The sequence below is a fragment of the Legionella sp. 27cVA30 genome, assembly GCF_024160945.1.
Lineage (GTDB): Bacteria > Pseudomonadota > Gammaproteobacteria > Legionellales > Legionellaceae > Legionella_A > Legionella_A septentrionalis.
Window position 1 is genome coordinate 346,029 of record NZ_JAMYXK010000001.1, and the last position, 230,686, is coordinate 576,714.

Genomic DNA, 230,686 nt, shown 5'->3' on the forward strand with positions numbered 1-230,686 from the left:
TTGTCAATAACGTTACCAAATTAAACATTGCCAATACCATGCAACATATTTACGAAGAGAGTAAAATTCTGCAGCAAATGATTAAGGATGAAGAAATTGGCATTGTGGGCGCTATTTATGATGTAAATTCAGGTGAAGTTCGTTTTAAAGACTTTTCCAAAGCCGTTGTGCAACTGGATCCAGAACACGATGGAGCGCTCGCAGATAAAGTTCACAAATTGGTGCACGCGGCTGAAACAAGCAGCAATAAAAAATTGCTTTCAGAATCCGCTTAAGCTTAAGTAGGATTTATTCCTGCGTCTTAAAGCCATTAACCATCTCGCATTTTCATGCTTGATGAGTATAATGGTCCTCTGCAAGCCCCATTCTGCAAAGCAGGATGGGATCGCACTTTGTAATCCACAGCAAAGTGCTGGTACAAACTTCAACTTCATTTGCTTTTAACAGGAGCCGGTATGCGTGCCTCACAATGGTTATATGCAACATTAAAAGAAACCCCCAATGATGCAGAAATTACGTCCCACAAATTGATGTTGCGCGCCGGAATGATCCGCAAATTGGGTTCAGGCCTTTACACATGGCTTCCCATGGGGTTGAAAGTGTTACGTAAAGTTGAGCAAATTGTTCGTGAGGAAATGAACCGCTCCCAGGCTTTGGAAATTTTAATGCCTGCTGTGCAGCCTGCTGAACTGTGGCAGGAAACAGGGCGCTGGGAAACATTCGGCGGCCTGTTATTAACCATGCAAGACAGCAATGGGCGCGATTATTGTTTTGGCCCTACCCATGAAGAAGTAGTTACCGATTTAATGCGCAATGAATTGCAATCATACAAGCAATTGCCCATCAATTTATATCAAATCCAAACTAAATTCCGTGATGAAATTCGCCCGCGTTTTGGCGTCATGCGTGCACGGGAATTCATCATGAAAGATGCCTATTCTTTTCATTTAAGCCAGGAATGCTTACAAAGCACCTATGAAACCATGTATCAAACTTACTGCAGGATATTCGACCGCCTGGGCCTTAAATATCGTGCTGTGGAAGCAGATACAGGCGCAATTGGCGGCTCCGCTTCGCATGAATTTCAGGTACTGGCTGATTCCGGCGAAGACATCATTTTTTATTCTGATGCCAGTAATTATGCTGCAAATGTTGAGCAGGCAACGAGCCTTATTCCTGAAAAAGCATCGGCTCTACCGCAGGAAAACATGAAAAAAATAGCCACCCCTGGACAGAAAACCATTGCCGAAGTTACCCAGTATCTAAAAATTACCCCTGCACACACCGTGAAAACCTTAATCGTTGAGGGGACTGAGCATCCTTTTATTGCCTTGATATTGCGTGGAGATGATGAATTAAACGAGGTAAAAGCTGCCAAGCACCCGTGGGTAAAATCGCCGCTACGTTTGGTCAATGAAGAATTAATTGCCAAAAATTTAGGCGTACCGGTCGGTTCTTTGGGACCAGTCAACCTGGATATCCCCGTAATTGCGGATCATCATGCACTCGCAATAAACGAGTTTGTATGCGGTGCAAATGAAGCAGACATGCATTATATTCACGCAGCCTGGGGGCGCGACGCAAGCTATCAGGATACGTATGATTTGCGCAATGTAAAAGAAGGCGATGCAAGCCCCGATGGGAAAGGCATGCTGCACGCATGCCGCGGCATAGAAGTAGGCCATGTATTTCAATTGGGAGAAAAATACGCCCATGCCATGCAAGCTGCTGTCGTTAACGAGGAAGGACAACTACAAACCATGTTAATGGGTTGTTACGGTTTAGGTATAAGTCGGGTTGTTGCAGCCGCAATTGAACAACATCATGACGAGCGCGGCATCATTTGGCCCAAAGCGCTTGCACCTTTTCAATTAGTCATTATACCGATTAACAGCCACCGTTCACCGGAAGTTAAAGAAAAAGCAGAAGCCTTATACCAGCAATTTTTAAACGATGGCATAGATGTATTACTAGACGATCGCAACGAACGCCCCGGTGTTTTATTTGCTGACAATGATTTAATCGGTATTCCCCACCGCTTGGTCATCAGTGACAGGAACCTTGCGCAAAATCTCATTGAATATAAAGCACGGGATAATGAAGAGATACGGCAAATTCCTGTTACGGAAATCGCGGATTTCATCATGAATTTAGTGAAATAAAATTACAGTCTTCCCGCATGGTGTGATGCAAAAGAGCACTATCCCTGCGTTTAAGTATTGGCTCGGAATGAGATATTGCAGGGTAAACGCATCTAATTTTTGAGCAAAAAATGCTTCATCTTTGCCTACTTACCGTGCTTTATGCACGGTATCCATACGATCTTCTTTTACGATCGAGGCTGGATTCCGTGCATAAAGCACGGAACGTAGACGATTTGGTATTTTAATGTGCATTTAGATGCGTTTACCCTGTGAGATATTGCCTTTGCCGCGAACCCAAACAAAAATTAGGATAGAATAAGGTAGCCACACCCTTTGCCAAGGCAATACTTATGGTTTGGGTCCAATGATTTGCAATGCCGGAGAAGCCCAATACATCACCTGCTTATCATTTAGCATTTTGTATGGAATGTAGAGAACTTTTTTTCTGTCTAAACGCCAGAATTTGCCGCAAAACCGCTCGCCTTCGCGAACAGAAACTAGGGTAATGGGTTGACCATGCTGATCCGTGAAGCGGTTGCAATAACTGTTATTTTCTTGAGCGGGGACCCTCAAGGGCGAAGCAGGCAATGCAACTTCACCCTCCTTTTGCAGAGAAAACACTGAGCGTGCCAGAAAAGCATGCAAATCATAACCAAATTGAAAAAGCAAAGAAGAAAAAAGAAGAACGACAATCGTCGCTTTTAACTTGGGAATTCTGGAGCGTTTGCTTATAAAAATTCGATATAAAACAATCCAAAAAAGTAGCAATATACCAAGAATTATCATTTTCTCAATCATCGCTTCTTTCCCCTGATTGGTTGATTGAGTGTTATCTTAATCCTAGTTGCCTTATCATTTTACCGCAAATCACTTTTTTCAGTTTATAATGGCAGCAATACCAGCAAGGATGGGAATAAAATGAATGATTTTTTGCAAGGAATAGTTTATTTATTATCAGGTGTTAGGCATCTGCTTAGCAAAGGATTGAAACGCTATGTCTTCTTGCCAGTATTTTTTAATTTTTTGCTGTTTGCCGGTCTTTTTTATCTTATTTATCATTTTCTTTTCCCGTATTCTTATTATTACGTCGAGCAGTTGCCGGCATGGCTTAGTTTTTTAAGCACCGTGTTTTTAATTGTCTTTATAATCAGCTTTTTTCTGCTATTCCTCTCCATGTTTACGGTGATGTTTAACTTAATTGCTGCACCATTTAATGGCTTATTAGCTGAGAAAGCGCAAAAAGTGTTATATCAAAGCGCGATCCCCTCCCTATCTTTTGCTGAAATCACAATTCGCACCATCAAACGCCAGGGGCAATTTGTAGCTTATTTTTTGCCGCGCTTTATTATTGTCTGTCTTTTATTTTTTGTGCCATTGATTCAACCCATCTATCCTTTCATCTGGTTTTTATTTAACGCCTGGATGCTGAGTTTTCAGTATCAGGATTTTGCTATGGATAACAATTTAGTTACTTTTAATGCCATGCGCGAAAAAATAAATGATAATCGGTTGATGACTCTTGGATTCGGTGCTTTTATAAACTTCCTGAGTTTTATTCCCTTCCTAAACTTAATTACCATGCCCGCGGCGATCATTGGCGGCGTGATCCTGTATTGCGAAGAAAAGAAACGGTTTAAAACCCTTGCCAGCAAACTAACTTGACGTTCTTAATAATTTGTTAATGTGGAAAATTTATAATCAATATTATTGATGTTAATTTTAATTAATATTATGCCTAAATTTTCAACTGCCCATTATCAAGAAATTTATAGAAAAAATTTTCTGACATCTGCCATGCATGAAGCAGAAGTATTGGATGCCATTGAGGCAAGGCATACAAAAAAACCAAGCTCGCTGCAACAGGTTTTCCTTGCCCAATTTAATGCAGATGGGAATCTTAAATATCCTTATGTTGCTGGCTTTATAGAATCCAGCGATATACAAAGATTCAAGCGTTTTTTTGGTGGTGGTGATCTAAGCAGCGACTCTGTAGACGATCCTCGCGATAAACAGCTTAGCGATTGGGAACGCTTTCTTCTCGATGCCATAAATTTTCGCATTCAAAAGGAAGTTGAGAGTGAAATCTTACGTTCATTTTTTGATAACACAAGCAAGTTGCCAACCGAATTTCCCGATTTTATCAAATTTTGGCAAACACATCGTAAGGATATGCTGACAGAACAAGGGGAATGTAACTTCGATTTGTTCGCTATTGTTGCAGGGGATTATGCAAAGCATATAACCCAATCAAACTTGGCAAATATAACTTTGGCCAACAAAACACAACCCATTTTTATACTAGAAGAAGAAAAATTCTTATTTAATCCGGAAATGTTTTCCGCCTGGATGCCTTCACAATCAATTTTTAAAAAACCAAGAACTTACATAGAGGGCAGCATGCCGTTGCTATTTGCAAGCATGGGGGCAGCCATAGGCGGTATTGTCGGCATTTTCCTTGGTCCGCTGGGTGCCGCAATCGGTGCAGGATTTGGTGCCGCAGCAGGCATAACTGCTGTCGGATTAAGCCGTTTATTTATAGGAAAGGGAGAAGTTGCACATTTCTTCGGCACCGTGTTGACAACCCTGGGTAGTAGTGCGACAGGAGCTGGCATTGGTGCTTTATTAGGAACCTTGGTTTTTCCAGGATTAGGCAGTGGCATAGGCGCCCTGATTGGGGCAGGGATAGGTTGCGCTGCCGGGATTGTCATTTCAGGATTTGCCCAAATCATTAAAAGCTCTTCTTTCCCTGCACGTATTGCAGGAGCATCATTAATGGCTGTAGGAACCACGGCAAGCGGTGCATTAATTGGTGCTATCCTGGGCTCTATCATTCCAGGCTGGGGTACCCTTGCAGGTCTTGGCATAGGCGCGGCCGTGGGATTTGCAACTACTGCTGCCCCAACTCTTATAGGCAGTATCATTACTGGCTTAAATCATGCCGTCTCCCGGCTTAAGCAAGGTTTCGGCAGCCAAGTCTTGGAAGAAGAGGGTAGAAACCCCATACAGCATATTGCCAATTTGCTGCCAGAAATCAAAAGCCATGTCGAAAACAATGCTGCCAACACTTCCGCAGTAGACGTTTCTGGAACTTACCAGCCTTTATTTCCACAACCTCCTCAACAAGCTGTAGTGGAAAAAGAAAATGAAGAGGAAAAAAAGCAGGATACTCTTGCCAATTCACTCTAAGACACTGGCTAACAATTGTCGTGTATAGGCTTCCTTAGGCTTAGCGAATATCTCCTCACTAAGCCCCTGTTCTACCATTTTTCCGGCTTGCATCACTAAAACTTCATCCGCAATGTAAGATACGACAGCCATATTGTGAGTGATGAATAAATAAGTCAGCGCATATTCTTGTTGTAAGGATTTTAATAAGTTTAATATTTGTGCCTGCACAGAAATATCCAGCGCACTAGTAGGCTCATCGCAAATCAGTAATTCCGGTTCGGTAGCCAAAGCACGTGCAATGCAAATGCGTTGTCTTTGCCCTCCAGAAAATTGATGTGGGTAGCGGTGTAAACTGCTTTGTGGCAGATTGACTTGTTCCAGAAGCTCTTGTTGTCTTTTGCGGATGTATGCAGTAGGAAAATTTTGTGCACGCATGCCTTCTGCGAGTATTTCCCCTACTGTCATCCGCGGGTTCATCGAGGAAAATGGATCCTGGAAAATAATTTGTACTTTTTTACGAAAATATCGTAAATGGCGACCTTTCAATGCTGCAATATTTTTTCCCTGATAAATTATTGCGCCAGACGTAATGGCTTGCAAGCCAAGTATCGCGCGGGCTGTGGTTGTTTTGCCGCAGCCTGATTCCCCGACCAAAGCCAAAGTTTTTCCTTTATAAAGATTAAAAGATAAATCATCGACTGCTTTTATGCTTGCAGAACTTCGTTTAAACCAAAGAGAGCGTTTGTAATTAAAGTAAACACTTAAATTGCGTACGCTTAACACCAATTCATGCTCTGTAGAAGGCCGCGTCCAGAAATTCAATTGCTCGGATAAAGGAGGGGGTGACTTATGTTCGGGATACAAATGGCAACGCACCAGGCGGTTATTCTCCATGGCGAGCAGAGAGGGCTCATTGGTGGCACAGGGAGCAAAACGGTGCGCGCAGCGCGGATGGAATCGACAACCTGCTGGCATATTATCCAAAGAAGGCACCTGGCCTGCAATAGTTTGCAAATGCTGACCCCGCTTGGCAAGCGAAGGCACTGAAACCAGCAATTGTTGTGCATAAGGATGCAGCGGCTGGGCGAAAAACTGCGGTACCGCTGCAACTTCAACTATTTGCCCTGCGTACATAACACATACGCGATCGGCCATAGCACGTACCACGCCCAGATCATGCGTGATCAATAACAAACTCATTTGGTGCTGTTGTTGCAGTTTTTTCAGCAAAGCCAGTATTTGTGCTTGGATTGTGACATCCAGAGCCGTGGTGGGTTCATCAGCAATGAGAATTTCAGGATTCCTGGCCAAAGCCATTGCAATCACGATGCGCTGTTTTTGCCCGCCTGACAATTGATGCGGATATTGCTTTAAACGTAATTCAGGTTGCGGCATTTCAACTTCTGCAAGCAAAGCAAGTAATTTTTTTTGCAATTGCTTTTTGTCAAGTTGCTGGGACTTTAATGCTTCGGCCAATTGCTCCCCGATGCTCATCACCGGATTAAGGGCAGTCATCGGCTCCTGAAAAATCATCGCCATCCTGCGCCCGCGCACTGAACGCATGAGTTGTTCAGGCAAATTTAAAAGATCCAGTTTGTCCATTTTAACGGCACTGGTACTGCCGTACACACCCTGTGGGGGTAAAAGCCGCATTAAAGCAAGTGAGGTTAGTGATTTTCCGCAGCCCGATTCCCCCAGCAAAGCGACGGTTTCACCGGAATTCAGATAAAAATTTATATGATCTACTGCAAGGAGCGTGCGCTCCCTGGTTCGGAAAGCAACGCTAAGCTCCTGCACATCAAGGGTTTTACTCATAGAAAGAAAGGGTTACTTAAAAACTACACTGTAACAAAGCGTAAGGACGGCGGCAATGTGCCGGGTTGCAGCGGCGCGCAACCGGGCTGGTGATTTTAGCTATGGCACGTAAGGCAGAGAAACATTAAACATTAAAACGAAAGTGCATGACATCACCATCGCAAACGATATAATCCTTACCTTCCAAGCGCAATTTCCCGGCTTCTTTTGCGCCTTGCTCACCACGATGAGCGATAAAATCAGCGTATGCAATCACTTCAGCACGGATAAAACCGCGTTCAAAATCCGTATGAATCACGCCGGCAGCTTGCGGAGCTGTCGCACCGCGTTTAACGGTCCATGCACGTACTTCTTTAACCCCGGCGGTAAAATAAGTCTGTAAGCCTAATAAATCATAACCGGCACGAATGACGCGGTGCAATCCCGGTTCAGAAAGTCCCAAATCTTTCATAAATTCCTGGCGATCTGCATCATCAAGTTCCACCAATTCTGCTTCGGTAGCAGCACATAAAGCAACGACGCTAGCCCCTTCCTGGGTTGCCAACGTACGGACTTTTTCCAAAAGGGGATTATTTTCATAGCCATTGTCATCCACATTGGCAATATAAAGCACCGGCTTTGCAGTCAGTAAAAACAATCTGCGACAAATCGGCAATTCATCCGTTGCAAGCGCAAGCGTACGCACTGGGTTTCCAGCATCCAAATGCTGTTTTATCTTTTCCAGAGTCTGTTTTTCCAAGAGTGCTTCTTTATTACCACTCTTGCTTTGCTTCCCGGCTTTGTTTAGGGCTTTTTCCACGGTATCCATATCGGCCAGCGCCAATTCTGTATTAATGACTTCAATGTCATTAATCGGGTCTACTCGGCCCTCGACATGAACCACATCGCTACCTTCAAAACAGCGCACGACATGGGCAATCGCATCGGTTTCACGAATGTTTGCCAGAAACTGGTTCCCCAAGCCTTCACCACTGGCAGCCCCTTTCACCAATCCTGCAATGTCTACAAATTGCATGACTGCTGGTACAACCTGCTGCGGTTTTACAATCTCGCTTAGCGCTTGCAAACGCGGATCAGGTACAGTGACCACCCCGACGTTCGGTTCGATGGTGCAGAAAGGGTAATTTGCAGCTTCAATTCCTGCTTTGGTCAAAGCATTAAACAAGGTTGATTTGCCGACATTAGGCAAGCCTACAATTCCACATTTAAACCCCATGCGAGTACCTCAATTAAGTGTGATGGGCAATGAATGCTACCCATTTAATAAATTCATGGCCATAGCCATGTTGCCTGATAAAACGTGGGGCACAGCCGTAACTGCACGCTCTATGGCGTCCATGATCAACTGGCGATCATGCTGCGAAGGCTTGCCCAAAACATAATTTAAAACCAAATCCTTATGGCCAGGATGGCCAATACCAATCCTTAGGCGATGAAAATTGCTGCTGCCTAACTGGTTGATAATATCCCGTAAGCCATTGTGCCCTCCATGCCCGCCGCCAGTTTTTAATTTAAGCCTGCCCGGGGGCAAATCCAACTCATCATGGGCCACTAAAATTTCTTGAGGCTCAATACGATAAAACTGGCACAAAGCTCGCACACATAAGCCGCTGTGATTCATATACGTTAGCGGCAGGGCGATTTTACAAAATCCATGATTGCCACTGAGATGAACCACGTCGCTTTGTAATTTTTTTTCTGTTTTAAATGCCGACTGATGCGCTTCTGCCAATAATTGCGCGAACCAACCGCCCGCATTATGTCTGGTGTGGGCGTATGTTGCGCCGGGGTTGCGTAACCCTATTATTAATTTAATAGACATTGTGAGACCCGGTTTTATAAAAGCTTGGGCTTAACAACTGTTAAATGGACCGGTAAGTGAGACAAGAAGCATTGCCTGGCCAAAGAGCCAGGCATGACAAAAATGCTTATTCTTCGTTTTCTGCAGAGGCAGCAGCACCGGAATCTGGTGTTTCGCTAACGCTTTCCCCAGCAGTTTCTTCAGTAGCACCTGCTTTCTGCGCATGAATGCTCACGACTGGGTGATCATGTTCTGCATCAATTTCATGAGCCAGTTCGACACCTTTTGGCAATTTCAAATCAGACAGATGCAATACATCATTCAAGCCCAGGTTTTTAACATCTACTTCAATAAATTCTGGCAAGTCTTTTGCCTGGCACTTAACTTCAACCTGCATCATGCTGTGGTTAATCATGCCACCTGCTTTTACGCCTTTTGCGTCTTGCTCATTGATAAAGTGTAAAGGAATCATTTTTATCAATATGTCTTTATCACTCACGCGTTGTAAATCCATGTGCATGACAATTGGCTTATAAGGGTGGCGTTGCAAATCTTTTAAAATAACGCGTTGTACCTTGCCATCCAATTTCAAATCGAAAACGCTTGAATAAATACTTTCAGTTTCCAGCGCTTTCACTACCTTATTATGCAACAAATGAATGGCTTCAGGTTCTTTATCGCCACCATATAAAACAGCAGGTACTTTATTTTCAAGACGACGCAGGCGGCGGCTCGCACCTTTCCCCTTGTCTGCTCTTGTTTCAGCTTCTAAAATCATAGTAGACATTTGTATAATTCTCCAAATTAAAAACACCCCATGCTTAACCTTGCGACCAAGTTACTAGGGGATACGGACGCGAAGTATACAATAGTTTAAAATCAACTTGAAGTCATAACTGATATTTTATAGAATGTGGCACTTTATTGAACCAGTGACAGCCGGTTAGGCATGGTGGAGAATTAATATGTATGCGGTAATCAAAACAGGCGGCAAACAATATCGCGTTAAAGAAGGCGATGTTCTCAAGATTGAAAAATTGACCGCTGAAGTCGGCGACAAAGTCGATTTTTCTGAAGTATTGATGTTATGCGATGGTGATGCGACCACTTGCGGCAAACCTTTCGTCGCTAATGCAGTAGTAAGTGCAGAAGTCATGGAACATGCCCGCCACAAGAAAATAAAAATCATCAAATTCCGTCGTCGTAAACATCACATGAAACAAATGGGACACCGACAACATTATACCCAAGTGAAAATTACTGCGATCAGTAAATAAGAGGATATTGAAATGGCACATAAAAAAGCAGGCGGTAGTACACGTAACGGTCGCGACTCGAATCCTAAGTATTTGGGCGTGAAGCGTTACGGCGGTCAACTTGTCAATGCAGGTGAAATTCTTGTGCGTCAACGCGGCACGCGTTTTCACGCAGGAGAAGGTGTTGGCCTGGGTCGTGATCATACCTTGTTTGCCTTGGTAAGCGGGTATGTGCAATTTAAGACCAAAGGCACAAAAAATCGTAAGTTTGTAATGATTGATCCTGTGGCAGCAGAACAGCAAGGTTAAACCTTCACCGACGCAGTGCGTCATTCTTCAGGTTTGAGAACGCTGGTTAGTCGTCAGGCAGCCAGTGTTCTATAATATCTCACTATAATATTTATCCCATAAGTAGATAATCATGCGATTCGTTGATGAAGCCGTCATTAGAGTTGAAGCTGGCCGTGGCGGAAATGGCTGCTTGAGTTTCAGACGCGAGAAATATGTTCCTCGCGGTGGCCCTGATGGTGGTGATGGCGGCGATGGTGGCAGCGTATATCTGCAAGCCAACCATGACTTGAATACGCTGGTTGATTTTCGTTACCAGAGAATTTATAAGGCCCAATCCGGGCAAGGTGGCATGGGCAGTAATTGTACGGGTAAAAAAGGTGAAGATTTAATCATCCAAGTCCCTGTGGGTACCATGATATTTGATGCCGATACGGAAGAATTAATCGGCGATATTCGTCATCATGGTGAGCGTTTACTGGTCGCGCAAGGCGGTTTTCATGGATTGGGAAATACGCGCTTTAAAAGCAGTATTAACCGCGCTCCCCGTCAAACGACGCCAGGCTCTCCCGGCGAGGTCCGGCAGCTCCGCCTGGAATTACGCGTGCTTGCGGATGTTGGTTTGCTAGGCTTGCCCAATGCCGGCAAATCGACATTAATACGTGCAGTTTCCAGTGCCAAACCTAAAGTTGCCGATTATCCTTTCACTACGCTACACCCCGAATTAGGTGTAGTACGGGTGGGGCCGCATAAAAGCTTTGTGATGGCCGATATTCCAGGTTTAATTGAAGGGGCAGCCGAAGGCGCAGGTTTAGGACATCAATTCTTACGTCATCTGTCACGAACTTGTGTTTTATTGCATGTGATTGATATTTTCCCGTTGGATGAAAGCGACCCAGTAGAAGCTGCACAAATTGTCCTGGAGGAATTGGCTGCCTATGATCCCGACCTTCTTGGTAAACCCCGCTGGCTTGTTCTTAACAAAATTGACATGATTCCGGATGAACATCTGCGCAAAAAAGCCATCGAAAACATTATTGCCGACCTTAAATGGCAAGGGAAAGTATTTGCTGTCTCTGCCATTCGCAAAGAAGGTACGGAAGAATTATCTCAAGCGTTGATGCAATTGATTGATGAGATGCAGCAAGCGGAAACTTAACCATTCCGCCGCATAGAGAAGAACCAGCGGACTGAAATACGGAATTTTGTGCGTTTCGCTGCCCTGTTCTTTATCCGTATTGTACTTAATGGTCAACTCCGTCGTTGCACCCGGTTGCTGCAGCCAGTATTCAGCCAATCCGCTGATGTGGAATTGCAGGCGTGCCGTTTTACTTTTATGAAACTGAACTTGCTGGTAAGTTTTGGGACTATGGATTAAATTTTGCAATTTGCCCCCAGTCGCCTCATCAATGATGGCAATGGGCGCCGGTAATGCTGCCAATGCTTCTGCCAATAATTCAGACGCTTTAAATTCAGGCGGGGAAATGATATGCGCCGTGATCAGAGGCTCGATGGTGTCTTTTACTTTTGCCATGATTTCTTCCCGGCAGCGTACCTTAAACTCAACATAAGGTGCCTCCCAACGGTACCCTGTTTCGCAAGCCAAATCGGCTAAGGCTTCGTCCAGAATGGGCGCAATCTCTCCCTCTGCCACCCCAAACAAGCGCCATTTTAATACTTTTTTATGACTATGCTTCGTCGTTTGTAAAACAGGCAATACGTATTGATGGAACATGGGTAAGCACTCACGCGGCGGACCTGGGAGCAAGAAAAACATTTTATTTTCTTGCGGGTAATAGCACCCCATCGCGCTGCCATAAGGATTGGCTAATAATACCGCCTCACGGGGGAAAAGCGCTTGCTGCTGGTGGCCTGCATTCATCGGCAAATTTATGCGTTTAAGTAAGGTTTTTATATGCGCCAAAGCTTCGGGAAATTCCTTTAACTCTGAATTCACATAAGATGCTAAAGCATAGCGAGTTCTATCATCAGAAGTGGGTCCAAGCCCACCGGTTAAAATAATGATATCGTGATGAAGCCCTAGAAATTGGAGACTGGCTAAAATTTCCTGTTCACGATCCCCGCACATTACATGCGTCCCCAGAGACAATCCTTCAGAGCATAACGCATGGGCAAGCGCATGCGTGTTGGTGTTTAAAATATCACCATGAATCAATTCATCACCAGTAGCAAGAATAGCAATCGTCATGACCTAGCACCCCTTTAGTGGGATTGAATGGCGCATTTCTGCATGGGTTCGATTAGGACGAAGTTGAATGCCCCATAAAGAATATACCGGATTTCCAGTTATATACCGCGCATCCGCGACGGTGAACGGTTGCCGGCACGCTACAATTAAATATCCATCAGTAAACCAGTTAAATACTCTTAAGTCACGTGATAATTTCCCTGTTTCAGACAAATAAACAGGCATGTCCTTCGCAGCGAAAGCAGGGAACAAACCTAACGCATAAACTTTACTGCTCGAAAAAGGCGAAGTATGCACCGCCGCAAGAAATATTTGCTGATTATGGTGCGCCGCTGCATACCAATGGGTTGAACTGGCTATCTCAGGAAATGCACGTATGCGAGTTAGATGCCAATGTTGTTGCCTGCCATAAGCTTCCACTGCAGTTATAGCCCGGTGATGTTGCCATCCATTAAACATGAGGAGTAACCCCATGAAACCCAAGGCTAACAATACTCCTTTTAGGTCAGCAAACAATTGCGTCCAAAGCACTCCGCAAACCAGCGGCACGGTTACAAACGGGTCAATGATGGGAAGCAAATCCCAGGCAATTCGGCAATTTGAAAAAGGCCAAAATAAAACGGTCCCATAACTGGTCATTGCATCTAAAATCCCATGAGTTGCATAACCTATCAGCGCTGCTGAAAGAGTCAGCAACCAGCGCGTACGAAATCGTTTAAAAGGCAACAATGCCAAAGCCACCAATAACCCTCCTATGGGAATAAAAGCCAAGGAGTGGGTGAAATGACGATGGTAGATAAAAATCAACATGGGATCTGAAGAAGAGCGAATCAAGATATCCAAATCGGCCGCCATGCCTGCCAGTGCCCCAATCAGCCAGGCATTTTTTTTATCTTGCCTGAATAAAAAAACTTGCGAACAGGCGGCTCCCAGAGCCGCTTGGGAAACAGGATCCATGTTTTTACCTCAATAGCAAGGGGGCTTGCTGAAACGCAATGTCTTCTTTGTCAAAGCGCTGTGTAATCAATTCGTATAATTCAGCCTTAACGGCTGCAGTATCCTTGGTATGCGTCCACAGGGATAATTTTAATTCCAAAGCCGCATCGTTAAAATTGCTCACCACTACTTGCGGGGCAGGAGTTTTTAAAACGCTCTTATTTGCGTGCACCAATTGCAAAAGAATTCCTTTTGCCCGTTCCAAATTATTGTGCTGCCTTATACGTAGCAGAATTTCAGTTTTTCGTGTCTTGAAGTAACTCATGTTGATGATTTCCGATTTCATCAACGTTTCATTGGGTATACGAATTCTTACATTGTCAGCAGTTTTTATTTTTGTTGATAAAAAATCAATGGAATCGACTGCGCCAACCATGTCTTTTACCTGAATGGTATCGCCAATTTTAAAAGGACGTTCAAACAATAAAAAAATGCCACTGATTAAATTGGATGCTGCAGTTTGGGATGCAAAACTGAGTGCTACAGTAAAAACACCGGCGGCGCCAAGCAAAACAGACATTTGCACGCCTAATTGCTGTAACGCTGAAATAACAAATATGAGTAATAACCCATAAAATACCAAACGGCGTGCCAAGACGGTTTGATGGACAGAAAAATGCTTGCTAAAGGCACGAGTCACCATGGCGCTCAAGCGCTTAGCAAGAAAAAATCCCAAAATGAGTAAAAGCACAGCATAACCGAGTTTAACCCAACCGATAGCGGTTAAAGCTTGCATTGCCCCTCCCTGCCTTGATGAAAATTACAAAATAAAAACCCCGTCAAAACGGGGTCTTTTTGCATAAACCGCAATTATTCTTGGGTTTGATTGTCAGTGGTTGTTGTTTCAGTGGTTTGGGTGGTCGTAGCGCCAGCACCTTGATCATTGGTTTGAGCTGGTTTTGTAGTGGTTGTTTCGGTTTTAACTTCAGGCTGTTTTGGTCTGTCTTCACATGCAGTCAACAATAAAGCCATTAAACCAGCGGTTAATATCATCACCAACTTTTTCATACTTATCTCCCATTTGTTAATTTTTTTATTTAGTGAGCTTCCCTTCACAAGTCTAGCAAAAATTTACATATTGTGAAGAAGTTAAGGCGGTTAATTCTATTAAAGATTCCCTAAAACTTCTACTTTGTTATTTTTTTAAAATAAATTTAGCTCGAATTTATGCATTTTAATCCCATTTTAACATTACTGACTTGCTGGAAGCCTTTTGTTAAGATCCAGGCACTTTTACTCTGGTGTAAATTCAATGTCCAGTGCTCCTCATACCCCTATGATGCAACAATACTTGCAGATTAAAGCAGCTTACCCAGACATGTTATTGTTCTACCGCATGGGGGATTTCTATGAATTATTTTTTGATGATGCCAAACGCGCGGCCAAGCTTCTGGATTTAACTTTAACCCACCGTGGGCAATCAGCAGGCAAACCTATCCCTATGGCAGGCGTTCCCTACCATGCTGCAGAAAATTATTTGGCACGCCTTATTAAAAAAGGAGAATCGGTTGCCATTTGTGAGCAAATCGGCGACCCGGCACTCAGTAAGGGGCCAGTGGCTAGGGAAGTCACAAGAATCATTACGCCGGGAACAGTCACCGACGAAGCTTTATTGGAAGCAAAACACAATAATTTTCTTCTGGCCATTCATCAGCAAAAACATATAGGTCTTGCCTGGGTGGATTTAAGTGCAGCCCGTTTTCATATATTGCAGCTTAATGATATCAATGAACTTCAGGCTGAAATTAACCGCCTGCAACCTGCTGAAATTTTATTGCAAAATCAATCCTTGCTGGAATCCATATCCGTACATTCGACCCTTAAAATAAGACCTGCCTGGGATTTCGATGAGAAACATGCAAAAGAAAAATTACAAGCTCAATTTGGCAGCTCGTTTATTTCCCCGGCTGCTGAAGAACAATACAAAGCCGCTCTTGCAGCTGCCGGTTGTTTGTTAACTTACCTCCACCTCACACAACGACAAGCACTACCCCATTTAACCACAATTACTTATGAAAAAAGTCAGGATTATTTACAATTGGATGCGGCAACGCAGCGCCATCTGGAATTATTTGAAAACCAAAATAGTAAACGCGATAACAGTTTACTGGCAGTTATCGACAACACAGCTGGCGCCATGGGCAGTCGCTTGTTGAAAAGTTGGTTGAATCGACCCCTGCGTAACCATCAAGCCATTCAAAAAAGACAAAGCGCTGTGCAAGAACTCATGCAAGGCCAACAAAATAACCAATTGCATTCATTGCTCAGACAAATTTGTGATGTGCAGCGCATTGCAGCGCGGATAGCCTTAAAATCTGCAAGACCGCGTGATTTGGAAGCGTTGAAAAATACCTTAGGCATCATACCAAACCTGCGCAATCTACTTTGCAGCTCTACAAGTGAATTGCTTGTCGAGTTGATCGCCCGCTTACACCCGCTGCCTGCATTATTGGATTTGTTACAGTCTGCTATTATCGAAAATCCGCCTGTCTTGATTCGCGACGGTGGTGTCATTGCCGCAGGCTTTGATGAAGAGTTAGACGAATTGCGCTTATTAAGCGAACGGGCTACGGATAAACTCATCGAAATGGAAATGGCGGAAAAACAAAAATCTGGTTTATCTTCGTTGAAGTTTGGCTACAACCGCGTCCAAGGTTATTACATTGAATTATCACGCGCCCAGGCTGAAAAAGTTCCCGCGCATTTTCAACGCAAACAGACTCTTAAAAACGTAGAGCGCTACATCACACCTGAGTTAAAAGTTTTTGAGGAAAAAGTTTTAACTGCACAAGTTAAGGCCTTGGCTCGAGAAAAATGGCTTTACGACAATTTATTGGAAGAAATGCAACAATCCCTGCTGGAACTGACGCAGCTTGCCCAGGCACTGGCTGAACTTGATGTACTCAATTGCCTGGCTGAACGTGCGCAGACTTTAAACTGGGCTTGCCCGCAACTCGTTGAGCATAACCTTATCGAGATAAAAGGCGGCAGGCATCCGGTGCTTGAACAAATATTGCAAGAGCGGTTTATAGCCAATGATTTGCATCTTAAACCCCAGCAAAATATCTTGCTTATCACAGGTCCCAATATGGGCGGCAAATCCACCTATATGCGGCAAAATGCATTAATTATTTTATTGGCACACACCGGCAGCTTTGTGCCAGCAGATTCCGTACGCCTTGGACCTATTGATCAAATTTTTACCCGCATTGGTGCAAATGACGACCTAGCTTCAGGACGCTCGACGTTTATGGTGGAAATGACTGAAACTGCGCACATTTTAAAACAAGCTACGGCGCAAAGTTTAGTGTTGATTGATGAAATTGGCCGCGGTACCAGCACATTTGACGGCATGGCATTAGCCTATGCTTGTTGTGCTCATTTAGCGCAAAAAGTTTGTGCATATACATTATTTTCCACACATTATTTTGAATTGACCAAATTGCCTGAAGAATTTTCTTGTATTCAAAACGTGCACGTGCAAGCGGCTTTAAGCCAAGATAAAATCGTGTTTTTGTATAAAATGAACGAAGGCCCGGCAAATCGCAGTTATGGACTTGAAGTGGCGGCATTAGCGGGCATACCGAAAGATGTATTGGTTCTGGCAAATCAATATTTGCATACAGCCCAAGAATCTTACCGTGAAGCCCCAGCTACCCTACCCGTACAATCTCCGATTTTGCATGAGTTGGCAAAGGTGAATGCGGACAGTTTAACACCCCGGGCCGCGCTGGAATTAATCTATCAATTAAAAGCAATGGAGCTTTTGGAAACGACAATCTAATTATCTTAATTAGGCAACGTCCCTAAAGTTTTTTAGACAAGATTTCATCTTAAATTGAGCACAAATTTTTCTATTTCACTTCGATCTACCCCCTCTCCCGCGATAGGAGCTTTGATAGTATGATGATGCCCTTCGCGGGAGAGGGTTGGGGAGAGGGAAATGGACAAATCTGCGCTAAGACAACGAGCCCGTAGTTTACGAAAAAACAGCACCGATGCTGAAAGATATCTTTGGTATCATCTTCGAGCAGGCAGACTCGGATTTAAATTCAAGAGACAAGTGCCAATAGGTGCGTATATCGTTGACTTTATCTGCCTTGAAAAGCGACTAGTTATCGAGCTTGATGGTGGTCAACACATGGACAATAAAATTTACGATACCCAGCGCACGGATTGGCTAATGAGCAATGGGTTTAAGGTCTTGCGCTTTTGGAATCATGACGTTTTTCAGCAAACGTCTTTTGTCCTCGAAGTGATTATGTCTGCGTTACTTTAATGCCAATAGTATGCTCACAAACATCACGCCAGTGAGGTACATCCTGGCTGTTTTATCATATCTTGTAGCAATTCTTCTAAAACGCTTAATTTTCTGAAAAAAGCGCTCAACAATATTTCTTTCCTTGTAGATATCGCGATCATGAGTCGTTGGATGCAAACGATTCTTTTTGCTTGGGATAACAGCCTTTATCCCATCATCTGTTAGCGCTTTTCGAAAACCATCAATATCGTAAGCCTTATCTGCCAGAAAGTATTCACAATACTCATTCGCCCAAACTTCATGAGCGACTTGACTCTCATGTACTTGGCCAGCTGTTATCAGTATATTGACGAGTTATCCGTGACATTCCCTCTCCCCAACCCTCTCCCGCGAAGGGCATCATCATACTATCAAAGCTCCTATCGTGGGAGAGGGGGTAGATCGAAGTGAAATAGAAAAATTTGTGCTCAATTTAAGATGAAATCTTGGCTAAAAAACTTTAGGGACGTTGCCTAGTATTAGGCGCACGTTATTAAATGCCACCAATCCATTTACTGCCCCCAGCTATTAGTATAGCTGGGGCCTTATTAACTGGGTGACCAACTGGGTATCATCCTAAAATTAGCATGCCCACTTTCTTTTTTAGCTTCAAAAACGGGGGGTGTAAACATTTTAGGGGTTGCTTGCAGCCCATGTAAGATTCTGTAACTGCTCACGAGATCGTTTTTTTGCTGCGGGAACGTGTCAATTGCAGTTTGTAATTGTCCCTCATTTGTCACATAAGAGCGAAACTCTTTCATTAATTCAATATATAAATCACCCTTGTGTTCGGGAAATAACTGGCTCAATAACTCCAGCTTCCTCACTTCCCTCTCGGTATATTTGTGCAGCAATGGCAACATTTCCTTAAAGACTTGTTCCTTTTTCCCGGGGTTACTTTCAACGTTTTTTCGTAGTGAAGAAATATTACAATCGCCAAAAAACATGAGCTCCTCCTAATCATTATCTGTCGCTGCTTTTAGGTTTTTAATAAAAACCCTTACCGCCACTCTATCATAAGGCGCTGCAATCCCTATATTGTTTTTAACAATGGCTAGGACCATGAATTTAAATTGACAGGAATGTACACATTAGGGCTAGAAAATCAAAAATAATTTTCATGCAACTTGATTTTACTGCTTAAGCTCGAACCTTTTTTCGTTACCGCTTGCATGCTGGCATCACGCTCTTTACCGGCTTTTTCACCATCTTCCTCAAGTGTGAAAAAACCAAGCTTGCAGTGTTTGATTGAATTTGCACCCAGCTCTGATTTCTCTATCGTTTGCTTAGCAAAATAATCTTTTTCATAATAGGGAAAGCCAGTTTCATTTGGAGCTAATATCTCGCTTGCAATGAAGTCATTGGATGGCGAAATTTGGGATTTTTGTGCAGATTCGTTGCAATAGTGGTCATTCTGCACATTTTTCAGGGCGCGAGCGTCGTAAATGCGCGTGAATTCTTTTTCCTTTTCATTCCAATTTTTCGGTAATCTGCTGCCCAATGTAAAGAAATTAAACCAATTATTATTCAAGTCCATGGACTTCTCACGGATCTTTTTTATTTCAGTTTGAAATGATTGCAGATAGGTATTAACATCAACATTTGTTACTGCCTTTGCCAGTAACTTGATAAGCTCCGGCGGGATCCCGACGTACACATAAGCATAATGCGCCCCAAAAGAAATAAGGTAACGGTTAATATAAGGGATTCTTAACGCCACCTGGGTGACGCTCACAACCATGCTGTTATTTATCTCATTTAAAAAATTCAACCCTGCATCAAGCTCTGTTAACAACACAATAGCATAGGGCCGCAGGGCGTTGCTCTTCATTAACTTGCGCAACGATTTTAATTCAGCAGGGATGAAGATGGTTTTTATCACATCAGCGCCCATGTAAATGACGGGATGCTTTGCGATTCTTTCTTTGAATTGTTTTAGTTTGAGGACGTAGTCATTGTCATTACGTTCAATTTGCTTTAAAAAATGATTTGCGCTTTTGCCAAGCAAATTAGTACTGGCCAAGGATAGCCACCAACTCATGGTAATAGGGTCGAGAGTAAGCTTGGGAATTGTGGTGGAGTTTTCCGGTATTTTAAAATCAACTTGGTGTGCGTGCATGATGCTCATTAAATATAAGAAATTGGCTAAGCTCGCATCAATAACTGCATCGCTTAAATTTCCTTGAGCCATGCTTTTGATGACATGGCCTGCAAGCGCTTCTATTCCATTAAACATTAATCCAAAGCTGGTAATAAAAGATTTCTCGGCGAGCAAAAGATGCACTTGATGCTCGGCACATATTTTTTTTCTTGCTAAAGGGTATTGGAACGTGATAAATCCCCGCCAATAAGCATTTAATAGTAACCCTGCGGGATAACCCACGTAAGGAATAAACTTAACCATGTTTTGCGAAGCAAGCATGGCTAGCGAACCCCAGAGAAAATGTACTTGTAAGCTGACTTCTTTATTTAATCTGTCCCCAGTAATTTTACAATCCTGGCAAAGTGTAATTTTATTATGGTTGGCAGAACCCAATTCTTGCGTATTAAATTCCTCATTAATAAATGGAGTAGAACCAATCGTGGCCGCCGTATTATAAACTACATTTCTTAACTTAAGACGCGTATAGAGCACCATATAAACCGCTGTATCCAAAGAAGTCTCTGCCACTTGAAACAAGACATAGTCTTCATAATCGCCAAACTGGTTTTTAAGTTGTTCTTGTAATAATTTTTTCGCGCCCCGATAGATTACAAATGGCGCAGCAAACTGAATGACATTGATAAAGAAAGAATTGGCCAATAGAAAGCGCAGATTTTCCGAATCCTTAACCTTTTTTACCGTATCCGGTACGGCTGCAGTATGGGTTAACAAATGACCGCCAAAATCAATACTGTAATGGATAATTGCGAGGGTAATTTTTTTTACATAATTCCAAACATTTCGCAGCATGGCAATCCTTGTCTGGCTGTTAATATCTAGATTGTATTTGCTGATTTAGGTGAATACAAATTTTCATTCACCTTTCTGCTGAGTTGATTTAGAACAGGAAATGCACTGTAGCAATAGAAACTGGATGCAAAAAATTTTTAAAAACGCTGACTTTGGTTTATGGTAATATACTTGGCCGGGTAACAGCACACAGCTTGGTTACCTTGCTGATTCAAAAATACACCGCATTGAGTGCGGCTAGAGTAAGAGAATTGAGAAATAAATTTATAAAAATAAATTTCTGTAAGCTGTTTCGCTATTTTTTCCTGGTGCTCTGTTGCCTGCCATTAATAGGAGCCCTGGAAACCATTAACCCTACCTACTTCAAAGTTAATGGCATCCGCGGCGAAGCATTAGCCAATGTGCAATACCGGCTGCTTGAACTTTATAAAGATGATGCCATTACCCGAGTTCCTCCAGACGTTTTAAAAGAACAAATTGCCAAAGCGATGTATCCTTATGGTTTTTTCGAACCCAAAATTATCCTTGCTTACAACAATGACAAAAAAATAAATATTAATATAATACCCGGCCCGCAAATGCGTATTAGTTCTCTCACGGTACGGGTTGTTGGTGAAGGCGCAAATAACCTCAGAATCAAGGAGGCAGTAGACAAACTTTCCATTAAGGCAGGACAACCTCTAAACAATCCTTTATATGAAGAAGCCAAGAATAATTTATTAAGCGCTGCTGAACATCAAGGCTATCTGCATGCCGCTTTTGATAAATCCCAAATTCTTATTGACAAAAAACGCTATAAAGCCGACATCACCTTAATTTTTAACACGGGTGCACAGTATTATTTTGGTAAACTCACCTTCTCCCCTACCTATGTGTCGCCTGAATTATTAAGACGTTATGTTCCTTTCAAATATGGGGAACCCTTTTCTACTGAGCAAATTATGGCTTTGGAAGGCAACTTGTCTGCAAGCGGCTATTTTAAATCAGTGGTTGTAAAGCCTGATATTGATGATATTCGCCATGTACCAATCGATATTCATTTAGAACGTGTGCACCGCATTAATTATTCATTTGGTCTTGGTTATGGTACAGACACCGGACCCCGCGGGCGGGCGGGTTTACATATTGCTCCCGTCAATCGGGCAGGACACAAATTCAATACCATTGTACAAGGCTCATTTAAAGAAAATGCTTTATTAACGCAATACATCATCCCTGGAGCCAATCCGGTTACCGATAAATACAGTTTATCAGGCAGCCTGTCTAATCTTAACTACAGCAGCGGTTATGCAAATTCCGTGCTCTTATCTGCCGCCCAACAACATGCCAAGGCGAATCATCAGCGCACATTGTCTATCAATGCCCTGGACGAGCGCTATAACTATAGCGGCGAACCTAAAAATACGGAAACGGTTGTGTTCCCGAAAGCTACTTTTACATGGCGGAAAGTCAGCGATCAATTATTTTCTCCCAATGGTTACAATGTTACTCTCAGTGGTTTGGCCGCCAGTAAAGCCGTACTTTCAGATATAAATCTGGCACAAGCGTCGCTCGATGCAAAAGCTGCGTTCACCTTTGCACCTTTACGCACGCGTTTGTTTTTTCATGGCATACAGGGATTCACCGGCATCGATAATATCAATAACTTACCTCTATCCTTGGCTCTACTTTTAGGAGGTGCGGAGAATCTTAAAGGATATGGCTATAATTCCTTGGGTCCCGGAAAAATTTTAAGTTATGCCGGGCTGGAAATCCAAAAAGAAACGTTTTCAAAATGGTATTTAGTCGGTTTTGTAGACGCTGGCGATGTTTATCAACCTGCGCCTAAGGAATTCAAATACGATGCCGGTATTGCATTAATGTGGGTTTCACCCGTTGGACCTATCAAAGTAGGAATAGCACAAGCGTTAAATAACAGGTTTAATAATACGGAAGGCCGAAATCCGAAATTGGTAATCAACATGGGACCTGATCTTTAATGGGTTATTTAAAATCAGCAGCGTACATTATTTTCCTTGTTTTCATTCTCTTGGCGAGTTTGGTTTTATTCTTACTAACGACTACGCCAGGTTTATACGTAGCACTCCAATTAGCAAACCTTACCCTTCCTGGGACACTGGAAATCCATCACCCTCAAGGCCGTTTAATTGATGAATTATCTTTCTCAGAACTCACTTATGCAGATGACACGCTGACCGTCCGCCTCGTTCACGGCAGAATAAACTGGAAATTGACCAGCCTTCTGCATAGAAATTTTTCTATTTCCCGTTTATATGCACGCGAAGTATTAATTGATATTAAAGACACGCCCAAAGCAATTGAACAAACGGCTTCCCAAGACTTCTCCTTCCCCACACTCCCTGTGGATTTAACCATCCATAAGCTTACCATAAAAAAAATAGAATTCAGGCAACTGGGAATCACGCATCAAGTGCAAAAATTCCATGCCAAAGCTGTCCTAAACAATAAGATTTGGGATTTTCCCGAGCTAAGTGCCGCTTATGGCGATTATGCTTTTTCCTTGCAAGCAACAGGCGGTGTACAAGCCCCTTACGTTTTAACTGCATCCTTACACGTCATGCCGCTGGATTTACAAAAAGAACAATTACAGGCACATTTCAACCTAAACGGTGATTTAAATTTGTATCATCTGCAAGGACAATTGAGCGGCCCTGTGCAAGGCAATGTTGCAGGTTTACTAAAAAAAGGGCGTGATGTGCACGTGAAAATTTCCTGGAACCACTTAAAATGGCCTATTCACGATAAGCAGAATGTGGAGACCAAGAAAGGCAGTATAACCGTTACCGGCACTCTCCCCAATCTTAATATACAAAGTGAAGTGGATTTGCTTACACCTGTGGCGGCGCAATGGACAATGCAAGCCTGGGTTAAAGATAAAAAAGTGCATGCACGCAGCGTTATTCGTACCGCGCAAGGAAATATTACTAATACCCTTGCATATGATGAAAAATCCCAACCTAAATTACAAGGCCAGCTAACTTCAAAATCCTTTAATCTCATTCCCCTGGGAATACCCATAGATGAATTGCAATTTACGACAAAATTTTCCGGCGACTCTGTAAAAACCTTATCAGCGTATTCCAATTTGTCGGGACGTTATTTAAATACGCTTTTACAAGCCAATGTGTCTTATGCAGAAGAAAAGGTGAAAGGAAGGATTGCTCTAGGGCCTAATACCATTACTTTCAAAGGCCAACCCCCGCTACAACTTGAAGCAGCTTTTACACTCCCGCAGCCTAAGCTTTTAACAGAAGCGCTGGCAGGATTGGAAACTACGCTGACGGGAAAATTAATTCTACGAGACGAGCAACATGGGAAATTAAACCTCGCGATAGGGGCCGGAAAATATCAGTCTGCGCAAGATCCAGACTTGCCTCCCATTTTATTTCAAGGGGGAAATATAAATTTTAACCTGCAACCGGACAAGCTTAAGATAGCTGGAATGTTAATCATTGATCCGAATAAAAAACTGAATTTGAATTTTAACTTCCCCAAGTTTCATCTAACGCAATTCAATTTAGCCCGGCAATCTGTGGATGGAAAATTAAACCTGAGAATCAATTCATTACAATTTCTCAAAGGATTAAGTCCATTATTTGAGAAGCCCGAAGGCGAATTGACAATGAATTTGCTCGTCAAAGGCAAAGTACAGAAACCCGTAGTAGAGGGTGAATTGTTATTAAACAAGGGATACGTGTTTATCCCGAAATTAAATCTGACATTAAACCCCATCGAAATCCGCCTCATCAGCCAGAATCAACATTGGACTGCAAAAGGAATTGCCCATGCAAAAGGCAAAAATTTGACCATTGACGGAAACGGGCAATTTACCCCGGGATTGTCCGGGATGATAAAATTAACCGGCGAGCAATTTCCTTTGATGGATACAGCCGAAACCACGCTTAATATTTCTCCAAATTTAACGTTAACTTTTAAAAATAATGCATTTGCCCTCGATGGTACCGTGCTTGTTCCTTCCGCCACATTAAAACCTATTTCATTTAGCAGCACGGTTGATTTAAGCGAAGACGCCGTTTTTGTGCAAGATGAACCCGCAGCCGCCCCGCTTAATCTGACCACTAATGTCAAAATTGTGATGGGTGATCATGTGGAACTGGACATCAAAGGGCTACATGGATTCCTGGACGGGAGTTTACAGATTAAACAATACCCGAAACAACCTCCTTTTGCGGTAGGTGAATTAACCATACGTGATGGCACCTATAAAGCATATGGACAAGATTTAACCATCCAGGAAGGACAATTGCTGTTCAGTGGTGGTATGATCACTAATCCAGGCATCCGTATCCGGGCAATACGCACTTTTAAAAATGCTTCGGGAAATTTTTCAGGCTCCAATCAGTTATTTGATTTCAATCCGGGAAACCTGCAAACACTGGACTTGGGAAACAAAACGATAGTGGGCATTGAAGTAAGCGGGCGCATCAGTTCGACCAAAGTAAAGCTGTTCTCAATCCCTGCCAATTTATCGCAAGCCGATATTTTATCGATGCTTATCCTGGGGAAACCTGCCAATCAAGCCAGTAAATCAGGCGGGCAATTGCTGCTGACTGCAATTTCTGCCATGGATCTTGATTCAGGGACTAAGGGGGTTCAATTATTGGATCAGCTTAAACAAGCCTTAGGGTTTGATTTTAATCTGGAAAGCACATCGCAGTACAACCAGCAAACGAATCAGATGACGGATGGAACAGCATTTGTAGTTGGCAAATCATTGACCAATCGTTTGTATTTAAGCTATAACATAGGCTTGTTCCAGGAAGACAGTAACGTTTTAACCTTAAAATATTTATTAAACAAGTTTTTCAGCCTGCAAGTCACCGCCAGTGATTCAGGCAGCGGCATTGATTTACTTTATACCCACAGCCAGGATTAACATGACACAATACCATCTGCCATTGCGCTTGACGCGTTTACGGCGTACACCGAAAGCACGCGCCCTCATCCGGGAAACACGTTTGCATGCCGAGCAATTGATAGCCCCTCTTTTCATCAGTGAAACCTTGACGGCAAAACGGCCTATCGGTGCAATGCCTGGTTTGTTTCAACTTACTTTGGATGATTTACCGGAAGAAATCGCAAGCATTTCCAAACTAGGAATTCCAGCAGTGTTATTGTTCGGCATCCCACAGCATAAAGATGCAGAAGGCAGTGCTTCCTGGCAAGAGGACGGTATTATTCAAAAAGCAATCCGTAAAATACGCAGCATTAATCCAGATTTATTGATCATTGCGGATGTATGTTTTTGCGAATACACCGAGCATGGGCATTGCGGGGCTTTAAAAAATCAAATGATTGACAATGATCATACCCTGGGCTTGTTAGCCAAACAAGCACTGAGCTATGCCCAGGCCGGGGCTGATTGGGTAGCTCCTAGCGGCATGGTGGATGGCATGGTCTTGGCTATTCGACAAGCTTTAGACGCTGCCGGTTATCAAGACGTGGCTATTTTAAGTTATGCAGTGAAGTACAGTTCCTCTTTATATGGCCCTTTTCGTGAAGCAGCGGAAGGCGCACCTAAGTTTGGCGATCGCAAAACTTACCAAATGGATCCTGCCAACGGTTTGGAAGCCATCCGCGAAGCCGCATTGGACTTGCAGGAAGGTGCCGATTTACTGATGGTCAAGCCGGCAATGAATTATCTGGATGTTATTTTGCGCATAAAACAAAAATTCCCGGAGGTGCCGCTCTGTGCCTACCAAGTCAGCGGCGAATATTCCATGATTAAAGCCGCGGCAGCGCAAGGGATGCTCGATGAAGAACAAGCCATGCTAGAGAGCTTGCTTGCGATTAAACGCTCAGGCGCTGACTTTATCATCACCTATTTTGCGAAAGCTGCTGCTCAAATCCTTGCAAAAAAATAAAGCTTCCTGCATATCACTTAAAAAAATTAAAGCGCAGTCAGGAGCGTTCTGTTCTCCTGACTTTACTCGTGCCACCATTTAGAATCAGGGATCTTTTGCAAAGAAGCCAGTAAAGACACCTACGCACTTACACCATTACAACAGGATCTGTCATGGCAAAAATTGAAAGAACTGCGGGCATTGAATTTATAATTTTTGCAAAACTTCCTGCAAATGCTTCACTGGCTCCACTTCGATGGCCATCGCTTGTTTCGGAGCATTTGCATGCGGAACGATCGCGCGTTTAAATCCATGTTTTGCTGCTTCTTTTAACCGTTCCTGGCCACTTTGCACAGGTCTTATTTCACCTGCAAGCCCCACCTCGCCAAAGATAATTGTTTTGCTGTCAAAAATACGATTGCGAAGGCTGGATACAACAGCTGCAAGCAAGGCTAAGTCACTGGCAGTTTCTGTTACTTTCACCCCGCCCACTACATTGATAAACACATCTTGATCGTAAGTCGGTATGCCGCCGTGGCGGTGCAGCACTGCCAATAAAATTGCCAAACGATTTTGTTCAAGCCCGGCAGTAACCCGCTTCGCTTGTTGCCCATGTGCCTGATCAACTAAAGCCTGCACCTCCACCAACATGGGGCGTGAACCTTCCCACGTTACCATGACTGCGCTGCCAGGAGTAGGGTCCGGTTGGCGGGATAAAAAAATGGCTGATGGATTGGCCACTTCCTTTAAACCACGGTCGGTCATTGCAAAGATCCCTAATTCATTGACTGCCCCAAAACGGTTTTTGATGGCACGGATAACCCTAAACCGGCTGTCGTTTTGACCTTCAAAATATAAAACGCAATCCACCATATGCTCTAATACCCGAGGCCCGGCAAGAGCACCCTCTTTAGTCACATGCCCCACTAAAAATACGGCTGTTTGCGTCATTTTAGCAAAGCGCACCAATTGCGCGGCTGATTCACGCACCTGACTTACACCCCCGGGTGCGGAAGAAATAGTATCAGTAAAAATGGTTTGAATGGAATCAATGACCATAACCCGCGGTTTTTCCTTTTGCGCGTGTGCAAGAATGGATTCTACCTGGGTTTCCGCCAAAAGGCGCAACCCGGCCACAGGCAATTGCAAGCGCTTGGCACGCATAGCCACTTGCTGCAAGGATTCCTCCCCGGTCACATAAAGCACATTTTGCTGTTGCGATAAATTGGCCAAGGTATGCAGTAACAAGGTGGATTTTCCAATACCGGGATCGCCTCCAATCAAGACCACAGAACCATCCACCAAGCCGCCGCCAAGGACCCGATTTAACTCCGAGAGGCCACAATCCATACGGGATTGATCGTCTAGTGCCACGTGCTCTACCAAGGTCACTTCGGAACGTTGGTTCGCATAATTGCCCAAACGCTGGCTTTTACCCGATGGGGCTTGCTCTTCCGTCAGGGAGTTCCAGGCACCGCATTGGCTGCATTGCCCTGCCCACTGGGAAAAAAAAGCAGCGCACTGGCTGCAGACGTATTTGCTTTTAATTTTCATGCTTACCTCATCAGAACCAGAAAACTTGTAAAGAATCCTGCTGCACCATAAACTGGGGGCATTGTGCAAGTGCAAAGCACCCAGTTTAACACCATAAACAAGATGGAATTAAATGAATAAAAAAATTTTTGAATGGGCAATCGTTGGCGCCGGACCTGCCGGCATCGCCGCGCTGGGGAAATTGCTCGACCATGGCATCGCCCCTGAAAAAATTCTTTGGGTTGATCCTGAGTTTGCCGTGGGGGATTTGGGGAAACACTGGAGCAATGTATCAAGCAATACCAGCGTGCGCTTGTTCTTGCAATTTTTACAAAATGCATCTTCTTTTGCTTATGAAAAAGCTCCTAAAGCATTCTTGCTTAATCAGTTACCGCAAGAAAAAACCTGCCTTTTACAGCATATTGCCGAACCCCTGCAGTGGGTTACACAACAGCTTTGCCAAAACGTGCATGCAAAACAAACCATGATCCATGAAATGAAGTTGTCTAAGCGGGTTTGGCTTTTACAAAGCGATAGCGAAACGTTTGCAGCAAAACAGGTTATTTTGGCTACAGGAGCAGTTGCTGAAAGTTTAAATCATCCTGAAATTGAAACCATAGCTTTTGAAACAGCCATCGATTGCAAACTTCTTGCACAAGCAGTAAAGCAAGAAGATAGCATTGCAGTATTTGGTTCTTCACATTCTGCAATCATTATCATTAAAAATTTGGTCGATTTAGGCGTTAAAAAAATCGTTAACTTTTACCGCTCCCCCTGCCGCTATGCCGTGAACATGGGTGATTGGATTTTATTTGATAACGCAGGATTAAAAGGCGAAACTGCCGAATGGGCAAGGGAGCACATCGATGGAGTGCGTCCTGACAATTTGAGCCGTTACATCAATAATGCCGCAAATCTTGCCAGTTTTTTACCTGAATGCAATAAAGCCGTCTATGCCGTTGGCTTTAAAAGGCGTAACAGCATTCATGTCCATGAATATGAGCCCATTCAATATAACCCGCATCTTGGCATCATTGGTCCAGGATTATTCGGACTGGGGATAGCCTATCCTGAGCTAAAAGCAGATCCATTTGGCAACGAGGAGTATCAAGTCGGATTGTGGAAGTTCATGGTCTATTTAAATAAAATCCTGCCGGTTTGGCTTAAATATTCGCCATAATGGCAAAAGAGGAAAGGTTGAAACCCGAGGCTAAGGCAGTATAATTGCATGCTTTACTTGGCCGCAGGTAGGAATATGACTAAGACAATTCATTTTGAAAAAACAATTACTGAACTTGAAGACATCGTTTCCCAACTGGAAAAAGGTGAATTGTCTTTGGAGGATTCTTTAAAACAATTCGAAAAAGGCATCACCCTGGCGCGAAAATGCCAAGAGATATTGACGCAAGCGGAACAAAAAATCGAAATGCTCTCAAGCTCCAAAACCATTGATAACGGGAAAGCTGATGACTAATCAATCCATCAGCGCTTATGTGACCCGCCATGAAAATTTGTTATTAAGTTTAATTGAAACATCCGATATTCCCGCAGCGCGTATCAAAGAAGCCATCCTTTATTCTTTATTTCCGGGAGGAAAGCGCTTACGCCCACTTTTAGTTTATTTATGCGGTGAATTAATCGATGTGGAAGTTTCCTGCCTTGATTTTATTGCAATTGCCATCGAGTTAACGCATTGCTACTCCCTGGTTCATGATGATTTACCCGCCATGGACGATGATGACATACGCCGCGGCAAACCAAGCTGCCACCGTGCTTTTGATGAAGCCACTGCCATTTTAGTAGGCGACGGCATGCAAGCCTTGGCCATAGATGTATTGCTTACCCATTTGCCACAATCATTAGACGCCTCGCAAGTAACCGCTATTGTGCATGAATTGGTTAAAGCCAGCGGCCCTGCCGGGATGGTTAGCGGGCAAAGTTTGGATTTGTCTGAACTAACCCTGAATATTACCGAAGAACAGCTTAAGCAGGTTCACCAATTAAAAACCGGAAAATTGATATCGGCTTGCATTAACATGGTGGTCGCTGCAGCAAAGCCGACGCTTGAAGAAGTGAATGCTTTGCGCAAATTTTCCTCTTGCCTAGGCTTGGTGTTTCAAATGCAGGATGATTATTTAGATCAATATGGCACGCTGGCACTAGGCAAAGGGCGGGCTTCGGATGCTGCCAATCAAAAGAAAACATTTGCCGCTCTTTATGATCAGCATCAGCTAGCCAATTTGATCAAACAACATTACGGGCAAGCAGAAAAAGCATTAGCACTATTTGGAAATAAAGCCCACAATTTATTGGCATTAATCCACTCGTTGCAACAAAGACATTAGGAAATAACATGCTGGGTGCTCTGACTACCATTAATTATAATTTTTTACTCAAATGCCTCGGTTCCTTAACCGTTGCAGCCGTAGCTGCGTGTATTTTAATCAGCATGTTTTCCCTTTTGAGTTTGGCATTAACACCGGTATCAGTGGTACCAGCCACTATGGCCTTGGCTACCGTCACGGCTTCCACAGCTGCCGTTTTGCCCCTATTGGCGGCAGGGCTTTTAATCGTTGGCATGGTTGCAATTGCGGCTATTTTAGCATTAACGCATGCTGCTGGCAGGTGCGATGCCTCTATTGAAAATCCGCATGTGCACAGGCACCCCAGCCATCATTATCCCCAGCATGTTCATTCCAGTTTCTTCCATTACCCACCCACTGTCCACGTTGAGAATCAGTCAAACCATCACTACCATACTCATTTAATGTAATTAAGCGGCCCTTATAAAGCCGCTGCCTATCTTTTTAAGTATTGTAAAATGAATTGTCCTTGCTGCTGATTTTTGTCAGCACAGTGCAAAAAAACCGAAAAATCCTCGCAAACCCGGTAAAAAGTTCCATCTTCTCAATCTCTTAATTATCTGTTATGTTATTTGCCGAACTCATAACTTAAAGGTTAACCATGCCAATCATCAATGGGACTCGTTCTCAAAAAAAAGAAAAAATTAAAGCAGAAATTAACAGCGAAATCTTTACTCAAATTAATGAGTATTGCGCTTGGGCAAAAATAGATGACATCGGTTTTTTTATTGAAGAAGCCGCCAGCTTTATTTTTGCAAAAGACAAAGATTGGAAACAACGCAAAAAATCCGCAAAAAAACGTTCAGAAACTTCGGCAGCCTAACAACTGAAATTAACTCCCTTTTACCGGGTTCAAGCGGAGGATCTAAGTGAGGGTTGTCTCCTTTTTTATGTAGGAAATCCCTTACATCCTCCTTTATGTGTCGCAACCAAAAGTTCGGAGAATTAATCTTACGGGAAATAAAAAAAATTCCTTGACAGTCAAAGGTTGCCTCATTAAACTTCGAGTCTCTTTGAACGTAGCAATACGTAGAAGTAAGTAACCATCAGGGGTTATAGCTCAGCTGGGAGAGCGCTTGCATGGCATGCAAGAGGTCGGCGGTTCGATCCCGCCTAGCTCCACCAACTAGTGATGGTTTAGTTCCAGGGTCCCCATCGTCTAGAGGCCTAGGACATCGCCCTTTCACGGCGGTAACAGGGGTTCGAATCCCCTTGGGGACGCCATTTGTTTAATGGCAAAAGGTACAGCTTATAAACATGTTTTAGATCCAGGTCCCCATCGTCTAGAGGCCTAGGACATCGCCCTTTCACGGCGGTAACAGGGGTTCGAATCCCCTTGGGGACGCCATTACTATTTTCCTTTATTTGTTACATACAAAGTCAACTCTCATCTTCCCTGATCTAACTAACTTTCGGCATAGTTACTTATATTGCTTAATTGCAGTAAGATAAGACAAGCCCTATAATCAATTTCCCATTTTACAGGAAAAAATAATGACTATTGCTGAAAAAAACAATCCCCTGGAGAATCCATTAACTGGCGAAGATTATGCTGAAGCAATGAATTTTATAGGGCAAAATTTATTATCATCCCTGGCCCAATCGATAGAAAATCTGCCGGCAGAATTACGCAACCGTCAAGTTGTATTTCAGGGCTTGTCCGCTTTTCTGACCAATATTATTTATAAACAGTCGCCGACAAACCAAACTTTTTGCAATGAAATGCTTGATGATCTTGCCAAACTTATTCGCCAGCAATTGAATGAAATTTACCAACCCCAACCTTCTGCATTCAACTAAAGTAGATTGGATCAATTGATCCAATCTACATAAATAAGCTCCTATAATCGTTCAAAAATAGTGCGGGTATTAAAACCAAACAAGCGTTCATGCATACGGTAAGCGTATTCATCGGTCATGTTTGCAATGTAATCACAAATCACGCGCTGTGCGGCATTTTCATCTTGCGCGGCAAGGAATAACTGACGATTTTTATTATCCAGTAAACTCGCAGGATTAGAGCTTATTGCTTCAAATAAACGCAGCACAACCGTCTGCCCGCCATATTCAAACGTGCGTGCTTCCTGGGAATCAATCACGTGCTGATAAATAAACTGCACGAGATACTGTAAAAGCTGTTTGGCTTCAGGCAACAACACCATATTATATTTCAACAGATTATTTTCAAAGTGCTCATGGGTGGTCTTAATTCGTGTCGCGGTGATGAAATAATTCACCATTTCACCGATGGCTTGCTTGCGAACATCAATGGCGCAAGAAAACAAGGCGCTGAGTAATTTTTCAGGATTTTTAGCTAAGGCAGTGAGGGAAAGCAATTCACGCAATTCGGGTGTATCAAACTGGCTGCGTTCAATTAAGCGCAGATGAATTGCATCTTCCAAATCATGCACACCATAAGCAATATCATCGGCAATATCCATGATGGAACAATCAAAAGAGCGATAAGCCGCTTTGCCATGTGTATTACCTGCCGGGCTTTGCAGCAACGATTGGAATAAATCGCGATCCTGCTGCGTAAATGCTTGCAGCAGCCAATCTACTTCAGGTTGTTCACAATCAAAATAAGCCTTGGGCGGTAGCCAATCATTAATGCGGATTGTTTTGCTGCAAGATTGTGCCGCATCAGCTACAGTTGTTGCTGCAACACGCGACCAAGGGACCGGGTATTTTAGGATGCCGAGCAAGGTGCGACGTGTTAAATCAAGGCCAAAAGCACCATAACTAGTTTCTACTTTCGTCAATAATCTTAGTGTTTGGCCATTCCCTTCAAAACCGCCATGATGGCGCATCATATAATTTAAAGCTACCTCACCGCCATGGCCGAAAGGCGGGTGCCCGATATCATGCAGTAAGCATACGACGCTGATTAAGTCATCATTCGGCAGCAAACCAGCCAATGCTTGCGTATGCTGTTTACTCGTATTGCGTACGATACTTCGCCCTATTGATGCTACTTCAAGGGAATGCGTCAGGCGGGTGCGATGGAAATCCCCTTCATCCGTCCCTAAAATTTGTGTTTTGCGTTGCAAACGGCGAAATGCAGGGCAATGGATGACCCGAGTTCCGTCTCTTTCATAAGGATCGCGATGATCTTCGTTTCCACGCTGATTCGTCTGGCCTGAACGACGATGAGTCCACATCGGTTAAATCCTGTTATAAATTGCATAATGTATGCCATTAGAAGCTTGGAGACAAGGCTGCCTCAAAGCCTTTTTTGCATTGCACCCGATATTAAAGTTTTTTAAAAAAATGCAGATAACCCTACATGAAAACAAATAAATACATGCGATCTCACCCAATAATAACGATAAGAGGTGCACCATGTTTAAACACCTTAGCATTTTAAAGCTTGCAGTTTGCTCCGCAGCCTTGTCGGGTTGCGTATCCTACAATCCTAATGGGTACACGAATTATCAAACCTACACGTTTGAAGGAACTCCCGTTTATCCTGAAAGCTATGAAGACACTTATACACGGCCGCAAGCCCAGGTATCCGAGAGAAAACAAGTGGAGGTGCCCGACAGTTATCATGTTGGCGCATTCCATTCCCCTGCCTCTCACAAAGACCGCGACCGGGATTGGGTAGCCAGCCAAAACCCGCAAGGTTATACCATTGAATTGGCTGATGACGAAAAAGCATCCTTAGTTGCAGGCAAATTGGTTAAGGCACCCAAAAAAAACCGCATGGCGACTGTTAAATACGAACGCGGTGGCAGGAATTATTACAAAGGATTGTATGGTACTTACCCAAGTTATGAAGAAGCTCAGGAAGCACTGAATGCACTTCCTGAAGATATGAAGCAAGGGGCACAAGTTAAAAATTGGGGCTCCATACAACAAGTGAATGAATAACCGCTATTAACTGGTTAAATTTGCATAAGCGAGCACCAGCCATTTGTTGCCGTGCTCCGCAAATTTTACCTGTACACGGGTATGAGCACCGCTGCCTTCTACAGCCAAAACCACACCTTGGCCAAATTTCGCATGGTGTACAGATTGTCCTAATTTGATTCCCGCTTCATCGGCAGCAGATGGAGCTGCAGAATAGGCTTTATTGTAAGATGAGGGTTGCACCGGTGCTTTTGGCCGCACCTCTTCCAGCAATGCCCCCGGCAATTCACGTAAAAAGCGCGAGGGACGGTGATATTCTTCCCGTCCGTATTGGCGACGAATTTCAGCATACGTCATAACCAATTTTTCCATGGCGCGGGTCATCCCGACATAACAAAGCCGGCGCTCTTCTTCTAAACGTCCCTGCTCTTCAAGAGACTGCTTGCTTGGAAAAATGCCTTCTTCCATCCCTACCAGAAATACCAAAGGAAATTCCAACCCTTTCGCCGCATGCAACGTCATAAGATGTACGCAAACTTCGTGGGGGGAAGCTTGCATCTCCCCGGCTTCCAGCGAAGCATAAGCCAAGAAAGAAACCAGCAATGGCAATTCATTTTCGGCATCGTCTTGCTCATAACGGAATTGTTTTGCGGCATTAATCAATTCCTGCAAGTTTTCTATCCTGGATTCCGCTTTATCACCTTTTACTTTCGTGTAATGGGCATACAAACCGCTGTCATTAATAATAAGCGCAATTTGTTCATCCAGCTCCATTTGCAGAGTGCGCACTTGTAATTGTTTTATCAAGACCATAAAGCCGGATAATGCCACCGCAGCGCGTTGCGTCAATTGCTCGCGGGTTAATAATTGTTGTGCCGCTTGCCACAGTGAACATTGTTCATCTTTCGCAAGTGTGCGAATTTCGTCCAATGTTTTCTCACCAATGCCGCGGGTAGGGAAATTAATGACGCGCTCGAATGAAGCATCATCGTCTGGATTTGCAATAAGGCGCAGGTAAGCAAGTGCATCTTTAACTTCTGCACGCTCGAAAAATCGCACTCCCCCATAGATGCGATAGGCAATCCCCAAGCGCAGCAATGCTTCTTCCAAAAGTCGCGACTGCGCATTGGAACGATACAAAATGGCAATATCCGTCGCATTGCGGCCGCGGTTGATTTCCATGGCAATACGCTCGCTGACGAAGCGTGCTTCTTCCAATTCATTAAACGCACTGTACACGACGATTTTCTCGCCTGCATGCCCAGCCGTCCATAAATTTTTACCCATGCGTGATTGATTATGGGTAATCAATGCATTGGCCGCATGCAAAATAGTGGCTGTAGAGCGATAGTTTTGCTCCAGACGAATCACTTGCGTATTTGCAAAATCCTGGGTAAACCGTTGGATGTTTTCCACTCTGGCTCCACGCCAGCCATAAATGGATTGATCATCATCCCCCACCGCCATGACGGCCGTGCGCGCACCGGCCAAAAGCCGTATCCAGGCATACTGAATCGTATTGGTATCCTGAAACTCATCCACCAAAATGGCATGGAAACGTTGCTGATAATGAGAAAGAAGTTCGGGATTATCCCGCAATAATTCATGACAACGCAGCAAAAGCTCGGCAAAATCAATGACTCCCGACATTTGGCAAGCAGTCTCATAAGCTTGATATATCTGGATGAGGGTACGCACAGGGCCATAAGGAGGAATATGGATATGATTAGGACGCAATCCTTCGTCTTTTCTGCTGTTGACGAAAATCTGAGCTTGCTTGACCGGCCACTGTTCAATATCCAGATTCAGGGAAGTAATGACGCGTTTTAGGAAACGCGCCTGATCGTCGCTGTCTAAGATATGAAATTGTTCAGGCAATTTGGCTTCTCTATGGTGCCTGCGCAAAATGCGGTGGCACAAACCATGGAATGTTCCCACCCATAAACCCTGCACCGGACAAGCCAGCAACTGGCTCAAACGCGCCTTCATTTCCCCTGCTGCCTTATTGGTAAATGTCACTGCTAAAATAGCGTGTGGGGAAATATATTCATGTTCAATCAACCAGGCGATGCGGTTCACCAATACCCGCGTTTTACCACTTCCGGCTCCTGCCAAAACCAGGGTGTTGCCTAATGGAGCTGTTACTGCAAGGCGTTGGTGCTCATTCAAATCATTTAACCAACTTGTCATAAATCTTCCAAAGAAAAAAATCAGGGGACATTATCATAAATTTAAAAAGCAATTACAAAGCAATGCTTGCCGGGCGGGATGAAAATATTACGGTGTCGTTAACACATTACCAACGTTCCCGCTACGTTGGCATCGGTTTTGTCATATACTTTAAGGATAGACTTAAATTGTTGAGTTTTTATGCGCACTCTATTCCCTCCAATTAAGCCCTATCTGTGCCACAAACTCCCTGTTGCCAAGCCCCATGTACTCTATTTTGAAGAAACCGGAAATCCCCATGGGGCGCCTGTGATTGTGCTGCACTCAGGTCCTGGAGCTGGCGGCGATCCGCATCTTAGGCGTTTTTTTGATCCGGAACTTTACCGAATCATTATTTTTGATCAACGCGGTTGTGGTCGTTCAACACCCCATGCCGAGATACGCAAAAACACCACGCAAGATTTATTGGATGATATTGAAAGCATTAAAAATTATTTAAATATCGACCGCTTCGTATTATTCGGTGCTGGCTGGGGTTCCTTGCTCGCCTTGCTTTATGCTGAACAATATCCCCATCAAATTACGGCCTTGTTGCTGCATCAGGTATTTCTGGGGCGACAAGAAGACATCGACTGGTTTTACCAGCATGGCGCCAATCAGATATATCCTGATTACTGGGAGGAATTTATCAGCATGGTTCCCATGGAAAAACGAGATGCAATACCTGAATATTACCGGCAATGCCTGCAAGGTCAAAATGAATTGGCGAGGATGGCTGCTGCGAAAAACTGGGGTTTATGGCAGGCGCACTGCAGCAGCATGCAGCCTCATCACCAGGTCATTGATCAATTCAGCGATCCCCATTTTGCTCTGGCATTAGCCACTGTAGAATCCCATTACATCCAACATCGCTACTTCATCAGGGAAAATCAAGTACTCGAAGACGCTTATAAAATCCGGCATATTCCAAGCTATCTTATTCACGGCCGGTATGATATGGTTTGCCCACTTGCTGGTGCCTGGCTGCTTAATCAAATTCTTCCTGCCTCCAATTTAATTATTGTGCGTGATGCAGGCCATTCGGATCGCGAAGCAGGAATCATTGATGCGCTTATCCAGGCAGGTTATGACATTCTCCGTCGGAGCTTGGATGCATGCTAACGGTTATGCAACGTGTTACCGAAGCTCATGTGGTTGTAGACAATACGATTGTGGGCCAAATAAATCAGGGTTTACTAATCTTGTGTGGCTTTGAAAAGCAAGATGAGATAGATACGCTGCAACGCATGCTGGATAAATGCTTAAATTATCGCGTATTTGCTGATCGCCAGGGCAAGATGAATAAAAGCCTTAAAGAAATTGCCGGCGGGTTATTGCTGGTTCCACAATTTACCCTGGTCGCAGACACAAGCCGCGGCCTTCGCCCCAGTTTTAGCTTGGGCGCCCCTGCAGAACTGGGATGTTTGCTGTTTGCTGAATTGACGAAACTTGCCAGACAATGCCATCCCGCGGTGGCAGCGGGACAATTTGGAGCGGACATGAAAGTCCATCTTTGTAATGACGGTCCTGTTACCTTTACCCTCAAGTTTTAAGCTTTAACTCGCCGTTTATTTGCAAGCCCAGGCATCTGGTTGTAAGATTACATTTCCTATGCGAAAAAACAGAACAATCATGCGTTTAATCGTTAAACCTTTAATCATTTCCTGCATGCTTCTACTCAGTGCATGCATTAAAAAAGGAAGCAACCCGGCTGATCCCTACGAATCGATTAACCGCAAAATCCATGATTTTAACATGGCTTTCGATGCCACGGTGTTAAGACCCCCCGCCATCCTTTATAAAACGGTTATTCCGGCTCCCATCCGCTCCGGAATCAACAATGCTTACAATAATGTAAACATGCTGCCCACGATTGCCAACGATTTATTACAAGCTGAGGGCAATTATGCCATTAAAGATACGTGGCGTTTTCTCATTAACTCAACTTTCGGAATCGCAGGAATTTTTGATGTGGCCAGCCGTTGGGGTCTACCGCCGCATAGCAACGATTTGGGGTTAACCTTTGCCAGATGGGGAAATAAGAATTCTCCTTATGTCGTCATTCCGTTCCTAGGGCCCAGCACCATCCGCGACGGCATGGGTATGCTGTTTGATTATACCTTGTTCACTCCATACCCTTACATTAAATCGGATACGGTAATTTATTCCCTGTTGGGACTTCGCTATGTTGATTTGCGTTCACAAATGCTCGAGACGGATCGATTAATTGCTGAAGCCCTGGACAAATATGCTTTTATCCGCGATGCCTATTTGCAACACCGTAATTACCTGATTACAGGCGAACAAGCAGCAGCTGACGATTCTTTATACGTCGATGGCGATGATGAAGAAGGCCCGGACGCAGAAACGCCTGCAAATGGCACGAAATCAGATTTCCCAATAACCACTGCACACCACGATGTTACACATAGCACTCCTGCAGCCTGAAATCCCGCCAAATACTGGGAATATTATCCGTTTGTGCGCCAACAGCGGCGCACAATTGCATTTAATCCATCCTCTGGCTTTTTCCCTGGATGATAAACGCATGCGCCGGGCCGGATTGGATTATCACGAATGGGCGAGCATCATTCATTATGATCATGCTGAAGAATTTGTTGAGCAAAATAAAGCACGGCGCATTTTTGCCTGCACCACCAAAACCACGCAAAACTATACTGATATACGCTACCAGGATGAAGATATGCTATTATTCGGGCCGGAAACCAGGGGTTTGCCGCAAGACATGCGAGAACAATTTCATGCCATTCGTATTCCCATGCAGCCGAGAAGCCGCAGCCTTAATCTTTCAAATGCCGTAGCAATTATTTTATTTGAAGCTTGGCGGCAGCTAGGATTTAGATGACATTTTTAGCGAAACCATGCTGTTTTACAGCCCCTTTGTCTTCTATTCATGCGGCAATTATGCGAGTGAACTTGCTGCCGTAAAAATCATAAATTGTAATAAAAATCAGGTGTTAAGCTTTTTTGTTCACCAATGCTGCGAGACAGCGCATGTAATCCCCGGCAATATCCAAGCCTGTTGCTGCAGCAATTTCGCGGATGCAAGTGGGGCTGGTTACATTGATTTCAGTAAGGTAATCACCGATCACGTCAATCCCTACAAAATAAAGCCCATGGCTTTGCAAAGTTGGCGCCAGCTGCTCGCAAATCCAGTAATCCCGCTCGCTTAATTCCACGACTTTGCCCTGTGCACCGGCAGCCAGATTGCCGCGCAGCTCGCCAGGTGCAGGTATACGCGCCAAAGCATAGGGGACGGGTTTCCCATCAATCAGTAGAATTCTTTTATCTCCATGCGTATGGATTTCTGGAATATACCATTGTGCCATGATGCTGACGGTTTGCCCGTGCGTTAAAATTTCCAAGATTACGGAAAGGTTATGACCGTCTTCTCCCACATGAAATACATCGCGCCCCCCCATACCTTCCAGGGGTTTAAAAATGACATTGCGGTGTTTTTGCCAGAATTCCTTTAATTGTTTAATGTTGCGGCTGACGAGGGTTAAGGGGCAACATTGCGGGAAATTTAATGTATAAAATTTTTCATTGGCATCCCGCAGGCTTTGCGGCTTGTTGGCTACAATTACCCCCTGTCGTTCTGCTATATCCAAAGCGTAGGTTGCATAAATGTATTCCATATCAAAAGGAGGGTCTTTACGCATTAAAATAATGTCAAAGTAACGCAATGATTTAACCCCGAGAGGACTTGCTTCTGCCCATGCGTGCGCCTGGAGATCGCGTATTGCAAGCGACGAAACATGGGCATAGGCATGCCCTTCCAGACAAAATAAGTCATCGGGGGTAAAATAAAAGCAAGACCAGCCTAATTTTTGCGCGCTTTCAATCATGGCGACAGTTGAGTCTTTATAGGGTTTTAATTTGTGTAGCGGATCCATCAACACGCCAAGCTTCATGATGACCTCAAACTTAATAATGTTATCGATTGATGGCAGCAATTTCTCGAGCTGCTGCCAAAGCTGCCAGGCGGGCAAGAACCCCATATACATAAAACCGGTTCGGGCATTCCACCACCGATAAATCCTTACGCGGCATATTACACGCCTGGGCAAATGCCAGCGGTTCAAATTGCATGCCCGGTGCATTTAAATTCTCAGCTTTGCCTCGGCCTTGGTGTACACGATAAAAGCCGCCGACCACAAATTGTCCAATCATATAAACTACCGGTTCCGCCACAGCACCATTGGGCATGGTTTCAAACGTATATACCCCTTCCTGAATGATCACTTTGCTGACTTTTTGGCTCCCCTTACTCGATGCCATGCGGGTTCGCTGCTTGCGGTTTAATTGCAATAATTCTTGTGCATCATGAATCATCATCACGCTCATACCGTAGGTGCCATTGTCTGCCTTCACAGCCAAAAAAGGCTTTTCAGTAATCCCATAAGTTTTATATTTTTCCCTGATTTGCAGTAATAATTTATCAGCAGCTTCAGCCAATGCCTCCACTCCCGCCTGCGCCATGAAATCAATGCCATCAACTGCAGAAAATAAAGGCGTCAGCAGCCAGGGGTCCATATTAACCAAGTGGGCAAACTCGGCTGCAACTGCAGAAAAATGCGTGAAATGATCCGATTTTAGGCGGGAAGCCCAACCAAGCTTTGCTGTAGGCTGAATGGCTTGCTCAATACCTTGCAAAACATCAGGCAACCCTGAGGACAAATCATTGTTTAATAACAATAAGCATGGTTCAAAATCAACCAAGCCGAGCTTGTTTCCTTTACGCTGCACCGGTTCAAGCAACAAGACATGGCCACTTTGCGTGAAAACCTTGACAGGTTCTGTCAAGTCAGAATTCAGGCTGCCAATGCGTACGATAAATCCCGCCTTGGCGAAAATATCACGCAACACACTTAAGCTTTCAAAATAAAATTGATTACGCGTATGGCTTTCCGGTAATAATAATATCTTTGTACAACTGGGTACTTGTTCTCCGATAACAGCCTGAGCCGCTTGAATGCATAAGGGAAGGAAATCACGGTTTAAATTGTTAAATCCTGCCGGAAATAAGTTGGTATCCACTGGCGATAACTTAAATCCAGCGTGGCGCAAGTCAACCGATGAAGTAATCGGTGCAGGTGTTTCCTGCCAGCGCTGACGGAACCAGGCTTCTATATTGGCAAGCTGGTTTAAAATAACTTCTTCAATGTGATGCAATGGTCCAGAATGAACCGTGGTGAGGTGAGGTACCGGGGTTTCTAAAAATTGCATCCATCCTCCAGATAAACAAAATAATTCTGCATCATTTATGCGCTGGTTTTAAGAAAGCTAGAGTACACGGAATTAATAAAGCCAGGCAATTATAAAATCTTATTTTCTTCTGCTATGATCACTTAGCCAGAATGAAAAGGATAGTTGATGTTACCGGAATTAGCGCAACAGTATAGTAATCAAATTCAAACTTTTTACTATTTATTACTTTTAATTAATTGCATTTTGCACGTCATTTTTGCGGGTGCCGTAGCTCGTGATGCAGGCAGCCTGTATAAGATAGGGCAACGCCCCGTGCTTGTTTCGGCCCCTACCTGGGCATTTGCTACTTTGTTAGGAGGCGTGATGATAGCTGCCATTTACTGGTTCATACATCATTCCACATTAACCCGGCCTATTATTCGAGAGACCAATTATGACCGTCCCCAAGATAAATACCATCAACGTCCATGATTTTAAGAAATTAAGGGATACGGATCCCGATGTTTGTCTTATTGACGTGCGCGAGCCCCATGAGTGGAAAGAAGTGCACATTCCGGGAGCCATGCACATTCCCAAAGACGAATTGACTGCAGTTATTGAAGACAAGGTACCCGAGTACAACCGCCCTATTTATTTACATTGCAAAGGCGGCGTGCGCTCCTTGCATGCCGCACACAGCCTGTTGGCCATGGGCTACCATGAAGTGTATTCCATTGACGGTGGCATCATGGAATGGGAAAAAAGCGGATACCCGGTAAAACGATAACACGATCTCAACTTTTATAAGCTTTTTCCATTCGGAAACTGCTGTTATCGGTAATTGCATAACCAACAAAGCAAAGCCTAATTTTCCAGATGCAAGCCACGGGCTTGCCTTGGTTTTGCTTGCGTTCTTAGCTCAATCTGGGATAATTCATCGCAAACAATCAAATCAGACACTTTATGGGACAGCTAGGACAATTTATTACAAATCATTGGGGGCTATGGCTCGCGTTAGTGGTTATTTTGCTATTGATTTTCATCAATGAAGCCATCAGCCGTAAAAAACGCGGGCAGGAACTATCGCCAAGTGCAGCGGTGGATATGATTAACCATGAAAATGCAATAGTAATTGATTTACGGGATAAAGAAACTTTCCGTGCTGGCCATATCATCAATGCGATTCAGGCTTCCGGTGAAGATTTTACCGAACAGCGGATGGATAAGTATAAAAATAAGGCGCTCATTTTGGTTTGCGCACGGGGTTTGCAATCCCAAACTCTGGTTGCTAAATTACGTGAACTGGGATTTGCTCAGCCTATGGTATTATCAGGTGGCATGGCAGCATGGACAAATGCCGGCCTGCCTGTGGTTAAAAAATAAAATGAAGTTTGCAGATCAGGTTCACAACTTTCTTATAGGATTAATAACAGCATGAATGATCAGAATAACAACAATAATCAACAAGCCCATCCTGCTGAAGTACAATTTATGATTCAGCGTATTTATGTAAAGGACTTATCGTTTGAAACCACCAATACACCGGCAATATTCCAGCAACGGTGGGAGCCTGAATTATCGCTGGATGTAAATACCCAGCACGCTCGCCTGGAAGAAGATGTATATGAAGTGGTACTGACCGTAACCGCCACAGTGAAAAATCAAAATGCCACTGCATTTTTAGTGGAAGTCCACCAAGCTGGTATCTTTACCATTCATGGTGCCCCCGAGCAACAATTGGATCACTTACTGGGAAGCTTCTGCCCCAGCATCCTGTTCCCATACGCGCGCGAAGCCATTACCGCTGAGGTGATTCGCGGCAGCTTCCCGCAATTGGTACTGGCGCCTATTAATTTTGATGCATTATACATGCAGCAACTTGAAGAAAGAAAAAAGGCGGCCGCCGAACAAAATTCAGAAACTGCCCATTAAAAATGACAAAAACCAATACGGTTGCCATCCTGGGTGCCGGCTCCTGGGGCACCGCCGTAGCCATCCATTTAGCTACGGCAGGCCATCGTGTACTCTTGTGGGGGCATGATCCCGAACAGATCAAAGCCATGGCAGAAGCACATTGCAATGTGCGCTACCTGCCAGATTCCCCGTTGCCGCCAAACCTTACCCCCAGCAATGACTTGCAACAATGTTTGACCGAGGCAAACCATGTCATTCTGGCTGTGCCTTCTCACGCTTTTGCCGAAGTACTATCCCAGCTGCCCAAGTCGCAAACCGGCATCTCCTGGCTGACCAAAGGGCTAGATCCCAAGACTCATAAATTATTAAGCGAACTGGTGGCTGAAAAATGGGGGGAAACCTATCCGATGGCGGTCATTTCCGGCCCCTCCTTTGCGCAGGAAGTTGCCCATTTCCTACCTACGGCATTAACCGTGGCCGGTAATGATGCACAGTATTTGCAAAATATAAGGGATATTCTTCACCACAACAATGTCCGCGTTTATTTAAGTGAGGATATGGTGGGGGTGCAACTTTGTGGGGCTGTAAAAAATGTTTTGGCCATTGCCTGCGGGATTAGCGATGGCTTAAATTATGGCGCCAATGCCAAAGCTGCTTTAATCACCCGCGGGCTTGCTGAAATGCGGCGACTGGGCAAGCGTCTCGGAGCCCGCGCGGAAACCTTCATGGGCTTGGCTGGCTTGGGAGACTTGGTGCTCACTTGTACCGACAACCAGTCGCGAAACCGCCGCTTTGGCTTGATGCTTGGCCAAGGAATAAACATTGCAGCGGCTGAAAAACAAATCGGCCAGGTGGTGGAAGGTAAACACAATGCCTCACAAGTATGTGCTCTGGCGGCGCAGTACCATGTAGAAATGCCGATTTGCAACGAAGTGAACAACTTGCTGCAGGAAAAAATTACTCCTGGAAAAGCCGTGGAAAACCTCATGACGCGCCCTCCACGGGAAGAATAATGCCAACTCCCGCGGGCACAACTCACTAAGCTCGCCTTGTCATTTTAGAACTGCACAAGAGGGCAACGCAACGTGTGAATGAGCCAATATTTACCCTCCCACCCATTGCAGTAGCCAAATTGTCAAAAGTCCTTAGTAAATAAAGTAAGGCGCGAAAATGCGCCTCACTTATTTACTAAGGTCAAAATCTTTTACTCTTTGATTTGCTTCTTGGCTATCCTTTGTGCCTGAGTTGAAAAAATTCAAAGAATTTGTACAAGCAAACTCCCATTCTCTGCTCTCTTTTTTAAACAATTTGAGTTGCAACTGTCTTAATTCCGGTAAAACCTTATAAACCAAATTAAGCAACATAGGACTTACAATTTTTTCCCTTAAATCCTTAATTATCCCTTGTTGGACAAGCCCGTTTTGAAAATCAATCAAGGGATCACCATGTTCAAGATAATTTCTGAAATTTCTTAACTCATGATAATAGTTAATTATGTAACCAGGTGGATTTAATTGTTTGAACTCCTTGCATTCTTTAGTTTTCTCCAAATGCTGCAGCGCCTGAGCCGCATTGTATTCAAGGGCGTTACTTAACTTAGGATGGATTTCCAAAAGCTTACTGAGTCCTAATCCCCCTAACTGTAAGTGATAATTATCCCACTTTTCCACAGTATCAAAGGAAAATGCCTCTATTAAATAACCTTCATCAGTTAAAAATTCCTTTATATTTTCAATGGCGTCAATGACAGCCTGCAGACGCTTATTGAAATTTAAAACATGGGACAAATCAGGAACTTCACTAAATCTTTTTGCTACCATGCGAATGGTATCCAACCCCTTAAGTCTGTTGTTACGTTCTTCCAGGCGTTTTTCTTTTTCAAGCTGTGCTTTGCGCCGGGCCTCCATGCGTTCAATTTCTGAAAGTTTCTTACCGCAAGCATCCTGATAAATTTGCACCAAACTGTCATAGCGCTTTTTATCCGCTTTTTTTGCAGGGAGGCAACGGAAAATTTCACCCTTGACCATATTATTGGGCACTTCAGCCATGCCCGCAAAAACGGCTTGACATAATTTGATGAGATGTTCGGGCGTTTGGGTTTCTGTTAACGCCTGGATGAACTTTTCTTCCAATTCAAGCGTGGTTCTTCTTTGGATCACGGGTTTAGCAGCAAGCGAATCATTATCTTCGGCGGTGTCTAATTTAAACTTTAAAATATTAGGCCAAAATTCTTCAGCATTGTCTTCATAAATCCCTATTTTTGCCTCACGGCTGGCTAAAAGCTTAAAAAGCTTACTCCAGAAGTATTTAAAATCTTCCGTTAAAATTTTTTCCATAATGTTTGCATCATTCAATAAACAATCAATTTTGTATTTATTATCGCCTTCGTCCTGGTGAACAATGGTATCCCTCCAGGTAATGAACGCTCGCCAATCGATGCTATCATCGAGGGTCATCAGGAAAGAGGAAAAATTTTTGCCTGTAAGCAGTTCACCAATATTTTCAATAAGACGAAGAATGGCATGCTTGCCCAATTTGGTTGATAAATCAGCCTGTTGCAGCGTAAGTGGCGATAAAACCAGAGCCCGCTCCGGCACCGAGATACTCGATTTTTCAGCCAGACTCGTTATGTTGATCAATTTTACCAAGCTCAATAAATCGGACACATAACCTGTCATAGCTTTGATAACTGGCAAATTAACTACCTTGGCCGGAGTTCCTGTATTTTCGCGTAATTCTTTGCCAATTTCTTTAAAAAAGATAATCAAGTTCGGCACGTCATTCTTAATGATGTCAGGGATAGCTTCTTCGATGATATCCTGATGCATGGTGGCTTCATTTAAAAGGCGTTCGGTGCGTTCCATAATTAGTAAATCAGCATCCTTTAAAAAAGTACTCATGGAAATATAGATGCTCGCCTCAGCGGGAGGGGCTTTGATAAACCCTCCCAATTGTTCGAGCGTTATCCAGGTAAACGGAGCCGGGGACAGGGATTTATGGTGTTTTATGCGGGTGGCAGCTGAAAGATTTTTAATGGTTTGGCTGACCATTTCCAGGATTAGGCGGCATCTTGCTAGGTGATTAAGTTGAAGTATAGAACTATAGGTGGGGGTTAAATTATTTATATTGATAATGAGTTGAGATCCCAGCGTTTGATATGTGTGTAAAAACTCCAGAGCATTGCAAATAAAACTAACCCGGTAGGAATCAAACTTGGCATTTTCCCCATCTTCCTTAAATTGTTTTCTAGGGGGCAAAATCTCCCCATTAGAATAGATCTTACACAAGCTATCCAGGGTTGTGGAGAAAGATTTTTGATAAAATGCATCCATTAGACTGCTTATCTGTTGTCTATTTTTCCAGAAGATATTATATGCAAAAAGGTTTTCTGCTTTGCTGCGGTAATTAAGATAATAAATTAAATCGGCATTCACATTTACGGCTGCATAAATCATAGCATCCAGGTTATCCGCATCTTTATAATTTATATCAATACCAAATAAATTTGCATTTGAAACCAATAGTTTGATGATCTTAAAAGTAACTTTATCTTCCACTTTACAACTCATGCAAGCTTGTAAAAAAGCAGAATTAAACTCATCGCTTTTTAATTTTTTACGGATTTTATCGCCTTGTTTAACAGGGGAAGAATCGAGAAGAAAAAAAATTTCTTGCAGAATTTTAGCGCGCGCAACCGAATTTGAAATTTCCAGGGAATTTAGCATAGGGAGTCTCGAAAAATTACATAAAAAAACAGAAGCAAATTTTGTTTATTTGCGGCAAATATTATACAATAATCAAGATTAATAGCCATGTTTCAAAAAATAAATACAGGAAAACGGGCTATTATTTAGGGGTAAAATTGCGGGTTTGTTCTTCAATTTCTTCGTAAGCTGCTTGCGTACTCTCGTCTCGTTTTCTTAAACTTGCAAAATTTTGCTTGAAATTTTTAGCCCGATCGGCGATTTCATGAATATTTTTTAACGTTTCCATGGCAACATCTGGTTTTTTAAGCGCCTCCTCTACCTTGGTGTAAATCTCATGGATGTGTTTAGGTACGGGCTTGGTTTCGCCGTTTACAGATATTTTTGTACGGCTACCCAGTAATCCTACTTTCCAGTCTGTTGTTTCAATTAACCCTTTGATTTCTTGTAAAGTGTCCCTTGCAGCGGCATTTTCTAAATCGTGCTTTTGGGCAGTTGCATAGTTATTTTTAAACTCCTCAAAGCGTGCGCGGTACATATTGGATCCTTCTCCTCCTTTCTCAAGAGCTATGGAATAGTCAATGAGTTGCTGTGCAGCTTCTTTATCTTGAGCTTCATCCTTAGATAACATGGAAATGGCAGGAGGAGGAGCAGTAACTCCCATACCTGTTGCATAAATTCCCTTTAGCATGCGAACAAACGAATCTAGTGTGATGCGTCCATCTAATGACTGAAAATAGTCCGATAATTTTTGCAAAGGCGTATCAAATCTTTTTGCGATGAAATACTCAATAAAAGCTTGATGCCATTCTTTATCGTCCTGCGGGGCATGAACGCCAGTAGTGTCTTCTATTTTTTTCTTAAATTTGCTGAAAATATCATTAAAACCTACGGCAATATTGGTATGGGGTTCTTGTTCGCCCTGGTGTTTATTGGCCATGGTTGCATCTCTTGGAATACCATGTTTTAAATATAGACAATTTTTGCTCTATCGTCCCAGCTCGCATTCCATAAAGTGTGAGGTTTGGTTTGTAAAAGGAGAAATTTTACGGGTGTAAGCCCTAAGCAATATCAAGCTAAAATTGTAGTGGCTAATCTTTTGGGCGATGCATCTATCTTACCAGTCATGCGGTCTAACGAAGAAGACAACCACACGGCTTATGAAAAACCTTAATCATCATAAAACAATCTGGGAAAACGCCTGCAATATTCTTGCCTTTGGGCTTAAGGATGAAAGACGGCATAAACAATCGCTGCAACTAACTTGAATGGGTTTAAAAAGTTCTTGGATGCACTATTTTTGTCCAAATCCGGTAGTCCTGTTTAAATCTTTAAGTTTACTTTTATAAGCAGATGCATTAATTCGCATCCACCAATTCGATTTCCAGGTGGGAGAGAGGCTCACCCAGGAAAATTTCACCGACATTCTGGAACCGTTTGATGGAGTCGGTTACCAGATAGTGGGCGCTGCCGCCAATTGCCTGTAAATTGAGCAGGTTTTTCGCGGTTAACAGGGATTGTAGAGACGCAGCAGTGGCTTCCGCAGAGTCAACCACGGTGACTGCGGCAGGCAATATTTTACGTAAAAGAGGCTTGAATACGGGAAAATGGGTACACCCCAATAAGAGGGTATCTTCATCGCCAAGATCCGCCAAATAATGCAAAAGAGCAGCTTCGGCAATCGAATTTTCCACCATGCCTTCTTCGGCCAATGCCACCAGCACGCTGCAGGCACGGGCACGAATCATGGCATTGGGAATTTGTGTGCTAATTAATCGCTGGTAAGCATTGGCCGCAATGGTTGTTTCTGTGGCAAGCACGGCAATTTTCTGATTCTTGGTAGCCTTGACGGCAGCGCTTGCACCGGGGGAAACTACCCCTAATACGGGGATATCGGGCAAAAGAGCCTGCAAATGCGGAAGTGCTGCGGTAGTTGCCGTATTGCAGGCAATCACCAAGGCTTTAATGCGGCGTTCAATTAATATTTTTGCCATTTGCACCGCATACTGCTGTACCGTGGCAGGGCTTTTCGTGCCGTAAGGTAGGCGGGCAGTGTCACCTAGATAAATGAATGATTCCTGCGGCAAAGCATCGCGTAAGGCACGCAATACCGTTAAACCACCCATGCCTGAGTCGAAAACACCAATCGCCAATTGTGATGGGTTCATGTTATCCCTTTCAAGTGATTATTATTTTTTGGTAAAGGTATAATTAGCCTTATCCTTTGGATCTTCCTCAGTCTCAAATTTAATCCCTTCTTGCAATTTTTCTTTTTCTTCGATGCTATCAATTTTGGCGGTATTAAACAGTTTTTTTGCTGCTAAAAAATTACTATTTTCCCACTTGACTTCCAGACGTGCCTCCGTCAATTTTTGCACTTCTTTAGCAACCCCTTCCTTGTCGGCCTTGGAAATCAGCGTATCAGGCAAGTGTTTGTTAATATACTTGATATTGAGCTTATTCTGCGTATATGGATTGGTGAAACCTGGCTCTGACGGGACATCGGCGCCGGCAACCGCCATTTTAATTTGGACATTTTTAAAAGCCGGGATATCTTTTTGCAAATAAAGCAGTGCCGCCATGACGCGTGCCGCCTGTTCATGATCCTGGCCGCGTATGGTAATAGCCCCGTCTTTGGGTTCATAACTATTCAAAAGCATGGATGCTTGCTTTAAAGCCACTTGTGCTTTTTCCTTGTCATTCAGGTTTTTGGAAAAATCGGTGACTTTACCCGTATTATCCTGTTTTAAAAAAGCAATTCGGTCAGCCACTATGCCATCATTGGCGGCTTTGGTAGCAAAAACACGGGTGGAAAAAATGGCATCGCCATCGCGTAATTTCTCGCCTTTGAAGGAAGGCTTGGTGTTGCTGTCGGTTTGCAGATTGATTCCATCTTGCAAATTCTGCATTTGCGCCGTTGGTGCTTGCGGCCTGCTGCCTTTTCTCACCAATTCATCCTGGAACTCAAATAACTGGCCGCCGGCACTGGTTAAGACAGCTTTTTCCTTAACTGGTACGGCAGGATATTTTTGCTTAAACTGCGCCTCGACCTGGGTAAAATCGCGCTTTGCCCTGTCATATAAGCCTTTAATTTCTTCATAAGATTCGTTTATTCTCTTTTTATCTTCTGCAGTATCTTCAACACCGTCAAACAAGGCGGTGGATTTTTTCTGCAAGTGTTCTACTTGCTGATAAGCTTTTTTAATTTTTTCAAAATTAGTTTTTATCTCATTGTAGATACCCTCGATCTGCTGTTTCGCGATCCTGTCTTCCTTGATTTTGCTTTCAAAATCCTGGATCTTGGCAAGCCATTGCGCATTGTCCTGGGCTTTTCCTGCCTGAGCACTGTAAAATTCGGCAAGCTGTGCCTGCAGGGAAGCAAGCTTTACTTGCGCGTCTTTTTTTTGCGTTGGGGCATCGCCCAACTCCTTTGTACTTTGCTCGGCTAAAAAATAAGCATCATTAAGGCCATCCAGATTTTTTTCAGCTTCATCCACAAGAGGAGCCAGGTGGGCAATATCGGCATCAGCATCTTCCGTCTCCTCATACTCTTCTATCCCGGTAATAGCCTCGGACTTTCCTTCAATGACTTTTGCGATATTTGCAAAAACATGTTCGCTTTGCAACAAAGTTGTTATTTCTAGCAATTTTTCATCGAACCCGATAACCTTAGCTTTTACATCTTCGTCTTCTTGCAATGCCCCATACTTAGCCACATGTTCTCTTTTTTCAGTAAGCTCGCGAATATTTTTAGCAGCCTTGGAAACATGGGTGGCGGCAATTTCAGCAACCACCTCGTTTTCGCTATTTAATGTCTGTAAAGCTTCCATGGCGCTCCGGTGTTTTGCCGCTACCGTCACGGTAATGCCTGTTTGGGGCGTGTCAAATTCCTTGATAATCTTTGCGAGTGCAACTTCTCTGGCTTTTTTCTGAATTCTTCCTACCGCTTCGTCAGAAAGGATAACCAAATCAGCATTTTTTTGTACTTCAGTAAAAAAATCTGCGAACTTATCTTTTATTACTGCACGCAGTTGGCCGGCATTCTTACCCGTGTCTGTGAGCGCCTGCCAATCTTGAAAGTTACCTGGTGCGAGCGCCAAAATCACGCGTTTTTCAGCCGCCAGCTTCTGTAACGCCTCAAATTTATTCGCATCAGCATGCGGGTCAACACCAGCCTCTGCAAGATCGCCTGGTTTAAAAAACTCTTCAGAAACGAGTGCTTGCATCGGATCTTTTTTGCCAGCAGCTAGTTTAAATTCATTAAACGAAGTAGCTTTGACTAAAGATTCTAAAGCTTTTTTTTGTTTGTCCGCTTTAACTGCATCATTATCCAATTTATCCAAATTGTTTAACGCGTCCAAAAGAAGTTGATTCTTGTTTATAGCCATAAGAAAGCTCCTACCTCGTTCAATGACTCTATTTTAAAACGGCAATGCTTAACACTTTATTAATTTGTCATATAACAAAACATAATGGTTACTTTGGCGCTATAAGAGTTTATTAAAAATGAATTCTGTTTAGTTAGTATAGCAAGGGATTAAAATTTTAACTTAAATAAATGGAAGATGGCATTAACCCAGTAAAAAACGGAAGTTTTTCTGGATTTCATTTAAATCAAATTTGTTTAAATACAAGGAAAAACTCATCCAGGCGCTCAGCGCTGCCAAGTCGCGGAATTGTGGAGGTAAATAAACCGGGTCGGTTAACCAGCCATGTTCTTTTATTTCGCGCAGCAAGGGCAAATCATCCAACACCAGTTTGCCCGTAAACAATAAGGGGATGGCATCAATCCGGTGCTGGCTGATGGCAAAACGGATGAAGTTATAAATAATCACGAAACCTTTGGCGTAAGACAAATCCTTGGTAAACGGGCCGCCGGTGGGAATGCTGCCGCGGAAGACGCGCACGCTTTGCTTGTAACTGTCTTCTTCACTAAGGCCGCAATCCAGAAAATAATGATAAATATCCAAAAAATCAGCGCCATGCGTGACTTTATCGAGTGCTATTACACGGTTGGTGATACGGCGCATGCGGCCTGGATTGGAGGAAAAACTGATGACTTCGGTAATGACAGCCAAGCCTTCCTGGATGACACTGCTTGAAGGCGAACCTTTGGAGAGAAAAAAACAGTAAGGCTGTAAAGCGCCGTTTAATGTAGTACCTACATGCACCCAGCCTTCATGCACTTCAAGATATTGCAAATCACGGTCGCTGAACATGACTTTTTGACTCAATTTAATGGTATCAGCACCGGCAGCGGCATCGGCTATCATGTCGTCGCTGACCATCACCGTCACATTGCCTGGATGCTGATTGAAGAACGTACTCAACCTCGCTTGCAGGATTTCCTGGGCTTGTTCAGCGGTATAACGTTTTACGTCTGCTTCCGATTGCAATTGCACATCCAGTACGGTCAAAATATCAAACAGCAAAGAGCCTAATTGTGACATCCGCGGCCCGCCTGCATAAAACGCATCGTCCGGGCTGCCATATAATTCCATCGCCAATTCGCAAAACGTCGGTGTACCGCGGGCTGCCAGCATATGCACTGCCCGGATGTATTCATCGCACTGGCGCCTGATAAGGCGCGTAACCGGAGAATATTGTCCAAGTTGATTTTGTGCGTCACGTAAAATAGAGCGAAATTCCTCAACCTTTTCCTGTACGTCAAAGGGCAGAGGGCGGTTTTGATAATACCCTGCATCTACAGCTGGAAGCTTCTTGCCTTTATGGCGAAAAAAATCTTCTTTAATGCTTTCATCCCATTTAATGCTGTCAAGAATACGGATCCGCCGCTGCGCTTCCACAATGCGTTGTGATAACTCCTGTATCACTGCTAATTCAGCATCTTGTTCTGACATCGCCAATCCTTAATTTTTCGGAGGCTGTATGCTCACCTGTGCATCTTGGTTTTGGGCAGGTAAATTATAAAAATAACTGAGATTACCGTCCGTCAATGGCGGCGGCACAACAACATTTGGCCCGTTACGGCTTTGTAAGTATTGCTTCTCACCATTGCTGGTGTAATAGGAAGCACATGCGCTCAGCAACAACACGGGCATGACCATTAGTATGATTTTCTGCACAACTACCTCTACACAACTAATAAAAAGTGTATCTTACTGTAAATATAATCTATTTTATTACAATAAGGCTAAAAAAGCTTCTTAATTCCATGGATATAGGGACATGCCGGCCTTTCCAAAGCTTAAATTAAGCGTAGCGTTTGCAAGATTTGCTGCAAAGATTGCTGCTGCTCTGAAGATAGGCTTGTCAATGGCAAACGGATTTCCTCACCAATCAAATTCATTTGATGAGCAGCCCATTTTACCGGGATTGGGTTCGCTTCAATAAACATCATTTGGTGCAACGGCATTAATTGTTCATGCAACTTAAGGCAAGTAGTTTCATCCCTATCAAGAGCAGCATCACATAATTTAGCCATATGTTTTGGGGCTATATTGGCTGTGACCGAGATGACCCCTTTTGCACCTGCCAACATCCATTGTGCAGCAGTTAAATCATCCCCGCTGTACACATCCATACTCTCGTGGCAATCATTCAGGATTTGCTGTAAACGCGTCATGCTGCCGGTGGCTTCTTTAATGCCAATGATGTTTGAAATTTTCGCCAATCTTGCCACCGTTTCAGGCAATAAATCACAAGCCGTGCGGCCAGGCACATTGTAAAGAATGATGGGAACAGCCACACTATGGGCGATTTGACTGTAATGCTGGTATAAGCCTTCCTGCGTAGGCTTGATGTAAGCAGGAGTCATAATAAGGGCTGCATCGATGCCGCATTCCATGGCTTCTTGCGTCAATTGCACACATTCTTTCGTAGCATTGGCTGCCGTACCTGCGATTACCGGAATGCGCTCTTTAGCTTGCTCCACGACCGTTCTTATCACTAATAATTTTTCTTCATGGTTTAATGTGCCGGCTTCGCCAGTCGTTCCTGCCGCCACGATTCCATGCGTGCCCGCCTCGATATGGAATTCAACGAGTTCCCGCAAACGCTCTATATCTATCTTGTCATCCCGCAAGGGGGTTACTAATGCGACGATGCTGCCTCGAAACATAATGTCCTCATAGCTTTTTAATGATGTATTCAATACTAAACGGAGTGTGGAGGTTTAACAAGCTCGCAGAAATCATCAGTAAGCTAAACGATTATCAGGAATGCATTCACGAAAAATATCCTATTTATCGCGCGGCGCTAACAAGCTGCTTTTTTACTTTCATGAGCCTGGGGAACCGTGTAGAGCCTTCGAAAAACCCTGACTGCCCGGCAATGTCCAAATAAATGTTTTCCTCACAAACGCAATAATTGCTCTTTTTTTGATCTTTATTTTTAAATTTTGTACTAATATGAGTAGTGAAGGAAAAATAAGTTCAATCAAGAGGAATGAAATTATGAAACATGTAACTAAATCATTGTTGTTGGCAAGTGCATTTACAGCATTGGTGAGTTGTACTTCAACCCAAGTGGGTACCACAGCCGGAGCTGCAGCTGGTGCAGGTCTTGGCTATGCGGTAAGCGGAGGTACTGCCTTGGGAACAGTGATTGGTGCTGGTGCTGGCGCACTGATTGGTAATCAAGTCGGCCAATCCCAAGAAAGACGTTATTATCGCCGAGGCGGCTATTACTACTATTATTAACAGCCAGATGTTTCTTTTTAATAAGGGCGGTTATCCGCCCTTATTCCAAACTGATTAGCAGGATTTAATTTTTTAATTCCGGGGTTTGTTTTTCTTGCTCATTATCCTTTGTTGTGGCATTTCCTCCTGAAAAATATCCAAACAACGAGCGGCCTAAACTTGCAACTCCCTTAACTGCACCTTTTGTGTAATCACCAAACTGATAAGAACTTGCGGGAAGAGTTTCAGCTTGTTGTTCATTTATAGGGGTAACGACAGGTTTTTGTTCGACCGAGCGATAATTCCATACTTTGCTAAAAATAGCACGGGTATAATCGCCAAACTGATATTTTCTCTCAACCGATTCATTTGCTTTCGCAAGCCGCACTTCCACGGATTTAACAAATTCCGTTATATATTCATGGTTTGGTGCTTCCTTATTTTTTGCCAATTCTTTCAATAACAATAAATAGCGTGGGCCGCGCTGTATCGGAGTTACAAGGTGAGGAAGCAGTCCCTGCTTATTCTCATTGTTTTGGCGCATGTAATGATGTACATCAGTAAATTCTTTGGGGTTTTTGTCCATCTCCTGGGTATATTCCTTAAACAAGGGGGCATAAGCTTCATAAGCTTTAAAAAATTTATCTAATAGCTCGGCCCTGTTTTTACGCAGCAAGTTTGCATCCTCGCAAGATCCTTTGGAAAGGTCCAATGTGGCTGTCTTTTCCAGGTGGGTTAAAAGCTCGTCAGAGACTGTTTTTAGTGCTTCTGTAGCCGGTTTTATCTTGAGTAGGAGGGCGTGATTTCCAGTCAGTTTTTCCTGGCTTAATGCTGTAATTATAAGAGCCAGGGCTTTATTATACGTTCCTTCAGTCGCGATGATTTCCTTAAAAACATTATCTTTAGATAAATCAGAACTGTTATTTTGCATAATCACCCTCTGTAGTAAATGACGATTTTTAATTTAAATTGCGCATTTATAGTACCATAAATTTTAATCTGAGTGAATATTATTTAAACATATAATTTGTTTGCAGTTCATATTGAAAAATTACTAATGGATTTTAAAGCCGGCGAGGTCAGAAGCGAATCTTTTTACAATAAAGAATTTTTGGAAATGCACACAGCATCTATGGATGCCATAGCCAAGCTTGTTTAACTGGCAAGAAGAACCAAGGACAAACTTTTTAAAATTTACCATCATCCTCAGGCTCAATGCTCAAACCTGCTCCCATATCCCCACCTCCCTCTTCCGCTAAACGAATTTTCAAGCCTACATTATTGCGGGAATCGGCATAGCGGATAGCATTTTCTTTGCTGATTTTGCCACTTTTATATAAATTGAATAAGGCTTGATCGAACGTCTGCATGCCTTGTTCGGTGCTGCGCGCCATGACATCCTTGATTTCTTCAATTTTTCCCTTCTCAATCAAATCTGAAATGTATGGTGAATTTAATAATATTTCCACGGCCGGGATGCGTTTTTCGTGCAAACCAGGAATTAATCTTAAGGAAATAATGGCTCTTAAATTTAAGGAAAGATCAAGCAGCAATTGCTGTTTTGCTTCTTCAGAAAAAAAATTGATGATGCGATCCATGGTTTGGTTCGCGTTATTGGCATGCAGCGTCGACAAGCATAAATGACCGGTTTCAGCATAAGCAATGGCATGTTTCATTGTGTGTCGATCGCGGATTTCCCCAATTAATATTACATCGGGCGCCTCGCGCATGGCATTTTTTAAGGCATTATCATACGATAAGGTATCGATTCCTACTTCGCGCTGATCCACGATGGATTTTTTATGATGGTGGATGAACTCAATCGGATCTTCAATGGTTAAAATATGCCCGCAATAATTGCTGTTGCGATAATCAATCATGGCGGCAAGCGTCGTGGATTTACCGGAACCCGTTGCACCCACTACCAGCACCAGCCCGCGTTGCTCCATGACAATGGAACTTAGCAGAGGTGGTAAGTTTAAATCAGAAAAAGAAGGGATACTACCCTTGATGTAGCGGACCACCATAGCAATCTCGCCGCGTTGACGAAATAAATTGATGCGGTATCGGCCGACATTTTCCACGGAGATAGCCATGTTTAATTCCATGGTACCTTCAAATTCTTTTTGTTGGGCATCATTCATGACAGACGATGCGATTTCCTGCATTTGATGAGACTTCAATGGGACTTGCCCAAGTGGGGAAGTTTTCCCCTCGATTTTGATGTAGGGGGGCGCGCCCACACTAAAAAACAAATCTGAGGCACCGCGATCCACCATCAGTTTAAAGAAAGGAACAATATCCATATTTTTCCTTAAATTTATGCGAAAGCAAAAAATAAACTGCACAATTATTTTATTTATACAGCGAATTATAGAATGCCAGGCAGTGTTGCGCGCCTGCAGTTTCACATATTCATGTTCTTTACCCTTTCTTTTCACACATCTGCAAAAATTGAACTATAATTATACAGTAAATTGAAAATGCAGGTTGCTTTTCAAGCTTGTTGCCATGGAGGGTGACTGCGATACTGCAAGGATGTGGTAATTGAAGGCACCTGCACTTCCAATACATTAAACTGCCGTGTGTTGTATGCTTTGTAAAAGTAAAGAATCGCCGGATTCTAAGGGATTAGGTATGAATGAACAAGACGAAGCATTAACTCTTTCCAACCCTCGTTTACTTTCAGCCATTTACTTCAGCTTGCTAGCCATCATTGCAACCATCGTACTGGATACTATTTTTTATGCATTGGGGGTGGAACAAGTATTGCCATTATATCAGGGAATTTTACTGGCAGTCCTCGTTGCGGCAATTTTTGGGGCTTTATTTGGCAAATTAATCGTATACAGTACGGCTCCTTACCGTACTCATGCATTTTGGTGGGCCGTTTTAATGGTTTTGGTGGCTTTACCTGTATATGATTTAGGCTTGCTTTACCTGCTCTCCAGTCAGGGCCGCTCCTTATTCACTGAAGCCAATGCTGCCGAACTCATATACTTATATTTTTTCCTCTTATTTTACAGCCTGATTCTAGTAGGAATCTGGCTTGCCCTATTGGCGGGAGTGGCGGCGATTTATTTGCGCGGCTTTTTAGTTTATTATCTACTGCAATCTTTGTATGAACGAAGAAGAGCGCCCAGAGAAGATATGGTGGTGAAAACAAAAACCCCGCTGCATGGCGAAACGACTGTTTCTCTGCCGCCTAAAAATAACCATCAATAAAGCAGCCGCAAACTAGCTTCAATTCAATTGACTTATATGCTAACCATTCTGGAAACTAAAGATGCCCTGTTTGCCAAGATGCAGGAAGGGGCATTCGTAATAACGCCCAACAACCGTTTAAGCCAACAACTCGTACACGATTTTTTCACGTCACAAGCAACAGATATCCGTACAAAACCCCATTGCCTACCCTATCAAGTCTTCTTGCAGTATGTATTGACACAAGTGCGCCATCGCTATGCCAAAATTAAGCATCCCATTTTACTGACACAGGCCCAGCAACGCTATTTGTGGCATGAAATACTTTTGCAAACCAAACATCATCCCTCCGAGACACTGATTGATAAAATTGAAGAAGCCTGGACGCGCTGCCAACTTTGGAAAATTAATCCGGACCATGAAAAATTCTTACACACGCCGCAAACGCAACAATTTATAGAATGGCAATATAATTTCCAAAAGCGCTTGCACGAATTACATGCCATCACAAAAGAACAAATCATCCCGTATATTTTATCTTACCCTGAATTTCATACGTCAACGGTCATCTGGGCTTGCTTTAATGATTTCACCCCCGAGCAACATTTATTGCAGCAAGCCTTAGTCAAGCAAGGGTGCAGACAATATGCATATGATTTATTTACCCCTCCTGAAATCCTGCAAGAATATGCTGCCAAAGACGAGCATGATGAATATCTGCGAATGACTCATTGGATAAACGAACGGCTGCAAGCAGGCGATAGGCGAATTGCGGTGGTTGTTCCCAATTTACAGGAAAAATCACGCTACTTGCAACGGTTCTTACAACAGCAATTTGACCATCAGCAATTTAATATTTCTTTAGGTGAGCCCTTAAGCATCCATCCTTTGGTCGCCCATGCCCTGGCTTTTTTAAGCCTCAATAAACGCATGCTGAGCAATCTCAATGCCCGCCTTCTGCTGCACACACCTTATATCGCAGGCTCGCATTCCGAGTTTCTGCAGCGCGCGCAATTTTTGCAAGAGGGGAAATTATTGCAAGAAGCCGAGATCCCTTTTTCACTATTTGCAAAAGAGCTAAACGCTACTGCACCAAAACTTAGCAAAGTCCTAACGGGATTCACCGATTTTCCACAGCAGGCTTCACCGGCCGAGTGGACCATACAATTTAAAAAACGCCTGGATTATTTGGAATTTCCCGGCGAGTATGCGCTTGACTCTACTGCGTTTCAATACCTGCAACGTTTGCTGCTGCTATTGGAACAGTTTTTAGAATTAACGGTAGTTACCCCTTTATTGAATAAAGAAGAAGCATTGTCTGCGCTGAGTTATTTAGCAAAAACCACGATTTTTCAAGTAAAAAAAGCTTCCTGCCCTGTACAAATATTGGGTTTATTGGAAGCTGCGGGTTGTACTTTTGACAGCATGTGGATTTGCGGACTTACCGATCAATGTTTGCCTGAGAAAATAAATTTATCTGCTTTTATCCCAATTGAAATGCAGCGGGCTTATAAAATGCCGCACTCCCTTCCCGCACTGGAAGCCGAATTTGCACGCCGTTTGCTGTTGCGCCTTAAAAATGGCAGCCGTTTTTGCGTGCTGAGTTATCCAAAACTAAGCGGTGATATGCCTAACCTGCCAAGCCCCTTGCTGCAGGCATCCTCCAAGCTTAAAGCTTGCGAATCATTGACCATACCACACCATAAAAAACTGGTTTTGCGCCAGGAAAATTATCATATTCCCTTGACTGCAGAGGAAAATATAGCGGGCGGCACCGCCTTGCTTGCCAATCAGGCGAAATGTCCTTTTCGAGCTTTTGCAGCGCACCGCCTGCATGCCAAAGCAGGTCTCTTGGTTTCCACAGGCCCAAACAGCAGCGAACGGGGCCAATTGATGCACAGCATCATGGATAAAATCTGGCAATATTTAAGTGATCAAAAAACGTTATTATCCTTGCCGGCTGGAGAATTAAAACACTTCATCACCAACACCATTGCCGATGTGCTAAAGCCGTATGCAGAGCAAAGGCCGCATTCTTTTCCGCCCGTAGTGCAGGAAATTGAGTTTCTGCGCTTGACGAACTTGGTTGAAGCTTGTTTGGAGTGGGAAAAAACGCGCCCGCCGTTCAAAGTTGAGGCATTGGAAAAAACATTTGCCATCCGGCTCGCCGGCATTGATTTTAACGTGCGCGTGGATCGGCTGGATCAACTCATCGATAGGGAAAAAAAATGGGTCATTGATTATAAAAGCCTATTACCCGCGCACAAGCCATGGAATGAAGAGCGTCCAGAAGAACCGCAGCTTTTGCTTTACGCCCTGCTGGATAAAAATATTCGTGCATTATTATTTTTGCAACTGCGTGCCGGGCGCTTGCTGTGTGCAGGTTTAAGTGAAGAAATCCTACCATTAGCCGGCATCAGCCCGGTAAAAAAAAATGAACACTGGACAGATTACCAACAAAAATGGCAAGAGCAATTGCATAATCTGGCGGAAGAATTTCAGCAAGGGTATTGCCCTCCCCTCCCGAAACGGGCAAGCACATGCCAATATTGCGATTTTCAGAAATTATGTCGTAACGGCTTGGCCGAATAGCACAAGAAAGAATTGTTTGCCTTCACCCTGGTAAAAAATACAGCGTTAATGTTCTCATAATAATTAAAATGTACAATAAAAATGTTTTTTATACCCGGTGCTGATGCAATGAGAGAAATCCTTATTACGCCTGAAAACATACACACACAACCTCCAGCATTGCTTTCTGATTTTTTTCAACAGCAAACGTGTGTTACTTGGGATGCCAATGTTCCCTATGCATTGGATTCCGAAACCTCCCTCGTATTTTCAACGCCTGTCATTAAAAGGGCCCGCAAAAATGATACACAGCAATACCGTTATGAATTTGTCGGCGCTGAAATTGGTAAGGGCATGTTCGGCAGCGTTTCTGCTGTGACAGGCACTTTGGCAATTGAAGCAAATAAGGCGGTAAAATTCAAACCAGGTGTTGACAAAAAAGCACGCGTAATAAAATGCGAAAATATTCATGAGAATCTGCTGATGGAAAGGGAAGCGCGCGAGCAACGGATACGAAATGAATACCATTTAAGCATGCAGGCGAAGCACTTGGCAATCAAGCCACCTACCATGGTAGATGTTTCGGCAGGCAAAACCAGTTATACGGTGATGAGAAAGATGCCCGGCACAACCTTAGCCTCTATTGTGCGCAAAGAGTTTAACGGGGAATCCATGTTAACGTTGCAGCAACGGATAGAATTGACCCAGGCCCTGCTCCAAGCGGTGAAAACGCAGGTAACGGATTTAGGTATCATTCATCGCGATTTGAAATGCGAAAATATTATCGTCGATCTCAACCATCCCATCACAGTCAATATTATTGATTATGGTTTGAGTATAAAAAATGATAATAACGTTTACGGCATAGCAGGGACCCCATTGTATTTAGCCCCGGAATCTATGGATAAACAACCTTTTGTGCATACCCCCGCCGCGGATGTCTATTCTCTGGGCCGTGTTTTAAGCTTGCTTTGGCAGGATTTTTTACTTGTCGAAAACAAATTAAAAAATTGGGAAGACCTTAAAGATAATGTCAATAATATTGATAAGGCCTATCTGCAGGATAATTTATTTAAAAATCTTAACTTGCCTTCTTTGCTTAAAAAGCTGGTTGTTGATGCGATTGCACCCATGCTGCATCTTAAACCGGAAAACCGCGCAACGATTGAAGAATGCATAAAAAATTTCCTCCATCTCGATAAATTTAACCATCCACATGGAAAAGCCATAATTAAAATTCTGCAAGATATTGCATCGTTAAACACTTATCAGCAAGAATTTATAAGAAATAATGAAGTTACTGCTGCTAAGGCTTTAACCAAGATGACAACCCAATTGCAAACTGCCCTGGAACCGTTATTAGAAATGGAGCCTGAAGAATTCCAAAAGAATCTTCACCAGGTTGCACGCTGCCAGGATATAATTGCTGCGCAGCAGAAAGCGTTCAGCACCCGGTATGATTTACGCTGCATTCTAATCAATATTGCCTTGGCAATTGCTGGGTTACTAGTTATATATGCGGCGTTAACATGCATCAATAAAGCAGTTACGGGTAATTTTTTATTCTTCGCCGCTCCAACTGCAGCGGGAAAAAAGACTGTCGAACTCGCACAGGATGTGGACAATTTAGAAAATATAGCCAGTACCCCATAACTTCCTGACCTTATGATAAAACACTGCCATTAAAAATGGCGAACCTCAATGTTCGCCTGGCTTATTATGAGTTCATGGCTGCTGGCAATTCGCATTGCCCGATGACATCTTGCATTTTCATGTGTAACTGTTCCGTTAGGGGGCGGAAGAAATTACAACTATATCCTCTGGTTTGTATGGCGCGTTTAACCATCAAGCCTAGGGTGGTAAAAATTCCAACGCCGATGAGAATGGATATAACTGATAATAGCTTAAGCATAAACTCACCCGTTGACTGGCGATTTTCCTGTAATATTGCAGCAGTTCTTCCTTTACGCAACTGAGCTTCAAACGCTTTAACATTTCGCTCATCATCAAAAGATTGCAAGTTCTCTTGCAATTCCTTTACCGCCTTGGCTTTTATATCTCCCATAATCACAGGATAAAGTTTATTCACTCCTCGGCAAATTTCATCTGTAAAAACCTTGATCTCTGCACCTTTGTATTCTGGGTGCCGGGAAATTGCATGCAGTATCCGCGCCAAAACCTCAAGATGCTTCAATGCCAAGTACCATTTTGTGGAAACGGGACAATTCTCATCATTTGCCCGGCTATAATCTTCGGCATTGTAGGCAAGCTTTTGCTGTATTGCCGTAAGCGCTTCTTCTGTAAGGAGCCCCTTACCTACATGCTGCAAAAATGCCGTCAGCATGAATAACTCATTCTCTGGCTGCTCTCCATGCACTTCTTTAGGGTCAAATGGAAGGATATTAGTGATTTCAGAAATTTTTTTAATATTATTGTTAAGTCCGGCATAAGCCTCACCCCTCCAATTATTTGCAAACCTTTGCGATTGCCCTTCGTGATGATAAAGATACTCCGCACATGCTTGCATCAGCATCGTTGCCGCTTCATTATAGCTAATTGTCATTTTATTCCTGTAAGAATAAAAATGTTTATTTTATACCCAGTTAGCGCAAAACTCAACGACAAGAATAGTTATATCTGCGGTTGAAGTTGCCTGGATAATTGGCACGCCTCTAATTATTTTTTAGCAAAAATGGTTAAAAAATCACATACTGTAGTATAAATAACTTACTTTGGTATGTAGTATATAGTTAACTATTTAGAGACAAAGTGAGGCTTGTATGTATATGAATTTTAAAATCTTCCAAACCGAAAAAAAATTAGATGTTCAAGACTTGGACTTTAAACCCCATTGCAGTTGCGATTTTCCCCCGGCTGCAGAAGAACATCTCCTGGAGTTAGAAAGTCATTGCGGGCATAAATTACCAGACTTATTAAGGCATATTTACAAAACGTATAATGGCGGAAAACCGCAGTCAGATTATTATGATCCGGACAATCTAAAGGAAGATTTAAACTGTTTTGATGAAAGCGGTTATTGTAACATTGCTTATTTTTTTAAAATAGAAGCAAAAGAAGCCTTTGCGCAGTCAACCCAGGAGATTTCCAAAGAAAACAGTCCTGAAAAGACAAAATCCATGCACTCCATTTGGGACGCCCTTGCCTTATTTAACAAGAACTTTAAAAATGCAAAAGACAAGCTTCCTTTTGCAAAATGCGGCAAAAATACGGCAGATGGGATTTTTTACCTTGCCTGGAGTAAAGCAGAGCAGCCGCCCGAAGTCTGGTTATTAAAGCCTTTCATAGGTAAATTTTTTGTCGCAAAATCGCTGGAAGATTTCTTGCAATCTTTAAAAAAATTTGACGATGTGGCATACACGCGCGCACCCGTCTTATTGTGAAAGCCAGGGAAGGCTTTGCGCCTTCCTTAACTCATTCATTCCTACCTTAAATTGCACATCTGCCTTTAATCTTGTATAATTGAACACAAATTAATCATATTGGTTTATTGGCATGCCTATCCAAAATAAACATAAAGATCCATTATACCTGGACATTTGCGATAATTTAGCCGCTCAAACAGAACAAGGTTTAAAGAAAATCTTAAGCGTGCACTTTCCCGGGACAGGTGGCAGCGCGGAAGCGGGCTTCCCCACCAAAAACGCTTTTGATAAGCTTAGCGATTATTCTCTGCCGCTTATCAAATTTTCAGGGGTAGGGAGTGGCGAGAATGCACCGGTTCATCGCGACACGACATCGCTTGCACATAAAGAAAAAGCCGAAAAAACAATTGGCGAACAGTTGAGGACCTTATTCACCTCGCCCGTGTCTACCTCCACTTCAGATCCGGAAGAAATCAATAAAGGCTTCAACGAAACCCTGGCACTTACTGAAACTGGGGGCAATCTTGGCGGCATTACCACCGGTGCGGGTGAAAATGAAAATAATGAAATCATTTTAAATACTCTGGAAAGCCTTGAGCAAGATGGGCTTTTTCCGGATGAAATTGTACTCACAGGCCATAGCCGCGGCGCCATTAATGCCATTTATTTAGCCAATGAGATTTATGCCAAATACGGCGATAAAATCAAAATCCACTTAGTCCTGACTGATCCTGTTCCCGGTCCTTTTCATGAGATGGAATGGAAGAAACGGGTTATACCACCTTCTGTGGCAACATTTACGGCTTTTTACGCCGAGAAGCACAACCATATTTTCTTTCAGCCCCACGATCTGGCCCGCTTGACGTTCACGTCTGAAGATACAGTGATCACCAGTTATTCAACAATTGATGATCATATTTCCATTACCGGCAATAGCAAAGTGGAAAGAGCTTGTGTGGATGTGATTGCCGGAATCTATGGTTTGAATATAAACAGTAATGCTATTTATCGGGAAGATCTGGAATTAAACCGCCAGTGGTATGAAGCGCTGCAAGGAAAAGGCGACGCAGAGCAAACCGAATTTATTTTGCAACATTTTTCTCGTCCAATTGAGCGCAGAAGGCAAGAAATCAGAGAAAATTTAACCGAGCAAATTAGGATAGAAATTGCATCAGCTCAGGAAGACGCAACCAACTTAGGGGCACAAACTGCCTTAGAGGAAAAAATTGCCGAAAAATTAAAGCAATCTGAAACTAAAATTGCCAAAAAAGTTGCCAGCGAAATTGCAGAACTTGAAGAATTATTGATTACCACATATAAGGGTAAAGCTTTAAATTATCCGGCGCGTGAAACCAGTACTATGCATAGCCAGGATATATTTTGGCGCAAAAACTGCGAGTACGTAGCTAAAACTTCTCTGGAAAAATTGGCTGACAGGCCGCAATTGCAACAAAATTTACAAAAAATAAGAAATGATTTTGACAGCCATCCCCACACATTGAAAGCACCACCGCATGTGCATGACGAACGCGCAGCACAAAAGCTGGCAACCCCAAAGCAAAGGCTTAGTTATTTGCATGCCCAACATCGCAAAGGCGGCTATTACAATATAACCAGCAATGAGTTTGCGGCTTACTTGCTTATTCTTCTAACCTTAGGATTTTCCGCCACCATTTATAAAACCATGGAAGCTTACGACAATAAATTCCTGATCCTGCTTTTAGGCGTGCTCACCCTCAATCTGGCTACTTCCTTAATGTTAGCGGCACAAACCACCTATAAGATTGGTGCAAACCTGGCTACTGGCGGATTTTTTAGCCCAGGATACAAAATTGAGTCTGCAAATAACGAAAATGTGGAGCGAGAAAGAGATCTTGATGTCGATGGTTTAGGACTCGCGTGACCTGAAAACAGAGGTTTCCTGGAAAATAGCAGCGGTATGTAAGAACCTTTCTTACATACCCACTGCATGCAGCCAATCTTCGGTAGGCAACACCAGCTTTCTTGTTTGCAAATCAAACAAGCCAATTATCAATTCAGCCTGGCAACACAGTTCACCATTGCGAACCATTTGTTGCGAAAGTTTGCCAATTTTTTTTTCATAAGCAAGCATTTGCGTATTGATGACGATTTCATCGCGCAGGCGTAATTCCCGCAGGAAGGTGATTTTTATCTCAAGTATGGTAGGGCCTAAACCGCTTTCCTGAATTTTAGCCATCCCATAACCGTTTTGTGTTATCAATTCCCAGCGCGCTTCCTCAAACAAAGTCAAATACGTAGCATTGTTGACATGGCCGAAGGTATCTAAATAAATTTCCTTGATAACTAAAGGATAAGAAAAGATTTTGGCAGACATTTTACTCCTTATTTTATAAATTTTTTGCTGCACAACCAATCCTGCGAGTTTCTGCAGCTCTATTCGCGGCTGATTTTTGGCGATATTAAAAAGCTCCCAGGATCATACTCTGGGCGGTCTACTATTGTAGCGGGCCACGCACGCTCCCCACTCAAGCAAGTGCTTATTGCAATCGTCTTTGTCCAATAAAACTTCGATAAAACAAAGATGAGGCGTCTTAACTGCCGTCTCGATGGCTGCATTTAACTCGGATCGCGTGCTGACCGTAAATGATTTTATCCCGGCGTGCCCCCGGCCAAAAACTGCAGTTAACTGCGCATAATGCCAATTATTGAGTTTATTATATGGTCCATCATGAATTTGCACTTCAATGGTATAAGCTGCGTTGTTCATAAGAAAAATAATAGGCTTTAGATCGTAACGGATAATGGTTGATAACTCCTGAGCACTCATTTGAAAAGAACCGTCACCTATGCAGGCAATTACGCGTTTTTTATCAGCAAGCGCCGCCTGCATCCCCAATAAAGCCCCAACCGACCAGCCAATAGAGCCATACTGCATTTGAATTTCAAAACCACAGCCTTCAGGCAATTTTAAGCGCATGCAATTAAACCAGGAATCACCTGTTTCAGCCAAAATCGAAAATTGATTACTCAATATATTTTGGATTTGCGCAAACAGGTAACGGGTACTAATGGATCCTTGCGCGTCGGGTGTAACCTCATTATACAATGGCGCCTCACCCGCAATGCGTTGATAAGCCCGGAGCGAATTATCATTAAATTGTAATTCTTTTTGCAAACCCTTTAAAAAATCATGCATAAACACATCGGTATAAACACATTGCCCAATACATACTTGCCCTTCACTGATGGAAACTGTTTTCAAAAGAGTAATTCCCCACCTATGACCCACGGTTGTGTAATCGTTTTCATTTGCCCCAATGAGTAAATACGCATCACTGGAATCCACCACTTCAGCACAACCAGGTGAACTCACGGGCCCCCAATAAATGCCAATAAAATTAGGATGCTGTTCGGAAATAAATCCTTTTGCGTCCGGCATCGCTGCCAAAGCATAACCTGTGGCGAGGCTTAATTCATTTGCTGCCGCTACAGCTTCACAAGCCCGCGTCTTGCTGCCCAGGATAAGCAGCGGTTTGCGTGCTTGATTCAATTTTTCAGCTGCATGTCGGACTGCAGCCTGCAGGGAAGAACTATCACTTTTCTTAATGACATTAAAGGCGCGCTCGGTTGGATCAGATATAGGGTAATTAGCCAGGTTACAAGCAATTTCAATGTATACAGGTTTTTTCTTTTGTATTGCCTGAGCAATCGCTGCATCAATTTGCAAGGCGGCATGTTTTGGCTGGTGGATGCGTACGGAATGTGCCGTAATCCGCGCATACATGTCACGTACGAAAAGAAGGTCATCATTAGCCAAAGTATGGTGCAAAATTTCAGCGTCTTGGATGGAATTTGTATTTGGACCGCCAGACACTACGATAACGGGCAGATTTTCTGCAAAAGCCCCGGCAATCGCATTCATGGCACTTAAACCGCCGACGCTAAAGGTGAGAAACAGAGCGGAAACTCCATGCACCCGTGCATACCCATCCGCTGCATACCCTGCATTCAGCTCATTGCAACAATAAATCATGTGCAGATCTTTATTTTTTATTACCTCATCCAGCAGCACCAAATTATAGTCTCCTGGGATGGCAAAACAGTTTCTAATTGCCAAATCTCTCAGGCGTTTTGCCAAATAACCGCCGATTGTATGCATAAGATCTCCCTATCACAGAGCATTATTTTCATTTGCACATGTCGTAAGCCGCACGGAATGGCTCGCTAGTTTTTGTAGTGGCTTCTTATATTAAAGTCTACTCTTGACTATTTTATCCAATAACAGTTACAAAACAGGATACATCCGACTATCTATCTGTTTAGGCATCCAGACTGGATAGAAATTTCGACAAAATGGAGTTGTCCATGGCAAATTTAAAGGGGACATGCATCATTGATCAAATAGTAAACAAGAAAGAAACAGCCTGCATCATCTTTGAAAATGAACAATTCATTGCTTTCCTGGACCATCGCCCCCTGTTCCCAGGCCACACCTTGATTTCACCTAGCAAACATGTAGAAACCTTGTATGATTTACCAGAAGATTTAATAGGGGATTTTTTCAAACTTGTAAAAAGCATTGGTAAAGCAGTAGAACTTGGCATGAATGCGGCTGGAAGTTTTATAGCCATGAATAACACCATCAGTCAAAGTATCCCCCATTTACATGTGCATGCTATTCCCCGCAATAAAGGAGATGGCTTAAAAGGTTTTTTCTGGCCGCGCAGCCGCTATTTAAATGAGGAGCACATGCTGCAGACCCAAGAGCAAATCAAACGGGCACTCGTACAAATTTTGTAAATTAAGCGCGGGAGAAATCAAACGCCAATGTGTCTGCGATAGAAGAATGCCCTAATGCTATGGCTAACAGCCGATCGACACCCAAAGCTACACCACTGCATGCCGGCAAGCCATGTTCCAATGCCTGCAGCAAAAATTCATCCGGCGGGCTACCCGGCAAGGCACGCGCTTTTCTGAGGCGCACATCCTGCAAAAATCTTTTTTCCTGGGCATCCTTATCTGTTAACTCATGGAAGCCATTAGCCAATTCCACCCCTTTAAAATACACTTCAAAACGCTCGGCCATGCCGTTTTTTATTTGCGCAAGTGCGGCTTGCGATGCAGGAAAATTATAAACGGCGACAGGTGTAGCCTCTTTGGCGAGAGCAGGCTCCACTACATGGCTCATCAATAAAAATAAATACTGATCGAAATCTGTTTCTTCTGCAGGCAAAATTCCGGTTAATGCAAAACGCGTCAATGCCTTTTTTAATTCGTTCAGGCTGGTATCGAATGGGTCAAAATCACATATTTGCATGAAAATATGTTGATAGCTTAACCTTTGCAGCGGGCCACAAGCCAGGATCTCTTGCAGCAAGGCTTCGACTTCCCCCATCAGTTGATAATGATCAATATTGAGTTGATACCATTCCAGCAGGGTGAATTCAGGATTATGCCAGCGGCCAAGCTCATCATCACGGAATACCCGTGCTAATTGATAAATTGGCCCGCTTCCTGCTGCCAATAAGCGTTTCATATGGTATTCGGGAGATGTTTGCAGAAAATAACGCTGACCACGAAAAACAGCTTCTATATTTGCCAAATAAACATCGGTAATGCCGAAATGTGCCATGACCGGGGTTTCAACTTCCAAATAGCCTCGAACATTAAAAAAGTGCCTGATTTTATTTAAGATGAGCGCCCGCGTGTGCAACGATGGCAGGGAAGCAGAAGGTTGCCAAATCGGTTTTTCCATAAAAAGCCGCATGAAATTCAAATTGTGCAAATATTATCATGAGCAGTCCGAATGAAAAACACGATTTTTGTAAATAATAAATGCTAAATTGCATAATAGCAGCCACTTATTGTATGTTATTTTATCAAAGCATACAGGTAACGCTCCTAAAGTTTTTTGTAGACTCCTCAGCTTTAATTTACGTACCTAATTAGGCAACGTCCCTAAAGTTTTTTAGCCAAGATTTCATCTTAAATTGAGCACAAATTTTTCTATTTCACTTCGATCTACCCCCTCTCCCGCGCAAGGAATTTGCATTGTCGTATCGTGTTGCAATTCCTCTAAAGCTTAATTTTTCGAAAGCAACGTGCAACGATATTTCTTTCTTTATAAATGTGATTATCAGGTGTTGTTGGATGCAATCGGTTACTTTTGCTTGGATAACCGGGGTTTTATCCCGCTCTCATTTAAATTTTGACGAAATGTATTAACGGCAAATTTGCTCAAGCTCATTGGTACTTAGGCCTGCACGCACGTAAGGTTCAATCATTTCAAGTACGGACGCTGCTAGACGTCCGAGGCAACGCGCATCTTTTCTATTGCATCAGAGTTTTTCACTAACATCGTTTATCTCACCTTTGATGTTTGAGTTACTAAAATTTTGAGGATTTCAGGGTAGGTCATGGAGGGATTTTCTTCGGCCAGTTTCCAGCTCTAAGCCAGTATTCTCTTGAGAATTAATAGGTCGGCTCATTGCTCGTGCTATGAGTTTTGTTGAATCATGCAGCTCATCTGATATTTTTACTATGCCCATAATATTCTAAAATACAGAGAAATATTATATTTTGATATCGATCAGACTTGTATTGCTGCTTTTAAATCATCTAATGTTACCATTAGCGTCATGGGATCAATTAAAGAAGGCTCAAAACCTAGTTTGGTATAGAAGTCTTTTGCATTGGTAGAGATTGCATGAACTAGTAATCCTCTAATACCTATAGTTTCGGCTGCTTGAATAACTCTTAGTCCTGCATCACGAACTAATGCTCTCCCTAGGCCTTTATGTTGATATGCTAAATCAATAGCAAGCCTACCAAGAATCACTACTGGAACTGGAATGGGCATGTTTCTTCTAAAACGACCTGTAGCCAAACTCCCATCTACAGAGCTAGATGCCAAGACATAATAGGCTATGACACGTTCATTACTCACTGCTACATAGGTGCGGGAAGCATTTGCTTTTTGATTTCTGATTGCTTTTGTTTTTAACCAGACATCAAGGGTTTCTTCACCTGAATTAAATCCCTGTATATTATGTTGTTCACTTATGGGCTCTGGTTGTAAAATCATTCTTTATCCCAAGGTGCCTTTGTCTGCATAGTTTTAATTAATTGCTCATTCGGCATTGGAGCCTTGTCCAGTTGTTGTAAAAACGCAGCATATGCTTCAGGACTAGCTTTTATTAGCGTTTGTTCCAAAATCGTTTCTTCAGCTTCTCGACGAGCTGCACTTAAAATAAAATCAGATCTGTTTTTACCTCTAATTTTTGCCGCACGATCAATAAGCATTCGTGCTTCACTATTAATTCGCATATTTAGTTTTTCTTGTTTTGCATCATTATCTAACGTAGCCATATTTATCTCCTATTTAAAGATATTATAGTATGATGTACGTACATTGTCATTGCTGTTGATTGGAATTTGAGTCTTATACAATTATGAATAACTCTGTGAGGAGTGTATTAAAAAGCTGGCAAAAAAAACTTTGCTGCCGACGTGCAAAAATTTTTTCAGGAGAGGAGAATTGTGGCTACTGGATAACGAAGGATAACTCATCTGCATCCTATGGCAGGGGTGCTGGCGCACCTTCTTAGTAAAAAATTCCCAATTCCAAACGTGCCGCCTCAGTCATGCGCTCTTGCGTCCATGGCGGCTCCCAAACCAGTTCAACAGTGCAATCACCTACTCCCTCCACCTTATTAACGGTTTGTTCTACGGTTCCCGGAAAAGTTTGGGCTACAGGACAGCCTGGAGAAGTAAGCGTCATTTGAATATGAACATGCTGTTGATCATCGACTTGGATTGCATAAATCAAGCCTAAATCATAAATATTAACCGGGATTTCGGGATCAAATACCGTTTTAAGCGCGGCAATCACAGCTTCCTGCAACGCTTCCTTAGAATCTTGTTTTTTCTTAAAACCAAACATACTTACTTATTCCGTTGTTACCATAGCTTTTTCCTGGTTCAATGCCGACTCCAGGGTATGCCATGCCAAAGTGGCGCATTTAACACGTGCCGGGAAAGTCCGCACGCCAGCCAATACCGCAAGCTTATCCAAGGTCTGGGGTTGCTCTTCATCCACGGTAACCATATGATGAAACCGCCGAAACAAATCATGGGCTTCCTCTATGGTTTTATGGCGCAATACTTCGGTCATTAATGAAGCAGAAGCTTGCGAGATAGCACAGCCGCATCCCAAAAAACTGATATCGTCTATCTTATTGTTACGGAGTTTCAAATAAACCGTAAGTTTATCGCCGCACAAGGGGTTAAACCCTTTGGCTTCGCAGGTGGGATGTTCCATACTGCGATGATTTCTGGGATTACGGTTATGATCGATGATGATCTCTTGATACAAGTCTCGCAAATCCATCAAGCAAATACCTCTTTTACTTTATATAACGCTTTCACACATTCATCGATTTCTTGCTCGGTATTGTAAAAAGACAAGGAAATTCGTGTAGTGGCAGGCACGTCAAAAAAATCCATTAATGGCATGGCGCAATGATGGCCGCTGCGGATGGCAATTCCCTCGCTATCCAATATGGTACCAATATCATGTGAATGGATTTTTCCATGCACAAAAGAGACGATTGGAACTTTATCTCGCGCGGTGCCGATCAAATTAAAGCCTTTCACAGAATGAACCGCATCCGTTGCATAAGCCAACAAATGCGCTTCGTAAGCGACCACAGCTTCAAGATCTAAAGACCATAAATAATCCATGGCCGCCCCTAAGCCAATTGCTCCTGCAATATTAGGAGTACCTGCTTCAAATTTATAAGGAAGCGGCGCATAGGCAGTGGCTTCCATGGTGACATAACTTATCATTTCACCACCACCCTGATACGGCCCCATATCATCCAGCAAATGCTCGCGCCCCCAAAGTACGCCAATGCCTGTAGGCCCATACATTTTGTGCCCGGAAAATGCGTAGAAATCACAACCAAGGGATTGCACATCAACAGGCAAATGCGCGGTTGCCTGCGCACCGTCTAATAAAACCAATGCGCCATACGCATGCGCCATTTCTATCATTTTTTTAACCGGGTTAATGGTACCCAGAGCATTGGAAACATAATTAATGGCAACAAATTTTGTATTACTGGACAATTGCCTGGCAAACTCATCCAGCAAAATTTCACCATCCAAGTTGATGGGTGCAACTTTTAACACGGCACCTGTTTTTTTGCATACCATCTGCCAGGGGACAATATTGGAATGATGCTCCATGTGGGTAATTAAAATTTCCTCACCCGGCAAAATACGCGGGGCAACGAAGCTTTGCGCGACTAAATTAATGGCTTCGGTGGTGCCGCGCACAAAAATGCACTCATGCGGGTATTTCGCATTGATAAAGCGTTGGACTTTTTCACGTACTGCTTCAAACTGCTGCGTGGCACGTGCACTCAGTGCATGTACACTGCGGTGCACATTCGCATTATCATGCAAATAATAATTGGCAATGGCATCAATAACTGCTTTCGGTTTTTGCGTGGTCGCTGCATTGTCCAGGTAAATCAGCGGACAATCGTTTACGCTTTGCTGCAAAATAGGGAAATCCTGACGGATAGCTTGTACATCGAATGCATTAATTAACTCATTGGCACGATTCATACGGTTATCCCAGTTGCTGACACAATAATTGATTTAGCCAGTTTGCCAATTTAGGCGTCCCCATCATCCGCAAATTATCTGCGGCAAAAGCTTTAACTAAAAAACGGCGAGCCTCATCCTGTTCGATGCCGCGGGCAGCAAAATAAAACAACGCTTCTTCATCAAGCTGCCCCACCGTTGCCCCATGGCTGCATACTACATCATCGGCAAAAATTTCCAATTGCGGTTTGGTATCAATTTCGGCATTGGCCGCCAGTAATAAATTTTTATTTTGCTGCCTCGCTTCTGTGTGTTGCGCATGCTTGGCCACCATCACCTTGCCATTAAAGACCGCGCGCGAATCACCACTTAAAATACCTTTATAATCCTGCTCACTACGGCAATCAGGAACATTATGGTTCACCACGGTATGATGATCCATATGCTGGGCCTTACCCGGGGCATAAATACCATTTAGCAAACAGCGTGCGTGCGGTTCATGCAAATCAATGCTGATGTCACTGCGCATCAGCTTCCCGCCCAGGCTTAAGGCATGCGTGTCGACTTCACTCCCTTGTGCCTGTTTAACCGCCAAATGCCCCATATGGTATGCGCTGCGGCTTTCACGTTGCAGCTTATAATGGCTCAATTTGGCATTGGCTGCTGCATGTAATTCGGTAATCGTATTGGTAAAATAAGTCCTTTCGGGCTTGCCCTGAAAATCCTCGATCACCACAGCAGAACTGCCTGCCTCGGCCACCAGCAGGTGGCGCATGAAAACGGCTTGATTATCCTTATCTTGCATGTGTGACAAGATAACAGGTTGCGGCAGGGAAACTCCTGCCGGTAAATAAATAAATATGCCAGCATGCAGCATAGCCGTGTTCAAAGCCTGAAAACCATGCTCTTGCTGCAGAATTTGCCCTAAATAAGGCTGAATTTTTTCAGGGTGCTCCTCAATCGCTTGCGCCAAAGGCAATATAATAACCCCAGCCGGCAAAGTATATTGCCCAGATTGAACCCAGCAACCGTTAACCCACGAGACAATATAACCTTCTACAGGCAAATCAGCTGCATAACTTTCCTGGGCCAATGGCGAGCTTTCATTTTGTGTAAAGCGGTGTTGTAAAAAAGAATCAATTAAGGTGTATTTCCATTCTTCATGATGTCGCGTTGGGAAGCCTAAGCGAGCCAGTTCATTAAGCCCTTGCTGCTGTAAGCGCGCCAACCAGGAAATTGGTGAAATTTTTAGTTGGGCTTGTTGTCGATAAAAATCAAGGACATCACTCATGACTGCTCTGACTCCTCCAACCAACTGTATCCTTTTTCTTCCAATTCCAACGCGAGGGATTTATCACCGGATTTAATAATGCGGCCATTTGCCAGTACATGAATGAAATCAGGCTGAATGTAATTTAACAGGCGTTGATAATGGGTGACCATAATGATGGAACGCTCGGGGCTGCGCATGGCATTTACCCCTTCGGCAATGATGCGCAAGGCATCGATATCAAGGCCAGAATCCGTTTCATCTAAAACAGCCAATTTAGGTTCCAGAGCAGCCATTTGCAGAATTTCGTTGCGCTTTTTCTCACCGCCTGAAAATCCTTCATTGATGCTGCGATATAAAAAGCTTTCATCCATATCCAATAACTTGCATTTTTCCCGTATAAAACTTAAAAATTCGATCGCATCCAGCGTATTCTTGCCTTGCCCTTTGCGTACGGCGTTCACCGCTGCCTTTAAAAAATTAATATTCGTAACGCCAGGAATTTCGACTGGATATTGAAAAGACATGAAAATTCCAGCTTGTGCCCGTTCCGCGGGGGATAAAGGCAGCAAATCTTGTCCCAGGAAATGAATATCTCCACCCGTTACTTCATACGCCGGGTGTCCTGCCAAGACCTTGGATAAAGTACTTTTTCCAGAACCATTTGGGCCCATAATGGCATGAACTTCTCCTGCACCCACAGTCAAGTCGATGCCTTTTAAAATGGGTTGTGCATTAATGGCTACATTTAATTGATTGATTGATAACATCTTAACCTACTGCCCCTTCCAAACTGATGCCTAACAACTTGGTCGCTTCCACTGCAAATTCCATTGGTAATTCTTTAAGAACTTGCTTGCAAAAACCATTCACAATCATGGAAACAGCATCTTCTGTATCGATGCCCCGTTGTTGGCAATAAAACAATTGCTCTTCGCTGATTTTTGACGTTGTGGCTTCGTGTTCTACTTGTGCCGTCGGGTTTTTCACTTCAATGTAGGGAAATGTATGGGCGGCAGATTGGCTACCCATCAACATGGAATCACATTGGGTAAAATTCCGTGCATTGAGTGCAGTGGGCGCAATGCGCACCAAACCCCGATAAGCATTATGCGACTGTCCCGCACTTATCCCTTTGGCAATGATCGTTGAGCGGGTATTTTTGCCCAAATGAATCATCTTAGTACCTGTATCCGCTTGTTGATGATTATTTGTTACCGCAACGGAATAAAATTCACCTACCGAATCGTCGCCCTGCAAAATCACGCTCGGGTATTTCCAGGTAATCGCAGAACCCGTCTCAATTTGCGTCCAGGAAATTTTGGAACGTTTCCCACGGCAAGCACCACGCTTGGTTACGAAATTATAAATACCACCCTTGCCCTCTTTATCGCCAGGGTACCAATTTTGCACGGTGGAATATTTAATTTGTGCGCCATCCATAGCCACCAACTCTACGACTGCCGCATGCAATTGATTTTCATCGCGCATGGGGGCGGTACACCCTTCAAGGTAGGAAACGTAACTATTATCGTCCGCAACGATCAACGTGCGTTCAAATTGACCGGTAGATGCTGCATTGATGCGAAAATAAGTGGATAATTCCATCGGGCAGCGCACCCCTTTCGGCACATAGACAAATGAACCGTCGCTAAATACTGCAGAATTAAGGGCTGCATAGAAATTATCGCGATAAGAAACAACAGAGCCCAGATATCTGCGCACCAAATCAGGGTATTCATGCACTGCTTCGGAAAGAGGACAAAAAATTACACCTTTTTCTGCCAGTTTTGCTTTAAACGTAGTCGCAACCGATACACTGTCAAAAACCGCATCCACTGCCACTCCTGCCAGCATTTCTTGCTCGCGCAGGGGAATGCCTAATTTTTCATAAGTTCGTAATAATTCAGGATCCACTTCATCCAGACTTTTCGGCCTGTCTTTTAAATTTTTAGGCGCGGAATAATAAGAAATTGCCTGATAGTCAATCGGGGGATAACGGACACTGGACCACTCAGGATGCAGCATGGTGCGCCAATATTCAAACGCTTGCAAACGCCATTCCAACAAAAACTCAGGCTCATTTTTTATAGCCGACAAGCGGCGAATCGTCTCCTCATCCAAACCCGGTGGAAACGTTTCAACTTCAATGTCGGTCACAAATCCATGCTGGTATTCCCGCTCAAGAAGAGAATTAATCTGTGTGTTTTCTTTAGCCATTATAGGCTCCCTAACTGCTTGATGCGATCAAGGTTAATCATTTGCAAGGCTGGTTTAGCCAATGCCTCCAGACTGACGCTGCTCAAGGCGGATTCAATTGCTTGGCTAATCAAGCGCCAATTCCCCTGCACATGGCAGACACCTTGTAAAGAACATTCATTTGGTTCCAGGCTGCACTCGGTTAAACCGCGGGATTCTTCCAGTGCATAAATAATTTCAGTGACTGAAATGGCGGATGCGGGCCGTTGTAATCGGTATCCACCCGCAACGCCACGCACTGAGGATAACAAACCTGCAGCGGTTAAGCGCTTTAATAATTTGCTGACTGTGGGGACAGTCAAATGGGTATGCAAAGCAATATCCCGCGCGTTGCAAACTTGCTGCGGGCGCTTCGCAAGATACACCATCACTACTGTTCCATAATCGGCCAATTTGCTGATGCGCAGCATACCATTCCTACTTTCAATAATCTAGTACTAATTAAGTCTTATTTAATATATATAGTACTAAATTAGTTCTCTTTAAAGAAAAAGGCTAATGATATCTCATTCTGTATAAAGCGGGCAAGTTGGCCAACTCATGATGATGAAGCAGCCACTCCTACCTAAGCGGGGTATGGCACCCTACGCCGCTTAGGCATCGATTATAAAAATTATAAACAATCTGCCTGATTGACAAACATTTTATTCACGATAAAATGCAGAAAACTGCAAAGGAAGGACGTAACCATGAAGCACTATTCTTTTTTAAAAACCCTAAGCCTGGCATGCGCTCTCATTTGCGCACAATTTGCTTTTGCCGAACCGGCAAACCTTGGGCTTTTGACGCAAGAAGTTAAGGCTTATCATGACTCAGGGACTTATGAAAAGGAATTAACCCAAACCCTTGTGCTCGCTCAACAATTTATTCTTGAGAAAGCCAAAGCCAACCAGAAAAGTCCGCAGCCGAAAAAACTGGCCATTGTGTTGGATATTGATGAAACCAGCTTATCGAATTATAACAAAATGGCTTCCCATAATTTCGGTGGCAATAAAAAAATATGGCATCGCGAAATTATGGCGGCAGATTCCCCCGCCATTCAACCCATGTTGGCTTTATATCAGCAAGCCTTAAAACACGGCATCGCTGTATTTTTTGTTACAGGACGAAGAGAAGCTGAGCGTGCGCCTACCATTAAAAATTTGGAAAAAGCCGGCTATAAAGGCTGGAGCGGCTTATATTTAAAACCGGATAATTATGACAAAGCATCGATCATCCCTTTTAAAGCAGGCACCAGAGCTTCCATTGCCAAGTCAGGCTATACCATCATCGCCTCAATTGGGGATCAGCACAGCGATTTGACAGGCGGTTCAGCCGAAAAAACGTTTAAATTGCCTAACCCCTATTATTTCTTACCCTAAAAATTCTATGGCCCGCGATGCGGGCCATTTCCTTGCAATCAACGATTAATTTTCACCCTTTAAACCCTTGACCGCAATTTTTTCGTGGTTAACAAAATGTTGAATAATCTGTTTGGCTTGTTCACTGGTTAAAGGCTTGGTCAAAACCCCATCCATAAAATATTCTTTACAATCTTCCTTCACTACATCCGCCTGGTAAGAGGTAAGGGCAATAATGGGTACATGAAAATCAGTATTTTCTTCCATTTGCCGGAATTTTTTCGCCACCATATAACCTGATGTATCCTCAAGCCCTATATCCATTAACACCATGTCATATTTGCCCGGACTGAAAAGCTGCAAAGCTTTATCACCGGACTCAGCAATATCAACCTGGCAATTCAATGCGGTAAGCAATGCTTCTTCAACCTTCTGAGCTATAAAATTATCTTCCACCATCAATATATGAGGCTCGGCAACATGTTTTACTTCCTGGGGAACTTCTTCTTCCGGCTTGGCAACCTGGGTTTCCAGTTTTTTTCGCTCGGTTATATCAGTTAACACCACAACCAGCTCGGTTACATGACGATGCTCATCAAACAGGGGCACGCGCCTGGCTAAAAAATAAGTTGCCTCGCCTTTTTCATCATAAACTGGCGCTTCTTCAATATCCCATTGCTGCTGCCCGGAAAAAATAACTTTCATGTCATCCAAGCGAAATGCTTCGATTCTCTCTTTAGACCATTTGGTAAATTTGGCCATTTGCTCATAAGGTGTGCCGTTAAAATCACGTACCTGCTTTAAATTAAGCAATTTCACGAAACTGATGTTACACCCTTTTAAATTGCAATCGCTGTCAACCCAGTACACTATATCGGGCATACAATTTAGAATTTCCATATAAAATTGATGTATTGAGAAGGAATCCACGTAATTTTCCGTTGTTATTTGCCGAGCCATCTCGTCCCCCCGCGGTTGTCTTACTGTATAATTATAGTTCATTATGATTTGCGACGCGGGGCTAAGACTATAGAATTATTTATTTATTTTTGCCTGCTTATTTTTTGCAATCTTTCTGACACAAGCAATCCTTGCATCGCCAATTGCCATAAGAAAGAAAGCCATGCAGCATGTTATTTTTAAAAATTTCTATACTATGTAATTCATGACAACTTACATGAGCAATCGGAGATCCCCATGAACACGGTATTTATTACTGGTGCAAATCGAGGCATAGGGTTTGAATTTGCCAAACAACTTTGCGCGCAAGGCATGCAAGTCATCGCAACTTGCCGCAAACCAAAAGACGCCCACGCTTTAAAAACGCTACAAAAACAATACAAAAATTTGACCATTAAGACATTGGATATCAGTAAAACCAATGACATTGTTGCCCTGGCACAAGAATTCGGCAAGACACCCATTGACTGGTTGATAAATAATGCCGGGATAAGCGGAGAATCAGGCGTAACAATAGGTAATATTGCGCGTGAAAACTTCCTGCACCTTGTGGAAGTCAATTGCTTTGGACCGTTAAAATTGAGTGAAGCCTTGCTGCCATCATTAAAGCTCGGCCAAGGTAAATTAATTGTCTGCATCAGTTCAAAGATGGGCAGCATCAGCAGCAATGAACAAGGGCGAAGCTATGCGTATCGCACGAGTAAAGCCGCCTTAAATTGTGCCATGCGCTCTTTTGCATTGGATGTGGCGCAAGACAATATAAACGTCATGTTGTTGCATCCTGGCTGGGTAAAAACAGACTTAGGAGGTCCTAATGCACCGCTGACACCGCATGCCAGTGTTAACCATATGCTAACCGTCATCGATAAATATAAACATAACAGTCATGCTGAAGTATTGCGTGGTTATGACGACTCCATGATTCCCTGGTAATTTATGGTATGATGCAGCCTGTCCACTTATGCGGAGAGCAATATGGCTTGGCTGCCTGCCTTACCTTTAATCGAATTACAACAAAAAAAACGTCAAAAACTCACCTTGAACAATCAAGGGATCCTACTGCTCTGGCACCAGGAAGAAGTGCATGCCATTCAATCTCAATGCCCGCATCTTAAACTTCCTCTGTTGAAAGGCGAGCTGACAGACGATTGTGCTATTGTTTGTCCTTTCCACAAGAGTGCTTTTCATTTAAAAACTGGTGAAAGTGCATGTTGGTCACCATGGCCACCGGTGGTTGGGAAATTACTGGGCAAAGTTTCAAAAGAAAAACCATTGAAAATTTATTCGACGCAAATTAAAGACGATGTGATTTGGGTAAATGCCTAGGTGCAGATCGTTATTGGTCAGGAATTTACCGAGCATAGATGCCAAATACAGGGGACTGCTTGTAACAACAAAACCTGGTGCCCTTAACCAACTTGCGTTGCATAGTTTATAATCAAAGAGTGCTTTTTCATTGTATTTTTGTTAAAGGAATAAAATGAAACACTTTTTGTTGTTATTAGCAGCCTGGCAATTGTTCCTGCCCGCCACGTTTGCCGCGGCAGAAACAAAGCAAGCGCCTGTGGTGTTGAATGAAAAAATCAGGGAAATTTGGCAGGGAAATGCCCAGTTAAACCCTGATATTTTTAATGACGGGACATTAAAACCTGATTTGCGCAAAAAACTGATACAAATTGGCAATTATTATTTTAATAAATTGAAAAACCAATTTCCCGATGCCAAATTGGTTGACATCCTGTTAACAGGCAGTAATGCCGGTTACAATTATACGAAAAATTCAGATATCGATGTTCACCTGGTAATAAACTTGCCGGCATGCGATCAGAAACTGTTAAAAGATTATTTAATTTTTTTAAGCGAATCGACTTGGCACAAACGAAAGATTACTTATAAAAATCGTATTGTTGAAGTTACCGTACTCCCATTTATGGCGGAAAGCGGCGGCGTTTACTCCCTTTTGCAAAATAAATGGTTGCAAAAGCCACTCCGTAAAACAAGCACTCACACTCAACAGGAAATAAAGATTGTTGTTGAAAAATATCAAAATCGCTTGCGGCAATTACAGCAAGCTTATACCAAAAATCCCAATCATTTTAATTGCATTCTTTTCAGTGACTTACAACAAGAGCTTGTGGCATGGCGCACGCGAGGAATCAAAGCAGAAGGAACGGCTGCAACGGCTAATCTGGGATTTCGCGTCCTGCGTGATTTAGGAATGATGGATGCGATTGATTCATTATTAGCAGCATGTGAAGAAAAACACCTGCAAGCGATTATTCAGGAATGACGGTTTTAAATCTCTTAATTGCCAAATCAAGGAAGAAACATCTTGGGTTCCTTCCTTGCGCAGAAAATTTAGGCATCGGCCGTTGTATAGTCTACGGCTATAATTTCGTATTCAACCATGCCACCCGGCGTATTTACAACTACGGTGTCATCCAAATTTTTGCCAATTAATGCCCGTCCTATGGGCGAACTGTAAGAAATTTTATTCAATTTTAAATCCGCTTCGTCTTCCCCGACAATTTGATAGGTAATTTCCGCTTCAGTTTGCACATGGCATAAACGTACAGTCGTGCCAAAAACAACCCGTCCTTGATTCTCCATCTTGCTGATGTCTACAATTTGAGCATTGGATAGTTTGGCTTCAAGTTCCTGAATGCGCCCTTCAATAAAACTCTGTTGTTCACGAGCTGCATGATATTCCGCATTTTCCTTCAGATCACCATGAGCACGTGCCGTAGCAATGGCTTCGATAATTCTTGGTCGCTCGATTGTTTTCAAGCGATGCAATTCTTCTTTAAGCGCCTGTGCGCCTTTCACCGTCATAGGATGTTTTGACATGTCTCTATCCTCGAAATCTTAATTAGGAGTACATAACCTTCCATGTTAGGCCATGATTCCCATGTTATTTATGTAAATCCTGCAAACGGGTCACCGTTTGCCTGTCTTCGTATTTCATTGCCAAACAAGCTGCTTCCGCTCCAGACAAGGTCGTGGTATAGCTAACCTTATGCTGCAAGGCATTGCGGCGTATGGCAAATGAATCGGCAATAGCTTGCTTGCCTTCTGTTGTATTGACAATGAAGTCAATATCATTGTTTTTTATGTAATCAACAATATGTGGCCTGCCTTCAGCCACTTTGAACACGCGCTTGCATTCAATGCCTGCAGCTGCCAAAACTATGGCTGTGCCCTTGGTTGCCACAATTTCAAAACCCAAATCAATCAAGCGTTTGGCAATCTCACCTACCTTGGCTTTATCTGCATCGCGCACGGAAAGGAAAGCTTTCCGTCGTTTCAAAATATTAACACCAGCCCCCAGTTGCGCTTTTGCGTAAGCCTGACCAAAACGCCGGGCAATCCCCATGACTTCGCCTGTAGATTTCATTTCAGGCCCTAAAATGGAATCAACGCCCGAAAACTTTATAAATGGAAATACAGGCAGTTTAATGGAATAAAAAGCCGGCATTGGATAATGCTGGCTTAAGCCTTGTTCCTTTAAACTTTGCCCAACCTTGCAGCGGGCAGCAATTTTAGCCAATGGTAACCCCGTCGCTTTGGACACGAAGGGCACGGTGCGTGAAGCGCGCGGGTTAACTTCCAATATATAAATGTCATCCGCCTGAATTGCAAATTGTGCATTGATTAACCCTACGACGCCCAGCTCCAATGCCATGGTGCGTATTTGCTCAATCAAATCCTGCTGCACTACCACGCTTAAGCTAAATGGCGGCAAAGTGCAGGCTGAGTCTCCTGAATGTACCCCTGCTTGCTCGATGTGTTCCATGATAGCGCCGATTAAGACTTCTTTACCATCACACACGGCATCAATATCAACTTCAATCGCATCATTTAAGAATCGATCCAATAAAACAGGCGAATCTTCGGACACATCCACTGCATGAGAAAGATAATGCCGTAAATCTTCTTCGTGATGCACTATCTCCATTGCCCGGCCGCCCAAGACATAGGAAGGGCGAACCACCAGAGGATAGCCAATTTTATTTGCCAGGGAAATGGCTTCTTCTTCGCTGCGCACCGTGCCATTTGCAGGCTGGTGCAATTGCAGTCGCGTCACCAATTGCTGGAAGCGCTTTCTGTCTTCGGCTTTATCAATTGCATCTGGCGAGGTACCAATGATTTTTACGCCATTTGCCTCCAAAGCGCGTGCAAGCTTAAGTGGTGTTTGTCCACCATAATGCACAATCACACCATCCGGTTTCTCCACCGCCACAATAGACAAAACATCTTCCAAAGTAACCGGCTCAAAATACAAGCGGTCGGATGTATCAAAATCCGTGGAAACTGTTTCCGGATTGCAATTCACCATGATCGTTTGATAACCCGCTTCACGCAGTGCCATAGCAGCATGCACGCAACAGTAATCAAATTCAATGCCCTGGCCGATGCGGTTTGGCCCCCCGCCTAAGATCATGATTTTTTGTTTATTGAATTGCGGGGCGGCTTCACAAGAAGCTTCATACGTGGAATACAGGTACGCCGTTGCACTGGGAAACTCGCCTGCACAGGAATCAATACGTTTGTAAACTGGAGAAACATTGACTGCCAAACGTTTTACCCGCACTTCTTCTTCTTTGCAATTAAGAAGAATAGCCAGACAGGCATCGGAAAAACCTTTTTGCTTAAGTATCCGTAAGTTTTGCGCATTCAATTCGTGAATGGAATTTCCTTTGATGCTATTTTCCAAGAAAACCAATTCTTGGATCTGCTGCAAAAACCACGGATCAATTCGCGATTCCTGCTGAATTTCCTCAAGCGTCAAGCCATGACGAAACGCATCGGCTATGTACCATAAGCGATCAGGGGTAGGCTCGCGTAAATACCCGCGCAACAAGGACAAATCACCATGCTTGAATAACGGCTGCAAGCCACTGCGACCTATTTCCAAGCCACGGATGGCTTTTTGTAATGACTCTTGGAACGTGCTGCCGATAGCCATCACTTCCCCAACCGACTTCATTTGTGTGGTCAATGTTTTTGGGGTTTGCGGGAATTTATCAAAATTAAAACGCGGTATTTTGGTAACCACATAATCGATAGCAGGCTCAAATGAAGCAGGGGTTTTCCCGCCTGTAATTTCATTTGCCAATTCATCCAGAGTATAACCCACTGCCAATAATGCTGCTACTTTGGCAATGGGGAATCCGGTAGCCTTGGATGCCAGGGCTGAGCTGCGCGACACGCGCGGGTTCATTTCCACAACCAGCATGCGCCCATTTTCAGGGTTTACAGCAAATTGCACATTAGAACCGCCTGTATCCACGCCTACGGCACGCAAAACGCGAATGGCGGCATCGCGCATGCGTTGAAATTCTTTATCCGTTAACGTTTGCGCGGGCGCAACCGTAATTGAATCACCCGTGTGTACCCCCATGGGATCCAAGTTCTCAATGGTGCATACGATGATGCAATTGTCGTTTTTATCGCGGACGACTTCCATCTCAAACTCTTTCCAGCCAAGAACTGATTCATCCAGTAATAATTCGTGAGTGGGTGATAATTCGAGGCCGCGCGCGCAAATTTCTTCAAATTCTTCACGGTTATAAGCAATACCGCCGCCGCTGCCCCCCATGGTAAATGATGGGCGGATGATGGTTGGAAATCCTAATTGCGCCTGCACGGACAAGGCTTCTTCCAAACTATGCGCAATTGCGGAGCGGGGCATCTCAAGCCCAATTTTTTTCATTAGCAAGCGGAATTTTTCACGATCTTCTGCCTTGTCGATGGCTTCCCGGCTAGCCCCAATCAATTCGACGTTAAATTTTTCCAAGACGCCTTCACGCACTAAATCAAGCGCACAGTTTAAGGCCGTTTGCCCTCCCATGGTCGGCAAAAGGGCATCCGGTCTTTCCTTTTCGATAATGCGCGCTACTTCAGGCCATAACACCGGTTCAACATAGGTGGCATCAGCCAGCTCCGGATCCGTCATGATGGTCGCCGGGTTGGAATTCACCAAAATAACGCGGTACCCTTCTTTTTTTAGGGCACGCACTGCCTGTGTACCTGAATAATCAAATTCGCATGCTTGTCCAATGACAATAGGACCCGCGCCAAGAATAAGAATGGAGTGAATATCAGTTCGCTTAGGCATATTGACTGCTAATAAATATAAAAGTGGCTTATTTTATCGATTTTTAGCGAAAGATTATACCTGTAGACAAGAGCATTCTTTTTTAAATTTAAGCAACTTTCTTTTACACATCATAAAGAAAGCGCTGCTTTAAGCATTCGCATGGCTTTCATTCTTTATGTTTGCACAAATCCTTGTCGCTGCATTAACGAAACGATTTCAAACCATCTAAACTAGTATTAGTCGCATAATAAAGGATTATAAAAAATGAAAGGATCGCAACAAAATGTAGCTGAATTGTTGGTAAAATGCCTGGAAGAAGAAGGTGTAGAATACATTTTTGGCTTACCAGGCGAAGAAAATACCGATTTCATCGAAGCTTTGTCTAAATCTCAAAAAATTCGCTTTATCTTAACCCGTCATGAGCAAGGGGCTTCATTCATTGCGGATATTTATGGACGCCTGACTGGCAAAGCCGGCGTTTGTCTGGCAACTTTAGGCCCTGGTGCCATTAATTTATTGTTAGGTACGGCAGATGCCAATCTGGATAGCTCACCCTTAGTGGCCTTGGTGGCGCAAGCCGCCATAAATCGCCTGCATAAAGAATCCCATCAAATTATTGATCTCACGCGTTTGTTTTCAGCCGTAACCAAATGGGATGCCATGTTATCCCTGCCCTCTTCCGTACCGGAATTGGTGCGTAAAGGATTTAAACAAGCTCAATCCGAGCGTTGTGGTGCCGTGGCATTGGTTTTACCGGAAGATGTCGCTCAATTGCCGGCTGCCGAAATCCCCCTGCGGCCACAATCGCCTAAAATGACTATGCCCAATCATGAACAAATTAAAAAAGCGGCTGAATGCATTAATGCAGCCAAACAAGTGATGATTTTAGCTGGAGCAGGCGTTTACCGGCATCATGCTGAAGAAGCGCTAGCCCGTTTCATTAATGTAACAAAAATTCCGATCGCTACCACGTTTATGGCAAAAGGGGTCGTCCCTGCCGATAACCCTTTAGTCATCGGAGCCATTGGGTTTATGCGCCAGGATTACACTAATTTTGGCTTCGCGCGCGCTGATCTCATCATTACCGTGGGTTATGATTTAGTGGAATATGCGCCAAGTGCCTGGAATCCACACCGCGATAAAAAGATAATCCATATCCATGGAACACCGGCAGAAGTGGATGCCAATTATGTTTTGACGGTGGGGATAGAGGGCGGCCTTGGTGCCTGTCTCGATGCACTGGCCAATGAAATCAAACCTCGTGATACGCTTTCCCCGGAATTAGCCAAATTAAGAACGATGCTTTTGGATGAAGTTAATGACCATGAGAATGACGATAGCTTCCCTTTAAAACCGCAAAGAATCATAGCAGATTTACGCAAAGCCATGCGCAAATCCGATATTATCCTCTGCGATACGGGAGCGCTTAAAATGTGGATGGCAAGATTGTATCCTTGCTACCAATCCAACACGTGTATTATTTCAAACAGTTTGGCCACCATGGGTTTTTCTTTACCGGGTGCGCTGGCAGCAAAACTGGTGTATCCAGACCGGCATGTCATGGCAGTCATGGGTGATGGCTCTTTTTTAATGAACTCGCAGGAAATCGAAACTGCGAAACGTGAAAAAATTCCATTTATTATTTTTATTTGGCGTGACAATGCCTACGGTTTAATCCAATGGAAACAAGAGCTTGAATACGGTGATTCTCATCATGTTAAATTTAGCAATCCTGATTTTGTGAAATACGCTGAAAGTTTCGGTATCCGCGCCCATTCCATCCAAAGCGCACAAGAATTGTTGCCCGTTTTGCAATCAGCACTTGCAAGCAATGAAATTGTGCTCATCGATTGTCCGGTAGATTATTCTGAAAACACCAAATTAACGGATAAATTGGGAAAACTAACGCAAGCGATTTAACGATTGCTTCACAAAATTCTTTACTCTGAGCGCGTCAAAAGATGTGAATCATAAATTTTTAACCTGTGATAAAACCGCAGACTGGATGTTCAGTCTGCGGCTCTTCTTACACATTGCAAATGCATGCATTTATTTTCCACTTATCGTTTAATTTTTTTAATAAATTAAAAATCTGTAAAAAATTTTTTATAAAAAAATTAACTCTTATTCTCTAACTCAAAACTCCAATCTAGTTTTCTTTTTAAACAATTTCTTAGGCACCTAAACTTTATCTTTTTTTAAAAAAGGGTATAAATTGTTTTTTTATTTAAAGTGAGGAGGCCATTTAGAAAAAAATCGACCCTTTTGGATTAATTTTTTTAACAAGGAGAACAGGATCGATGTTAAAGACCAAAAATTATCAGACGAAAAATAAAGCACTGTTGTCATTAACCCCTATAGCACTGATGATAATAACGGGTGCAGCCCCTGCCGCCACGCAAATCGGCCAGGGAATTTATTATGATGAACAACAAATAGTTAAACTTGCACAAAAATATCCCAGCCGTGTTTCAAAAGATGCAGGCTATCCATTGATAGAGAACTACTCAACCCTAAAATCAGCTTTCCGCGGCAGTCAATTCAAGCTTGGCAATAAAGCTTTAACCAGCGGCATGTGGTGGACACCGCTTTTGGCCATTGATAAACCGGCTCGAGACGTCAAAGACAGTGACTATCTGTCCCCTTTATTGCTCCTGCCGAACCCATTGACCTTACGCGTCACAGAAGCAGGTATTGCCATGGGTATTCCATTGCAAAACCCTAAAGTCGATAATGCCCATGTAGACCGCGGCTATGATAATACACTCGATGTGGTGGTCACCTCTGGTGACCTAGCAGGCACTGCACCTTTGGTCGCCAATTATTCGGATTGGGTGGTACAAGTCGAGTGGGCGCGCAATAATGCTCCGCTCCTTGCTGCCACCTTGGCTGAAGGTTCGCCATTTGTATTCGTAGAGAAAAAAAACAATCAAGCCAATTCCTACCTGCAATTTAATAATTCACAAGATGCTAAATTAATCAGTCAGAAAGCAGGCTTGAGTTTGTTTAAAACCCGGAATGCATCTGATCAAAACTACCGCTACTATGCTTATTTTACCAATCCCGATGGCGCCACCAGTCCCTGGAAGACAAGCTCTGGAGCTGTCATTGTTCCTACCAGTCAAGGGGGCAGCGGCAACATCGTGCCAGGTACACAAATCAATATGAATGATGCCAACCGCTATTTTTCCGTAGCAATTATTCCGGCAACAAGCGATGCGGCGGCGCAAACACTGGCTGAACAAATGAAGCCGCATGCTTATACTTTCATCAGCAATACCGCCATTGACTATGAGTATGACCAGGCAAGCAATAAAGTCATCACCCATTTCAATTTTGCAACGCAAACCGTATACCCAAATGCTTCCTTGAAAAAACAACCTGTGGTTATGCTTTATCCATGGCAAATAAAAAACATGAGCAGTTCTGAAAAAGCCTCGTGTTTATTCCAGGAATGCACCGGTAACCAAGGCATCGTACAAACGCTCAAAGGCACCATGCATTTATATGCGGTTCCTGCGGCTGCGACTGATTCTTCTTCTTTTAAAACCGAAGTCCCTTTCCACGGCATATTGCCGGCCCTTCCTAACCGTCTGACGCAGGAAGAATTGGATAAACTCGGCAATTATACGTTTACCTTGCCAGCTAATCCGCATCTGGATGCGAAAAATCCATGGACGGATACCTATGCGACCGGAAAATTACTAAGCAGGCAAGCGCAATTGATCAAAATTGCCCACGTTTTAACGGGTTCTTCAGCTAATCCCAATGCTAAATATCAAAAAATCCGCGATGACATGTTGGCTGCTTTAAAAACACAAGTCACCAGTTTTCTTACGGGTTTAAATTACACCGATCCGTGCCCGCAAGGCACACCGGATTGTCAGCGGCCTGAGGGAAGCTGGTTTTATGCTTATAACAGTAAATGGCATACCATGATGGGATTCCCAAGCGGTTTCTTCACGGCCACCACGCTTACTGATCATGCTTTCCATTGGGGTTATCTCATTGATGCCGCTGCGACTATCGCGCAATTCGATAAAAATTGGGCGCAACAATATGGTGGATTGGTGAATTTAATCATCCGGGATGTGTTTAACTACAAATTTGGCCGGGACAGCGGCGAATCTACAAAATTTCCACATTTCCGCGGTTTTGACCCTTATGCCGGCTTATCTTCGGCTCTGGGAATGCCTTACAGCTTTGATAACGTCAATGAGGAAGACAGCGCTGAATTCATGAATTTGGCCCAAGCCATCATTTTATGGGGGCTTAACACCGAAGGAGTGAGTTTTGCAGGCGATGATACCTCTTCGCAAACCTTGGTGGAAACCGGATTGTATCTCTACACTACTGAAGAACAAGGCTTGCATCATTATCATTTTAATTTAAATCCCGAGTCCGGCGTGTTCCCGAAAGGATGGTCAAATAGCAGTACCGGCCAGAATTATTTAATGGTTGGGAATGTATGGAATGGTAAACTGGACCGCTCGACCTATTTCTGCGCGGGACAACCTTGTTATTATCAAAATCTTGCCTCCAATACCCTGCCCGTCAGCGCCGGCTCCCTGTATCTTGGCTACAGCGCAAGCCTGGTAAACCGCATTTATAATGAAGATGCGAAAAATCCTTGTTCGGGCGATCCGGCAAATTCAGCCTACTGTGGTACGCTATTGAAATATTTGGCACTGGGCGATCCTACCAAGGCATTGCAATATTATACCCGTTATTTTGATGAACAAGCTAATACCCCAGATCCGGGCGAATCCAAACCCAGCATTTATTACTGGATTCAAAACTTGAAAAATCTGGGCAATTTAAATAAAAACCTAACGGCTGATACCGTGGCTTATGCTTCTTTCATAAGCGGAGACAAAACATTTGTCACCGCTTATAACCATGAGCCCCGCGCTAAAACGGTGAATTTTTACAGGCAAGGAGTATTGGCTTGCTCTTTGGAAAATATAAATCCCGGCGAACTGAAGGGCAGTTTTTGCGGCAGCGAGCCACCCCCACCGCCGCCACCACCATCCACCCAATATTCCTACATGGTTTATCTCGGATATCCTTTTAAAGCGGTGTTAATCAATAACAGCATCACTTGCCCGGATCCGGTCACTAAAAATCCTGCTTGCCTTGTAAAAAATATTCCAGGCCCCTCCACCATGACCATCGCGGGTAGCAATAGTAATTTATGTACCTTGTCCATCAGCAAAGATGGTGCAGTAAACACGGTTGCCGATAAATCGAAAGGATGCTACATCAATTCGCAACCTGCAACCTCAGACAAGGCTGGCAGCATTAACTTGCCCGCTGGTTTTTAATTTTTAATACCCCCTTCGCAAAGGCGACATTAGGTCGCCTTTTTTTATGGATTGAAAATATATTGTTTCTTGCATAGAGTAGATGAGTTTAAATTAGAGAAAGGGATGCCATGATTAAAAAAATTATAAAAATAACTGCCATCACCTGGACCGCCGGCATGCTGTCTGTGCATGCCGCTAATCCAGATTCTTGTTCGATCGAAGTGGCGGTGGCAACTCCACCCGTGCAAGAGTACGAACACGTTGCGTTTAACGCAAGCAATGAGATCGGGGTCAATCGTGCCCTCACTTTAAGCGGCGGCAGTGCTCCTAAAACGATGGAAAAATTGCCCTGTTCAAACAGTCCATACATTATTTCAGCTACCCATTATGGATTTTTGGATAAACAGGCGAAAAATGCGGTTGGACAGTGCCAACTTAAAGCAGGAGCCATCGTGCTAAGCCATCTCAACAGCAGCGTCTCTGTGGTATTTCCAAATGATTTTGTTTGTTAACGACTATAGGTGCGTCACTTACCAGAGATATTTTAGGAAGCGCCCGGATAAGCTTGGCTAATCCGGGCAAAGTGGAACTGGCGGTGGTTAATACCGGTAATGCTCCGGCTTATAAGGACCGTCTACCTGAACGCCTATGTAGTTTGCCTGCTCTTCACTTAAACGCGTAAGTTTGGCGCCTATCCGCTGCAAATGCAAGCGGGCCACTTTTTCATCCAGTTGCTTGGGTAAAACATACACTTGATTTTGATAGCGCTCACTGTGTAGGAATAATTCAATTTGCGCTAATACCTGATTGCTAAATGAGGTAGACATCACAAAGCTTGGGTGACCCATGGCGCATCCTAAATTGACCAAACGGCCTTCGGCAAGAATGATCAAGCGTTTGCCATTGGGGAAGATGACGTGATCAACTTGCGGTTTGATGTTTTCCCAAGTGTATTTCCGCAAGCTTTGCACATCGATTTCCGAATCGAAATGGCCAATATTGCATAAAATAGCCTGGTTTTTCATCCGCACCATGTGGTCATGAGCGACTACATGGTAATTACCTGTTGCAGTGACCACAATGTCGATTTGTTCCGCAACATCATCCAAAGTAACGACCCGGTAACCCTCCATAGAGGCTTGCAGGGCGCAAATAGGATCAATTTCAGCAATCCAAACGGTAGCGCCTTGTCCACGCAAAGCTTGGGCACAACCTTTGCCCACATCTCCATAACCTAAAATCAAAGCAACCTTGCCGGCAATCATTACATCAGTAGCACGTTTGATGCCGTCGAGCAGGGATTCACGACAACCATATAAATTATCGAACTTGGATTTAGTCACCGAATCATTGACATTGATGGCAGGGACTTTTAATTGCCCTTTTTTCGCCATTTCATACAGGCGAGCCACCCCTGTCGTCGTTTCTTCTGAAATGCCTTTAATCGCTTCCAGTAATTCAGGATATTTTTGATGTATGACTTGCGTCAAATCACCACCATCATCCAGCAACAAATTGGGAGTCCAGCCATCAGGGCCGCGTATGGTTTGTTCCACACACCACCAATATTCTTCCTCTGTTTCACCTTTCCAGGCAAAAACAGGCACCCCGGCGGCGGCAACAGCTGCGGCGGCGTGATTCTGGGTTGAGAAAATATTACAAGAAGACCAACGTACCTCTGCACCAAGAGCAATCAGGGTTTCAATGAGCACAGCTGTTTGGATAGTCATGTGTAAACAGCCGGCTATCCGTGCTCCTCGCAATGGCTGGCTTTTACCAAATTCCTCGCGTAAAGCCATTAAACCCGGCATCTCGGTTTCAGCAATGGCAATTTCTTTTCGGCCCCAGGCAGCCAGGGATAAATCGGCAACTTTATAATCATTATTTCGTATTGCTTCATTCATTAACATAACATTGTCCTCTAAAATAGGCTGGTGGCTTAAAGCCAAGAAAGAACTGCTTGCAACAGCAAGCAGTTCTTAAAGGGGAAAGACTTATAAAGCCTTTTGCAATTCTGCAACCTTATCCAAACGCTCCCATGGCAGATCATCACGACCATAGTGCCCGTAAGTAGCCGTTTGCTGATAAATAGGCCGTAATAATTGATGGTGATCGATAATTCCTTGCGGAGTCAGATCAAAGTGGGTGTTGATCAAATCAATGATGGTTGCTTCATCCAATTGCCCGGTACCGAATGTTTCCACATGGATGGAAGTAGGTTCGGCAACGCCAATCGCGTAAGACACCTGAATTTCACATTTTTCGGCAATTCCTGCCGCAACCAAATTTTTAGCCACGTGTCTTGCAGCATAGGCAGCAGAGCGATCAACCTTCGATGGGTCTTTACCGGAAAAACAACCGCCGCCATGGCGAGCCATACCGCCATAAGTATCTACAATAATTTTTCGTCCGGTCAAACCGCAGTCGCCTAATGGACCGCCAATCACAAACCGGCCGGTAGGGTTGATAAAATAACGTGTTTGCGACGATAACCAGGCTGCAGGGATGACCGGTTTGATGATTTCTTCCCGAACTGCTTCAACCAAATCATGATAAGCGACGTCCGGTGAATGTTGGGTGGAGAAAACAATGGTGTTTACCGAAACAGGCTTGCCGTGTTCATAATTCAATGTGAGCTGGCATTTGGCGTCCGGTCTTAGCCAAGGTAAAATTTCCCGCTTGCGTAAATCAGCCTGGCGCTTCATCAAACGATGCGCATAAGCGATAGGAGCCGGCATGAACACATCCGTTTCTTTGCTGGCATAGCCAAACATCATTCCCTGATCCCCTGCCCCAAGTTGCCGGGTTTGCTGGTTATCGACACCCTGGGCAATGTCAGGAGATTGCTTGCCAATTGCTGATAACACGGCACACGATTCCCAATCAAACCCCATCGCCGAACTGTTATAGCCTATATCGCGTATGACTTTGCGCGTGATATCTTCCACGTCGACCCAGGCACTGGTGGTGATTTCCCCTCCCACCAGCACCATGCCTGTTTTTACAAATGTCTCGCAGGCAACACGCGCCCTGGGATCTTGTGCCAGAATGGCATCCAGAATGGCATCTGAAATTTGGTCTGCAATTTTATCCGGATGTCCTTCCGATACGGATTCAGAGGTAAAAACATAAGAAGATTTCACTGTACACACTCCTAAAAATTAATTCCTTGTCATAAGCTTGATAAAATGGTCAAAAATTACTTCAATGTCATGGGGTCCCGGACTGGCTTCAGGGTGCCCCTGAAAACCAAAAGCAGGCTTTTCACGGTGATGGATTCCCTGCAAGCTTTGGTCAAATAACGAGCGATGCGTCACTGCAAGACAAGCGGGCAAAGAAGTTTCATCGATGCTAAACCCATGATTTTGACTGGTGATAAACACACGTTGTTTTTCCACGTCAATGACGGGGTGATTCGCACCATGATGCCCAAATTTCATTTTTGCAGACTTTGCGCCACAAGCCAGCGCCAGGATTTGGAACCCTAAACAAATTCCAAAAATCGGAACATTGGCGTCTAAAAATTCTTTTGTGGCTTTTATGGCATAATCGCAAGCTTTCGGATCGCCCGGACCATTTGATAAAAATATACCATCCGGGTTCATGGCAAAAACCTCTGCCGCCGATGTTTGGGCTGGTACCAAGGTAATATGGCACCCAAGGTCATGAAGGATCCTAAGAATTGCATGTTTGACACCGAAGTCATAAGCAACGACATGAAAATGCAAAGGCCGGGAAGTTTTTGCCCATTCCCCACGCCCTTCATGCCACCGTTCTACGGTTTGCCTTGATACGACTTTGGCAAGATCTAAACCTTGTAAGCCCTTAAAGGAACGCGCCGTTTGCAAAGCTTTTTCTACATTGGACGCATCCGTACTGATGCATCCATGCAAAGCCCCATGCTCACGCAAATGTAAGGTAAGTTGGCGGGTATCAACGCCGGCGATGGCGACAATACCATGCTTTTTCAACCAGTCAGGCAAGGATTGCTGTGCCCGATAATTGCTGGCATGCATGACACAATTACGCATGATAAGGCCGCTGGCCCAAACCCGCGACGATTCCATGTCTTCAAGATTACACCCTGTATTGCCCACATGCGCGGTCGTGAATGTAATAATTTGGCGTGCATAGGATGGGTCAGTTAATATTTCCTCATAACCCGTCATGGCTGTATTAAACACAAGTTCACCTACACATTCTCCGTAGGCGCCGACAGCAATTCCTTGAAAAATGGTTCCATCCGCAAGAGCTAATATGGCAGGTTTATGAATCATCAACAAATGCTCGTTTGATTAATACCTAGGAAAAAAACGCCTTATTGTAGCCTACTCTTCCACCAGATTAAAAGAAGACGTCTCTATAAGCTTTATTTAAGTAAAAATATACACTATCTGTAAATTTTAAATACGTTATGTTAAAATTATATAAATACCTACTCGCAGGTTATTGTTCATGGGCTCAACCTATGCAAAAACATTGTACAATTTAGGGAAAAGTGCACGCAGTGTCTTTGCAGAAAAAAAATTGAAACCAATGACAACGCCCGCACACCATCAAAAATTTCTTGGCGAACTGGATGCTTTACTGAACCAAATGACGGCAAATAACCCGCCTGAATTTACCCACTGGCGCGCCTCTTATCAAAAAATTTTTTTCAATTTATTAACTTCTTCATCCAGAACTCGCCAAGAGTTAGAAGAGCATCGGACTGTTTTAGCTTATCTTGAAAAAAACCTTGTTGAAGCAAAAAACGTACATAACGGCACGGATTTTTATCTGCTGCTAGATGCATTAAAAATAGGCATCAAAATAAAAACAGGAGTGCGTGTAGAAGCAAAAGAAATAAATTTTTTAAATCAATTAGCCACTCTGAGCCGTTATCGCGCCATGGGCATCTTAAGTTTGTTACCCTTGCTTTCCAAGCAACAAATTTCGCAAATTTTAGAAGAATTTATCCATGATCCACAACCTTCCCTGCATGATAAGCAAGCTATGTGGTATTTATTACTTCCTTATCTTGAGAAACATCACGCCGCCAAGGTTTTAACTACTGTAAGTAATAAATTGCAAAGCCATGACCTAGAGCAACAAAAAACTGCTTTGCAAGAATTAATTATTCTTACCGTGCAAAGACCAGATTTATTTGACTATAAAACAGTGCTGGCAAGCCTCACCAAATTGATACAACGCAATACTGGCATTTCTAACACAGCCAAAACAACCTTAGCCGTCTTCACAGAAAAATGTGCGACTTTTTTTAATAAAACAGACATCACCCTTCTCTTGCGCGATTTGCATCATGACTATGCATCCCAACGTTCGATTGCTTTCGATATTTTACGTATTCTTGCCAATAAACGCACCGATTTATTCGAGCAAGTGGATGTGGAATTTTTAATTAATAAACTTAAAACCCGTGTTTTAAATTTTTTTACACCCTGGTTTGCACGGGAATCTTCCTTAAAAGCATTGGGATTAATTGCCGAAAAAAACTCCCATTTATTCACAGAAGAAGATTTAGAAACGATCACCAATTGCTTAAGCGATGGCGACGAAGTCGTCCGCCTGGCTGCATTTGATGCATACCGCATCCTGGTTGAAAAAAGGCCGGAATTATTAAAAGAAAAATCGCAGCAGCAGATTTTGGAAGATAAATTTGATTATTCAATCAAAGCCATGTTTCTGCCCTGGTACACTCGCGAAGCCGGTTTGAAAGAATTATATGTCCTTGCATACAATCAGGCGGAAATTTTTGAAAAAAAGCATATACCCGTAGTGATAAATAAGTTTATTTCCCATAAAAACGGCGAAGGGAGGCAGGCAAGTTGCCCGGCAAACCATAGCAGTCCTTGCCGAAAAACGCCCTGCCTTGTTCACCCGCGAACACATGGAAACCATATTAAAACAGTTAAGCCCACACGATGAACGGCATATTCTCAAAGCAGATAAAAAACTTTTAAATGTATTGACCAGACAAAGACCGGATTTGTTTTTGCCTTTGTACACCGACGTACAAGATACACTAAAGAAATTGTGCGATGAACGCTGGTATGTACGCAAAGCAGCATTACATGCCTTGCGTTCGGCACCGCTTGCATGCCCGGATTTGTTAAGTAAAGACTTACTAAGCGAGGTATGTAAGACACTGGTAGACACGAATCAGTATGTACGTAAAACCGCAGAGGAAGTCATCCATTGTTGGCTAGGAGAAATTAATAATTTAAATTTGCTGCCCCATCTCATACCACATCTGCATGCCGCCCGGGCAAATGACCGCAAGAATGTATTACACAACTTATTATTAATTTCCCAATATCATCCGGCGCAGTTTTCAGAAGATTCTTTTAAGCTCGTCCTCATGCAACTGCCCGACAAGAATAACGAAGTTGGGAAAGCAGCGGAGCGCATTGTAAGAGAACTATCCGTTAGCCGGCCCGATTTATTTAATTTAACTTGCTGCAACCTTCTTATAAAAACCCTTGCCTCGCAGCAGCATGCACAGAACCAAGCACTGCAAAATCATTTGCTTGAGGTTCTGCCCTTGTTTCTTGAAAGAAATACAGATTTTATTCAAGATGATTTTCTTGAAAAAATTAAATTGTCACAATTTTTTGAACATTCCCCGATGCCTGCAGTCAATAAGATTTTAAGCTTAATTGTCGCCAAAAAACCTGAGCTTTTACTCGCTAAACCAAACCATATTCAGAGTGCTTTGTTTTATATCATGGCTAAAGAAAAACCGGTATGTAAAATGGGTTTAAAATTGCTGGAAATAGCCAGTTTACAAGTGAATTTCGGTGCCATTACTGCAGAGCAAATCCAGTTGGTGGCAAAATTTCTTAACGATGCAGATGCAAGCATGCGGGAACTTGCCTTGCATGCATTGCTCACTTTCACAGAAAAACATGCCAGTGCATTTTCTCCTGCAATGATTAAATTGCTTCTGCAAATATTAGATCAGCAAGCGGAGCCGAAATTATTAAACAATGTTTCAAGCCTGTTAAATAAACTTGCAAACATATGCCCTGAACTATTTACTGCAGAAATCATACAATTAATCCATGAAAAACATAATAATGGCGAAAATAATTTACAAAACGCATTAAGCACTTTGCTTGCCCACCTCATCCATAAGGGGCAGTTTTTGACAAAGGGATTATTGCAATTAAATCAGGAAGATGGGCAAAAACACTTCCCCAGTCAAGTACAGCGCACAAGCCACCATAAAATGGAATCCAGGCATCCATACAAAACATGGAGTAATGCAGGGGATACTTTTTTTACAATCCCCGCGGAACAGGAAGCTGGGGTGAAAGAAAAAGAAGAACCCAAAGCAGAGGAAAGCCAGCAAAAAGAACTCATACGTTCCCTACATTAATCCTTTTTGCCGAATGCTCTAGGGTTTCCAAACAGGCTTAAAATTTCATGTCTTCAAAAAATTTTTTAACACCGTCAAACCAGGAAGAAGAACGCGGGGAATGTTTTCCTTTTTCCAGAGATTGCTCAAGTTGCGTTAATAAATCTTTTTGTTCCCGTGATAAATTAACGGGAGTTTCTACCACCACTTTGCAAATTAAATCACCCGGTGCATAACCACGTACGGATTTAATGCCTTTACCACGTAAACGAAAGGCTTTTCCGGTTTGCGTTTCCGCCGGTATCTTTAAAGTTACACGGCCTTCCAGGGTTGGGACTTCTATGTTTCCGCCCAATGCCGCTGTGACAAAGCTTATGGGAACTTCACAATGCAGGTCGCTGTCATGGCGTTCAAAAATAGCATGGGGTTTTATATTAATTTGTACATATAAATCGCCCGCAGGTCCGCCGTGAATTCCAGCCTCACCTTCATTGCTTAAGCGCACGCGATCGCCGCTGTCGACGCCAGCCGGAATTTTAACCGTTAATGTTTTGCTTTCGCGCACGCGACCCTGGCCATGGCAGTCGGGGCAGGGATCAACGATGACTTTGCCTTCACCATGACAACTTGGGCAAGTTTGCTGAATTGAAAAAAATCCTTGCTGAATGCGTACTTGTCCGATGCCATTACACGTTTCACAAGTTTTTGGGGTAGTACCCTTTTTCGCGCCAGAACCGGCACAGGTTTTGCAATTGGTGTGTCTAGGTACCGTAATTTCCACCTGTTTCCCGGCTGCGGCTTCTTCCAGGCTCAATTGGATATTAAACTGCAGATCAGCGCCGCGTTGGCTGCGGGAATGCTGCCTGCGCCCGCCTGAGAAAATATTCTCGAAAATATCTTCAAAGACATCACCAAAACCACCGCCAAATCCCCCGAAACCGCCTTGTCCGCCCATGTCGACACCGGCATGGCCAAATTGATCGTACGCCGCTCGTTTTTGCGGATCGGACAATACAGCATAAGCTTTTTGTATTTCTTTAAATTTTTCCTCAGCCGCCTTATCGTTTTGGTTGCGATCAGGATGATGCTTCATCGCCAATTTACGATAAGCTTTTTTTATTTCGGCCTCATCCGCATTACGACTTACGCCGAGAAGTTCATAATAATCCTGCTGTTGCATGAAATGCTCACACTGCTTAATTGAAAGATATTTGTAAATTATACTTGATGTTTCACAATTTGTTCAATAAAAAAACAAAACTTGTACATGAAGCGATGTCCAATTCAGTTAGGCTCTGCACTAACCGGCTACAAAGTAATAACCTGGCTATCCGCAAAGTGGATAGCCAGGCAAAGTTTATTATTTTTTATCGTCGTTTACTTCTTCGAACTCAGCATCAACCACGCTTTCGTCCTTGCTCGCCTCTTCGGGTTTTGCTTGCGCTGCTTGCTCTTGACCTTCTGCAGCTTTTTTCGCATAAACGCGTTCGGCCATTTTTGAAGATTCGTTGGTTAGCACTTTTAACTTGTCTTCAATTTGCGCTTTATCATTGCCCTGCAATGCTTCTTTAAGCTCGGCAATCGCGGTTTCGATGTTTTTCTTCTCATCATCAGACAATTCATTGGCCAAATCCTGCAATGATTTTTCACTGCTGTGAATCAAACCGTCTGCCTGGTTGCGCAGTTCGACCAATTCCTTGAATTTTTTATCTTCTTCAGCGTGAGCTTGGGCATCTTTTACCATCGCTTCAACTTCTGCATCACTCAAGCCACTGGACGCTTTAATCACGATGGATTGCGCCTTGCCGGTAGCCTTGTCTTTGGCCGATACATTTAAAATACCATTGGCATCAATGTCGAAGGTTACTTCAATTTGTGGCACACCGCGAGGAGCAGACGGAATGTCGCTTAAGTCAAAACGGCCTAAAGACTTGTTGGCAGAAGCTTGTTCACGCTCCCCCTGCAGTACATGTACGGTCACCGCCGTCTGATTGTCGTCTGCCGTTGAAAACACCTGGGTAGCCTTGGTTGGGATGGTGGTATTCTTTTCAATCAGCTTGGTCATTACACCGCCCAATGTTTCAATTCCCAAGGAAAGCGGGGTCACATCCAATAACAAAATATCTTTTACTTCACCAGACAATACTGCCGCTTGAATAGCAGCGCCTACCGCTACGGCTTCATCCGGGTTAACATCTTTACGTGGCTCTTTGCCGAAGAAATCTTGTACTGTTTTTTGCACCAATGGCATACGGGTCTGGCCGCCGACTAAAATCACTTCGCTGACTTGTCCTACTGATATTCCCGCATCTTTTAATGCCGTTTTGCAAGGCTCAATGGTACGCTCGACCAACTTTTCAACCAGCGATTCCAATTTGGCGCGGGTTAACTTGATATTCAAGTGTTTTGGTCCGGAGGCATCGGCAGTAATGTAAGGTAAATTCACATCGGTTTGCTGCGCGGAAGATAATTCAATTTTTGCTTTCTCTGCCGCTTCTTTGAGGCGTTGCAAGGCCAATGGATCATTATGCAAATCGATGCCGGTATCTTTCTTGAATTCAGCCGCCAGATATTCAATCAAAGCCAGATCAAAATCTTCACCGCCCAGGAAAGTATCACCGTTTGTAGCCAATACTTCAAATTGATGCTCGCCATCGACTTCAGCAATCTCAATGATGGAAATATCAAACGTACCACCGCCTAAATCGTATACGGCAATAATAGAATCGCCGCGCTTTTTATCCATACCATAAGCTAAAGCTGCTGCAGTTGGCTCGTTGATGATACGCTTGACTTCAAGTCCGGCAATACGGCCAGCATCTTTAGTTGCCTGGCGTTGGGAATCATTAAAATAAGCAGGCACGGTGATGACTGCTTCGGTCACTTCCTCACCAAGATAATCTTCCGCAGTTTTTTTCATCTTACGTAAAACTTCAGCGGAAATTTGCGGTGGCGCCTTATCTTGCCCTTTAACTTGCACCCACGCATCGCCGTTGGACGCTTTAACAATCTTGTAAGGCACCATTTTAATGTCTTTTTGCACGATAGGATCGTCAAAACGGCGACCAATCAAACGCTTGATTGCATATAAGGTGTTATCCGGATTGGTAACTGCCTGGCGTTTGGCAGCCTGACCAACCAGCACTTCATTATCATTGGTGTAAGCGACAATGGAAGGCGTGGTACGCATGCCTTCACTGTTTTCAATCACGCGGGGTTTGTTGCCTTCCATCACGGCAACGCAAGAATTCGTTGTTCCCAAGTCGATTCCGATAATTTTTGCCATTTTTATTCGTGCTCCAATCTGTTGTTAGCCATTAACGATTTTATATGGGGGTGCAAATTATTAATTTCAAGCCAAATTTACTCTTTTTTATCCTTTTGCCACAATGACACGTGCAGGCCGGATAACCCGATCATTTAACTTGTATCCTTTTTGAAATACAGTAAGAACTGTATTAGCCGCAACATCAGGAGCTTCCTGCATGGCCATGGCTTCATGCAGTTGCGGGTCAAAAGGCAATCCTTCCGGATTAATTTCTTCCACGCCATGTTTCTTTAAAACATCCAAGAACAGCTTCATGGTCAATTGCAACCCCTCCAACATGGCTTTATCCTGCTCGGCCAGTTGCAAGGCTTGTCCAAGGCTGTCTAGAACAGGCAAGAGTGAGGAAATAAATTTCTCAAGACCATAGCGATGCGCATTTTCAACGTCACGCTGAGCGCGGCGTTGAATGTTATCCAATTCCGCCATGGCGCGTACCGATTTTTCCCAGTTTTCATGGGCTTGCTTTTCAGCCAAAGTTAATTTTTCTTCAAGCTCTTGATAGGAAGGATGTTCCAAACTTCCTGCCTCCGCCTTGGAAGCTACCTCTGCACTTTCATCCTCTGCCAGCAAATCATTTTCTTCGCGTAAATCTTCGCGAATCTTTTCCCAATCTTTCGTCGTTTTCTTACTCATGAACCTACTCCCAAATAAATTGATGATATAAATAGGGGCTAATCCCTAAAAATCAAGTAAAATAAATAAATTGTAAGCTACACACGCCATCCTGCAACTTTATTACGTAATTTTTATTGCAGGGTCTGTTCATTCATTGCATACTTTGGATTTTTATAGAAACAAGGTTTTTTTCATGCGTGCATGGTCGCCTACCTCCTGGCTGAATTATTCTTACGAGCAAGCAGCTCACTACCCGGATGAAGCCCAGCTGTTGAAGATCGTTGATCAATTAAGCCAACTTCCCCCCCTGGTAAGCAGTGGAGAAATCAAACACTTAAAAAATGCTATTGCCCGCGCCGGACGTGGCGATGCGTTTATTTTACAAGGTGGTGATTGTGCCGAGTCATTTCATGACTGCCGTTCAGAAATCATTAAGAACAAGCTGAAAATATTGCTGCAGATGAGTTTAATCCTCATTTATGGCATGCGAAAACCCATCGTGCGCATAGGCCGTATTGCCGGACAATATGCAAAACCGCGCTCATCCGATTACGAAACCATCAATGGGATAACCCTCCCCAGCTATCGGGGTGATTTGGTAAATTCTCCTGAATTTAATAAAGAAGCGCGTACACCCAACCCCAAATTAATGCTGCAAGGTTACAGCTGCGCTGCCATGACTTTAAATTTCATCCGCGCCCTATTGGCTGGCGGATTTGCAAACCTACATCATCCACAACGCTGGGATTTAGGGTTCGTCGAACATTCAGCCCAGGCAGAAGAATATCATGCAATTGTGCACTCCATTGCAAACTCTTTGGACTTTTTGGAATCAATAGACGGCTTACGAAACAGCAGCCTCAACAAAGTTGATTTCTACACGTCGCATGAAGCGCTCAATTTACACTATGAACAGGCGCTGACCCGCAAGGTGCATAATAAAGACTGGTTTAATCTGTCCACTCACCTTCCCTGGATTGGCATGCGCACAGCAAAACCAGGCAGCGCGCACTTGGAATTTTTACGCGGCATACAAAATCCAGTCGGTGTTAAAATTGGCCCAAGCGCCACTCCGGAATGGATTGAAGAAATCCTTGCAACTTTAAACCCGGAGCGGGAAGAAGGCCGGTTGCTGTTGATTACGCGCTTGGGAGCTAAAGACATTGCAAGATATCTTCCGCCACTTATTGAAACCGTTCGGGCAACCAAAATACCGGTTACCTGGTCTTGCGATCCCATGCATGGCAATACGGAAACGACTGAAGATGGCATTAAAACTCGTCATTTCGATAATATTTTAAGCGAATTGCAACAAGCATTGACTATCCATCAAGAAATGGGCGGTTACTTGGGCGGAGTACATTTTGAATTAACAGGTGAAAATGTTACCGAATGCATCGGTGGGGCACGCGGCTTGGCAGCGGATGATTTAAAAGAAGATTACCGCAGCCTGGTGGATCCAAGATTAAATTACGAACAATCATTGGAAATGGCAATCCAGTTAAGCCGCCAGTTTAATATTGCTTAAGCTGAAGATAGCAAAGTCACCTGTTTTAATTCAACCATATTGACTTTAATTAATACTTTTATTACAATTTCATACCTTTTAGGTTAAAATTTAGAGAGACAGCATGATAATTGTACCCGATAATGTTTCACTTGCAGCATTCCGCCAGACTTTTTGGAGTCCCATAACTGGGCCTGCAGATATTCTTTTAAACATGGCAAGCCCGGTTATTTTCCCGATTAAATATGCCCTGGCTTCTGCTCAATATCTAGCTTCAGCGATCACTCTGTTTACAGTAAGTTTGTCTAATTTAATTAGAAGTGTTGAATTTGCAGCCCGCGGCCAAACTGAAAGGAGAGGTTTCGTGGAGGTAGGCCCAACAAATTACTTGCAATCGGCAGGTGAAGCGCTGCGAGCAAGCGTGCTTTCGGTGGGTATGGCTCTATTAAGCGCTATCCTCGCTTTGTGTGGTCCCGTATTGGGTCTCGTGGCGCCTGTTACGCGGACTGTAAAATCCATTGTGGATCTGGCAACAGAAGGTGCCAGCTCGCAAGCGGATGAGTCACCTACATTCCGCTAACCACATCATCATTGCACATCCGATTTGCCTGATAGCACATCGGATGCCTGTCCAATCGCTCACCTAACCAGACTACAAACTGCATTGATTTAGTCACTATCCTGGATTAAATATATTGGCGCAGAAATTCAGGGATCCGCTTTTCTAACCAATAAACTGGATTTCCTGGCATTGCACCGGCGATGAAGCCTACATGGCCCCCTTTTTCACTTAATTCCAGCGTGACGGCTTTAGAAAGCTCACTGGACGCAGGTAATACTTCCGGCGACATGAATGGATCATCCAGGGCGTGAACGATTAAAGTCGGTGTGGTAATTTTATGCAAATATTGCCGCGAACTGGCGATGCGATAATAATCATGCACATTGGCAAATCCATGCAAGGGCGCGGTGATTTGATCATCAAATGTCCAAAAGCAATGGCATGCTTGTAAATTGTTAAACGCCTCCGGCAAATTTCTTGCATCATCCTGCATTTTACGTGCGAATATCTGGCGCATTTGCCGCAAAAGATAGGCTTGATAAATGCGGGCAAGACCTTGATTCATGCGATCAGCCGCCACTCGCAGCTGAAACGGCACAGACACTGCCACTCCCGCGCATACGAGAGAATGAAAACCCGATTCTCCCAGCCATTTCAATAACACATTTCCACCCAGGGAAACCCCAACAATCGCTTTTTTGCTATGCGGCTCACGGTCGGTCAGAAGCTTTAAAAAATAAGCCACATCTTCCGTATCCCCTGAATGATAGGCACGCGGCAAGCGGTTAGGCTCACTGCCCGCACCGCGAAAATGCATGAGTACTGCCCGCCAGCCACACTGATTGAACGTTGCAAGAAGGCCGCCAGCATAAGCAGAATTTAAGCCTCCACCCAATCCGTGCAGCAAAATAACTAAAGGCGCATCCTGGGTTAATTCAGCATCAGCCCAGGCTAAATCCAAAAAATCACCATCAGGTAGTTCAATTTGTTCCCGGCGCAACTTTGGGACTTGCCTACGCCGCAAAAGCGTCGGATAAATCGTTTGTAAATGTGGGTTGGCAAGCCACCACGCTGGCTTGAAGGTGCTTTTAATGATCATAATGTATGAAATTGCGGACTAAACTCATGGACGGCCTGAATCATAACCGTTACGTGCTCCGGCGGTATGTCAGGAGTAATGCCATGGCCTAAATTAAATATATGGCCTGAACCGTTGCCATAAGACTTCAAAATCTGCTGCACTTGCCTGCGGATGCATTCCGGTGAAGTCCGCAATACGGCAGGGTCAAGATTTCCTTGTAAAGCGACTCGATCACCGACTTGCCTGCGGGCGACGCCTAAGTCACAAGTCCAGTCAATCCCCAGCGCATCACAGCCGGTTGCAGCCATTTGCCGTAACCATAATCCCCCACCCTTGGTAAATAAAATGATCGGAATGTGTGGGTAGCGGCTTTTCAATGAGCATACGATTTTTTCCATATAAGCTAAGGAAAATTCCTGATAATTGGCAGGAGTCAAAATCCCCCCCCACGTATCAAATAGCATCAAGGCATTCACACCGGCATCAACTTGAGCCGCCAAATAGCTAAGTACCGCTTCGCTTAATTTATTTAGTAATTGATGCATAACTCCTGGCTGCATATACAGTAACTGCAATATGTTTTTAAAATCGCGGCTGCTTTGCCCTTCTACCATATAACAAGAAAGCGTCCAGGGGCTTCCTGCAAACCCGATGAGAGGAAGTCCTTGCGGCATTTCACTGCGGATGCGTTGGACCGCTTCCATTACATAAGCTAAATCACCGAGTGGATTTGGTACTGGTAATTTAGCAACCGCTGCTGCATCTCGTACCGGGCGTTTAAAACATGGCCCTTCACCTTCAGCAAAATAAAGCCCTAAATCCATTGCATCCGGGATGGTCAAAATATCGGAAAATAAAATAGCGGCATCCAGGGCGTAACGGCGAAGCGGTTGCAATGTCACTTCGCAAGCCAGTTTGGGATTTTTACACAAACTCAAAAAATCACCGGCTTCGGCGCGAACTTGTCTGTATTCAGGCAGATAACGTCCAGCCTGGCGCATCATCCATACCGGCGTGCGTTCCACCGGTTTTTTCATCATGCTCTTCATGAATAATGATTCTGTTACTGCAGCCATAAATACCTTTCTTATTAATAAGATTTAATTTTAACACGAAAAGGGCCGAGAAGTATTTGCTGGTTGCCATAGCTTATCAGGCGTCTTTCTCTTCTACTTATTTTAAATTCGATGTACCCTGTACCCAGGTTAATTTATACAAACGCTTATGGATAAATTAGATATTACTGGTTTGGCTGTCGCGACAAAAATTGGTATTCATCCTTGGGAACAGCAAATTTTGCAACGTTTGTTAATAGACATCAGCATCCCGGTAGACATCAGCAATTGCCGCAATGAACTGGCTAATACCATTGATTATGATCAAGTTTGCCAGCAAGTCACGGATTATCTTAAAAGCAAACCATTTTCCTTAATTGAAACCGTTGCGGAAGAAATTGCTCAATTAATCAAACAAGAATTTTATGTTTCCCAGCTAACCGTGCGCGTCAGCAAACCCCATGCGATAAAAAATGCAGCCAATGTAAGCGTTACCATTCACCGCTAGCTGCAACTGGGCGTCATCATTCATGCAATAATTCTTCTATGCTTAAGCTCTCGTTTTTTAAAAATTTTGCAATAACTTGGTTAAATTCAGCCGCGAGTTGATCCTTGCAGGCAGTGGTAAGCGGCGCATTGATTGAAAACAAATACTCTCCTTTAAAGCTTTTGGAAAAATAAATCCATAAAGTTTCATTTCCTATGGGCCGGTCCACGCAGCTGAAATGGTTCGGAAACGTATAATTTAAATCGCCAAATTGCGCAGACTCTACTTCCTTGGTGAAAAAGCTCGGGGTAATGCTAATTAAAGTGCGTAAACTGCGCGGCTTTTGCAAAGGGATATTCCAGTTAAACCACCGGTTTAATTTATATTTTAAATTGATAAATTTTTTATCCACGCTTAAATGGCTTAGGTATTTAAAATAGTAATCGGTTAATGTCGCGTTGATATTATTTTTTACAAAAGCATGCTTCCATCGCACCTGCTGCCATTTAAAAACTATGTATTCCATCAAGGAAAAATGAAAATCTGCCAACCCCTTATCTTTAATTAGATGCGGGCATTTTTGGTAAGGAGCAGCTTTTATCAATTCATTTTCTATGCATTTAATGCAATCTAAAAATGTATCCTCGTCTTTGACGCTGATGTTGATGCGTTTATATTCGGAAAATAAACCCAGCACGGATTTGTACTGGCTGCCTTCCCGACCGCTATGAATTAAAATAATGGGAATATTATTTTGACCGCTCAGCTTATAGAAAGCAATTTGACAAGCGGCAATCAACCCGGTGCTCACATTCAAATTGTGGTGCTGATGCCAATTAATAAATTTCTCCATCATCTCGTGAGGCAGCGGATAATGAAATAAATTTTTTGTCTGGCGGGTTGCATCCGCTAAATGCGCATGTTCCCCGAAATATAATTTTTTGAAATTTTGATTATAGCGCTGCCAGAAATGAACTTTTTCGGCAAGATTTGCCTCATACTGGCGGTTATTCTCTTGTACGTAATCGAAATACCCTTTTTGCATATCGGGCAAGTGTGGTTCTTTTCCGCCTACAAGCTCTGCATACACCGCTTTTACCTCATTAAACACAATTTCACAGGATGCATCATCTACAATAATATGCGGCATGATTACCTGCAATTCGTGCAAAGAAGGATTAATTTTGTAGAGAAATACGTTAATTAAAGGTGGTTTGCTGAATAAAACCGGCTGCATGAGATTATGGTAAAATTCTTTGTGGCAAGCATCCGGCACATGGCTTAAAGAAATATCTTTAAAAATTAACTGAAATTTTCCAGTCTTCTGAAGCGCTTGCACGGGAACCTGTGCGTCAAAGCCAAGCCAGAACACTTCGTGGCGTTTAATGACTGTTTCCAGTGCTAGTTTTAGGAAATCCGGGTTAAGCTTACCCTGCAATTGCACTTGTAAGCCAAGATTAAAATTATATTTTAATTTTTTAAAAGCCCAGAACAAAAATTGAAAATCGCATACTGGCAAACCTGAATTCGTATTTTGTTGCACCTCGTGAGTTGGCGCTTGTATAAAACGCTCCAGTTCATGGGCGATGTAGCGGGCGATTTTATCGGTGTTTGGCTCATTAATGAAATATTCAATGGAAAGGCTCAATCCCTTGCACTGTAGTTTATCGTGGATGCGGTTTCTAATTTCAATTGCCATTAAGGAATCTAAACCCAAAGCAAATAAATCCTTTTTTGTCAGGCTTTTCATGTCTTCCAATTCCAAAACATCGGCGGAAATTTCTTCCAGCGCTTCGCTCAAAATTTTAATACGGTCCTTTTTTGGCAAAGTCCGCAAGACATTTAAAAAATACGGGGTTGCTGCCGGAATATGTTGCGCCACATCCGCAAAAAAGGCTGGCTTCGGTGTCTGCTTTAAATAAGACTCCCAATGAAGCAAGCAAGGAGAAATCTGCACGATGGGTTGCGACAATAAAACATCCAGGATGTCCATTTGCTCTTGCTGCAAAGGAATAAATCCGCGTTTTTGCAAGGCCGGTACCAAATTGGCTGTCATGCCGACGTGGGCAAATGGCCCCCAGTTTATCACCAACCCTGGCAAGCCTTGCCGCTGCCGCATGTAAACCAATCCATCCAAAAAGCCGTTTGCTGCCGCGTAATTCGCTTGCCCGCGTGCACCAAGCAAAGACGCAGTCGATGAAAATAAAACGAACAAATCAAGCGCCAAATGCTTTGTTAATTGATGTAAAATCAAGGCACCATCCCGTTTCGCACTCAACACTTGTTCAAGCTGCTGCACCCCCAGATTGACGATCAAACCATCATGAATTATCCCAGCTAAGTGAATAACTCCCTTCAGCGAGCCCGCCTGGTTAAGATTCCCAATTAGCTTTTCCATCTCCTGATAGTTGGCAACATCGGCTTGTGCGTGCTTTATAAAAATATTTTTTTCTCTGGCGCGCTCGATTAAAACCTGCAATTCAACAGGACAACTGGAGCGACTGGTTACAATGATGCGTTTAACTCCTCGCTGCATGAGGTAGTTTATCATCGCCATACCCAAACCACCCGTACCTCCTACGAGAAGATAACAAGCATTATCGGCAAATATTTTTGCCGGAACTGAATGAGTAACAGACAACTGTTTTTTCTTTAATCGCGGCACATAAACAGCATCGCGGACTGCAACTTGATCATCCAGGGCATGGTTGGTAAACACGTATTGCAGGGCTGGGAGCAAAGCGGAATTTTCACTTAAATCAATATGAAAATTTTTAGTAAGTTCAAGCTCATTCCTAAAGCTTTTCCAAAACGAACTTGCCATGGTGTGGTAAGGATTAACTTCATCCCTTGCATGAATCGCATAGGCATGTTCAGTAATTAAGGTAAAACTGTTTGCAGGTGATTTGAATAATGTTTTACAGCAGTTGAATAAATCCTGAAATTGGCTTTGCTCGTAGAAAAATATAAGATTTTTACCCTGTAAGCTAATCTCGTCCAATTCTTCGAGGAATTGATGATTTGTATCGCCTAAAAGATAAGTTGCCTTTTTTCGATCTTTGCTGATAACCAAAAATTCCGGGAGTTTTTCCCTAAGATTAAAATTAAACTCAATTTGATTCCACTTGATATGATATAAATTTTGCAGCAGCGATTCATAGGCAATGAAGTGATTACGCGTGACGGCTCTTAATTTTAATTCTTCAATATAGCCTAACAATAAACCTGAATTATCATAAAAATTCAAGTTGACATGCAATTCATTGGCGACCACTGTATTGAGCCTAGTTACCTCAACCCAAACCGTGCGCGGTGCTTCTTGATAAACCGCCATACGAGTAAATGCAAAAGGAACATAGGGAGTAGTTACCTCGGCATTCATTCCCAATAATAAAATGCTTTGCATGGCACCATCCAATGCCACCGGATGATAATAATAACCGGCATTTTGGCTATGTTGAGTTAAGCTAACTTTGGCCAGCACTTTATTGTCGTGCACATAACCTTGCTGTAAAACCTGAAATTCTTCGCCATAAAACAAAGACCGCTGCCTGAAATTCTCATAAATTTCCTGTACATTTACCGGCGTCCCAAAGCTTGCCTTTAAATCATCCATATTCACTGAAGCCTGAGAAACAGGTAAATGGTTCTTTATGTCCAGGGTGGAAAAATTTTGCCAGGCGCCATCTTGCCGCGCGAAAATATGTATTTGATAACCGCCGTCATGCTTGGGTTTCACTTGCAGCTGAAAATCTTGATTTTCTTTTGGATATAAAGGCCGTTCGATGAAGAATTTTTCCAGCGTAAATGCATTGCGTTTAAAAATCCGCCTGGCTGCAGCCAGGCTCGCTTCAATGTAGGCTGATGCAGGAAAAATCATCTTATCAAAAACACAATGTTGTTTAATATAATTTAAATGTTGCAAATTCAATTGCTGATTAAATAAATATTCATCATGCGGCAACGATAACATTTGCCCTAAAAGAGGATGTATTTGCGGTATTGATGCAATTTCTTCTTTTTTATCCAACCAAATTTCCGTGCGCTGAAATACATAATTTGGCAGCAATACTTTCGTGAAATCATTTTCTTGTGTGTGGTAATACGAAGACCAATCAACGGCATCTCCTTTCAAATAAGCATGTAGCAATGCCGCAAGGGCCGGATTATCGGGAATTTCCAGTTTGTTATTTTCCATATACGACGCTGCAAATTTCCCTGCTGCCAGTAATTGGCTTGCTGTTTGTGAATTTTCCGCCATTAGCGCCAAACGGTAAGCGTAATGATCACGGCAAGTGGCTGCAGTAAAACAAATATCAGCAAAATCATGGCTGCTTTCTTGTAAAAAGAGCTGATACCGCTTGCTTAAATTTGCCAGAGCAGCTTCCGATTTCGCTGACAGTAAAAGCACCTGTTGTTTCGCCGATACGGCAGCTCTTTTACGGGGCTTGCCAACAGGGGCCGCCTGCAAAATAAGATGCGCATTCGTGCCACTAAAGCCGAAAGCGTTTACTGCGGCGCATTTAGAAGCGGAGGCCCAATCGATAGTTTGTAAAGGGATCCTCGCTTCATGCAGCTGAATGTTCGGGTTTAATTTGCTGAAATTTAAGTGCTTATAAATTTTATTATTGCGTAAACTAACCACGGCTTTAATCACACCCGCAACGCCCGCGGCGCTTTCAAGATGGCCAATATTGGTTTTGACGGTGCCAAGATACAACGGTTTATCGGGTGAGCGCTGCTTTCCATATACTTCATTGATTGCCTGCACTTCAATCGGATCGCCTAATGGCGTCCCCGTACCATGCGCCTCAATGAATGAAATTTCATCCTGGGCTAAGCCCGCATGCTGCAATGCCTTTCTCATTACGGCTTCCTGGCTCTTACCATTAGGAACCGTCAAACCTGCTGTTTTACCATCATTATTCACCGCAGACGCCTTAATCACGGCCAAGATCCGGTCTTTATCCCGCAGTGCATCCGCCAGCCTTTTTAGAAATAACACCCCATATCCTTCGGCACGCACATAGCCATCCGCCCGCTCATCAAATGTTTTACAAAGACCTTCTGGAGATAAAGCACGCGCTTTGCATAAGGTAACATTGGATTCCGGCAGTAATAAAACATTGACTCCGCCGGCCAGAGCATAATCAATTTCCCGGTTTTTCAAACTCTGGCAAGCATAATGAATGGCGACCAAGGAAGAGGAACACGCGGTATCAACGCTTAGGGATGGACCTTTTAAATCGAACGTATAAGCAACGCGCCCTGGAATTAGATTTAAAACATTTCCCGTGATGGAATATGCGCTTAATTCTTCAGTGGAAAATCCGGATTTTTCAAGTTGGGTATAATATTCATTGGGGCCCACGCCTGCAAATACACCGGTTAAACTGCCACGCACAGACTCAGCAGGATAATTTGCATTTTCCAATGCGAGATAACATCCTTCTAAAAAAAGGCGTTGCTGCGGCTCCATCAATTTGGCTTCACGCGGGCTTATGCCAAAAAAATCCGCATCGAATTCTTTGATGTTTTCAAGTAAACCCATTTTACTTACATAAGATTTGCCGGGCGCCTCGATGTCTGCATCATAATATTTTCCATTATCCCAGCGCGTAAGCGGGATATCCTTAATTCCGCTTAATCCTTGCTCCAATAGGGCTTCAAATGCTGCAATGTCAGGGGCATTCGGCAGTGAGCAACTCATGCCGATGATAGCAATTGCATCCTCTTGCTGGTCTGCAGTTGCAATTTGTGTTTGCATTTGCGGCAAATGTTTGTCGAGTTCTGTTTGGATGTAAACCGATAATTTGTGAATGGAAGGATAATCAAAACCGATGCTAACAGTTACCTTTAGATAAGGCTGCAATTTTTTCTTAAGTTCCGCAGCCAGTTCCGTAATCATCAGTGAATCAAAACCCAACTCAAAAAAACCATCCTCTTCGTCCAGCTCTCCTGCCTCGGAAAGTTCCAGGATGTCTTTGCAGATCGCACTTATCATGTCTTTGCACGCGTTAAGATGCCCGGCAGCAGGAATTGCAACGTATTGTGCTAACCAGCCTGACAAATTTTGCGGTACAAATGAGGATGCAATTGCTGTCAAATCATTAGACAATTGCTTATGAAAGGCCGGTTCTGGTTTAGGAACAAAATCCAGCATAAATTTCAGATAATCAGGAGAAATAATGGCGGTGTGCTTGAATTCGCCATTTATCAAAATTTTAACGAAGGTATGGCCTTGCTGATTGTTAATCAATGCATGGCGGACACTGGGGTCGCGGGAACGCTTTTGCGCCATGCCGACTTCACCCCATGGCCCCCATTGAATCGCAGTTCCTGGCAAGCCCAAGAGATGGCGTGTTGCAATCAGGGCATCTAAAGAACTATTGGCAGCGCCATAAACTGATTCTTTATTGCTGCCGAAAACAGAAGAAATGGACGAGTAAACTACAAAAAAATCTAAATCGTAATGTTTTGTAAGCTCATGCAAATACCATCCGCCTTTTACTTTTGCCGAAAACAGATAATCCACATCTTTCTCGTCATGTTCGAGAACCGAAGCTTTAATGGCCGCACCTGCAGCATGGATAATCCCTTTCAGCAACCCGTCTTGATTCAATTCTGCTAAAAGCTGTGCTAATTTTTCCTTATCGGTAATATCCAAACTAATGGTTTGAATGCTTGCACCGGGATAATAATATTGAATTTTTTTAATGGTTTCCTGCAATCCCTTTTTTTCCACATCGCGGGAAAGAAGAATGACGTGTCTGGCGCCGGCGGACAGCAAGGCTTGTGCTGTAATTAAACCCAACCCGCCGCAGCCACCGGAAATAAGATAGCGGCTGTCGCGATCCAGTAGCCGTTTAATTTCAATTATTTTTTTACTCTTTAAGCGGGCAACCAAGCGTTGACCACTTCGGTAAGCCACGAGATGCTCGTATTGATTGTCGTAATTGTGGCGGATTTCATCCATCACGTGTCGAACATCATCCTTCTGCATCTTGTCAACATCGATAAGAATCGTGTTGAATTGCGGTAATTCCAAAACCAGTGTTTTACAAAATCCGACGAGCGCACTGTTGCTCGCGTTAAACTCAGTCACCGCCAATTCCGGAATACCGTGCACCGTTAATACAATTAATTGCAGTTTGATTTGGGCTGCATGCAATTTTTTAAGCAGAGTTAATAATTTTTTAACCGTCTGCTGTTGAAAATCAATGGCGGCATCAACTGGCAACGGAGCTTCGTGCAAAGCTTCGGCAAATAAGACGCCATCCAGTGAATTTAATGGAACATCATCCTGCTCGAGGATGATGTTTATCCCTTGTTCGGCAAAGTCGGCAACCCAGGTTTCGGGGCCTATAAAAAGCCAGTTGTTACCAACAACCCGCGGCTTTTGCCTGTCCAGGGCTTGTTCTTGCCATAGCGTTTGAAAACCCCAGTCTTTGGGCAGCAAGCCGTCTTTAATTTTATCTTTCGCACCAAACCAGTGTTCTTCACGCACAAATTCATACAATGGCAAATTTACCTTGGCAAAGCGGCAAGCCAATGAGCGGTAAACGCTTTCCCAATCTATCTTAATGCCTTCTTCATAAGCGCGCTGCAATCCTTCAAGATTATTGGGAAGTGATGCCGCTTGTTTTTCCTTATGCACATGATGAATGCAATAATTTTGTTGTTTAATTTGTGCGGCAGCTTCCTGCGCCGTACTCGCCTTGATAGCTACCCGAAATAAAAAATGGCTGCGGCAGGTAGCTGCCGTATAACAAATGTCAGCAAACTCATGCTCGGTCTGGCTTAAATATTTTTGATAACTCGCCAACATCAATTCCAGCGAGTCCCGGCTTTTGGCAGAAATGACCAGCAAAGATTCGGCCGGTAAACTGCGCCCTTCCTTTATTTTACCCGGCATTTCTTGCACGATGACATGAGCATTGGCACCACTGAACCCAAAAGAACTAACCCCCGCACAGCGTAACCCTTGTTCTTTTGGCCATGCTTGTGTTTCTAAAGGAATAGCCATGTGTTTCAAATTAATTTGCGGATTTAATTTTTTAAAATTCAGGTGCTTAAATAATTGTTTGGTTTGTAGGCTTAAAACGGTTTTAATGACGCTGGTTACTCCTGACGCACTCTCCGAGTGGCCCAAATTGGTCTTTACCGAACTGATGTAAAGTGGGTGTTCGTCGCTGTGCGACTCGCTAAAAATTTTACCAAGCGCATTGACTTCAATCGGGTCCGCCAATGGCGTGCCTGTTCCATGTGCTTCAATAAAATCAATATCACCAGGCAAAAGCCTGGATTTTGCCAGCGCGCTTCGAATTACCTCTTCCTGAGCGGTTCCATTCGGTACGGTGAAACCACCGCTTTTGCCGTCACTGTTTGCAGCAGTGCCTTTGATAACGGCCAGAATGTTGTCATTATCCCGGATTGCTGTGCTTAAACGCTTTAAAACAAGGATGCCGCATCCTTCGCTGCGCCCATAGCCATCCGCATCTTCGCTGAAAGTTTTGCAGCGACTTTCCGGCGATAACATCCTCGCCTTGCATAATGTAATGTTCGAATCAGGGCTTAAAATAATGTTAACGCCTCCAGCAAGCGCCATATCGCAATCACCGGCTTGCAAACTCAGGCAAGCGTTATGAATGGCAGTCATTGAAGAAGAACACGCGGTATCGATCGCTTGAATCGGACCATGAAAGTCGAATGCATACGCAACCCGGCCTGCTAAAGCATTTAATACATTTCCAGTGGCAAAATAAATATTCAACTCTTCCAGCGTTACCCCTTGATAAGCAAGGATACGCGGATATTCATTGGTTCCCACACCGACAAAAACGCCGGTTTTGCTGTCTTTAACGGCGTCTAAAGAGAGATTGGCATCTTCCAGCGCGTGGTAACTGGTTTCCATAAAAATGCGCAATTGCGGCGACATCAATTTGGCTTCGCGCGGACTGATATTAAAAAATTCGGCATCAAAATGTTTAACATGATCAATCAAACCCATTTGTCTTACGTACAAACGGCCCAGCGCATTTGGGTCAGGATCGTAAAATTTTTCATTATCCCAGCGCTCAAGAGGGATATCATCCATGCCGCTTTCACCCTGTTCCAGCAAGGATAAAAACTGGGCAATATTAGCCGCCTTGGGCAAACGGCAGCTCATGCCTATAATGGCAATAGGTTCTGCATTAAGAACATGGACAACGGGCTGCCGATGAACTGGCGGGGGGGCCAGCAATTGCTGTAATTGCCGGGCAAGCTTGTCCACGCTCAGATAAGAAGCTGATTGATTTAAGGAAAAAGGGATATTGAATCGCGGCAGGAACATTTCATGAAAGATTGCATCCAGCGCGCTCAATTGCACGGACGTTAACCCTAAGCTTTGCAAATCTTGAAAGACATCCAATTCTTCTTTTTTTAATAGGGTTTGTATCGAAGCAGTCAATTTGCTCTTGATTATCTCAATCTGCCCTTCTTTCGCTTGCGATTGCAGCTCATCCAACCAATGTGAATGCGCGTTAGGGCGGCGTGGCTCATGCCAATATGGCTTCCTGTCAAACTGGTACAAGGGAAGATCAATTTTATTAAACGGCGCATCCACATGAATGGTTTTACCTTGCAAAAATGCCGCATGGATTTGCCTGGCATCGCAAGTTATGGTTGCAAGTTCTTCTGTTACATTAACCTTAAAAATCTCATAATCTTTAGCAGTAATTTTTTTGATAACAGCTTCTTTGTCTTGCACCAGAAAGGCACAGCGATATTTAAATTGATCACGGCAATTGAGCAGCGTACAGCAAATATCATGAAAATCTGCCGCAGTTTGTTGTAAAAAATACACATAATCCGACAACATGCGCTTTAATGAAGGCTCGCTGTTTGCCGAAACGACAAAACAATTGCACGGATCGGATTTCATAGGCAAGGGCCTCGGATAAGACGCGGGGGCTTCTTCTAAAATGACGCATGCATTGGTTCCAGTCACGCTAAAATTGCATACTTGCACGTATCTTTTTTTATTTGGCTCCCTGGTAAACGGTATTGCTTCATCGGGCAGCAGCGTCGCAGCAGTTTGCAAGCCGATGGCAGCATTTGGCAGCAGGTAATGAAGATTGGGCGGGATGGTTTCATGTTTTAATGCACACAGCGCTTTAAGCAATGAAGCAAGGCCCGCTGCAGAAACCGTGTGCCCCAGATTGCTTTTCAATGCGCCAATAATAAGCGGCTTATTCGGGTGCTGATTGCGATGAATATGCTGTATGGCATTGAATTCAACCGCATCGCCAACTGCGGTGCCGATGCCATTGGCTTCGATGTAATCAATATCACGGGCTTTAAGATAAGCTTCCTTAAGAGCCGCTTCATGCAAAGCAATTTGCGCTTTAAGGTTAGGAGCGGCAAAACTATGTCCCCCGCCATCCTGATTCATCACAATACTTTTGATCACTGCATAAATCTTGTCATTATCCCTTAAGGCATCGTTTAAGCGTTTAACCACCACCACAGCGCATCCTTCGCTGCGCACATAACCATCTGCCTCGGCATCAAAACTGCTGCACTGGCCTTTAGCGGACAACAAACCCGCCTTGCTCAGCCCAATCCAGCTTTCTGGGCATAAGCCAAGATGCACTCCTCCGACAATAGCCATAGAGCATTGTCGGGCCCTCAAGGCAGTGGATGCAAGATAAAGCGCGGATAACGATGAAGAACATGCCGTATCTACGACCACGCTTGGCCCTTTCAAATTCAGAAAGTGAGAAAGCCTTCCTGCTGCTGCACTGTTTGCAACGCCTATAGATGTATGAGCATTGAATTTAATGCAATCTTTATAATTAAGCTGGCTGTATTCATGCGTGGACATTCCACAAAAAACGCCAGTGGCGGAATCGCTTAGGGATTTGCAGGGGATGTTGGCATCGTTTAAAGCGCGCAGCGCAACTTCAAGAAAAAGACGCTGTTGTGGATCGATTTGTTTGGCTTTTGCGGCAGATATTTTAAAAAAAGCGGCATCAAATAACGCCACATTTTCCAGAAAGCCTCCCTTGCGGCTGACCATTTTATCGGCTTTCTTTCTATCTTTTGCATGGTAAGCTTCAATATCCCAACGTTCTTTAGGTACTTCTTTGATTGGAGTCTTCTTTTGCATCAGCATGGCATGCAATGCTTCTACCGTTTCAACATCGGCGCCTATCCCTGGGAACTGACAATTCATGCCAATAATGGCAAGTGGTTCATTGCCTATAGCTTGTGCAGCATTTTCTTGATGGTTTACCACTTAAAACTCCCTGCAATACCTAAACTTAATAAGCAGTCATACATGAATACAACAACCTATTGCCTTGATGCGGCTGTTTGCCATGCATCCATGTGATGTTATCCACGATCATAAAATCTCCTTTCTGCCACTTGAATACATGGGAGTGACGTTGGATGATGCGGTTGATTTCCTCTATTTCTAAAGATGAAAAAGCTTGACCATTACCATAATGACAAACTAATGGCAATATATCTCTAAAAATCAAATACCTACCTGCCAAATATTGATGCAAAGGAAGTGCATTCAATTCCCCGAATAAAAAATTAGAATAATAATTTAAATAAGCTGCACAGTTAAACCATACGTTTTGCCGGGTCAGCGGGTGCTGCAATACCCCAGGCAAATATTGCCGCGTTATTAAATCCCTATCCTTCTTACTCCAAATCGTTTCAATCCCAGTATGACTTAATTTTTCTGTAATTTTTTCCTTATCGCTACCAAAATAATCGCGCCAACTGCGGGCGCTATTAGCCAGGATTTTCCTTAGCGCGTGATATTGCAGAGTTGCTCCATGAAAAAAAGATTGGTACATAACACCATGTTTTAGCAATTTTTTCTGAATAGCAAAAGGCATATCGCGCCAAATATCTGCCGCATTGGCAAATATTGTGCCCCCCCCCTGCTCTGGGGGAATGACGCAGCAAAAATAAATGTAATTCGGTGGATTTTTTGTCCTTGGTTTCTCATGATGCAAAGGGAGTGCAATATCGGGTGGCAAATCGCTTGATGTATAGACGTCATTCGGCAACACAGTGCGTGGAAAATCATAATCTTTCGTGCTGCAGCGTTTGCCAAGGCGGCAGGCTTCGATGATGTTGGAAAAATCATCCGGATTATTACAGTTAAAACCACGGAATAAAATTGCACCGTGCTCTTTAAGCTTCTGCATGTAATTGCTGTGCTGTGCAACTAGCAATTCCAACAATAAACCCGGACTTGCCGGCTTATTTGCAGGCGCAGCAATAACCGGGATATTTGCACTGCAAGCCATAAACACACTCATGTGCTCCACCTATCGTCGTTATTTAATCGCCTCTAAAAAAATGGGGCGCGTTGCATAATACAATTGCCCGCCATATCTTCGCTTGCAAATGGCTTGAAACGTGCCAAGCATCGCGTCCAGCAATTCTTGCATAATTTCTTCGGGAAAAGATTTCATAAACGGCATGGTAAGCAGCAAATTTTTAAAATAAGCAATGCTGGGTAATAATGTATGAGTATTGTGCAGATTTAATCTGATTTGTTTGTAAGGTAAAGCTGCCAAGACGCGGATGACGCGTAAAAAATAATTTTGTAAGGAGTTATCTGAATTGACGTACTGCTTCGTTAAATCACGATAGTAACGGTTAGTCATAAGTTCGTGCCAAACTTGTGAAATGCTGTTGCCGGAGAAAGACGAAAATATGGCATAGAATTTTCCTCCTGGCTTTAAGGCATAAAAAATATTTGGTAAAGACAACTCGATCCGCGTCCAATGTAAACACCAAAAAGAAAGTGCAAAATCAAATGCTTCTACAGCATAGAATGTTTCAATGTCATGCACGGCAAATGATAAATTACTTTGTGTCCAATGTTTGACTGCGTGATGAATCATCTCTATGGAACTATCTATGCCATGAATGTGCCCTTGCTTTAATTTATTAGCCAGAGCATGACTGTATGCCCCATCACCGCAACCGATGTCTAAAATATTTCCGTAAGGCACAATATTAAAATTTTTACAAAATGCATCGCTGGTTTCTTTTTGAAAATAATTTCCAGATTTGTATTCCTCCGGATCCCAGCTCACTTTTTCTCGCCTATTACATATATAGAATTGCGGATCATTATATTTTGCAGAAAATAAAGACTTAATACCATGCACAAGTGTACACGAGCTAACCTTTTCTTAAGGAAAAAGAGATATAATTTATTTATATTAAACATTTCACTACATTATGAAAACCAATGAGCATATTTTCGATAAATCGGTGATTTCCATCATTGCAGAACCGATCTTGCTTTCTGAACCCATAGAAAAACAAGCCAATTTAAAGAAACTTAGCGTTGCAAGATTCATGAACCATGCTCTGGCATTTACCTCAGCGGAAACTATAAAATTTCAACAAGAATTATCAAGCTCTGATTTTGATTTTAGCGAAAAAGATAAAAAGGAGATCGGCCGCGGCGCCTCTTACGCAATAACTGATGGTTTAAAGGAATTGCAAAAAGCTGCTGAATCAGTGCCAATTACAATAGAATTGGCACAAAAGGAATTGCAGGAATTGGGTGTCACGGAGGCCAGGCAACAAAATTTCATATTAGGCCTCGTCTTGCAATCCCGCATTGGCTGGCCTTTTACCATCACCCGCACCTTGCAAGGTTTGCTGGGCGATGCTGCCTATGAATACGATACGGGTGCCAATCTGGTCATTTCTTCCGGATCGACTCAAATTACCTATGATGCAAAAACAAATTGCACTTATCTATCGACAGCAACTTCATTAAAAAACAAACATACGGAAAGTCTTACCGAAACAGCTTTTGCTGAAATCCATTCAGTTATTGCAATTGGCGCAAACCAAGAAGCTACCCTGCAAGAAATTAAAATTTGTCTTTTGCCTGCAAATGAATTAACACACCAAGCATTAAAAACTAATTTAGAAACATTTTTCCTGAAGGAAGGTTTACGTGTTGAGCATGATTTAAAACCCTCTGCGTGGAAATATCTTAAGCATATCGTACTTGCATTAACTGGCTTGGCGGCAGCCGGTACTATTGGTGCTGCAATAGGCACCGCCATACTTCCAGGAGTAGGCACTGCAATCGGGGCAGGTTTTGCTGCGGCAGTTGCTTTACTTATCATTGGCCTTGCACGCATGATATTTGGCAGCCCTCTTTCGCAATTATTTGGCGCAATCCTTACTTCGCTTGCTGCAGGAAGCATTGGCACAGGAATTGGCGCTTTGCTTGGAACATTCATTTTTCCAGGCCTTGGCACCGGATTTGGAGCGTTAGCCGGCGCCTGTATAGGGACTGCTGCAGGCGGGGTATTTACCGGGTTTGCACAAATCATGAAAGGGCAATCTGTTCTTAGCAAACTGGCTGGAACAAGCCTGACCATGGCAGCAACAACCGCTATAGGGGGAGTTATCGGCACTATTCTCGGCAGCATTTTCCCGCTGGCCGGTACTCTGGCAGGTATGGGCATAGGATTAGGTCTTGGTTTTGCCATAACCGCTGTTCCGACCTTATTTACCCTGTTGTTCGTAGGAATAAAAAAAGGCATTGAGAAATTGCAGCAGAACAATTTGCAAAACCAGGCTCAAAATGTAATTGAAAATAAACCACCCTTGCCCAATACCGCTCATGTGGTCATGTCTGCCCTAACAAATGCCGAACGCGAAGAGCCACGGTCTTCTCTTGTTCTCCCGGCGCAGTCTACCAACCCAATAGAGAATGAATGTCCTTTAAAAAAGAGAGGGGGAAATGCATTTTTTAAAGTTCACCCAGAGGAAAATTCGGATGAGGTACAATTTTCGGAAACAATGCCCGACAAAATGGATAGAAATTCTGCAATCTAGTCACGGATTTAAAACGTTAACATTCTGCAAAACAAAAAAGCGTCAGTAAATCTTTTAAGTTTCTTACATGTAGGCTTTTGCTTCCATCCTCACATCGCTAATTTCTTCAGACTGAGGCTCGGCAACAGGGCTCCATAAAGATGGTTGCATGGAAGGTTCTGTTTCTTGCGTAAAATCTTTCTCATTTGTTGGCAGCATTTTCTGCAATTGCGCGTAACTGCTTGGGTAAGATGCATGTGTATTTTGCAGATGCTGCAATTTTTCCTGTTTAAACCGGTAAGCATTCCACAGCAATAAACTGCTTTGCAAGACCATTAAAGCCACGCCGATGGCGGGGTGCAAGCTGATGCCCACTGCCAGCAGCAACCCGCTGGCTAAAACCATGGTAAAAAGATTATAAAGCAGACTAAATATTAAATTTTGTTTGATATTCCCTACGGTTTTGTCGGAAATAACCAAACCGCTGACAATGCCTTTAAGCGAACCATTCTTGATGTCCGCACCCGCTTTATCAATTACATTGGTGTCAACGTGCTTGGAATGCACGGCAAAAGAAGCATCTGCGCTGCTGATGAATAATGCATCATTAGCACCATCGCCAACCACACAGACGCGCTTTTTCTGACTTTGCAACTGCTTGATGAGGGCAACTTTGCTGTTTTCCGGTGAATTGGAAGAAGTTTTACAATCGGCAACAATGTTATCCTCCGGAATATTTAAACGTGCGGCAAAACGGCTCACCGTTGCCCTCGCAGCTCCAGAAGCAATAAAAACTTCTTTTTTAAGTTTATCTTTTATCCAAGCAATGGTTTCCACGGCATCGTGGCGCAAGTCATCATTTAATCTAAAATAACCTACCAACTGTTTGCCTTGTGCTAAATAAACAATATGATCGCCGCATTCCGGCTTAATCATTTCTTCTAATTCTTCCGTATCAATTTCACAATCTTTCATAAGATTTTTATCACCCAGAATATATTCGGTTTTGGCAAACATTCCCATTACCCCCGAATGATGGGTCTTATCGATCGTCATCTCGGGCATTGCCGCTGATTTTTCTTTTTCGGAAAACTCATGAATGGCTTGTCCAAACGGATGGGATGAATCTTTCTCAAGTTCGGAACACAAGGCGAGCAAATCCTCACGGCTTAAACTGCAATTTTTTAAGATAGTAAACGACTGCACGGAAGGCATGCCTTTGGTTAACGTGCCATTTAAATCAAATACCACACAATCAATGTTGGCAGATTCTTGCAAGGCCAGCGCACTTTTAAATTCCACTCCATGTTCAGCCGCTTTGCGCACTCCAAAACGAATCGAGAGCGGAATAATGAATCCAATTGTACACGGGCAAGCTGAAACCAGGACGGCAACAGCACATTTTATGGCAAGGGCAACCGGAAAAAAGACGCTGACGATCGCAGCAGACACTACAGCTAACAACAACACGGCAGGGATAAAATATTGCAAAACGGCAGTAGCAGTCGTTTCTAATGGTGCTTTTGTTGCTAAAGCGTGCGCTACTCCTTCGTCCATCTTCGCTACGTTGGAATCGTTGGCAGTGGATGTCGCACGTAAATACAAGTCTGGGGCGTTGGCTGCAAGGCGCATGCCAGCAAGCAAATTTTCCTGCAAAGACACTAACCGGGGCACGTACGCGCCGGTTTCAATGCTATCGTCAATCAGGCTCTCTTGTTCCTCACTCGTTCCATCAACAGGAATGTATTCGCCAGCCTTTAATAAAATCAAATCTCCCGCTTTTACAGCTGCCAATGGTTTCTCGACTACTGAACTTTCAATTAAGACTCTCACCGTTTTGGGAATGCGGTCTTTAAAATTAACGGCAACACCCGTCGAAGCCTTGATGGATTCCTCAATGGCAACACCCAAGTGTCTGAAGCCAAAGATTAATAATCCTGCTTCAAACATCATGGGCAGCCAGGGAACAAAAAATGCTATGGCAGACACCACCAATACTGTAAGCGTGCTGAGCGCAAACAACGTATCCATAGTCAGCGCGCGCGTCTTAAACAATTTTTTAGCAGCGTCCCAATAAGATTCAGCTCCCATTAACAAGGTGAGAATCGTGCTGAATACGCCGATAGCAATCATGGCTGCCAAAGGCAATGTGATCCCAAGCATCGATAAAGCAAGCAAAATGATGCCGCCACTGATGCCAATGCTTCCCCAGATCCAATGGGCGCGTAAAATCTTACGGAAAAACCTGCCAAACCCGGATTCAACAGGCGTCAGGGCGGGTTTGGCTGAAATGAGGGATGCGGTAAAACCTTTTTCAGAGAGAGTAGCAACTACAAATTTCTCTATGCTCTCTGCAGGGATATGAGAATATGCTTTAATGGTCAGTTTCTTAGTAAGAAGATCAAACGAGCATTCTTTAAAATATTGTTCAGCATTTTCTTTTAATGCTTCATCAATCTTACTGACGCATCCGACGCATTTAGCCCCAGAAACTTCAAATTCGTAAAAGAGTGTGTTCATTTCAGTTTCGGATGCTTTCATTAAAAAATACTATGCCTCCATTTTTCGGATCATTCCATGCACGCGCTCGGAACGAGCGATCGCTACCTGAGCTTGCTCTGCCAAAGTTCGCGAAGTAAATGGCCCCATCATGACTCGATACCAATTGCCTTGCTGTGGAGTAGCAGCCAATACCACATTTACGTCATAACCTTTTAAAGTCAATACAGCTTTCATCCGCTCAGCGTCTTGTTTGTTTTTAAACGATGCAATTTGCACCAAATAAGTTTCTTTATGCGCAGCAGTAGCCTGCGCAGGAGGAGGAACTTTTTTTTGTGCGATTGACGGTAACGGTATCGCAGGTTTTGGCGCGCTTTGTACTGCAACTTGGGCAGCGTTTGCTAGTGTTTTAGCGGTGCTCGTTGCAGAAGAAGCTGGAGCTGTATTAACCGTAATTGCAGGGTGGGCCGCTGCCGGATTATTGCTATGGACTGAAGCAGTCGCAGCTGCCGGAACTGCTGTCTGCTCCTTGGCTAACAGCGTATAAAACTCGAATTTGGGCTTAGGCAGTTGCGATTGTGCCAACTGCTTGGTTGAAGTGGGCTGTGGCTTGGAATGTTGTGCTGTCATGCGCTGCTGCAGCCAGGTGCCTAGCTGCTCAATACTAAAAACCAGCGAACTTAAATATCCGCAGCAAAACGATACCAACACCAGCATGAGTTGCTTCGGCGTGTTGCTGCTTTTTCTTGGTTTACTTCTTTTACCGTAATCTCTAGCCATTACTTACCTGCTATTCCCTTGATTGAATCAGGGTATCTCACATACTCTCCGGAGCAGATACACCCAATATTTGCATACCATTGCGTAATACTTGACGTACAGCAGTTAATAAACACAGCCGCGCAGAGCGAAGTGTTTCAGGCTCACACAAAAGCGGTACAGCATTGTAATAGCTATGTAATCCATTTGCCAACTCACGCAAATAATAAGCTATCTGGTGCGGTTCACAAGTTCTTGCTGCAATTTCAACAACTTCAGGGTAACGGCTTAACAATGATATCAAATTGGCTTCTTGTGGTTCGGCTAAAAGGTTAATATGAGCCAACCCTAAGTTTTCATCCCAGCTTAAGTTGCGCTCGCGAAGCTGCCTTAAAACACTACTGATGCGTGCATGCGCATATTGGATATAATAAACAGGGTTATCATTGGATTGCGATTTAGCCAAATCCAAATCAAAATCCATGTGTTGCTCAGGCTTGCGCATGACGTAAAAGAAACGCGCCGCATCATTGCCTACTTCCTCACGCAATTCGCGCAGTGTTACAAAAGAACCGCTGCGGGTAGACATTTGTACCCGGCTTTCGCCGCGATACAGGATAGCAAATTGCACTAATAACACGTCCAGAGCGTTGTCATCATGCCCAAGAGCATTCACAGCCGCCTTTACCCGCGTGACATAGCCATGATGATCGGCACCAAAAATATCAATCACACGATCAAAGCCTCGATCATATTTATTCCAATGGTAGGCTACATCGGAAGCAAAATACGTAGTTTGCCCGTTGGCGCGAATAAGCACCCTGTCTTTTTCATCGCCAAAAGCAGTTGCACGAAACCATAATGCTCCGTTTTGCTCGTAGGTGTGCCCTGCATCGTTTAAAGCTTGGATGCCTTTGCCGATTGAGCCATCATCCAATAGAGATTGTTCGGAAAACCAGCGGTCATACTCCACCCCGAATTCCGCCAAATCATCCTTAATATCAGCCAAAACGGAATGTAAAGCTTCCTGGTGGAAAAGAGCGAAGCCTGCGCTACCCAAGTGTTTTTGTGCAGAACGGATGAGGGCGTCGATGTAAAGTTCTTTATCGCCCCCCTGGGGTTCATCAGGCGGCAAATCCATGCTGACCACATACCAACTGTGCACATAATCACGGCCATGGTTTTCCAGTATGTGTTGGGCAATGGCATGCACATAATCGCCACGGTAGCCATTGGCAGGAAACACGATGTCCTCGCCTGCCAAACCTAAATAACGCAGCCAAACGCTTACGGCAAGAATATTCATTTGCCGCCCTGCATCATTTACATAATATTCGCGGCTTACATTAAATCCTGCAGCCATCAGCAAATTGGCCAAGGTGGCGCCAAAAGCGGCGCTGCGGCCATGCCCCACGTGCAGTGGGCCTGTGGGATTGGCTGAAACGTATTCTAAAATTATTTTCTGCCCTTGGCCTAACTGGCTTTGGCCAAATTTTTCACCTTGCATCAACACTTGCGCTATGGTTTGCGCTCGCTCCAGAGCGCGCATGAAAAAATTGATAAAGCCTGGACCTGCTATATCGATGCGCTCTACCAAGGGATGCTCGGGAATGGATTCAACCAGGCGCTCAGCCAGTTTTCGCGGGTTTTCGCCACACGGCTTGGCCAGTATTAAAGCTAGATTCGTGGCAAAATCGCCATGTTTTTCATCTTTAGTCCGCTCCACTTTAACTTCAACCGCAAATTCTTGCGGAACAATCCCTGCTTGTTGCAGCGTCCTTACGGCTAGATGCAATAATTCCTCAACCGTTCCTTTCATAACTTTTAATCATCTAAAAAGAGATTATTATGCGCTTTTTTGCATCAGTTGCAAAGGATTGAGTGCGACATCCTTTAAAAGCCCCGCTTAAACTTGATACTTGCCACTCATTCAATGGCTTCATAGCTGCGTTTTACATAACCATCTTGCGACAGCAAAATAGCTATGGGACGCGTAGCATCAAAATGTGCAAATATGATCATCATCATGACCGTGATAGGTACGGAAAGAAACATCCCCAGCACGCCCCAAATGCTCCCCCAAAAACCCAAGGCAATTAGAATCACCAATGGACTTAAGTTTAATGATTTGCTTAAGAAACGCGGCTCGACAATATTGCCGATGATGAATTGCACTAAAATAATCCCAGAAGTAACGATGATAAAAGGCAGCCAGGTTGTAAATTGAATAAGCGCCAGCAAGGCAGGAAAAGCAGTAGCGAGGATGGCGCCGATATTGGGGATGTAATTTAAAAAGAAAATGAGCAATGCCCAAAATTCTGCAAAATCAAGATCAACCAATTTCATGATAATCCAGCTGGCCGTTGCCGTGATTAAACTTAAAAGAGTTTTCAATCCTAAATAAGTTTGCGTATCCTTCACGATGTGGGAAAGAATGCTGTCCACCAGTTGCCTATGCCCAAGCTGCGGAAACAGCGCATTCATTTTTTGACGAAAATAATGTTGTTCTACAAATAAAAAGACAATATACAAGGAAATTAACACTGCCGAACTGGTCAAGGTGGTGAACACGCCGTAAATATTGACCGCCAGCGCTTGCATGTTCAAATCTTTGAAAATTCCATCCATGGTCATCATGGTTTTAATGCCATAACGGGCATCCAGCCGATTTAAAATACCCGATAAATTCTCTTGATACCGTGGTGAAGCTGTGATTACCTCATTGACATTATTGGAAATAATATGGACAAGGATACTGCCCAATACAGCCACTATAACAAAGGCAAGCAACATGCTTAGCCAATTCGGCAAACGCGCTCCAACTAAGGGCGTGCGCTCGATCGCATTGTAAATGGTATTTAAAAAATTCCATATAAAAAGAGCGATGATGAGCGGAATCAATATTCCCCGCCCTGCAATCAATAAATAACCAATCAACCACACCGTGAGCAATCCTGCGGCAAATGTAATGGTACGATTCATATATTGACTCATTTCGTCTGTTGCTTTTTTCCTGTTATTATTAATGTTTTTTAATATAAATCATACCGTGTTAAGCAAATCTTGCGAATCCTTACCCGGGGTTGGCCCCACCTTGGCTAGCAAACTGGCCAAATGCGGCATTGTGACCATTCAGGATTTATTGTTTCATCTGCCGTATCGTTATCAAGACCGCACGCGGATTACTCCCATTGCTGATTTGCGTGCGAATGAATGGTGCGTCATTGCAGGGCGCGTAGTGAAAACGGATATTAAATACGGCAAACGCATGATGCTTTATTGCTATGTCGAGGACAAAAGCGGCATCTTGAAATTGCGCTTCTTTCATTTTAACAAACAACAAGCAAAGCTCTTGAATGAAAGTCACATGATCCGTGCGTTCGGCGAGGTACGAGAATTTGCAAATCAATTGGAAATGATTCATCCAGAATATCAGTTGCTGCAACAAGAAGCAGAATGCCTGGTTGAAGAAAATTTTACCCCGATTTACCCAACCACGCAGGGATTGACGCAAACGCGCTTGCGACAGTTGGTAAAAAAAGCCCTAAGCCTTACTAAAGAAGAGTGCAACTTGCTTGAATGGATGCAGCCTCAACAATTACAACAGCATAATTTTCCACCGCTCTTCGCCGCTTTGGAAAACTTGCACAATCCCCCGCCAGAAGTTCCTATCAAGCATTTGGAAGAAGGGACCCACCCTTCTTTGCAACGGCTGGTATTTGACGAGCTGCTCGCACAGCGGCTTAGCATGACATTCGCCAAACAACAACGCTCGGCATGGTCAGCGCCGGCATTAGCCATGCAAGACTCCATTAAAGAGCAATTTTTAAAAATGTTGCCTTTTTCCCTGACCCATGCGCAAGTGCGCGTAAGTCATGAAATTGCACAAGATTTAACGCTGCCGAAACCCATGCTGCGTCTGGTGCAAGGTGATGTAGGAGCCGGGAAAACAATTATTGCCGCATTGGCTGCATTACAAGCCATAGCAAATGGCTATCAAGTGGCGCTTATGGCGCCCACCGATCTTCTTAGCGAACAACACGCGCAAAATTTAATGAGTTGGTTTAACGCTTTAGACATTTCAGTGCATCGTTTAAGCGGTAAAATGAAACATAGTGAACGCAAAAAAACACTGGCCGCCCTTGCAGACCATCGATGCAATTTGATCATTGGCACCCACGCGCTGTTTCAGGAAGAAGTACATTTTTCCCGTCTTGGGCTTGTGATCATCGACGAGCAACATCGCTTTGGAGTTGAGCAGCGCTTGTTGTTGCAACAAAAAGGGCAAAGTAACGAATTATCACCGCATCAATTATTAATGACTGCCACCCCTATTCCAAGAACACTGGCGATGACGCAGTTTGCCCATCTGGATATTTCCGTTTTGGATGAATTGCCGCCAGGACGCACTCCGGTTGTTACCGCCGTCATCAACCAGGAAAAAAGGCAGCTTGTTATAGCACGATTGCAGGAAGCCATTGCCAATGGCCGGCAAGTATATTGGGTTTGCACCCTCATCACAGACTCGGAAAAATTGCAGTGCATGGCAGCCATCGCGACAGCGCAAAATTTGCAAGAACAATTACCTGGAATAAAAATTGGGCTGGTGCATGGGCGCATGAAAAGCCGGGAAAAAGAACAGACCATGGCTGCCTTTAAACAAGGAGAAATTGATTTATTGGTTGCTACCACCGTAATTGAAGTGGGTGTGGATGTAGCAAATGCCAGCTTAATGATCATTGAAAACGCCGAGCGCTTGGGGCTATCGCAACTGCATCAGTTACGGGGGCGGGTAGGCCGCGGCCACACGCAGTCGCATTGCCTGCTTCTCTATCAAGCCCCCTTATCCTTAACTGCCAAACAACGCCTTGAAGTAATGCGCTCGACTTGTGATGGATTCTTAATTGCGGAAAAAGACTTGCAATTGCGCGGTGCCGGAGAAGTTCTAGGAACAAGGCAAACCGGTTACCACCAATTCAAGATTGCCAACTTGCAACGGGATCATGCTCTGCTCCCGCTTCTATCACCCATAGCAAACGAACTCATACACACACAACCCGCCTTGGCGCGGCACATAGCCAAGCGTTGGCTGGGGAATTTTGAAATTTTCTTACAGGGATAAAAAAATTAAAAAAGCAAGAGTGTTTTTTTAATTTTTCTCTGCTAATATGGCGTGTCTCTTTATTTTTCAACTTGTGGATAACTTTTTTATTCCATTTCTGCCAAAATACCCTGATTCCTTTCATTTTTATCTTAACTCTTTTGCCTATAAGCATTTTTTAGATGTCTACCCTTTTTATTTTCAGGTCAGTTATTCACAAAAACTGTGGATAACTCTGTGTAACAATTGTAAAAAGCCTATTAAAAGCAAGAGATGACTTGACCCGCCCTGCTGCTTGTTACACTATTCTTCTACCTTGATTGATACAAAATAAAACCATGCAAAAACAGGAGCGGTATTCTCAAGCCAAAAAAGTCACTTTAACCGGCGCTCTTGTTAATGCCTTTCTCGGCTTAATTAAAATTATCGGCGGCATTGCCTATCACTCCCACGCTTTGTTTGCTGATGGCATCCATTCTTTTTCTGATTTATTTACTGATATTATGGTGGTCTTCGCTTCAAAATACGGCAGTCAGGAAGCAGACTCCTCCCATCCTTATGGTCATCAAAGGATCGAGACTGCAGCAACTTTCCTGTTGGCGCTTCTTTTAGTGTTAGCCGGTGCAGGCATCGCCTGGGACGCCCTGGATGAAATCATCAAACAAAGCCATGATATGCCAGGGGTTTTAACGCTCCCCATTACCCTGCTTTCCATAGCAGCCAATGAGATTCTTTTTCATTATACTCATCATATAGCCAAGCGTATTCATTCCGATCTTATCATTGCCAATGCCTGGCATCATCGTTCCGATGCTGCTTCATCCATCGTAGTATTAATCGGTTTGCTCGGTAGTATGGCCGGTTATCTTTATTTGGATGCCGCCGCAGCCATTATCGTCGGATTAATGATTGTAAAAATGGGCTTAAGTTATGGATGGAACAGCATCAAAGAATTGGTAGACACAGCGATCGATCCTGTCCAGCTGGCCGAAATCGAACATGTCATCAGACAAGTGGATGGCGTATGGAAGATTCACCAATTACGTAGCCGTTCCATGGGCCGCGATGTATATGTTGACGTACACATTTTGGTGGCACCCCATATATCCGTATCGGAGGGACATTTCATTGCCCAACATGTGCATCATGCTTTATTAAAGCAAATGCCGCAAGTTAAAGATGTCACTGTACACGTTGACCCTGAAGATGACGAAACCGTATGTCCGTCCATGCATTTACCTAACCGCGGCACGCTTGAGCAAGAATTTTTATTACCCTTGCAAGCCCAGTTTCCCTGCATTGATTCCTGGGTCTTACATTATCTCGATGGGAAGTTAATAATTGACCTGTTTTGCCATGACCATGTGAATGTCAAACAAATTTTGCAGGATTGCAGCCAAGCCAGAACAGCCAAGCAGTACCCGATAAGTGACATACGCCTCTTTACCACAACCGGCAAATGCTAGTAGACATATAGAGTTAATAACTTATATAGTAAATTAATTAATAAGTGGGTATTGAGCTTCCCATGCTATGGAAAATGACACTGCATCCGGCGAATAACCAAGGATTTTTACGCCTGCAATTCTTATGCTTCTTTATCCTTATCTTATTAAAATCATACACGGTTTCTGCCGCTGCAAGTGACTCGCTGCCAATTTCACCCAACTGGAAAACTGCTACCAATACTTATACATTTGCAGAATTGGGTTGGGATAATAAAGTTACCTTAAACGGCTATGCGCCTGTTCATACTTTTTATCTACCCATTGCAAAAAAGATAAATCCTCAAAAAGCAATCTTGCACTTGAAAGTTAATTTTTCACCGTTATTGAGTGAAGAAACACGGCTGGATATTAAATTCAACGATACTATTTTGCGCAGAATCTCATTACCGGCGGATGTTACCCAAGAACTAAGCTTGGATATTGAATTGCCGCCAAGCCAATTTTCCAAGGATTGGCAAGCATTAGAATTCATGGCATACCTTGCCGGAAGCGCCAATTTATGTAACCCCAATCTCTGGATTTATATTTCACCCGAAAGCAGCATTACCATTACCAGCATTTCCACACCATTTTCAGCATCCTTAAATCAGTTGCCTGGATTATTCGTCAATCCTGCAACTTTGGGACCAGTGCCACTCATGTTGCTATTACCTCCGCAAACTAATCAACAAGAAATCTTTTCTTTGCTAAACCTCTCGCTGCACCTTGGGTCATTAAGTAATAACCGCAAAATTATGCTCAATGTGAAAAGCATTTCTGAATTGACAACAGAAGAAAAGAATCAAAATTTGATTTTAATCGGGATTATCGAACATTTAGGCTTGAACACGCTCACGTCTTCCATACTGGCAAAACCCGCCATCCGTGGCAATCAACAGCAAAATTCCGGCTTTCTAATGCTTGCACCTTCTCCTTTTAATAATCTATACGGCTTGTTAACCATCACCGGGAATAATTTTGCAGCATTGCATAAAGCAATCGAGGCACTTTTTATGCCGGAGTTTAGCCAAATGGCCACCGGGCAAACTGCGATAGTCCATCAAGTTAAACAAAATGATGAAGAAAAAGTGATACCAAATTGGTATCAAACCTCGCTAAAAAAATTGGGTTATCCCGATCAGAGTGTCTCAGGATTGGGTAAACATAAACTCACTTACGATATACCGCTACCTAATAATCGCACCCCCACCGGCTCCAAAGTAAAGACCTACATAACCGCTCCCGGATTTACCGGGAAAGACAGCTCGCAGATTACCTTGTTGGTGAATGGCTTGAAACAATCATCCTTTATTTTGACGCAGGAACATTCAGCCTGGAACGTCGATATTGATGTTGACGCCATGAAGCCTGGTGTTAACACCCTGGAATACATCATTAATCTACACCTTAAGGATGAACGTTGCACATTGATCAATTATGATCAAGTCTGGGCGACCATCCATTCTGAAACCCAGTTTGATACGCTGTTTTTTGAGAAATTTCCGCAAGCCACGCTAAATCAGCTGCCAGTACCGTTTGCTAAGGAAATCACGCTGGTAGTGCCCGCGCAACTCTCGAAGCAAGACATAAGTAATTTAACCCATTTTATGTTTACGTTTGGCAGGCTCATGCAGCCAAACTTTATTTCTTTTAATTTTCTGGATAGTGCCACGGCTACTGAAGAATATATCCGCACCCATAATATTATTCTTTACGGGACAGCAGCGAAAAACCCCTGGGTGCAATTTGCCTTTGATTACATGCCATTTCGCCTTAAGAATAATGAACGCAATTTAATGCTTTCACAAAAAACTCTTACTCTTGAAGGACAAAATGCGACCGGGCTACTTGAACTCGTTTCTTCACCCTGGAGCGAAACTCATGCCGTATTTTTAATGAGCGGTACAGATGAGGCTGGTCTAGCACAAGCAGTCAACACATTTACTGATGATAAATTGCGCAATGACCTCAATGGCAACATCGCCCTGATCAATTCAGACCATTCCGTACAAATCATAAACAGTGATGATGCGCGCTATATCCCTTTAAAAAACCAGGTTTGGCTTCATATTAAGAATTGGGCTAGAAATAGCTTATTTTACGTAACACATCATCCACAAGTATTTATTTACCTCTTTGTCTTTCTCGTCCCACTTTACATCTATCTGCGTCGGCGCAAAAAACAATGACAACGTATGATGAATAAATTAATTGCATTCATTTTGGGATTGCTCGCATTCGCTATCAATGCCTCACCCTCTTTACAGGAAATTTTTCCTGCAACTCATAATAAACTCGTGCCGTCAAACCTTTGGCTCACAAATAAAAAACCTTACCCCACTAATGCATGGTTTATAAATTTTGCTCTAATTAATAAGGGCTTAAATGAACCAGTTAATGTTTCCCCCTATTTGCTAAAAATCAGCAAGCAAGGCATAGGCTTGAGTTATTCCTCCCCTCACACTTATGCAGAAATTGCGTATCCAAATATTATTTCAGCACTTTTTTACCAGTATGAAGATCAATTAACCTTGGGTTGCCAAGAGGACATGGACGATTTTGGCTTGCGTTCTTATCACGGGATGCAGGTAATGCTGCAATGGACAAACCCGCAGCATAAAAAAATTAACGCCCCCATCATCCAAGGTTCTCCTTATCTTACCGAAGTGTTTACCGAAACGACACCTAAGCTCACTAGCCGGTTTAAATGGTTGAGTATCAATAAACAACCGCAGCAAGCGCAGCCATTAAAAGAAACCAATCGCTTTGAAATCAAATTGGCGCTTGATGAAACCAATACGCAAACGTGGATCATGTACAGTGAGTATCCCATCTCCTTCACATGGACTACTGGCCGTGACGGGGAAACGCTACTGGCCACCAAAGAATACTCAGGATGGATAAGACTCATCCTGCAAGCGGATACTCCTCAGGGAATTAACAATGATGAGTCTATTCTTGATGCGTATAGCCAAACCATTCCCCTGGATTATAAACAAAATTATTTGCTTACTGATAAGAGTTTAATTTATTCATGGTCTTGGCAGACACAAGATGGCAAACCTCCCCTCATGCTTTCCCTGCCGCATCAACGCAGCCGTTTAATGGAAATTGTCCCTGTGCATTATTGGGGCATGAAAGGGTTGCTGGCGGCGCAAACACAAAAAGATTGGCACATAGAACTCCCACGATTGCCTATTTTATTCCTAGAGCCTAAAACGCTGTCACCCGCACAAATAACCATTCTGCGCCAATCGCTTAAAGTTGAGGCCACTGCCTTCATAAAAGATAAATTTCCTAGCGAGGGCCCCTACCTTACTGGAAAACGGATGGCTCGCATAGCCAGACTGATTCTTATTGCCGATTATTTGCATGCTTTCGACCTCATGCATGAGATGCTTGCCCGCCTTGAATTAATATTAGAAGAAAAAATGCTGGGGCAATCATCCTGGTTTTTTCAGTATGATGAAACTTGGGGTGGAATTATACCTAGCCAGGACGACTATGGCGCCCGCCATTACAATGATCACCATTATCACTATGGTTACTGGGTATATGCTTTTGCAGTACTGGCAAAATTTGACCCCCAATGGCTCAATACACCTCTTAAAACAAAATCTTTTACTCCCAGGGAATGGATCAATAATCTTATCCTTGATTACGCAAATAAAGATCCTAATAACCCATATTTTCCTCTGCAGCGACATCAGGATGACTATGCGGGACATTCCTGGGCATCAGGCTTAACGGCAACTGCGGCAGGGCAAAATCAACAATCCAGCAGTGAAGCCGTACATGCTTACTACGCGTTAGCATTATATGCCAAAGCAATACAAGATAAAGACACGTATGCCTGGGCATGCTTTCTTATGGGAAGAGAACTAAGAGCAGCACAATTATATTGGCAAATTGCCGCCAATAATTCCGTTTACAGTGAACAATTTAAGAAAAATAATCAGGTCGTTGGAAATTTATGGGCCAGTAAAGTCGATGCTAATGCTTATTTTGTAAGCTGTACAAACGCTTATCGATGTGGGTTGCAATATTCTTTTGGCATGCAAATGTTACCTTTTACAGCGATCACCAGATATTTATTGCATAAAGATTGGCTGCTGCATGCCTCGCCCGCTATCCGGGGGTTGATTAGCGGGAAATTGGCGAAGGTGGAGCCGGCATGGCGATGGATATTAATAAAAGGAATTGCCCCTATCCTGAATAAAGAAGAAAAAATAGTTTTTTTTCAACAGGCTGTAGATTCAAAACCGGATGAATATGATAATGGAGATTCAAAAACAAATACCTTATATTTTCTAATTGATGAATAATTTATTCATAAAAAGAATGGGATGCTTTCTCACCTCCCGCCTGATTATTTTTTCTATAGTATTAATTTTTTGTAGCCAGCAAACCGCATCTGCCAAACCCGCAGAAATAATCCCGACAGGCAAAAGTGCAATAACTTTTTCATTGCCACAAAACGCGCAAAAAGCGCTAGAAGAAAACTTACCCGTCGCCAATGATGCCTATCCTCACCCGGCAAACCAAAGCCAATGGCTGCATACCATCCTCTATTATCTCCTTTTAGGCATGGCACTTTCCGGAACCATCCCAGTCATTACTTTTTTTATAGAATATAACCTCGCCGGATTACATGTTTTCGTAAACCATCTCAGGAAATGCAAGGATTATTGCCCACAGACGGCTGTCATCATCCCAGCCTGGAATGAAGGCCAAGTGCTCGAACATACCATCAATATTTTATTAAAAATTGATTACCCTCTTGCAGCCTTACGTTTATATATCATTGATGATGGCAGCACGGATAATACTCAGGAAATTTTAAGCCGCAAGCAACAGGAATTTCCGGAAAATGTCTTTCATGTGCGCAAGGAGGGAGGAGGAAAAGGCAAAGCTTATGCTGTTAATTATGGATTGGATGTTGCTCTTGCTGATCCATGGACAGAGGCAGTTTTGCTGATTGATGCAGACATTTCCTTCAAAAAAGATGCTTTAAGGCGCATGACTAGACATTTATCTGATCCCGAAGTGGGAGCTGTCACAGCGTATATTAAAGTTGGGAACCGCAATACCAATTACATCACCCGCTCCATTGGCTATGAGTATATCGTATCGCAATCTATTGCCCGCAGAGCGCAAAATGTAATGGGGGTTGTGGCCTGCCTGGCTGGCGGCGCACAATTGCATACCCGTGCCAATATTGAAGCTCTAGGCGGGCATATCGATACATCGACATTAGCTGAAGATACCTATACCACCTTGGCAACGCAAAAGCTTGGCAAGCAGGTAATTTATGAGGGCAATGCCTTCGTTTATGCCGAAGAACCCACCACAATACTTGAATTATGGAAACAACGGTTTCGCTGGGCCCGGGGCAACTTGCAAATCACCAAAGCATTCAAAGGCGTTTGGTTTCGCAGTAAATATTCTGGCTTAGGAAGTTATTTTTTTGGCGTCATCTGGTTTTGCGTATTGTTAACACCCATAATCATGATCACTTCGGCACTGGGTTTGGTTGGACTTTACTTTCTTAATAAACAACACTCAGCCCATATCTTCTTTTACTTAGCTTCAGTCAGTCTTTTTGTTTATCTCTATACCACTCTTTTTGCCATCATAGTCGATAGAAGAACTTCGCGTCTAAGTTGGTTTGAGGGCATCGTCTATCCGGGGCTCATTGCCCTCACCATCTTGTTTTTTTCCATAAATCCCACATTTTTCTTTTATTTGATCAATACCTTATTTGCCTACGATAACCCGGATAAGATTAATAATGGTCTACTTTTATTTATGGAAGCGTGGAGTGCATTATGCATGTTTTTTTCCTGGATCGTATTTCGTCTTGAATACGCTGGGGTATCACCGCGAATAACCAATTTCTTATTAATCATCATCGGCTATGGCCCTTTTTTATGTTTAATTAATTTCGCAGCCTACATTGCTGAAATTAAACAACCCAATCTTCGCTGGGACAAAACAGAAAAAAGAAGTTCTAAAAGAATCATACGTTACCACCCACCACCCGTTAAGAATTATCAATTTGATCAGGCTATTGCCCGTGATATTCAAAGGGAATATCGAATTTTCTGCCGTGAACTCGTCAGCCTAGGACTGGTTGCCTTATTTTTTTTATTTCTTAATTACATATAACTTATGAAATTAATTTACCTGTTTATTCTATTTTTCTTCCAATCCCTTCATGCAGAAAGCATCATTTTATGCGATGTAAATAATGGCCTTAATTTAATAAATAGAACTTACTACTCCCCTGCACAAATCGAAAGTATATTAAATTCCTGCGATAAAATTTCACCCAATGCGCCCTCTGTTTTATTGCTGCATGGTTTATTCGCCAGAAAAAACCAGCAAAATGAGCAAGCTGTCATTTGGCTGCAAAAGGCAATGCTTGCAGCTCCTGATAATCTTCCCATCATCCTGGAATTGGCAACAACTTATGAATTGATGAAGCAATGGAATAAAGCTCAGGAATTGTATGGATTAATTTTGGCAAAAAGCCCCGAGGACAGGGCAGCATTATTGGGTTTAGCCAGAATATTTCGTCTGCAAAAGCAATACGACAAAGCTTGGGCAATTTATAAAAAATTTTTACTGGTTGATCCGCATGATACCGATGCATTAAATGGCATGGGCTGGATAAGTTCGGCACAAAATGATTTAGCTAGGGCAACAAATTATTTCGAAGAAACTTTAAAAATACAGCCGGAAAATGAGGAAGCATTAACCGCACTTAAGAATATCAAACTGACTGAGCTACAAAAACAAGGCCCCCCAATTTTATGCGATGCAACTCAAGGATTAAATTTATTAAACCAGCAAAAGGCATCGACTCAGCAAATTAATCAAATCTTAGAACAATGCAGCGTAAGTAAAATTGAGAATGCCGACACCTTATTACTGCGGGGTTTACTGGCAAGAAGAGAGGCTTTGCAAAACAACCACTATAACGATGCACTCTTCTGGCTAAAAAAAGCTGCTGCTTTTTCCTCGCAACTCAATCAAAACATTTATCTTGAATTAGCGATAACTTATGAATGGGCAAACCAATTTAATGATGCCTTGCTGATTTATCAGCATATCTTGTTAAGGCTCCCGGAAAATAGACTAGCCTTATTGGGTAAAGCACGCACGCTTAAGGCACTAAAAGAATTCAATGAAGCACGCAAAATCTATCAACAATTACTCATTAAAAACCCAAGAGATCTGGATGCTTTAAACGGCATGGGCTGGCTTGAATTAGCACAAAACCAGACTGAATTGGCAAAGCAATTCTTCAAAAAAAGCTTAAGCATCAACCCGGCAAACCAGGATGCCAACCGCGGATTAAAAGAAAGTGCACATAAAATACAGGTAGCAAATGTCGCGCCGACTGTTAGCTTGTGTGACGCCGACGAAGGGCTTATCCTTCTCAATGCAGCAAATCCGCCTTTCCAAAAAATTCAAAAAATATTGGCGCGCTGCGATCGAAATACGCCGAATCAAGTCTCCAATTTATTATTGCATGGCTTATTGGCCCGCCATGTTGCCCTGCAAACAGGTGATTATCAACATGCCATCACCTGGCTAACCAAAGCAGCGCAATATGCGCTGCCTGCCAATGACCTGCCCGCTTTGGAATTAGCAACTACCTATGAATGGGCAGGCGAATTTAATAAATCTTTAGCACTTTATCAGTTAATCCTCGCTAAAAGCCCGAATAACCGCGCGGCGCTACTAGGTAAAGCAAGGGTTTTGCGTTTTTCCTATCAAATCGAACCATCTTTACAAATTTATCGACAATTACTGATTGCCTCACCTAATAACAAAGAAGCATTAATAGGGCTTGGCGAAGCTTATATGGCAAATTACGAATTCGATAAAGCCAATGTAGTATTTAATAGGGTTTTAACGCTTGATCCCGATGATCAACAGGTAAAAAAGGATTTAAGCCTTCTCGCCAAAGCCACTAAAAACATGCTCGATTTCACCATAGGGGATTATCGGGTGCCTCCAGAGCATGCCAACGGATTTAATTTGAATTATTTCCGCAATCTCAATGCTACTGATGGCTTAACCCTTTATGCTACGCATAACACGAGACAGATTGAAAGCAATTTTGGCATTGGCCCCACTCTTTTGCCTAATAACAGTCTATTAATCGGCTACCAACATCTGGTACCGCAGCAACATGGTTGGCAAGTGAGTTACGATGCCCGGCAACATGACCACTTACCCTTTGAACATCGGTTGTTCGGTGCAGCGAACTTGTTTCTGCAAAAAAATTTGGAATGGTATGGCGGATTACGCCTCATTTTTCCTGATATCTGGAATACACAATTATTAACTTCGGGTATGACGGTGTATACAAATTTACCAGTCAATGTGTCTCTTACCGGATTTTGGGCATTCCAAGAAATTGGGGGTTACAATTCTTCTTACTCTTTGGACTTTAGCAAAGAATATAACAACCATCTTTTTTATAATTTTGGCTCGGCTTACCTGGTGGAACAAAAAAGCATGGAAATACATGGCCGCTTGATCTTCCCTGTTTCCCAAAATCAGGCTTTAATGGTTCAGGGTTCACATTATTTCTTTAATGACAGTACGTTTATTAACGCCGGATGGCGTGTATATTGGGCATAGCATAGGGAGCTGCGATGAAAATTTTAATTACGGGCGCAGGCGGAGCAGCCGCAGTGAGCGTCTGGAAAAGCCTGTCACAACCGCATGAATTGGTCATGGCTGATATAGACCCTTGTGCAGCAGGCTTATACCTTGTTCCTGCAAAAAATAGGGTTATTATTCCCGCCGGCAAGGATCCCGGGTTTGCCTCTACCTTACTTAAGCTTTGTTTACAACACTCAATCGAGTTACTCATCCCGACAGTTGATGCAGAATTATCCCATATTGCCAAACATAAAGCAGATTTCACGGCAGCAGGGATAAAAATACCCTTAAGTCCTCTGCCCTGCTTGGAATTATGCCGTGATAAATATAAGTTATTGAATTTTTGTAAAGAAACTGGTGTGACACCTGCTTTCCAATTATATGATGAAGGATTTAATGCCTCACAATTCAATTTCCCCTGTTTTGCAAAACCACGCATGGGTGCTGGCTCCCATGGAGCTACAATGATTGCGAATCCTTCCGCCTTAAACCGTCTTCCTAAAGACGGAAGTTATATCATTCAAGAATTACTCCCCGGTGATGAATATTCGGTGGATGTGTATGTAAGCACGACAGGCCATGTTTTGGCTGCAGTACCTCGTTTAAGAATGAAAATTGATTCTGGGATTGCTGTTGCTTCGCAAACCAAAAATAATCCTGAATTAATCGAAAAAGCGTTAAATATCGCCCAAAAGACAGGGATAACCTACGTAGCAAACATACAATTTAAAGCTAATGCCAGTAAAGAATTCAAGCTCTTGGAAATAAACCCAAGATTCCCTGGAACATTACCCTTAACCGCAGCCGCCGGAATTGATATCCCCAAATTGCTTATTGATGATTTACTGGGCAAACCTTTAGGCGCATCCTTGCTTCCCTTCAGGGAATTAATGGTAGTGCGTTATTGGACAGAGCATTTTTTTGCAATCGATGAATGGAAGGCACTATGCCAGATTTAAATCTTTGGCTGATACGCCATGGTGAAACGGAAGTAAATTCTGGTACCTGGAGTAAAACACCTAATGAAACGTGTTTAACTGCACGCGGCATAGAACAAGCCCGAAAAAGTGCTGCGCAAATTCTTAGGCAGCCGGATTTATTTATTGTTTCTCCTGTAATCCGTGCCCAACAAACCAGTGAATTTTTTACGCAAAAGTGGCCGAAAACGCCTACGATTAATTTGCCCATTCAAGAGTTTGCGTATTTATCATCACAACGACTTGGCGAACTGAGTCAAGCCGAAATTCAAGCTAATATCAAAGAATATTGGCAGAAATGTGATCCTCTTTTTTGTGACGGTAAGGATGCAGAATCCTTTGCCGATTTTTTAAAGCGCGTATTTGCTTTTTACCAGGCAGTATTAAAAATGAGAGGTTTTGTCATAGCCATTGGACATGGCCAATTTTTTAAGGCTTTTCAATTAGGCTTAACCCACTCATTTACTCCTGATGCAAACTGGATGCGTTTATTTCGTAAACTGGAAACTTTAAACCCCATTATGAATGGTGAAATAATTAAATTGGATTTGTAATCGAACTTAAGAGTGACCGCATAAGGACATAACTTGAAAAAATTCTATAAAATTTTACTCATCGAACCGGATCTTGCTCTTGCTCAAAAGATCATAGAATGGATACAACCAAAGGCAGAGATAACCCATGTAGCAGATAACCAGGAAGCTAAAAAACAAGCGGTTATTAGGGATTGGGACTTGGTGATTACCGATATTAATGTATCTGAAATCAATGATCTCCATATTACAAGGTTAGTAAAAAAATCCAACCCCTCCACAGCCATTTTAATCATTGCAGAAAATATTAAAGTGGATTTTATTTTAACAGCCATGAAGTATCATGCTGATGGCTTATTTTTTAAGCCGCTGGATAAAAAAGAATTTGTAACACGTGCCTTAGAATTAGCCGAAGAATCAAAATTAAAAAAAGCTAAAAATAATAAAGTTGTTCTCGCCATAGGCGCACATCCTGATGATGTAGAATTTGGCTGCGGCGGAACTTTGGCGCGCTTAAAATCCGAAGGCAGTGATATTAATATCCTGACTTTAAGTATGGGGGGATTTGGTGGGGATCCGGAAGTTAGAAAGCGAGAAGCACAAAAAGCGGCACAACTTCAAGGTGCAAAACTTTTTTTAGGCGATTTTTTTGACACCAAAATAGATAATGGTATAGAAACGATTCAGTTTATTGAAACCGTGGTTGAGCAAGTCAAACCGACGCATGTGTACACGCATTCTATCTTCGATTACCACCAGGATCACAGAAGCACTTATCAGGCAACAGTCATCGCATGCCGTACCGTACCCAATTTATTCAGCTATCTGTCTCCGTCAAGCACCGTTGATTTTAGGCCTAATGTTTTTATCAACATCGATAAGTTTATAAAAAAGAAGCAAGAAGCCATTGCTGTCTATACCAGTCAAATGGACATTCGCCAATATTTAAAGCCGGAAATGATTCGTGCTATTGCTCTTTACTGGGGACGATTTAATAATTACAGCTTAGTTGAACCCATGGAAATTATTAAAGAAGCATTATAGAAATTGGTAGCAGGAATACCACCGAAAGATTATTTGTGCCATTACCCTTATCTTTACCCATGACGAGCCTTCTTTTCTATCTAATATGCAGTAAAAAAGAATAAATTCCCCTTGCTAAATAAAATGTGCGAAAATATTATTTAACAGGCAAATTATTCTTGTGTGCAATTCTTTTCATAACTGCCATAACATTTACTTTTAATGCCCTCAAATTTGTTCTTAGGATTACAGAAACATGGCAACTTCCACCCTAAAACTTTTTTTTGCTCTAAGCATACTGGCCGTCATCTTGCTAGCCGGCTGGTACCCTTTCAAAAAACGCAAACACCATGGCGAACATTTTGATTTTCCTTTAGGTGAAACCTTGGCTACCGGCGTTTTTCTGGGTGCGGCACTGTTGCATATGCTTCCTGAATCCAATGCCATGTTCAACGCCATGGGTTATGAGTACCCTTTCGCTTATATTATTACCGGACTTACTTTTCTGATTTTCTTATGGTTTGAGCATCTTGGCAAAGAACTCTATCATCATCATGATGGCAATCATCCTGCATTTGCCTTACTCGCCTGGCTCATGTTGTCCATCCACTCTTTGGTGCTTGCTACTGCCTTGGGATTTACCCATGATTTATCCGTAATCATCATGCTTTTCCTCGCCATCATCACCCATAAATGGGCGGAGAGTTTTGCCATTGCCGTACAATTGAATAAAAGTTCATTATCTACCCGGCAAAGCTTAATCTTTTTTCTGATTTTTGCATTAATGACGCCATTAGGTATATTTTTAGGCTGGTATTTTGAGCAGGGAGTTGAAACCAATTCTTTATTTGATCCAATCCTGGTTTCCATTTCTGCAGGGACGTTTTTATACCTGGGGACATTGCATGGTCTGGAGCGCTGTGTCATGGTAGAGCGCTGCTGTAATCTGCGCGACTTTAGTTTTGTCATCATTGGATTTTTACTCATGGCATCGGTGGCTGCTTATGTTTGATTTAATTCATCAAGAACCAATCATCTTGGCTTCAGGGTCAAAAAGCAGGCAACATTTGCTTAAAAGCGTGGGGCTGGATTTTAAAATCATCCCGTCAGGGGTTGATGAAACAGCGGTAAAAAATGATTTTAAGAAAGATTGGTTATCATTGGCAGTAACACTTGCCCATGAGAAAGCCTTGACTGTCAGCAAACGTTTTCCTGATACTGCTGTTATTGCGGCCGATCAATTGTGCATACTGGATAATGAGTATTTTGACAAACCGATTACCCATGCCAATGCAGTGGGCCAGCTGCAGCGGTTGAGTGGGAAAAAACACCAATTATTCACAGCCGTTTGTATAGCCAAAAATAACCGAATTATCTGGCAGCAGGAAGAATGCCCCGAACTGACCATGCATACACTTAGCATGTCAACCATTCAAGCTTACCTTTACCAGGAGCAACCTTACCAAAGTTGCGGCTCATATCATTACGAAGGCATGGCCAAATGGTTATTCAAGGAAGTTAGCGGTGCGGAAAGCACCATCATGGGTTTACCCTTGCAATCTTTGGTCAATGCGTTGCTTTCCCTGGAAATAGTGACTATCGCGTAAATGCGCACCCTTTAGCCTGCAACGGTTTAAAGGATGCTGGCACGAATCGATAAATTAGCCTGCATACGGCCTTGGCCGCAAAATTAGTTTCACTTCTTGAGTTTTTCCATACCACCCATGTATGGACGCAAAACAGATGGGATGACAATATTTCCTTCCTTATCCTGATAATTTTCCATAATAGCAACTAAAGTACGGCCTACGGCCAAGCCGGAGCCATTTAATGTATGCACCAGTGCCATTTCCCCTGTTTCAGGATGCCGATACCGGGCTTGCATGCGCCTAGCTTGAAAAGATTCCATATTGCTGCAAGATGAAATTTCCCGGTAGGTATTTTGGCTGGGCAACCAGACTTCCAAATCATAGGTTTTGGCAGAAGCAGCACCTAAGTCCCCGGTACACAAACTCATGACCCGATAGGGTAGCCGCAAATGCTTGAGAATAGATTCTGCATGGCTTGTTAATTGTTCAAGCGCTTCATAAGACTGTTCCGCTGTTGTTATCCAGACCAATTCAACTTTTTCAAATTGATGCTGACGGATCATGCCTTTGGTGTCTTTACCATAAGAACCTGCTTCACTGCGAAAACAAGGAGAATGGCAAACATAACGTATGGGAAAAGCCTGTGCATCAACAATGGTATTACGTACCGTATTGGTAACCGGGATTTCAGCAGTGGATGCCAGATAATATCCCTGCTCACCGGCGAGCTTAAATAAATCTTCTTCAAATTTCGGCAATTGGCCGGTACCGAGTAAACTCTCTGCATTGACAATATACGGTACATAAATTTCCTGATAATTGTGCTCGCGGATGTGGAGATCCAGCATGAATTGAATGAGGGCGCGGTGCAGTCTGGCTAATTCTGACCTTAATACTACAAAGCGGCTGCCTGTGATTTTAGCAGCCATGGCAAAATCCATCTGGCCTAATGCTTCCCCTAATTCATCATGGGAACGAACTGGAAAATCAAACGTGGGGATATCTCCCCAGCGGCGTACTTCTTGATTGCCTTTTTCATCCTCCCCTACCGGCACAGAAGCATGCGGCAAGTTAGGCAGGCTTAAACTCATGGCTTCAATCTGCTGCAAGACATTATCCAAAAGAGCTTTTTTTTCTTCCAGCTCAGCGCTAATGCGGGTGACTTCTGCACGCATAGGCGTGATGTCTTCATTCCGTGCTTTCGCCTGGCCAATTTCTTTGGAACGTTGATTGCGTTCATTTTGCAGCGCTTGCGTGGCTACCTGTAACGCTTTTCTCTGCTCTTCAAGAGTTTTAAATTTTTCCACAGTAAAATTAAAACCACGCAGCTTTAATCGTTGTGCAACCAGTTCGGGATTATTACGTAACAAATGGGGATCCAGCATGTCAATCAACCTCTGCTAACCATTGCAATATACGGCCACTGCCAATTTTTTCTTGAAAATAATTTAGCACTGCATTTATCCGGCTGGGTTCATCAAAAAACTCGATCACCATCGGTAAATCCATATGTAAATCCAAAAAACGCGCTTCACGCGTTTTCCCACTGCTGCCAAAGCCTTTTACACCGCGGAATAAAGTGGCGCCTTTAATATGTTGCTCATGCAGGTAAGTAAATATTTCATTCAACAAGGGTGAATCTTCACTAAGATAAATTCGGGCTATCTTGACTTCCATTATACTCCCCCAAGCCAACGTCCAGATTGTATACCTATCAATACCAATAACAGAGTCATGCAATTGTTAAGCATAATATTTAACACTGCACCAAGCCATTGGCCATTTTCATAAAGTACCCAAGTTTCCCAGGCATAACTGGAAAATGTAGTGTATGCGCCTAAAAAACCCACAACCCAAAACAAACGCCAGTGCGCCTGGTCAGCATAACGTTCTAAGAACAAATGCATGAGCAAACCAATTAAAAATGAGCCCAGGCAATTAACCAGTAAAGTTCCCACTGGGAAACGCGTCTTCAGCAAGGTTTGACTTAGAAATACAGTGCCAAAACGTGAAAGCGCGCCTAATGCGCCACCGCTAGCAACAGCAATAGCGGCAGAGAACCACATTATCTTACTATACCGCGGGTTGATTGATTAAGAGCATCAATCATCGGCACAACCTCAGGGCAATCCTTCTGTAATACCTCAAGTTCGGCTATGGCTTGCTGAACTGTCAATCCTTTACGGAAGATGATCTTATAAGCCCGGCGCAAACAATCAATCGCAGCGGAAGAAAATCCGCGACGGCGTAAACCCACCGTATTGATGCCGCAAGCTGAAGTGGAATGTCCGGCAATCATTACATAGGGTAATACATCCTTGGTCACATACGTAGCGCGTGCAATAAAAGCATAAGCGCCAATATGGCAAAATTGGTGTACCGCCGCGTATGCGCCAATATTGGCATAATCCTGCACGATCACATGCCCGGATAAAGCTGAATAATTCACCATAATGACATGATTGCCCACCATGCAATCGTGACCGATGTGGGTATATGCCATTAAAAAATTATCATTCCCCAAACGAGTCAAGCCACCGCCTTTGACAGTACCGCGGCTTATCATGCAAAACTCGCGAATGATATTATTATCCCCGATTTCAAGTCTGGTCGGCTCGCCTTTATAAGTAATATCTTGTGGTTCATCACCCACAGAGGCAAACTGAAAAATCTTATTATTTTTACCAATGACGGTTGGTCCCTGGATAACCACATGCGGACCTACCCAAGTATCCTCGCCAATTTCAACATCAGCACCAATAATGGTGCCTGGGCCTACTGTTACGCCTTTAGCCAGCTTTGCTGAAGGATGGATTATTGCATTCTCACTTATCACTTTTTATTTCCTTCGCCGCACTCATTAATTCCGCAGAACAAGCCAGTTTATCACCAACATAAGCTTCACCTTGCATACGCCAAAAATCTCGTTTCTGCCCTATCAGCTTAACTTCAAGCCGCAATTGATCGCCCGGGGTAACCACTTGCTTAAATCTGGCTTTGTCAATTCCGGCAAAAAAATATAAAAATTCATGACCTTCCGAAGCCGTGCGCGACAAATTGGATAAGATTGCACTGGCTTGCGCCAATGATTCCAGCATTAAAACCCCAGGCATAATTGGATTACCCGGGAAGTGCCCTGTAAAAAAAGGCTCGTTAATGGTTACATTTTTTATCGCCACCAAATAATCGAATTCCTTATAATCCAAAACCTTATCCACTAGAATGAAGGGATACCGATGAGGCAGTAACTTCAGAACTTTATTAATATCCACAGATCCATTCATAACTTATGTCTCGCTTGGTTCTTAAGTTTATTAACCTAATTATGTTAAAGGTGACACAGAGCATCACATGCTCAAATTTCAGTAATTTGTATTTACATCATCACTGCCCACTAAGGAGGAATAAAATCAAAGAGGAACAACGACATCAACACAGATGAAACTCTTTCAGCTTGTGCTTATTTGCACATACTGAAAGAGTTGCAACATCAATCATTAGAATATAGATTAGCCAATAGCTTGCATTACCTTGCTGGTTACATCAAGCTTCTCAGAACTGAATGGAGCAGCATCTTTTTGCAACACGATGTCGAACTTTTCAGTTTCTGCTACTTTAGCAATAGCCGCTCTGATTTTATTATAAAAGTCTTCCATTGCTTCATTGTGTGCCGTGCTTAACTCTTGCTGGTATTGTTGACCTTCTCTTTCGAATTTTTGTTGTGTGCTAACAATCTTCTTCTCGAGTTCTTTGCGTTGAGACTGGCTCATCACTGCACTGTCGCGCTTGAACTTTTCCATATCCTTTTTCAAGTTTTCTTCTACAGCGACTAACTTATCGCGACGCGGCTTAAATTCCTTTTCCAGTTTTTCCTGGATGGCTTTCATTTGCGTTGAAGTTTGCATGATCTTTTGCAAATCCACCACGCCAATCTTTGTGCCTTCAGCGAATGCACTGGCGCATCCTAATGTAAACATTAACGCTATAATAACGCTACCTAATCGCTTCATTATTTTTACTCCCGATTGAAAGACATACAAATAAACTCAAAACAAGATGCTCGCAACATCACTTTAGTAGGCTACAGGGCTTCTCACAAAATGATTTGCAATGGCCTGCCTCCTGTGAACCAGCTTTCCCAAATCCACAGGTCAGGGTTATAAATGCTAGCACAATTCATTATCCGTTGCGATAAATTGACGCCCATTCTTTTAAAAACTCGATGATAAGGTAAATTGGAAAAATTGCTTTTCATCGGTAGGCTGCGCGTTCAATGCTTGAGCTACACTGAATGCCAAAGGCCCAAAGGGTGAGCGCCACTCAACCGATACGCCGGTAGAGTACCGCAACGGGCCTGCATCAGTTCCTGCTAATGCAACCGGCGTTCCCCTTACAAAAACGTTACCCGCATCGACAAAGAGCGTGGTGCGCACATTATCCCGACTTAATGGATAAGGTAAAATTAATCCGGCACTGCCATTTACCAGGAAGTTAGCACCTAAAGCACGGCCTGTATTGTCTTGTGGCCCCAACGAGTAACTCTCGTATCCACGTACCTGCCCAGGTTGTGCAATACCCCCCGCAAAATAGTTTTCAAAAAACGGCAACCCTTGATTATTAAATGTATTGCCATAAGCCACATTACCCAGGGCCGTAAAGATAAATCCACGCGTTATTGGATAATACATTTTGGCAAGGTAAGAAGTTTTATAATATTTAAATGAATCCGACGAACCAGGAAGAGCCACCAGCAAACCCGCTTGCTGATTCGTGCCGCGGGTAGGATAAGGCATTTGATCGTAGGTATTGCGGTTCCATCCGGAACTCAAACGGATTTGGTCAAAATTACGACCATACAAATCCACAAAATTTTGAATTTGCTGCACCGTCCCTACCGATTTAATATTTAAACCTTGATATCCATACCCCAGTTGCATGCTGCTGTTTTCGCTGAGCAAGATATTGTAATTTACATCGCCCCCGAAACGATCCGAGCTATAAGCTGCGACATCCAATTGTTTTGGATCAACGGTTTGGAAATACAAATTGACGCCACGTCCGATACCTGTATTGGTGTAGAAAGGATTGTAATAATTGAAGGAGTAATTTTGCCCCCAGTTGCTGGCATTGAAAGCCAATCCGACTGCACGCCCAGTCCCCATAAAGTTATACTGATCAAAGGCTGCATTAAACTGCGGCCCGGTCGTGCCGTAGCCTAGCGACGCACTCGCTTCAGCGGAAGGAGCTTCTTCCAAGTAAACATCCAAATCCACCTGGTTATTTGCTTCGGGTACCGGTGTGGTTTTTACGTTGATATTTTTTAAATAGCTTAAAAGTCTTAATTGCCGTTCAGATTCTTTAATATTATGCAGTGATAACAATGCCCCTTCTTGCTGGCGGATGATATTACGCAGGACATAATCCCCAGTCTTTGTGTTGCCGTGGAAATTAATGCGGCGCACGTATACATGGCGGCCTGGATCGATCACAAAAGTAATCAAAACTGTTTTATTTTGTTCATCAATCTGCGGTTCGGCATTGATGGCAGGGAAACCAAAACCCACATCCCCCAAGGCAAGACCAACGGCAGAAATGCTTTCCGTCACTTTTTTACGTGAAAACACATCGCCTTTTCTCACCTGAATTAATGAGTCAATTTTTTCCCGCGGCAGGATTGTTTTGCCGCGAATTTCATAACCTGCAAAATGATATTGTGGCCCTTCTTCGATATGAATATTGATGAATACGTCTTTTTTATCGGGTGATAATAAAACTTGCGAAGAAACAATCTTGAATTTCAGATAGCCACGATCTAAATAATAGGAACGCAATGCTTCAAGCGAAGCATCCATGGCTGCTTTGGAATATTGGTCTTTTTTGGAAAAATAAGTAAACAGATTGCTGGTAGTCAGCGACATTTCTGACAACAACTCGCTTTCCGTAAAATCGTGGTTACCAATGATCCTGATTTCCTTAATGCGGGAAACCCGCCCTTCTGAAATGGATACATTGATGGCTACGCGGTTTTCAGTAAGGGCCGTTACATTCGATTCAATACGTGCATTGTATTTACCGCGCGCGTTATAGGCTTGCTTGAGCTCCTTTTCCAATCGTTCCAAAGAAGCACGCTGAAATACACGTCCCTTAACCAAGCCGAGATCTTTAAGAATTTCCTTCATTTTGTCGCTGGGAATTTCGCTATTTCCCGTGACATTGATCGAGCCCACGGTGGCGCGTTCGATAACTCGGACAATTAACGTATTTCCCTGGCGTTCAAGCACTACCGATTGAAAAAAACCGGTATCATATAAAGCGCGGATAATTTGCGGGGTAGACGCCGGGGTAATTTCCTCCCCCACTTGTACGGGCAGATAATTCAATACTGTCCCGGTACTGACTCGCTGGGCACCAATTACTTTAATATCCCGCACGATAAAGCCATTTTCGGCACTTACAGCTGCTGACCACATTAACGCTGTACTACAAAAAACACTCAATACAAATTGTTTACTGATTTTTTTCATTATTGTTTTTACATCCAGGGATATTTTAGTTTACTCAACTTCACTGGCTACATAGCAATGAAACGATCATGGTTTAAGCCCATTCGCTTGGTCTATCATGTGACATTAAAATGCACCCTTTTATAGGAAGTAGCAAATTCTGTCAAGAAATCAGCACATGCCGCATCGGTTCATAAAGCAATTTTGCTTGTAGCCTCGAATAAGCGTAAAGCAGGCAGCGCCGACTTATGCCCGTGCTAGGCAGCACAAAAAAAGATGGTTAAACCAGACAAATCATAAGCAATATCCAGCAGGCAGTACCTCTTATCCGACAAGCCTGCTTATGTCATTAGTTAAAGCCACCACCATCAAAGCAATTAAAATTAATAATCCTAAATACATACCCAGCGAGCGCACTTCCTCAGAAAGAGGCCGTCTCCTTATGATTTCAAGCAAACAATAAAGCAAATGCCCGCCATCCAACATGGGAATCGGCAATAAATTTAAAACGCCTAAACTGATGCTCACCAATGCCAAAAAAGAAAGATAGTAAGCCAAGCCACTGCGCGCTGATTCTCCCGCCCCCTGAGCAATGCCTACAGGGCCGCTCAAACTTTGCCAGGGTAATTTTCCCAAGGCTAAACGCCCCATTAAAGTAAAGGTGGCCTTGGTAAGGTTTAAAGTTTGCAAGAAAGCCGTGCCGGCAGCTTGCAAGGGATTTTCCTGATGTAACCGCAGCCAGTGAGACGGCCAGTTTACCGGATTGGAACGCACGCCTAACAAACCTTCAACCGCCCCGTTATTATTGGCTTGACCGATTTTTACCGGAATAGTATGTGATGCACCGTTGCGCTCTATGGTGAGATGGGTTTGTTTATTCGGATTTTTCCGGACGTACTCGACCAGAACCAGCCAACTGTCAACAACGACCCCATCAATATGCGTTACCTTGTCATCAACCCTAAGACCCGCCGCCTGGGCAGGCGAATTCTCAAGCACACTGCCTACAATGGGGGGGATAGTGGGTACAAAAGGCGTGATCCCCATACTTTTTAAGACATCCTGGCTTTTGGTATTGAGCTGCCAATCAGCCAGAGGCAGGATAAGCTCGGTTTCCTTGCCATTATCTAAGGATTTAACGCGCAGGGTAACAGGTTCTTCTGTACCTATTAAAGGCATCAATGCATATTGAAAATCGCGCCAACTATTAATTTTTTCTTCATTTAAAGCCAAAATTTCTTGGTTGGCTTTAAATCCTGCCCGAGCGGCAAAGCTGCCGGGCTGCACTGCATCGATCATCGGCGCTAAGGATTTAATGCCAATGGTAAGCATCAACCACAAGGCAGCAAAGGCAAATAAAAAATTAAATAACGGGCCGGCCAATACGATGGCCATGCGGGCCCATACCGATTTATTATTGAAAGCAAGATGTTTTTCATCTGCCGCCACTTCTCCTTCCGACTCATCCAGCATTTTGACGTAACCGCCTAAAGGAAAAATTGACCAGGCAAATTCTGTGCCACGCCTATCACGCCAGCTGGCAATCACTTTGCCAAAACCAAACGAGAAGCGCAGTACTTTTACTCCGCACCAACGTGCTACAAGAAAGTGTCCAAATTCATGCACAATGATAAGAAGGACAAGAGCAAGAAAGAAATAAAACAGCGTGAATAACATAAACTCAAAGCCCTGCAAAAAAGAATCTTACACCACAATAAAATAGGGGCAAAGCAGCAATCTGACTATCTAAACGATCAAGCACCCCCCCATGGCCTGGGAAAATATTGCCAGTGTCTTTCAATTTACAACGTCGTTTTAAAATACTGATGCATAAATCACCCAGTATTGAAATAAATATAGTGCCAGCCGCTAAAATAAACCAATAAAAGGAATAAACGGGCTTGAAATATAAATACCCTGCTGCTGCCACTGCCATGGCTAACAGCCCCCCCCCGAGGGTGCCTTCGATGGTTTTACCCGGGCTTACCAATGGAATGAGTTTGCGGCGCCCACAGCTTTTCCCCGCTAAATAAGCACCGATATCAGCCGCCCAAACCAGGGCCAACAAATAAACGACCAAATCTTTCCCCGCCGTCAACCGGTAAAGCGCCATGAGGCTGCTTGCGAATAACGGCAGTAAGGCCAAGGCAGCTCCTGCCACGATGAAAGGATAACCCCACACAACTTGGGATGAAGGAAACAGCAAAACAGCAAAAAAAATTAAAGTCCACAAGATTAATCCTGTGATCGACCAATAATCCAGCCATTGCATACATAACCAAGTGGCTGCGAGAACCAGCAGGGTAAACAGAATCTTATACGGTAATTTTTTTACAGGAATCAACTGGCTCCATTCCCAGGCACCTGCTGCCGTCAGGAGCAAAACTATGCTGGCCAAAAGCCAGGAAGGAGCATAGTAAATAGCGAATAAAACTGCAGGGATTAAGATAAGGGTGGTAATAAGCCTTTGTTTAAACATGGTTTTTCTCAGTTAATTGCTTTGAGGTTTGACCATAACGCCGTTCGCGCAAACTGTAGCTCTGCAATGCTTTTTCAAATTCTTCTAGTGTGAAATCCGGCCAATGAACTTCGCAGAAATAAAGCTCCGTGTACGCAAGTTGCCAAAGAAAAAAATTGCTGATTCTTTGTTCTCCACTCGTTCTAATGAACAAATCAGGCTCTGGAAGTTTGTGAGTGCTTAATTGCCGGGTAAAAACTTCTTCATCCATATCTTCAAGACGAATTACCCCTTGTTGCAATTCTGCCGCCATTTTTTTTGCGGCCTGCAAAATATCCCATTTCCCACTGTAATTCACTGCCACATTTAAAATCAAACGCTCGTTTTTACAAGTCAGCGCTTCAGCGGAATGCATTTGGGTTTGCAAATCCGCTGATAATTGCCTGCGCTCGCCTATGAAACGCAGGCAGACACCATATTCATGCAATTGTTTTATTTCTTCTCTTAATGCATGGATAAAAAGTTGCATTAAAAAATCAACTTCGCCTTCCGGGCGAGACCAATTTTCGCTACTAAATGCAAACAAGCTTAAAATATGAATATTTTTTTGCAAACAATGTTGTACAACAGACTTTACCGTTTCAATACCGGCTCGATGCCCTTCAGCGCGAGGCAACCCTCGATTTTCTGCCCAACGTCCATTACCATCCATCACAATAGCAACATGTTCGGGTAATTTTTGATTCAACCCACTTCTTCCATCAACAAAAATGGCCTATAGTCTACCTGCTTTATAACAAAAGATTAAGCAAAACTAACTGGCGTAGCTTTTTAGTTTGCGGCGACAGTAACATTAAGCGATGCATGCCTTAAGGAGTGATTATGTTCTCGGGAAAAAAACCTCCATTGGTTTTATTGATTCTGGATGGCTGGGGGTATTGTGAAGACTCGGAACATAATGCCATTGCCCAGGCACATACTCCGCACTGGGATAAATGGTGGAAAACCGAACCGCATATTTTACTGCAAGCATCTGGGAATCCGGTTGGTTTGCCTGCTGCGCAAATGGGTAACTCAGAAGTAGGCCATATGCACATCGGCGCTGGCCGAGTGATATACCAAGACTATACCCTGATTAACGAAGCAATTAAAACAGGGGAATTTTTCAACAATCCCGTATTTCTTAACACCATTGAAGAAATTAAACAACAGGGAAAAGCCCTGCATGTGATGGGCTTGCTTTCACCTGGCGGCGTTCACAGTCATGAAAACCATTTGTTTTCATTTTTAACTCTGTGCGCAGAGAAAGAATTTTTTAATGTCTACCTGCATTTATTTCTTGACGGCCGCGATACCCCGCCGCAAAGTGCTGCAGCAAGCATCAAAAGATTGCAAGACCATTTAAACAAATATCCTGTAGGCTTTATAAGTTCTATATGTGGTCGCTATTATGCGATGGATAGGGATAAGCGCTGGGAGCGAGTCTATCCCGTTTATCAACTACTCACCGAAGTAATCAGCCCCTACGAATTTAATACGCCTGAAGAAGCACTGGCTTTTTATTATCAGCAACAAATTTATGATGAATTCATTCCCCCGACACGTATTGGCATAGGCAAAGCCATTACTGATGGCGATGCAATTTTCTTCTTCAACTTCCGCGCAGATCGGGCTCGGCAATTAACCCAAGCATTTACCCTGGATGAATTTGATGGCTTTACACGCGTACAAAAACCACAGCTTGCTGCTTTCATCAGCATGACCCGATATGCCAAAAATTTACCAACCAAGCCTGCCTTTCCGCCAGCATCGCTTAAAAACACGCTGGGAGAAGTCCTCGCCTACGAAGGTTTGACGCAGTTGCGCATTGCTGAAACCGAAAAATACGCCCACGTCACTTTTTTTCTAAACGGTGGCTCTGAACAAATTTATCCCAATGAAGATCGGATTTTAATCCAATCCCCACACGTCGCAACTTATGATGAGAAACCAGAAATGAGTGCGCCTGAATTGACTAAAACGCTCGTAGATGCGATAAAAAGTGGCGCGTATGATGTCATTATTTGTAATTATGCCAATGCCGATATGGTAGGTCATACCGGGAATTTCGCGGCTACCGTAAAAGCCATTGAATATCTGGATAAAGCAATGCATGAGATTTGGCTTGAACTACAGCATGTAGGCGGTAAATTATTAATTACTGCCGATCATGGCAATGCGGAAATGATGTTTGATGAATCCACAAGCCAACCTCATACTGCACACACCAGCGAAGCTGTCCCTTTTTTATACTTGGGCGGAAACTGGCATTTCAATGCCATCCATGGCAGCTTGATTGACATAGCTCCGACTTTACTTACCTTGCTTGACATTACCCCCCCAGTGGAAATGACCGGAAAACCGTTATTGGTAAAAAATCATGCGCATGCGGACTAAACTTTTCTGTGTATGTTTATTTCTGAAGGTGAGCTCTCTTTCATTTGCCGAAAGTGCCCCCATACACGAAACGCGAAATAAACTAAAAGATTTAGACATTAAAATTAGCAAGCTGCAACAAACGCTGGCGCATGCTCATAATAAGCAGGCGGTGCTCTATCAAGAACTTGCCGCAACAGATAAAAAAATTGGAGAAAGTGTAAAAAAATTGCACGAAACTCAAGAAATATTAACAGAAAGACAAAACAAAATTGCAGACTTGCAACAACAAATTGCATCGGTAAACAAACGCTTGCAAAAAGAGCAGCACTTGCTGGCTATCCATGTGCGGACTCGCTATAAAATGGGTGAATATCAACCCCTTAAATGGTTCATCAATCAAGAAGACCCTGCTACTATCAATCGCTTGCTTACTTATTATGAATATTTGATTCGCTCACAGAAAAATATGGTAGCACAGGTAAAAAAAACCAAGGAAACCCTCACTTCTTTAACTGCAACATTACATGCTGAATTGCTTGCACAACAAAAATTGCAAGAGCAAATCGTATTAAATCAGCAAAAACTCAAAAATGAAAAGAGTTATCAAATTCAATTAGCCCATACTATGGGAAAAGACATTCTCTCCGCCCGGCAAACTTTAAAGGAATATCAACAGAACAAGGCTAATTTAGCCCGCTTGCTACAAACGCTGATGCAGCAAAGTTTGCTGCAAACCCAATCACCTTTTTCAAGGATGCGCCATAAATTACCCCTACCCGTCAAAATTGCTCGCGATACGTTGCAAAAATTGAATCATGGGTTGATTTTTTATGCCAAGGAAGGTACTGCAATTAATGCCGTATACCCTGGAAAAGTAGTGTTCAGCGACTGGCTTAAAGGCTATGGCTTGTTATTAATAATCGACCATGGACAGGGTTTTATGACGCTCTATGCACACAACCAATCCTTGTACAAACAAAAAGGCGATGTTGTGCACCAACACGAGCAAATTGCAACGGTTGGCCATAGCGGTGGACTTAATCAAAACGGTCTATACTTTGAAATAAGACACCGGGGGAAAGTCATTTCGCCACTTGAATGGTTGTCTTGATTGTTTTTGGCGAGTTGCCGAACAACAACAATAACAACACGGAAAGCAACTATGGCCAACCAGCCGTGCTTTCAAGGAGAATTTTATGTCCGCTAATTATTTGTCTAAGGGTTTACTCACCTTATTCACGGCTTTTGTTTTATCTCCTGCCCCAGTTCTTGCTGAAGAAGAAGCACAGCAACGTATCCCCATGGAAGATGTTCAGCGCTTTTCCGATGCCTTGAGTCAAATCAAAAAATATTATGTAAAACCAACCAATGACAAAGAATTATTCGATAATGCCATACGTGGCATGCTCTCCGGTCTTGATCCGCATTCAAGCTATCTTGACGAAGAAGATTTCCAGGATTTGCAAACAGCGACCAATGGTGAATTTGGCGGTTTAGGCATTGAAGTGACCATGGAAGAAGGCGTGGTTAAAGTGGTGACGCCACTGGTGGATACTCCTGCCTACAAAGCGGGTATCAAAGCGGGTGATTATATTATCAAACTCGGTTCGCAATCTGTGCAGGGGCTTGATCTTAAGGACGCAGTGAATTTAATGCGCGGAAAAATAGGCTCTCCTATCGAACTGACCATTTTACGTAAGGGCGAAACCAAACCATTAATCTTTACCTTAGTCCGCGAAAAGATTTTAATAAAAAGCGTTAAAAGCAAACTTCTCGATAACAACTATGGTTATATCCGCCTAAGCCAATTTCAAGCTACAACCTATAAGGATATGAAACAAGCGATTGATCAACTCAAACAAGAATCCGGCGGGAAACTTAAAGGATTGGTTTTGGACTTGCGCAACAATCCAGGTGGCTTGTTGGATTCAGCGATCCAAATTTCCGATGCATTCATCCACAATGATCAAAAAGGTGAAGAAGAAAAAATCGTTTATACGGAAGGCCGTTTACCCGGCTCCAAATTTACTGCTTTAGCAAACCCTGGTGATATTCTAGAAAATGCCCCCATGGTTGTCCTTATTAACAATGGTTCAGCTTCCGCTTCTGAAATTGTCGCGGGTGCTTTGCAAGATAACAAGCGGGCGGTTATTCTCGGTACCAGAAGTTTTGGCAAGGGTTCAGTACAAACGGTCCTGCCCCTTGATAGCAAACGAGGCATAAAACTTACGACTGCCTTGTATTATACTCCTGCGGGCCGCTCTATCCAGGCTACCGGTATTACGCCCGATATCGTGGTTGAAGAGGTAACGGTTCCCAAAGCCGGTTCCCAGGAAAATTTCTCAGGCTTTACTGAAGCAGATTTGAGTGGCCATTTGTTGAATGGCAATAAAAATGATGATGGTAAAGCCAAGCCAACCAATACGGCTCAAGACGACCAAACATTACTGCATGAAGATTATCAACTATATACGGCTTTGATGATTAGGAAATAATTAATTTAAATGGAGAGAAGAAGTCGTTAGAATGCTTCGCTTTACGAAGAACAATGGAATAACTGAAGGGTTTCATCGGAAGATGAAATTGATTCAGAGAAGAGCTTACGGATTTAGAAATTTTGAAAATTATAGGTTGAGAGTTAGAGTGCTGTGCGGATAAGTGAAGTGCCCCCGGATTTGGGGAAGACCCAAAATTTCTCAGGCTTTACTGAAGCAGATTTGAGTGGCCATTTGTTGAATGGCAATAAAAATGATGATGGTAAAGCCAAGCCAACCAATACGGCTCAAGACGACCAAACATTACTGCATGAAGATTATCAACTATATACGGCTTTGATGATCTTGAAAGGATTAGTCATTGCTCGTCATTAATACAAATTGCAAATCCACTTGTCTTATTTAAGTGGATTTTGCAGTCGCTCTTTGCGATAATTGCGCTTTAGTTTGGCACGAACTATTTATGCGCTTATACAAATCCTGGCTGTTTATATTTTTTATTTTTTTCGTACAACAAGCTACGGCCGATGTTGTTGCACATTTTAATCGGATTAAATCTGATCCCAACGCTCTTTATGCTTTCTTGAAAAATATGCCAAAGGGAGGGGAGTTGCACTACCATTTAGCTGGTGGCGCTTATCCTGAAACCATGGTAGCACTGGCAGCTCAAGGAAATTATTGCCTGAATAAAAATACCTTAGCGCTTAATAAGACTGTAGAATTGTGTCATGGGGTCAAGTCATCGGACATTTATTCCCAACCTGAACTTTATCATCAAATTATTCGCGCATGGTCCTTGAAAGATTTTGTGGCAGGGCAAGAATCATCCCATGATCATTTTTTTGCAAGTTTTTTTAAATTCATGCAGATAGTTGCGGATTTCCGGCCACAATTGTTAGCTGAAATTATAAAACGTGCCGCCTCCCAGCAAACACTTTACCTGGAAGTGATGATATTACCGGATAACGCACACTCGGCTTCATTTGCCCATCTTATCCAAAATGCAACTTCATTTGCTGAAAAAAAACGTTTGCTGCTGACTCATCCTGAATTTAAAAAAAATATTCAGCATACTATCACCGAAAGCGCCCGCATTTTAAAAGAAACCCGTCAGATCTTGGGCTGCGACAAAAATCCGCATTTGCCTGCATGCAAGGTTACCGTTAAATTTCAATATTATATTTTACGCGAGCAAGCACCTGATAACATGTTTGCGCAGGCTGTGAATGCGTTTGCCGCAGCCTCTGCATCGCCCGATCTGGTTGGGGTTAATTTGGTACAAGCTGAAGATGGAATCATTTCCCTGCGCGATTATCGTATGCATATGCAAGTGATGCAGTTTTTACACCAAATTTATCCAAATGTGCATATCTCCCTGCATGCGGGAGAAATGGCGCCCACTGCCGTGTCTCCGGAGGATTTACGTTTTCATATTCATGACGCCATATTCACAGGTCATGCAGAACGCATCGGTCATGGAGTAGATATTGCCTATGAAAATCAGGCTGAGCGAATTGTGCAATACATGGCCGAATGCCCAATCCCAGTGGAAATCAATTTAATCAGCAATCAAAAAATTCTACAGATCAGCGGCAAGAATCATCCCCTGCTTTATTATCTTGCCCACCACGTGCCCGTCGTGCTTTCCACCGATGATGAAGGCATATTGCGCACGGATTTAACGCAACAATATGTAGAAGCGGTCATGACGCATGGGATTGGCTACCACAAGCTTAAAACAATTAATAGAAATGCCTTGACCTACAGTTTTCTCCCTGGGAAAAGCATCTGGAAAGATGCCAAGCATTCTCTGCCGATAGCAGCATGTGAAAACTTAGAAAATCCCACATGCCTTGAATTTATAAAAACAAATGAAAAGGCAAGAATACAATGGCAGCTTGAAAAACAATTAAGCGCGTTTGAAAAAAGCTTTGCCGCTTCGCATGAGTTCACTTAAGCTTAATAAGCTGCAGTGATAAGACTTCAAAATGGCAAATTAATAACGTATTATCTTGGAATCTTTGCCGGAATTATGATGCTATTTGGAGTAGAACCATGACAGCCGAATTCTATTCGGCTTCTCTTGTAAGCCGATTTTCCATCGCTGAGAAGCACCTCGTTCCTAAAGGTTATTATCGTTCAAAGTTATTCATCGCTTCTTCTACCTCCAATCCATTGGTGGCAGCGGCAGGACCTTTGCTGTCTTTACTTGAACGCTTGTGCATTAGCCCTACCCTACCTCCCATCCATAATATCCGCGACAACATCGAACATGAATTATTGGCTTTTAATAGTCGCCTTCTTGGGCAAAATTACTCCGAAGAATTTGTCGTCATTGCTCATTACCTACTAAGTGCCACCATCGATGAATTGTTAGGTAAAAATTATCTACGCTTGTATAAAACCCCCGCCGAATTTAAGGCATTTACCCCTTCCTCCCATGACGAAACAGGTCCGCAGCGGCGTTTTTTTGACATTGTTAATTTCATCAAAGAACGCAGCAGCCAATATTTGGATTTACTTGAACTGGCTTACTATTGCCTTATTGCCGGATTTGAGGGCGAGCAGCACTTGCGCGCTGACGGCCGTCAAACCCTGGATAATTTAATCGAAGAATTATTTCAGCTGATCCAACAAAACCGTGTGAACAAACCGCACAAACTGTTCAAAGAACAAGCGAATACCATAGCGGAACCCAAAAGCAATAAATATCTATTGATTGCTGCGCTATTTTCTCTGGGCTTATTGATTTCGATTTATTTTCTTAGCCATACGCTCTTGGATCACAAAGCCAAAACCCTCTTGCTTGATCATACTGTACTTACCAATATGGATAATTAATGGATAAATCGTTGTCTGCTTTATGCCACGCCTTAAAAAAAATTATCGGGCAATTAAAACCGCAAAATAATGCACTCTCCTTTTTATTATTGACAGGAAAAATAAATCAGGGAAAAACTGCTTTATTGCGGCAAAGCCAGCTCCAACATGTTATGGTCGATGCGGAACGCAGTGCGGATATTTATTACAATCAACAAGGAGTTATTGTCGAACTGGGCGAGACGTGGTTAAACCAAAGTACCAACCCTCTGCAACATACCCTCAAACAGTTAAATCGCTGCCACCGAGCTCTTAAGATCAGCGGCTTATTACTTTGTGTAGACGTCAATGATTTATTTGCTGCCGAGCCAAGCCAAGTTGCTGAACAAATAAAAAGCCATACGCAATTGCTGCATCGTTTTGGCCAAAGCCTCGGGTATCGCATTGATGCAGGGCTTATTCTTACCAAACTGGATGCTTTAGCCGGGTTTGCTGAATTCTTCCAGTATGAACATGAATCTGAACTGAAAAAACCGCTTGGCTTCTCCATTTTCAGTAGCATGCAACGGGAAAAATTGCTTGAGGCATTCAACAGCCAATTTGAGCATTTAATAGAAATGCTAGGGCAACAAGTTATCAGTAAAATGCATCCGGCACGCTCCAGCCTTAAAAGAACGCTTATCCGCGAATTTCCCCTACAATTGGCAAGTTTGCGAGGTGCGCTGCAGCTTTTAATTTTAAATACATCGCCTCGTTTTTTTAACCTACAGGCGCTTTATTTCACCAGTGCTGAACAAGGCGGGGTGAGCCTTGATCGATTAAATAAAAAAATTCAACATGAATATACGCTCGCAGTGCAAGATAAATACCCACAATCCCTAAATTATCGCGCTTATTTTATCGATGGGATGCTGCAGGCATTTCAGCAACAAACCCGGCGTTTTGTTCCAGCGGTTACTGTCCCGCATAAGTGGCTTATGGCAAGTTTATCAGGTGCCGTAGGAATATCGCTTATTTGGGTTGCACATCAATATTTAAAATCTTCGCAATTGTTGGATGAAGCAAGCAAAGAATTGTTAATGTATGAAACCATGCGTGGGCAAAAAAATTCTAATGCCGCCCCAGCTTTATACCATTTAGCCAAAGCATCCAATTCCCTGGAAAAAATTTCATCCCATATTGCATTACCCACAGTACAACTTTTAAAAACACAATTGCAAAGCAATACCAAGCAGAATTTACAAGGTAATTTTCTGCCAGCACTGCTTGCTGAAATTGAACAGCACATGACTGACGTCAATGCTTCACAATATGACCGCTATCAAGCTTTGCGCATCTATCTAATGCTTGGCGATGCGCAAAAATTTTCTCAACCTGAGGTTATGGGATGGTTTAACCAAGCATGGAATAAAGAAGCGCCCGAACAAGTGCAAAAAAAGATGAGCTTGCTGAAACGCATTGGGCAACAACCTTTTCAGCCCATAAGCATCAATGCACAAATTGTCAGCGATGTCCGCAATTACTTAAATGCCTTGCCAATGAGTTATTTATATTATTCGCTGGCAAAACACCATTTTCCGCAAGAAAAACAAGCCATCGCAATTCCAGGCTTTACGCTACCACAACAAGAATTGCCTGTTTATCTCACCAAAGCAGGATTTCAAAATATCATCAGCAACTTGCCAGAAATTAGCAGGAAACTTCACGAAGATAACTGGGTATTAGCGCGCCAAGATGTATTCGATTTACAAACAGTATTGCAACAAGCTTATTGTTATGAATACGTCTCCTGGTGGCAGAATTTCATGCGCCGCTCCATGCCGGTTCATTTTCAGGATTATCAGCAAGCTCGGGAACAAACCTTGTTATTGCACCAATCCGGTGCAATTCCTAAGCTAATTGATTTTATTCAGCAACAAACTACCCCTGAACTTGCAAACAGCTCTACCCTTTTTAACCAGGAAATTGCCAGTAAATTTACCGAGCTTAGTTTGCTAAGCCAATCTGCCATACAAGACTTAGGAATAAATCTCAATGAACTGCAAAAATTTCTGGCTACTTTGTCCGTGGTTAACGATAAGGGCAAGACCGCGTTCACTTTAACACGATCTCGCTTCCTGGATGATACAGTTTCCAATCCGTTGAGTGTTCTTTATTCCCGTGCCCAGCAGTTGCCGGAACCGGTAGCAAACTGGGTAAAACAAATTGCGGACGATGCCTGGTTTATCCTCATTAATGACAGCAGGCAATATATTAACCAGCAATGGCAGCAAACGGTTTATCAAAATTATCAATATCAAATCGCCCAACGTTATCCTTTCGATCCCATGCAACCACAAGAGGTTGCCATAGCCGACTTTGAGCGCTTTTTTGCAAGGCAAGGAATTTTAAATCAATTTTTGGATTATTATATAAAACCTTATCTTGATACTTCACGTGCTCAATGGCAGCCCAAAGAATTAAATGGTTATGTATTGCCTATTGCAGCGGAAAATATTAATGAATTAATCCGCGCCAATGTCATCACCAACATGTTCTTCCCAGAACAAAGCGCCACAAGTAAAATTGACTTTAGCTTACAAAAAATTAGCCTCGATCCAATCGTTGCTAATCTGGCATTGAAAGTTGGCCACACGAAACTTTACGATGATCAGAACTCTGAATCTACAACGCATTTTTCCTGGCCTGAAGCGGATGCCAAGCTTGTATTAAACTCCATCGAAGGAAACCATTTCGAGTTAAACGAAACGGGACCTTGGGCATTTTTTAAAATTCTGCAAAAAGTAAACGTACTGGTTAGCGAACAAGACAGTTCCAGCTTACAAATTTTATTTGATATAAACGGCAATTCCGGGCGCTATTTGTTAAGAACGCAAAACCAGGTAAATCCATTCATCCCGGGGATATTAAATGGATTTACCTTACCGGAAGCAATCGTTTAATCAGATATTGGCAGGAGTAAACATTGCTTGCTGACTTCCCGAATGAATTGTTACCTGGGCAGGTTTTGGTGACGTAGTTAGACAATCCCGCAGCTTGGCCGCCATCATACTTATCTCTTGGCTAATGATTGTCGGCGATGAAGCTTGCGGGGAGTAATAATAGTTATGAAATACATAACGCGTATGATAAGTTTCTGTATCCACTTTATATGGAGTAGGCTCTAACAAATTTTCCCGGGTAAGTGGGTGCGTCGCATTAGCCGAAGTGCAGTAAGTTTGCAAGGATTGTTTATTAAAAATTTGCGACCTCCCAGGAACAGGCAGCCATGCTGAATCCTTAAAATATTGCTTTACCAGCACCACTGCGTTTTCCGGTGCAGGCTTCTCTAAGTCTATCGTACAGTTGCCATTTAACCGTTCAAGCATGTCTTGGTATTTTTGTAGTAAATCGGCAATTTCGCGGCTGTCTTTTTGCGCGAGCTGTTGCGTTTCTTGAGGGGTTAATAATGGGGCAGAGTTTTTTATGATTTCGTTTAATTCTTCCTGGCTTAACTCTAAAGCTGCAAATTGCTGCGGTTCTATGGGATTAGTATAAGTATTTTCTTGAGCGGCTTGGAGCATGGACAGCAGTTGCTGCATTTGATCTGCATCGGCATATTGGAACCTTCGCTGTATTAGATCTTCATCCATTGCCTCTGGTGCATCACTACTTGAAAAGAAAGAAAAGAAAAATAACCGAAATGCATAATCATACCAGCCCTCCAGGCCACCCTCCCATGCTGCCCGAGCGCCCTTAATAGGGGAGATTATCACTTCACATAAAGCAAAAAAAAGCACTACCGGAGTGATTGCTGCAGCAAGCAGGGTCAATACCGCTGCTGTGCCTGCCGCGACCAATGCAGAGGCGACATAGGAGGGAACCAACTCAAAAGTCTTCGCGCCCACAACGAATGAAACAATAAGAATAATGACCGCTGCTATAGGAATCGCCAGAGCTGTAGAAAGTAATAATGCACCCAAACGCACGAATGGGCTGGCAACTAAGGCAAAACCAGCCAGGAAAAGACGGCTCAATTTGTGAAGAACTTCGGGCAACCCCATGTTTATCCTTTAGCAACAATTTAACCAAAGCGTATCATACAGTAACCTGCATAATAATTCAACTGGGTGAAAATTATTAAAACAATTTATCCGTTGCTCTCAAGCAATCCACATGGCTTGATGAACAAACTTGGTGTCTTAACAGTAAAATGGTGCAGGCAAGCTTTAACCTCGGTGCGGAGGCAATGTTTTACTATTGGGATCGCGAGAATAAGTTTCGAGAATGTCTCTAACCAATTCTTCAAGTACACTGACTTTGCCTTCTTCTTCTATAAACCCACCTTCCGCTTTTAAAACGTCAAGGCGTGCAGCCAGTTCTTTGGTTACAGTACCATTTGGAAATAACGAGGCAAGAAAACGTCTTGCCTCGGCAGGGCCAAGATGCCTATACAGCTGATTGCGCACAGTGGCATCTTCCGCGGTGGTACTGAATGCCCATAATTCAATAGGACCTAAAGTCAATGTCAACAATTGCACATTGACGCCGCTTTTGGTAGCGAACTGCGCAAGAAAAGTTGCCCCGCCTTCACGAGGCCCATGCACCCGTGTTCTTAAAGCTGTTTTTGCGGTATCAGAAAGCCCGAAAATTTTGGTGGTTTTCTCAATTGCCTGCGATGGCCCGGCATCCATAATATAAATGGATGTCGCAAATTCTATCATCACCGGATCAAAATCATCAACGGATTGAGACAACAAAGAAATTTGTACCTTCCATTTCCGCCCTTCCCGCATGTCAATAATCACTTGATCACGCACTGCAGCTGATTTTGAAGTGCGATGAAATTCATCATAAACAATTCGCTTGGGATCTTCGCGGATCTCGGCAATCCGCTCTTTATGATACGCTTGATATTGCTGAGGAATGCTGCTTAAACTTTCATCGGTTAGATAATAATGTCGCGCCAGTACATAACGCGCCAGCATGTACATAACAGACGTTTGCCTATCCGCAGCATCCCCTCCGCTTTTTGCTACTTCATCTAGGTCCAAGGAAACGATACGTGCATCACCAATATCAAAAGCAGTCACTCTGGATAAAATCGGGTATTCCCGTACAGCTCCGGAAACCATACGCGAAAACGAACTAATCAAGGATTCACCCGTTGGTGCCGTAATTTTTCCATATAAATCCTCTATCGATGGCGTACGACAAATAGCTGCAGCGTCTGCAAGTAACGGCATAGCATAACGTTGTGCCAGCATAGCTTCGTGTACAAAGCCTGCAGAATAAAGAGCGTCTGTAACTTCCCACCATGTCGATTTGGAATCTCGCACAAACCCTATTTCCTCCAAAATACTATCTATAAACTCTTCAACGCCCGGAGTATAAGGGGTTGGATTAAACTCATCCGACAAGCTTTTATAAAGCTCATCAACCACCATACCATTCAAATCTGCCATGCCGTCATAAGGTTTTGTAGCACCGAGAGGCGTTGTCAATAAAGTTAAAAAATTTACCAGGAAAGAGCGCTCTAATGCCGTAGGAAATCGGCACCCTAATTGTGTGTCGAAAGGGTTTATTGAATATTCTGGTGTCATGCGCAGGCGATGATAGGCAACCAAATGCCTTTTTGCGGCAGGCAACGCCTCTTTAAGCAGGGAAATTAACCCGCTGCTAGAAGGGCCGATATCAATAATGGCAATTCTTGGTAAGCGGGTTAACCCTCCTGACAAACATAAAGCCAGGTTTTGCGCATTGGATAATACCGATTTACCAGAGCCTGGACGAGCGTATACCAGGTCAATCCAAGTGGTTTGTTGATTCGAACCGGGCTGAAAAGGCCAAGGTTTGCCGTCCGGAGAGCGATACAATAAGGCCCCAGTACGCCAGGGAGAAGCGGGTCTTGTAATAGGCAGCATAGCCACTACGTCGGAAAGAGGGGCTACAGAAGGCACGGCAACACTATTCGTAGTTGCAGCCAACATACCGGAAACAAATCCAGCAAAAGGATCCCCGCTCACCTCCGATACATCGGTAGAACCCCACCCTTCTACCGCTTTAATCAATTCAGAACTACGGCGGCGCAATAACGGCAGGTTATCGGCAGGCGCCCAGGTGGTGGCCACCACACGCAGGCGAATGAGTGCCTCGTCTGTATTAATTTTTAGATACTTTAGTAAATTGACTGAATCGCTTATTAAACGATTTTGGGCAGAGGAAAAACTCAAAATTGAAGCCAGCAAACCTTTGAGTTTAATGGTTTCCAATCCTTCACTTTCCAGCAGAAATGAGATTCTCCAGGGAATATGGGTAGGAAGGATTCGTGAAAATAACGCTAAAAAAGGGCGGAAATCCTTTGGAAAAAGATCGATGTAAGTGCAGGAATAAATTTTATCGCCTACCTGAACCGTGCGGCGATCGATAATTTCCGCATCGCGGGGAATTACCTGTTTAGCCAACGAAGGCCAGAGCAAATCTGAGGCATCGCCTTCAAAATTATTAATTTCGCGAACTGGCAACTTGTCCCCGGGTAAACTGGCATGCCAATCATCTGCAGTGAAATCAGGATCAGCCGTCATGCGTATGGCATGTATAGCATCATGAACTTCCAGTAATCTGGCCATGATGTTTAAAGAATCCAATTCATTTTGCACCGAGCGTACATACGCACTATGGGTGTCACGTAATTCAGGAATCGCTGCGTAAATGGTTTGCGAATTTTTAAATGAAGGTGCTTTTTTCTCCTGAATCATCTTAAGTTTGGCTTTATTAGCTGCTTTTAATTGATCTTTGGGCAAATTAAAAGGGCGAGTGTAAAGTACAAAATAAACGCGTTCTTCTGCACAATATTGCGATAAAAAATTCACCCTTTCCTCAAAGAGGTCACCAAGATTGAATTCAAGGCGCTTTGAAGTAGCTTCGGCAGGAGCATAAATGTCTTGAATGAGCTTTCGAATGTTTTGTTTATCATGGCTGAAATAAACTTGTAGCGCATGCCCAGGCCTGCCCATGGCTGCTTGAAAGGTATTGGTTAATCCTTCTACTAATCTCTCAAACTCGTCTGCACCTACCAAAGCCGTTACGCCTTCTACCTGTAAAATGGAAAGCAATGAACCGTCATGATTAACCAATACGGTAGGACTGTCTGCTGTTTCTAACTCGCAATAAGATTCGGTCGTCTGCTTTAAGGACGTACTGAGCCAGGCAAAAAAAGTATCCACGCCTTCAAAAAAAGATTCTGCCCATGTACCCATGCTCTATCCTCATGATCAAAAAAGCCCGAAAGCAGGCCATTTAGCATTATGAATTGTCCGTATTATCCTTCTGCAATTTCTGCCAACGCACTTGCAGCCCAATGTTCAATTTGTTTTCTAAATTTAGCCCTGGAGGGTAATAAGCGAATGTTTTTAAATACTTTTTCAGAAATTTCATCCGCAATATGACCAGAATCAATCAATAAGTGCCCAAACATAGCAGGATCACTCGTACCTTCTCCAAATTTATCTTCCACAATTTGTGAGCGGAACTTAAAACTGCGGTAAATGGTTTGGGCAGTATTTTTATAACCTGTATCATTGGTAATCGCACAAAATAACACATGGCATAAACTATTTAATTCTGCCTGCGACAGTTCAGGCAGGTAAATTAGATTTCCGCCGCCATAACCTCCAACTCCTACGGATTCTATAAAAAAACATTGAGAACAAAAACAGCAAGCGGTTAGCAAATTGGCTAGATGGTTATTGGTATAGTCCCCATCAAGATTAATGACTTCCTGGTACAGTTTTGCCTGGAAACCGCAAAACTGACAAGTATAGCGATCACGTTGCAAAACTTTTTGTTCAAAGGTTTTAAAGCGCGGATCAGCTTTTCTGGCGGAATATAAGCGCCATGAGCCTGGACTTGCAGTTAATTTTAACTCGTTGCGTTTTTCAGTCCGCATGGGTCAAGCTCACGAAAATGTAAAAGCAAACACTCCAGAGGAAACTCTGGAGTGCAATTCTATAACGGTTTTATTCGCCGCCGCCATCAACACCATAAATGCTACCGGTTGGGCCAGCAACTTCACCGCCCTGGAAGATGGTACCACCGGCAACACCTAATACGGTTGGTAAAAATAACAGTGCCGCGGCAATAAATACCAAGGCAATTGGTGTACCAATTGGGATTTGGGTTGGGTTATCTTTATGTTGTTTAAACTTCATAATGGCCCCAATCGAAAATCCCAAACCGGCGATATAAGAACCAGCGGTAATTAGCTTGGCAAGGCTGGTAAAGGAGCCGACGATCTGATCCGCCATGCCTCCAACCGTTGTTACAGCTGCTGCGGCTGCCCCTGTGAACAGCAACAAAGCTAAGGTGGCAAAACCAACCCAACTTTTCTTTAATATTGTTCTTAATGCGTTTTTCACGTTTATTCCCCCCTTTTAAAAAGCCTTCAACTTGTGCCATATAAAGTATTATTAATGATTTGCAATGTTCCTACAATGTTCATCGCTAAAATTCCACCAAACACGTGCATCATTCCTTTCCCTGTACCACCAGGTGGCTGCCCTTGCGAAGCAGAACGGGAAATTAACACCCATCCTCTAATAAATGCAATCAACCCAATCGTTTGAATAATAATGGTTAACGGTTTTCCTACCAAACTATTTGGTCCAAACAGTGTATTTAATGTTTTATTCTCGCTTCCTATGGCAGAATAGGAAAGCGGATTTGCATACCCAAATGTAGTATTTAAGAGCACTTGAAACGCGGTAGGGAAATAAATAAATATTGCAGCTACCAACAAATAAGTTACTGGCTCTTTAATACTGGCATTTGATGACATCATTGTCCGCGCCTCGCCATATACTTTTAAGCTGTACAAAGCCTTAAAAGCAAAAGACAATCCAATTAAATATGCTGCTCCTGTTAAAAGACGTTGTACTGGCTTTAAGGAGTTGGCAATATTGTTCAAAATATCTACATTACTGGTAATCCAGTCTATTGCATTCCAATCAGCCATCGCTACCTCAACTATCGTCTTGACTGAACCTAATTATCTGGCCTGAACTTGTGATTATTCTTCCCTGTAGTGGATCTATAAATTTTACCGTACCATAACCTGGAACGACCGTTCCTTCTCTTACAGTAAGTGTAGCTCCATTTTGAGCAATTAACCAAGCCCGTCCTGGAATTACTGCCTGAATATAATATTTTGGCGCAGTGGTGATTTTACGCACAACCGGGTGAACTTTTTTGGGACGAGCATACGCCATTAATTTTTCAATTTCATGAGCCTGCGCATCAATCTTGGCATTTAGTGCAGCAAGAGTTTGATTAAGCTGGGTGATTTGATTCGCTAAAGTATTCACATTGGAGTTTATACCACCAAGCTGATTACTGATGGAAGCAACTTCAGAGCGCATATTCTGCTGGCTTACTTCCAAAGCGGAAAGCTTTTGCTCCGTTTGCGGATCAACCGTCTGCGTAGGAGGCATCGCGGGTTGTATCACAGGAGTGGGAGCAATGGGTTGCGGTGCAGGCGTGGGTTTAGGGGTTATGGGAGTTACTGCCGTCACCGTTTTAACGGGAAGTCTTCTTTCCGAAAAATAAGAACCCAAAAATTTGTAAATTATCATAGCCAACACGACCAAGCCTACCACAATCAATGCATTGCGCCGGATATTTGTTCCCGCAAGATTGCGCCTTTTGCTGACGGTAGTCTCTTCCGTTACTGTTTCTTGCCCCTCAGGAGTAAGCGCATCCAAATCATTGAATTGATACTCATCATTGTATTGATCTTTGTATTGATCGTTAGGTCCACCTGTATCAGCCATGTCTTACCTATTATCAATTAAATTGATTTCACGTCCTGCGTAAACAGGATCCCCACGCCCGTTCCTGCACACACTTCCACAGTAGTAGGTCGATTAAATTGTTGTTGTGCCACTTGGCCCCAATTTTTACCCAGGGTAGCCAAGCCAATGACAGCATTTTCTAAAATAGAGCGGCCAATACCACTTTGAATCGTTGTTTGCTGTACAGTTCCTGTACCGCCAATAGTAATGGTAGTACCTGCGGATTGAAATGCATTTCCAAATCCTTCCAGGAACGTTGCAGCAAATAACGATCCATAGCGCATTAAATAATGATGGTTTGCAGAACTTGCCAGGGCAGTACGTGCCGTATTCGGATCAATGGCAAAAGCATTAATTGAAACGCTTTTTGGCGATCCGGGAACCGACATGGTATTAAAACTGATGACCATTTTATCGGCATTACTGGGCAAATTAAAACTGCCAATTAATTTGGCACCCTTTAATCTTCCAGAAACGATCGTCGCTAAAATGGGGCCGGGTTCATCACTATTGATAGAAGTATCCAGCACGGCAAAGACCACATCACCTGTTTTAATAATAGCAGGCTTAGCAGCTCCACCAAAACCTGCTCCCAGTCCTTCTTCAGTTGTTACCGCCATGCCACTGCCACCACCGCCATGGATGGGCAAGCCTAACGCATCCCTTCGCCCACCTGGCAGGGCTGCTTTTTCTTCCTTCTCAGCCCCTCCGACAAAAGTTTGCACTGAAACAGCATGCCAGCCTTGCAACAAGGCACTTGCTGCACCTTGCATGGCACTGGCTCTTTGTTGTAATTTTTGCTGCGAGCGTTGATCAGCCATCTGCGTTTGCTGCCGCTTTAAAATTTCCTGAAGCTGCCTGGTTTCGGAAAGCTCCCCTGTAGCTGCCTCCCCCCTCGGCCTCGCAATGCTCGGGATCGCAGTCACTGAGGAAGATGAGCCAGGAGGCAACTCAACACCGGGCAAACCTGCCACAGATGATTCCTGGGCAGAAAAACCTGCTGCCTGTAATTCAGGTGCGGAAAAGCCTGCATTACTTAATTCCGTGGCAGTAAAACCAGCGTCCTTCATCTCTTTTGCCGAAAACCCAGCATTTCTTAACTGAGCAGCTGTAAAGCCTGCATCTTTCAAATCTTTTGCAGAAAAACCTGCGCGCCGCAATTCTTCTGCGGAAAAGCCTGCGTTTTTCAAGTCAGTTGCGTTAAACCCCGCAGCTTTAAGATCGGCTGCGCTAAAACCTGCATTTTTTAACTCAGCAGCAGTAAAACCGGCATCCTTTAGTTCAGCTGCGCTAAAGCCCGCATTCCTTAATTGTTGTGGAGTAAATCCTGCGGCTCTTAAATCTCTGGCACTAAAGCCTGCTGCTTTTAATTGCTCGGCTGTGAATCCAGCGTTTTTTAATTCAGCCGCCGTATACCCTGCATTTCTCAGTTCAGCCGCCGTATAGCCAGCCCGCTTCATTGCCTCGGCAGTACACCCCAGGGTTTGTTTTATCGTGGCGGCAGACACTCCCATGGCACGTGCTGCAGTCAAAGATTCAACGCTGCAACCCGCAGTTCTGCCTGCTGCAAGGATAGCTGTGGGATTTAACCCTGCCCGATTTAATTCTTGCGGTGTAAATCCTGCTGCAAGCAACTCTTGTGGCGTAAACCCTGCATCGGATAGTGCTTTTGCATCATAGCCAGCTGCTTTTAATGTTTCCGCTGTACATCCATTTGTTTCACGGATAAGTCGGGCGGACACCGCCTGTGACAATAGCGTCCTTAATTTTGCGGGATCACAACCCGCTGCTCGAATAGCATTTAGATCAGGAGGAAGGGCGGCTTGCACTTCTGCAGGCGTAAAACCGGCCGTCAACAATTCCTGCGGCGTATATCCTGCAGCCAACAGCTCTTGGGCACTGTAGCCTGCAGCCCTGAGTGCGTTGGCATTACACCCATTTAAATCACGAATACGTGTGGCTGAAACACCCTGAGCACTTAAGACCCGCAGTTTGTTAGGATCACATCCTGCGGCGCGGATAGTATTATCGTCAATCGGCTGAGTGGCTTGTACTTCAGCAGGCGAAAAACCAGCAGCCAGTAGTTGCTGCGGCGTAAATCCAGCCTCGGCGAGGGCTTTGGCATCATATCCAGCGGCGCGAAGCGCTGCGGCAGTACATCCATTTAAATTGCGAATTCGTTCGGCTGAAACACCTTGTGCAACTAATTCACGCAAGCGGGCCGGATCGCAGCCTGCGTTGCGAATGGCATTATCGCCTACTGCAGCCTGCGCGGTTTGCACTTCAGCTGGCGTAAATCCTGCGGCCAGTAGTTGTTGCGGCGTAAACCCAGCATCGGTGAGCGCTTTGGCGTCATATCCCGCAGCGCGAAGTGCTGCTGCAGTACACCCATTTAAATCGCGAATACGTTTGGCTGCCACACCTTGCGCAGCTAAGATACGCAAACGTATCGGATCACATCCTGCAGCACGAATAGTTGCAGTATCAACCAGTGGCGTGGCTGCCCGGATTTGTTCCGATGTGAAACCCGCACGCGCCAACTCCTCATCGCTAAATCCAGCTGCTTTTAAAGCCCGGGCGCTACACCCCGCCTGTTGGCGTATTAATTTGGCACTGACGCCGGCAAGCCGCTCCCGCCTCAAAGCGCCAATATCACACCCTGCCTCTTTAATGGATTGCACCGTCATCCCAGGTGGTAATTCATTTTCGGCCACATTAATTTCTTCGGGAGTATATCCAGCACCTTTTAAATCAGACGAAGTAAAGCCTGCATTGAGCAACTCGCGCGCTGAAAAGCCTGCCTGTCTAAGATCTGCCGGAGAAAACCCTGCATTTCTCAAATCTGCTGCACTAAAGCCGGAATTTTTTAATTCTTGTGCAGTAAATCCCGCAGCTTTTAATTGGGTGGCACTACAACCATTGATCCGCCGAATTGCCCCGGCTGAAACGCCCGCGGACCGTAATCTGGTTAATGCCGCCACGTCGCACCCGGCTTTTTGTACATCCGAGACGGAAATTCCATCAGGTAAGCCGCTAGCACGCGCTATTTCGCTATCACTAAAACCTGCCCCTTTCAATTCGCCGTCGGTAAATCCACCATCTTTCATCTCTTGTGCTGTAAAACCGGCGCTGCGTAATGAACATGCATCGAATCCACATTCACGCAGCCTGCCTGCAGTAAAACCTGCTTCTTTCATTTGCCTTGCATTAAATCCGGCTGCTTTCAAATCCTTACAACTACAGACAGGTCCCAAATCAGTAAGCGGGTAGCCATTATCTTTCAGTTGCACGCAACTGCATGCTCCTCGCACATCACTTAACTTGGCTCCTTCACTGATTACTTGCTGGACACTGCTCCTGCTGCAATTATTCTCTCTTAATGCCTGCAACCATAATCGCTGCTGCTCGCCTGCACTATCCGCCAAAGCCAATGTCGAAAACCCGACCCCTCCCTCTCCTTGTTGCGGCCCTACCGGCTGAACACCCTCACCAAAAGCTTGCGTGCGAATGATGGTCGGAATGGCACTGCTGCCTCTTCTTTGTGCTTCTTCCGCTTGCTGGATATTACGGGTTTCCACCAGATGCGCATATTGCGCCGTAGGATCAGGAGAACCTGGGATGGAGCGAATGCCTGTGGGAGCACCGGTAACCCTCGCCCCGGCCCGTTCTGATGTTGTGAAAGAAGTAAATCGGATGACGCCAATGACCACAGCAATGATTAAGACAATCGCCGTAAAAATAATGATTACACGCGAACGAGTATTGGTAAAAAGCGCTTTGAGGTTTTCTTTTCTGCCAGCCATGTTATAACCCTTCTACCTTAAGCTGCATGACTTTCCCATGCCAGGAAACTAATAAAACCGGCGATTTTTGCATTTCATATGCATGCATACCATCGGCACTGGTCATACTCCCTATCCAACCTGGCGATAAAATCGTGAGATTTGTTCTCACATACATTTTTTCATTTAGCAACCATGCCCTGGCATCTCCGCCGCTGATGGTAAGCCGTGTACTGCCGGGAGGCGGAACCCCATCAAGCACATTCAATAAAAGATCATTAGCTGCCGGTGGAATACCTACTTCCAGAGGCATGTTCTTTGCATTAGGACCGTATCCTTGAATACGCAAATCGACGCGGTAGTCTACAGCTTTTTGTCCTGGAATTAACGTTAGCATGACCGGTGTATTCAAACCACGGAGGCGAACTGCAAGATTTCCGTAAGTATATACTTTAAGTGCCTGAATCATTAACGTATTACTCGTTTTATCCCATTGAATGTTAAAAGAAGAAGGATCCCCCAAATCATAAGCACTGATAGGCCATGGGGCACCGGTTGAATCCAAAAACACCAAAGATGAAACAAAACCTTGTGATAAACGAATCACAGGCGGTGTTGAACCAGGAGAAAGATTTACAATTTGTGACGTGGCGGTGGGTTTCGGAGGTGTGCCAGCGGGTGAGGCTTGAGCAAATTCCTGGGTTTGCTGCATTTGTTTAAGGCGCACGATTTGTTCCGGATTAAGCGGAAACAATTGTTCGGTAACTTCATCAAAAGCCATGGAGTCAAAAGACTCTTTGTCTACAGGAGTTAATGCAGTCACGGTATCGCTTTCAGCATTGTTTGCAGGAGTAGCGGCAGGTGCAGGAGGTGGAGCTGTCGGGGCAGCTGCAGGGCGCGGTGTGGCGGCAACTGCTGCGGCATTTGTTTCCACTTGCCCCACGGTTGCTTGTTCGCTTTCAGGACTCGTGGATAAACGCTGTTGCAACATCCTTAATTGTTCTAAAGCTTGCTGTGCAGAATCCGCCTGCTCAGCGGAACCAGTAATTGAGAAGCAGAATACAGCAATAAAAAAAACAGCTTTTACAATATATTTTTTGCTTCTCATTAACTCACCTCTCCACTGGCGGGCCCCACTACAAATTGCGCAATCCCGATGCCTCGGGGCGAATTCAGTGTGGATATGCGAGTAATCAACATCGTGACCACATTATTTTGTTGAGAAAATTCACTGGCACTTTGATAAGTCACCAAAATAGGCATTTGCACGCGCCAGGAGAAGCGGTTATTCAATATTCCTTTCTGCAGAATGATAGGAGCTCTCGTTGCTACTGCTGACACGATTAATTTTTTAGCTTTAACAGCATCCAAGTTATTGGATTCTTGCAAAGCATTTAAGAATTGCGTCCAACCTTCCGCAGTAAAAAAGCCGGAAGCGGCTTGTAATTCAGTGCGGTAATTGACAAAGTTATAGGTAAATGCAGCAATGGCAGCCTGGTTCGCCCATTGCAACACAGCTGAATCCGATTGGTTGGGTTGATTTAATGGAAACAAAGGGGTAATCCGGCCGTTAATACTCGTTGCAAAATATTTGGGCGCAGGCGGATTCAAAATGATGTATAAAAGCATGGAAGCAAGCACTAAATTTGCAAGCAGAGAAATTAATAAAACCAGTATAATTTTCCGTTGACCATCGCGATAAAACGCATTTCTCATTGCAACTGCGGTCAAAGCATCTTGAGCCATAATATTTCCTACTATTGAGGTATCGTTTTATTTATATTGGCAGCACTTTCCTGATCATCGTCTGCAAGCAAAGGCACAGACGTGTAATTCGGACTATCCAAAGGCGTTAATTGCACAGGCGGCGTTATCCCGTTTGAAGCATAAAAATCGGGCTCAGAACGATTGAAATAAGTGTAATAAATGGCAAGAGTCAGCAGCAAATTTAAAATCATGGACAAAAAAAGCACGCTACCAGCTCGGCGGTATGTGTTGATGTAGAAGCCTTTAGAATTCTTAATTAAATTCCAAGTTTCTCGACTCATTTTTTCTCCACTTAGGCAACTGCATCTCGGAAAGTTATTTCAATTCTTGAATTTGGCGATTGATCACCACCCTGGTCAAATCCAACTATAGGTTTATCACTACCCAACCCGTGTGTAAAGATGAAACGGCTATCAATATTCTGTGACCATAAATAATCACCGACCGCACGCGCCCTTGCCAAGGTTAGTGCGCGCTCCCGCTGTGGTGAGCCGCATTTATTGCTATAGGCGGTAACATTGACGCTGATCTTACGGAATTGCTTCAAGTAGCACGCCACATCATTGAGCAAGCCATGCCCTTCCCATAACAAACGTGGCGAATGGTTTGCAAATAAAGCCGAGGAAGGGATGCTTATCAAATAATCCTGGCCCAAAGATATCACTTGAATCCCTGCTTTGTTGAATTGCTTTTGCATAGCCATAATAGCAGCATCTGCAGCACCTGCTACTTTATAGGGTAAAACTGGAGAAGTTGAAAGCGGAGGTTCTCGGCGATTCCAACAGCTCGATAATAAAACGAAAGCGAGCATTAATAAAAAAAATGGAATCTTGCTGATACTTGCATGAATATTTGTTAATGACCATTGATTTATTGCGTTGCATTGCTTATTTTTTTTCATTAACTTTACCTGCTTGCAAAAATCAACCGCTTTGCACTTCGTGTTAGGGATTTAGCATCAGAAAATTTATTCTAAGAAATAAAAACATACAAATCATTGCGTTACAAGTAATAAGTTAAAATTTGTCCCGCTTATGCAAAAAATTACAATATATTGAATTTAATTTGGACAAGAAATCCCCTGCGGAAAATTCTAATTTATACGGTTTCCTCGCTCTTATTTTTTGCTTTTGTTCGTGCTTCGCTAAATTGGGCTGAAAGCGATTGAGCAATTTGCGTCAACTCGGGAGCATCGATGATATCGCGTTCAGTAGGTGGATAAGAAGTAGCCATTTGGAAGTCTTTAATCAGCTCATTGGCAATGCTGCCAGCCAATTTATCTTTTTCACCGCTTAATCGTTCGATCGCCATCATATAATCACGCGTTTCATTAATTGACAACAGCGGTTTTGCAAAACGTTCAACATCTTTCACAAGCAATTCTGGGGCATTTGCCGGATAATGAAGTTTAGTAAATATGGTTAATGTTCCAGCAACTTCTTCTTCAATCAACTCTTCGACTTTTTCAGGCTCGTTATGGCTATGGAAAGCCAATAAAGCAGCTACTCCACGTTCAATCGGATCGGCAATTTTTGATTCACGCAGCGTCTTGCTGATTAAAGCAATTTCTTCATTGTGGACTTCTTTATCAATGCTGATATCACCGCTATTTACGATATTTTGGAATCCAGACAATTGTTTTTGTAATTTTGCCAAATAATCATCAGGCGGCGGCTCTACTTTTAAGAATTGATTTAATTTTAATTGCTTAACTGGTTTAGGATTTGCATAAAACATGCGCGCACGGACAATTTTAGAACGGAAAAAGATGTGAGCTTCACCTTCCGTTTGATCCTTTAAATCCAGCAAATCAATCCGCGCTCTTCTTTCAAAAGAAGAACTCTTAGTATCCATGTAACTATTGACTACTGCCGTATCTTTCGTCTGGAATGAATCCACTTTGGTAACGTATGCTTCACCTGCCGTTTTGGTAAAAAAGTCCCAAGTTTCAGATGGGTCTTCAAGCTTCATACATATTTTGATGTTTGTATTTGCACCAATGGAAGCGGCTTCTTCTTTGGACGCTTTTTGGAAAGCAGGTAAATCTTGTCCGGCAAAGATAGCCGAAAACCCCAGAGAACGTGCCTGTGCCGGTACTACGGCAAACCCCTGCACGGCATAATAACCATATTCATCCAAAACACAAATAAATGGCGTAGGAGCGTTGGTCGGCTTTCGCTCGATCACATCGCGATAATCCCCTTCAACTTCTTCACCCAAACCGGCAGCCATCATCGCTTTTAATGACGAAACAATAATTTTGCCTAGGTTCGATAATTCATCAGGAGATTTTTCCAGTGCGGGTAATAAAACCACCAGGATTCTTCTGTTTAATACGACGTCTTTAAAATCTACCTCCGCTAGGTTTGTACGCACAATATGACCGTAGGTATCAGCCAGAGATGAAAAAGCCCTTACCAATTGCATGGTAATAAAACCATGCTGCTCAAATACTTGCGAAACTTGCTTGCCTTTTTTTTCTTTGTTGTATCCAGGTAGAGTATTTAAATAGTTACGCAAAGGATCAGTCACGACTTTGGGAATCGACTCAATATTAATGCTTTCCTGATCATCACGCGGGAAAATTTTATCGATCACAATCGTTTCAAGCCGCTGCAAATCAAAATAATTACGGATAGTATCAGCATCTAAAAGTATGGCGCCCTCATCGCGCATGTAGACCAGCAATCGCATGAGCGCTTCCACGAAGGCAATCGCCCTGCCTTTCCACATATCGCCATCCGAGGATTGGCTTGCGCCCCCCATCAAGCTTACAACAAGCTGGGTAAGCATGCTGGAAGAACCCTGACAAAAAGGGTTTAACGTGTTTGATAAGCGTTTTTCCTGCGGACCAATAATGTCGCGGGCACCCGTCATAAAGTTAATTAATAATAAATCATCCTCACGCCCCATGCTGCGTACCATGGAGAAAACTTTTGCGTATAAAGAATTGTCCCCTTTTCCATCAACATAAATAAAACCACTTCCCTGCACTAAAGCATTAAATGCGATGGAAACCAGCGTTTCGGTTTTACCGCTACCGGTTGAGCCGAAAATAAGGGCATGCGTACGCATATCATCATTAGCGAACCATAATTCTTCATTGGTTTTACGATCATTCCCGAAAAACGCAATGCCTCTCGCCATATTAGGTTTTTTGATACCGGGTTTTAAATCATTGTAATCTTTAACACGGGCAATTTTTGGCAAACGAAACGGCAAAGTTTGTTTGCGTGTGAAAGTATAAGTAAACGATAAAATACCTAGAATAAACGTTACCAAGGCAACTTCAGATAAATAATAGGCGACGGCAGCCATCGAAACCAGGATAATGGAAACATTGGTTGGATCGGAAAAAAAATCACCCAAACGCTGCCCAATGGTACGGGTATCCCGCAAAAGCAGGGTAGGATCAATTTCATGACGTGAATCTATGCCTCGCATCATGGCTGCAACTCCTGCAATTCTTGAGGCGATAACTTCACTTCTTTAACCGCAATCTCCAGCGCCTTAATCGCCTCGTCTATCATAGGCACCAGAGAACGTCGTCCCATGGCTTGTTCTGCTCGCCAATGGGCAAAAGGACCGCCAACTTCCACGAAAGGGGTTTGCCGGCCTACACAATTAAGCATATACCATAAACGCCGATCGACAGGTTTTAACCATAAAAATTCAGAAGTAGGCACTACTCCGTCATCGCGTGCGCTCTGCAGCAAAGAAGCCATAACCGTTAATAAATACGCATGTTTTGCCACAATTCTTTGCACAATTTCCGTATTTTGATACTTCTTAAGTATAGCAATGGCAACGCTGTAATCAGGTTTGCCTTCTGCATAAGTCCTATCGATGGATTCCAAAATTTTAACCGCAGAATTTCTGTCGCGATTTATTCTTGCCATAAAAACAGCTGCTAAAGCTTGCGCATGAGGCGGACAGCGTTCAAAACCATCCCAATAGGGGCCCAGCTGCAGAGTAAAAATGCGTTTGGCATCCCCACGCCGAATGCCCGCTGTCATTTCCTGGCCAGGCAAAGGATTATCCAGTAAGGCATCTTCTTTTTTAAGTAATTTGAACCGGCGCGCAAACTCCATTGGCGTTAAAGCCATTGCCCATGGGCCTTTATTAATATCCATGCCTACTAAATCTTCTTTTACCACAGGCATAATGGCAGGCCAATTGTATTGTTCTTGTGCCCGTAAAGAGCGCATATCATACGTTTTTCGAAATTTAAGCGTAATATTGGAACGATAGAGAAAGAATGCCAGAACGATAAGCACCGCTGCGATGGGATAGCGCACGTAATTTCCCACACTGCGGGTAAGATCAATCAATTGATTCCACTTGACAGTCGCAGGATCAATGGTTTGCATTAAATAAATTTCATTGGCAAGCTGCGTTCCACCAGTAAGAAAGCTAACCAGTTTTGCTTGCAAAATATTGATATGAAAAATGAAGGCAACAATATACTCATGCGCTACATACCAAACTATGTATAGCGTTAATAATAAAAGCACCATAATCCATACGGGTGCCAGCGAATTATCACCACTGCCGGGTTGTTGTGCTTGTTGTGCCATGTGCGATTTTTAGGAAGATTATCTAAATAAAGTATATACTGATTTCCTGGTTTTGCGACACTGAAGGGCAATTTCCGCCAGAAACAGTCAACATTGAAAATTATTTAATCAATTTCTTGCCCAGTACTTTTTACTAAACGTCCGCCTGCATACTTATAAATGCCAGATATGTGAATAAAGCGATTGATATTATCCAGGTTTAAGGATTTATCTTTTAATGAGAGCAACGGTTTACCTAATTTATCTCTTGGAATTTTGTCTGGTGCTAAAGGGAGAATATCGTTTTGATTCACATAAATCGAGACATAAGCTTCATTCACCTTATTTTCTTTCGTTTTGATGATTTCTTTGATGTCTTTCTCTTCTGCATAAATTGGACGAGAAATCATTTGTCTTGGTAAATTGGCAACGATTCGCTCCCAAGAATAAATATTATTTCCATCCGCAGAGTAAAGACCAATAAAAATTTCTTGCTGACCGCTGCGTAGTGCGATGCGGTTAGCCAAATGTGCTGCCATTTTTACTTTATCCTGAGATGAATCCAAATGATGGGCAAATTTTTCGCGTATTTCCCGCAAGTTTTTACCAATTACTCTAAGAAAATTAGACTCCTCCCAAGGCCCTTTTGCAAGGGTTTCATCCAAGGCTTGTAAAACAGCTTCTGCTTGTTGTGCCGATAATTCATCTTTCATACGGAATGCTTATTACGTTGGTTCTAGTCACACGTTATAATCGAACATTTGATCATGAATGTGATCAAACAAGAATTGCATATTTTTTTTTCATCTTATTATAGAGTATAACACCAATCAACAAGTATGCAGATTGGCTTATCTTTTCTTTTGAAATACAAATTGGACAGCTAAAATCCAGGCTTTTGCGGAGATGGCTCTGATGATTCCGGTGCCGGTTCGGTGTTCTTTCCAAGGCTTGATAAATTTTGTTTAGACAATCCACCATAGGGGGATTTGGAGGCAGCATTGCTGTCAAGACTCATATCTGGACCAGCATTTTTAATTTCTTTTATTCTGATTGATAAATGGTTCAGAGCTTCTAGCGCTGCTTCAAGTACAGCAGCGGGGCGATAAGCAACCATCTGCTCAACTTTATTTTTAAGCTGTTGCACAGGCCCCTCGACTTCGGCATGTAAATATCCCTGAGTAATGCGCTCAGATTTATCCTGAGCAAAAAAGGTTTCGCGGCGATGAGCCCATACGCTTTTCTCATGATTGCTGCTAGCCATAAAACCCCCTGAAAAATACATCTGCTACATAGAAGTAGACTAACAGAATATTGGTTACTTTAATCTGCAATTAAGCTTAATTTGCAATTTTTTTACATTTTTATTAATGCCGTCAGTCGTACATTAACTCGTCTAAAGGCGTATAATCCTTGCTGGGCCCTCCTTGGATAAGCTCATTAACCACATCCGTCATACACAAGAGACGCAAAACGTTGGGTGTTACATCATCAAACACCACACGAGAGCCTAAGAGCGAGCCCTCAGCTTCTTCAAATGATATCCCTAAACCATATCCAAGGCACAAAGAACATAATTGATCCGCTCTACGCGCAATGGCAGGTAAAAGACCAGTGTAAGCAAAAACCTCATCAAAACTGACAAAACGGTCATTTAAATAAAATTTAGCATTCAAACTGGCGGCTATTAAAGACATGCTTTTGCTAATATCAGGTTTCATCTGCGCCACCAGGGTTGGGAAGACCTAATGGGACCTGCCAAAAAAGTCCTTAACCAGCGTAAAAAAACAGGCACTGTAAATCCATAATGCTCAAGTATGCCAAAAAATAAAGCAGATACGATGACTAATATCCCGGTCCAAATGCGAATGTGCATTAGAAAGAGAAAAATTGGAAATGCTGCCCGTGCGTCTACCATGAAAAAGCGAGCACTTCGGGCTGAATCGCGCCAATGAGCTGTAGAAGAAAAACCACCACTAGCCATAACCTAACCCTTTTCAAATATATAATAAAAGTATATCGCGCAGGCAAGGTAATGCAAGCGTGGAAACTTAAATCTAAGGATGGCAGTATTACTTAGTATCGTTTGGCTGCAAACGTTTCTTGAAACTTGGGCTTAGGCAATTCGCCAAGATTTCAGCAGGATTAGGTTCAGGTTTTTCCATAGAAAAATTGGGTTTAGCTGTTTTTAAAGAAGCTTCTGTAGCCGTCAAAGATGCCGTTTTTTCTTCTTTAAAAGTATTTTGAGTAGACGAAGAAGCACCCATTCGATTTAACATACGACTTGTGCTGCTCATAATATCTCACTTTTTGCCCCAAGTTTTTCCATTTTATAATGTAAAAATTAAGGTTTTATTAAGAATGGTAAACTTGCCTCAAAAATTTTCCTGTAATAAAGTACGCGCATGCAGCTTATTTATACTCACATATGAACGGACGCTACCTTGCACTGGCCATAGTAGTGATTACTGGCTGCGCAATTATCTTTCAACAAAATGTGTCCCTTCTAATAGAGTGGATAACGAAGTTAGGATGGATTGCACCTATTTTGTTTCTGGTTCTGTATTGCTTTGCTACTATTTTCTTTCTGCCAACCATGATGCTTACTTTGGCAGGAGGCGCCATTTTCGGCCCATTTCTAGGGATAATTTATAATTTGCTCGGCGCCACGCTTGGCGCTGCTTGTGCATTTTGCATCAGTCGGCATCTGGTTAGCGATGAATTGATCGGCATAAATCAAAAACGGATTAATAAATTTATCCTCGGAGTTGAGGAACGTGGTTGGCAATTTGTGGCAATACTTCGCTTATTACCCGTGGTTCCTTTTAGTCTTGTAAATTATGGATTGGGACTAACCCGTATAAAATTTACCCAATACATGTGGGCCACTGTCATTTTTCTAATCCCTTTGGAAATTATTTATACTTATTGCGGCCATCTCGGCATGACGCTCATGACACACTCCAGTAGCATTTACCGCTATTCAGGTTTACTTGGAATAGGCATCATTCTATTGTTATTAGGGGTATACCAAATGTATAAAAAAATAACGCTGGGCAAAGGAAAATAAAAATCGAATGCAGCATGCAATCCTTGCTGGCAGCAATATTGCATTACTTAAGCTTGATTCATTCGCTGTCACCGAGCAAAAGCATTTGACAGCGAACCTTGATGCGGATTAATGATGCAGCGTAAAATTAATCCAAATCTTCGAATACTTCTCTTAAATCTTCATCCAATCTCCGCTTTTCCAGCAACTCTTCCCAACGCTTGCGGGCACTGGAAACCGTGTCGACAATGATTTCCTCTGGATCAACAAATTCATCTTCTGCTATTAAATCTTTTTCTTCTTCATCATCAAATAGTTCGCGATTCATACTATCCCCTTTAATAGGCTAAGAAACATTACTCCACCCTATCCAGTGGAACCTATTTAATTTTGCAAGCTATATACCTGATTTTTTTTCATTTGCCTAGTAGATTTCTAACTTAATTAAAACTTGAACTTCAAGATGCCACACGTAATAATTCTGTGCGTTAAAAACGGGTGTGCAAAGCATGAGCGAGGAAACCAGACGGAAATTAAGGGATGCGTATCGCTTGGTGCGGAAAAATTTATCTGCCGACTACCAAGAAATTACCTCTTATAAAATTTGTGAGAACTTGCTGCAATTTCCACCTTATCTGGCAGCCTCACGCATTGGCTTGTATTTTGCGGTAAATGGTGAAGCATCCTTGCAGCATTTATGGAAAACGGCAATGCAACAAGGGAAAAAATGTTATTTTCCAATTCATAAAAAAGATGATTCGTTATCTTTTTTGCCTGCTGATGCCACGACAACATTGATAAAAAATAATTTGGGTATCCTTGAACCTGCACCTGGAACGCAAACGCCCTTTGTAGCCAAAGAACTCGATATTATTTTAATTCCGGCGGTAGCATTGGATAAGCAAGGCCACCGTTTAGGCATGGGAGCTGGTTGTTACGATCGCACTTTGGCAAATTGTCATAAGCCTTTACTGATCGGGGTAGCCTATGCGTTTCAATGCGTACCTTCCATTCCTGCGCAACCGTGGGACATCACTTTGAATGTTATAGCGACCGAACAAGATATTTATTGGAGTAAACCATGACTCGTCACTATTGGCTTTTAAAATCTGAGCCTGATTGCTTTAGCATTGATGATCTGCGCAATGCTCCTGAGCAAACAACACCATGGGATGGAGTACGCAATTATCAAGCGCGTAATTTCATCCGGGATGGTATGAATCCTGGCGATTTAGCTTTTTTTTATCATTCCAATTGCAATCCACCTGGGATTATTGGCATAGCCGAAATTGTCAGCAAACCCTACCCGGATTATACGGCTTACGATCCAACAAGCGAGCATCCAGATCTTAAAAGCACGCCTGAAAACCCGCGCTGGTACATGGTAGATGTGCGTTTCAAAAAAAAATTTACCCACCTTATTTCTTTGGATGAGCTTAAGCGACATCGGGAATTAGAAAAAATGCCTGTGGTGCGGAAGGGAAATCGGTTATCCGTATTGCCAGTCACTGCAGAAGAATGGGAGTTTATTTTAAAGTTGGGCGAAGCATAGACATGCAAATATCCTATCTTCTGCAGCAAAACGTGGAGAAGATGGGGTGTACTTTAAAGCTTAACTTAAGGCATCTTCGCCTACTTCGCCGGTGCGGACTCGGATTGCTTGCTCCAAATCATAAACAAAAATCTTACCGTCACCGATTTTGCCCGTGTATGCAGCTTTACAAATTGCATCAATTGCTGCCTCTACCATATTATCGGGCAAAGCCAATTCAATTTTTATCTTCGGCAGAAAATCTACCACATACTCAGCGCCACGATAGAGTTCAGTATGTCCTTTTTGCCGGCCAAATCCACGGGTTTCTGAAATAGTAATGCCAGGAATTCCGATTTCCATTAGGGCTTCATGTACATCATCGAGCTTAAATGGCTTGATGATTGCTGTGATCATTTTCATTGCTTACCTTAAAAACGATTATTGATAGCTCATCTAGTTTGATTTTGCTAGACTCTAGAAAAATAATTATTGGAGTTTGTATGTTTGACCCTAAACAATTTGAGGATTTAGCAAAAAAATTATACTCTTCATTACCTAGCAGTTTACAAAATTTTGAAAATGAGATTCAACAAAAATTCAAGGAAATTCTGCAATCTGCATTTACCCATATGGATTTGGTAACACGCGATGAATTTGACGTGCAAACTAAAGTGTTAGCCCGTACCCGTGAAAAACTGGATGCTTTACAACAGCAAGTAAATACATTGCTGGCAAAACAAACAAAAGAAAAATAATTACCTACTCCCTCGACGCGCTTGTGCGGTTTCAGTAGAATAACTTTTCCAACCTCAAAAATAATTATTATCATGAGCTTAGCGATTATAAGGACGCGCAGCAGCATCGGTATTCACGCGCAAGCCGTTTCTGTAGAAGTCCATTTATCCAACGGGTTGCCAGCATTTACCCTCGTCGGTCTTGCCGAAACAGCGGTAAAAGAAAGTAAGGATCGAGTGCGCAGTGCCATCATAAACAGCCAATTTGAATTTCCATGCCGTAAAATCACAGTCAATCTAGCCCCCGCTGATCTTCCTAAAACAGGCAGCGGCTTTGACCTTCCTATTGCAATTGGCATTCTTGCAGCTTCGGGACAATTGCCCATGGAAAAGCTCAAAGGACACGAGTTTATCGGCGAATTGGCTTTGGATGGCAGCTTGCGCAGAATAGCAGGAATCATTCCAGCCGTCTTAGCGGCTCACCGCGACCAACAGCAATTGCTGATCCCTTACGCAAATGCAGAGGAAGCAGCGCTCGTTGGTTCAGAGTGCGTCTCGGCTGCATGCAATCTTCGCGCGGCATGCGGGTATCTATGCCAGGGCACCCCTTTGCCCAAGCTACCCGCCAAGCCGGAAATTGTTCGCAATGATGCCCACCTGGATTGGTCTGATATAAAAGGGCAACAGCATGCAAAACGTGCTTTGGAAATTGCCGCTTGCGGAGGCCACAGTATTTTATTAAGCGGGCCGCCGGGGAGCGGCAAAACCATGTTGGCAACCCGTTTTAGCACGCTGCTCCCTGATCTGTCAGAAGAACAATCGCTAGAGTGCGCTTCCATTCAATCCATCCGCGGCCGCTCGCCTGATTTTACCAATTGGCGCCAACCCCCTTTCCGTTCGCCGCATCATACTGCATCCCCAGTTGCGCTGGTGGGGGGAGGCAATCCGCCAAAACCCGGTGAAATTTCCCTGGCTCACCATGGAATTTTATTTTTGGATGAACTTCCCGAATTCCATCGCCACGTACTTGAAACCTTGCGTGAGCCATTGGAATCGGGACGTATTTGCATCTCAAGAGCGACCACACACGCTGATTTTCCAGCCCGGTTTCAATTACTGGCCGCGATGAACCCTTGCCCTTGTGGACAATGGGGTAATGCCAAGGCGACATGTCATTGTACTCCCGAGCGCATTAACCGTTATTTAGGCAAGCTATCAGCACCTTTGTTAGACCGGATTGACATGCACATCACTGTGCAAGCCCTGAGCGAAGAAGAACTCATTAAGCCTAATACATCGCCTGGCAAAGAAAGTTTAGCAATAAGAGAACTTGTAGCCGAGGTACGGTTGAGACAAATGCACCGGCAAGGCTGCATCAATGCCCAGCTAGGCGCAAAAGATTGTGAGCGGGTATGTGCATTGAATACACAGGAACAAGATTTTTTGTTTCAAGTCATGCATAAACTAAAATTATCTGCCCGTGCCTTTCATCGTTTGTTGAAAGTAGCGCGCACTATTGCGGACATAAGGCGTGCCGAGCCCGTCACTTTGGTAGATTTGCAACAAGCTTTATCTTTCAGGCAAATCTTTAAAATGCCTGGGTAGATTTACGATGCGTGCTGCATCAAAGCTTCCAGGATAGCCATGCGCATAAATACGCCATTTTGTACTTGTTTCAAGATAAAGGCTTGAGGACTATCTGCTACCTCGCTATCAAGTTCTACTCCCCGATTGATAGGGCCAGGATGCATAACCATGGCATCAGCTTTGGCATATTTAACCGTATTTGCAGTGATTGCATAATCGCGATGGTAGCGGGCAAAATCCAACTCTTCCCCTGTTTTTAAACGTTCTTTTTGCACGCGCAAACAAATCACTACATCCGCATCAGCAATCCCTTCCTGCAAGGAAGTGGTTGTGCGACCATGATGGATTTTCTCTGGCAGCCAAAGGGAGGGCGCTACCAAAACCAATTCCTTTACTTGCAACAGCTTGCACAAATTCTGCATGGAATTGGCAACACGCGAATGGCGTAAATCTCCAACGATGGCGATTTTAATTTGATCGACATAAGGTTTTTGCTCCATGATGGTCATCATATCCAGCATCGCTTGGGTTGGATGTTCATGCTTGCCATCGCCTGCATTGATTACGTGAATTTTACGGTCAAATTGTTCGGCAATGCGCTTTGGCAACCCTTCTTCGCTATGGCGTATAACAAAGCCGGCAATGCCCATGGCTGCGAGGTTGGCAATAGTGTCTGTGAGCGTTTCGCCTTTACTCTCGGAAGAATTTTGTAAGTCAAGATTAATCACAGGCATGCTTAAGCGTCTTGCGGCCATTTCAAAACTGACGCGTGTACGCGTACTGTTTTCATAAAAAAGATTCGCCACGGTAGTAAGAGGGTAGGCAGGCTGAATACTGCTGTGCTTTAATGCAAATGCCCGCTCAATAAGATGCTTGGCTCCGCCACGGCTGAGCTGGTTTATTTCAAGAAAATGTTTCATGTCTACTCACCAGGAATGCTGCAGCCATTGTTCCAAAATGATGCAGGCCGCAATGCTGTCAATTTCTGATCTTTTAATTTTACGATATCCACCTTGCTCAAACAAATGAGCACGGGCTTCCACGGTAGAAAGCCGTTCATCAACAAGATGCACCGGCAGGGAAAAACGATCTTTCAATTGGTGGGCAAAATTGCGCGCTGCTTCGGTAGTGTAAAGTTCACTATCGTCGATACAAGTGGGTAATCCGACAATCAAGGCCAATGGTCGCCATTCCTGAATAAGTTTGCGAATAAAATCCCAGTTTCGAGGCACGCCCTGCTGCGCTTCAATGGTTGCAAGCGGTGAAGCATTCCCGGTAAGCGATTGCCCAACGGCGACTCCTATGCGCTTAAACCCAAAATCAAACCCAAGATAAATACCTTCACGCATGGCCCACGCTAGACGTTAATTCACTCATTTTTACGCCAATTGTCAAACCTGCATATTCCCAGCGTTCTTCAAATGGCACATCATATAACAATTCGGGGGTACTCGGGCAAACTAGCCAGGAATTTTCCATGATTTCCTTTTCTATCTGATTTTCTCCCCAAGCTGTATAACCTAAGGTAACCAATACGTCCTTAGGTCCATGCTCTTCTGCAATAGCGCGAATGATATCATTTGAAGTGGTCACCGTCACATCATCTCTCAAAAGAAGACTGGAACGCCAATCTCCGAAAGGTCTATGAATGACAAAACCGCGATCGGGCTGCATGGGCCCCCCAAACAATAGTGGCATGAGGCTGCGTTCACTGCGCTTAGGTTGAATCTGCAGTTGATCAAACACAATTCCCAAAGGATACTGCATAGGGCGATTAATCATAAGCCCTACTGCCCCTTGCGCATGATGCTCACAAACATAGACAACTGCTCTTTTGAAATTAGGATCATTTAGTGAGGGCATTGCAATCAGTAAATGATTCGCTAATGACATATTGAGTGCCATGACAAGCCCTCCTTTTTGTCTCTTTGTATTAATTATACACCACGACCCAAATTGTTGATCGCCTTTATGTCAAACAGACGATATTTTTAACATAAAATGAAAAGCATAAATAACTATGGCATTTGTCTAAAATCCCAAGGTAAGATTTGCATCATGTTCTTCATAAAAGGATTTTTGTGGATCACGCACCTGTGAGTATTAAACCTAGGGTTATTTTCTTTTTAAGGGCTTGGGAGCTTGGTGAATTAATTTGGCTGATTATTTCAGTGAGCACCCTCTTGTTTCTCATCAGTTTGTATCTTTATGATAGAAACCAGAAGAAGCGCACCATCTTACGCAATTATCCAGTTATCGGCCATTTCCGTTATGTCGGTGAATATTTGGGAGAGTTTTTCCGCCAATACTTTTTTGCAGGCGATCGCGAAGAGCTGCCTTTCAACCGCGCGGAACGCAACTGGGTATATCGCGCCTCTAAAAATGTAGATACAACGCTAGGTTTCGGCTCTACCCGCCCTTTGAATAATACTGGCACGGTTTATTTCGTAAATGCGCCCTTTCCGCCGCTGGCAACAGATAAAGCACATATCCGTGCCGTAACGATAGGCCCTTTCTGCGCCAAACCATATACTACCACGCATTTTTTTAATATTTCGGCTATGAGTTATGGTGCGATTTCAAAACCGGCAATACAGGCTTTGGGCCGGGGGGCTAAAATGGCCGGATGTTGGCTAAACACAGGTGAAGGCGGCATCGCACCGTATCACTTGGAATCCGGATGCGATATTGTTGCGCAGATAGGTACAGCTAAATATGGTTTTCGTGATCTGGACGGCAAATTATCGGATAAAAAATTGCGCGAATACGCACAAATTGACTGCATAAAAATGTTCGAAATTAAACTAAGTCAAGGTGCTAAACCTGGCAAAGGTGGTATTCTGCCAGCAATAAAAGTAACTGAGGAAATAGCCAAAATCCGCGGGATACCAGTGCACGTTGATTCCATCAGCCCAAGCCGACATATTGATATCAGTAATGTGGAAGAACTGCTCGATGTCATTAACCATGTGCGCGAAATAACTGGAAAACCAGTAGGATGCAAATTTGTATTGGGTAGCTATGACTGGCTGCACGAATTATGTCAAACGATTCACAAGCGCGGGATCCCTTGTGCCCCTGATTTCATCACGCTGGATAGCGCCGATGGCGGCACCGGGGCTTCACCACAAGGTTTAATGGATTACATGGGCATCCCAATTGATGAGTCATTACCCAAGCTGGTTGATTTTCTTGTCCTTTATCATTTGCGCGAACGAATTAAAGTGATTGCGAGCGGTAAATTGATTACGCCAGCAGAAGTCACTTGGGCGCTCTGTGCTGGTGCAGATTTTATTAATTCAGCTCGAGGTTTTATGCTTGCTTTAGGCTGTGTTCAATCGATGAAATGCCACCGCAACACCTGCCCTACAGGGATTGCCACGCATAACAAGCACTTACAGCGCGGCTTGGTCGTGGAAGACAAAGCAGAACGGGTATATCACTACGCCAATAATATGGTGGATGAAGTGGCTATTCTTTGTCATTCCTGTGGGGTGGATGAGCCAAGGCAATTGAAACGCTCGCACGCACGAATTGTGCGCGAAGACGGCTTCTCGGTATCTTTGGCGGAAATATTCCCCGACCAGGAACCTTTAGCGCAATATAAAAGCCTGAGCCACTCTTATCCTTAATTCATCAATGATTTGTCCGCGGGTAGTTTCAGGATAAGCGACAACAGTTTGCGCGGCTTGCCAGACACCATGCGGCCATAAATCGTCATTTATAAAGCGACCTATTACGTGGACATGTAATTGCGAAACGATATTACCCAAGCTCCCTATATTTAATTTATTAGGCTTAAATACATCCTGGACAATAGTAGAAGCCGCGTGCAATTCATCCATGAGCGTGTGGCGTTGCGATGCTGACAATTGCCAAATTTCCTGAATAGCTTTAACGCGTGGCACCAGGATAAGCCATGGAAAATTAACATTGTCTTTCAATAAAATACTTGAAAGTGGCCAGTCGCCTAATTCAAAAGAACTGCATAAGATTCTTGGGTCAATTGTAAATTTCATAGAGAAACTAAAAAAAGAAAGTATTGTAACCTGACTTTTAACTCTATTTAATGCGCAATATAGCTTAATTTTTTAGCCATCTTTTGGTCCATGCTATTTACGCGACTTATTTTTTTATCTAGGCAAGCCGGTGCAAGCTTATGTTCTTCACAATGTTAACGCTTTATGCATCGCTATGCAGCCATTAAATGAAAGCAAAACTTGCAAAAACACTGTTACCAATGCTTTTATACTGAAAGGATTTCATTGCTTGCGAGAAAAGGATGTATTCAAAACACAAAATCATTTCGTTATTTTGGAGAGGCTTACTTACTTTGCTGCCTTTCTATCTTACGCTTTATTTTATATTTTGGTTGCTACAAAGCATCGAAGCCATTTCCAGCCAGGTTCTCCAAAAAATCTTGGGAACTTATTACATCCCTGGAATGGGATTGTTAACCGCTTTATTAATCGTGTTTTTAACCGGTTTATTGCTGCAAACTTATATAACCCGGCATATGGCATTCGTTGTACAGCGTTTTATGAGCCGGCTACCTATTATTGGCGATGTCTATCAGGCAATTCAAACCTTCATTAAATATCTGACCTCTCCTACCAAACCAGATGGCGAAGACGTGGTCATGGTTCATTTTAAAGCGTTGAATATTAAAGTCCTTGGCATTGTAACGCGCACCAGCTTTGATAAGGCGCCTGCCGGCATCGGCGACGATACATTAATTTCAGTGTATCTGCCGATGAGTTATCAAATTGGCGGTTATACCGTCTATGTACCTAAAGATGCAGTCACGAAAGTTGAATTATCCCAAAAAGAGGCAATGAAATGGGCATTTATGGGGGGAATAGGACAATAAAACCTCTTTATAATTATTCTTCTTTACTAAACTTTAAGTGAAACTACCGGATAATAAAGGACAGTCTATGGACAAAAATCTGGAAAAAATTGCCAATCCGCTTAAATTCTACAAGCATCCTTTTGAAGTTGAAAATGACGCTGAATTATCCATTGATGATAAAATTAAACTTTTGACAAATTGGTTGGATGATATCGAATTAAGACAAGTTGCTGAAGAAGAGAACATGCCAGCAAGTAATGAATCACGTCATTATACAGCCGAGGTAGAAAAATTGTTGCATAAATATCAACAAGAAAAAGCTGATAAAGTGTCTTGATACCGTTGCACCCTATGTCTATTGATTTAAAGCGTACAGGTTCTCATGAGATTGCGAATAAAATACGCAATCCCATGCCAGCCTATGCGAGTATGCAAATCCGCGATTCGCTCCTTAAGGGGTGAACCGGGTGCCTTAAATGAGCAAGTCTTACGTTTTCAACACAAGCTCTGTGCATCCGCGATAAGAAGTGCAATAATGATGTTTTTTTAATTGGGTTGTCAAAATGTACAAATTTTTTGCTTATTTTTTAATCGTATTATTAAGCTTCGGTCTTACCATGAATGAAGCAGCAGCCAAGCGTTTTGGTGGCGGGCGGAGTTTTGGCGTGCAACGTTCGCATAGCAGTTTTTCTCATTCTGCCCCTAAAAACACCAAACCTTTAGGCCAGCGCTCGAATAGCAGCCGTTGGGGCGGGATGCTTGGCGGGTTATTGATTGGCGGCTTACTGGCCAGTTTATTTATGCAACATGGATTGGCAAGCGGTCTGGTAACCTGGGCGATTTTAGGTTTATTAGGATTGCTGATATTTAATTTCTTCCGCAAAAAACAAACTCTCAATTATCAAACCGCGTCTCAAGCGTTCGGACGAGGCCAAACACGAAATGATTATCGCCAAGAACCTTATTTCGCAGATGAAACCCAAGATTTCGATACTGAAAGCTTCCTGCGTGAGGCAAAAGTCATGTTTATACGCTTGCAGAATGCTTATGATCAAAAAAACATGCAAGATTTAACTGCTTTCACTGTCCCTGAAGTGTTTGCAGAAATTAAAATGCAATTGGACGAACGCGGCGATGAACCTAATGTTACAGAAATTGGTACCTTAAACGCACAATTGCTGGATGTAACCAAACAGCCAGACGGCATGATGATAAGCGTACGCTTCACAGGTTTAATTAAGGAAAATGATGCGTCCATCCCTCTAAATGAAATTTGGCATTTCCGCAAATTTACCCACAGCTCCCAATGGGTAGTGGGTGGCATACAACAAGAAATGGAAACTGGCCAAACTTATTAATGCCAAAAACATTCAAGAAGAATTTATATGCTTGAAACCATACAGCCATTTCTTCTTTCTTTTATGATAGGGTTGCTCATAGGGATAGAGCGCGAGCGCAGCCACGCTGAAGGAAGCAAAGCGATTGGCATGCGCACCTTCATTCTTTTATCTATTTTAGGGACATTGGCGGCCCAAATACATGCCCCATACATCACCCTAATGCTCAGCTTATTTGTTTTTTCGGCCCTATTGTTTGGTTATTTTCGCTTTACCGAGATCAGAAAAAAAACAAATGAAATTGGCATCACAACTGAAATGGCAGGCGCTGCAGTTTATTTATTAGGTTATTTAATATGGAAAGAGAAATTATTAGCGCTTTCCATTGCCACAGTTATTTTGTTAATTCTTTACGGACGGCAAAGCTTGCACAGGTTTGCCAAGGAAAAAATTACTGCCAAAGAAATTGAAGCTTCCATTACCATCATCATTATTTCTCTAGTGATTGTGTCTTTTTTACCCGACAAAGTCATTGATCCCTGGGGATTATTTAATCCACAAAATTTTGGAATTATCGTATTAATACTCGCTGCTTTACAATTTGGAGGCTATGTTGCCATCCGCTTGTTTGGCGAGGGTTTAGGCATGTTGTTACTCGGTTTTTTTGGCGGCCTAGCTTCCTCTACTGCCGTATTTGCTTCATTGGCTCACGCTAACGCGAAAAAAAGTAGGAAACAAAGTACAACTTCGGCAATCGTAGCAGGCATTTTTGCCACAATCGCGACGTTATGCGGCTTTTTAATTGTTATATTCTATACAGCCCCTTCTTTATTAAAAATTATCATATGGCCGATTCTCGCAACCATTGTATTTGGCATGGCTGCTTCATGGTTATGCTTGCGTTACAATCAACAGCAAAAAATTACCGTAACACCCCCCAATCCTCTAGACATCAAAGCTATTTTCAAGCTGGCGTTTTTAATTGGGGGAATTTTGTTATTGGTAGGCTTAATCAATCAGCATATTGGTGAATCTGCCCTACCCCTGACTTCTTTTATTACTGGTTTATTTGAAATTCATGGTATGGCTTATGCAGTCGCATTGCTCTATCAGGATAAAGGCCTATCCCTAACTACTGCCACACAATTACTAGGGATTATGATCGTGGCGAGTTTTATTTCTAAATTCATTTTGATTTGGGTGATAGCACATAATCGTTTTGCAGTGATCATGAGTTTATTTTTAGCTGGTATGCTTGGGGTGGCTACAGCAGTTTACTTTGGCGTGTTTTTTTTCCATTTTTTCATTTAAATAAAGCTAACTCACTTGCGCGAGTTAGCTTATACAAAGAATTACTCCTCTGTATCATAACCAGTGGAAGTATTCATGTCTGTAGTAGTGGATGTGCCTGTTGTACTATCTGTACTAGTCGTAGTACCTGTGCCAGTGTCTGAGCTGGTGCCAGCATCCATTCCTGTACCTGTATTCATATCGGAAGTGGTTCCTGTACTGGTATCACCATTCACAGTGCCTGTATCTGTAGTGGTACTGGTGCCTGTGGTGCTATCGGTTCCACTGGTTGTATCCATAGTACCAGTACTGGTGGTTGTACCTGTTCCTGTAGTTGAACTATCCATGCCGGTAGTGGAACTTGTACCTCCGTTTACGTCACTGCCTGTTCCCATCGTGTTGGTTGTGCTGCTGCCTCCTGAGTCAGTATTGGCAAATCCTGCGGTGCTAAAAGCCAATGTGGCTAACAATACATAAAATATCCTTTTCATAATTTTTGCTCCTAAAAAATTTTTCTTAATCTCCTGCTCACTCAACGTTTATTATTTTTATATTTCTCTCCTAAGGGATAGATCAATCAAAAAGAGAATGCAAATAGAAAACACATAACTTTTGGAACCATCTTGAAACTATTACTATTTTTTTTGCCCTAACTTCTTCGGTTTTTAAAAGATAGCCACCGGATTTATTCAATATCGTTTTGTGCATTTTTTAAAAAAAATGTTAAATAATATTATAATTAAAACATCCATATGAATGCTGTAAGCAAGGGCAGGGATTTTTATGGGACTACGCCAATATCACAATAAAAGGAATTTTAGCAAAACCCCTGAACCTAAAGGACAGGTACATAAAAAAAACAAATTTTTATTTATCATCCAAAAACATGCCGCCAGCCATTTGCATTATGATTTCCGTATTGAATTGGATGGAGTTCTTAAAAGCTGGGCAGTTCCCAAAGGTCCCTGTCTTGATCCTGATGTCAAGCGATTAGCCATGCATGTGGAGGATCACCCCATCGAATATGGCACTTTTGAAGGCATTATCCCTAAAGGTGAATATGGCGGCGGTACAGTATTGCTTTGGGATAAAGGAAGTTGGAAACCTTTGGATGAAAACCCCGAACAAGCGTATCAAAAAGGCCATTTACGCTTTGAATTGGATGCACAAAAATTAAAAGGAAGATGGGATTTAATCCGCTTTAAGACGGAAGCAAATGCCTGGTTCCTTATAAAATACAAAGATGGCTATGCTCGCCTTTTAAGCGATTATGATATTACTAAAGAGGAACCTGACAGCGTAATATCTAACCAATCCATTGATGAGATTGCCGAAAATTATAATGCAGTGTGGACAAGAACCGGTTTTAAAAAAATAAATAAACCACGCTTTGAAAAAGCCAGTCTCGAATTACCTACAGCGCCATTTCCTAAGCTTATTTCTCCGCAATTGGCTACTTTGGTTGACGCACCTCCTGAAGGAGATGATTGGCTCCATGAGATAAAATTGGACGGATATCGCATCCTTGCGTTTAAAGAAGGTAAACATATAAAACTTATATCCAGAAATAACAAGGACTGGACTGCTGAATTTCTAAGCATTGCCAATGAATTAAAAAAATTGCCATTAAGTAAGCTTATCCTCGATGGAGAATTGGTTTTTTTAGACGAAAAACACCGGTCTAACTTCCAGTTATTACAAAATTCCATCAAAGAAAATGAAGGCGCTTTTCTCTATTATGTCTTTGACCTTTTGTATTATGACCAATGGGATATACGTTCCTTGCCGTTGCTAGAAAGAAAAAAATTGCTTGAACCATTATTACTAAATACTTCTCCTTCTATCCGCTACAGCGATCATGTAATAGGGCAAGGGAAAGAAATGTTTAAATGTTCTTGTCAATTTGCCTTAGAAGGCATTATCTCCAAGCGCGTCGATAGCCCTTACACTCCAAAACGCTCTAAATCCTGGTTAAAAATAAAATGCGTCCAAAGACAGGAGTTTGTCATCGGCGGCTTCTCACCGCCTCGGGGTTCGCGTGCGTATTTTGGCTCTTTATACATAGGCATTTATGATAATGGTAAATTTATCTATTGCGGGAATGTAGGGACGGGTTTTACAGAAACTTCTTTAGACATCATTTATTCCAAGTTAAAAAACTTAGTCACTGCAAAAAATCCTTTTAATATAAATCCTCCGGGCATTAGAACAGCAACATGGGTTAAGCCCGTTTTAGTCGTGGAAATTGAATTTTCTGAATGGACCAGTGATGGAAGGTTGCGCCACCCCAGCTTTAAAGGTCTGCGGGAAGATAAAAAACCCGAACAAGTGACCCGCGAAAAAGAAGAGCACATTGAAAATATTGCTACGGATACACCCAGAGGAAAGCAAAACCATACAGGACTTAAAATATCGAATCCCAATAAGATCCTATATAAGGAAGACCATATTACAAAAGGTGACATTTGTGAGTATTATTCCGAAGTATGTCCTTATATCTTGCCATATATTCGCAATCGTCCGTTAACTTTGGTGCGCTGCCCAACGGATTACAAGGAATGTTTTTATCAAAAACATTTTAACAAATCTTCGGCCAAAACGTTAAAACCCATGCCGATTAAAAATAATAATGATGATGGCATTGAAGAATATATGTATCTGACCGATAAAGGAGGATTGCTTGGACTCGTACAAATGGGGGTTTTGGAAATTCACCCATGGGGAAGCACCATCGAGCATTTAGAGTATCCTGATATCATCACTTTTGATTTAGATCCTTCGCCAGAACTTAAATGGTCACAAGTTGTAGGTGCAGCTTTCGAAATAAAAGAATATCTTGCTGAATTAAATTTAAAATCATTTATAAAAAGTACAGGGGGTAAAGGCTTACACGTGGTCATTCCCATAAAACCAGAGCATTCTTGGGATGTAATTAAAAATTTTTCAGAACTTTTTGCACGGTTTGTCGAACAACAAAGTCCGGAAAAATACGTTTCTAATATGGCAAAAATAAAGCGTAAGGGAAAAATTTTTCTTGATTATCTTCGCAACCAACGCAATGCAACTGCCATTGCACCTTATTCAACACGGGCTAAACTGCATGCCCCTGTCGCAACACCACTGCATTGGGATGAGCTTACCCATCGAATCAACGATACTCTTTTTACGATAAAAACCTTACCTAAACGCTTGCTCGCATTGCAGCAAGATCCTTGGGAAGAATTCTGGAATATTAAGCAATCCTTAAATATCAACCTATAATTTACGCTGCTTCATTTCTGACTAAAAGCTTAATAAATTATCTAGACTTTCCGGAGAATGTTTTTAATAACCAGTCAAATCCTGTATCCGCCATTTCTTGTCTGCGTTTTTGCTGTAAAGATTCAATTAAAACTAAAATTTGTCGACTAATTAAATCTAATTGAGCGGCATTTTTTTCCACATAAGCAATTAAGCGCAATTGCTCCGTATTAGGGTTACTATTACGCCATTGCTTACATTGATCAAAAAATACCCAATTATCCATTTTTTGGGAAGAATAAAGCTTATTTAAGCGCATCAAAGTCCGAGGATCAATTCCCTCTATTTGACTTTCAGCGGCTTGCAATTTTTCTAACTGCGCATGCGCTGCCTCCAATTGACTCTCTACGATTTCAACGTAAATTGGAAGCAAGTTCAGACCGTACCAAGTATTATTTTTAGCCATAATAGTGTTCATTGGTAAGTGCGTGGTCTTAATCAGTTAAGTATAAACAATTTAAAAAATCAATTTATTCTAACTTCGTAATTTTTTACTGCCACCTGAAAAAATACGCAGTTAAGGCCCTACTTTTTATTACCCAAATCGGGGAAAACACGCGTTTCTCCCTGGTACTTAGCCGTAGCATCGCTTGCGGGAAATGTCTCTTCCAAAGCTTCGTCTAAATCATCATCCTTTTTTATTTTCTTTAAGCTTTCTTTTCTAGGGGGTGAAGATTTTTCAGATTTTTTATCCAGTTTCGATTTTTCCATTCCTGTCTCCTCCTTGCTTTACATTAAGTATAACAAATGTACACCGTTTCATTTTCTAAAAAAATCAAAGAAAATTTAATTCAACTATCAAGATGTTAACTTTTTTACCAGGGAAAGTTGCTTGCACTACGGAAATTTTTGACCTATTCGTTTAGGTGCAAACAAACAAAAGGAGATTGCAATGGATAATAAAATGGATGATAAATGGAATTCCCAAAAATCCGGACAACAAAATAATCAACAAAATCAGACTGGTCAAAATCAACAAACTGGCCAAAATAGACAACAAGGACAAAACTGGCAGCAAAACCAAAAATCTGGCCACCCTTCTGAGAACATGGGCCAAGAAAAAGGCCAGGGAAATGAACAAGGCTCACAACGAGGCTTAGGTGGCGATCGCAATAGTACCTTCGGTAACAAAGAAGGCAAAACAACCAATGAGCAAACGCAGGAAAAGTCTCAATCTGGTCCACGTCGACAATAAGAAACCGCAAAACTTAAGATCGAAACGATCTTAAGTTTTGTTATCGATATTACGGCAATGATTCAAATAAAAAATGAATTTTTTGAATTATGTGGGAAAAAAATTATTCCTGGGCAAAAAATTAAATTTTTATATGATTTTTCAAGTTTATTTACGCGAAGAAAATTAAAAATTCCCATTCATGTATTTCATGGGCTTAATCCGGGACCCAAATTATTTATTTTTAGCACGCTGCATGGCGACGAGTTGAATGGCATTGAAATTGTGAATAGATTACACAAGCATGCCGCTTTGGAACAACTTTCTGGAACACTAATTACAGTCCCGGTTGCCAATCCATATGGGCTCATGCTGCAAACAAGAAACATAAAGAATAGGGATTTAAACCGCTCATTTCCGGGTGGTGAAAATGGCAGTCTTGCCTCACGGCTAACTTACTTTTACACCAATGAAATTGTTAAAAAATGCCACTATGGCATCGATCTGCATTCCGGCGGCCGCTGTTTGTTTAATTTCCCGCATGTAAGGATTTCAAAATCAAGTGATGCGAAAACATTGGCGAAAGAATTCGGCGTACCCATTTTAGGCACACCTGTACCCAATAAATCACTAAGAAAAATAGCCCTTGAGCAGCATATTCCTTTATTAGTATTCGAAGGAGGAGAAGCGCAGCGGCTCAATGAAGATTGCATTGAAATCGGTTTACAAGGGATTTTAAATATTTTATCTCATTTGAATATGATTGGTCCGGAGTGGAAAACCCTAAACACTTTTTTTTCCCAATATTACAGTGCCACGAAATGGATTAGAGCTCCCGTTAGCGGGCTTTTGAAAACGAATAAAAATCTTATTTCTTCCATTATAAAAGATCAAATATTGGCCGAACTTTCTGATCCATTTGATATTGAAAAACCAATTAATGTTCTTGCTACTTGTGATGGAATTATTTTTGCTAAAACCACAGAGCCAATGGTCAATGAAGGTGACCCATTATTTCATGTTTGCATGCGTTAACATCAGGTTGGCCTGTGAAGGCCAACCTTAGCAAACTCACTCGCGATTGAAATCATCAATGGCTTTTTTTGCTTCTTCCTTTGAATATCCATAATGTTTTTGCAATTTTCCAAATATTTCTTGCTGGTTTCCTTCTAGCTCATCGAGTTCATCGTCGGTGATTTTCCCCCAGGTTTTTTTAATTTTTCCTTTTACTTCTTCCCATTTTCCCTGAAAAATATCTTTGTTCATTTCCTTTCTCCCTATGTAGTTTTCCTGGGATGGCTTTATCTCCATCCTCTTAATTAAATATAGTAAGAAATTTCAGAATTTAATTGATTTTTTTAAAAATTAAACTATATTTGTTCTTCTTGTGTTTTTTATAAGCAAGCTCTATAGTTTAATAAGAGGGATTGTTTAAGGAGAACATGATGCCTAAAGGAGATAAATCAAAATATACTGATAAGCAAAAAAGACAAGCTGAGCATATTGAAGACAGCTATCGCAAAAAGGGAGTCTCTAAGGATGAAGCGGAAGAAAGAGCCTGGCGAACTGTGAATAAAGAATCAGGCGGAGGCAAAAAAGGTTAATTTGCAAAAAAGAGTTTATTATGCAAGTTTCTTCAATCGAATCTTCATTAAATGATACTTAGGTAGTTACACCGAGTTAAAGACTTTGGTCATTTCCGTGATGAATTACAATCCTATTTTACGTATGTATTGCACGTTAAGATAAGCCGCATGAGGATTTAATCACATCTTTTGCGGCGTAATTACCTTTGATTTAAAGGGAATGTATTATGATCAATGAGAGCCAGGGTATCCCATTCATCGTGCTGGAAATCTGGATGAGTTCATTTAGCCTATGGCTAAAGATTTAAGCGATCTGAATGTAGATATAAGACAGTCTGTGCAGGAGGCATCCAATTTATTTTTATTATGAATAAACTGGATGATAATTTGGCTGAGAAAGTTTTAAATGCATTACCACGCAAACTTCGTGAGGCATTGATAAACTAGAAAGAATAGCTTCAATTCAAGCTGTTCTTTCTAGAGGGAAATCTTAATCTTCTCTCATGCTGTTCATACCCCAGCATGCACCAAAACAAGTGGATACCGCCCCGATAAAAAATAAGATGAAAACGACAAACGCGCCCCAAGCTAAATCACGGGTAGTAGGTGCCACTTTATTAGCGGGTTCGACTGAAGTCGCTGCCGCATCATTTCTTTCGGCAGGCAATAAGGTATCCGACGTGGTATCTAAATTCTTACCTGAAACCAAACCAGAATGGGTAATACCTGCAGTATAGACAGCCACGTAATTGCTTACATGAGCTGCAAAGACAGCACTTAGGATTAATGCCAAACTCCAGGTAACAAAGCCGTATAAAATCCCATAATTGCGCTTGGGTGTATAATATCGGCCGAGATAACCTGCGGCATACCCTGCAGCCACCATGGAAACTACGGTGGCGATAATTAAGCCAAGCAAACCGCCAATGGTCAATACGAGCCCACCATTATCGTTTACTGAAAATGCACCAAGGCCAATAGCTACTCCAAACAAATTTAATAAAAACCCAAGGCCAACACCAACTAAGGCTCCTACAAAAACAGCAGTCCACGAAATACGCTTGAAAAAATGAGGCGCCGGAGGCGGCGGTGTTGTTATAGTATGCTGCATTATTTTATCTCCCTATAAAAATAATTTAAAAGATCCGAGCCAGTAACCATATGATTAATAATATGGTAAAGGGTACTCCCAACAACCACGCAATAAGATATTTAAGCACTTATTTCTCCTTGTTATGTTGAAAATTTTTACTCTCCTGTTTTTTTATCTTTGATCGCTTTGTAATTCTTAATCAGCTTCTTAAGTTCTGTTTCGGATAAATCATCCAAAATTAAAGAACGATTATCAGCAGCCTTTAGCGATTTAATTAACTCATCCAACTTCAAGTTTAGGATAGCTGTATCCCGGTTTTGGGCGTTTTGAATCAAAAAAACGATTAAAAACGTGATGACGGTAGTACTGGTATTGATAATGAGTTGCCAAGTATCGGAATAATTAAACAATGGGCCTGTGATCAACCAAATTACACAAAATAGACATGCAAAAAGAAAACTCCAGAAGCTGCCGACTACATCACACGTCTTTTTAGCCAACCTGGAAAAATCCCAACTTGAGGGACTTTTATTTTGCCGCTTCGTTGCCATAGTCACTCCACTTCACCCAATACCATTTGCGAATTTAAAAAATCTTTCTTCGTGAATGTTAACTTAGTACAACTACTTTAATTTTTCTATTCTACACATCATCACCATTTAAGCTACTCCTTTTCTATATTTCACGATAAGGCACCACCGACTTGGTGATATTTGCATTACATGCTTTTTTATTTTGCAAAAATGCCACGATTGCTGGGTACAATAAATCAAAATTGGGCGAGGGTCCCACGTACACATGCTCAAATAATTGTCCGTCGTGACGCATGCTTGCTATATCCAGCAAAATATAAGGTATAAGTGTAGTCTTGCTGCTCCTAAATTTAATATCTTCGCTTAAATAATCTTCATATAAGCGACTGACGATGCGCCATTCACATTCTTCATAAAATAACGGATCTTTAATTTGAATAAAGGTGTTTATCAATAAATTTTTAATTTGATGCAGCGCTCTTGGCGACGTGGGTTTTCTTAAAGATGCCTGAGTTAAATCTCTTTTATTTTCATCAAATAAGTTTAACAGTTTAGGGAAAAGTGCTTTTAAAATTTCAATTTGCTTATCTTTTTTATAGATGCATTTCACCAGCAGTAATTGGTTGGCTTTCGCATAGCATTCAAGATCTGCCACTTTAAATCCCAGGCTTACGCCGATGCCATAAGGAGTATATGCCCGCCACTGGCTTAATAGATTCCCTTTTTCCGAAAGGGAAAAAGAAAAAATATAGGGAGGATCTGCCTGCATGGCTTCAAGCCAATGCTGAATATATTCAAACAAATAAACACAGCGCCGGTACGCTTGTTGTTTCTTCATTTTTTCGAGCAATTCAACAAAATGGCTCATTCCATATTTGATTTCATGATAATCGTTTAGATAATAAATATGGGAAGCAATCAAAGACTTCGTGTCGACGATATTAAATAAAATATCATGGCTGGTATAATGATACAGGACATCAGGCTGTTTTGATTTCATGTTCATAGATCTCATATAGCAGAAAATTCAAGCTCCTGCTTTTGTCTCTCTTACACTTCGAATTCTTTATTTTTCTGCTGGCTAATGATCTCTCCCGATAAATAAATCCACATTAATTAAAAAATCTGGCAAAATAAACGGCAGAAATACTTGGATTTGCTTAAAATTTCCCTTTCACTAGAATTATTAATTTTTTCTTTTATAATTAATTCGTTAAATTAACTCACGATAAGGATATCCCATGAAACAAAAGACTATTTATAGCTTAGTATTATCTTGCTCTTTACTGGCTGCATGCGCAAATAATCCGAATCCCAATTTTCCCATGATGACTGCGAAACAATCCAATTCACAAGTCGTTGGGGATTTGGTTGTGCTTAATAAAAATGAAATTGCTGCCGCTAATTTGGCTGCGAAAAAAGCCGCCAGCCCAACCGTTAGAAGATACGCGGCATTTTTAGCAAGAGAACATAGAACAAATTTACAAACTACCTTAAGCCTTGGACGTAAAATCGGCTCCCCTTCAGAAATGAGTGATCTCTCTCGCAGTTTGCAAACCCAGGGCCAGCAAGAAATGGCACAATTAAATTCATTAAGCAATGCTGCTTTTGATAGAGCTTATATTGATTCGATGGTTAAAGATCATCAAGAAGCCATTCAGTTGATTGATCAACAATTGCTTAAAAATTCCACCAATCCTACATTGACCAAGCATTTGGAAAAAACCCGTCATCACATTTCCATGCATTTGGAGAAAGCTCGTTTGATTCAACGCGAATTAAACGGCGTACAACAATAATTACTATCCGTGGTCTTGGATTTTAACCAAGACCACTTTTTCTGCATCAAAATGGTTTCATTACCATGAGATAAAAGACAATTAACAAGCTAATAAAAGCGGGCCATCCTAAAAGAAACCACCATCTAAAATAAAAAAAATACTCTTGTGGTAATGTTAAGCCACTCCTTGCCGCATAAACAGTAAGGTTGCGGATTTTAATTTGCAGAAAAACGACGGGTATCCAACACGCTGCGGCAATGAGATATCCAATAATACTTCCCAAAACCCATAATGAGGTGAAGGAATAACCGGCGATAAAAACCATCCATAATCCTGTCACAGGCTGTACTATGCCTGAAGTACCAGTGAATATCCAATCTACAAGGACTACATATTCATTGATGATGGCCATGGCATGTACATCCTTTTTGTAATGACCATACCACATCACGCATGCTGTGCCCAAACCGGTACCAAATAAAATAGTCGATGATACAATATGAATGTATTTCAGCCATAAATAGAGCATTTATTTTTTTTCCATAAAATACAACATGGCAATACTGACCAAAATGGGTATATTTTTTACAACAGGACCAAAAGGCTCCAGCCAGAAATAAGGTAACCTAAATGTAATGATCAAGGTATAAACCAAAATAACGACTATTTGTACTAGACAAATTAGTTTTGTTCGGTAGTTCAATAACAAAGCCATGCCAATGAGTGCATTAAGCATCACAGCACTGTAAAGCAGCGGCGATTGCCAGGAAGAATTAATTCCTGACTCGCCCAGCAACTGGTAAGCGTCTTTTACAGAAACTGGCAAGAGACTGACCATTGCTGCTACTAACCACATAAAAGCCAAACTGATTCTTAACAGCGGTCGCATAAAAAACAATCGGGCATACCATTTATCCTGTATTGCTGCGGGTGTTTTGTTTAACCCCTCATTAAAATTCATGGGCGAAAACCCCGCTGCTTTAATGAATGCCTCTGTTTGCTCGGGAGTAGCCCTATTGCCACGCTCTAACATTTGGATCGCAGCGGAATTTATCACCGAATAAGAAATATAATTTCCCACTACAGCAAAAATATTTATTAGTCTTATCGGGATACGAAGCAAACGCGCTTTCTTTAATCCCAGCCATTGGCGCAAGCTCAATAGGATGTTTTTCAGACTAATAGGCTTAGAAGATACCGCCGCTAACGTCAATGATGCGGAAATTTGCTTTTCGCAGAAATTTACTACAGCCTTGCTTAAATCGCTCACGTGGATGGGTTGAAAAGTTTGCTCGCCTTTACCTGGAATGGGTATCAACAGAGGTAATGCCGAAATAGTACGCAAAACTGTCATGCTGCCTGCAGATCCTGGCCCATAAATAAATGAAGGACGCAGAATAATGTAAGGGATCCCTAAAGAATGTAAACATTTCTCGGCTGCAAGTTTGCTCTTTGCATAATCATTGTCATAATTTTCAATGCCCAACGCAGAAATATGAATAATTTTCTTAATGCGCGCCTGCCGGGCTGCCTCATAAATGATCTTTGGCGTATTGTAGTGCAAAGCCCACATAATTTTTTTATCGTAATGATAAAAAATTCCTGCACAATTTATAATGACATCAATATTGGCAAGTCTTTGTAACCAAGCTGCGGTGGATTGTTCGTTTAAAAAATCACAAGTAAAAACTTGCGCGTTTGGATAGCGGGCGCGGGCGCTCTCTTCCTGCCGCACTGCACATATAACTTGATGCCCTCTGTTAAGGAGTCTGGAAGTTACCCATGATCCTAAAAAACCTGAAGAGCCCAAGATTAAGATATTCATATATTAGCAACTTTTTTTTCTATTCGTAGAAAGTGCTTATAACCCAGGTACCCGCCCCAACAACTGGACAAAGCACCGATAAAAAAAAGCATAAATGTCAATATTGCATTCAAGACAATTTCTTTTTTATTGGTTTCAATATTAATGCTAAGAGGAGAATTGTGGGTCTTATGGGCTGCTGTTTCTGTAAGCATAGGAGCGCCATTGGTTAGTTTTACGCTTACTAGGTTGGAAGTAAAATTTGTATGAAACGCAGAATATTGAATCATATTGGTAATCAACATAAGAGTGAATATTAATAATACAGACCAAGCCAGGAATCCAATCAATACTCCCCAGTAGCGTGCCCATCCTGCCGGTGTTAATCTTCCTGCTATCCACCCGGTTAAAAACATGGCTATCACGGCCGCAAAACAGAAGAACAAGAATCCTAACAGTGAAAAATCGGTTCGACCTGACCAGGTTACTGAAAAGCTAACTATTCCAAGCCCCAAAGCTAAAAGATTTAATAAAAAATTCAAACCGACCCCAGCGATTGCCCCCGCTAAAATAGCTGACCATGAGACAGGAGAGTTTTTTATTTTTAATGTCATTTTTATACGCTGCGTATGGTAAATAAAATTAATAAAATAAAACCAATAACGGCTATGGAGCCATGGCCCAGGGCAAATGCCTTGGGAATATTGCCGCCGGTAATGTCTTTATAAAAAAGCACGAAACCGCCTAATGCTGCCAAAATGAAGACAGTTAATGCAGCAAGCGGTCCTTGATAAAAAAAAGAATAAACAATTAACAAAACAATGCCTGTTGCAGCGAAAAAACCGTGGATAATAGCTACGCCTTTAGGGGTATTTTTCCCTTGCAGCACATAACTTAATAAAAATATACCCAATGAGGCAGCAAGAGCAAAAACGATAATGGCTAATATGAGCATGTTTTCTCCAATGCGTCTATTTTTCGTATTTTTTTAAATTAGCTAAGGCCGGTCCCTCAATGAATTCGCCTTCGTGGCTAAAACGGCTGCCGTGGCAAGGACAATCCCAGGTTTTTTCGGCTTCATTCCACTTTACAATGCATTTCATGTGTGGACAAACAGCCGATACGATGTGAACCTGATTCTGGTTGCGGCATACAGCCCATTTTTCACGATTGATTTGCACTATCTTCCCTTCGCCTTCCTGCAAGGCCGCCAAATCATTGTGTTCAGATAAAGGCAAATCCTGCACATATTGGCCTAAAACATTGATATTTTCTTTGCTCACAAAGGGTAAGGAGGTAAATAACTTATGGCGGTTGGCTGCAAATAAGCCTTCCGGAGCAGATTTACCCGCGGCAATCCTATCCGCAATAAAAATCCCTGCTACAGTGCCATATACTAGACCATCGGCAAAATATCCGGTCGCGGCATAAGTGTGATGCGACATGGATGATGCCAAACCAATATAGGGAATATCATCGGCAGATCGATAGTGTTGCGCGGACCACTCATAAGCAAATTCAGCAGCCGGGAAAATCTCCCTAAAGCAAGTCTTAAGCTTGGTAAAATGAGCTTGCATATCGTGTCCTTGCCCCGTTTTATGGTGATCACCAGTCATCATGAGAATATCTGGAGAGGAGCCCTTTACCGCATGCGTACTATATGTATGCTTGGTGTCCAAATCCCATAAATGCACGTCCGTCACCACCGCCTGCTGCTTTAAAAAGGCTGAAACCACATAACTGCGATAGGGCGCGGTAAACATTTGCTTTAAGTTAATTCCAATGGGCGTATGCGTCGCCATGATCACATGCTCTGCAGTTATTTTTCCTTTTTGTGTAGATACAGTACATAATTTATCTTCGCAGTAATGGTCAACCCGGCTGTCTTCGAAAATAAGGCAACCGCGATTGGCTAAATCTTCAGCCATGGAAATGACGTATTGGAGCGGGTTAAATCTGGCTTGGTTTGGTATCAATAAAGCTTTTTTAAATTTAAACTCAAGGGGCAATTCTTGCGTGTACTGGGCATTGATTCCCATCTTATCAAAAAATGCAAATTCTTTTTCTAAAAAAGACGCTTTTTCACCTGCAGTAAAAGCATACCATGGCCTGCGGGTGAAATTGCATTGAATTCCCTTTTCTTGCACATTTTTTTCAATATAATCAATAGCAAATCGCCGATATTGTGCGACTTCGAGAACTGTTTTTTCATCAAATTTTTGCGCGATGGTTTGATAAAAAGGTTGAACCGGAATATAAAGATTTCCCGTAGAGCAAGCTGTAGTCACCCCTCCTATTTTATGGGCTTCAAGGAGGGCCACCTTTTTTCCAGCTAGCAGCAATTGGTTGGCTGCAGTTATCCCGGTAATGCCTCCGCCAATAATGCATACATCCACTTCAATATCCTCTACAAGCTGGGGATAGGAAGCAGAGCTTTTACTTAGTGTTTTCCACAATGCATGGGAGATCATCATCACCTTCCTGGCAATAAGGTTTCCGTCGAAAGAATTGAATTAGTTCTTAGTACGAATGCTATTTAAATTAATCCCATACTAGGAGGTGGACTTTGAAATGTCAAATTGTAAGAAGCGATAAGACACGACGGGGTTTTGTTCAGCCGTTTTATTTTTCCTACTTTTTCAGAGGAAAATCCAAGGCTGTCAAAACACCCATCTGTATATATTTTAGACAAAAAATCCACTTTCGTCCAGTTTCCATGGATTCCTTATCTGTTTTTAATAGACAAGTGATGTAAAAGATTTTCTTAAAACCGCGGGCTTATCATTTGAATTATTGATGCAGCTATTCTATTTTTAAATAGCTAATTATCCATAAGATAGTTGATAATTGGCTTTATTTTTATGCGTAAAAACTCTAATGGAATGACCAAGATAAGGAAATTATCATGAATAAAAATGCCTCTAATTTTAATATCTCTGATGAAAATAAATCCAATAAGAATGCTTTTCACCAACAAATAAAAGAAGAAGCACAAAAAATAAATGGCCACCTTGAAGAACATAAAGAAACCTTCATGAATGCGCTTGAAGGTGTTAAAAGCAAATTCTGTGAAACAATTGAAGCTAAACCATTATCTTCCGTATTAATCGCTGGCGGCATAGGCTTTTTGCTATCTTTTGTTTTACGCCAAAATCATCATCACAAACAGCAATAGGAGAATTTCATGTTTCTTAATAAAGACCAAAATAACCTGATGAAAGAAATGAAATTTCCCTTCATGGACTTAATGGAAAAACAAGTTGACCTTTATTTAAAAAGCGGGCATTTATTATTGGATTACTTTGAAAAAACGTTTTCTTTATTTACTAATAACTTATTTGAAACATCCAATGAATTACGGCGCTCGCAAGAACACATGTCTGCACTCATGAATAATGGCAAAAATGAGAGTAAGGAAAAAAATGCGGCTTCATTCAACACGCAACATTCCATGCCAAATTCTAAAACCAGTGGGGCTAATGCGAAAAAAACGAATAAGTGAATTATTTAGACATGCCCTTAAAGTGGCATGTCTTCTTTTCATCCCTTCTCTATTTCCTTTGGTGGCATTCGCTCAAGAAAACAAACCATTTATAGCCATTATTTCCAACATTCCAGCAGGCATTAAAAGTGAAATGGAAAAATATACCTGGCATCCTGAATGCCCGGTTCCGCTAAACAAACTGAGCTATATCAAAATGCGTTACTGGGGGTTTGATAATAAACCTCACATGGGGGAAATGATTGTCAATAAATCTCTGGCCACTGAAATAACCAAACTTTTTAAATTTCTTTACGAGCATAAATTTCCTATTGAACGCATGGAACTCATGCACCAATTTAAAGGCGATGATGACGCTTCGATGTTAGCAAATAATACCAGTGCCTTTAATTGTCGCGCACTGACGGGATTACCCGGCTCTCCCCCAAATACAGGGGCACTTTAATCGGATTATAGTAATCTAACTCTTTGATTTTGCAGTCAAAAGAGGATTAAAGTGCCGAAGAAAGATATTATCCTAAATTTACCTGGTTATTCAATAACCAAGGTGACAGGAAACAATCCTGTTTTTATACAAATAAGTTATAACCGAGTTGTTCGCGGTTATAACTTATTTGTATAAAAACAGGATTGTTTCCTGTCACCTTGGTTATTGAATAACCAGGTAAATTTAGGATAATATCTTTCTTCGGCACTTTAATCCTCTTTTGACTGCAAAATCAAAGAGTTAGATTACTATAATCCGATTAAAGTGCCCCTGTATTTGGGGGAGAGCCCTAAATAATAATAGCTAGGGATAATGTATGAGCGACAGTATTAAAGGAGCAATTATAGGTGCTGTTGTAACTGCTCTACTGGCTGGATCGATTCAAGTCCTTGCTTGGGTATTTTATTTAGGGAGCTATACCGAAAAAATAAATAACAATTCAGATCAATTGAATACTCTTCAAGTTAAGAATGCAAGCCTCAATTCTAGACTTAACTTACTAACTAATATTTTAACTAGAATCCTAAATAATATTAAAATCACAGAAAGTGAAAAAATTGCGATATATAAAGAAATTCAAGAAACAATTAAAGATGTAAGAGCTTTAAATATAGCAGATGACCAATCTTACACATCAACTAATTATGAAAGTATGGTAAATATTTACACAGAAGAATTAAAAAAATTAAGTGATAGTGTAAAACCATCAGCCTACTAATTCTCCACACAAAATGTATGAATACCCCTTGACTAAATGGCTCTTCCCCAAATCTTGGACACTAATTCCGAAATAAAACCTTGGCTTTTTAGTAGGATCAGATTTTTTAATTAAACTATCCATTATCCGGATACTTCTATTCTATTATTGCCGTACAAGCATAGTCTGTGTCACCGCATTTTCAGCAATAACTCAAAATCTTCATATTGATTTCGGCCATAGAATGGCTGTTTATCTATATGACCCCAGAAAAATTTAGCATCAACTATAATGAAGACATGGGGGAATACAAATGAAAACCTGGATGATTATTGGATGCGCTTTATTTTTATTCTCAAATTGCTTATTTGCAAGAAATTATCCTTGCTCGGGCAGTAAAGGAGGCGTATCTCATTGTCAGAATGGCAAATTTGTTTGTAATGATGGGAGTTTAAGCGCTTCAAAAAAAACCTGTGATCCAGAACTCTACAAGGAAAGTTCTTTCAGTAACGAAAATTCCGAACCAACTGATAATCAGACTAAAGAAATAAGGACATGGGTAGATTCGAATGGCACAACACATTTTAGCTACTAAAAATAACTTAAGATTTATCTCCACTGCAACTCTATTAATATTTTTTATATCAAGTTCACTTGGACAGACAATTTCTGGCTTGGTGATAAAAATTGCTGATGGGGATACCTTGACAATCCTCACTCCAAAAAAAGAACAAGTAAAAATTAGATTGACCGAAATAGACGCACCTGAAAAAAAACAAGCATTTGGTAATGTTTCAAGGCAATCTTTAGCTAAAATTTGTTTCCGAAAAAATGCAGTTATTAATTATGAGAAAGTAGACAGGTATAAAAGGATACTTGGGCGGGTATATTGTAATGGGGTTGATGCTAATGCAGAACAAATCCATCGAGGGATGGCTTGGGTTTACGATAAATATGTTACTAATAAAAGTTTGTATAAATTACAGCTTGAAGCTCAGCAATCAAAAGCCGGGCTTTGGGCGGATCAATATGCTATGCCCCCATGGAATTTTAGAAAAAAATAAAATATTAATTGAGCCAATTATTAGTTTTATTTATTTATCCATTAGACTCAAAATTTGTATTAAAATCTGCATAAGGATAAGAAAAAGGGATATTTATCCTGCGTCACTGCCATTCCCAGCAGTGACGCAGGAATTTTTAACTTCTTTAGTCCTTCGATACCAAGCATCAAAAAGCCACTTGTCCTAACGCACCAGATAAGATAGGACAAAATATTTCCTGTAATGGTATTGCCCTCAGATCCGCACTTTGTTATTTTTTAAATGAAGCATGACTGATGAATCGGTGTAAATCCGATGAAACGCTTAGGCGTCTTATGCTAAGCCACTCTCATTCCCTAACCTTGTGGCGGGACGTATAGTCGGGAAACCCTTCAGGAACCTTTGCCATTCGGTAAAGGGAGTTCTTCGGACTCTAAGTCATTTCATTTGACCATAGATCGGGATAAAGTCCTTTGCTTTATCGCTTGCATTTTATTTATTTTATTGAGGAGAAAAAACCACCAGAAACACCATAGTAGTACCGGCGAGATCGTTTGCCTTATAACGATTGATTTGCCCCCTTCTTCGAGCTTTTACGGCTTTTTCCGGGTTTCAACAAAGAGTGAACCGCTCGACCAACACTAAACAATACACAGGGCAATTTATTTTTTTAACACTTTATTGCAGATAGGAAGATGCGTACACAATCCTTAAGACAATTCGCTAATCGACAAATTAAACTGGACAGGCAAGGCAAATACCTATACAGGAAACACCGTGCTTATGTCATCCGTAAGATGATTGATGATTTGTTTGTTATCCGACAGGTTCCACCTTCTTGGCAGGCCTTGCAGTCTGAGCAAGTTCACAAGCTGGTGCGTTACTGGAAAAAACAAAATGTTAACCCAGTCACCATCATGCGTTATATGACCATTATCCGCCGCTTTTTACAGATGAACGATTGTTCTGTTGCCAATATCGATAACCAATCGCTTGAACTCTCAAGACCTAAAGCAAGGAAAAAAAGGAAAAAAATAATCCCTCCAGATTTTTGGAGGTCACTTAATGACCCTTTAGCAAGAGTAATCATGGGATTACAAACCGAGTTTGGACTAACTTTCAAAGAAGCGATTCTGATTAAACCACGTATTCAAGTCCGTGAGTGTTCTATTGGGATAACCCGAGACATTGCTTTTAACTCCACCGACCGCAGCATACCAATACGAACCGAAAGCCAGAAAGCGGTACTCAATCTTTTTAACTGGCTCACAAAACAATACGGTAATCTGCTCCAATTAAAATCCTATGAAGAAATCCGGATCATCTGGCGCACGCAACTAGCAAAGCACCGTTTATCCAGTACCAAAAGCTGGCGTTATTTGTATGCAAAACAAATGTATTCCAGCCTTCTTCCTGAATGCGGAAATTATAAGACTTGTTTGTTGATACGCGATGAGATGGGAATAAAATCACGCAATACGCTGTGGGTATATCTCAAAGATTAACGGGGACAATTGGGACATTTGGGACAACCCGCCATTGCTGGATTGAAACTGTCCCAACTTGTCCCAGAATTTAAAAATTTTGGGACAATCTAGGGAGCTTATTCCCCACCCCAAATTTTATCCGTAAACACGTATACTCTCGGTGTTCCTACTCCCTTGATTCTTGGTTTATGGGTAGACAATCCATCTGTTGCCGGCTTTAACCAACCTTCATTCATTAACACACGAACCACTGTTCTCGGCTCAAATCCCTGACATAATTCTTTTTTAAATACTTCCGTTAATACCATATACACTCGAAAACCAGCATCATCCGTATAATAAAATCCGGCACGATTCTGAATCCGTTCGTTATTTGGCGTTCTGATATTATCAAACCGACTAGCACCATGAGATTCAAAGAAGGCCCTGACCTGAGCTAATATCACCCTGTCTTCCCGATTACCCTCCATACCAAAATGATCAAGCCATGCTTTATAGCATTTATAAGCAGCATAAAGAGATTCCCCTTCTTTCCAACCGGTCAATCCATATTGGGTGGCCAATTCACCAGCTACAGCTACTAACGCGAATCGACGGGCTACACGGAGAATCTGTCCCGTTGAATCCGGAAAAACAACACTATTCACAAATTCATGCATCGTATCAGCAATGTTAGTTGCAATGGTTTGTTGATTTGCAACTACCTTTTGCAACCATGCCATACCCACAGTACCATAATACTTGCTGGAATATTCCTTTAAGGATAAGGCCATCGTTGCGGGACTGAGTTGATTATGAATTTTTTCAAATATTCCCATGCTTAATCCAGCATCGGCTTCAATATCCGCTAACCGTATTTCTTGTCCAGCATTTGTTTTCTGCCCTGCTCTGGCCATAAGAGACATTAAGGATTCCTCTCCGGCAGAGAGAAAAAACAATGACCATCGAGAAGATGGTTTGACTGTTCCATGACGGGAAGCTCGTGTTTTTCCTTGACCATTAGCCAGCAAATAGGCTGCTTCCCCTGCTTCTTTGGGATCGATCTGACTTAGTTCATCCAGAATCAATAAACTATCATTATGCAGAGCAGCCAACCCCTCAAGACCGTTCGTGGTACTGCGCCATAATCGGCAATAAGCCTGCGGATTACCCCAAACGGAAGCCGCTACTTTTAAAGCAGTACTTTTGCCACTTGAGGAAGCGCCTCTGAAATGAAATCCACCTGAATCTTCACCAGCAATCTTTGCTAAAGCAGGGGCAAAAGCAGTGGAGATGGCAAAAATTAACCGAGAATTCCCAGAAGCAAGTTGACCTATTGATTCTTGCCACTCTTCAACTGTGCCGGATACAGACATTGCTGATTCAACTGCATGGCTATTTTGAAAAACAATTTTCTCGGATGAATGACCAATGGTTTGTGACGCAGTAACAAAGAGGTCTTTATGCCACCCTAGCTTATCCACACAACGTGCTCGGTCTTCTACAGGAAAAACCTGCAAATAGGTAGTCAGTAAATCGCGGGAAATTTTATGGGGCGAGATGGTTAAACCAAGACTAGACAATTCCCTTCTTACTTCGGAAGCATCGCCTTGTAATAAGGCCAAAGGCATTGCCCACTGATGAATGACCCTATCATCATCCTGCCATTCGAGTAATCGACCCCATTCGCCACTTTTAGCATCACGAGTTTTAGCAACCACATGCAAAGGAGAACAAATCCAGCGTGGGGCCATTGGATTACCATCTTTGTCTTTTCCAAGGAAAGACACGCCCTGCTCATTTAATTTAAAACAACCACCCGCGTATTCACAGACTACAGGGTAATTACTGTTCTTGGTTTTTAACTTAATAATTTGATTTTGAAGCATGATATTTCTCCAGCAGAATTCATGGAAAAGAGAAATTCTATCCTTCCCTGAATTACTCTATTTCTATCGTATTTATTCGTTAACCAATGAAAGGAACTGCCCTTCATCACAGGTCGAGCGATAGATTTTCTGTTGTTGGAGAAAAAACAATACGTCACTTTTGCGATACAAAACCTTACGGCCTATTTTGAGATAGGGAACGCCTTTTCCCTCCCAACGATTGCGTTCCAAAAGCTGGGTAGAGCAGTCTAAAACAGCTGCTAAAGTTTGTTGATTAAACAAAGCGGAACTTGGTGCAGATTCAAATTCATTTAAAAGTTGTAAACGAGATGGTTTTTTATTCATATGGAACCTCATCAAATGACTATTCATTCAGCTTAATGCCGACGGTTTGCGTCCTGCTCGATGAAAATCAGTTGACTGTCCGGCCGGTTCCCTTTGTTAGGGATAAAGTCTTGATATTTCATTTTCCTTTGCTTTTACAGTACAGTAGACCGTAAAAACATACAGCTCGTGGGGAGTATTGCTTGTAATTTAAAAGCATGTCAAGCGCTTTCAGGGCTTGGGATCTGATTGATATTAAATGAGATTAAATGATACTAAAAAAATTTTATGGCAGGATTTGTCCCAAGTGTCCCAATTGAATTTTTTTGCATTGGGACACCTAAACCCAATGCTTATGCGATTGTCCCACTTGTCCCCAATGTCCCAGTAATTTTTTTATGACATTAAGGCAATATTTTAATAGCTATCTTCATCCGAAACAAACTCGGTAACTACCTCGGTAACTACCTCGATAACTTCCCCGGTAACTACCTCGGTAACTACCCCGGGACTTCCCCGGTAATTGAGATTCTGCCTTGTTAATATAGTCACCTATGTCTATTACCATTCTGTAGGTTTATATATTTCCGTTCCTGGAATGTTATGTGGTAACTGAGAGTTTCTTAGAAGATTTTGCCTAATCGGTTTGATAAAATCCGCATATTTAACCAGTTCCCTGGATGGTTTTCTCTTATGATCTGTATTTGGAAATACCACACCAATCAATTTGTTTGTTTGATTTTTTACTAATCTAAGTGACTCTGCCAAATCGCTATCGTTCGAGACAATTACTGCACAATCATAAAGATCTAACCATGCATCATTAAGTACATGGAGAGCCAAATTAACATCTGAACCTTTTTCCTCAGTTTTATAGACTTGAATAAACTCAGGTGGTGGGTTTACTACTTTGACAGTAATTTTATGGGTTAAATAATGCCCGTAATAAATTTCTATCTCAGGAATATATTTTTCTAAAGCATTTAAATAATATCGCTGTCTCGTGCGAGATGCTTCATTATCATTTCGGCTGGAAATGTGGGCAGTATAATATTTAATTTTATTTATCTGATGTGATGAATCTAATAAATTCTCAAATAGATGTTTTAAGTCAAGCCATTTGTATGAGGTCTTTTTTAAACAACCATAATAAAGATTGAATCCATCAATGTAGATACTAGTGCGTTTATTATTCATATTTTTACACCAGAAAAAACAAGAGCCTCCGAAGAGGCTCTGTGCCCTAGGAGCAGAGTCCTAGGGGAAGTAGTATTATAATTATACTAGATAATCATTATATCCGTCCAGAATAAATTTTTAAATACTCAATTTCTACATTAGCTGCCATCTGCTTAATCAAAAAATCAGTAATGCGTTGCATTGGCTTTCGTAAACGCTCCACATCTCGCATAATATATCCTGCTGTTACGTCATTGTTCATTTTATGATTTAACAGTCGTTTTAAAGCATACGCTGGTAAATCTAGACTTTCTGCCGTTGTAGCAAAGGTGCGCCTTAAGTCATGCACTGTAAATGATACACCAGATAATTCAGCCACTTTAAGCATGGCCTTTCTAGGTTCCATCAAGTGGCCTGATCTGCTTGGTGCCGGAAAAACAAATTCGTTGGTTTTGAATTGCTTTCTCCTTTGAAATAATTCATAAAGAAAATCAGTCATAGGCAAGGAGTGGACTTCCCTATTCTTGGTATCTTGCACAGTAAAAGTACTAGCCTTGAAATCAATGTCTGACCAACGTAATGAAGCTGCTTCCATTCTTCTTAAACCAGTAAATAAAATTAATAGGAAATAATCTTTCCACATCATAGCCTGAGGGTAATCTTCCTGTTCAGTTAGCCGCTCCAATCCCTCATACCATGCTGCAAGTTGATGACTTTTTATCATTGTATTTTTGCGATCAACTCGATACCAGCTTCGAGTATGAGATAAGTACTCTACTGGATTAACAGCAATAATCGGTTGGCCATCTTCCAGTTGGTATTCATGAACGGCAAAGTTAAAAACAGCCCTCAACACACGCATGGCATAATTAGCACGTGCTTTACTGTTTGTCTGGCCATATTGTACATGACGCTTGGCAACCATTTCTCTGGTTATATTAATTAAGGGTTTATCAAGCCAGTCGGGCATAACCTGACTTAAAATACCCTGATAATCTTTAATGGTGAGCACTTTTAGATCTTTACGCGCTTTCAGATAATCATTGAACACTTCTTTTAAGCTCAGGTTTCTCACTTTATTTGCTTTCTTCTCAGCAATGGGATTGTCGCCTCTGGCTATTTTACCCAACAAATGTTTGGCCTGCTTGCGGGCTTCTTCAGCAGTGATTTGCCCGTACTTTCCAAGGGTCACCCGTTTCACTTTGCCGGCAATTCGGGTTTCAACCACAAAACTTTTAACAGCGTTTGAAGTAACCCGAAGTGCAAAACCTTTTAATTGTTCATCTCTATAAAATACCTGCTCTTTCCCTTCCATTGGTTTGATTTTATCAATGAACGATTTGGTGAGTTTGACTGACTGGTTATTATCCATAAAAACATCCTTCACAAAAATCTCATGTAGACGCCATGTAGACAGATTATTTAAAACCTAGTAAAAATAAAAATATCTGGATATGGCTTAATATACTTGATTTTAAAGGGATATTAAATGATTTTAAAAGTTGATGCGAGAGGTTAAAAGTGAATTATTTAGGACTGAAAATCCTCGTGTCGGCAGTTCGATTCTGCCTCTGGCCACCATGAAATCAATGAGTTACGTTAAAAAATACAAATTTTAGCAATTCCCGGATAGACGCAGTGTAGGCAAACTTATATCTATTTACTCTCCAAAAAACCGGGTTTCCCCCAAATGAACACATCATTACCCATAAGTATAAAAAGCAGTTATTTTTTATAATAATTCGTATACTGCAATGCCCAATAAGTCAGGATGATAAGGGTCTTCCCCAAATCCGGGGGCACTTCACTTATCCGCACAGCACTCTAACTCTCAACCTATAATTTTCAAAATTTCTAAATCCGTAAGCTCTTCTCTGAATCAATTTCATCTTCCGATGAAACCCTTCAGTTATTCCATTGTTCTTCGTAAAGCGAAGCATTCTAACGACTTGGCATCAGAAACACCGTATTCACGACACACATCTTTAACCAGTCGTCCTGATTCTACGGTTTTTAGAATCGTAATTATTTGGCTTTCGTTATATCTCGATTTCTTCATCAAATTCTCCTCGGTAGTTATTATACCCAGAGAACTCTAATTTTGACTGGAACAATTATAAGGGGGGATTACATTCATAGGCGGTTAACTCATAGTCAAAAAAACAAAGTAGAATCAAGCTTTACTTATGGGGTACCGTTTGCTGATTACAAAATAATCCTTGAGTTAGTCGAAGCAGCAGAAGCAACTATTGATCAACACGAAGTAGCTCTATAATAGGTATATGAAGATCACTCCTCCGAACTATCGCTTCAACAAGGCGATATTCTGAGAGTTGATGGTCAATTCGGCCAGTACTTTGGCGAGTTCTACCCTGCTATTCAACCATCCGATAGTAAAATTGAATATATTATGGTTCTAAGTCAATCCTGCGATCTTATTAGAGTAAAAAAGCGTAAACCAAAACTTAGCTACGTTAATGTCTGCTTGGTCAGAAGGCTAAGCTCTGTTATTAAACGCTTAATTAAGGATGAGATAAAGCCAACAGAAATGGGAAGTAAAAAGATACTCGCACGTGATGCACTGGATCAGCTCAAAGATAAACTCTCAAAACTGCTTAATAATAACGATCAAAAAACACATTCTTCCTTCCTAAAGAAACCGATCAAGTTAACGTTGATGAACTCATTCAAGAATATGAAGCATTAAATGAATTAGTTTTGACTTAATCTGAAATAACTTATTGAAAAGTTGAGAGTTTCCGGTTTTGATAGAAGTGCGAACTTTTAATCAAACCAAGAAGAAAACTCTCATGATAGATAATAGCGTTAAAATCATTAAAACATAAAGTTGGACTTCTCAATCTTGCTGAGGAATTAGGTAATGTGTCGAAAGCCTGTAAAGTAATGGGTTTATCAAGGGATACATTTTATCGCTATAAATCAGCAGTAGATGAAAGCGGTGTCGAAGCTTTATTCGATCAAAGACGCAGAAAACCAAATGTTAAAAATAGAGTAGATGAATCGATTGAAGAAGCAGTAAAAGCCTACGCTATTGAGTACCCTGCACATGGCCAACAACGCACCAGCAATGAATTACGTAAACAAGGTATTTTTGTTCTGGAAGTGGAGTACGAAGTGTTTGGCTGCGCCATCAATTAGCTAATTTTAAAGATCGCTTGAAAGCCTTGGAAGCAAAGGTAGCATCCGAAGGGATTATTTTAACAGAGGCTCAAGTTATCGCATTAGAGAAAAAGAAGTTTGACGACGAAGCCTGCGGTGAAATAGAAACAGCTCATCCTGGTTACCTGGGCTCTCAAGATACTTTTTATGTTGGCACGCTCAAAGGCGTAGGGCGTATCTATCAGCAAACCTTGTAGATACATACAGTAAAGTTGCATTTGCCAAGCTTTATACAACTAAAACACCCATCACCTCGGCAGATATTCTTAATGACAAGGTTCTCCCTTTCTTTGAGCAGCATTCATTACCTATGCTACGTATTTTAAGGGATAGAGGAACAGAATATTGTGGTAAGGTGGAACAACATGATTATCAGCTTTATTTAGCGATAAATAACATTGATCACACGCGAACAAAAGCAAATTCTCCGCAAACTAATGGGATCTGCGAACGTTTCCATAAAACGATTTTACAAGAGTTTTATCAGGTAACATTTCGTAAGAAAATTTACGAAACTATCGATGAGTTGCAAAAAGATCTGGACGAATGGCTGCAATATTATAATAATGAGCGAACTCATCAGGGCAAAATGTGTTGTGGACGTACTCCAATACAAACTTTGATGGATAGCAAACAAATCTGGATGGAAAAATTTATAAACTAAATTTGACCTGACAGACACTTCTAAAAAACCGGCAACTGTCAGATCAAGTTTAAACTACTACACATTAAAGATCAGTAAATCTTGCAAGCAGAGATTATACGCCCCTGAAAACCATTGGAGAACGTGATTTTTTAGAAACTATATGAATAAAGATAACAATCAAATGAGTGGGTATATTGATGCAATACTCTATGTGGTGCTTGCATCAATTGCTTTTGTCTTTCTTGATGATCTCTGCAGTGATGTTGAGCCATTGACGGCTTTGTTTGTGATGAGTGGCATTGCAATATTTTGCTTCAATGTACTCTGTTTAAAACATTTAAAAACGGTCTACGACGCTATTTTACAAAATCCATTTTTATTTTTAATGATGTCTACGGCTCTTGGATTAGACTGGCTGTGCATGGTTTATGCGACCTATCTCTCCGACCCTTTTATCACCATGACATCACTTTTTATTGCTTCAGCTTTTTTAGGCTTTTTCAGTCTGTATCGTAAAAGCGGCAAATCGTCGTATTGCTGGAGTATGTTTATCTTACTGAGTTCAATTCTAATTTTATTTTTCAAATATGAAATAAAAAAGCCTGGTAATACTCTGTCTGGAATCTTGCTTGGAATTTTGGCTGGCATTGCTTTTTATGTTTATATGTTGACTTCTGAAAAGCTAAGCACACGGGCTAAATTAACCTCATTACAAATTTTAGCAACACGTTTTTGGGTTTTATTCATTGGCTCATCATTTTTTATACATCTTAATACACTCCATACAACGCTCAGAGATAATACCCTACCCTTAATTGCAGTGGGCATTGGGTCTTTAGTAATGCCTATATTCTTCAACCAACAAGCAATACAAAAATTGGGTGCTGCTACAGCTTCCGTTATTATAAGCCTTGTCCCATTAACAACTTATTTAATCTATGCATTTTGGAGTGGTAGTCTAGTATTTACAAATCTATTAATCGGGCTTGTAATCACATCAGCCCTAGCGCTACCAAAAATTGTTAGCGCACGCTCTTAATATTATTAAGTCAAAAAAATAAGATATCATCTTTACTGAAGTGATGGGTTAATTCTAAACTCTACAAATTCCTCTTCGGGAGATCGTCGTATTTGAGTACGACATCGTACGACACAGTACGCCATTTGTAGGAAAAACCCTCGGAAAAATTTATAATAAAATCAAGTAGTTAATATTGTAAAGCATGACTCATAATCCGTTGGTCCTAGGTTCAAGTCCTAGTGGGCCAACCAATTTAAGCCTTTAAATCAATAAGTTACGCTGATTACCTGTTTTAATACAAAGTTCTTGCGTGACTTTTGCGTGCCTAAGTCACGTAATTACAAACTTAATTGACTATCCCTTAGAGTATTTTGACTTGCAGGTCTACTCTTAGGGTTTCGCAATAATGTTAATATCACACCGCTTTTACGATTCTCACAACCTATAATGAATTATAGGAAACTGGTAAAGAGAATGCCAGAAATATCAGAATTTAGGAGAAAATATGAAAACTATCGGCTATGCAGCTCACTCACCAGATGCTATGCTTGTCCCTTTCAATTTTGAACGGCGCGCGCTTCGCTCCAATGACGTAGCAATTGAAATTCTCTATTGCGGAATATGTCATTCAGATCTTCATCAAGTTAAAAATGACTGGGAATTTAGTCAATATCCGATGGTGCCTGGACACGAAATTGTTGGAAAGGTGATTGATATTGGTTCTGAAGTTAAAAAATACAAGATCGGTGATAATGTTGCCATAGGCTGTATGGTGGATAGTTGCCTTAAATGTGATCAATGCAAAAAAGGTGAAGAGCAATTTTGTCGAGAAGGAAATACTCAAACTTATAACACGCCTGATCGTATTTCTGGTCAATTAACATTTGGTGGCTACTCAAAGCATATCGTTACCCGCGAAGAGTTCGTACTTTCCGTTCCTGATACGCTTGATATAAGTCGCGCAGCACCCATCCTATGTGCAGGAATTACAACATTTTCGCCTTTACGCAATTATCAGGTAGGTCCTAATAGCCATGTTGGAGTTATCGGCCTTGGAGGACTTGGTCATATGGCAGTAAAACTTGCTAAAGCTATGGGGGCCTCTGTCACCGTGCTGACTCATTCAGAAAGAAAATTGGAGAAAGCAAAAGCATTAGGTGCCAATAATATCCTACTTTCCACTGATGAAGACACAATGCTCCGTGCAGCAAATTCATTGGATATTATTATCAATACCATACCAGTCAAACATGATATTACCCCATATATTCCTTTACTGGATATCAAAGGAACACTTGTTATGGTGGGACAAGTTGGCCCATTAGACGAGCCGAATATAATGCCCTTAATTCTAGGTAATCGCAGTATAGCAGGATCTGTAATTGGTGGAATTTCACAAACACAGGAGGTTTTAGATTTCTGTGCGGAACACAATATTCATCCTGAATGTGAAATGATCCGGATGGATCAAATTAATGATGCTTTTATGCGTTTGAAAAAGGGTGATGTGTCTCATCGAATTGTTATCGACATGTCAACACTTGAGCTAGCATAAAAGTGTTTATATTTAGACTACAGTAAACGAGCCGAGGTAAAAGATATATCAATTGAATTTAAGAGCCATGGATGCCGTCATTGTATAGATGGTAGACAAATGATTGAAAGTGTTTCTCATAATGTAGGAAGTGATGATCATGGCGCAAACAAACAATCTTACCTCTTTTTCTGTTATGGGTGAGCAGGATTGTTCTCCTGATGAAAGGACTTATATAAGCTTGCTAAGCTTTTGGAAAAATATGCCCCTTATAATGGCCGTTTCAATTTAAACGAAGAGGGATTACATGTTTTTAGAGCCTCAAAAACAACAGATGAAGAAACATATAACCTGGCTCAACCTGGTATATGTATCGTAGCCCAAGGTGCAAAGTCTGTTTCTCTAACCAATAATTATTTTAAATATGATCACTCCAACATGGTAGTTTATGCCGCAGAAGTTCCTATAAACGTAAAGGTCATAAAGGCCAGCATAGATAAACCCTATCTTTGCTTAGTTATTCCAATTGACCCGCATAAGTTAGCTGAACTTATTTTAAAAATTTTTCCTCATGGTGTCCCCAAAAGTCAGATGTTTGCCCAATTTATGTGGGGCAGAACAACTTAAGTATTGTGAGAGCAGCTATTCGTTTGATGGAACTCATTGTTGATCAAAAAGATGCCGATTTACTTGTGCCTTTAATGATTGATGAAATTCTTATTCGTTTATTGCGTGGTTCAATCGGTTCCGCAATTGCTCAGATTGGTATAACAGATTCCAATACCCCAAAAATTTCGAAAGCGATTTCATGGCTTAAAAACAATTATAACCGAACTATTAAAATAGAAGAGCTTGCTAAAATCGCAGGGATGAGTCTCTCTTCCTTTCATACTCATTTTAAAAAACTGACTTTAATGAGTCCACTCCAATTTCAAAAAATATTACGGTTGGAGGAAGCACGCAACCTAATGATTTCGAAAATGATGGATGTCACCAGTGTCAGTTTTCACGTTGGATATTCGAGCGTATCACAGTTCAGTCGTGAGTATAGTCGTTACTTCGGCAGATCGCCGGCCAAAGATATTAGGCCGAATCAGCAGAAGTAAGCATTAATGATAGGAGAATTTTATGAAAATGGAAAAGACAAAAATATGGAGACTTATGGCCATAGCGATAGGAGCATTATTTATAACGACAACAATCGCCAAAGCTCAAGATCTGTCCCACGGAGCTAACAATTTTTATACAAGCGATAAGGTGACAGTACAGAAAGTTACATTCAAGAATCAATACAACATGAAGGTTGTTGGTAATCTTTTTACTCCCAAAGATATGAAAAAAGGAACAAAGAACCCTGCCATTATTGTGGGGCATCCTATGGGAGCAGTGAAGGAGCAAAGCGCAAATTTGTATGCCACTAAACTTGCAGAACAAGGTTTTGTGACATTGGCAGTAGATTTATCATTTTGGGGCGAAAGCGAGGGCAAATCTCGTAATGCCGTCTTGCCAGATCTGTATTCAGAAACATTTAGCGCTGCTGTGGACTACCTGGGTACTCAACCCTTCATAGACAGAAATCGCATAGGGGTACTTGGTATTTGCGGAAGCGGTAGCTTCGTTATCAGTGCCGCTAAGATTGACCCACGTATGAAAGCGATTGCGACGGTGGGTATGTATGACATGGGTGCCGCAAGCCGCAATGGACTTAATAAGTCACAATCTATAGAGGAAAGGAAAAAGATCATCGCGGAAGCTGCCGAACAGCGTTGGATTGAAGCTTCAGGCGGAGAAACGAAGTACACAAGTGGTACCGTTCATGAACTAACAGCAACGACCCATCCTATCCAGAAAGAGTTCTATGACTTCTATCGCACTTCACGTGGAGAGTTTACACCTAAAGGTTCCTTCTCAAAATTGACAACACACCCGACACTTTCGAGCAATACAAAGTTTATGAACTTTTATCCATTCATTGACATTGAGACAATTTCACCTCGGCCAATGATGTTCATTACTGGAGATAAAGCTCATTCCAAAGAGTTTAGTGAAGAGGCTTACAAGCTTGCTGGGGAACCAAAAGAGCTTGTCATCGTTCCAAATGCTGGACATGTTGATCTTTATGATCGTGTGGATTTGATTCCATTTGATAAACTGACAAAGTTCTTTAAGGAAAACTTGTAAATTGAATGAACATTTTATGGAGAAAGTGATGAACAAAACATATGATGGCAAAATAGTTTTTATAACTGGTGGAGGAAGTGGGATTGGACGTGCTACTGCCTTGGCCTTTGCTCGTGAAGGAGCAAGTGTGGTCGTAACGGACTTAGCTGATGAAGGTATAAAGCAAACAGTTAGCTTGATCGAGGCGTCTGGTGGACGTGCACTTGCTCTTAAGTGTGATGTAACAAAGGCCGACGATATACGATCGGCCCTTCAAGAGACAATTGAAACATTTGGCCGTCTCGATGTAGCTTTTAACAATGCTGGTATCGAATACGAAACTAAATCTGCCTCAGACATTACAGAAGATGAATGGGATAAGATTATGAATGTTGATCTTCGTGGTGTCTTTTTATGTATGAAGTATCAGATTCCATTGATGCTACATAACGGAGGCGGTGCAATTGTGAATAACTCCTCTGGGGCTGGTGTCAAGGGATTTAAAGGTGGGGCCGCTTACGTCGCTGCAAAACATGGAGTGATTGGGCTCACAAAGGCTGCAGCACTAGACTATGCGTCTTCCAATATGCGTATCAATGCAATCTGCCCAGGAATTATTGATACCGCGATGATGGATCGCTTCGTTGGCAATTTCGCAGAAGGTCGTCAGGCAGTGATCGACCAAGAGCCTATCGGAAGAATGGGAAGACCGGAAGAAATTGCGGCAGCCGTTCTGTGGCTTTGTTCGGATGCAGCGGCATTTATGGTTGGTCATGCAATGGTTGTCGATGGTGGACAAACAGTTTAACGCGTTATGTTTAGGCAGAAAGTAATTAGACAGACAATCTTGTCTTATATTTCAGTTATTAAGAAAAGATTGTCCTTCTGCTAAAAAAAGTACAAGAAAACGATAATATATTTTACGTGCTAGGAAATCACTTCTCATTAATTTAGTTATTGAAAAATGGAGCTAATGAATCTTGATCCTACCTCGAAAAACCGGACACCCACTTTATGCAACCATGCCAAATTTGCTAGGGGTCTGAAACCCTAAAGTTGAATGGATGCGTTTGCGATTGTAAAACACCTCAATATAATCGAATAGAGCTAATTGAGCCTCCTTTCTGGTTTTATAAGTCATCCCATAAATGGTCTCCACTTTCAAAGTATGATAAAAGCTTTCCATGACCAATGGAATAACTGAAGGGTTTCATCGGAAGATGAAATTGATTCAGAGAAGAGCTTACGGATTTAGAAATTTTGAAAATTATAGGTTGAGAGTTAGAGTGCTGTGCGGATAAGTGAAGTGCCCCCGGATTTGGGGAAGACCCGAAATTTTGAAAATTATAGGTTGAGAGTTAGAGTGCTGTGCGGATAAGTGAAGTGCCCCCGGATTTGGGGAAGACCCGAAATTTTGAAAATTATAGGTTGAGAGTTAGAGTGTTGTGCGGATGAGTGAAGTGCCCCCGGATTTGGGGAAGACCCCTTCCGGGCCATGCACATCAGTGTACTGGCCTATGCTATGAAGTGATTGCCGTGCTTGACTTAAAAGTGGCGCGCCCGGAAGGATTCGAACCTCCGACCCCCTGGTTCGTAGCCAGATACTCTATCCAACTGAGCTACGGGCGCGTTTTTCTTGGCGGAGAGAGAGGGATTCGAACCCTCGATGGGATTTTGTCCCATACTCCCTTAGCAGGGGAGCGCCTTCGACCACTCGGCCATCTCTCCGTTCAATGGTGACGAAGTATAGCAGGTATTAACTTGCCGTCAACACCGAATTGAAATTTAGATGAATTTTATGAATATTACTAACCGTTTTTTAGTTTCCAAAACCATGCGATTGCTGCTATCTTTAGTTGGCACGAAAATGGCAGTTTTGCAGTAGGGACGTATCAGGAGGAGTAATGAAGCAGAAGTCAAATTTGAATGGAAGAGAGGTTTATGTCGTTGACGGCAATCGCACGCCTTTCTTGAAGGCAAAGGGTGTTGGCCCTTTTAGCGGATCAGATTTAGCAGTAGCGGCCGGCGTACCTTTATTAAATCGACAGCCTTTCTTGCCAACCGATTTAGATGAAGTCATCATTGGTTCGGCTATGCCTGGGCCAGATGAAGCGAATATTGCCCGGGTTGCTTCCTTAAGATTAGGCTGCGGTGAGAGAGTCCCGGCATTTACAGTAATGAGGAATTGTGCGTCTGGAATGCAAGCGCTGGATAATGCCGCCCTGCAAATTGCAAGCGGGCGTAGTGATTTAATATTGGCAGGCGGGACAGATGCCATGAGCCATGCTCCCTTACTGTTTAATCAAAAAATGGCTGCATGGCTTGCACAATGGTATTCAGCTAAAAATGTGCAGCAGCGCTTGGGTTTGATGACCCGATTTCGCCCTTCCTACCTGGCTCCTGTTATCGCCCTGTTGCGTGGGCTAACGGATCCCATTGTGGGTCTTAATATGGGACAAACTGCAGAAAAACTAGCTTATCGCTTCAATATCACTCGCGAACAAATGGATCAGTTTGCCTATGAAAGCCATATGCGTTTGTCGCATGCTTATGCAGAAGGCCGTATGACTGAAGTTACTCCCATGATTGATCCTGCTGGTAAATTATATTTGCAAGACAATGGCATACGTGCCGATTCCAGTGTCGAGAAGCTGGCTACATTAAAACCATTTTTTGATAAGTACGGGATGGTGACTGCTGGGAATAGTTCGCAGGTTACCGATGGCGCATGTTTATTACTGCTTGCAAGCGCTGAAGCGGTTAAAAAGTTCAATTTGCCGGTGTTGGGACGCATAGTCGATTCCCAATGGGCTGCCTTGGATCCTGCACAAATGGGGCTTGGTCCTGTGCATGCAGCCACTCCCATCATGCAGCGGCATAATTTACAGCCGAATGATTTTGACTGTTGGGAAATCAATGAAGCGTTTGCCGCACAGGTATTGGCTTGTCTGGCCGCTTGGGATGATGAGGAATATTGCCGCACGCAGCTGGGATTAAAAGACGTCATGGGCTCGCCTTCCCTGGATCGTTTAAATAAAGACGGTGGAGCAATCGCTGCCGGCCATCCAATTGGAGCCAGTGGCGCGCGCATTGTTTTGCATGTGTTAAAAAATTTAGAGCAGCATAATGGGAAACGTGGCATGGCTGCCATTTGCATTGGCGGGGGGCAGGGCGGAGCTATGTATCTGGAGCGGGTGACTGAGGTGATAGGACATGAATAATTATAAACATTGGGAAGTATCTCATGATGATGATCACATTGTCTGGTTGGGACTGGATCGAAAAGATACGACGGTAAATAGTTTAAATGATGAAGTATTGGACGAACTCAATGGTTTGCTGCAAGAACTCGCTCAAACAAATATTACTAAAGGCTTGATCATCTATTCAGCAAAGAAAAAGGGCTTTATTGCCGGCGCCGATGTGAATGAATTTTCAAAATTTAGTGATCCGGGCCGTGCAGTGGATTTTTTGCGAAAGGGTCAGGCTGTTTTTTCCCGTATCGAAGCCCTGCCATTCCCTACCATTGCTATGATTGACGGTTTTTGCATGGGGGGAGGGCTTGAATTGGCATTGGCTTGCGATTATCGCATTGCAACGGATGATAGGGATACGCGGTTGGGATTGCCAGAAGTATTGTTGGGTATTCACCCCGGCTGGGGCGGTACAGTGCGTCTACCCAAATTAATTGGCGGCTTTCATGCATTGTCGCAAGTCATATTACCCGGCGCTTCGCTTTCGGCTACCAGTGCCAAAGCGTTGGGGCTTGTGGATGATGTGGTGCCGCTTCGCCAATTAAAACGTGCAGCCATTCATTTTATTAATAAGAAGCCCCGTAAGCACAAACCCAGTTTTTGGCAATCTTTAAGCAATTATTCTTGGGCTCGCATGCTCCTGGCCAAAGTTTTCAGGCGCCAATTGGCTAAAAAGGTAAGGAAAGAACATTATCCTGCTCCTTATGCTGTAGTGGATTTATGGGAGAAGGAAGGTGGGTTTGACGATCGGGCATACCTGAAAGAAGCGGATTCTGTAGAGCAATTGATCACGAAAAATGACACTGCTACGAACCTGATTCGTGTGTTCCAATTACGTGAACGCATGAAAGGCTTTGCCAAAAACAATGATTTTCATGCCCGTTATGTCCATGTCATAGGGGCTGGCGTAATGGGTGGGGACATTGCTGCCTGGTGTGCTTTGCGTGGTTTGCGCGTAACATTACAAGACCGATCATTTGAGCAGCTGGCACCGGCGATTGCGCGGGCTCATGCTTTATTTAAGAAGAAACTGCGCAAGCCCAGACTTATTCAAGCAGCCATGGATCGCCTGATACCTGATCCGGATGGATTTGGCATATCACGTGCTGATGTCATCATTGAAGCGGTGTTTGAAAATTTGAATGTGAAACAACAAATTTTTAAGCAAATAGAAAAACAAGCCAAGCCTGAAGCAATTATTGCTACGAATACTTCGAGCATTCCCTTGGATGAAATCAGTGCAGTGATGGAAAATCCGCAGCGGTTGGTAGGAATTCACTTTTTCAA

Annotated in this window: 206 protein-coding genes, 5 tRNA genes and 6 pseudogenes (2 of these 217 only partly in view); 102 read left to right on the top strand and 115 right to left on the bottom strand. The window is 42.7% G+C overall.

The genetic code is table 11. From position 1 onward, the window contains the following. Both NKV53_RS01510 and NKV53_RS01515 read left to right on the top strand, forming a co-directional pair. Nucleotides 1–275 carry the 3' portion of a bifunctional SulP family inorganic anion transporter/carbonic anhydrase gene (locus tag NKV53_RS01510; RefSeq protein WP_126953669.1) on the top strand. 2,065 nt of this gene lie to the left of the window's left edge, so 275 of the gene's 2,340 nt are visible here — the last part of the coding sequence; its start codon lies beyond the left edge, outside the window; the stop codon is at nucleotides 273–275. A 180-nt stretch (nucleotides 276–455) separates the two neighbouring features. After that, a complete protein-coding gene (locus NKV53_RS01515; protein WP_127110995.1) occupies nucleotides 456–2,162 on the top strand; it encodes a proline--tRNA ligase in 1,707 nt (568 codons plus the stop codon). A gap of 330 nt (nucleotides 2,163–2,492) precedes the next feature. Here NKV53_RS01515 and NKV53_RS01520 read toward each other — a convergent pair whose 3' ends face one another. Next, nucleotides 2,493–2,942: a hypothetical protein gene (locus tag NKV53_RS01520; RefSeq protein ID WP_126953589.1), complete on the bottom strand. Its 450-nt coding sequence runs from the start codon at nucleotides 2,940–2,942 to the stop codon at nucleotides 2,493–2,495. Between the two features lie 120 nt (nucleotides 2,943–3,062). Here NKV53_RS01520 and cysZ point away from each other — a divergent pair, with 120 nt between their 5' ends. Next, nucleotides 3,063–3,806, top strand: coding sequence for a sulfate transporter CysZ (cysZ, locus tag NKV53_RS01525; RefSeq protein WP_253350579.1), 744 nt, complete (start codon nucleotides 3,063–3,065; stop codon nucleotides 3,804–3,806). 69 nt (nucleotides 3,807–3,875) lie between these two features. Further along, nucleotides 3,876–5,330, top strand: a complete 1,455-nt coding sequence (locus tag NKV53_RS01530) for a hypothetical protein (protein WP_127057390.1) — start codon at nucleotides 3,876–3,878, stop codon at nucleotides 5,328–5,330. On the opposite strand, the gene NKV53_RS01535 is transcribed toward NKV53_RS01530, so the two are convergent. From NKV53_RS01535 to NKV53_RS01550, 4 genes are all read right to left on the bottom strand, one after another. Beyond that, nucleotides 5,322–7,127, bottom strand: coding sequence for an ABC transporter ATP-binding protein (locus tag NKV53_RS01535; RefSeq protein WP_126953586.1), 1,806 nt, complete (start codon nucleotides 7,125–7,127; stop codon nucleotides 5,322–5,324). The two genes, NKV53_RS01530 and NKV53_RS01535, sit on opposite strands and share 9 nt — an antisense overlap. Before the next feature lie 124 nt (nucleotides 7,128–7,251). Further along, complete coding sequence (gene ychF / locus NKV53_RS01540; protein ID WP_126953585.1) at nucleotides 7,252–8,343, bottom strand: redox-regulated ATPase YchF; 1,092 nt, start codon at nucleotides 8,341–8,343, stop codon at nucleotides 7,252–7,254. 36 nt (nucleotides 8,344–8,379) lie between these two features. Further along, nucleotides 8,380–8,949: an aminoacyl-tRNA hydrolase gene (gene pth, locus NKV53_RS01545; RefSeq protein WP_127032667.1), complete on the bottom strand. Its 570-nt coding sequence runs from the start codon at nucleotides 8,947–8,949 to the stop codon at nucleotides 8,380–8,382. 106 nt (nucleotides 8,950–9,055) lie between these two features. Next, nucleotides 9,056–9,715 carry a 50S ribosomal protein L25/general stress protein Ctc gene (locus tag NKV53_RS01550; RefSeq protein ID WP_126953583.1) on the bottom strand — a complete coding sequence of 220 codons (660 nt, stop codon included), beginning with the start codon at nucleotides 9,713–9,715 and terminating at the stop codon, nucleotides 9,056–9,058. Nucleotides 9,716–9,893: 178 nt separating this feature from the next. On the opposite strand from NKV53_RS01550, the gene rplU reads away from it, so the two are divergent. The 3 genes from rplU (at nucleotide 9,894) to cgtA (ending at nucleotide 11,631) form a co-directional block, all read left to right on the top strand. Beyond that, nucleotides 9,894–10,205, top strand: coding sequence for a 50S ribosomal protein L21 (gene rplU / locus NKV53_RS01555; protein ID WP_126953582.1), 312 nt, complete (start codon nucleotides 9,894–9,896; stop codon nucleotides 10,203–10,205). 12 nt (nucleotides 10,206–10,217) lie between these two features. Then, nucleotides 10,218–10,493: a 50S ribosomal protein L27 gene (rpmA, locus tag NKV53_RS01560; RefSeq protein ID WP_126953581.1), complete on the top strand. Its 276-nt coding sequence runs from the start codon at nucleotides 10,218–10,220 to the stop codon at nucleotides 10,491–10,493. 112 nt (nucleotides 10,494–10,605) lie between these two features. After that, on the top strand, nucleotides 10,606–11,631 hold the full coding sequence (gene cgtA, locus NKV53_RS01565; protein ID WP_126953580.1) for an Obg family GTPase CgtA: 1,026 nt from the start codon (nucleotides 10,606–10,608) through the stop codon (nucleotides 11,629–11,631). On the opposite strand, the gene NKV53_RS01570 is transcribed toward cgtA, so the two are convergent. The 4 genes from NKV53_RS01570 to NKV53_RS01585 all read right to left on the bottom strand — a co-directional run bounded on the left by NKV53_RS01570 (nucleotide 11,578) and on the right by NKV53_RS01585 (nucleotide 14,685). Continuing rightward, nucleotides 11,578–12,681 carry a molybdopterin-binding protein gene (locus tag NKV53_RS01570; RefSeq protein ID WP_126953579.1) on the bottom strand — a complete coding sequence of 368 codons (1,104 nt, stop codon included), beginning with the start codon at nucleotides 12,679–12,681 and terminating at the stop codon, nucleotides 11,578–11,580. The genes cgtA and NKV53_RS01570 overlap by 54 nt on opposite strands. Before the next feature lie 3 nt (nucleotides 12,682–12,684). After that, nucleotides 12,685–13,638 carry a metal-dependent hydrolase gene (locus NKV53_RS01575; RefSeq protein ID WP_127032665.1) on the bottom strand — a complete coding sequence of 318 codons (954 nt, stop codon included), beginning with the start codon at nucleotides 13,636–13,638 and terminating at the stop codon, nucleotides 12,685–12,687. A 4-nt stretch (nucleotides 13,639–13,642) separates the two neighbouring features. Then, complete coding sequence (locus NKV53_RS01580) at nucleotides 13,643–14,413, bottom strand: mechanosensitive ion channel family protein (RefSeq protein WP_126953577.1); 771 nt, start codon at nucleotides 14,411–14,413, stop codon at nucleotides 13,643–13,645. Between the two features lie 74 nt (nucleotides 14,414–14,487). Next, nucleotides 14,488–14,685 (bottom strand): hypothetical protein, encoded by a 198-nt coding sequence (locus tag NKV53_RS01585; RefSeq protein WP_126953576.1) that lies wholly within the window; start codon nucleotides 14,683–14,685, stop codon nucleotides 14,488–14,490. A 268-nt stretch (nucleotides 14,686–14,953) separates the two neighbouring features. Here NKV53_RS01585 and mutS point away from each other — a divergent pair, with 268 nt between their 5' ends. Together mutS and NKV53_RS01595 are read left to right on the top strand one after the other, a co-directional pair. After that, complete coding sequence (gene mutS, locus NKV53_RS01590) at nucleotides 14,954–17,461, top strand: DNA mismatch repair protein MutS (protein WP_126953668.1); 2,508 nt, start codon at nucleotides 14,954–14,956, stop codon at nucleotides 17,459–17,461. A 159-nt stretch (nucleotides 17,462–17,620) separates the two neighbouring features. Further along, a complete protein-coding gene (locus NKV53_RS01595) occupies nucleotides 17,621–17,956 on the top strand; it encodes an endonuclease domain-containing protein (protein WP_253350581.1) in 336 nt (111 codons plus the stop codon). Here NKV53_RS01595 and NKV53_RS11975 read toward each other — a convergent pair. From NKV53_RS11975 to NKV53_RS01605, 3 genes are all read right to left on the bottom strand, one after another. Then, entirely contained in the window at nucleotides 17,948–18,283 is a 336-nt protein-coding gene (locus NKV53_RS11975) for a transposase (RefSeq protein ID WP_371923164.1), read from the bottom strand. The two genes, NKV53_RS01595 and NKV53_RS11975, sit on opposite strands and share 9 nt — an antisense overlap. A 242-nt stretch (nucleotides 18,284–18,525) precedes the next feature. Then, nucleotides 18,526–18,924 (bottom strand): hypothetical protein, encoded by a 399-nt coding sequence (locus tag NKV53_RS01600; RefSeq protein ID WP_126953783.1) that lies wholly within the window; start codon nucleotides 18,922–18,924, stop codon nucleotides 18,526–18,528. Between the two features lie 158 nt (nucleotides 18,925–19,082). Then, nucleotides 19,083–20,930: a hypothetical protein gene (locus tag NKV53_RS01605; RefSeq protein ID WP_127033407.1), complete on the bottom strand. Its 1,848-nt coding sequence runs from the start codon at nucleotides 20,928–20,930 to the stop codon at nucleotides 19,083–19,085. Between the two features lie 152 nt (nucleotides 20,931–21,082). Here NKV53_RS01605 and NKV53_RS01610 point away from each other — a divergent pair, with 152 nt between their 5' ends. Genes NKV53_RS01610 through hemB form a run of 3 tightly spaced genes read left to right on the top strand, consistent with a single transcriptional unit; the run spans nucleotide 21,083 to nucleotide 26,836 of the window. Continuing rightward, nucleotides 21,083–22,909, top strand: a complete 1,827-nt coding sequence (locus tag NKV53_RS01610) for an autotransporter assembly complex family protein (RefSeq protein ID WP_233579829.1) — start codon at nucleotides 21,083–21,085, stop codon at nucleotides 22,907–22,909. Continuing rightward, a complete protein-coding gene (locus NKV53_RS01615; protein WP_253350583.1) occupies nucleotides 22,909–25,848 on the top strand; it encodes a translocation/assembly module TamB domain-containing protein in 2,940 nt (979 codons plus the stop codon). The genes NKV53_RS01610 and NKV53_RS01615 overlap by 1 nt, the downstream gene beginning before the upstream one ends. Before the next feature lies 1 nt (nucleotide 25,849). Beyond that, entirely contained in the window at nucleotides 25,850–26,836 is a 987-nt protein-coding gene (gene hemB / locus NKV53_RS01620) for a porphobilinogen synthase (protein ID WP_253350585.1), read from the top strand. A 186-nt stretch (nucleotides 26,837–27,022) separates the two neighbouring features. Here the strand turns inward: hemB and radA are convergent, their stop codons facing one another. Next, nucleotides 27,023–28,369, bottom strand: a complete 1,347-nt coding sequence (radA, locus tag NKV53_RS01625; RefSeq protein ID WP_126953787.1) for a DNA repair protein RadA — start codon at nucleotides 28,367–28,369, stop codon at nucleotides 27,023–27,025. Between the two features lie 112 nt (nucleotides 28,370–28,481). Here radA and NKV53_RS01630 point away from each other — a divergent pair, with 112 nt between their 5' ends. The 9 genes from NKV53_RS01630 to NKV53_RS01670 all read left to right on the top strand — a co-directional run bounded on the left by NKV53_RS01630 (nucleotide 28,482) and on the right by NKV53_RS01670 (nucleotide 32,511). Next, nucleotides 28,482–29,528, top strand: coding sequence for an FAD-dependent oxidoreductase (locus NKV53_RS01630; RefSeq protein WP_253350587.1), 1,047 nt, complete (start codon nucleotides 28,482–28,484; stop codon nucleotides 29,526–29,528). 75 nt (nucleotides 29,529–29,603) lie between these two features. Then, on the top strand, nucleotides 29,604–29,822 hold the full coding sequence (locus NKV53_RS01635) for an exodeoxyribonuclease VII small subunit (protein WP_126953789.1): 219 nt from the start codon (nucleotides 29,604–29,606) through the stop codon (nucleotides 29,820–29,822). Then, on the top strand, nucleotides 29,815–30,693 hold the full coding sequence (locus tag NKV53_RS01640; RefSeq protein WP_253350588.1) for a polyprenyl synthetase family protein: 879 nt from the start codon (nucleotides 29,815–29,817) through the stop codon (nucleotides 30,691–30,693). Before NKV53_RS01635 ends, NKV53_RS01640 begins: the two co-directional genes overlap by 8 nt. Nucleotides 30,694–30,701: 8 nt before the next feature. Further along, nucleotides 30,702–31,121, top strand: coding sequence for a hypothetical protein (locus NKV53_RS01645; protein WP_126953791.1), 420 nt, complete (start codon nucleotides 30,702–30,704; stop codon nucleotides 31,119–31,121). Nucleotides 31,122–31,312: 191 nt separating this feature from the next. Beyond that, the gene (locus tag NKV53_RS01650; protein WP_126953862.1) at nucleotides 31,313–31,534 is read left to right on the top strand and encodes a hypothetical protein; all 222 of its coding nucleotides are present in this window, start codon (nucleotides 31,313–31,315) and stop codon (nucleotides 31,532–31,534) included. A 226-nt stretch (nucleotides 31,535–31,760) separates the two neighbouring features. Further along, nucleotides 31,761–31,836 (top strand) — tRNA-Ala (locus NKV53_RS01655). A gap of 23 nt (nucleotides 31,837–31,859) precedes the next feature. After that, nucleotides 31,860–31,935, top strand: a tRNA-Glu gene (locus NKV53_RS01660). Nucleotides 31,936–31,983: 48 nt separating this feature from the next. Beyond that, a tRNA-Glu gene (locus tag NKV53_RS01665) sits at nucleotides 31,984–32,059 on the top strand. 146 nt (nucleotides 32,060–32,205) lie between these two features. After that, entirely contained in the window at nucleotides 32,206–32,511 is a 306-nt protein-coding gene (locus NKV53_RS01670) for a hypothetical protein (protein ID WP_126953792.1), read from the top strand. Nucleotides 32,512–32,552: 41 nt separating this feature from the next. On the opposite strand, the gene NKV53_RS01675 is transcribed toward NKV53_RS01670, so the two are convergent. Beyond that, nucleotides 32,553–33,872, bottom strand: coding sequence for an anti-phage deoxyguanosine triphosphatase (locus NKV53_RS01675; RefSeq protein WP_126953793.1), 1,320 nt, complete (start codon nucleotides 33,870–33,872; stop codon nucleotides 32,553–32,555). A gap of 181 nt (nucleotides 33,873–34,053) precedes the next feature. Between NKV53_RS01675 and NKV53_RS01680 the strand changes: the two genes are divergently transcribed. Beyond that, complete coding sequence (locus tag NKV53_RS01680; RefSeq protein ID WP_127057495.1) at nucleotides 34,054–34,584, top strand: SPOR domain-containing protein; 531 nt, start codon at nucleotides 34,054–34,056, stop codon at nucleotides 34,582–34,584. A gap of 6 nt (nucleotides 34,585–34,590) precedes the next feature. Here the strand turns inward: NKV53_RS01680 and uvrD are convergent, their stop codons facing one another. Continuing rightward, nucleotides 34,591–36,753, bottom strand: coding sequence for a DNA helicase II (gene uvrD, locus NKV53_RS01685; protein ID WP_253350590.1), 2,163 nt, complete (start codon nucleotides 36,751–36,753; stop codon nucleotides 34,591–34,593). 180 nt (nucleotides 36,754–36,933) lie between these two features. Here uvrD and pip point away from each other — a divergent pair, with 180 nt between their 5' ends. From pip to trmL, 4 genes are all read left to right on the top strand, one after another. After that, nucleotides 36,934–37,893: a prolyl aminopeptidase gene (gene pip / locus NKV53_RS01690; RefSeq protein ID WP_127057493.1), complete on the top strand. Its 960-nt coding sequence runs from the start codon at nucleotides 36,934–36,936 to the stop codon at nucleotides 37,891–37,893. Then, complete coding sequence (dtd, locus tag NKV53_RS01695; protein WP_126953797.1) at nucleotides 37,887–38,324, top strand: D-aminoacyl-tRNA deacylase; 438 nt, start codon at nucleotides 37,887–37,889, stop codon at nucleotides 38,322–38,324. Before pip ends, dtd begins: the two co-directional genes overlap by 7 nt. Before the next feature lie 79 nt (nucleotides 38,325–38,403). Continuing rightward, nucleotides 38,404–39,219, top strand: coding sequence for a VacJ family lipoprotein (locus NKV53_RS01700; RefSeq protein WP_126953863.1), 816 nt, complete (start codon nucleotides 38,404–38,406; stop codon nucleotides 39,217–39,219). After that, nucleotides 39,191–39,637, top strand: a complete 447-nt coding sequence (gene trmL, locus NKV53_RS01705; protein WP_127057492.1) for a tRNA (uridine(34)/cytosine(34)/5-carboxymethylaminomethyluridine(34)-2'-O)-methyltransferase TrmL — start codon at nucleotides 39,191–39,193, stop codon at nucleotides 39,635–39,637. The genes NKV53_RS01700 and trmL overlap by 29 nt, the downstream gene beginning before the upstream one ends. Nucleotides 39,638–39,749: 112 nt before the next feature. Here trmL and gshB read toward each other — a convergent pair whose 3' ends face one another. Both gshB and gshA read right to left on the bottom strand, forming a co-directional pair. Then, nucleotides 39,750–40,706 (bottom strand): glutathione synthase, encoded by a 957-nt coding sequence (gene gshB / locus NKV53_RS01710; protein WP_127057491.1) that lies wholly within the window; start codon nucleotides 40,704–40,706, stop codon nucleotides 39,750–39,752. 22 nt (nucleotides 40,707–40,728) lie between these two features. Beyond that, the gene (gene gshA, locus NKV53_RS01715) at nucleotides 40,729–42,021 is read right to left on the bottom strand and encodes a glutamate--cysteine ligase (protein WP_127057490.1); all 1,293 of its coding nucleotides are present in this window, start codon (nucleotides 42,019–42,021) and stop codon (nucleotides 40,729–40,731) included. 147 nt (nucleotides 42,022–42,168) lie between these two features. Between gshA and NKV53_RS01720 the strand changes: the two genes are divergently transcribed. The 5 genes from NKV53_RS01720 to NKV53_RS01740 all read left to right on the top strand — a co-directional run bounded on the left by NKV53_RS01720 (nucleotide 42,169) and on the right by NKV53_RS01740 (nucleotide 44,909). After that, entirely contained in the window at nucleotides 42,169–42,474 is a 306-nt protein-coding gene (locus NKV53_RS01720; protein ID WP_126953801.1) for a hypothetical protein, read from the top strand. Continuing rightward, the gene (locus NKV53_RS01725; protein ID WP_126953802.1) at nucleotides 42,437–42,769 is read left to right on the top strand and encodes a rhodanese-like domain-containing protein; all 333 of its coding nucleotides are present in this window, start codon (nucleotides 42,437–42,439) and stop codon (nucleotides 42,767–42,769) included. Before NKV53_RS01720 ends, NKV53_RS01725 begins: the two co-directional genes overlap by 38 nt. A 176-nt stretch (nucleotides 42,770–42,945) precedes the next feature. Beyond that, complete coding sequence (locus NKV53_RS01730) at nucleotides 42,946–43,365, top strand: rhodanese-like domain-containing protein (protein WP_126953803.1); 420 nt, start codon at nucleotides 42,946–42,948, stop codon at nucleotides 43,363–43,365. A 51-nt stretch (nucleotides 43,366–43,416) separates the two neighbouring features. Then, nucleotides 43,417–43,914: a protein-export chaperone SecB gene (gene secB, locus NKV53_RS01735; protein ID WP_127057489.1), complete on the top strand. Its 498-nt coding sequence runs from the start codon at nucleotides 43,417–43,419 to the stop codon at nucleotides 43,912–43,914. A 2-nt stretch (nucleotides 43,915–43,916) separates the two neighbouring features. Beyond that, the gene (locus NKV53_RS01740) at nucleotides 43,917–44,909 is read left to right on the top strand and encodes an NAD(P)H-dependent glycerol-3-phosphate dehydrogenase (RefSeq protein WP_127033397.1); all 993 of its coding nucleotides are present in this window, start codon (nucleotides 43,917–43,919) and stop codon (nucleotides 44,907–44,909) included. Between the two features lie 168 nt (nucleotides 44,910–45,077). Here NKV53_RS01740 and NKV53_RS01745 read toward each other — a convergent pair whose 3' ends face one another. The 7 genes from NKV53_RS01745 to dapA all read right to left on the bottom strand — a co-directional run bounded on the left by NKV53_RS01745 (nucleotide 45,078) and on the right by dapA (nucleotide 54,681). After that, on the bottom strand, nucleotides 45,078–47,621 hold the full coding sequence (locus NKV53_RS01745; RefSeq protein WP_127057067.1) for a hypothetical protein: 2,544 nt from the start codon (nucleotides 47,619–47,621) through the stop codon (nucleotides 45,078–45,080). Nucleotides 47,622–47,742: 121 nt separating this feature from the next. After that, nucleotides 47,743–48,540, bottom strand: coding sequence for a hypothetical protein (locus tag NKV53_RS01750; protein WP_127033425.1), 798 nt, complete (start codon nucleotides 48,538–48,540; stop codon nucleotides 47,743–47,745). Nucleotides 48,541–48,958: 418 nt separating this feature from the next. Next, the gene (gene murI, locus NKV53_RS01755; RefSeq protein WP_127033423.1) at nucleotides 48,959–49,768 is read right to left on the bottom strand and encodes a glutamate racemase; all 810 of its coding nucleotides are present in this window, start codon (nucleotides 49,766–49,768) and stop codon (nucleotides 48,959–48,961) included. A 21-nt stretch (nucleotides 49,769–49,789) separates the two neighbouring features. Next, complete coding sequence (locus tag NKV53_RS01760) at nucleotides 49,790–51,988, bottom strand: hypothetical protein (RefSeq protein ID WP_253350591.1); 2,199 nt, start codon at nucleotides 51,986–51,988, stop codon at nucleotides 49,790–49,792. Nucleotides 51,989–52,171: 183 nt separating this feature from the next. Beyond that, complete coding sequence (locus tag NKV53_RS01765; protein ID WP_126953810.1) at nucleotides 52,172–53,461, bottom strand: flavohemoglobin expression-modulating QEGLA motif protein; 1,290 nt, start codon at nucleotides 53,459–53,461, stop codon at nucleotides 52,172–52,174. Between the two features lie 9 nt (nucleotides 53,462–53,470). Next, nucleotides 53,471–53,662 carry a hypothetical protein gene (locus NKV53_RS01770; protein ID WP_256478777.1) on the bottom strand — a complete coding sequence of 64 codons (192 nt, stop codon included), beginning with the start codon at nucleotides 53,660–53,662 and terminating at the stop codon, nucleotides 53,471–53,473. Nucleotides 53,663–53,808: 146 nt separating this feature from the next. Then, nucleotides 53,809–54,681 (bottom strand): 4-hydroxy-tetrahydrodipicolinate synthase, encoded by an 873-nt coding sequence (dapA, locus tag NKV53_RS01775; RefSeq protein WP_126953812.1) that lies wholly within the window; start codon nucleotides 54,679–54,681, stop codon nucleotides 53,809–53,811. Nucleotides 54,682–55,015: 334 nt separating this feature from the next. Between dapA and NKV53_RS01780 the strand changes: the two genes are divergently transcribed. Next, on the top strand, nucleotides 55,016–55,261 hold the full coding sequence (locus tag NKV53_RS01780) for a glycine zipper domain-containing protein (RefSeq protein WP_126953813.1): 246 nt from the start codon (nucleotides 55,016–55,018) through the stop codon (nucleotides 55,259–55,261). A 64-nt stretch (nucleotides 55,262–55,325) separates the two neighbouring features. Here NKV53_RS01780 and NKV53_RS01785 read toward each other — a convergent pair whose 3' ends face one another. Both NKV53_RS01785 and NKV53_RS01790 read right to left on the bottom strand, forming a co-directional pair. Beyond that, nucleotides 55,326–56,171 (bottom strand): RhoGEF domain-containing protein, encoded by an 846-nt coding sequence (locus NKV53_RS01785; RefSeq protein ID WP_253350592.1) that lies wholly within the window; start codon nucleotides 56,169–56,171, stop codon nucleotides 55,326–55,328. Between the two features lie 256 nt (nucleotides 56,172–56,427). Beyond that, a complete protein-coding gene (locus NKV53_RS01790; RefSeq protein WP_127033417.1) occupies nucleotides 56,428–57,546 on the bottom strand; it encodes a PilT/PilU family type 4a pilus ATPase in 1,119 nt (372 codons plus the stop codon). Nucleotides 57,547–57,877: 331 nt separating this feature from the next. Here NKV53_RS01790 and NKV53_RS01795 point away from each other — a divergent pair, with 331 nt between their 5' ends. From NKV53_RS01795 to NKV53_RS01805, 3 genes are all read left to right on the top strand, one after another. Beyond that, complete coding sequence (locus NKV53_RS01795) at nucleotides 57,878–58,465, top strand: hypothetical protein (RefSeq protein WP_126953816.1); 588 nt, start codon at nucleotides 57,878–57,880, stop codon at nucleotides 58,463–58,465. Between the two features lie 36 nt (nucleotides 58,466–58,501). After that, nucleotides 58,502–61,036 (top strand): PD-(D/E)XK nuclease family protein, encoded by a 2,535-nt coding sequence (locus NKV53_RS01800; protein ID WP_253350593.1) that lies wholly within the window; start codon nucleotides 58,502–58,504, stop codon nucleotides 61,034–61,036. Between the two features lie 108 nt (nucleotides 61,037–61,144). Then, nucleotides 61,145–62,668 carry a protein kinase gene (locus tag NKV53_RS01805; RefSeq protein WP_158616392.1) on the top strand — a complete coding sequence of 508 codons (1,524 nt, stop codon included), beginning with the start codon at nucleotides 61,145–61,147 and terminating at the stop codon, nucleotides 62,666–62,668. Between the two features lie 64 nt (nucleotides 62,669–62,732). Here the strand turns inward: NKV53_RS01805 and NKV53_RS01810 are convergent, their stop codons facing one another. Beyond that, nucleotides 62,733–63,578 carry a hypothetical protein gene (locus tag NKV53_RS01810; protein WP_126953819.1) on the bottom strand — a complete coding sequence of 282 codons (846 nt, stop codon included), beginning with the start codon at nucleotides 63,576–63,578 and terminating at the stop codon, nucleotides 62,733–62,735. Between the two features lie 223 nt (nucleotides 63,579–63,801). Here NKV53_RS01810 and NKV53_RS01815 point away from each other — a divergent pair, with 223 nt between their 5' ends. Then, on the top strand, nucleotides 63,802–64,416 hold the full coding sequence (locus NKV53_RS01815; protein WP_158614973.1) for an SMI1/KNR4 family protein: 615 nt from the start codon (nucleotides 63,802–63,804) through the stop codon (nucleotides 64,414–64,416). A 112-nt stretch (nucleotides 64,417–64,528) separates the two neighbouring features. Continuing rightward, complete coding sequence (locus NKV53_RS01820) at nucleotides 64,529–66,301, top strand: hypothetical protein (RefSeq protein ID WP_126953821.1); 1,773 nt, start codon at nucleotides 64,529–64,531, stop codon at nucleotides 66,299–66,301. Nucleotides 66,302–66,352: 51 nt separating this feature from the next. Here the strand turns inward: NKV53_RS01820 and NKV53_RS01825 are convergent, their stop codons facing one another. Together NKV53_RS01825 and NKV53_RS01830 are read right to left on the bottom strand one after the other, a co-directional pair. Beyond that, on the bottom strand, nucleotides 66,353–66,754 hold the full coding sequence (locus NKV53_RS01825; protein WP_126953822.1) for a thioesterase family protein: 402 nt from the start codon (nucleotides 66,752–66,754) through the stop codon (nucleotides 66,353–66,355). Between the two features lie 102 nt (nucleotides 66,755–66,856). Continuing rightward, nucleotides 66,857–68,539, bottom strand: coding sequence for a thiamine pyrophosphate-binding protein (locus NKV53_RS01830; RefSeq protein ID WP_126953823.1), 1,683 nt, complete (start codon nucleotides 68,537–68,539; stop codon nucleotides 66,857–66,859). 206 nt (nucleotides 68,540–68,745) lie between these two features. Here NKV53_RS01830 and NKV53_RS01835 point away from each other — a divergent pair, with 206 nt between their 5' ends. Next, nucleotides 68,746–69,180, top strand: coding sequence for an HIT family protein (locus NKV53_RS01835; RefSeq protein WP_126953824.1), 435 nt, complete (start codon nucleotides 68,746–68,748; stop codon nucleotides 69,178–69,180). 1 nt (nucleotide 69,181) lies between these two features. Here NKV53_RS01835 and epmA read toward each other — a convergent pair whose 3' ends face one another. The 12 genes and pseudogenes from epmA to NKV53_RS01895 all read right to left on the bottom strand — a co-directional run bounded on the left by epmA (nucleotide 69,182) and on the right by NKV53_RS01895 (nucleotide 77,931). Then, a complete protein-coding gene (epmA, locus tag NKV53_RS01840) occupies nucleotides 69,182–70,135 on the bottom strand; it encodes an elongation factor P--(R)-beta-lysine ligase (protein ID WP_127033413.1) in 954 nt (317 codons plus the stop codon). A 469-nt stretch (nucleotides 70,136–70,604) separates the two neighbouring features. After that, nucleotides 70,605–70,738, bottom strand: a pseudogene (locus tag NKV53_RS01845) (type I methionyl aminopeptidase); the annotation flags it as partial. Between the two features lie 46 nt (nucleotides 70,739–70,784). Next, nucleotides 70,785–70,928 carry a ParD-like family protein gene (locus NKV53_RS01850; RefSeq protein WP_233579567.1) on the bottom strand — a complete coding sequence of 48 codons (144 nt, stop codon included), beginning with the start codon at nucleotides 70,926–70,928 and terminating at the stop codon, nucleotides 70,785–70,787. Between the two features lie 41 nt (nucleotides 70,929–70,969). Continuing rightward, nucleotides 70,970–71,464: a GNAT family N-acetyltransferase gene (locus NKV53_RS01855; RefSeq protein WP_127032404.1), complete on the bottom strand. Its 495-nt coding sequence runs from the start codon at nucleotides 71,462–71,464 to the stop codon at nucleotides 70,970–70,972. Beyond that, nucleotides 71,461–71,748: a DUF1778 domain-containing protein gene (locus NKV53_RS01860; protein WP_126953827.1), complete on the bottom strand. Its 288-nt coding sequence runs from the start codon at nucleotides 71,746–71,748 to the stop codon at nucleotides 71,461–71,463. The genes NKV53_RS01855 and NKV53_RS01860 overlap by 4 nt, the downstream gene beginning before the upstream one ends. 235 nt (nucleotides 71,749–71,983) lie before the next feature. Then, complete coding sequence (locus NKV53_RS01865; RefSeq protein ID WP_126953828.1) at nucleotides 71,984–72,322, bottom strand: SUF system Fe-S cluster assembly protein; 339 nt, start codon at nucleotides 72,320–72,322, stop codon at nucleotides 71,984–71,986. A 6-nt stretch (nucleotides 72,323–72,328) separates the two neighbouring features. Beyond that, a complete protein-coding gene (sufU, locus tag NKV53_RS01870; RefSeq protein ID WP_126953829.1) occupies nucleotides 72,329–72,769 on the bottom strand; it encodes a Fe-S cluster assembly sulfur transfer protein SufU in 441 nt (146 codons plus the stop codon). After that, nucleotides 72,769–74,013, bottom strand: a complete 1,245-nt coding sequence (locus tag NKV53_RS01875) for a cysteine desulfurase (protein WP_126953830.1) — start codon at nucleotides 74,011–74,013, stop codon at nucleotides 72,769–72,771. Before NKV53_RS01875 ends, sufU begins: the two co-directional genes overlap by 1 nt. A 4-nt stretch (nucleotides 74,014–74,017) precedes the next feature. Then, nucleotides 74,018–75,283, bottom strand: coding sequence for a Fe-S cluster assembly protein SufD (gene sufD, locus NKV53_RS01880; RefSeq protein ID WP_253350594.1), 1,266 nt, complete (start codon nucleotides 75,281–75,283; stop codon nucleotides 74,018–74,020). After that, nucleotides 75,280–76,032 (bottom strand): Fe-S cluster assembly ATPase SufC, encoded by a 753-nt coding sequence (gene sufC, locus NKV53_RS01885; protein WP_126953832.1) that lies wholly within the window; start codon nucleotides 76,030–76,032, stop codon nucleotides 75,280–75,282. Before sufC ends, sufD begins: the two co-directional genes overlap by 4 nt. A gap of 1 nt (nucleotide 76,033) precedes the next feature. Then, nucleotides 76,034–77,482: a Fe-S cluster assembly protein SufB gene (gene sufB / locus NKV53_RS01890; RefSeq protein ID WP_127032403.1), complete on the bottom strand. Its 1,449-nt coding sequence runs from the start codon at nucleotides 77,480–77,482 to the stop codon at nucleotides 76,034–76,036. Further along, nucleotides 77,482–77,931 carry an SUF system Fe-S cluster assembly regulator gene (locus tag NKV53_RS01895; RefSeq protein WP_126953834.1) on the bottom strand — a complete coding sequence of 150 codons (450 nt, stop codon included), beginning with the start codon at nucleotides 77,929–77,931 and terminating at the stop codon, nucleotides 77,482–77,484. Before NKV53_RS01895 ends, sufB begins: the two co-directional genes overlap by 1 nt. A 279-nt stretch (nucleotides 77,932–78,210) precedes the next feature. On the opposite strand from NKV53_RS01895, the gene NKV53_RS01900 reads away from it, so the two are divergent. Next, complete coding sequence (locus NKV53_RS01900; RefSeq protein WP_127111007.1) at nucleotides 78,211–78,882, top strand: HAD family acid phosphatase; 672 nt, start codon at nucleotides 78,211–78,213, stop codon at nucleotides 78,880–78,882. Between the two features lie 45 nt (nucleotides 78,883–78,927). Here NKV53_RS01900 and NKV53_RS01905 read toward each other — a convergent pair whose 3' ends face one another. Continuing rightward, the gene (locus tag NKV53_RS01905) at nucleotides 78,928–79,821 is read right to left on the bottom strand and encodes a response regulator (protein ID WP_126953836.1); all 894 of its coding nucleotides are present in this window, start codon (nucleotides 79,819–79,821) and stop codon (nucleotides 78,928–78,930) included. Between the two features lie 237 nt (nucleotides 79,822–80,058). Between NKV53_RS01905 and NKV53_RS01910 the strand changes: the two genes are divergently transcribed. The 3 genes from NKV53_RS01910 (at nucleotide 80,059) to NKV53_RS01920 (ending at nucleotide 82,111) form a co-directional block, all read left to right on the top strand. Further along, nucleotides 80,059–80,754, top strand: a complete 696-nt coding sequence (locus NKV53_RS01910) for an SDR family oxidoreductase (RefSeq protein WP_126953837.1) — start codon at nucleotides 80,059–80,061, stop codon at nucleotides 80,752–80,754. A gap of 42 nt (nucleotides 80,755–80,796) precedes the next feature. Further along, nucleotides 80,797–81,147, top strand: a complete 351-nt coding sequence (locus tag NKV53_RS01915) for a Rieske (2Fe-2S) protein (protein ID WP_126953838.1) — start codon at nucleotides 80,797–80,799, stop codon at nucleotides 81,145–81,147. A gap of 154 nt (nucleotides 81,148–81,301) precedes the next feature. Beyond that, nucleotides 81,302–82,111 (top strand): hypothetical protein, encoded by an 810-nt coding sequence (locus NKV53_RS01920; protein WP_126953839.1) that lies wholly within the window; start codon nucleotides 81,302–81,304, stop codon nucleotides 82,109–82,111. Between the two features lie 68 nt (nucleotides 82,112–82,179). Here the strand turns inward: NKV53_RS01920 and greA are convergent, their stop codons facing one another. Together greA and carB are read right to left on the bottom strand one after the other, a co-directional pair. Beyond that, nucleotides 82,180–82,668 (bottom strand): transcription elongation factor GreA, encoded by a 489-nt coding sequence (gene greA, locus NKV53_RS01925; RefSeq protein ID WP_126953840.1) that lies wholly within the window; start codon nucleotides 82,666–82,668, stop codon nucleotides 82,180–82,182. A 64-nt stretch (nucleotides 82,669–82,732) separates the two neighbouring features. Then, a complete protein-coding gene (carB, locus tag NKV53_RS01930) occupies nucleotides 82,733–85,939 on the bottom strand; it encodes a carbamoyl-phosphate synthase large subunit (protein WP_127057061.1) in 3,207 nt (1,068 codons plus the stop codon). A 246-nt stretch (nucleotides 85,940–86,185) separates the two neighbouring features. Between carB and NKV53_RS01935 the strand changes: the two genes are divergently transcribed. The 3 genes from NKV53_RS01935 (at nucleotide 86,186) to NKV53_RS01945 (ending at nucleotide 91,739) form a co-directional block, all read left to right on the top strand. Next, a complete protein-coding gene (locus NKV53_RS01935) occupies nucleotides 86,186–87,841 on the top strand; it encodes an acetolactate synthase large subunit (RefSeq protein ID WP_126953842.1) in 1,656 nt (551 codons plus the stop codon). A gap of 380 nt (nucleotides 87,842–88,221) precedes the next feature. Further along, complete coding sequence (locus NKV53_RS01940) at nucleotides 88,222–91,245, top strand: glycosyl hydrolase (protein ID WP_253350595.1); 3,024 nt, start codon at nucleotides 88,222–88,224, stop codon at nucleotides 91,243–91,245. A 110-nt stretch (nucleotides 91,246–91,355) separates the two neighbouring features. Further along, nucleotides 91,356–91,739 (top strand): hypothetical protein, encoded by a 384-nt coding sequence (locus NKV53_RS01945; protein WP_126953844.1) that lies wholly within the window; start codon nucleotides 91,356–91,358, stop codon nucleotides 91,737–91,739. An 87-nt stretch (nucleotides 91,740–91,826) separates the two neighbouring features. Here the strand turns inward: NKV53_RS01945 and ahcY are convergent, their stop codons facing one another. The 3 genes from ahcY to carA all read right to left on the bottom strand — a co-directional run bounded on the left by ahcY (nucleotide 91,827) and on the right by carA (nucleotide 95,504). Then, entirely contained in the window at nucleotides 91,827–93,137 is a 1,311-nt protein-coding gene (gene ahcY, locus NKV53_RS01950) for an adenosylhomocysteinase (RefSeq protein ID WP_127032400.1), read from the bottom strand. Between the two features lie 84 nt (nucleotides 93,138–93,221). Beyond that, nucleotides 93,222–94,370, bottom strand: coding sequence for a methionine adenosyltransferase (gene metK / locus NKV53_RS01955; protein ID WP_126953846.1), 1,149 nt, complete (start codon nucleotides 94,368–94,370; stop codon nucleotides 93,222–93,224). A gap of 18 nt (nucleotides 94,371–94,388) precedes the next feature. After that, nucleotides 94,389–95,504, bottom strand: coding sequence for a glutamine-hydrolyzing carbamoyl-phosphate synthase small subunit (carA, locus tag NKV53_RS01960; RefSeq protein ID WP_253350596.1), 1,116 nt, complete (start codon nucleotides 95,502–95,504; stop codon nucleotides 94,389–94,391). Nucleotides 95,505–95,682: 178 nt separating this feature from the next. On the opposite strand from carA, the gene NKV53_RS01965 reads away from it, so the two are divergent. Beyond that, complete coding sequence (locus tag NKV53_RS01965) at nucleotides 95,683–97,155, top strand: hypothetical protein (protein WP_253350598.1); 1,473 nt, start codon at nucleotides 95,683–95,685, stop codon at nucleotides 97,153–97,155. Then, complete coding sequence (locus tag NKV53_RS01970) at nucleotides 97,118–98,608, top strand: HEAT repeat domain-containing protein (RefSeq protein ID WP_253350600.1); 1,491 nt, start codon at nucleotides 97,118–97,120, stop codon at nucleotides 98,606–98,608. The genes NKV53_RS01965 and NKV53_RS01970 overlap by 38 nt, the downstream gene beginning before the upstream one ends. Nucleotides 98,609–98,645: 37 nt before the next feature. Here the strand turns inward: NKV53_RS01970 and dnaJ are convergent, their stop codons facing one another. The 3 genes from dnaJ to grpE form a co-directional block, all read right to left on the bottom strand. Next, nucleotides 98,646–99,767 (bottom strand): molecular chaperone DnaJ, encoded by a 1,122-nt coding sequence (gene dnaJ / locus NKV53_RS01975; protein ID WP_126953849.1) that lies wholly within the window; start codon nucleotides 99,765–99,767, stop codon nucleotides 98,646–98,648. Nucleotides 99,768–99,947: 180 nt separating this feature from the next. Next, the gene (dnaK, locus tag NKV53_RS01980) at nucleotides 99,948–101,873 is read right to left on the bottom strand and encodes a molecular chaperone DnaK (RefSeq protein ID WP_126953850.1); all 1,926 of its coding nucleotides are present in this window, start codon (nucleotides 101,871–101,873) and stop codon (nucleotides 99,948–99,950) included. Nucleotides 101,874–101,960: 87 nt separating this feature from the next. Beyond that, nucleotides 101,961–102,548, bottom strand: coding sequence for a nucleotide exchange factor GrpE (grpE, locus tag NKV53_RS01985; RefSeq protein WP_126953851.1), 588 nt, complete (start codon nucleotides 102,546–102,548; stop codon nucleotides 101,961–101,963). A gap of 175 nt (nucleotides 102,549–102,723) precedes the next feature. Between grpE and NKV53_RS01990 the strand changes: the two genes are divergently transcribed. Both NKV53_RS01990 and NKV53_RS01995 read left to right on the top strand, forming a co-directional pair. Then, nucleotides 102,724–104,058 (top strand): 3-deoxy-7-phosphoheptulonate synthase class II, encoded by a 1,335-nt coding sequence (locus NKV53_RS01990; protein WP_126953852.1) that lies wholly within the window; start codon nucleotides 102,724–102,726, stop codon nucleotides 104,056–104,058. A gap of 103 nt (nucleotides 104,059–104,161) precedes the next feature. Next, complete coding sequence (locus NKV53_RS01995) at nucleotides 104,162–104,617, top strand: hypothetical protein (RefSeq protein WP_126953853.1); 456 nt, start codon at nucleotides 104,162–104,164, stop codon at nucleotides 104,615–104,617. 106 nt (nucleotides 104,618–104,723) lie between these two features. Here the strand turns inward: NKV53_RS01995 and NKV53_RS02000 are convergent, their stop codons facing one another. Together NKV53_RS02000 and hemE are read right to left on the bottom strand one after the other, a co-directional pair. Next, nucleotides 104,724–105,698: a hydrolase gene (locus tag NKV53_RS02000; RefSeq protein WP_127032396.1), complete on the bottom strand. Its 975-nt coding sequence runs from the start codon at nucleotides 105,696–105,698 to the stop codon at nucleotides 104,724–104,726. Continuing rightward, nucleotides 105,695–106,756 carry a uroporphyrinogen decarboxylase gene (gene hemE / locus NKV53_RS02005; protein WP_127032395.1) on the bottom strand — a complete coding sequence of 354 codons (1,062 nt, stop codon included), beginning with the start codon at nucleotides 106,754–106,756 and terminating at the stop codon, nucleotides 105,695–105,697. Before hemE ends, NKV53_RS02000 begins: the two co-directional genes overlap by 4 nt. A gap of 148 nt (nucleotides 106,757–106,904) precedes the next feature. Here hemE and folB point away from each other — a divergent pair, with 148 nt between their 5' ends. Beyond that, the gene (folB, locus tag NKV53_RS02010; protein ID WP_126953856.1) at nucleotides 106,905–107,243 is read left to right on the top strand and encodes a dihydroneopterin aldolase; all 339 of its coding nucleotides are present in this window, start codon (nucleotides 106,905–106,907) and stop codon (nucleotides 107,241–107,243) included. 16 nt (nucleotides 107,244–107,259) lie between these two features. Here the strand turns inward: folB and NKV53_RS02015 are convergent, their stop codons facing one another. From NKV53_RS02015 to NKV53_RS02025, 3 genes are read right to left on the bottom strand one after another with little or no spacing between them, the layout of a single operon-like run. Then, nucleotides 107,260–118,503, bottom strand: coding sequence for an SDR family NAD(P)-dependent oxidoreductase (locus tag NKV53_RS02015; RefSeq protein ID WP_253350601.1), 11,244 nt, complete (start codon nucleotides 118,501–118,503; stop codon nucleotides 107,260–107,262). A gap of 25 nt (nucleotides 118,504–118,528) precedes the next feature. After that, nucleotides 118,529–119,548, bottom strand: a complete 1,020-nt coding sequence (locus tag NKV53_RS02020) for a TauD/TfdA family dioxygenase (RefSeq protein ID WP_253350602.1) — start codon at nucleotides 119,546–119,548, stop codon at nucleotides 118,529–118,531. A gap of 18 nt (nucleotides 119,549–119,566) precedes the next feature. Next, nucleotides 119,567–120,334, bottom strand: coding sequence for a trans-aconitate 2-methyltransferase (locus NKV53_RS02025; protein WP_127032392.1), 768 nt, complete (start codon nucleotides 120,332–120,334; stop codon nucleotides 119,567–119,569). A 148-nt stretch (nucleotides 120,335–120,482) separates the two neighbouring features. Here NKV53_RS02025 and NKV53_RS02030 point away from each other — a divergent pair, with 148 nt between their 5' ends. Further along, nucleotides 120,483–122,108 (top strand): MFS transporter, encoded by a 1,626-nt coding sequence (locus NKV53_RS02030; RefSeq protein WP_253350603.1) that lies wholly within the window; start codon nucleotides 120,483–120,485, stop codon nucleotides 122,106–122,108. Nucleotides 122,109–122,171: 63 nt separating this feature from the next. Here the strand turns inward: NKV53_RS02030 and NKV53_RS02035 are convergent, their stop codons facing one another. The 4 genes from NKV53_RS02035 to NKV53_RS02050 form a co-directional block, all read right to left on the bottom strand. Then, entirely contained in the window at nucleotides 122,172–124,607 is a 2,436-nt protein-coding gene (locus NKV53_RS02035) for a cation-translocating P-type ATPase (RefSeq protein ID WP_253350604.1), read from the bottom strand. A gap of 30 nt (nucleotides 124,608–124,637) precedes the next feature. Further along, nucleotides 124,638–125,366, bottom strand: a complete 729-nt coding sequence (locus NKV53_RS02040; protein ID WP_126954674.1) for an SPOR domain-containing protein — start codon at nucleotides 125,364–125,366, stop codon at nucleotides 124,638–124,640. Nucleotides 125,367–125,403: 37 nt separating this feature from the next. Then, nucleotides 125,404–127,164, bottom strand: coding sequence for an arginine--tRNA ligase (argS, locus tag NKV53_RS02045; protein WP_126954673.1), 1,761 nt, complete (start codon nucleotides 127,162–127,164; stop codon nucleotides 125,404–125,406). Nucleotides 127,165–127,271: 107 nt separating this feature from the next. Then, nucleotides 127,272–128,327, bottom strand: a complete 1,056-nt coding sequence (locus NKV53_RS02050) for an AI-2E family transporter (RefSeq protein WP_126954672.1) — start codon at nucleotides 128,325–128,327, stop codon at nucleotides 127,272–127,274. A gap of 67 nt (nucleotides 128,328–128,394) precedes the next feature. Between NKV53_RS02050 and recG the strand changes: the two genes are divergently transcribed. The 11 genes from recG to NKV53_RS02105 all read left to right on the top strand — a co-directional run bounded on the left by recG (nucleotide 128,395) and on the right by NKV53_RS02105 (nucleotide 144,755). Then, a complete protein-coding gene (gene recG / locus NKV53_RS02055) occupies nucleotides 128,395–130,467 on the top strand; it encodes an ATP-dependent DNA helicase RecG (protein WP_126954678.1) in 2,073 nt (690 codons plus the stop codon). 317 nt (nucleotides 130,468–130,784) lie between these two features. After that, on the top strand, nucleotides 130,785–131,912 hold the full coding sequence (locus tag NKV53_RS02060) for a cation diffusion facilitator family transporter (RefSeq protein WP_253350605.1): 1,128 nt from the start codon (nucleotides 130,785–130,787) through the stop codon (nucleotides 131,910–131,912). A gap of 62 nt (nucleotides 131,913–131,974) precedes the next feature. After that, on the top strand, nucleotides 131,975–134,122 hold the full coding sequence (locus tag NKV53_RS02065; protein ID WP_253350606.1) for a cellulose biosynthesis cyclic di-GMP-binding regulatory protein BcsB: 2,148 nt from the start codon (nucleotides 131,975–131,977) through the stop codon (nucleotides 134,120–134,122). Nucleotides 134,123–134,128: 6 nt separating this feature from the next. Continuing rightward, the gene (locus tag NKV53_RS02070) at nucleotides 134,129–136,258 is read left to right on the top strand and encodes a glycosyl hydrolase (RefSeq protein WP_126954669.1); all 2,130 of its coding nucleotides are present in this window, start codon (nucleotides 134,129–134,131) and stop codon (nucleotides 136,256–136,258) included. Continuing rightward, nucleotides 136,251–138,101 (top strand): glycosyltransferase, encoded by a 1,851-nt coding sequence (locus tag NKV53_RS02075; RefSeq protein WP_253350607.1) that lies wholly within the window; start codon nucleotides 136,251–136,253, stop codon nucleotides 138,099–138,101. Before NKV53_RS02070 ends, NKV53_RS02075 begins: the two co-directional genes overlap by 8 nt. A gap of 3 nt (nucleotides 138,102–138,104) precedes the next feature. Continuing rightward, the gene (locus tag NKV53_RS02080) at nucleotides 138,105–140,591 is read left to right on the top strand and encodes a tetratricopeptide repeat protein (RefSeq protein WP_127032385.1); all 2,487 of its coding nucleotides are present in this window, start codon (nucleotides 138,105–138,107) and stop codon (nucleotides 140,589–140,591) included. A 14-nt stretch (nucleotides 140,592–140,605) separates the two neighbouring features. Beyond that, nucleotides 140,606–141,574, top strand: a complete 969-nt coding sequence (locus NKV53_RS02085) for an ATP-grasp domain-containing protein (protein WP_253350609.1) — start codon at nucleotides 140,606–140,608, stop codon at nucleotides 141,572–141,574. Continuing rightward, complete coding sequence (locus tag NKV53_RS02090) at nucleotides 141,562–142,146, top strand: phosphoglycerate mutase family protein (RefSeq protein WP_126954665.1); 585 nt, start codon at nucleotides 141,562–141,564, stop codon at nucleotides 142,144–142,146. Before NKV53_RS02085 ends, NKV53_RS02090 begins: the two co-directional genes overlap by 13 nt. Nucleotides 142,147–142,179: 33 nt before the next feature. Further along, nucleotides 142,180–143,169, top strand: a complete 990-nt coding sequence (locus tag NKV53_RS02095) for a PIG-L family deacetylase (RefSeq protein ID WP_126954664.1) — start codon at nucleotides 142,180–142,182, stop codon at nucleotides 143,167–143,169. Nucleotides 143,170–143,404: 235 nt separating this feature from the next. Beyond that, on the top strand, nucleotides 143,405–144,160 hold the full coding sequence (locus NKV53_RS02100) for a ZIP family metal transporter (RefSeq protein ID WP_126954663.1): 756 nt from the start codon (nucleotides 143,405–143,407) through the stop codon (nucleotides 144,158–144,160). Next, nucleotides 144,153–144,755, top strand: coding sequence for a nucleoside triphosphate pyrophosphatase (locus NKV53_RS02105; protein WP_253350611.1), 603 nt, complete (start codon nucleotides 144,153–144,155; stop codon nucleotides 144,753–144,755). The genes NKV53_RS02100 and NKV53_RS02105 overlap by 8 nt, the downstream gene beginning before the upstream one ends. 89 nt (nucleotides 144,756–144,844) lie before the next feature. Here NKV53_RS02105 and serS read toward each other — a convergent pair whose 3' ends face one another. The 10 genes from serS to uppS form a co-directional block, all read right to left on the bottom strand. After that, on the bottom strand, nucleotides 144,845–146,122 hold the full coding sequence (gene serS / locus NKV53_RS02110; RefSeq protein WP_126954661.1) for a serine--tRNA ligase: 1,278 nt from the start codon (nucleotides 146,120–146,122) through the stop codon (nucleotides 144,845–144,847). Nucleotide 146,123: 1 nt separating this feature from the next. Beyond that, complete coding sequence (locus NKV53_RS02115) at nucleotides 146,124–146,414, bottom strand: DUF190 domain-containing protein (RefSeq protein ID WP_126954660.1); 291 nt, start codon at nucleotides 146,412–146,414, stop codon at nucleotides 146,124–146,126. Continuing rightward, nucleotides 146,414–146,803, bottom strand: coding sequence for a fluoride efflux transporter CrcB (crcB, locus tag NKV53_RS02120; RefSeq protein ID WP_126954659.1), 390 nt, complete (start codon nucleotides 146,801–146,803; stop codon nucleotides 146,414–146,416). The genes NKV53_RS02115 and crcB overlap by 1 nt, the downstream gene beginning before the upstream one ends. Next, nucleotides 146,803–147,573 (bottom strand): acyl-ACP--UDP-N-acetylglucosamine O-acyltransferase, encoded by a 771-nt coding sequence (lpxA, locus tag NKV53_RS02125; protein WP_126954658.1) that lies wholly within the window; start codon nucleotides 147,571–147,573, stop codon nucleotides 146,803–146,805. Before lpxA ends, crcB begins: the two co-directional genes overlap by 1 nt. Beyond that, entirely contained in the window at nucleotides 147,563–148,021 is a 459-nt protein-coding gene (gene fabZ / locus NKV53_RS02130) for a 3-hydroxyacyl-ACP dehydratase FabZ (RefSeq protein WP_126954657.1), read from the bottom strand. Before fabZ ends, lpxA begins: the two co-directional genes overlap by 11 nt. 225 nt (nucleotides 148,022–148,246) lie before the next feature. Next, nucleotides 148,247–148,747: an OmpH family outer membrane protein gene (locus NKV53_RS02135; RefSeq protein ID WP_126954656.1), complete on the bottom strand. Its 501-nt coding sequence runs from the start codon at nucleotides 148,745–148,747 to the stop codon at nucleotides 148,247–148,249. A 201-nt stretch (nucleotides 148,748–148,948) separates the two neighbouring features. Beyond that, on the bottom strand, nucleotides 148,949–151,261 hold the full coding sequence (gene bamA, locus NKV53_RS02140; protein WP_126954655.1) for an outer membrane protein assembly factor BamA: 2,313 nt from the start codon (nucleotides 151,259–151,261) through the stop codon (nucleotides 148,949–148,951). A gap of 303 nt (nucleotides 151,262–151,564) precedes the next feature. Continuing rightward, nucleotides 151,565–152,917: an RIP metalloprotease RseP gene (rseP, locus tag NKV53_RS02145; RefSeq protein WP_253350613.1), complete on the bottom strand. Its 1,353-nt coding sequence runs from the start codon at nucleotides 152,915–152,917 to the stop codon at nucleotides 151,565–151,567. 4 nt (nucleotides 152,918–152,921) lie between these two features. Then, nucleotides 152,922–153,719, bottom strand: a complete 798-nt coding sequence (locus NKV53_RS02150; RefSeq protein WP_253350614.1) for a phosphatidate cytidylyltransferase — start codon at nucleotides 153,717–153,719, stop codon at nucleotides 152,922–152,924. Continuing rightward, nucleotides 153,712–154,446, bottom strand: coding sequence for a polyprenyl diphosphate synthase (uppS, locus tag NKV53_RS02155; RefSeq protein ID WP_126954652.1), 735 nt, complete (start codon nucleotides 154,444–154,446; stop codon nucleotides 153,712–153,714). Before uppS ends, NKV53_RS02150 begins: the two co-directional genes overlap by 8 nt. Nucleotides 154,447–154,580: 134 nt before the next feature. On the opposite strand from uppS, the gene gpmI reads away from it, so the two are divergent. The 8 genes and pseudogenes from gpmI to icmF all read left to right on the top strand — a co-directional run bounded on the left by gpmI (nucleotide 154,581) and on the right by icmF (nucleotide 164,373). Beyond that, a complete protein-coding gene (gene gpmI, locus NKV53_RS02160; protein ID WP_253350617.1) occupies nucleotides 154,581–156,134 on the top strand; it encodes a 2,3-bisphosphoglycerate-independent phosphoglycerate mutase in 1,554 nt (517 codons plus the stop codon). Between the two features lie 28 nt (nucleotides 156,135–156,162). Continuing rightward, nucleotides 156,163–157,227, top strand: coding sequence for a peptidoglycan DD-metalloendopeptidase family protein (locus NKV53_RS11980; protein WP_253350619.1), 1,065 nt, complete (start codon nucleotides 156,163–156,165; stop codon nucleotides 157,225–157,227). 85 nt (nucleotides 157,228–157,312) lie between these two features. After that, nucleotides 157,313–158,611: a S41 family peptidase gene (locus tag NKV53_RS02170; RefSeq protein ID WP_253350621.1), complete on the top strand. Its 1,299-nt coding sequence runs from the start codon at nucleotides 157,313–157,315 to the stop codon at nucleotides 158,609–158,611. A 4-nt stretch (nucleotides 158,612–158,615) separates the two neighbouring features. Continuing rightward, a pseudogene (locus NKV53_RS02175) lies at nucleotides 158,616–158,774 on the top strand (transposase); the annotation flags it as partial. Between the two features lie 5 nt (nucleotides 158,775–158,779). Continuing rightward, on the top strand, nucleotides 158,780–158,986 hold the full coding sequence (locus NKV53_RS02180; protein ID WP_253350623.1) for a hypothetical protein: 207 nt from the start codon (nucleotides 158,780–158,782) through the stop codon (nucleotides 158,984–158,986). An 88-nt stretch (nucleotides 158,987–159,074) separates the two neighbouring features. Next, a complete protein-coding gene (locus tag NKV53_RS02185) occupies nucleotides 159,075–160,568 on the top strand; it encodes an adenosine deaminase (RefSeq protein ID WP_253350625.1) in 1,494 nt (497 codons plus the stop codon). 98 nt (nucleotides 160,569–160,666) lie between these two features. Beyond that, nucleotides 160,667–161,452: a type IVB secretion system protein IcmH/DotU gene (icmH, locus tag NKV53_RS02190; RefSeq protein WP_127032378.1), complete on the top strand. Its 786-nt coding sequence runs from the start codon at nucleotides 160,667–160,669 to the stop codon at nucleotides 161,450–161,452. Next, complete coding sequence (gene icmF, locus NKV53_RS02195) at nucleotides 161,452–164,373, top strand: type IVB secretion system protein IcmF (protein ID WP_253350626.1); 2,922 nt, start codon at nucleotides 161,452–161,454, stop codon at nucleotides 164,371–164,373. The genes icmH and icmF overlap by 1 nt, the downstream gene beginning before the upstream one ends. Here icmF and NKV53_RS02200 read toward each other — a convergent pair whose 3' ends face one another. The 18 genes from NKV53_RS02200 to NKV53_RS02285 form a co-directional block, all read right to left on the bottom strand. Further along, nucleotides 164,374–165,474, bottom strand: coding sequence for a hypothetical protein (locus NKV53_RS02200; protein ID WP_127057041.1), 1,101 nt, complete (start codon nucleotides 165,472–165,474; stop codon nucleotides 164,374–164,376). 165 nt (nucleotides 165,475–165,639) lie between these two features. Further along, complete coding sequence (locus NKV53_RS02205) at nucleotides 165,640–168,669, bottom strand: type IV secretion protein IcmB (RefSeq protein WP_126954032.1); 3,030 nt, start codon at nucleotides 168,667–168,669, stop codon at nucleotides 165,640–165,642. A 62-nt stretch (nucleotides 168,670–168,731) separates the two neighbouring features. Next, nucleotides 168,732–169,358, bottom strand: coding sequence for a type IVB secretion system protein IcmJDotN (gene icmJ, locus NKV53_RS02210; protein WP_126954031.1), 627 nt, complete (start codon nucleotides 169,356–169,358; stop codon nucleotides 168,732–168,734). A 70-nt stretch (nucleotides 169,359–169,428) separates the two neighbouring features. Then, the gene (locus tag NKV53_RS02215) at nucleotides 169,429–169,833 is read right to left on the bottom strand and encodes a type IV secretion protein IcmD (RefSeq protein ID WP_371923165.1); all 405 of its coding nucleotides are present in this window, start codon (nucleotides 169,831–169,833) and stop codon (nucleotides 169,429–169,431) included. 20 nt (nucleotides 169,834–169,853) lie between these two features. After that, nucleotides 169,854–170,423: a type IV secretion protein IcmC gene (locus NKV53_RS02220; RefSeq protein WP_127032376.1), complete on the bottom strand. Its 570-nt coding sequence runs from the start codon at nucleotides 170,421–170,423 to the stop codon at nucleotides 169,854–169,856. 7 nt (nucleotides 170,424–170,430) lie between these two features. Then, nucleotides 170,431–171,237, bottom strand: coding sequence for a type IVB secretion system protein IcmG/DotF (gene icmG, locus NKV53_RS02225; RefSeq protein ID WP_127032375.1), 807 nt, complete (start codon nucleotides 171,235–171,237; stop codon nucleotides 170,431–170,433). Between the two features lie 17 nt (nucleotides 171,238–171,254). Then, nucleotides 171,255–175,061, bottom strand: a complete 3,807-nt coding sequence (dotG, locus tag NKV53_RS02230; protein WP_127032374.1) for a type IVB secretion system protein DotG/IcmE — start codon at nucleotides 175,059–175,061, stop codon at nucleotides 171,255–171,257. A gap of 1 nt (nucleotide 175,062) precedes the next feature. Continuing rightward, entirely contained in the window at nucleotides 175,063–176,148 is a 1,086-nt protein-coding gene (locus tag NKV53_RS02235) for a DotH/IcmK family type IV secretion protein (protein ID WP_126954027.1), read from the bottom strand. Further along, on the bottom strand, nucleotides 176,148–176,786 hold the full coding sequence (locus NKV53_RS02240; RefSeq protein ID WP_126954026.1) for a type IVB secretion system apparatus protein IcmL/DotI: 639 nt from the start codon (nucleotides 176,784–176,786) through the stop codon (nucleotides 176,148–176,150). Before NKV53_RS02240 ends, NKV53_RS02235 begins: the two co-directional genes overlap by 1 nt. 11 nt (nucleotides 176,787–176,797) lie before the next feature. Further along, nucleotides 176,798–177,088 carry a type IVB secretion system protein IcmM/DotJ gene (icmM, locus tag NKV53_RS02245; RefSeq protein WP_126954025.1) on the bottom strand — a complete coding sequence of 97 codons (291 nt, stop codon included), beginning with the start codon at nucleotides 177,086–177,088 and terminating at the stop codon, nucleotides 176,798–176,800. 11 nt (nucleotides 177,089–177,099) lie between these two features. Then, on the bottom strand, nucleotides 177,100–177,618 hold the full coding sequence (gene icmN / locus NKV53_RS02250) for a type IVB secretion system protein IcmN/DotK (RefSeq protein ID WP_126954042.1): 519 nt from the start codon (nucleotides 177,616–177,618) through the stop codon (nucleotides 177,100–177,102). A 287-nt stretch (nucleotides 177,619–177,905) separates the two neighbouring features. Continuing rightward, nucleotides 177,906–180,254, bottom strand: a complete 2,349-nt coding sequence (locus tag NKV53_RS02255) for a TraM recognition domain-containing protein (protein ID WP_127032372.1) — start codon at nucleotides 180,252–180,254, stop codon at nucleotides 177,906–177,908. Beyond that, nucleotides 180,251–181,384: a type IVB secretion system coupling complex protein DotM/IcmP gene (icmP, locus tag NKV53_RS02260; RefSeq protein WP_126954023.1), complete on the bottom strand. Its 1,134-nt coding sequence runs from the start codon at nucleotides 181,382–181,384 to the stop codon at nucleotides 180,251–180,253. Before icmP ends, NKV53_RS02255 begins: the two co-directional genes overlap by 4 nt. A 104-nt stretch (nucleotides 181,385–181,488) precedes the next feature. Beyond that, nucleotides 181,489–182,076 carry a Dot/Icm secretion system protein IcmQ gene (gene icmQ / locus NKV53_RS02265; RefSeq protein ID WP_126954022.1) on the bottom strand — a complete coding sequence of 196 codons (588 nt, stop codon included), beginning with the start codon at nucleotides 182,074–182,076 and terminating at the stop codon, nucleotides 181,489–181,491. Between the two features lie 170 nt (nucleotides 182,077–182,246). Further along, entirely contained in the window at nucleotides 182,247–182,627 is a 381-nt protein-coding gene (locus NKV53_RS02270) for a hypothetical protein (RefSeq protein ID WP_126954021.1), read from the bottom strand. Between the two features lie 112 nt (nucleotides 182,628–182,739). Further along, complete coding sequence (locus NKV53_RS02275) at nucleotides 182,740–183,084, bottom strand: type IV secretion IcmS family protein (protein ID WP_126954020.1); 345 nt, start codon at nucleotides 183,082–183,084, stop codon at nucleotides 182,740–182,742. Then, nucleotides 183,081–183,347, bottom strand: a complete 267-nt coding sequence (icmT, locus tag NKV53_RS02280) for an IcmT/TraK family protein (RefSeq protein WP_126954019.1) — start codon at nucleotides 183,345–183,347, stop codon at nucleotides 183,081–183,083. Before icmT ends, NKV53_RS02275 begins: the two co-directional genes overlap by 4 nt. A gap of 88 nt (nucleotides 183,348–183,435) precedes the next feature. Further along, nucleotides 183,436–183,660: a hypothetical protein gene (locus tag NKV53_RS02285; protein WP_126954018.1), complete on the bottom strand. Its 225-nt coding sequence runs from the start codon at nucleotides 183,658–183,660 to the stop codon at nucleotides 183,436–183,438. Nucleotides 183,661–183,791: 131 nt separating this feature from the next. Here NKV53_RS02285 and NKV53_RS02290 point away from each other — a divergent pair, with 131 nt between their 5' ends. Continuing rightward, nucleotides 183,792–184,433, top strand: coding sequence for a TVP38/TMEM64 family protein (locus NKV53_RS02290; protein WP_233588828.1), 642 nt, complete (start codon nucleotides 183,792–183,794; stop codon nucleotides 184,431–184,433). A 127-nt stretch (nucleotides 184,434–184,560) separates the two neighbouring features. Here the strand turns inward: NKV53_RS02290 and NKV53_RS02295 are convergent, their stop codons facing one another. Continuing rightward, nucleotides 184,561–184,740: a hypothetical protein gene (locus NKV53_RS02295; RefSeq protein ID WP_126954017.1), complete on the bottom strand. Its 180-nt coding sequence runs from the start codon at nucleotides 184,738–184,740 to the stop codon at nucleotides 184,561–184,563. A gap of 181 nt (nucleotides 184,741–184,921) precedes the next feature. Between NKV53_RS02295 and NKV53_RS02300 the strand changes: the two genes are divergently transcribed. Together NKV53_RS02300 and NKV53_RS02305 are read left to right on the top strand one after the other, a co-directional pair. Continuing rightward, nucleotides 184,922–185,497 (top strand): 5-formyltetrahydrofolate cyclo-ligase, encoded by a 576-nt coding sequence (locus NKV53_RS02300; protein WP_127057040.1) that lies wholly within the window; start codon nucleotides 184,922–184,924, stop codon nucleotides 185,495–185,497. Then, nucleotides 185,494–185,964 carry an EVE domain-containing protein gene (locus NKV53_RS02305; protein WP_127032370.1) on the top strand — a complete coding sequence of 157 codons (471 nt, stop codon included), beginning with the start codon at nucleotides 185,494–185,496 and terminating at the stop codon, nucleotides 185,962–185,964. The genes NKV53_RS02300 and NKV53_RS02305 overlap by 4 nt, the downstream gene beginning before the upstream one ends. A 60-nt stretch (nucleotides 185,965–186,024) precedes the next feature. Here NKV53_RS02305 and NKV53_RS02310 read toward each other — a convergent pair whose 3' ends face one another. Then, nucleotides 186,025–186,366, bottom strand: coding sequence for a P-II family nitrogen regulator (locus tag NKV53_RS02310; protein WP_127032369.1), 342 nt, complete (start codon nucleotides 186,364–186,366; stop codon nucleotides 186,025–186,027). Between the two features lie 80 nt (nucleotides 186,367–186,446). Here NKV53_RS02310 and NKV53_RS02315 point away from each other — a divergent pair, with 80 nt between their 5' ends. Next, entirely contained in the window at nucleotides 186,447–186,701 is a 255-nt protein-coding gene (locus NKV53_RS02315) for an accessory factor UbiK family protein (protein ID WP_126954013.1), read from the top strand. Nucleotides 186,702–186,773: 72 nt separating this feature from the next. Next, a complete protein-coding gene (locus NKV53_RS02320; RefSeq protein WP_126954012.1) occupies nucleotides 186,774–188,285 on the top strand; it encodes a YifB family Mg chelatase-like AAA ATPase in 1,512 nt (503 codons plus the stop codon). A 2-nt stretch (nucleotides 188,286–188,287) separates the two neighbouring features. Here NKV53_RS02320 and NKV53_RS02325 read toward each other — a convergent pair whose 3' ends face one another. The 3 genes from NKV53_RS02325 to NKV53_RS02335 are packed head-to-tail and all read right to left on the bottom strand — an operon-like array spanning nucleotide 188,288 to nucleotide 190,172. Continuing rightward, nucleotides 188,288–189,187, bottom strand: coding sequence for an aspartate carbamoyltransferase catalytic subunit (locus NKV53_RS02325; RefSeq protein ID WP_127032367.1), 900 nt, complete (start codon nucleotides 189,185–189,187; stop codon nucleotides 188,288–188,290). 6 nt (nucleotides 189,188–189,193) lie between these two features. Then, complete coding sequence (gene ruvX, locus NKV53_RS02330) at nucleotides 189,194–189,616, bottom strand: Holliday junction resolvase RuvX (RefSeq protein ID WP_253350628.1); 423 nt, start codon at nucleotides 189,614–189,616, stop codon at nucleotides 189,194–189,196. After that, complete coding sequence (locus NKV53_RS02335) at nucleotides 189,609–190,172, bottom strand: YqgE/AlgH family protein (protein WP_126954009.1); 564 nt, start codon at nucleotides 190,170–190,172, stop codon at nucleotides 189,609–189,611. Before NKV53_RS02335 ends, ruvX begins: the two co-directional genes overlap by 8 nt. Before the next feature lie 176 nt (nucleotides 190,173–190,348). On the opposite strand from NKV53_RS02335, the gene NKV53_RS02340 reads away from it, so the two are divergent. Continuing rightward, a complete protein-coding gene (locus NKV53_RS02340) occupies nucleotides 190,349–191,899 on the top strand; it encodes an FMN-binding glutamate synthase family protein (RefSeq protein WP_233579560.1) in 1,551 nt (516 codons plus the stop codon). Here NKV53_RS02340 and NKV53_RS02345 read toward each other — a convergent pair. Then, the gene (locus tag NKV53_RS02345; RefSeq protein ID WP_126954008.1) at nucleotides 191,861–192,286 is read right to left on the bottom strand and encodes an HIT family protein; all 426 of its coding nucleotides are present in this window, start codon (nucleotides 192,284–192,286) and stop codon (nucleotides 191,861–191,863) included. The two genes, NKV53_RS02340 and NKV53_RS02345, sit on opposite strands and share 39 nt — an antisense overlap. 263 nt (nucleotides 192,287–192,549) lie before the next feature. On the opposite strand from NKV53_RS02345, the gene NKV53_RS02350 reads away from it, so the two are divergent. The 4 genes from NKV53_RS02350 (at nucleotide 192,550) to NKV53_RS02365 (ending at nucleotide 195,767) form a co-directional block, all read left to right on the top strand. Further along, a complete protein-coding gene (locus NKV53_RS02350; RefSeq protein ID WP_253350630.1) occupies nucleotides 192,550–193,137 on the top strand; it encodes a DUF502 domain-containing protein in 588 nt (195 codons plus the stop codon). Nucleotides 193,138–193,204: 67 nt separating this feature from the next. Next, entirely contained in the window at nucleotides 193,205–193,456 is a 252-nt protein-coding gene (locus tag NKV53_RS02355) for a hypothetical protein (protein WP_127032366.1), read from the top strand. 226 nt (nucleotides 193,457–193,682) lie between these two features. Beyond that, nucleotides 193,683–194,477 carry a Tim44 domain-containing protein gene (locus NKV53_RS02360; protein ID WP_253350632.1) on the top strand — a complete coding sequence of 265 codons (795 nt, stop codon included), beginning with the start codon at nucleotides 193,683–193,685 and terminating at the stop codon, nucleotides 194,475–194,477. Between the two features lie 27 nt (nucleotides 194,478–194,504). Beyond that, a complete protein-coding gene (locus NKV53_RS02365; protein WP_253350634.1) occupies nucleotides 194,505–195,767 on the top strand; it encodes an MgtC/SapB family protein in 1,263 nt (420 codons plus the stop codon). A 41-nt stretch (nucleotides 195,768–195,808) separates the two neighbouring features. Here the strand turns inward: NKV53_RS02365 and NKV53_RS02370 are convergent, their stop codons facing one another. Continuing rightward, nucleotides 195,809–196,237, bottom strand: a complete 429-nt coding sequence (locus NKV53_RS02370) for a hypothetical protein (protein WP_126954003.1) — start codon at nucleotides 196,235–196,237, stop codon at nucleotides 195,809–195,811. A gap of 292 nt (nucleotides 196,238–196,529) precedes the next feature. Between NKV53_RS02370 and ligD the strand changes: the two genes are divergently transcribed. Further along, nucleotides 196,530–199,007, top strand: coding sequence for a DNA ligase D (gene ligD, locus NKV53_RS02375; RefSeq protein ID WP_126954002.1), 2,478 nt, complete (start codon nucleotides 196,530–196,532; stop codon nucleotides 199,005–199,007). Between the two features lie 37 nt (nucleotides 199,008–199,044). Here the strand turns inward: ligD and NKV53_RS02380 are convergent, their stop codons facing one another. Next, entirely contained in the window at nucleotides 199,045–199,452 is a 408-nt protein-coding gene (locus NKV53_RS02380) for a hypothetical protein (protein WP_126954001.1), read from the bottom strand. A 119-nt stretch (nucleotides 199,453–199,571) separates the two neighbouring features. Continuing rightward, nucleotides 199,572–199,757, bottom strand: coding sequence for a hypothetical protein (locus tag NKV53_RS02385; protein WP_127032361.1), 186 nt, complete (start codon nucleotides 199,755–199,757; stop codon nucleotides 199,572–199,574). 181 nt (nucleotides 199,758–199,938) lie between these two features. On the opposite strand from NKV53_RS02385, the gene NKV53_RS02390 reads away from it, so the two are divergent. Together NKV53_RS02390 and NKV53_RS02395 are read left to right on the top strand one after the other, a co-directional pair. Continuing rightward, nucleotides 199,939–200,241, top strand: a complete 303-nt coding sequence (locus tag NKV53_RS02390) for a hypothetical protein (protein WP_126953999.1) — start codon at nucleotides 199,939–199,941, stop codon at nucleotides 200,239–200,241. Nucleotides 200,242–200,298: 57 nt separating this feature from the next. After that, nucleotides 200,299–201,255: a succinylglutamate desuccinylase/aspartoacylase family protein gene (locus NKV53_RS02395; protein WP_126953998.1), complete on the top strand. Its 957-nt coding sequence runs from the start codon at nucleotides 200,299–200,301 to the stop codon at nucleotides 201,253–201,255. Nucleotides 201,256–201,291: 36 nt separating this feature from the next. Here the strand turns inward: NKV53_RS02395 and NKV53_RS02400 are convergent, their stop codons facing one another. After that, nucleotides 201,292–201,486 (bottom strand): CsbD family protein, encoded by a 195-nt coding sequence (locus NKV53_RS02400; protein ID WP_126953997.1) that lies wholly within the window; start codon nucleotides 201,484–201,486, stop codon nucleotides 201,292–201,294. Between the two features lie 176 nt (nucleotides 201,487–201,662). Here NKV53_RS02400 and NKV53_RS02405 point away from each other — a divergent pair, with 176 nt between their 5' ends. Continuing rightward, entirely contained in the window at nucleotides 201,663–201,824 is a 162-nt protein-coding gene (locus NKV53_RS02405; RefSeq protein ID WP_158614981.1) for a hypothetical protein, read from the top strand. 472 nt (nucleotides 201,825–202,296) lie between these two features. Here the strand turns inward: NKV53_RS02405 and NKV53_RS02410 are convergent, their stop codons facing one another. The 3 genes from NKV53_RS02410 to NKV53_RS02420 all read right to left on the bottom strand — a co-directional run bounded on the left by NKV53_RS02410 (nucleotide 202,297) and on the right by NKV53_RS02420 (nucleotide 204,432). Then, complete coding sequence (locus tag NKV53_RS02410; RefSeq protein WP_126953996.1) at nucleotides 202,297–202,917, bottom strand: hypothetical protein; 621 nt, start codon at nucleotides 202,915–202,917, stop codon at nucleotides 202,297–202,299. 137 nt (nucleotides 202,918–203,054) lie between these two features. Next, entirely contained in the window at nucleotides 203,055–203,450 is a 396-nt protein-coding gene (locus tag NKV53_RS02415) for a low affinity iron permease family protein (RefSeq protein WP_126953995.1), read from the bottom strand. Nucleotides 203,451–203,574: 124 nt separating this feature from the next. After that, a complete protein-coding gene (locus NKV53_RS02420) occupies nucleotides 203,575–204,432 on the bottom strand; it encodes a DUF2971 domain-containing protein (RefSeq protein WP_158614980.1) in 858 nt (285 codons plus the stop codon). A 241-nt stretch (nucleotides 204,433–204,673) separates the two neighbouring features. Here NKV53_RS02420 and NKV53_RS02425 point away from each other — a divergent pair, with 241 nt between their 5' ends. Further along, nucleotides 204,674–205,231 (top strand): DUF4142 domain-containing protein, encoded by a 558-nt coding sequence (locus NKV53_RS02425; protein WP_127032359.1) that lies wholly within the window; start codon nucleotides 204,674–204,676, stop codon nucleotides 205,229–205,231. A 46-nt stretch (nucleotides 205,232–205,277) separates the two neighbouring features. Here NKV53_RS02425 and NKV53_RS02430 read toward each other — a convergent pair whose 3' ends face one another. From NKV53_RS02430 to NKV53_RS02450, 5 genes are read right to left on the bottom strand one after another with little or no spacing between them, the layout of a single operon-like run. Then, the gene (locus NKV53_RS02430) at nucleotides 205,278–205,742 is read right to left on the bottom strand and encodes a DUF2269 domain-containing protein (RefSeq protein ID WP_126953992.1); all 465 of its coding nucleotides are present in this window, start codon (nucleotides 205,740–205,742) and stop codon (nucleotides 205,278–205,280) included. Beyond that, nucleotides 205,743–207,038, bottom strand: a complete 1,296-nt coding sequence (locus NKV53_RS02435; RefSeq protein ID WP_127111594.1) for an SDR family oxidoreductase — start codon at nucleotides 207,036–207,038, stop codon at nucleotides 205,743–205,745. Continuing rightward, nucleotides 207,035–207,631 carry a hypothetical protein gene (locus NKV53_RS02440; RefSeq protein WP_126953990.1) on the bottom strand — a complete coding sequence of 199 codons (597 nt, stop codon included), beginning with the start codon at nucleotides 207,629–207,631 and terminating at the stop codon, nucleotides 207,035–207,037. The genes NKV53_RS02435 and NKV53_RS02440 overlap by 4 nt, the downstream gene beginning before the upstream one ends. A gap of 2 nt (nucleotides 207,632–207,633) precedes the next feature. After that, entirely contained in the window at nucleotides 207,634–207,972 is a 339-nt protein-coding gene (locus NKV53_RS02445; protein ID WP_126953989.1) for a hypothetical protein, read from the bottom strand. Between the two features lie 16 nt (nucleotides 207,973–207,988). Next, nucleotides 207,989–209,491 carry an FAD-dependent oxidoreductase gene (locus NKV53_RS02450; protein WP_127057036.1) on the bottom strand — a complete coding sequence of 501 codons (1,503 nt, stop codon included), beginning with the start codon at nucleotides 209,489–209,491 and terminating at the stop codon, nucleotides 207,989–207,991. Nucleotides 209,492–209,922: 431 nt separating this feature from the next. Here NKV53_RS02450 and NKV53_RS02455 point away from each other — a divergent pair, with 431 nt between their 5' ends. The 7 genes from NKV53_RS02455 to NKV53_RS02485 all read left to right on the top strand — a co-directional run bounded on the left by NKV53_RS02455 (nucleotide 209,923) and on the right by NKV53_RS02485 (nucleotide 214,251). Then, complete coding sequence (locus NKV53_RS02455; RefSeq protein WP_127057035.1) at nucleotides 209,923–210,192, top strand: hypothetical protein; 270 nt, start codon at nucleotides 209,923–209,925, stop codon at nucleotides 210,190–210,192. A gap of 9 nt (nucleotides 210,193–210,201) precedes the next feature. Then, nucleotides 210,202–210,519 carry a hypothetical protein gene (locus tag NKV53_RS02460; protein WP_127111375.1) on the top strand — a complete coding sequence of 106 codons (318 nt, stop codon included), beginning with the start codon at nucleotides 210,202–210,204 and terminating at the stop codon, nucleotides 210,517–210,519. After that, nucleotides 210,497–210,964 (top strand): hypothetical protein, encoded by a 468-nt coding sequence (locus NKV53_RS02465; RefSeq protein ID WP_253350636.1) that lies wholly within the window; start codon nucleotides 210,497–210,499, stop codon nucleotides 210,962–210,964. Before NKV53_RS02460 ends, NKV53_RS02465 begins: the two co-directional genes overlap by 23 nt. Before the next feature lie 358 nt (nucleotides 210,965–211,322). Beyond that, nucleotides 211,323–211,724 (top strand): hypothetical protein, encoded by a 402-nt coding sequence (locus NKV53_RS02470; protein WP_253350638.1) that lies wholly within the window; start codon nucleotides 211,323–211,325, stop codon nucleotides 211,722–211,724. Nucleotides 211,725–212,016: 292 nt separating this feature from the next. After that, a complete protein-coding gene (locus tag NKV53_RS02475; RefSeq protein WP_253350640.1) occupies nucleotides 212,017–212,298 on the top strand; it encodes a hypothetical protein in 282 nt (93 codons plus the stop codon). Continuing rightward, nucleotides 212,273–212,767, top strand: a complete 495-nt coding sequence (locus NKV53_RS02480) for a thermonuclease family protein (protein WP_253350642.1) — start codon at nucleotides 212,273–212,275, stop codon at nucleotides 212,765–212,767. Before NKV53_RS02475 ends, NKV53_RS02480 begins: the two co-directional genes overlap by 26 nt. Nucleotides 212,768–213,441: 674 nt before the next feature. After that, a complete protein-coding gene (locus NKV53_RS02485; RefSeq protein WP_253350644.1) occupies nucleotides 213,442–214,251 on the top strand; it encodes an integrase in 810 nt (269 codons plus the stop codon). 98 nt (nucleotides 214,252–214,349) lie between these two features. Here the strand turns inward: NKV53_RS02485 and NKV53_RS02490 are convergent, their stop codons facing one another. From NKV53_RS02490 to NKV53_RS02515, 7 genes and pseudogenes are all read right to left on the bottom strand, one after another. Next, nucleotides 214,350–216,101: a DUF927 domain-containing protein gene (locus tag NKV53_RS02490; RefSeq protein WP_127057610.1), complete on the bottom strand. Its 1,752-nt coding sequence runs from the start codon at nucleotides 216,099–216,101 to the stop codon at nucleotides 214,350–214,352. 72 nt (nucleotides 216,102–216,173) lie between these two features. After that, nucleotides 216,174–216,446 (bottom strand): DNA-binding protein, encoded by a 273-nt coding sequence (locus NKV53_RS02495; RefSeq protein WP_127057609.1) that lies wholly within the window; start codon nucleotides 216,444–216,446, stop codon nucleotides 216,174–216,176. 396 nt (nucleotides 216,447–216,842) lie between these two features. Continuing rightward, the gene (locus NKV53_RS11870; protein WP_256478728.1) at nucleotides 216,843–216,977 is read right to left on the bottom strand and encodes a hypothetical protein; all 135 of its coding nucleotides are present in this window, start codon (nucleotides 216,975–216,977) and stop codon (nucleotides 216,843–216,845) included. A 9-nt stretch (nucleotides 216,978–216,986) separates the two neighbouring features. Continuing rightward, nucleotides 216,987–217,622, bottom strand: coding sequence for an NYN domain-containing protein (locus tag NKV53_RS02500; RefSeq protein ID WP_127057608.1), 636 nt, complete (start codon nucleotides 217,620–217,622; stop codon nucleotides 216,987–216,989). Between the two features lie 97 nt (nucleotides 217,623–217,719). Next, the gene (locus NKV53_RS02505) at nucleotides 217,720–218,976 is read right to left on the bottom strand and encodes a site-specific integrase (RefSeq protein ID WP_253350645.1); all 1,257 of its coding nucleotides are present in this window, start codon (nucleotides 218,974–218,976) and stop codon (nucleotides 217,720–217,722) included. Nucleotides 218,977–219,412: 436 nt separating this feature from the next. Continuing rightward, nucleotides 219,413–219,556 (bottom strand): annotated as a pseudogene (locus NKV53_RS02510) (transposase); the annotation flags it as partial. Then, a pseudogene (locus tag NKV53_RS02515) lies at nucleotides 219,556–219,663 on the bottom strand (transposase); the annotation flags it as partial. The pseudogenes NKV53_RS02510 and NKV53_RS02515, both read right to left, overlap by 1 nt. 758 nt (nucleotides 219,664–220,421) lie before the next feature. Here NKV53_RS02515 and NKV53_RS02520 point away from each other — a divergent pair. From NKV53_RS02520 to NKV53_RS02550, 7 genes and pseudogenes are all read left to right on the top strand, one after another. Next, nucleotides 220,422–221,448, top strand: a pseudogene (locus NKV53_RS02520) (IS481 family transposase). A 142-nt stretch (nucleotides 221,449–221,590) separates the two neighbouring features. Continuing rightward, nucleotides 221,591–222,469: an EamA family transporter gene (locus tag NKV53_RS02525; protein WP_127057600.1), complete on the top strand. Its 879-nt coding sequence runs from the start codon at nucleotides 221,591–221,593 to the stop codon at nucleotides 222,467–222,469. 487 nt (nucleotides 222,470–222,956) lie between these two features. Next, the gene (locus NKV53_RS02530; protein WP_127057601.1) at nucleotides 222,957–224,006 is read left to right on the top strand and encodes an NAD(P)-dependent alcohol dehydrogenase; all 1,050 of its coding nucleotides are present in this window, start codon (nucleotides 222,957–222,959) and stop codon (nucleotides 224,004–224,006) included. Between the two features lie 231 nt (nucleotides 224,007–224,237). Beyond that, nucleotides 224,238–224,612: an AraC family transcriptional regulator gene (locus tag NKV53_RS02535; protein WP_253350646.1), complete on the top strand. Its 375-nt coding sequence runs from the start codon at nucleotides 224,238–224,240 to the stop codon at nucleotides 224,610–224,612. 5 nt (nucleotides 224,613–224,617) lie between these two features. Beyond that, nucleotides 224,618–225,091, top strand: coding sequence for a helix-turn-helix domain-containing protein (locus NKV53_RS02540; protein ID WP_253350807.1), 474 nt, complete (start codon nucleotides 224,618–224,620; stop codon nucleotides 225,089–225,091). 22 nt (nucleotides 225,092–225,113) lie between these two features. Then, nucleotides 225,114–226,166 carry an alpha/beta hydrolase gene (locus NKV53_RS02545; protein WP_127057603.1) on the top strand — a complete coding sequence of 351 codons (1,053 nt, stop codon included), beginning with the start codon at nucleotides 225,114–225,116 and terminating at the stop codon, nucleotides 226,164–226,166. 1 nt (nucleotide 226,167) lies between these two features. After that, complete coding sequence (locus NKV53_RS02550) at nucleotides 226,168–226,953, top strand: SDR family oxidoreductase (protein ID WP_199737879.1); 786 nt, start codon at nucleotides 226,168–226,170, stop codon at nucleotides 226,951–226,953. 204 nt (nucleotides 226,954–227,157) lie between these two features. Here NKV53_RS02550 and NKV53_RS02555 read toward each other — a convergent pair whose 3' ends face one another. After that, nucleotides 227,158–227,331, bottom strand: a complete 174-nt coding sequence (locus tag NKV53_RS02555) for an IS3 family transposase (protein ID WP_371923150.1) — start codon at nucleotides 227,329–227,331, stop codon at nucleotides 227,158–227,160. A 1-nt stretch (nucleotide 227,332) separates the two neighbouring features. On the opposite strand from NKV53_RS02555, the pseudogene NKV53_RS02560 reads away from it, so the two are divergent. Further along, a pseudogene (locus tag NKV53_RS02560) lies at nucleotides 227,333–227,446 on the top strand (transposase); the annotation flags it as partial. A 251-nt stretch (nucleotides 227,447–227,697) separates the two neighbouring features. On the opposite strand, the gene NKV53_RS02565 reads toward NKV53_RS02560, so the two are convergent. Further along, nucleotides 227,698–227,774 (bottom strand) — tRNA-Arg (locus NKV53_RS02565). A gap of 8 nt (nucleotides 227,775–227,782) precedes the next feature. Continuing rightward, nucleotides 227,783–227,873 (bottom strand) — tRNA-Ser (locus NKV53_RS02570). A gap of 176 nt (nucleotides 227,874–228,049) precedes the next feature. Between NKV53_RS02570 and NKV53_RS02575 the strand changes: the two genes are divergently transcribed. Continuing rightward, nucleotides 228,050–229,366: an acetyl-CoA C-acetyltransferase gene (locus NKV53_RS02575; RefSeq protein WP_253350647.1), complete on the top strand. Its 1,317-nt coding sequence runs from the start codon at nucleotides 228,050–228,052 to the stop codon at nucleotides 229,364–229,366. Further along, nucleotides 229,359–230,686: the 5' portion of a 3-hydroxyacyl-CoA dehydrogenase NAD-binding domain-containing protein gene (locus NKV53_RS02580; RefSeq protein ID WP_127033245.1), read on the top strand. The gene runs 697 nt beyond the window's last position; the window shows 1,328 of its 2,025 coding nt (coding positions 1–1,328); it begins with the start codon at nucleotides 229,359–229,361; the stop codon falls past the right edge of the window. Before NKV53_RS02575 ends, NKV53_RS02580 begins: the two co-directional genes overlap by 8 nt.

Coding starts and splice junctions, on each gene's coding strand:
- NKV53_RS01515 (WP_127110995.1), top strand. CDS start 456: ATGCGTGCCTCACAATGGTTATATGCAACATTAAAAGAAACCCCCAAT.
- NKV53_RS01520 (WP_126953589.1), bottom strand. CDS start 2,942: ATGATTGAGAAAATGATAATTCTTGGTATATTGCTACTTTTTTGGATT.
- cysZ (WP_253350579.1), top strand. CDS start 3,063: ATGAATGATTTTTTGCAAGGAATAGTTTATTTATTATCAGGTGTTAGG.
- NKV53_RS01530 (WP_127057390.1), top strand. CDS start 3,876: ATGCCTAAATTTTCAACTGCCCATTATCAAGAAATTTATAGAAAAAAT.
- NKV53_RS01535 (WP_126953586.1), bottom strand. CDS start 7,127: ATGAGTAAAACCCTTGATGTGCAGGAGCTTAGCGTTGCTTTCCGAACC.
- ychF (WP_126953585.1), bottom strand. CDS start 8,343: ATGGGGTTTAAATGTGGAATTGTAGGCTTGCCTAATGTCGGCAAATCA.
- pth (WP_127032667.1), bottom strand. CDS start 8,949: ATGTCTATTAAATTAATAATAGGGTTACGCAACCCCGGCGCAACATAC.
- NKV53_RS01550 (WP_126953583.1), bottom strand. CDS start 9,715: ATGTCTACTATGATTTTAGAAGCTGAAACAAGAGCAGACAAGGGGAAA.
- rplU (WP_126953582.1), top strand. CDS start 9,894: ATGTATGCGGTAATCAAAACAGGCGGCAAACAATATCGCGTTAAAGAA.
- rpmA (WP_126953581.1), top strand. CDS start 10,218: ATGGCACATAAAAAAGCAGGCGGTAGTACACGTAACGGTCGCGACTCG.
- cgtA (WP_126953580.1), top strand. CDS start 10,606: ATGCGATTCGTTGATGAAGCCGTCATTAGAGTTGAAGCTGGCCGTGGC.
- NKV53_RS01570 (WP_126953579.1), bottom strand. CDS start 12,681: ATGACGATTGCTATTCTTGCTACTGGTGATGAATTGATTCATGGTGAT.
- NKV53_RS01575 (WP_127032665.1), bottom strand. CDS start 13,638: ATGGATCCTGTTTCCCAAGCGGCTCTGGGAGCCGCCTGTTCGCAAGTT.
- NKV53_RS01580 (WP_126953577.1), bottom strand. CDS start 14,413: ATGCAAGCTTTAACCGCTATCGGTTGGGTTAAACTCGGTTATGCTGTG.
- NKV53_RS01585 (WP_126953576.1), bottom strand. CDS start 14,685: ATGAAAAAGTTGGTGATGATATTAACCGCTGGTTTAATGGCTTTATTG.
- mutS (WP_126953668.1), top strand. CDS start 14,954: ATGATGCAACAATACTTGCAGATTAAAGCAGCTTACCCAGACATGTTA.
- NKV53_RS01595 (WP_253350581.1), top strand. CDS start 17,621: ATGGACAAATCTGCGCTAAGACAACGAGCCCGTAGTTTACGAAAAAAC.
- NKV53_RS01600 (WP_126953783.1), bottom strand. CDS start 18,924: ATGTTTTTTGGCGATTGTAATATTTCTTCACTACGAAAAAACGTTGAA.
- NKV53_RS01605 (WP_127033407.1), bottom strand. CDS start 20,930: ATGCTGCGAAATGTTTGGAATTATGTAAAAAAAATTACCCTCGCAATT.
- NKV53_RS01615 (WP_253350583.1), top strand. CDS start 22,909: ATGGGTTATTTAAAATCAGCAGCGTACATTATTTTCCTTGTTTTCATT.
- hemB (WP_253350585.1), top strand. CDS start 25,850: ATGACACAATACCATCTGCCATTGCGCTTGACGCGTTTACGGCGTACA.
- radA (WP_126953787.1), bottom strand. CDS start 28,369: ATGAAAATTAAAAGCAAATACGTCTGCAGCCAGTGCGCTGCTTTTTTT.
- NKV53_RS01630 (WP_253350587.1), top strand. CDS start 28,482: ATGAATAAAAAAATTTTTGAATGGGCAATCGTTGGCGCCGGACCTGCC.
- NKV53_RS01635 (WP_126953789.1), top strand. CDS start 29,604: ATGACTAAGACAATTCATTTTGAAAAAACAATTACTGAACTTGAAGAC.
- NKV53_RS01640 (WP_253350588.1), top strand. CDS start 29,815: ATGACTAATCAATCCATCAGCGCTTATGTGACCCGCCATGAAAATTTG.
- NKV53_RS01645 (WP_126953791.1), top strand. CDS start 30,702: ATGCTGGGTGCTCTGACTACCATTAATTATAATTTTTTACTCAAATGC.
- NKV53_RS01650 (WP_126953862.1), top strand. CDS start 31,313: ATGCCAATCATCAATGGGACTCGTTCTCAAAAAAAAGAAAAAATTAAA.
- NKV53_RS01670 (WP_126953792.1), top strand. CDS start 32,206: ATGACTATTGCTGAAAAAAACAATCCCCTGGAGAATCCATTAACTGGC.
- NKV53_RS01675 (WP_126953793.1), bottom strand. CDS start 33,872: ATGTGGACTCATCGTCGTTCAGGCCAGACGAATCAGCGTGGAAACGAA.
- NKV53_RS01680 (WP_127057495.1), top strand. CDS start 34,054: ATGTTTAAACACCTTAGCATTTTAAAGCTTGCAGTTTGCTCCGCAGCC.
- uvrD (WP_253350590.1), bottom strand. CDS start 36,753: ATGACAAGTTGGTTAAATGATTTGAATGAGCACCAACGCCTTGCAGTA.
- pip (WP_127057493.1), top strand. CDS start 36,934: ATGCGCACTCTATTCCCTCCAATTAAGCCCTATCTGTGCCACAAACTC.
- dtd (WP_126953797.1), top strand. CDS start 37,887: ATGCTAACGGTTATGCAACGTGTTACCGAAGCTCATGTGGTTGTAGAC.
- NKV53_RS01700 (WP_126953863.1), top strand. CDS start 38,404: ATGCGTTTAATCGTTAAACCTTTAATCATTTCCTGCATGCTTCTACTC.
- trmL (WP_127057492.1), top strand. CDS start 39,191: ATGTTACACATAGCACTCCTGCAGCCTGAAATCCCGCCAAATACTGGG.
- gshB (WP_127057491.1), bottom strand. CDS start 40,706: ATGAAGCTTGGCGTGTTGATGGATCCGCTACACAAATTAAAACCCTAT.
- gshA (WP_127057490.1), bottom strand. CDS start 42,021: ATGCAATTTTTAGAAACCCCGGTACCTCACCTCACCACGGTTCATTCT.
- NKV53_RS01720 (WP_126953801.1), top strand. CDS start 42,169: ATGTTACCGGAATTAGCGCAACAGTATAGTAATCAAATTCAAACTTTT.
- NKV53_RS01725 (WP_126953802.1), top strand. CDS start 42,437: ATGACCGTCCCCAAGATAAATACCATCAACGTCCATGATTTTAAGAAA.
- NKV53_RS01730 (WP_126953803.1), top strand. CDS start 42,946: ATGGGACAGCTAGGACAATTTATTACAAATCATTGGGGGCTATGGCTC.
- secB (WP_127057489.1), top strand. CDS start 43,417: ATGAATGATCAGAATAACAACAATAATCAACAAGCCCATCCTGCTGAA.
- NKV53_RS01740 (WP_127033397.1), top strand. CDS start 43,917: ATGACAAAAACCAATACGGTTGCCATCCTGGGTGCCGGCTCCTGGGGC.
- NKV53_RS01745 (WP_127057067.1), bottom strand. CDS start 47,621: ATGCTAAATTCCCTGGAAATTTCAAATTCGGTTGCGCGCGCTAAAATT.
- NKV53_RS01750 (WP_127033425.1), bottom strand. CDS start 48,540: ATGGCCAATAAACACCAGGGCGAACAAGAACCCCATACCAATATTGCC.
- murI (WP_127033423.1), bottom strand. CDS start 49,768: ATGAACCCATCACAATTGGCGATTGGTGTTTTCGACTCAGGCATGGGT.
- NKV53_RS01760 (WP_253350591.1), bottom strand. CDS start 51,988: ATGGCTATAAACAAGAATCAACTTCTTTTGGACGCGTTAAACAATTTG.
- NKV53_RS01765 (WP_126953810.1), bottom strand. CDS start 53,461: ATGTCAGAACAAGATGCTGAATTAGCAGTGATACAGGAGTTATCACAA.
- NKV53_RS01770 (WP_256478777.1), bottom strand. CDS start 53,662: ATGCCCGTGTTGTTGCTGAGCGCATGTGCTTCCTATTACACCAGCAAT.
- dapA (WP_126953812.1), bottom strand. CDS start 54,681: ATGTTTCGAGGCAGCATCGTCGCATTAGTAACCCCCTTGCGGGATGAC.
- NKV53_RS01780 (WP_126953813.1), top strand. CDS start 55,016: ATGAAACATGTAACTAAATCATTGTTGTTGGCAAGTGCATTTACAGCA.
- NKV53_RS01785 (WP_253350592.1), bottom strand. CDS start 56,171: ATGCAAAATAACAGTTCTGATTTATCTAAAGATAATGTTTTTAAGGAA.
- NKV53_RS01790 (WP_127033417.1), bottom strand. CDS start 57,546: ATGGATATTGTTCCTTTCTTTAAACTGATGGTGGATCGCGGTGCCTCA.
- NKV53_RS01795 (WP_126953816.1), top strand. CDS start 57,878: ATGAATGAACAAGACGAAGCATTAACTCTTTCCAACCCTCGTTTACTT.
- NKV53_RS01800 (WP_253350593.1), top strand. CDS start 58,502: ATGCTAACCATTCTGGAAACTAAAGATGCCCTGTTTGCCAAGATGCAG.
- NKV53_RS01805 (WP_158616392.1), top strand. CDS start 61,145: ATGAGAGAAATCCTTATTACGCCTGAAAACATACACACACAACCTCCA.
- NKV53_RS01810 (WP_126953819.1), bottom strand. CDS start 63,578: ATGACAATTAGCTATAATGAAGCGGCAACGATGCTGATGCAAGCATGT.
- NKV53_RS01815 (WP_158614973.1), top strand. CDS start 63,802: ATGAATTTTAAAATCTTCCAAACCGAAAAAAAATTAGATGTTCAAGAC.
- NKV53_RS01820 (WP_126953821.1), top strand. CDS start 64,529: ATGCCTATCCAAAATAAACATAAAGATCCATTATACCTGGACATTTGC.
- NKV53_RS01825 (WP_126953822.1), bottom strand. CDS start 66,754: ATGTCTGCCAAAATCTTTTCTTATCCTTTAGTTATCAAGGAAATTTAT.
- NKV53_RS01830 (WP_126953823.1), bottom strand. CDS start 68,539: ATGCATACAATCGGCGGTTATTTGGCAAAACGCCTGAGAGATTTGGCA.
- NKV53_RS01835 (WP_126953824.1), top strand. CDS start 68,746: ATGGCAAATTTAAAGGGGACATGCATCATTGATCAAATAGTAAACAAG.
- epmA (WP_127033413.1), bottom strand. CDS start 70,135: ATGGAAAAACCGATTTGGCAACCTTCTGCTTCCCTGCCATCGTTGCAC.
- NKV53_RS01850 (WP_233579567.1), bottom strand. CDS start 70,928: ATGGGCATAGTAAAAATATCAGATGAGCTGCATGATTCAACAAAACTC.
- NKV53_RS01855 (WP_127032404.1), bottom strand. CDS start 71,464: ATGATTTTACAACCAGAGCCCATAAGTGAACAACATAATATACAGGGA.
- NKV53_RS01860 (WP_126953827.1), bottom strand. CDS start 71,748: ATGGCTACGTTAGATAATGATGCAAAACAAGAAAAACTAAATATGCGA.
- NKV53_RS01865 (WP_126953828.1), bottom strand. CDS start 72,322: ATGTTTGGTTTTAAGAAAAAACAAGATTCTAAGGAAGCGTTGCAGGAA.
- sufU (WP_126953829.1), bottom strand. CDS start 72,769: ATGGATTTGCGAGACTTGTATCAAGAGATCATCATCGATCATAACCGT.
- NKV53_RS01875 (WP_126953830.1), bottom strand. CDS start 74,013: ATGAATCGTGCCAATGAGTTAATTAATGCATTCGATGTACAAGCTATC.
- sufD (WP_253350594.1), bottom strand. CDS start 75,283: ATGAGTGATGTCCTTGATTTTTATCGACAACAAGCCCAACTAAAAATT.
- sufC (WP_126953832.1), bottom strand. CDS start 76,032: ATGTTATCAATCAATCAATTAAATGTAGCCATTAATGCACAACCCATT.
- sufB (WP_127032403.1), bottom strand. CDS start 77,482: ATGGCTAAAGAAAACACACAGATTAATTCTCTTCTTGAGCGGGAATAC.
- NKV53_RS01895 (WP_126953834.1), bottom strand. CDS start 77,931: ATGCTGCGCATCAGCAAATTGGCCGATTATGGAACAGTAGTGATGGTG.
- NKV53_RS01900 (WP_127111007.1), top strand. CDS start 78,211: ATGAAGCACTATTCTTTTTTAAAAACCCTAAGCCTGGCATGCGCTCTC.
- NKV53_RS01905 (WP_126953836.1), bottom strand. CDS start 79,821: ATGGCTCGGCAAATAACAACGGAAAATTACGTGGATTCCTTCTCAATA.
- NKV53_RS01910 (WP_126953837.1), top strand. CDS start 80,059: ATGAACACGGTATTTATTACTGGTGCAAATCGAGGCATAGGGTTTGAA.
- NKV53_RS01915 (WP_126953838.1), top strand. CDS start 80,797: ATGGCTTGGCTGCCTGCCTTACCTTTAATCGAATTACAACAAAAAAAA.
- NKV53_RS01920 (WP_126953839.1), top strand. CDS start 81,302: ATGAAACACTTTTTGTTGTTATTAGCAGCCTGGCAATTGTTCCTGCCC.
- greA (WP_126953840.1), bottom strand. CDS start 82,668: ATGTCAAAACATCCTATGACGGTGAAAGGCGCACAGGCGCTTAAAGAA.
- carB (WP_127057061.1), bottom strand. CDS start 85,939: ATGCCTAAGCGAACTGATATTCACTCCATTCTTATTCTTGGCGCGGGT.
- NKV53_RS01935 (WP_126953842.1), top strand. CDS start 86,186: ATGAAAGGATCGCAACAAAATGTAGCTGAATTGTTGGTAAAATGCCTG.
- NKV53_RS01940 (WP_253350595.1), top strand. CDS start 88,222: ATGTTAAAGACCAAAAATTATCAGACGAAAAATAAAGCACTGTTGTCA.
- NKV53_RS01945 (WP_126953844.1), top strand. CDS start 91,356: ATGATTAAAAAAATTATAAAAATAACTGCCATCACCTGGACCGCCGGC.
- ahcY (WP_127032400.1), bottom strand. CDS start 93,137: ATGTTAATGAATGAAGCAATACGAAATAATGATTATAAAGTTGCCGAT.
- carA (WP_253350596.1), bottom strand. CDS start 95,504: ATGATTCATAAACCTGCCATATTAGCTCTTGCGGATGGAACCATTTTT.
- NKV53_RS01965 (WP_253350598.1), top strand. CDS start 95,683: ATGGGCTCAACCTATGCAAAAACATTGTACAATTTAGGGAAAAGTGCA.
- NKV53_RS01970 (WP_253350600.1), top strand. CDS start 97,118: ATGGAAACCATATTAAAACAGTTAAGCCCACACGATGAACGGCATATT.
- dnaJ (WP_126953849.1), bottom strand. CDS start 99,767: ATGCAACAGCAGGATTATTATGAACTTCTCGGCGTAAGTCGTAATGCG.
- dnaK (WP_126953850.1), bottom strand. CDS start 101,873: ATGGCAAAAATTATCGGAATCGACTTGGGAACAACGAATTCTTGCGTT.
- grpE (WP_126953851.1), bottom strand. CDS start 102,548: ATGAGTAAGAAAACGACGAAAGATTGGGAAAAGATTCGCGAAGATTTA.
- NKV53_RS01990 (WP_126953852.1), top strand. CDS start 102,724: ATGCGTGCATGGTCGCCTACCTCCTGGCTGAATTATTCTTACGAGCAA.
- NKV53_RS01995 (WP_126953853.1), top strand. CDS start 104,162: ATGATAATTGTACCCGATAATGTTTCACTTGCAGCATTCCGCCAGACT.
- NKV53_RS02000 (WP_127032396.1), bottom strand. CDS start 105,698: ATGATCATTAAAAGCACCTTCAAGCCAGCGTGGTGGCTTGCCAACCCA.
- hemE (WP_127032395.1), bottom strand. CDS start 106,756: ATGGCTGCAGTAACAGAATCATTATTCATGAAGAGCATGATGAAAAAA.
- folB (WP_126953856.1), top strand. CDS start 106,905: ATGGATAAATTAGATATTACTGGTTTGGCTGTCGCGACAAAAATTGGT.
- NKV53_RS02020 (WP_253350602.1), bottom strand. CDS start 119,548: ATGAGTGTGTTTATGGCTTGCAGTGCAAATATCCCGGTTATTGCTGCG.
- NKV53_RS02030 (WP_253350603.1), top strand. CDS start 120,483: ATGAAAACCAATGAGCATATTTTCGATAAATCGGTGATTTCCATCATT.
- NKV53_RS02035 (WP_253350604.1), bottom strand. CDS start 124,607: ATGAACACACTCTTTTACGAATTTGAAGTTTCTGGGGCTAAATGCGTC.
- NKV53_RS02040 (WP_126954674.1), bottom strand. CDS start 125,366: ATGGCTAGAGATTACGGTAAAAGAAGTAAACCAAGAAAAAGCAGCAAC.
- argS (WP_126954673.1), bottom strand. CDS start 127,164: ATGAAAGGAACGGTTGAGGAATTATTGCATCTAGCCGTAAGGACGCTG.
- NKV53_RS02050 (WP_126954672.1), bottom strand. CDS start 128,327: ATGAATCGTACCATTACATTTGCCGCAGGATTGCTCACGGTGTGGTTG.
- NKV53_RS02060 (WP_253350605.1), top strand. CDS start 130,785: ATGCAAAAACAGGAGCGGTATTCTCAAGCCAAAAAAGTCACTTTAACC.
- NKV53_RS02065 (WP_253350606.1), top strand. CDS start 131,975: ATGCTATGGAAAATGACACTGCATCCGGCGAATAACCAAGGATTTTTA.
- NKV53_RS02070 (WP_126954669.1), top strand. CDS start 134,129: ATGATGAATAAATTAATTGCATTCATTTTGGGATTGCTCGCATTCGCT.
- NKV53_RS02075 (WP_253350607.1), top strand. CDS start 136,251: ATGAATAATTTATTCATAAAAAGAATGGGATGCTTTCTCACCTCCCGC.
- NKV53_RS02080 (WP_127032385.1), top strand. CDS start 138,105: ATGAAATTAATTTACCTGTTTATTCTATTTTTCTTCCAATCCCTTCAT.
- NKV53_RS02085 (WP_253350609.1), top strand. CDS start 140,606: ATGAAAATTTTAATTACGGGCGCAGGCGGAGCAGCCGCAGTGAGCGTC.
- NKV53_RS02090 (WP_126954665.1), top strand. CDS start 141,562: ATGCCAGATTTAAATCTTTGGCTGATACGCCATGGTGAAACGGAAGTA.
- NKV53_RS02100 (WP_126954663.1), top strand. CDS start 143,405: ATGGCAACTTCCACCCTAAAACTTTTTTTTGCTCTAAGCATACTGGCC.
- NKV53_RS02105 (WP_253350611.1), top strand. CDS start 144,153: ATGTTTGATTTAATTCATCAAGAACCAATCATCTTGGCTTCAGGGTCA.
- serS (WP_126954661.1), bottom strand. CDS start 146,122: ATGCTGGATCCCCATTTGTTACGTAATAATCCCGAACTGGTTGCACAA.
- NKV53_RS02115 (WP_126954660.1), bottom strand. CDS start 146,414: ATGGAAGTCAAGATAGCCCGAATTTATCTTAGTGAAGATTCACCCTTG.
- crcB (WP_126954659.1), bottom strand. CDS start 146,803: ATGTGGTTCTCTGCCGCTATTGCTGTTGCTAGCGGTGGCGCATTAGGC.
- fabZ (WP_126954657.1), bottom strand. CDS start 148,021: ATGAATGGATCTGTGGATATTAATAAAGTTCTGAAGTTACTGCCTCAT.
- NKV53_RS02135 (WP_126954656.1), bottom strand. CDS start 148,747: ATGAAGCGATTAGGTAGCGTTATTATAGCGTTAATGTTTACATTAGGA.
- bamA (WP_126954655.1), bottom strand. CDS start 151,261: ATGAAAAAAATCAGTAAACAATTTGTATTGAGTGTTTTTTGTAGTACA.
- rseP (WP_253350613.1), bottom strand. CDS start 152,917: ATGTTATTCACGCTGTTTTATTTCTTTCTTGCTCTTGTCCTTCTTATC.
- NKV53_RS02150 (WP_253350614.1), bottom strand. CDS start 153,719: ATGTTTAAACAAAGGCTTATTACCACCCTTATCTTAATCCCTGCAGTT.
- gpmI (WP_253350617.1), top strand. CDS start 154,581: ATGTTCTCGGGAAAAAAACCTCCATTGGTTTTATTGATTCTGGATGGC.
- NKV53_RS02170 (WP_253350621.1), top strand. CDS start 157,313: ATGTCCGCTAATTATTTGTCTAAGGGTTTACTCACCTTATTCACGGCT.
- NKV53_RS02185 (WP_253350625.1), top strand. CDS start 159,075: ATGCGCTTATACAAATCCTGGCTGTTTATATTTTTTATTTTTTTCGTA.
- icmH (WP_127032378.1), top strand. CDS start 160,667: ATGACAGCCGAATTCTATTCGGCTTCTCTTGTAAGCCGATTTTCCATC.
- icmF (WP_253350626.1), top strand. CDS start 161,452: ATGGATAAATCGTTGTCTGCTTTATGCCACGCCTTAAAAAAAATTATC.
- NKV53_RS02200 (WP_127057041.1), bottom strand. CDS start 165,474: ATGGGGTTGCCCGAAGTTCTTCACAAATTGAGCCGTCTTTTCCTGGCT.
- NKV53_RS02205 (WP_126954032.1), bottom strand. CDS start 168,669: ATGGGTACATGGGCAGAATCTTTTTTTGAAGGCGTGGATACTTTTTTT.
- icmJ (WP_126954031.1), bottom strand. CDS start 169,358: ATGCGGACTGAAAAACGCAACGAGTTAAAATTAACTGCAAGTCCAGGC.
- NKV53_RS02220 (WP_127032376.1), bottom strand. CDS start 170,423: ATGGCTGATTGGAATGCAATAGACTGGATTACCAGTAATGTAGATATT.
- icmG (WP_127032375.1), bottom strand. CDS start 171,237: ATGGCTGATACAGGTGGACCTAACGATCAATACAAAGATCAATACAAT.
- dotG (WP_127032374.1), bottom strand. CDS start 175,061: ATGGCTGGCAGAAAAGAAAACCTCAAAGCGCTTTTTACCAATACTCGT.
- NKV53_RS02235 (WP_126954027.1), bottom strand. CDS start 176,148: ATGAGAAGCAAAAAATATATTGTAAAAGCTGTTTTTTTTATTGCTGTA.
- NKV53_RS02240 (WP_126954026.1), bottom strand. CDS start 176,786: ATGGCTCAAGATGCTTTGACCGCAGTTGCAATGAGAAATGCGTTTTAT.
- icmM (WP_126954025.1), bottom strand. CDS start 177,088: ATGAGTCGAGAAACTTGGAATTTAATTAAGAATTCTAAAGGCTTCTAC.
- icmN (WP_126954042.1), bottom strand. CDS start 177,618: ATGCTCGCTTTCGTTTTATTATCGAGCTGTTGGAATCGCCGAGAACCT.
- NKV53_RS02255 (WP_127032372.1), bottom strand. CDS start 180,254: ATGATGCGAGGCATAGATTCACGTCATGAAATTGATCCTACCCTGCTT.
- icmP (WP_126954023.1), bottom strand. CDS start 181,384: ATGGCACAACAAGCACAACAACCCGGCAGTGGTGATAATTCGCTGGCA.
- icmQ (WP_126954022.1), bottom strand. CDS start 182,076: ATGAAAGATGAATTATCGGCACAACAAGCAGAAGCTGTTTTACAAGCC.
- NKV53_RS02270 (WP_126954021.1), bottom strand. CDS start 182,627: ATGGCTAGCAGCAATCATGAGAAAAGCGTATGGGCTCATCGCCGCGAA.
- NKV53_RS02275 (WP_126954020.1), bottom strand. CDS start 183,084: ATGAAACCTGATATTAGCAAAAGCATGTCTTTAATAGCCGCCAGTTTG.
- icmT (WP_126954019.1), bottom strand. CDS start 183,347: ATGGCTAGTGGTGGTTTTTCTTCTACAGCTCATTGGCGCGATTCAGCC.
- NKV53_RS02285 (WP_126954018.1), bottom strand. CDS start 183,660: ATGAGCAGCACAAGTCGTATGTTAAATCGAATGGGTGCTTCTTCGTCT.
- NKV53_RS02290 (WP_233588828.1), top strand. CDS start 183,792: ATGAACGGACGCTACCTTGCACTGGCCATAGTAGTGATTACTGGCTGC.
- NKV53_RS02295 (WP_126954017.1), bottom strand. CDS start 184,740: ATGAATCGCGAACTATTTGATGATGAAGAAGAAAAAGATTTAATAGCA.
- NKV53_RS02300 (WP_127057040.1), top strand. CDS start 184,922: ATGAGCGAGGAAACCAGACGGAAATTAAGGGATGCGTATCGCTTGGTG.
- NKV53_RS02305 (WP_127032370.1), top strand. CDS start 185,494: ATGACTCGTCACTATTGGCTTTTAAAATCTGAGCCTGATTGCTTTAGC.
- NKV53_RS02310 (WP_127032369.1), bottom strand. CDS start 186,366: ATGAAAATGATCACAGCAATCATCAAGCCATTTAAGCTCGATGATGTA.
- NKV53_RS02315 (WP_126954013.1), top strand. CDS start 186,447: ATGTTTGACCCTAAACAATTTGAGGATTTAGCAAAAAAATTATACTCT.
- NKV53_RS02320 (WP_126954012.1), top strand. CDS start 186,774: ATGAGCTTAGCGATTATAAGGACGCGCAGCAGCATCGGTATTCACGCG.
- NKV53_RS02325 (WP_127032367.1), bottom strand. CDS start 189,187: ATGAAACATTTTCTTGAAATAAACCAGCTCAGCCGTGGCGGAGCCAAG.
- ruvX (WP_253350628.1), bottom strand. CDS start 189,616: ATGCGTGAAGGTATTTATCTTGGGTTTGATTTTGGGTTTAAGCGCATA.
- NKV53_RS02335 (WP_126954009.1), bottom strand. CDS start 190,172: ATGGCACTCAATATGTCATTAGCGAATCATTTACTGATTGCAATGCCC.
- NKV53_RS02345 (WP_126954008.1), bottom strand. CDS start 192,286: ATGAAATTTACAATTGACCCAAGAATCTTATGCAGTTCTTTTGAATTA.
- NKV53_RS02350 (WP_253350630.1), top strand. CDS start 192,550: ATGTATTCAAAACACAAAATCATTTCGTTATTTTGGAGAGGCTTACTT.
- NKV53_RS02355 (WP_127032366.1), top strand. CDS start 193,205: ATGGACAAAAATCTGGAAAAAATTGCCAATCCGCTTAAATTCTACAAG.
- NKV53_RS02360 (WP_253350632.1), top strand. CDS start 193,683: ATGTACAAATTTTTTGCTTATTTTTTAATCGTATTATTAAGCTTCGGT.
- NKV53_RS02365 (WP_253350634.1), top strand. CDS start 194,505: ATGCTTGAAACCATACAGCCATTTCTTCTTTCTTTTATGATAGGGTTG.
- NKV53_RS02370 (WP_126954003.1), bottom strand. CDS start 196,237: ATGAAAAGGATATTTTATGTATTGTTAGCCACATTGGCTTTTAGCACC.
- ligD (WP_126954002.1), top strand. CDS start 196,530: ATGGGACTACGCCAATATCACAATAAAAGGAATTTTAGCAAAACCCCT.
- NKV53_RS02380 (WP_126954001.1), bottom strand. CDS start 199,452: ATGGCTAAAAATAATACTTGGTACGGTCTGAACTTGCTTCCAATTTAC.
- NKV53_RS02385 (WP_127032361.1), bottom strand. CDS start 199,757: ATGGAAAAATCGAAACTGGATAAAAAATCTGAAAAATCTTCACCCCCT.
- NKV53_RS02390 (WP_126953999.1), top strand. CDS start 199,939: ATGGATAATAAAATGGATGATAAATGGAATTCCCAAAAATCCGGACAA.
- NKV53_RS02395 (WP_126953998.1), top strand. CDS start 200,299: ATGATTCAAATAAAAAATGAATTTTTTGAATTATGTGGGAAAAAAATT.
- NKV53_RS02400 (WP_126953997.1), bottom strand. CDS start 201,486: ATGAACAAAGATATTTTTCAGGGAAAATGGGAAGAAGTAAAAGGAAAA.
- NKV53_RS02405 (WP_158614981.1), top strand. CDS start 201,663: ATGATGCCTAAAGGAGATAAATCAAAATATACTGATAAGCAAAAAAGA.
- NKV53_RS02410 (WP_126953996.1), bottom strand. CDS start 202,917: ATGCAGCATACTATAACAACACCGCCGCCTCCGGCGCCTCATTTTTTC.
- NKV53_RS02415 (WP_126953995.1), bottom strand. CDS start 203,450: ATGGCAACGAAGCGGCAAAATAAAAGTCCCTCAAGTTGGGATTTTTCC.
- NKV53_RS02420 (WP_158614980.1), bottom strand. CDS start 204,432: ATGAAATCAAAACAGCCTGATGTCCTGTATCATTATACCAGCCATGAT.
- NKV53_RS02425 (WP_127032359.1), top strand. CDS start 204,674: ATGAAACAAAAGACTATTTATAGCTTAGTATTATCTTGCTCTTTACTG.
- NKV53_RS02430 (WP_126953992.1), bottom strand. CDS start 205,742: ATGCTCTATTTATGGCTGAAATACATTCATATTGTATCATCGACTATT.
- NKV53_RS02435 (WP_127111594.1), bottom strand. CDS start 207,038: ATGAATATCTTAATCTTGGGCTCTTCAGGTTTTTTAGGATCATGGGTA.
- NKV53_RS02440 (WP_126953990.1), bottom strand. CDS start 207,631: ATGACATTAAAAATAAAAAACTCTCCTGTCTCATGGTCAGCTATTTTA.
- NKV53_RS02445 (WP_126953989.1), bottom strand. CDS start 207,972: ATGCTCATATTAGCCATTATCGTTTTTGCTCTTGCTGCCTCATTGGGT.
- NKV53_RS02450 (WP_127057036.1), bottom strand. CDS start 209,491: ATGATGATCTCCCATGCATTGTGGAAAACACTAAGTAAAAGCTCTGCT.
- NKV53_RS02455 (WP_127057035.1), top strand. CDS start 209,923: ATGAATAAAAATGCCTCTAATTTTAATATCTCTGATGAAAATAAATCC.
- NKV53_RS02460 (WP_127111375.1), top strand. CDS start 210,202: ATGTTTCTTAATAAAGACCAAAATAACCTGATGAAAGAAATGAAATTT.
- NKV53_RS02465 (WP_253350636.1), top strand. CDS start 210,497: ATGCGAAAAAAACGAATAAGTGAATTATTTAGACATGCCCTTAAAGTG.
- NKV53_RS02470 (WP_253350638.1), top strand. CDS start 211,323: ATGAGCGACAGTATTAAAGGAGCAATTATAGGTGCTGTTGTAACTGCT.
- NKV53_RS02475 (WP_253350640.1), top strand. CDS start 212,017: ATGAAAACCTGGATGATTATTGGATGCGCTTTATTTTTATTCTCAAAT.
- NKV53_RS02480 (WP_253350642.1), top strand. CDS start 212,273: ATGGCACAACACATTTTAGCTACTAAAAATAACTTAAGATTTATCTCC.
- NKV53_RS02485 (WP_253350644.1), top strand. CDS start 213,442: ATGCGTACACAATCCTTAAGACAATTCGCTAATCGACAAATTAAACTG.
- NKV53_RS02490 (WP_127057610.1), bottom strand. CDS start 216,101: ATGCTTCAAAATCAAATTATTAAGTTAAAAACCAAGAACAGTAATTAC.
- NKV53_RS02495 (WP_127057609.1), bottom strand. CDS start 216,446: ATGAATAAAAAACCATCTCGTTTACAACTTTTAAATGAATTTGAATCT.
- NKV53_RS02500 (WP_127057608.1), bottom strand. CDS start 217,622: ATGAATAATAAACGCACTAGTATCTACATTGATGGATTCAATCTTTAT.
- NKV53_RS02505 (WP_253350645.1), bottom strand. CDS start 218,976: ATGGATAATAACCAGTCAGTCAAACTCACCAAATCGTTCATTGATAAA.
- NKV53_RS02525 (WP_127057600.1), top strand. CDS start 221,591: ATGAATAAAGATAACAATCAAATGAGTGGGTATATTGATGCAATACTC.
- NKV53_RS02530 (WP_127057601.1), top strand. CDS start 222,957: ATGAAAACTATCGGCTATGCAGCTCACTCACCAGATGCTATGCTTGTC.
- NKV53_RS02545 (WP_127057603.1), top strand. CDS start 225,114: ATGAAAATGGAAAAGACAAAAATATGGAGACTTATGGCCATAGCGATA.
- NKV53_RS02555 (WP_371923150.1), bottom strand. CDS start 227,331: ATGGAAAGCTTTTATCATACTTTGAAAGTGGAGACCATTTATGGGATG.
- NKV53_RS02575 (WP_253350647.1), top strand. CDS start 228,050: ATGAAGCAGAAGTCAAATTTGAATGGAAGAGAGGTTTATGTCGTTGAC.